Raw genomic sequence first — 230,686 nt, 5'->3', positions numbered from 1 at the left:
TCGATGGGCTCTTATCGCAACAATTCTATGCATCGCGTTCTTACTCGTTCTAACAATTCCCGAAGGTTCATTCTTCAGGGCTAATGACGGAAGCATCGTTCCTAAATCTCCATTACTTTCAAGCGTTGTCGCTATTTTGTTTTTCATCTTCTTCTTTGTCGGAATCGCCTATGGATACGGCTCTGGTACCATAAAAGAAGCTTCAGATGTGCCCAAACTCATGCAGAAAGGGCTTCAAGGCAGTTTAAGTTTTTTAGTAGTGGCACTACCTGCATCTCTTTTTATTATTCTTTTTAACACAAGTAATATGGCTACTATCTTATCTGTACGTGGAGCTGAATGGCTGCAATCAATGAACCTTGGAGGAATTCCTCTCATTCTTATGTTCATATTACTTTGTTCAATACTTAACCTTTTCATCATGAGCGGATCTGCAAAATGGTTAATTCTGGCTCCTATTTTTGTCCCCATGTTCTCAATCATTGGTTTTTCACCAGCACTCACACAGATTGCTTATCGAATCGGAGACTCGTCATCGAATATTATCTCACCTCTCTCATACTACATTCCTGTAATCATTGGTTTGCTAGAACAATACAAACCTGAAGGAAACAAACAATCTGTAGGAATAGGAACTGTCATCTCTCTGGAGATGCCTTACACTATCGCGTACCTTATCTGCTTCTCGATCCAGCTCATTATTTGGTATTTGCTCAAACTGCCACTGGGTCCAGGTGCAGGATTATTCATGTAAGAAAAAATGTCAGAGGCTGCCATTTAAAATGGCAGCCTCTCTTTTAAAAAGGACAATAAAGGTCATCTCTTTAGCCCTCTTTTAATTGCAATCTTCATGTTAGATGAGTAATAGTAATCCATAAATTTTCAAACGACATAAGCACGCCAAGATATTTTTGACCTGACATAGGCTTTTCTATAAAACGAACCATATAATCAGCAGTTTCGAAGGGAGCAGATTTATTGACAGATGTAATGAAAAGAATTGGGGTAGTATAGAGAGCAGGATCATTACGTATTTCAGACAAAAGCATTTCACAACAATGGTCTGGAAGATCACAATCGGCCATAACAATATCTGGTTTGGAACGATCCCAATATTTGCCTACTTGTCGAAGATAATCTAAAGCTTCATAACGATTGTTAACAACGTGAACTGTATTGAAAATTTTCCAATCATTTAGGCTTTGAATGATCTTTAAAGCTTCTTTCTCATCTTTTTCTACAAGTAGAATTTCTACCGGTTTCATACACTTTTCTACCATCATAAAACATTCCCCCTTCTTCGTGCATGTTATATGGGGGTGGCGATAAATGGCAGCGAATATGCGCGTTACATATACTAGCATTACTTTGCGAATTTTGCGAAAAGTTTTTCGAAAAAAATAAAGGGACTTTTTTAAAGAAAAGTCCCTTTATAAAACAAAAGATTATAAGAGGCTAGAATCAGGAGTAACAAGAACTTTTACTTGTTTTTTCTTTTCAGGACCAGTAAGAGTTCCAAAACCTTCTTCTACGATATTTTCGAGAGCTACTTTTTTCGTTATCCAGCCATCCCCCTTGATACGACCATCAGCCAACATAGTTATAGCCGCAGGGAAAAGATGGCGATATGCAATAGTTCCCACGACTTTCTTTTCTTGGAAAACAACAGCATTGGGATTAAAAGAAATAGCTCCTTCCCAAATGCTTGTAATAACAGCTGTTCCACCTGGTTTAACGCTTTCGATAGCTTTATCAAAACCACTCTGAGAACCTGTCGTTTCAAAGCTTACATCAACACCATACCCATCCGTCAATTTTTTCACTTCTGAAGGGACATCAACTTCGTTGGGATCAAGAACAACATCTGCCCCAGATCGCAATGCATATTCCTGACGGATAGACTTTCTCTGCATAACGATAACTAAACGAGCACCTGCCGCTTTTAAAGACTCAATAGTAGCAAGTCCGATCGGGCCAGCTCCAAGAACTAAAGCAGTTTGTCCAATTGAGAAATCTCCCTGCTTAAGAGACTGCAAAGCAACAGCAAGAGGTTCTACAAGAGCAGCTTTATCAAATGGGAGTGTATCAGGAATTTTATGAACGAACTCTTCATAAAATGTCGTATATTCCGCAAATCCGCCGCCACCACCGCAAAGTCCATGAAACCCCAATCGAGTGCAGAGATTATATTTCCCTTCTCTGCAGGCAGGACACATATCAGGATCGTCAGGACGACAAACTCGCATAGGTTCAACGACAACTCTGTCACCTGCTTTTAGAGAGGTAACGTCCTCACCTACTTCCACAACTTCACCAGAAAACTCGTGGCCTAAGACAACAGGAGCTTTTTCTCCACTCAAAGGATGAGGTTTATCGACAGGAATAAAGATAGGGCCACCAAGAAATTCATGAAGGTCAGAGCCACAAATTCCACACCATTTTACACGCACCTTAACCATTCCTCGTGCAGGAACTGGTTCAGGAATATCTTCAACACGAACATCATGTCGCGCATACCAAAGAGCTGCCTTCATCTGTATCCCCTCACTTGTATAAAGTATACATATAAATTGAAGCTAAAGTGAATAATATCACTTTTTATCTTTTTATGCAAATGTCATCTCTTTGTTACGTTAAAGAAAGGAGTAAAATACCAATGAAAGCTCAAAAAAGGCTAGCTTTAGTCGCTCATGATGGCATGTAATAAAGCCTCTGCAGATATGCAAAAGAGCCGTTGTGATGACGGCTCTTTTGCATATCTAATCTTTAAACAAACGTTTGGTTTTTTAATTATAAGCCAAACGTATTTTTTCATCGCCAATAACGTCAGAGATCAGCTCTTGCCACATTGGGGAATTCCATGTACCAAGAGCGGAATGAACAGTATAGTACTTTTCAGGAATGGGGTGGGTTCCTACTACAACCTCAAGACCGAAAGCCTCTTTTATATACCTTCTAAAATAATCAATTCGAGGACATGGAGGGTAACCTACGATCATCCCAGTCGCCAGATGTATAACTTCGGCACCATTTTTTTTCATTTCGGCAGGGGCATATTCGACATTTCCACCAGGACAACCATTACACGTCGTATACCCTACAAGTTCCACCTCTTTGTCTTTGTAACGAGCAAAACCACCTTCTCTGTTACGGAGTGCTTTCAAACATTTTCCTCCTGCACAGGTTCCGTATCTGTTACAAATAATAATACCGACACGTACAACATCTTTCATAACCAATTCCCCCTCCGTTTTTATATGTCATCGTCTTTTACATGTCATCATCGTGACGAAAACATCCCTTTCGACGACCGCAATGTCCTCTTCTCCATCCTTTCCCCAAAACAGTACATGGAAGGTCTTTCGTTTTTTTATGTTCTTTGACTTTCGTTGCACAATCACTGCATATGCCAGCCATTTCAAGACTTTGTGGAATTGGTTCGAAACCAGCTTCTTCTAGCCATTCCCTAATAATTTTCTCTTTTTCCTCTTCCTCTTTCAGATGCAAAACTTTACCGCAACAACGACAATATAAGTGAAAATGAATTGATGATGAGGGTAACTCGAAACGCTCAAACCCTTCGTCGAGGGAAAAACGGTAAAGAAGCCCCATATCAGAAAGAAGACCTACAGTTCTATACACTGTAGCAATACCTATAGACGGATCTTTTTCATGTGCTTTTTCCCAAATAAGCTGTATATTGCCATGTTCTGCTTCTCCTTCAATAAGCACATCTATAATTGTCTGTCTCTGATTTGTTAATCGAAATCCAGCCTTTTTAAGAATTTCAAAAAACTCTTCTCGTCTCATATCATCATTTTGTTTCATAAGGTGAGAACTCCTTTTTATATATGCCTTGACAATTATCTTAGCAGAGAATAGTATATATATGCAAATGATAATCATTATCAATAAGGAGGAAAATAACATGCCTGGTTATGATAGGACAGGACCGCGCGGAATGGGGCCAATGACAGGTGGCGGAAGAGGTTTATGTCGCTTAGGATATGCGCGTAGAAGATTCCCACGATGGGGTCGTTGCTTCTTCGGTTTCGGCCGTGGCATGGGAAGAGGTTGGGGCGTCTATGAGGCTCCGGAAGAATGGTATTCTGCACCTTCAACTGATGAAGAACGAAGTATGCTCAAAGAAGAGTTATCTATGCTTGAAAATGAAATGGAACATATTCGTAAACGCATAGCAGAACTTGAAGAAAATAAATAAAAAGGAGCTTTCCCATGAAAATCGCAATCGCTAAAAATGGAGACGTTGTATCAGAACATTTTGGACACGTAAAAGAGTTTCTCGTTGTTAACGTAGAAAATCAAAAGGAAATATCACGGGAAATTGCTATACCTCCAGAAGGAGAACATATACCTGGAGCCATGCCTCGTTGGATTGCATCTTTAGGTGCCAACCTTCTCATCACCGGTGGTATTGGACAAAGGGCATCTCAAATGTTGAGAGATGGAGGAGTAGATGTAGCTTGCGTTCAACCCCTCTCTGTAGAAAAGATACTCGGCGAATTTCTTGATAATTCCCTTGAGATTGTTGGCGACCAATGTAGTCACGATCATTCTTCTCATTAGGAGGAAAATATGTTTCGATTAACTGTAGTTAGCGGCAAGGGAGGAACAGGCAAAACATGTGTTGCCTCCTCTCTTGCTTCTGCTCTTCAAGAAGGAACAATTATTGATCTCGACGTCGATGAACCAGATCTTGGCTTGGTTTTAAACATTCAAAATCCAGAAAAAGAATCTATTTATAAGGTTATTCCTAAGATAGATATTCAACGATGTATCGGATGCGGCATATGTGCTGATAATTGTGCTTTTGGAGCTCTTAATCAATTTGGTATGAATCCTCCTCTGGTTAATGAAAAACTGTGTCATGGATGTGGCGTATGTGAATATGTATGCCCTCAAAAAGCTATTAAAGAAAGCCAAATAAAAATAGGGGATTTAAATATTAAACATACAAAAAATTGGTGGTTTATCGAAGGAAGATTAACTATAGGAGAACCTAATCCAGTTCCCGTTATCCATGCTGCTCTTGAAAAGGCAAATTCTTTACCCTTTCCGCAAATTGTAGACGGACCTCCGGGAACAGCATGCCCAATGGTTGCAGCTGTCGAACAATCACATTTCGTTGTTTTAGTTACAGAACCGACGCCTTTCGGCCTTTCTGACCTTGCTTTAGCGGCAGAAACGGTTCAAGAGCTTCGGATTCCTGCAGCTGTTGTTATTAACCGATCTGATCTCGGTAATAAAGAAGAGACAGAAGCATTTTGCAAGAAGATAAATATACCGATACTTGCTTGTTTGCCATTTTCAAAAAAAGTTGCACATGCTTATGCCGAGGGAATAGCTCCCTTTTGTGTAGATCAAAGATGGCAAGAAGCAACATATACTATTCTCGGCCATGTTAAAGAGGTGCTCTCATGATTCCCAAAGAAATCGTTGTTGTCAGTGGCAAAGGAGGCACAGGTAAAACATCAGTTGTGTCAGCATTATGTGCTCTCTTCAGCAAGAAAGCCCTCTTTTGTGATGTAGATGTAGATGCACCTAACCTCCAGCTTTTACTTCATCCTAACGATGGACAATCCTTTTCATTTAGCGGCAGAAAAGTACCTGAAATAGATTCTAACCTTTGCAATTTGTGCGGAGCATGTGTCAATTTCTGTCGTTTTGATGCTATCAAGAAAGAAATCAATGGCATCACTTCATTGTTATGGAAATGTGAGGGATGTGGTGGTTGCGCTCTTGTATGCCCTAAAAATGCTATTACTATGAATTCATATGAACAGGGCCAATATTGGCGGGGAGAAACATCTTTGGGGCCCCTCTGGCATGCTCGTCTTCATGCTGGAGAAGAAAATTCTGGAATGCTTGTTGCCAAGCTTCGCCGAGAAGTTCGTCAGGAAGCAATCAAAAATAATTACCCTCTTATTATTGTTGACGGACCTCCTGGAATATCTTGCCCGGCAATTTCGGCGCTAACAGGGGCAACATTGGCTGTAGCTGTTACAGAGCCTTCTCTATCAGGTCTTCATGATCTTCTTCGTCTTGGTGATTTGTGTTCCTCTTTGGAAGTTCCCTTAGCTGTTATTCTCAATAAAGCAGATCTTTCAGAAATAAGAAATGCAGAAATACAAGACCAGATCAAAAACAAAAATTGGCAATTTCTGGGTTCTATTCCTTTCAGGCCTAGTGTTGTAGAAGCGATATCGAGTGAAGAAATTCCTTTAGACTCTTTGCATCCGGAAATAGAAACTATTTATACAAACTTGCTTCAAATAATCAATAACATAAAAATGTGAGGTGTACACATATGCGTATTGCTGCAGCTGTTAATGAACCAAATATAAAAAGCCTTATAGCTGAACGTTTTGCCCGGGCTCCTTATTTTGTAATTCTTAATGATAATGGACAAATTATCGAAACTATTGAAAACTCTCTATCGGAACAAGGGCATGGAGCTGGGGGAGCCGCTGTTCGTCTGCTTTCAAAATATAATATTGATGCCGTTATTGTTCCTCGTTTAGGACCAAATGCTGAAGATGCTTTAGCACAAGCTGGCATTAAATATTTCAAAGCAGAGGGACTTACACTCGAAGAAGCTCTTAACAACATTAAAAAAACTCTATAGTTGTGAAGGAGAAAAAAATGGCAAAACCTGCTACAGAATTTGTGTCCAAAAATGTTAAACATGTTATTGCTGTAGGGAGTGGGAAAGGGGGGGTTGGTAAAAGTTCCGTCTCGTGCCTTCTTGCCATAGCTCTTGCCAAAAAAGGTTATTCTGTAGGTATTTTAGACGCAGATATTACAGGCCCTTCAATACCTAAACTTATGGGAGTTCATGACGCTCCTTATGGAACTCCAGAAGGGCTTATTCCGCCAGCTTCTCCTATTTTTAACATTAAGGTTATTTCTATTAACCTGCTTCTTGACGAGCCGACAAAACCTGTTGTTTGGCGAGGACCGATAATAAGTAACGTAATAAAACAGTTTTGGAAAGATGTTGCTTGGGAAAATACTGATTTTGTTATCGTCGACCTACCTCCAGGAACAGCTGACGCTCCTCTTACTGTAATGCAAACAATCCATCTTGATGGATTCGTCGTTGTAACTTCACCTCAAGATCTTGCTGTTATGGTTGTTGAAAAAGCCCTTAATATGACTCAAATGATGGATGTTCCGCTCTTAGGCGCTATTGAAAATATGTGCTCTTTTACATGCCCTTATTGTGGCAAGGTTATGGAAATTTTTGGACCTAGCCATATTGATGAAATCAAAGAAAAATTTGCTATCCCTGTATTAATGCGCCTCCCAATTGATCCTAAATTAGGTCAACTTGCAGATAAAAGCGAGATTGAAAGTTACAAAAATGATGAGATGTTTAAAAAACTTGCAGAAAGCCTACTCGAACAATTAAATATTACAAAAAGATAAATCAAGAGCCGCAAAAGCGGCTCTTGATTTATTAAAAGGTAAGACGTCTTATAATTTCGTCGATCTCTTCATGTGTAATATTTAAAGCTGGCAAAAGACGAACGCTGCCTCCTGCTACATTGAGCAAGACTTTACGCTCATAGGCTTTTTGGCGAATTTCCTGAGCATCTCCTTCAGTGGAGACACCAATCATCAAGCCAAGCTGACGAATATCCATAGCCCATGAGAGACGTTGTAATTGCTCTTTAAAATAGGCACCCTTTTCCCTCACTTCAGCTAAAAAGGATTCTGTCAGAGCGTTCAATATAACTTTTCCAGCTGCTAAAGAAACAGGATTGGGAGCAAATGTAGATCCGTGATCACCCTCAGCAAAAGGGGACCAGTCACAAAAGATGGCAGCACCCAGTGGTAAACCACCGCCAATACCTTTCCCACATGTAATAATATCAGGTTCTATGTCCCAATTCTGAAATGAAAAGAATTGTCCGGTTCGTCCCAATCCAGCCTGTATTTCATCGGCTACAATAAGATAATCTTTGCTATCTCGCAAATCTGAAACAGCCTCAATAAGAGCATCGGGAAGAGGCAATACACCGGAATTTCCTTGAACGCATTCAAGAAAGACACCGGCTATATCATGAGAAGCTGCGTATTCTCTAAAAGCGTTGGCATCTTTAGGAAGAAAAGCAACGTTAGGCAATAATGGCTCAAAGGGTTCACGAATGACAGGATTCCATGTAACCGAAAGAGAACCACAAGTACGTCCATGGAAATTTCCCATAAAAGAAACTAAAGATCCCTTCCTGTTCTTAATAATCGCTTTAATTGCCGCTTCAGATGCTTCAGCTCCTGAATTTGAAAAATAGACATGCCCGTCTTCTGTTTCCGCCATTTTGCAAAGGAGCTCTGCAACTTTCACCGCATCAGGATCAAGAAAATAATTTGACAGATGAGAAAAACGTTTTACTTTCTCCGTTATTGCGTGAACAACGTCTGGATGACTATGCCCCAGAGGTAACACGCCTATTCCGGCAAAGGTATCGAGGAAAACCCCTTCATTTGTACTAATTTCAATGCCTAGGGCAGATTGAACCGTAAGATTATAGGGATGATAGACAGGACAAAGCATTATAAGCTCTCCGTTAAGCCAAATTCATGTACCAATGCCTGAACAGCCCGATCCGCTTCCGTCCGTGCTACAAGAGTCGATATTTTTATCTCTGAGGTACTCGTTCCATACATACGAATTTTTTCTCTGCAAAGAGCTGAAAAGAATCTAGCTGCAACACCAGGTGACGATTCCATACCAACACCAACAGTAGATATTTTCGCAACGTCATCCTCTTCTGAGAGACGCCAGTTTTCATATGGAGAAAGTACCTTCTCAACTGTACGTTGTACAACGGCACTCTTTCCTTCAACAACAGTAAAAGTCAGATAAGAATGGCCACTATCGTTTACTGTGGATATCATATCCACATTTACACCTTCGTCAGCAAGAGCTGTGAACAGTGCGCTCATCGCTTCAATGCCTCCGGGCATAGGACTAATTGTCACTTTTCTCTGGTTTTTATCAGAAGTAACACCTGTAACGACAGGCTGTTCCAGCCATTCAGGTAATGTACTCACCACAAGAGTCCCCCTTTCATCTGAAAATGTAGAGGCACAATAAAGTTCAACGTTATATTTCTTCGCTATTTCCACAGCCCTTGAATGAAGAACTTTAGCTCCCATTGATGATAGTTCTAACACTTCATCATATGTAACATACTGAAGTTTCTTAGCGTTAGGACATACCTTGGGATCACATGTATAAATTCCAGCAACATCACTGTATATCTCACATCGGGCACTGGCTTTTGCCGCAATGGCAACTGCTGATGTATCTGACCCGCCACGGCCTAAAGTCGTGATTTCTCCCTCTGGAGTAATTCCTTGAAATCCTGTAACAACGATAACATGACGCCGCTGAAATTCTCGCTCCAATTTCTTCATGTCTATATCTACAATACGGGCGTTGCAGAATGCTCCCGTGGTGATCATACCGAGCTGGAAGGCATTATACGATACAGCTGGAACACCAAGGTCATTAAGCGACATGGAAAGAAGAGCCGCAGACGTCTGTTCACCAGTAGCCAATAACATATCAAGCTCACGCGGCAAAGGATCTGATGAAACCTGGCTTGCAAGTTCAATAAGATTATTCGTTGTCTTTCCCATAGCTGAAACAACAACAACGAGTTTTTCGCCTTCCTCTACGCGTTTCTTTATTTTTTCTGCTATAGCTCGAATCTTCTCTGGTGTTGCAACTGACGACCCACCATATTTCTGTACGATCACTTTGTAAAGCCTCCTAAATCAGAGGTTCCTCAGGTCTTGAACGATCTGAGTTTTATCTGCTGTTTGGGCATCAACCATTTTTATAATACGGGCAGGAGAACCAGCAACAACAGCTCCCTCGGGAACATCTTTAGTTACAATGGCACCAGCAGCAACAACCGCTCCTTTACCGACATGAACCCCTTCAAGGATAACGGCATTTGCTCCCACTAAAACATTATCTTCAATAATTACCGGCGTTGCACTTGGTGGCTCAATAACTCCAGCTACAACTGCGCCTGCACCAATATGACAGTGAGAGCCAATCATTGCCCTTCCACCAATAACTACATTCATATCGATCATTGTTCCTGAACCAATAACGGCACCAATATTAATAACAGCCCCCATCATGACAACGGCCCCTTTGCCAATTTCCACCATTTCACGAATGATGGATCCTGGCTCTATACGAGCCTCATATTTTGTCAGATCGGCAAGAGGAAGGGCGGAGTTCCGCGCTTGAACCTCTATATGAACTGCATGAATACGAGCTGCATTGGCGGAAAGTGCAGATTCTATATCTTTATGGTCACCAACGAGCATACCGAAATGATCGCTGCCTATAAAAGTGAGCCCTCCCCAAGCGCATCCTTCGAAATTTCCAGAAATATAGGCCTTGGCAGGGGTTCGTTTTTTTGACTCTTTTATCAGTTTTATGATCTCTTCGGTGCGCATGTTACGACCTCCTCAAAAGAATAGAATCCCGGCTCTGCGCTGAGAACAAACTCCGCAGCCCGTAACGCTCCCAAAGCAAAAACAGAGCGCGAGAGGGCACGATGTGTAAATTCGAGAATTTCACCTTCATTAGCAAAAAAAACGCTATGATCGCCAGGTACGCCTCCCATTCGAAGAGAATGAGTTTCGCAGTTTCGACCTGTCGCCTCCTTTAACAAAAGAGCGGTACCCGAAGGTGCATCCTTCTTTTTGTTATGGTGAGTCTCTGAAATTTCAATATCCCAATCAGCAAGATAAAGAGCAAATTGGCGCAATATAACCTTGAGCATATTAATGCCTACGGAAAAATTAAAGCTTTGTACAACAGGTACCTCTTCTCCCAACTCTTGAAGAAGAGTAATGTCGTCAGCTGTAATAGCGGTAGTGCCAATGACTAATCCCGCGCTATGCTGATGGCATAATTCAATCGTACGAGGTAAAGCAAGACGACTTGAAAAATCGACAATAACCTGAGGTTTATCCGTATATTTTTCACCGTTTATATCAACTGTAAGGGAGAGCATGTGGCCAGCAAAGGCTTTCTGTATTTCCTGTCCCATACGACCAGAGGCTCCTACGAGTCCATAACGCATTAGTGAATTCCACTCTCTTTCATGGCCTCATCAACAACAGTCATTGCTTTTTGTGATGCAGGAACCAGAGGAAGACGAAGTTCATTTTCGCAATATTCCAAGCTGCTCACAGCATACTTTACGGGAATAGGATTAGTCTCACAGAAAAGTCCCTTCATGAGCGGGAATAATCGCAAATGAAGCTCTCTAGCCTTTTCAATATTCCCATCAAGAGCAAAACGAATCATTGTTGACATTTCACGAGGTGCCACATTGGAAAGTACAGAGATTACGCCATCTCCACCTGCATTGACAAGGTGAAAAGCCTGATCATCATTGCCGGAAAGGATTAAAAAGTCAGGGCGCTTTTTTTGCATTTTCCGAATAAGATAATCCACTTGGGCTTCGTCACCAGAGGCTTCTTTTATACCAACTATATTTTTAATTTCGGCTAAACGAAGCACTGTATCTGGCAAAATATTGATACCCGTACGTCCGGGAACGTTGTAAATTATCAATCGTCCACCGTTAATACGGGAAGCTATTGTACTGAAATGCTGATACAAACCTTCTTGAGGAGGTTTATTATAATATGGAGTGACGACGAGAACTCCATCCGCTCCCAGAGAAAGGGCCTGGTTGGAAAGCTCAATAGCCACTTCTGTAGAATTCGAACCCGTTCCTATGACAACTGGAACGCGACCTTGAGCGGTTTTAACTGCAAAACGTATAATTTCTTCCCTCTCAGTCATGGATACAGCCGGAGCTTCTCCAGTTGTTCCGAGAACAACAAGAAAGTCTACGCCACCGTTAATCTGAAAATCCAAAAACTTTCCGAAACTCTCATAATCAACTTTCCCGTTTTTGAAGGGGGTAACCACTGCTGTTCCTGTTCCACTAAACATGGGTCATACACCTCCTGTTAAATGTTGCGGGCATTGAGTGCCCGATGTTTTTTTAATATCCGAACGGCATTCGTAGCCGCTCCAACACGAATGTTATCCGCGACATTCCACATTAAGAAACGTCTATCGTCAAAGGCGCGAAGACGAGAAACGTACACAAAATCGGTTCCTGCACCCTCAAGGGGGGAAATTACGCTATCTGTTAAAACCACATCTTCACTTGATTCAATAGCTCCACGCAAATCCTCAAGGGAAGCTGCATCACGAATTTCTATCCATATAGCCTCTGAATGACCATATAAGACAGGGACACGAACAGTAGTAGGCCATACACTAATAGAGTCATCCCGTAATATCTTATGGGTTTCATGAACCATTTTCATTTCTTCATCAGAAAAACCGTTGTCTAAAATAGTTCCAATGTGGGGAATAACGTTAAGATGAATTTGACGAACGAATTTTTGGGGATGTATATGTCCTTCGATCTGACTCTGAAGTTCGTTCATTCCCTTTTTCCCAGCTCCAGAAACAGATTGATACGTACTCACTACTATAGATTTTATTCCAAAACGGCGATGAATTTCATAGAGCCCAAGAACCATTTGAATAGTTGAACAGTTAGGATTGGCAACAATCCCTCTGTATCCTTCAAGAATATCTCCGTTGATCTCGGGAACGATAAGAGGAATCGTAGCGTCTCTTCTGAAAGCAGAGGAATTATCAATGACAACAGATCCCGCTTCTGCCGCAGTGGGAGCATACTCTTTAGCAACATCGGAACCAGCGGAAAAAAGAACGTAATCAAAACCTTCTCGAAGAACGTCATGAGTAAGTTCTTCAACAGTATAGGACTTTCCGCCAAAAAGAAGCGACATCCCTGCTGTTCGCGCAGAAGCAAAAAGGCGAAGTTCATCTGGCTGAACTTTGTGTTCTTCAAGCACCTTTATCATCATACGTCCCACTTCTCCTGTAGCTCCTACCACTGCAATTCTCATTATAATTCCTCCTTTACCTCTTCATACATAAAAAAAGAGACCCGTCCCCGAAGGGACGAGCCTCTTGAAATTCAAATGCCCGCGGTACCACCCTGCTTGAACACATCTATATTGTGTTCCGCCTCGATCTTCGTAACGTGAAGATAAGTCCGTGAGTGTACTTCAGCTCTATGCCTTTCCACCCCAGCTCAACAGGTTTTAAGATTTTCCCGCCTCCTTAAGGATGTCTCTCAGCCGGTGAACATCCATCTCTGGTAAGGAATAATAGATCAGAAAAAACGCCCTGTTTCATTGCCTTTAGCGTAGTAATATTATAAAGTTCCAGTTTCCATAGATTGGGACGGATTATACGAAACAAATAGAAAACTGTCAAGGGATATAAACACTATCTGTTACATTATATGCAATATAATGCCTTTTCTATACGGTAATGATTACATTATCAATAAGACGTGTTGCACCAAATTTAACGGCCAAAGCAATGAGTATGTCTCCAGAAAGCACTGTAAGAGGCTGTAAGTTATGCAAGCTTACAAGAGCTACATAATCTATGTAAGCTTTTTCCATAGTGCAAATCTGTTTTTCTATCGCTTTTGTTATCGTTTTAGCGTCACGCTCCCCTTCATCGATCATTTTTTGGGCCATTTCGAGAGATTTATGAAGAACAGCCGCCTGCATCCGTTCCTCATTTGTAAGATAGGTATTACGAGAACTCATCGCGATGCCATCTTTTTCCCTGACAATAGGACATACGCAAATTTTTACGTTTTGGTTGAGATCTCTTACCATTTTTTGAATCACAATAGCCTGTTGAGCATCTTTTTGACCAAAGTACGCCCGATCCGGCTGAATAATATTAAAAAGTTTTGTTACGACTGTTGTAACCCCACGAAAATGCCCTGGCCGAGAACGACCACATAAAACCTTGGTCAAATCTGTAACTTCAACATATGTCTCATAATTCTCCGGATACATTTCTTCAACTGATGGATGGAAAATAAAAGTAGCACCTGCCTCTTCAGCTAAAAGAGCGTCCCTTTCAACATTCCGTGGGTATTCTTCATAATCCTCTTGAGGGCCAAATTGCGTAGGATTGACAAAGACACTAACAACAACAATGTCATTTTCTTGAGCTGCCTTACGAATAAGAGAAAGATGTCCATCATGTAAGAAACCCATTGTGGGTACCAGTCCTATTTTCTGACCAACCTGTCTGCTGCTAATTAACTTTTCACGCATTGTGTCTATTCTGGTAATTACTTCCATTTGGAGAATCTCAACCTCCTTATGACAAGCCTTTTTAAAGAAAAACTAAATATTCTTCCAGTGTTTAAAACCACAGCCGACAACTTCCGAAACATCGGAAAGAATGATAAAAGCCGTTGGATCAATAGAAACAGTATAGCGTTTAAGCTCCATAGCCTGTCTTCTTGTTAAAACCACCATCAGCATATTTTTATATTCTCCTGAATAGGCGCCTTTTGCATCAATTATTGTGGCACTACGATCAAGATCATCAATAATGAATTGTTTAACATCGTCAGTGTGATTCGTAATAATCATCAATTGCTTTCTACGATCAAATGATTTTAAAACATTATCAATAGTGAGGCTCTCAATATAGAGAAGAACTCCTCCCATAAGAAGCTGTTCTAAATCAACAACAAACCACGATGTAAGAAGAATAGCTATATTGATGTAAAAAGAGTACATTCCTACATCTATACCATATTTTTTTCTCGCCGCCATAACAATGACATCCGTTCCTCCAGTGGATCCTCCTCCTCTGAAAACAAGTCCCATTCCCAAGCCTCCTAGCACTCCTCCTAGAATTGCCGCTAAAAAAATATTATGGAGTACCGGATATGTAAAAAGCTCAAAAAACATGATTGAAATTGTCATCAGAGAAGAAACGTAGAGTGTAAAAAACACAAAACGTGGCGATAATACTCTCCATCCCCAAAGAAGCAAAATAATATTACCAAAGGCAAGAATCCAAGCTGGAGAAATTCCCCAGGCGTAGTGACTTATAAGCGCTATTCCTGTGAGGCCAGTACTAGCAAATTTATAAGGCACAGTAAGAGCAATGATAGCAAAACTCATGATAATTGTGCCTATAGTCATATAGAGCAACGTTCCCCATTCACGGCGAATCCATTGTTTTGTTTCAGAAAGCAAAAGAGTGAACATAGTTAATATATTGGCCTCCGTACGAAATATAAAATAATTAATTCCAAGGAATAAAAATACGTCTTCGCTCCCTTGTAGCTATTTCATAAATAAACCCTGTGTCTCGATCCCACGCATAATATCCGTTTGATGCAGGCCGACCAACGCTGTCAAGAAAAACCATATTTTTAAAAAGGACATTATTATAACTGATCCACCCTCGAAAGGAACGAACAAGAGGCAATCTTCCCCTCTTTATAAATTCAAACCAATGGGGAGGAACAGGAACACCACGTTTCTCCAAACGTTTAAGTATAAGCTCGTATTCCGCAGGAGCTGTTTCTAAAAAATAGAATTTACCTCTCGATGAAGAACGCAAATCATGAATGAGGTTGTAAGCAAGCCACGGAGCAGGTTCATCAGAAAGTTCAGTAAGAGATAAAACAAGAATATAAAAACCATCTATCACTGCCAATGATTGAGGTATAAGCGTCGGATACCAGAATCCTTTAACATTTTCCCATTTCCCTATATTTCCTGAACATAGTTTTTCTAAAAGAGAAAGACCATTAGCTGCCTTTTGTCGTGGAGTCAAATCTTGGTATAACGATCTCCACAAATCCTCTGCAGAAAGATTATAAGCTTCCTGAAGTAATTTCTCACTGTATTCATTAACCTCTTTTGTCATATCTGACTTTAAATTGTAAAAACGAACGAGATCGTCCCATTCACTTGCACACAAGCGACAACTCATAATTCCTATTAAGATTAAACTTATACAAATTTTTTTAATAAATTTACTCTTTTGCATACAATATCCACTCCTTTCTTTTGGCCTTTTTGCTCTTTATCGAAGTAAAATCCTTGATTTATATGATGAAATTAGATAATCTTCTATCAAGGTTTATTTTTTTAAATTATCAATATAATTTTCACTATCAAAATATGTCTTTTTGTAAAAAAGGAGGAACAATTATGTACAATACCATTTCTCAACTCGCTGAAAAATATGAAGACGAAATTATTAAACTCCGCCGACATTTTCATGCTCATCCGGAATTATCCTGGAAAGAGGTAGAAACCACACAAAAAATTATCGAAATATTAAAAGAATTAGGGTATTCTATTATCCAAGTCGGCTTTGGCGACACAGAGTCTGGCGTTGTAGCTGAAATAGGCGGCGCAGAAAATTCAACGTGTATCGCTTTGAGAGCTGATATTGATTGCCTTCCCCTGAAAGAAGAAACAGGTCTTCCTTTTGCTTCGATAAATGATTACATGCATGCTTGTGGCCACGATGCTCACACAGCAATGCTCCTTGGTGCTGCATATATTTTAGCTGATATGAAGAATGAGCTCAAAGGACGCGTTCGACTTATATTCCAGCCTGCGGAAGAACATGGCATAAAGTCTGGAGCTTTGGCAATGATCAAAGAAGGAGCTTTAGAGAATGTAAATGCTGCCGTTGGTCTCCATATATGGGCCCCCATTCCAGCAGGAAAAGTTGCTTATCGAAAAGGAGCTATTATGGCTTCCGCTGACGGATGGTATCTCACGATTAAAGGAAAGGGCGGACATGGTTCAGCACCTGAACTTTCAGTCGATCCGATTATAGCCGCTTCAAAAATTGTCACTGCCCTTCACACTATCGTCAGTCGAGAAATAGATCCTCAGGAAACAGCAGTCGTAAGTCTCGGCGGACTCCAAACAAATTCAAACAGTTTCAATATCATTCCAGACTCAGTCACCATGAATGGAACAGTCAGAACATTTAATCCAGACGTTCAGGATCATATTGAAGAAGCCCTTCATCGAATTGTTGAAGGAGAGTGTCTCTCTTCCCGATGTGAAGGCAAACTCGATTATAAACGATTTTTACCCGCAACAATAAACGACCCCGATATGATTTCCATGGCAATGGATGTAGCAGCAGAATTAATAGGTAAGGAAAATGTAGAAGAGTGCCGCCTTGTTATGGGATCGGAAGATTTTAGCTATTTTGGTCAACATGTTCCATCGGCATTTTTCTTCCTCGGAGCCGGTAACCCTGAAAAAGGAATAAATTTTCCACATCATCACCCCAAGTTCCAAATAGATGAAGATGTTCTCAAGACAGGCTCTGCTCTTTTAGCTGGTATTGCTTGTCATTATTTGTCGCACCAGTCGAACCATACGAAGTAAAAAATTCAGGGAGGTGTCTGCGTATGCAACAAATGAGCGTCATAATGTCTTTTTGTGTTATTACTGTTTTTATGGCCATTGGGGATGTTGTTTCAAATAAGACGAAAGCTTTTGTACCCTCTGTTTTTGTCGCCGCTACGCTTTTTCTTTTTGGTTTCTGGACTTTTGTTCCAAGCAATGTTGATATCATCGCTGGTCTTGGTATGCCTGTTGCTCTCATGGCAATGTACTTGCTATTGGTTCATATGGGAACTTTAATGAGTCTCAAAGAATTGGTATCTGAATGGAAAACTATTACCATTGCGTTATGCGGAATTGGAGGTATGGTTGGCGTATTATTAACTTTAGGTCGTCTTTTTGTAGCGAAGGAGGCCATTATTGTTGGAACACCTCCTCTCACAGGAGGAATCGTAGCTGCTATCATGATGAATCAAGCAGCTACAGAAAAAGGGTTAACAACTCTTGCTATTCTTGCCATCGTTATGTACGTTATGCAAGGATTCGTTGGATATCCATTAACAGCCTTAGCTCTGAAAAAAGAAGGAAAACGTCTGCTCAGTATTTATCATAATGGAGGAGAAGAACTCGAAAAACTTCAAGTAAATTCGAAATCAAATAAACAAACAGCTGAAACTCGAGGCCGTTTTCAATTTATTCCCCCTCTTCCTGATTCATATCAAACTACTTTCATGCTTTTGGCAAAAACAGGCCTTGTAGCATGGGCTGCTGTAGGAGCCTCCGCATTGATGAATGATTTTATTTCCAAATTCGTTCTCTGCCTTATTTTTGGTGTCATTGCTGCAGAAATAGGTTTCCTCGAAAGAAAGCCTTTAAATAAATCTGGATCGTTTGGATATTTAATGCTTTCATTAATGGCTTATGTTTTTGTAGCGTTAGCAAAAGCAACACCGGCTATGTTGACACAAATGGCAGGAGATCTTGTCATTATTATTATCATTGGCGTTATAGGTATGGGAATTGCTTCAATGATCGTCGGCAAACTACTTGGATATTCAAAAGCTATGGCGTTTGCCCTTACTCTTACTGCACTCTATGGTTTCCCTCCCAATTACATTCTTACCGAAGAAGCTGCCAGAGCTCTAGCAGATAACCCAGAAGAATTTAATTTTCTTATGGACCATATGTTACCTAAAATGCTTGTCGGTGGATTTACGACTGTTACCGTCGCATCAGTTATTATTGCCGGCATTTTTGTAAAAATGCTCTAATCTATAAAAAATAGATGCACAAGAAAGCCCTGGAAGTTATTCTCCAGGGCTTTTTATTATGAACTAAAAAATCATCTTTTGTTCTTTTGTCCAAAACGACGACTCCATGTAGCCATTAAAGACGCTAAAGACAATGCAATATCCGGATCATCAATCCTATCTTTCACTCGCTCTAAATTTTTTGAAATATCTTCAGTTCTCGGAGATATATATTCTCTTTTTCGTTGCGCCGTTTTTATTGTCTTTTGACGAACATTGCCAACAATAACTTTAACCTCACATACAGGGAGATCCCATCCATCTCTCACTTTTTTAGCTACTATGGCTCCCATCATGGAAAGACGCTGTGCAGCTATGGGACTTTCTGCACGTATGCAGAGCTGCGTACCTTCTAAAGCAAAAGGTTGGCTTTTCTTTGCCAGTGTTTTACCAACAACTTCTTCCCAGCGTTGAGCGACATGAGAGAGAAGAATATTTTTTTTTGCTGCAGGCGAAAAAGACCTACCAAGCAAAGCTGCAATAGAACTCGCTTCGTTACGACGCCGTAACCTCACTTTTTTTCCGCCTCCTTCTTGTCTCAAGATAGACAGACAGAAGTTGAATATCTGCCGGAGTAACACCAGAAATACGACTGGCTTGAGCAAGATTTTGGGGCTTTATCTTTTCTAGTTTTTGACGGCTTTCAGCAAGGAGCCCAGGAACTTCATCGTAAGAGAAATCATCAGGAATATAGATTTTTTCCCCTTTATGAAGCCGAAGAACCTGTCTCTTCTGGCGTTCAATATACCCTGCATATTTAATCTCAATAGTAAGACTTTGAGCCTCTTCATCAGTTAATGTATAGTCAAGAGCAGGCAAAAATGGTTGCAGACCTCCATATGTTACTTCAGGCCTGCACAAAAGATCTTTTGCACGTACCCCCTCTTCAAGAGGAGAAGAACCTATGCTATTTAACCAACCATTAACTTCACTTGACGGAGTAATTCTAATCTGTGAAAGCCTTTCTATTTCTTGATCGACAACGTTCCATTTTTTCTGTATTTGATTCCATCGATCATCATCAATAAGCCCTAATTTTCTTCCTATAGGTGCAAGCCGACGGTCAGCATTGTCAAAACGAAGAAGAAGACGATATTCGCAACGACTCGTCAACATACGATAGGGTTCATTTGTACCTTTAGTAACCAAATCATCGATAAGCACCCCAATATATGCATCAGATCTTCTAAGAATAAGAGGTTCCTCATTACGAACAGACAACGTGGCATTAATACCCGCCATAAGCCCCTGAGCAGCAGCCTCTTCATAACCTGACGTTCCATTAATCTGTCCGGCACAAAATAGCCCTTTAACTTTTTTGGTTTCAAGAGATGAATAAAGTTGTGTGGGAATAACATAATCATACTCAATAGCATAGCCAGCTCTCGTAATTTGGGCCCTCTCGCATCCTGGCAGAGCATGAACAATGGCTACCTGGACATCATAAGGTAAGCTAGTGGAAAAATTCTGAACGTATACTTCTTTATTTTTCCATGAAACAGGTTCCAAAAAAACAGGATGACTATCCTTATCTGGAAATTTAATGACTTTATCTTCTATAGAAGGGCAATATCTTGGTCCAAAACCATGCATCCGCCCTGTCCAAAGAGGAGAACGCTCAAGATTTTCTCTGATAATGTCATGAAGATGCCTATTAGTTCGCGTTAAATAACATGAATATCCCTTATATGTTTTCTTTTCGCCCCAAATATCAAAACATAGGGGATCTTCGGCACTTTTTTGTTCGACAAGAGAAGGTGTATCTATAGTATCAAGGTGAAGACGCGGCGTTGTGTCTGTTCTCATTCGGCTTAATTCTATTCCATTTTCAATAAGTGAACGACTTAACTCTGTAGCAGGCATCTGCCCCATAGGGCCCGAATCATAACTTAAAAGGCCAATGTGTACTTGTCCCTTTAAGTATGTTCCTGTTGTCAGAACCACAGCTTTTGCTTCATATGTAAAACCATATTTCGTTTTAACCCCACGTACGCGGCCATTTTCAACCCACAAATCGGTAACGATATCCTGATGTACTTCAAGATTAGGTGTCGTTTGTATAGCCCATATAAAATGATCTCTATAATCATGAAGGTCACATTGAGCCCGTAAAGCCTGTACAGCTGGACCTTTTGACGTATTAAGCCAACGAACAAGCATAGTTGAACGATCCGCCGCTCTTGCCTGTTCGCCTCCCAGAGCATTTCCTTCTCGAACGAGATGACCTTTTGCAGGACCACCAATGGAAGGATTACAAGGCATGAGAGCTGTGTTATCAAGATATAGATTTAACATGAGGGTTTTTGATCCCATGCGAGCTGCCGCTAAAGAAGCCTCACACCCGGCATGACCACCACCTACAACTATAACATCGTACTTATTTTGCACCATTTCTCCAATCTCACCTTTTCTTTTCTCTTAAATCTCTATGAATTTTTTCTCTCAATATCTCCTTGGTGAACGTTCCAAATAGCTCCCGGCCAATGTCCCATAGAACTCTCAGCAGTCGCAGCAAAAACCTGCCATGACGATTGAACAAGGGTTTCAATAAGAAGCTGTCTTCCATAATCATCAAGTTCAGCTGCAATTTCATCAAGAATCAAAATAGGTTTTCGACGCATCTTTCTCTCTACAGCCCATCCTGCAGCAAGCATTAATGAAGCTGCTGTTCTCCGTCTCTGTCCACGACTCATCGTCATCGTCACAGGTTGTCCCTTCGACGTAATAATCATATCATCCCGTTGTGGCCCCACTTGGGGAACTGTTGTGATACGCTCTTTATCTCTCCATTTTTTAACAGATCGCCAATAATCTTCGAGTGGATCTTGTAAATCAAAAGCTCCTCCCCTCTGAAAAGTAAGTTCTATTTCTGCAGGAAGAAGTGCATAAAATTCTTTTATTCCTATATTTAAAAGATCAACAGCAGCGGCTCGAGTCGACCATATCCACGAAACAAGAGGAGCAAGAACTTTTGAAGTTAGAGAAGGATCTTTTCTTTCTTTTAGCAAGATAGCACGATGGCGTAATGTCTTACGACAATCACTCATCTTCCGAACATACAAAGGAAAAAGTAAAGCACATAGACGATCAAGAAACTGACGTCGAACTGACGGAGCTCCATCTACTATAGCCAAATCCCCAGGAAGAAAAGCCAACGTTGGAATGTTAGAACGTATTGTTCCATACGTCGTTCGTTTTCCATCACACTGGATAACATTTTTCTCTCCTACAGTTGCCACAATATCTATATCGCCTTCTCCAGAAAAAAAACCTCTTAAAAAAGCCTGTTTTTCTTCTATATTCCAGTTCACAAGAACGCTTTTCCTTTGAGAACGAAAAGGGCCCCACCCAGAAAGAAAATGAAGAGCCTCCAGTGCATTTGTCTTTCCAGAGCCGTTATTTCCAATAAGCAAATTAAGCCCCGCAGCCCATTCAAGACGGCGAGGCGTTAAATTTCTAAAATTATGCCACGAAGTCAGTCTGCAATAGACTATTCTTCTTCGTTCCTTTCATATGCAAGTTCAGATTCGTTGAGCTTAATAGGCATAAGCATATAAAGGAAATCATTTCCGCCTGGTCGAAGCATGCTCATTTGCCCTTCTGGTCCGTTGAATGTAACGTATACATTTTCACTATGTAAAGCTTTTAATCCATCTAGAAGGTAAGAAACATTAAAAGCAATCAATAAAGGTTCGCCATCAATTTGTGCATCTAATATTTCTTCAGCCTCGCCTATTTCAGGGGCTCGTCCAATCATACGAAGATCTCCATTAGGAGAAAGTTTTAAAATAACCATACGACTATGGTCTTTAACAACAACATCAACTCTTTCAAGAGCTTCTGTTAATGCGTTTCTTGAGACTGTTAATGTTGTTGTACTTTGAGGATTTAAAATTTTCTCGTAATTAGGAAAAGAAGATTCTATTTTCCGAATTGAAAATTCTACATCACCCATCTGAAAATACGCAAGTGTATTATCGTGAAGAATTCGAACTGGCTTATCGGCTTCTAAAGATGAAAGTTGACGCAGAAGCTCTTTTAGTCCTGCTAAAGGAAGAAGCATTTTTTCTGTTTCACCATAATCATCAAGTAATGCTTTTGATAAAGAAAGTCGTCGTCCATCAGTGGAAACTACTCGAAGTTCACTCTCTTTAAGTTCAAGAAGGGCTGCACCTAAGTACTTGGGAAACTCTTCTCCAAGGGTACTGGCAACTGTTCCTTCACTTAAAATTTGAGAGAGTTTTTCTGCTTTAGCAGTGCAGAAAAATTGCGCATTATCTGCTGAGGGGAGATGTGGAAATTCTTCAACAGGGTATGTAGAAAAACGATATGTATTTCTTCCTGCAAAAATAATTCCTTTTCCTTCTTTCACCGAGACAGTAAATGTTTCAGTAGGAGCTTTTTTAAAAAGTTCTCCGACAATTTTAACAGGAAGAATAGCTTCTCCGCTTTCTTCGATATTTACCCCAGTGGCAATACACTTAATAGATGTTTTGAGATCTGTAGCTTCAAGTATTACAGAAGTGTCATCAACACGACATAAAATTCCAGAAAGAGAGCTTATAGTACTTTTTGTGCTTGTTACTCTTTCTGCTGTTTGCCAACTTTTCATGAAATCGGGTTTGCTCACCTGGAGTCTCATAACATATTCCCTCCCGTTGTTATTATCTTTATTATTTATGTATATAGGTAATAATGATAGTAATAGGTACTGTGGATAGTGTGGAAATCGTCGTCAGCCATTCTAAAATGTAACTTTCTTTGGTGGATAAATACTCACAACTTCTCCCCGAGTTATACACATTGTCCACAGTAGAATTGTGAAAAACTTGAATAATTTACTTATTCACATCCTATTCAGAGCTATTTTCACAGCTTATTCTCTATGTTATCCACAATTTCTTTCATTCGTGGCTGCTCTTCTATGAGTTTGGATATTTTTCTTTGGGCGTGGAGAACTGTAGTGTGATCCTTTTTATTAAAGGAAAGTCCCACCTGTTGTAGACTTGCGTCAGTAAGTTTTCGACAAAGATACATTGCGACTTGTCGAGCTAAGGCAATATCCGAAGTACGTCGATTTCCTACAAGATCTTCAACTCTCAGACTGAAATTCTCGGCAACTATCTGTTGAATAGTATCAACACTAATGGGCCCCTTGGAGTTGTGGCGAATAATATCTTTTAGCCATTGGGCAGCATTTTCCTCAGTAATAGGCTCACTATTGAGTTCTGCACAAGCGACAACTCTATTAAGAGCTCCTTCCAACTCTCTGATATTACTTGGAACGTTTTGCGCAAGAAAAGAAATAACGTTTTCTGGAACCTCGTAGTTACGAATTTGTGCCTTTTTTTCGAGAATGGCAATACGTGTTTCAAGGTCAGGCATTTGAATGTCGGTAACTAAGCCCCATTCAAAGCGGCTCACAAGACGATCTTCTATATTTTGTATCTCTTTAGGAGGACGGTCGGAACAGATAACAATCTGTTTTTTGCTTACATGAAGCTGATTGAATGTGTGGAAAAATTCTTCCTGGCTGCTTCCCTTGTTTCCTAAAAATTGAATATCATCAATGAGAAGAATATCCACATTTCTATATTTAGATTTAAACTCTTGAGTTCTGTTATTTTTTATAGATTGTATAAATTCGTTAATGAACTTTTCGGAACTTACATATGTTACTTTAAGTGAATTGTTTTTATTAAGAACATAATGCCCAATAGCATGCATGAGGTGGGTCTTTCCTAAACCGACACCTCCCCATATAAATAAAGGGTTATACGCTTCTCCTGGAGTTTCTGCTACAGCAAGACTCGCGGCATGAGCGAGTCGATTAGATTTACCAACGACAAAACTATTAAAAATATAATTTGGGTTTAAGCCGCTTCTAGAGAGAGTACCTGTTTGTTGAACAGCCCTCTCTGCTCGTTGTTGTTCATCTTTTCGTGTTTCTGAAGCTAATTTTAATTCAATAGATTGCGCATATCCCTTATCGTCAAGAATATCTTCGATAAGATTTTGAAACCTTTTAGAAATTTGTTCTTTAACAAAAACATTTGGAACATCAATAATAAAGACACCGTCCACAATTGAGAGAGGAACGCAGGTTTTCAACCATAAATCTGCAGTCCCTTCAGGCATTGCTTTTTCAATGCTGTTGAGAACATCATCCCAGATGTCACTAATTTTTTTATCCACCAATTTATTCACCTCGACCGATGGATTCACCTCATCTTACCACAGCGTATCCACAAAAGTTATCCACATATCCACACTATATCCACGATTTATTCAAAGGAGAACAAGCCCCATGTTACCTAAAGTACTCGAATTTCAAAAATAAACTGTCAAAATGACTAATCTTTACCAAAGGGTCGTACAGGAGTTTTGCCAACTATCCACATACTATTCACAACTTGTGGATAGTTGGGGAAAATTTATGGTTTTTACCCACAAGGGATGACCTAAACTCTTGCAGAGGGAATCATATCATATTTTTATCCATCGTTTGTGGATAATTTCTACACATCTTTAGAAAACTCCGGTTAAAATAAGAAATACACACGTATCATGATTTTTATCTTTAGGGGGAATGTTTATGGCATATATGTGTCATATTATCAGCCATACAGATTTAGACGGCATTACTGCTGCTGCCGTGGCATGGCATCATTTTCGTAATGAGTTTCCTATGAAAGTTTCTCTTGTTGGGTATGGTAGTGTGGATAGTCTTATTCTCGAAAATTTAAAGGCACAAATCCCTACAATAGTTCTCGACCTTTTTTGTCAAAAAGAAAAAACTATAGAAGAGATTGATCATTCTTACGATATAAACACCCTTCCTTTCAATTGTCCCTTTGTTTTTGATCATCATGAGACAACGGCTCAACGTTATGCCAATCGTCCATGGCTAGTTGTCGACACATCAAAATGTGCAGCAAAAGTCTACTTTGAATGGCTACTTGAACACTCTCCTCGTACGGCATCCCAATGTTTGTCTGACATGGTGGATATTGCCAACGATAGAGATTTATGGTTGAACCAGCGGGAAGAAAGCAGATTATGGCAGGCTATGATTACATTATGTGGTCCTGAAAGTGTTTTAACACGTTTGGCAGCTTCTCCTTCATCGCATTTGAAGCCTTTTGAAGAAGAGGCTGCTCGTGATTTTATTAAAAGGCAAGAGATCCGGTTTGAAAAAGCTCTTGCAACTATAAATCGGTTCAAGGATATTGCATTTGTTGAAGATGGAATTCTCGAATTTGGAGATGTTTCAGATTTCGGTGGCCTCATTCTTGATCGACGTGATAATCCCCCGTTAATCGTTGCTGTTGCTGCTCGTCGTGCTCTTGGAGATTGGGTTTTGTCTCTACGTAGTCGAAATGCTATTGCAGGTAGTGTAGTTGGTATTCTTCGAGATGGTAAAAAAGTGCGAGGTGGCGGCCATGATGATTCTGCTGCTCTTTATTTTCCCCCATATTATACGCAAGAACAGATTAGAAGTTCTCTTGAAGCTGCAGTTCGTACAATTCAAGAGCGGAATGAATCTGCCAGTCTCAATCTTGGGAATTTATTAAAAGATGCAATGAAGTTGGAAGAAGAATCTTAGAACAGAATAGAGGTAAAATTAAATAAAATGTTTAAAGTTACATATTTAAAGAAAAGGTTTTTAAACTTTTTAGCTTTGGAACGAAGTATGATCGGGCTTCTTTCCATGGTTATATTAGTCGGTCTTGGAGAAAGATTAGCAGAACGCTTTCTACCTATATACCTGATTGCTCTTGGAGGAGGTCCTCTGTCTATTGGCCTTCTTAATGGGCTTGATAATTTACTTTCTGCCTTATACTCATATCCGGGAGGCTATCTTGCCGACCGTTTAGGAACAAAAACGTCCCTCTTTCTCTTCAATATCTTGGCAATGATCGGTTTTCTTATCGTTATTTTGTTTCCTTTTTGGTGGGCTGTTATAGGGGCTTCCTTTTTGTTTTTGTCATGGTCTGCTATTTCTTTACCAGCGACAATGAAGCTTATAGCTCAGGTTTTACCTTCTAACAGGCGAACTATGGGTGTTTCTATGCATTCCTTTATTAGACGCATTCCTATGGCTCTAGGACCTATTATAGGGGGAATAATGATAGGCTTTTGGGGAGAAAGAACAGGGGTCAGACTTGCATTTGTTATTGCGTTCATACTGGCTGGATTTGCCCTTTTTTTACAACAAATTCTTATTACCCCTGATCGGGAAATCATAGAACGCCCTGAAAAAAATCCTTTTATTGTTTTTCAGCTTATGCCTACAGACCTTAAAAATTTACTGATTTCAGATATATTGATTCGTTTTTGTGAACAAATTCCTTATGCATTTGTTGTCGTTTGGGCGATGAAGACTATTGCTAATCCTGTTTCAGCCTTTCAATTTGGGATTCTTACAACTATAGAGATGGTTGTTGCCATGTTTATTTATATTCCAGTGGCGTGGCTAGCTGATAGGGGAAATAAAAAAATTTTCGTTGCAATAACTTTCTGCTTTTTTACTATTTTTCCTATCGCACTTTATCATTCTCATTCTTTTTGGCCGCTGGCAGGAGCATTTGTTATTCGCGGATTTAAAGAGTTTGGTGAACCAACGAGGAAATCGCTTATTCTCGATTTAGCTCCGGCAGACCGTCGTGCAGCCATGTTTGGCTTATACTACATGATACGCGATATCATTGTTTCAGTAGCGGCTTTTAGCGGAGCATTGTTATGGATGGTGAGTCCTGCTGCTAATTTCTACACGGCATTTTTTTGTGGAATAGTGGGAACAGGATGGTTTATAGTAAAAGGGAAAAGTAGCAAACAACTCTTGTCGCAAAACAGATAAACTGGTAGAAAAGATACATATAAAACCATGACGATAGGTGTGATCATCAATGGGAGTTATAAAAGTTGTCGAGTATAACGGACCCGATCCTCACGACGTTTTTGCCTGGAAATTTGTAGATGGGACTGGTCGTTCCGATGAATTGTCTACATGGACACAACTTGTAGTTCGAGAGTCACAGGAGGCTATTTTATTTAAAAATGGACAGGCCTTTGATCTTTTCCCAGCTGGACGTCATACATTAAGCACAAATAACATTCCTCTTATTTCGACTTTTATGAACCTTCCTTATGGGGGAAAATCACCTTTTAAGGCAGAAGTATGGTATGTCAATAAGCTCTATTCCCTTGATATTAAATGGGGAACGCCAACTCCTATTCAGATTCAAGATCCTCGATATGGAGTGTGGCTGCCTGTTCGTTCCTATGGACAATTTGGAATACGAATCGCTGATTCTCGCAAATTTCTACTTAAACTTGTAGGTAATGTTGCTCTCTTTACCAAAGAGAATCTGACCCGTTTTTTCAGGGGTCTTCTTACTACGCGTATTAAAGATCTAATTTCGAGTTACATTGTTATTGAGAAAAAGACTATTCTTGAGCTAAATGCATATCTCAATGAAATATCAGCTCATATGGAAGAGGAAATTCGTCCCATCTTGGGAGATTATGGCATTGAACTCGTTAATTTTTTTGCTAATTCAGTGAACGTACCAGACGATGACCCAGTGGTCATTCAACTTAAAAATGCCCTTGTTAAAAAGGCCGAAATGGATATTTTAGGGTATTCCTATCAGCAGGAACGAAGTTTTGACACTCTCGAAAAGGCTGCGGAAAATGAAGGCAATGGCGCTGGCCTTATGCAGGCTGGAATAGGCTTGGGAATGGGTGTTGGCGTTGGAGGTGCTTTTGGACAGACGGCAGCTCGTATGACGGAGGAGTTGCGTACCGATGGTTCGAAAGAACAAGCAAAGACGAGTGGCATTACCTGTTCTAATTGTGGAGCTTTTCTTCCTAACGATGCTCAATTTTGCTCTCAGTGTGGACGTAAAATACGGTTATGCCAATCATGTGGCAATGATATTCCCGATGAAGCCATGAGATGTCCAGTATGTGGGGCATCTGTTCCCGTTCAGTGTTCTCAGTGTGGCAATATGGTAGGAGCTGATATGCGTTTTTGTCCTTTCTGTGGCCGGGAAATGAAACGTATCTGTCCTTCATGTGGAAAAAACGTAGATCTAAATGCTCGTTTTTGTCCTTCCTGCGGGCAGAAACTAGATGAAAATCCTATCCAGTAAGGGAAGGAGTTTCTAATGAAAATGAAAAATAAATTGAGTCTCGCTCTCCTTTTTGTTATGGCGGTAGTTCTTAGTGCTGTTATTGCTGTTTCCTTCATGACGACAGAGCCCGATGCACGAAGTGCTTATTTTTGGATAACGTTTTTCTTCCTCCTAGTTGGTATCGTTATCTCTTTCTTGTTTGGTTTATTACAGATTCGTATAGATCTTGATAAGGGGCTTCCTACGCCAGCTTTTTTTGGTCTTGGAACACTTATAATTCTTTACGACCTTTTTTTGATTGTTAATCCTCTCCTTTTCTGGAAGGGGTTTGAATTCTCAGTTACAGGATATGCTGTAACGCACATTATTGGATTAGCTGCTTTTTTGTCATTAAGCGGAACGACGCTTATGTCGGCTGTTTCTATTACGGCAAGGGAAAAAGAAGAGAAGGAAGATATCTATACTATTCGTCTTTGGACAGATCGTTTGAACCGAGTCCTTACCCAAGCTCGAGATAACGAATTGAGCGATGATGTTTTGCTAGAGATCCAAAAGCTTGTAGGAAAAATCAGATACACTGATCCTGTAAGTTGTCAGGATGCCCTTCCCATTGAAAAGAAAATAAGCGAAATGATCGAGAAAATTTCAGACGGAATTGATCTTTTTACCGTAGAAGAACAAGGTTCTTCTGAGGAGGAGAAGATTTTAGAAAATCTTAAACAACTTATGGAATATGTAACAGACAGAGAAGAGCTTATCGCTCGTATGAAATAGTTTATATTTGAGGAGGAAATGGAATGGCAGCAGACAATGTTGAAAGGGAACTGACATGTGCGTCATGTGGTGCTAACAATGAGCCAGGTTCCACATATTGTGCATATTGTGGAACGCTTCTGCCGGAAAAGAAAATAGAAAAAGAATCAGTCTCTTCAACAGTTTTTACACCAGTATCGATTTCGGGTGAAAAAATTGCTTTTAAGAGGGTTAGTGTTGGTATAGCAGTTCTTTTTACCATCCTTACTTTCGGTATATATCCAGTAGTATGGGTTTTGTTGAGAAAAAAGGCTTTTAATGAATTAAAAGGAACAGAAAAAATTGCCGGATGGTTGGCATCTTTACCTCTTATTCTGTGGGGGCTTTCCATTGCAATTCAAGATCCGGAAATACAAGGCATTATGAGGATAGCATCATGGATTACATGGATTATTCTTGCTTTTAAGATGAGAAAAATGCTTCGTGAATATATTGCGAGTTTTGGAGATGAAGATGTTCTTCCTAACATTGCTCCATCAAAGATAATGACGTTCTTTTTTACTTTTTTCTATATTCAGTATCATATAAATCGCCTTATCGATATCGGGGTTTTCAAGCGAGCAAATTAAAGTTATAAATTTGAGGTTGCTTCTTAAGAAGCAACCTTTTTTCTTGCGTCAAAAAGATTTAGTGATAATATATTTTTATAATAAATATAACGGAAGGTGAAGTCATATGCCCATATATTTGAATAATGCGGCGACAACATGGCCGAAACCTCAGGTTGTTCCAGAGGCAATGTATGATTTTTTGGTCAATTCAGGGGCAAATTTGGCCCGGGGGGCAACAGCAAAACGTGATCTCGGGACGATGGACCTTGTCTTAAATTGTCGAGAATTGTTGGCTGAATTTTTTCATGGATATGAAGATGCGGATCCTAGATATGTAACCTTCACATCTAATATAACCGAATCGCTAAACGTTGTTCTTAAAGGTTTTCTCAAACCTGGAATGAGAGTGTTAACGAGTAGCATGGAACATAATGCTTCCATGCGGCCTCTTCGACGCCTTGAACAGCAGCGCGGAGTGGAAATTAGAGTTCTCCAATGCGACAGTGAAGGTGTTCTTCCTCTTGATGTTTTGGGTGAGGCTTTAACTGAAAAGAAATACGATCTTATGGTTATGACCCATGCAAGTAACGTGTGTGGAACGATTCAAGATATAGAAGGAATAGCTCGTCTTTGTCGTTCCGCTGGCGTTCCCCTTGTTATCGATTCTGCCCAGACAGCAGGAGTATTGCCCATTCATGTGACAGATTTAGGCTTGGCAGCTCTCTGTTTTACGGGGCATAAAGGACTTATGGGACCTCAAGGAACAGGTGGCATTGTCTGGAATCCTGATTTTGCCGAGAAAGTTGATTGGTTTATTGAAGGGGGAACGGGGAGTTTTTCTCACCTTGAATATCAACCTGATTGTATGCCTGATAAATTTGAAGCTGGAACGCCTAATCTTCCAGGCATAGCTGGCTTGAGAGCTGCATTACAATGGCTCATTAAAGAGGGTCCGGCGAAGATACATGCGCGCGAGATAGAGTTGGGAGCTCGTTTTCTTGAGGGAATAAATAAAAATCCTTCCATTCTTCTTGCGGGCAAAAAAACTATGGAAGGACGGCTGCCTGTTTTCCCTCTTAACTTTGAAGGACACGATCACGCTATTATTGCTGCGGAACTCGTGGATAGAGCAGGTATAGAGACTCGGCCAGGGCTCCATTGCGCTCCGATTGCACATAAAACACTTGGTACTGAAGCAATGGGAGGAGCATTACGTGTCTCTGTTGGATATTTCAACACAGAGGAAGAAATTGATTCTTGCCTTACGGCTCTTAATAGTATTCTTTCACACCCAGTGAAGGCGAAAGCTTAAAAACGAATAACGCTGTTCCCTGCTTCCTGTCCATGTATCCCCTCTTGCGGGCAGGAAGCTTTCTTTATCCCTTCATTAAAAAAGACAGCAGTATTTCCTCCTAGACGTTTCGCTTCGTACAATGCCACATCGCAATCTCTAAAGAGGTCTGTAATAGAATTGTAGCACTCTGCTTTGGTGATAATCCCCATGCTGAAAGAGAGAGTTATTGAAACATTTTTTATTTTCAGGGGGTCCTTCATTACCTCTTTGACTTTCTCTGCAAAAGCCATACCATCTTCCTTATCTTTATGCAGCAAAAGTAGAACGAATTCATCTCCTCCCAGACGAGCAAAAACATCATTTTCGGAGAGCAGAAAATGAAGGCGTTTTCCTACTTCCCGTAAAACACGATCTCCATAAAGATGGCCACATGTATCATTAATATTTTTAAAGTGATCTACATCCATCATAATAAAAAGGAAGGGGATACTTTTTCCTCGCTTATTTGCTCCGAGAATACGGTGAAGGCGCTCCATAAAACTTGCCCTGTTTGGAAGGCCTGTTAGAGAATCTCTGTAGGCCATATGATAAAGGCGATTTTCAAGATCTTTACGATGAGAAATATCTCTTGCTATTGAAAGAATAAGTTTTCTGTTACCGAGAGAGAGTTTCTGAGCTTGAAATTCAACGGGAATTCTATCTCCGTTTTTTCTCACAAGAGCTGTCTCTTTTTGTGCAAAAACAGGCAACGGATTTCGACCGATAAAGGCGTTGAGCGGATGACCAACGAGATCTTCTTTTTCATAATCAAGAAGTTGACAAGCTCGTGTATTAGACAAAATAATATTTCCGTTTATATCGCATATAAAAAACATGTCTGGAGCCGCATCTAGTATTTTTTGAATGTTGTCGATCATGTTGTTTATAGTATGAGATAAAAAAGTAATTTCATCTTTTCCCTCATCGGATACTCTGAGGTCTAAATTAGTGGTATGTGATATTTCTTTAACTTTATTAGCCATACGATGAAGGCGAAAAAGTATCGTTTTATTTAAGAAAAGGAGAATAAAAGTTGCCAAAACTCCCTGTGCTCCGAGGAAAAGAAAAAGAACAATAATAACAGTGTGATGTCCATAATGAAAAAGGGTACGTTCTTTTGCTGTTGCAAGAAGAAAGATGGGATTTCCTGCTATATCAGGTATGAGTGTTTGGGCCTCTAAAAACGAAGAAGAGAGCGAATTATATTTTGTATGCCAAGGCTTGAGTTCTTTCAATTCACTGTTAAATTCTTCATTATCGATTTCTGTTGGTAAAATCTTCAAAGAAATGTCAAGATATGTTGAAACCTGTTTCAGCGCACTATCATCAAAATAACGTCCAACGACAAGAAATCCTTTGGAAGGCCCTGAGAAATCACTTTTTAATATAGGGTGAAGCGCAATAATCATAGGTTTGTCCATATAGATAAGCCCCGAAAAGGAACCGTCTTTTTCCCCATTTTGAATACTTTCCTTTATGGTATCTGCATACTCTTGAATCAATGGTTTTTTTTGAAAAGTTGATGTGTCGAAAAGAGTGCTATATAGAATTTTTCCGTCATTGTTAAGGAGAAGAAAAAGATTAAGGTTGAGATTTGTAAAGGTTTCATCCATGAGGTTGTCTGTAATATATTTTTCATTATACTGTGAAGCAAAGGTATAAGTGTCGTTCCATGGTGCCCAATCACTTGCGATTGATTCAAGATTTTCTCTGAAATAATTTACCGTTTCAAGAACTCTTTGATTATCTTTTTCGAAAGTCTGCTCTTCAAAATCAATAAATCTTTTTAAAATGAAGCGATCAGCAATACAGAACGCCGCAAAGGCATTAACAATAAAGGCAATGATTATAATAAGCAGCGTTTTTGTGCGTATCGACACGAGCTTCACCTGTCCTTTATACGTATCTACTATACGTAAAATATTACTTATCACCAACTTATTATCGTAAGTTTAATCGTCAATATAAAGGCTGTCAAAAAATGCCTTGACAAATAAAGGAATTCAGGTACTATAATTCCTGATTTTAAAAATTGGAGGCACATAATGCATTCGATAGTTTCTATTTCTGAAGCGGCATCCCTTGCTTTTCATGGGATGGGACTTTTAGCTGTTACTGGTAAACGAATGAGCATAAAAGAAATGGCGGAAATTATTAATGTTTCAGAGGCTCATTTAGCGAAAGTTTTTCAACGTTTGGTCAAAGCAGGTTTTGTCGAGTCTTCACGGGGGCCTGGCGGTGGTTTTGAATTGGCTCGGTCAGCTGAAAGTATATCATTACTTGAGATATACGAAGAGATAGAGGGTAAAACTGAGGAAAATTATTGTTTGCTCCATTGCGAAGAGTGCCCCTTTCATATCTGTATTTTCGGAAGTCTGTTGCAGAAAATGACGCAAGAATTTTTAGGGTATTTGCGGGATAAGTTGTTATCAGATCTGGTAAGAGGTGAAGTGTATGAGTCATATGGTGAAAAGGAAGATTATTAAGATTGATGAAGAAAAGTGCAATGGTTGTGGTTTATGTGCCCAAGCATGTCATGAAGGTGCGATCCAGATTATTGACGGAAAGGCAAAGCTTGTCAGCGAATCTTATTGTGATGGTTTAGGTGATTGTATTGGAAAATGTCCTCAGGAAGCAATATTTTTTGAAGAAAGAGAGGCTGCTCCTTACGATGAAGACGCTGTAAAACGCCATATGGCGAGGTGTCCTGGCTCTATGGCAACAGATTTGAGAAAGACAAGTACATCAAGTAGAATTGAAAAAGCATCTGAAAAGAAACTGAAAACAGATCTTCAAAAATCACAATTGGGGAATTGGCCAGTTCAGATTCGTTTAGTGCCAATAAATGCTCCATACCTTCATCATGCCAACCTTATTATTGCTGCTGATTGTACTGCTTACGCCTTTGCTGATTTTCACAGACAATTTCTTCTGGAAGAAAATTCTGTTTGTTTAATAGGATGTCCTAAACTTGATGATGCTCAAGCCTATATAGATAAAATATCCCAACTTATTGTTGCCAATGAACCCAAGTCTATCTCTGCCATATATATGGAAGTTCCATGTTGTGGTGGTCTAGTTCGTCTTATCTCCCATGCCATAGAACATGCTAAGGTCAATATAACGCTCAAGCTTATAAAAATAAGCATAGGTGGAAAAATTATAGATAAAGAAACGACAAAATATGTGTTCTCAAAGTAGCGTTATAAAGAAGAGGAGGGATTGATAGTATGTATTGCTACCAGTGTGAACAGACTGCGAAAGGGACGGGTTGCACGGCTTTTGGTGTTTGTGGCAAATCTCCAGAGGTTTCCGATCTTCAAGATCTTCTCATCCATATAACAAAAGGTATTTCCATGTACGCCAGTAAGGCGCGAGAAATGGGAACTATTGATCGCAATATAGATGTGTTTGTTATAAAGGCTCTTTTTACAACGATTACGAATGTCAACTTTGATGAAGAACGTATGGAAAAAATGCTTAAAGAAGCAGCTTCCGTAAAAGAAAAAGCGAGAGATTTATATGAGCAGGCTTGTGTGAAATCAGGGAAAAAACCTGAGGAACTTAAAGGGCCAGCCTCTTATATGCTTCCCGATAGTCGAGATGAAATGATTCGTGATGGTGAAAAAGTGACACCTGAAGCTTGGGCTGCAAAATATGGTGAGGTTATGCAGGGTCTTCGGGATCTTATACTTTTCGGGCTAAAGGGAAGTGCTGCCTATACAGATCATGCTCATGTTTTAGGATACGATGATGACGATATTTACGGATTTTTTCACGACTTTCTGACATACCTGAGCGACGAAACTTTTACAGTAGATGATTTGGTTGCGAGAGCTCTTGATGCAGGAAGATGGAATATTTCGGTTATGGAGCTTCTCGATAGAGCCAATACATCTCGTTATGGACATCCCGAACCAACAAAAGTACGTGTCACTCCTCTTAAGGGAAAAGCTATTGTGGTTTCTGGGCACGATCTTCGTGACCTTGAGCTTTTGCTGAAGCAGACAGAAGGAAAGGGTATCAATATCTATACTCATGGCGAAATGCTGCCCTGTCTTGCCTATCCAGAATTGAAAAAATATAAGCATCTTGTTGGGAATTATGGAGGTGCGTGGCAAGATCAGCGAGAAGAGTTTGACCGGTTTCCCGGAGCTATTTTAATGACGACAAACTGCATTCAAAAACCTAAGGATTCCTATAAAGATCGTATTTTTACAACAGGTCTTGTTGCCTGGCCAGGGATAACCCATATTGAAGAGGAGAAAGATTTTACCCCTATTATTGAAGCAGCTCTTAATGCGCCAGGTTTTACTGAAGATGCTCCTGATCATACAATTACTATTGGTTTTGCCAGAAATACTGTTTTATCTGTAGCAGGAAAAGTTGTAGATCTTGTAAAAGCTGGTAAGATTCGTCATTTCTTCCTTATTGGTGGGTGTGACGGAGCCAAACCAGGCCGAAGTTATTATACAGATCTGGCAACGATGACACCTAAAGATACCATTATCCTTACTCTGGCATGTGGAAAGTATAGGTTTAACAAACTTGAGTTTGGAGAGATTGAAGGAATTCCGCGCTTGTTGGATGTGGGACAATGTAACGATGCCTATTCAGCTGTTCGTATTGCCATGGCATTGGCGGAGGCTTTTAATACTGATGTAAATAGCTTGCCACTTTCTCTCGTTTTGTCATGGTATGAACAGAAAGCAGTCTGCATTCTTCTCTCTTTGCTCTATCTTGGTATAAGAGATATGCGTATTGGTCCCAGTTTGCCTGCTTTCGTGAAACAACCTGTTTTTGAGGTGTTGCATGAAAAACTGAATCTCATGCCAGTGACGACACCAGAAGAAGATTTAAAGGCAATTCTTGGATAAAGGATTGTAACTGCAAATGTAAAGGGCACGCCAGGGGGATCGTTCCTCCTGGCGTTTTCGATGTATGATACATTTGGTGAGGAAAAATAATATTGTCAAAGAGCACTTTTGGGTATACACTAAATTGAAGTTTTCAGATAACTCCCAGGAGGTGCATATATATGGAGCACGGCGAAGTTGTTGTTCTTGATGGGCAATCTCTTACAATCGAAGATGTAGTAAAAGTTGCGCGAAATAATGCCAAAGTAGAGCTTGATCCTCATGCGCTTGAAGCTGTTGATAAAGCAGCATCCCTTGTCAATGAATGGGCGTCAGGCAATGAAGTTATTTATGGTATTAATACAGGATTTGGAGATTTGGCCACTGTTCCTATCTCACGAAAAGATCGCCGTCAGCTTCAAGAAAACCTTCTTAAAAGCCATGCCTGTGGCGTTGGAGCTCCCTTTGACGAAGAGACAGTGCGAGCTATTATGTTACTCCGCATTAATACACTTATAAGAGGCTATTCTGGAATTCGAGTATCCACTTTACAGCGTTTAACCGAATATCTGAATTTAGGTATCCATCCTATGATTCCTTCTCAGGGTTCCGTGGGATCAAGTGGAGATTTATGCCCACTTTCTCACCTTGCTGTTACACTTCTTGGTCTTGGCGAAGTTTTTTATAAAGGTCGTCGCCAATCTACTGCTCGTCTCCTTCGTAAGTTTGGCATGGAACCCCTTCATCTTGAGGCTAAGGAAGGATTGGCCCTCAATAATGGAACAACTGTTATGACGGCTATTGCAGCTCTTGCTCTCTACGATAGTGTCAATACTCTGAAATTAGCAGATATAGCAGCGTCACTCTCTCTTGAAGCGTTACATGGTGTACCTTACGCTTTTGATGAGCGAACACATGCTCTCCGTCCATATCACGGGCAGATGACAGTTGCATCAAATATTCGCAAACTAATTTCTGGTAGTCAGATTATTGAAAAATTTAAGGGAGAACGCGTTCAGGATGCCTATTCCCTTCGTTGTGTTCCTCAGGTACATGGTGCGAGTCGAGATGCCATTGGATATATTTGGGATAAAGTTTCTATAGAAATTAATGCAGTAACTGATAACCCTCTTATTTTTGTTGATGATCGCATGGCTATAAGTGGCGGAAACTTTCATGGGCAGCCTATGGCTTTAGCTATGGATTTTTTTGGTATTGCCATGGCAGAAATTGCGAATATATCAGAACGAAGAGTTGCACGTCTTGTCGATAGCTCTCTTTCTGGACTTCCCCCTTTTCTTATTAATGAAAGTGGTTTAAATAGCGGTTTCATGATTCCTCAATATGCAGCAGCATCTATAGTTTCTGAAAACAAAGTTCTAGCTCACCCCTCTTCTGTTGATTCTATTCCTACATCAGCTAATCAGGAGGATCACGTTTCTATGGGAACTTATGGTGCACGTAAGGGGCGTAATATTCTTGACAACACAAGAAGAGTTCTTTCTATCGAGTTCTTTTCAGCTGCTCAGGCCTTAGATTTCAGTATTTTACTTAAGCCAGGTCTTGGAACGGCAGCTGCCCATCGTATGATTAGAAGTGCTGTCCCCTTCTTGAAACATGATGACTATCTTTACCCCCTTATTCGAAGAGTTCAAGAGCTTATGGATCGAAGTGAAATCCTTAGTGCTGTAGAGGAGGTTGTAGGACCTCTCGACTAACGGAAAGGAGATATAAGATATGCCTAGACTTTCTCGTATGACGGTGAACGATTTTGTAGAGCAGCTTTCTGCTGGAACCCCCTCCCCTGGTGGCGGAAGTGCTGCTGCTTTATGTGGAGCAATGGCAGCTGCTCTTGGCGGTCTTGTCTCACGGTTGACTCTCTCGAAAGAAGCGTATGAACAGTCTTGGGAAGTGATGGAACGTGTTCGAGATGAAACTGCATCGTTATCAGATCGACTTGTTTACCTTATGGAAGAGGATACGAATGCATATCTTTCGTTCATTGAAGCAGGAGGACTTCCTTCAGAGACTCCTGAGGAGGAAGAAATCAAAGAACAAATGAGAGAGCAAATGATGAAAAAAGCAGTAGTTGTTCCCCTCGAAGTTTTGCGTTGTTGCCAGGAAATCCTTCCCCTGCTTCGTGATGTTGCTGCTTTGGGAGCCAGAGTGGCTGTGAATGACGGAATGACGGGACTTTGTTTGTTAAGAGCAACTGCCGTGGCGTCATGCTTAACGATATTAACAAATCTACCTCGCCTTTATGATGAAAATTTTTGTTCTTCTGTACAGGACGAGGCCCTATCTCTCATGTACGATATTACATCGGAGATAGACAGAGCAAATGAGCATTATGTAAAGGCTCTTTTAAAGCTTCGGGAATAAGTCAGATAACAAACTACTATTTAGAATCGTATTGCTAAAATTGCATTCTGTGAAAAAAAGCGCATAATAAAATCAGATAGTAGCGGAGGTTTATTGAGATGGTTAATTATGCGCGTATGCTTAGTACTTTTCTTGATCTCGTAAAAATAAAGGCAGAGTCTGGAGCCGAACAGCCTGTTGTTCAGTATATATTGCCTCGTCTCCGTCGTTTAGGGCTTGTTATAAGACAAGGAAGTGAGGAAAGGGCAGAAAATATAGTGGCTGTTCTTCCTCCTACTCATGATAGAAACCGGTGTATCGCTCTTTCTGCTCATATGGATACGGTTTTCCTCTCGAAACCCGTTGTTCCTCGTATACGTGAAGGTGTCATTACTTCTTCTGGAGATACAATTCTAGGAGCTGATGACAGGGCGGGGATAGCCGCTATTTTAGAAGGATTGGAAACTCTTACAGAAAAGAGGATTCCTCACCATTGTATAGAAATAATATTTACTGTTAAGGAAGAAACAGGGCTGGAGGGCGCAAAAAAGCTTGATCTAAACCAACTTCAGGCTTCAATGGCCTTTATTATAGATAATGGAGCTGATCCTGGACATATCGTGGTACAAGCTCCTTCCCATGTTAAGATTAAATGGGAGATATCTGGAAGAGCAGCACATGCAGGCGCGTCTCCTGAAAATGGAGTTAATGCCATACTTGCTGCTGCTGAGGGGTTACGGCAGATAAAAAGTGGTCGTATCGATCATGAGACAACGGCAAACATTGGCATGATTCATGGAGGAGGGGCTACAAATATTGTCTGCGATTCAGTCATAGTGGAGGGGGAAGCTCGTTCTAATTGCGAGAAAAAACTTGAAGATACTGTGAGTGCAATGGTTGAAGCGATGGAAAAAGGCTCGGAATCGTTAGGGGCAAAAGTCAAGACGAGAGTTCAAAAATCATATAGGAGTTTTACATTAACCGAGATGGCTCCATCAGTTCAGTGGGCTTCGTCTGCAGTGCGCCGTTGTGGGTTAATTCCAGTTCTTATCTCTACAGGTGGTGGAAGTGACGCAAACATATTGAACGAGAAAGGAATAGAAGCTGTTACATTAGGTACTGGTGCAAAAAATGCTCACACTTCAGAAGAGTATATTCTTGAACGCGACTTATATACGTTAGGTGACATTGTTTATGCCATTATGAATGGTGCTTAGATAAACAAAAAACGGCTCTTATTTTTTCTTAGTGAAATAACCTCCCCAGACATTTCGAATGTCAGCCATAAAAACAAAGCCTCCAGCTTTTTTCCCTTCCTCTGCAACAAGAATCCTATCTTTTCGTTCGCAGATAACCTTAAGAATAAGACGAGGACCATCTCGCCCTTCTCCTTCAAGAACAGTAGTTCCGAAACCTTTAGATCTCAAAACATCAGCCAACATTCTTCCTGCTTCTGTATCTTCAATAATAATTTCTACAATGAGGTGTCCTTTCAGAAGTTTTTCTTCGAGAAAAGAACCAATATAATTTCCTGTGGAGAAACCAAGAGCGTAGGCAATAAAACTTAAGGGGCTGTTGAGACCTGCGTCGAGAACATATTTTAAACTCAAAAGGTAGAGGGAGATTTCTACAAATCCAATACATGCTGCCTTAAACCGTTGCCCTTTCACCAAGAGCAGCATTCGCATTGTTGCCATAGACACATCAGTACAACGAGCACAAAAAATAAGGACTACAGCGAGATTAAATTCTAAGGTCATTTCAATCCCCCCTTATCATATTTATCATACGCGACATAAGAGGATAAAATCAAGAATATTCATTTGGGTTTTGAAGAGAAAAAACCGTATAAAAAAGTAAAAGGAACCATTACTTGGTTCCTTTTACTTAATAATGGAATAAGATAAATTCGTTTAAATTTCTCCGATAAGCTTGAGAACACCCTGAGCAATTATAGCTGAGCCAATATACGTGCCAACAAAAACAACACATGAGACAACGATAATTCTCCACCCGGTTCTTTTAAGCATATCCAAATCTTTTCCCAGTGATATTCCTGCATATGCCAATATTGGAGTTGTCAAAGCTAAAAAACTGACTTTTTGTGCCCACGCTGTCAGTATTTCCGCTCCTGGAAAACCTGGGTAGGTTACGATGCAGCCTATTGTTACGATATAGGCTACCGATGGAATACGCACTGGTATAACTTTTGAACAAATTACGCCCAGAAGACATAACACGATAAGAAAGGCCATTCCCGGGATAGCATCACTTATGGGCGTATGAAAGCCAACCAGATTTCCTACAAGAGTAATAACACCAATAATAATTAAAACAAAAAAGACTTCAACGGTTTTCATAAGGATTACACCTCCTTATAAATTGGCTTTTCAGGAACAACTCCATATTTAGCCTTGTACATCTTTTTGTAGAGCCACTCTGAGAGAGGAAGTGCCAGCCATAGTGACATATAAATTCCATCAAGTCCTGAAAGCATATTGCTTGCGGCACCTAGGGCCTGGATTTTGTCGGCAATTTCTGGGAACATGGCGCTTAATGACCCTACAGACGCTGTCATCATGCTTGCGCTTCCAACACCGGAGGCCATGGCTAATGCTAAAGGATGAAGAATGCCAAAGGCAGCTGCGAATGTGGCCATGAGCCCGTAAAAAATAGTTCCAAAAACGGTTCCGCATATATAAACGCCCATAACGCCTTGCCCTTCAGGCGTATCGAGGCCATAAACATCGCCTATAAGAGCAACGTTTGGTTCTCGTGCTACAGAGTGAGCGGCTCCGATCGATTCTCGTTTTAGTCCAAGAAATACAGCGATGGGAATTCCTATGAGTACTGTCCCCAAATTCCCTAATTCCTGAAGAATAAGTGCGGGACTTGTCTTCAAAATCATAGGAAGGTTAGGACCTACGAGGGTGCCATATCGTGCTATAAGAAGCATGAGGGTGACTCCTACGAGACTTCCTGCATCAACCATGTCTTTATGACTTGCCAATTTGATAAATTTCGGGCCTAAAAAAGCTCCCATGAGCAGCGCATAAAGCATTGGAAGAAGCACTATTTTCCCCGGGCCAAGATTGAAGGCGTGGATTCCGATCAATTCTGCGATGATAACAAGGCCGAGGACTAAAAGGTGAATTTTCCAGTTGCGAATTGCATTTTTCATTTACATCTCCCCTTTCATATTGTCGTGTATTGTTCCATACCACGCTGAAAGAGCTAAAAGAGCGGCTCCAATAGAAAGGGCACGTTCGTCGGCCTTAAAGCGTGGGCTGTGCCAAGGGTGAACTGCATCGATTTCAGGATTACCGACTCCAAGCCAGAAAAAACATCCTGGTACTTTTTCTTGGAAAATAGCAAAATCCTCGCCTCCCATAGAAGGAACAGGAGAGACAATTTTTTCCTTGTCTATAAGATCTTCGAGGGCCTTCATTCCTATAGCCGTAATTTCAGAATGATTAAAAACGGCAGGAAGATCTCGGCGATAGAAGAAATCGGCAGAACATCCGAGACTTGCTGCTGCATTTTCAATAACTCTTTGCATCCATAACTCCATAGATTCACGAACATGAGGATCAAAGGTTCGAACAGTTCCCGTGAGCTCTACTTCATCTGGAATAACATTATTGGCAGTTCCTCCATGTATGGTTCCGAAACTTATTACTGCTGATTGTTGGGGATCGACGTTTCTGCTGACAATAGTTTGAAGATTCATTATGATCGATGCTGTAGCGACGATAGGATCGATATCACGATGTGGAAAAGCTCCATGTCCGCCTTCCCCTATTACTTTAAGAAAAGTTGTGTCTACAGAGGCCATAAGGGGACCTTCTTTAAGGGCAACTTTTCCTACAGGAATTTCAGGGTGGTTGTGAAGGCCAAAAATCATGGAAACATCAGGATTAAGGAGAACGCCTTCTTCCACCATGGCCTTGGCTCCTGCATTTATTTCTTCTGCTGGCTGGAAAATAAACTTGACTGTCCCTTGAAGTTTGCTTTGTAGAGACGCAATAATTTTTGCAGCTCCAAGAGCACACGTCGTATGAATATCATGGCCGCAGGCATGCATTAGCCCTTTTGATGTTGAAGTATATGAGAGTTTGCTCTTTTCTTCAATAGGCAATGCGTCTATATCTGCACGGATTGCAACAGTAGGTCCATCCTTTGCCCCCTTTAAAAGAGCAACGACACCTGTCTTTGCAACATTTCTTTGTACTGAGCAACCAAGTTGTTCCATATAGGTTGCAATTTTTTCAGAAGTTTCATGTTCTTGAAAACTTAACTCTGGATGCTTATGAAAATCTCTGTATAGCACTTGAAGTTCTTCGAAAATATCTTGACTTTGCTTTTTAATGGCATGACTGAGCGTCATAGTTTATCCCTCCTGAGAAGGTGCCGGTTAATCTTTTTCCCCTGTATCTCTTTTCTGTATAGGATATTCTTTAATTGTCTTTACTACAAGACCAATAAGCTACCGCTGAGGGGGTAAGGTGATGTAATAAAAAGCCCTCAAAAAGCAGAACCTGCTTTTTGAGGGCTTTTTATTAGTTGCTTGCTCTGTAACGTAGAGCAAGTTCTGTTTTTGACATATAAACGGGATGCTCGATACAAATCTCTCTTACCTCTTTTTTTAATATTGGTATAAGAGACTCATCTCTATTTTCGAGAACCTGAACAACGAGTTTAGCTACTTTTTCAGTATCTTGTTCATTGAAACCTCGGCTTGTAACACCGGCAAGACCGATACGAATTCCACTTGTAACAGTTGCTTTTTGAGGATCAAAGGGAATGAGGTTCATATTAACGGTAATTCCAACTTCTTCCAGTTTCTTTTCGGCGTCGCGACCTGTCATATTCTTACGTCTGAGGTCTACAAGCATAAGATGATTATCTGTGCCGTTGGAAACAATATCGTATCCATTTCTCTGAAGAGTGCGAGCCATAACTTTCGCATTTTTTATAATATGTGAGGCATATGTTTTAAATTCTTCGGTCATGGCTAATTTGAATGTGAGAGCTTTTGCTGCCATAATCTGAGGAATGGGCCCACCTTGAATTCCAGGGAAAATAGCTTTGTCAATCTTCTGTGCATATTGGGATCGACATAAGATATTGCCACCTCTCGCACCTCTTAAGGTTTTTGTTGTTGTAAATGTTACAAAATCAGCATATGGAACAGGGCTTGGGTGGACATTTGCTGCTACGAGCCCAGCAATGTGTGCCATATCAACCATAAAATAGGCGCCTACTTCGTGGGCTATTTGGGCAAATCTTTCGAAGTCAATAAATCGAGAATAGGCGCTGCCTCCAGCAATGATCAGTTTGGGATGAACTTCTTTAGCTAACTTTTCAACCTGATCGTAATCTATTTCGCCAGTTGTTTTGTCTATACCATATCGATATGCATTGAAGAATTTTCCCGAAATATTTACCGGAGTGCCATGAGAAAGATGGCCGCCATGTTTAAGATCCATGCCGAGAATTGTATCCCCAGGTTCCAGCATAGCCATAAAGACGGCGAGGTTTGCATTTACGCCCGAATGAGGTTGAACATTTGCATGATCTGCTCCAAATAATTCTTTGGCACGTTCTATAGCGAGACTTTCAACGATGTCAATAAATTGACATCCACCATGGTAACGTTTTCCCGGGTATCCTTCCGCATATTTGTTTGTAAGAAGTGAGCCTTGTGCTTCAAGAATGACTTCTGGAACGAAGTTTTCTGAAGCGATTAGCTCAATTGTCATGTTTTGTCGTTCTTTTTCTCCCTCAATGGCTGCGCCCAACTCTGGGTCGATAAAATGAATGAGATTCACTAACCATTCCTCCTCTGGGCGGATTATAGTGGAACGAAAGCTGACAAAAGCCAACTCTCAATTAAATCATAAACGTTTAACATTTAAAGACAATAAGGAAAATAGGGTGCAAAATTACCAAAAGCCTGACATTTTTGTCAGGCTTTTGGTAATTTTTACGATCTATAAGTCTTTGTAACCATAGTCTTTTAGTCTTGGTTGTTTGGAGGGGCAACAGATAACAGACCTTCTCGTTCTGCAAAACGTGCTAACTCTGCTACAGAGTAAAGGCCAAGCTTTTCCATAATTCGTGCTTTATGTGTTTCGACGGTTTTTCGACTTATTGCAAGCTGAGATGCTATCTCTTTAGTGGCAAAGCCTCGGGCCAGGAGTATCAAAATTTCTTTTTCCCTCGATGTAAGAGTGTTGAGTATGGTGAAGGAGGCGTGAGTTCCAGATGATTGGATAACATAATCTTCGATAACCATAGAAGTAAGGGCGGTGCAAAGGTACATATCTCCATCACATACAACATTAATGGCTTTGATTACTTCATCAATATCACAATTTTTCAGAAGGTATCCTGTTGCTCCGGCGGCAAACATTTCTCGAACATAATGTTTATTCGAATGAATTGAAAGAGCGATTATTTTTATTTGTTTATTTTTCTCATGGATGGAACGAGTGGCCTCAAGACCGTTCATGTTTGGCATGGAAATATCCATAATTATGACATCAGGTTTATGTAGAAGTGCCGCCTTGACTGTAGATAATCCATCTCCTGTTTCTGCAACGATTTGAAAGTTGTCAATATTTTCAAGCACACTGCTGAGTCCTTTTCGTGTTACCGGATGATCGTCAGCAACAATAATTCGAACAGTCACAGAGACCCCCTCCTTCTTCAGAGTTGTTTTTTAGAGGAAGTTTAATGATAACGCTAGTTCCTTGTCCTTTAGAAGAATTGATATTCATTTGTCCTTCCCAATGGCGTAAACGCTCTCGTATGCTGAAAAGGCCGAAACTTCGCTTTCGAATGGCGATTGCTTGGGAGGGATTAAAACCTATTCCATCGTCGTGTACTGCAACACAAATGTAACTGTCTTCATTAGTGATAAGACATTGAACAGCTGTGGCTCGGGCATGTTTTAATACGTTGATAAAAATTTCTTTTATCATGTGGTAGAGCATAATGCTTACTTCTTGTTCAAGAAAACGGCAGTTTGTAGGAGAGTTGAATATGAAATCAATATGTTGTGGAGAAAACATTTCATCTCCAAGAGATTCTAACGCTGCGGCCAGTCCCAAATCGTACAAGAGAGGCGGGCTTAGGCGCGCGGTAAGATTTCGCGTTTGCTCTATAACATCATCGAGATGAGCAATACTTGTTGATAAGAGGTGGTTTTTTATATGCTCATCATTAGTTTTGAGAGCTTGTCGTAGATTCCGCTGCATTGTTACAAGAGCGTGCCCTACTTGATCGTGAAGATTAGCTGCGATTTTACGACGGGTTCTCTCTTCTGCTAATGTTAGTTCAGATGCAAGAGATCGTAGATTTTCCTGAGATTCTTCCAGTTTTTTCTCAGCATTGCGAACCTGTTCTATTTCTCGGGCTAAAATAAGATTTACGAAGCCCTTTGATGAAAGCTGTTGAGCCATAAGCCAAAGTAATTTGAGCGTATTCTCAAAATGCTCAAGCGATCCTTCATGCATTTTTCTAAGGGCCTGGCATAATTGAAGGGGGTCAGCGCCTATTTCAATAGCATAATTTTTTATGCGTTCTCCCCCCACTCCGAGAGCATTTTGAGATATTTGCCAGTTTGCAATATGATGCCCGTCAACAATAATAGGAGCACTTGCATCGACAAAACCACAACTTAAGCATCTTTGATATGTAGGTTGAAGCAAACGAGCTGCTTTCATTCCAAGAACGCGATCCGAGTAGATGCAGCGGCGAGCGCCCTCGGGTGTTTTACGGACTAATTGGCAAACTTCACTAAAATTGCTTGGTTCTGTAATGGAATTTCCATTAACATCTGTAATAACAGAAGCGACATCATGTACTTCTGCAAAGGCATCTTGTATTTTTTGTAGTTCTTCTCGTTCAATAAGATCAAGAAGAGATATTTGAGGAGAGGGCATGGATATCACTCCTTTGCAAGCTCTCCTCTTTATTTTACACGTTTTCTGATTTTTCTATACCGCTTTAGCGAGCTCTTCGTCAAGCATTCCTAAAATGGTAGTTGTTAATTCTCCATATAACGGGTTAGATCGTTTTCTCGGTCGAGGCATATCAACCGATATAATTTGTTTGATTTGTCCTGGTCGAGCCGACATGACGATGATTTTATCGGCAAGATAAACAGCTTCGTCTACACTGTGTGTAACGAAGAGAATTGTTTTTTGGTGATTCTGCCAGATACGAAGCAACTCTTTCTGCAGAATTATACGTGTATGAGCATCAAGAGCTCCAAAAGGTTCATCCATAAGCAGCACTTCAGGGTTATTGGCCAAGGCTCTGGCAATAGCTACTCGTTGTTGCATTCCACCTGAGAGCTCGTAGGGATAAGCTTCTTTGAAACTCTCAAGTCCTACCAATCGTAAGTACTCTAACGCTGTTTTTTGACGTTTTTTTAAGGGTACACCAGCAAATTCAAGACCGAGACCTACATTTTCAATAACAGAACGCCAAGGCAGAAGTGAGTATTCTTGAAAGACCATTCCACGCTCTTTTCCTGGCGATGTTATAGGTTTTCCGTGGTAGAGAACTTCTCCTCCCGAAGCCTCTTCAAGACCTGCAATAATTCGTAACATCGTTGATTTTCCACATCCTGAAGGGCCTACAATACAGATGAAATCATTGATGTTTACAGACAAATCTACTGCATCAAGGGCTTTGACCTGCCCTCCCTTTTCTGTAAAGAATATTTTCTCTAATTTTTTAACATTTATTAAGGGCTCCACGATTTTCCCTCCTTATCGTGTTAAGCGCTGCCAACGAAAGCAACGTTTTTCTATAATGCGAAAAACAAAATCCATTATCATTCCAACGATACCAATACTTGCCATTCCGGCTATAACAATATCTGTTCGAGCGACAGTATAAGAATGAGTGATGAGATAGCCTATGCCAGAAATGCTTCCTGGGAGCATTTCTGCAGAAACAAGGCACATCCAGGCGACTCCTAGGCCGACTCGTAAGCCATTGACTATAGATGGAGCCGATGCTGGAAGGAGTATTTTTTTGAAAATATCGTTTTCATGTGCTCCCAGAACGCGAGCAGAGTCGATTAGAGTCTTTCTTACATTTGATACTCCGTAAATAGAGTTTGTAAGAATAGGATAGAAAGCGCCAATGAAAATGATGAAGATCATTGAAAACTTTAAGTTATTGAAATAGACATACCAAGAACCTTCCTCAATTCCTAAAAGGGTGGCCAGGCTGGCAACTCCGAACCAGGCTAAGACAAGAGGAACCCAGGCAAGAGGGGGAATGGGTCTAAAAATACTCAAAAAAGAGTGGAAAAGCTTGAATACCGATCCATAATATCCCATTACGATTCCAATAGGAATAGCAAGAACAATAGCTAAGAAATACCCAGCAAGCACGCGTACTAAGCTTACAATAACGTTATCGAAAAGAGATCCCATACTAATTAAATTTTCTGTGGGATGAGTCAAAAGATCTGCTACATTCCTAACAGTGGGCAAGACAATATCATTACCTATGCGCTGGGCCATGTATCCCCAAAAAACAAGAAAAAGAGACGGCACAATGACCGGGAGAAAAAGAGAAGAGATTTTCTTCATGAGAGTAATGACCTCCCTTTTACAGAATAAACGGGAAAGAGCTTGCAGACTCTTCCCCGCATGTACCCTTCATTATCTTAGACAAGGGAAATGAAGAGTTACTTGACATATGAAAAATCAAAGATAAGCGATTGGACGTCATCCATAGCTTTTCCTTTAAGTTGGCCTTTAAATTTATTCATACCGTTTAATACCGATAGATATGTTTGAGCACCTCGCATCCACCCTTCTGAAGGATCCGTTGTGTATACAATCGTGGATTTTGCCGCGGCCTCTTCTGGAATACCAATCCAGTTAGCGGCGATTTTTCCTGCTTCATTTTTATGGTCATTGCACCATTTTGCACTTTGCGTAAGAAGGGTTGTAAAGGCTTTGACCTCCTCAGGGTGTGCTGCAAGAATCTCATCTCGCGCAGCGGCGACACAACAAGGGAAGTGTGACCATTTCCCTGTTGGGGGTAAATTACGAAGATCAATAATAGTCTTCCCTACATCTTGTACTTCTGCTACTTCAGGGAATGGCGCAGGTCCCACCCAGGCGTCAACTTGCTGGCTCATCAATGCAGGGATGAGGTTTGATGTTGACTTGAGGTCGACGAGCAATATGTCTGCATCCATATTATTTGCGTCTTGTGTCAGTGTAAGGCCAGCATCATTCAGGGCTCCTTCCACAACAATACGGGGTGCACTTGTAGGTGAATGATATCCCAGTTTTACAGGTTTCTCATTTTTTGCTACGTAAGCGAGAAAATCTTCCCATGTGTTAATAGGACTTTTTTTACTTACAACAACACCCATTCCATCTGTGTGGATGGGGCATAAGACTTTTATGGGCGTGTTGTTGTCCACTGCCGACATCATGGCAGGAAGAGAGCCCATGCCAATATCGAGGTGTTTCTGGGCAAAGAGAACAGCCGTCTCTGATCCGCTTTTTGCGACAATAATATTAAGCCGGGCTACAGCTTTCCCATCAACCATAAGATCATACTTTTCTTTTGAAACGACAGGTTTCAGCCATGTTCCGAGTTCTTTAAAGTTTTCTTCTTTTGACATGGCGACCATAAATGGTTCTAAGTGGGTTGTAAAAATATAACTGACATTGAGACGAGGTATGTCTCCGGCAATGCCGGGAAGAATTAAAACCATTGACAAGATAACAGCGAGACAAGAGACACATAATGTTTTTTTCAATCCTGAAATGTGCAAAAAAGAAACCTCCCTTATGCTATAAATAATATTTAATTATAAGTTTTATAACAGATCTGAAATATTATAGAAGAGAAAATGATATCGATCAACTATTGAAAATATAAGTTTGTCTGGAAAAACTTTACAAATGGGGGGTATATGGACTATAAAGAGAAGGTACGTAGCACTACAAAATGAGAATACAACGGAGAGTAGAAGGAGGGAATATAATGGGAAATTTAAAATTTCATGTGCCAGACATGTCATGTGCTCATTGTGTTAAACGTATAACTACCGCATTGGAGGAAGCTGGGTATAGTGGTTTTAATGTTGATCTCGAGACTAAAACCGTACATATTGAGACGGAAGATCCTCAAAAAATTATGGATATTCTGGATGAAGCTGGGTATTCCGCTAACATTGAAAAATAACGTTGCTATCTTTTAGGAGGTTACATCAGGCATGCATAGTCGTTCTTTTTTTTATAGCGTTGCTGCTTTTGTTTTTGCATTAGGGCCTGTTTTATATCATTGGTATAACGGACCGGCACGAGGAGCTATTCTCCTTTCATGGTCAATTTTACTAGCATGTGTTTGCTTATTGAAGGATCATTATGTTTTTGGAGTTCCTGCTTCAAAAATATTATCGTGGCTGCGAAGGGTGCGGTCCGACAAAGGAGTAGATTTAAGAATTCCTGCTCCCAAAATGGATGTCAGTTCCGTAATGGGAACCTTGGAAGAGATGCTTACTCGCCTTATAGGAACATTTCGTCATATTTCCTTGAGGATTATACGTGGGCTTCACTCTTTTGTGTTTTCTTTTTTTCGTTTGGAACGTGAGCTTTCAGTTTTTTCTGATGCCTTTAATGAAATGACTCAGGAAGTTGAGGAAGGTGTCGATGCTGGTAGCCGTGTTACGGAGGCTATACAAACTCAATATGCAAGTTCAGAAGAAATATCCTCTACAGCCCAATCACTTGCGCAACTTGCTGAAAAGCTTAATCAAACTGTAACTCAAGTTTCTGAAAAAGCAAATGAGGGACAGTTGAAGTTAAGTGGGGCGGAACATTCAATACAAGACTTGGGAGAAGATGTTATGGGAGTTGCTCGCAGAGCGGCTCTTCTTTCTGAAAAAGTTGCATTGATTCAATCTGTTGTTCAGGTTCTTACTGGTATTTCTGATCAGACGAATCTTTTGGCCTTGAATGCTTCGATTGAGGCAGCCCGTGCTGGTGAAGCAGGGCGGGGTTTTGCCGTTGTGGCCGAAGAGGTTAGAAAACTGGCGGAAGAAAGCCGTAAAGCAGCCCTTGATATAGGAACAAACCTGGAGGAACTGGTGGCGGAGGTCCAGGGTGCCTCCGAAGATGCATCGACTATAGTTGGAAGGGTTGAGCAGACTGTTGTGCATGTTTCAGATGCCCTTCAGGGCGTTGGGCAGATTTTGAGTAACGTAACTCATATCAGTGAGTCTACCCATCAGGTTGCTGCTAGTGCTCAAGAACTTTCAGCATCATCAGAAGAATTAGCAGCTTCTGCCGAGACAGTAAATCATCTTACCGAGCGCATGCAGCAACAATTTAAACTGCTGGGTGAAAATGTAACGACTCTTAACTGTTCTGTGGATAATATGCTCATTTCAAACAAGGAAGGAGGAGAACAGGCACGTTCTCTTCTGCAAGAAATGGCGCAAATACAGGTTGTTGAGCAATGTGACTTTGCTGATATTGCCGATGGAGCTATTAAAGCACACAAGGGATGGATCAAGCGGCTGAAAGAATATCTTGATGGAGGTTCGTGGGATGTGGAAACTGACCCTACTCGTTGTCAATTCGGCATCTTCCTTTCTTTTGTTGAACGTCCAGATGTAATTGATCGTAAGAATTGGAATGAACTTCTTCGCCATCACGATGAACTCCATCACTTGGGACATAAAGTTTTTGAAGCGGCGAAGGAAGGGAATCCTCAGGAAGCACAATATCTCTATGAGAAAGCGTTAGGGATAAGCCAGATTTTAGTAAGAACTTTAGGAGACATGAGTAGTCAGTGCAGGCGGGGAAAAGAATGTCACAAAAATAGCACAGGGTTAATTCCTGTGAGCAGTGCAGAAAATAAATAGCATGGTACAATAATAATTGTTAAATTAAAGCATATAATGAAGCGACGGGAAGGGCCGCTATTTCTTTTTATGAGAAATGCGGCCCTTTTTATATACATGCGTAGGGTATTATGGGATAATAAGTGTTATATCCTATCAATTAACTAGGAATATGAAAGGGAGTTGATTTTTAGCGATGGTCAACAGCGAAAACTCAAAAAAAATATCTTTTTCCGTCACTGGTATGACGTGTGCTACTTGTGCGCGGATTGTTGAAAGATCTCTCAAGAAGGTAGATGGTGTCGTTTTCGCAGGGGTTAATTTAGCAACAGAGACTGCCTTTGTGGTTCTCGAAAAGGAAGTTCCCATGGAAAAACTTGAAGAGGCAGTAAAAAAAGCAGGGTATGAAGTTTCGTATGAACCACCAGAGGATCTTGATCGACGCCGGTATGAAGAGGCGAAAAGAAACCTTGTTATAAGTTGGGGTATAACTCTTCCTCTCATGGTTTTAATGTTTATGCATATGACAGGTTTTCATATGCCGTGGTTTCCTTTGATGGAATTTATTGGTGGGGCTGTCGTTCTTTTCGGTGCTGGACGCGCCTCCATGAAAGGGGCCTGGATAGCTCTCTCACATTTACATGCCAATATGGATGTTCTTGTCTCTCTTGGAGCTCTTGCTGCGTGGCTTACTTCATTACTTGTTCTTGCAGGAGTAAAAGTTGCATCATTCGGTGCTATCGGCGCCATGATTATTGCCCTTCACGTAACAGGACGTTTTATAGAATCTCATTTACGAGATAGAGCTTCAAAAGAAATAAAATCTCTTTTGGAAATTCAGGCACGGGAAGCTCGTATTTTAGATGAGTCGGGAAAAGAAATATCAGTTCCCATCGAAGCTGTTAAAGAAGATTTTACCCTCATAATTCGTCCAGGAGAAAGAATTCCAGCGGATGGAATGATTATTGAAGGGGCAACTTCAGTGGATGAATCTATGATTACAGGGGAATCAATACCTGTTCACAAAGAAGTAGAAGGAGAAGTAACAGGAGGTTCCTTAAATCTCACCGGTTCAATAAAAGTTAAGGCGACAAAAGTTGGAGAAGATAGCTTTTTATCTCAAATGATTGCCTTGATTCAGGAAGCACAAGGGGCCAAAATCCCTATTCAAGCTTTTGCTGACAGGGTGACAAATTACTTTGTTCCAGCTGTTGCGACTTTTGCTCTTATAAGCGGTTTTTTCTGGTATTTTGGCATTGATCGTTTTTCTTTTATTCTTGACGCGGCTTCGCATTATCTACCGTGGGTCACCTCTGTTCGTGAGCCGCTATCAATTGCTATTTTTGGTTTCATATCGACACTGGTTATTGCTTGTCCCTGCGCTTTGGGGTTGGCTACCCCGATGGCTCTCATTACAGGGACTGGCGCAGCTTCCAAAAAAGGACTTGTCATTAGAAATGCAGAGGCAATACAGACAGCTAAAGAAGTGGGCGTTGTTTTGATGGATAAAACGGGCACAATTACTCAAGGGAGTCCAAGTGTTGTCGAAACGAATCTTTCCAATGGCGATCTTGAAGCAGTAGCTGCCCTTGAAAAACATTCTATACATCCTTTAGCGAAAGCGGTAGCGGCTGTAACTGAAACAACACTTGAACCCCGCTCTATGGAAGAGATTACAGGAGAGGGTGTTAAAGGAGTTATTCGCGAAGATTCATATTTTATAGGGAAACCCCAAGATTCATCAAAATATAAAGAACAGCTTTCTTTAGGGCGAACGGTAGTTGAAGTTCGCAAGAATAATGTTGTTGTCGGGTTTATAGCTATTGAGGACCCACTAAGAAATGATGCTATAAGAGCTGTGGAAAGACTTAAAGAGCTTGGAATTATTCCAGTTATGGTGACAGGAGATAATGAACGAACAGCTCGAGCTGTGGCGAAACGAGTGGGAATTGAAAGTGTTTACGCTGGAGTTCGCCCAGATGAAAAGCTGAGTATCCTTAGAGATTTTCAGACAAGCGGAAAAAAGGTACTTATGGTAGGAGACGGGATGAATGATGCGGCTGCATTGAAAGGTGCAGACATCGGTGTAGCCATTGGCTCTGGAACAGATCTTGCTATCGATAGTGCAGATATTGTTGTTGTGCGTGGCGGGATTTCTTCTATTGCGGATGCAGTGGATATTTCTAGGCAGACCTTTACCGTCATTCGTCAGAATCTATTTTGGGCTTTTGCTTATAACGTTATTGCTATTCCTCTTGCTATGGGGGCGTTACTTCACCCGGCCATTGCAGAAACGGCGATGGCTTTCAGCTCTATTTCAGTTATATTAAACTCTATGAGGATACGAGTGTCTAAATAACAACTCTTTTACGATAAAATAGTTATACAAGAGATTCTGATCTTGTCTTTTCGGCATAAAAAAAGCTGCTCCCTTTTGGGGTGCAGCTTTTTTATTGTTTTCTTAGCAATGTCCGTGGCAGCCGGCACAACCGCCACCGCAACCTCCACATCCGCCACCGCGGAGGGCTTCAATTGCTGGGACAAAAACATCCAGAATATCGCCAAGATCGCTAACACCTTCGTCGTTATCGGTCAGGCCAAAACTCTCTTTTATTGCAGGCACAGTATCTGCTCCATCAACAATGGCTTGTACGATATCTCGAAGGGTGATGTTCTTCGATTTAATAACAACGGTTTCTCCAGGAACTATTCCCCAGTCCATAACTTCTACCTCCTTCAATAGGGCATGGTGGTATTGTAAAGGAAATGGCTGTAAAAATAAACAGAATTATTACCGAGTTATAAATTAATTTTTTAAGGGCTTTTTTCATAAAGTTTTTATCTATTTTATCTCTAATATAAAAAATATTAGTCGTGTGTTTTTTGAAAAAATAAGAAAATGACAAAATGATAATTTGCTATTGACGTAAAAGAAGCGAAAGGCTATTGTATGTTTACAATATGACTTCATCAGGTGAACGGGAAGTTTGGTGAAAAGCCGACGCGGACCCGCCACTGTGAGCTTGACGATGAAACATGAGACCACTGGGTAGGAATTAATGTGCCCGGGAAGGTGTTTCGGAGGAAGAAAGCGAGCCAGGAGACCGGCCTGTTGAAGAGAGGCAAATCCCTGCGAGGATTCAGGACTATTTGTGGAAAAACTTTTCTTTCAAGAGAGGTTTTTTTCCTGTGAGCTTTATGGCTGTCCTCGTTGGGACAGCCATTTTTTGTTAAGGAGGATGGTACATATGAAATGGGCTCACGGGAGACTGACCCAATATGTTAATGAGTTTTCTCGACTTGATTTTGTTGAGAAGACCATTGAAGCTCTCGAGAATAGAAGTGAAATCCTTCCAGAAGTCACAAATATTTCAAAATCGAACGACGAGGTTCAAGCTCTTATAGCAGAATACATCGCTCATATTAATGCATCTCTCAATGTAGAAGGAGATGTTCTAGTCTGTGCAGATTTTCTTGAAAAGACACGTTTATTTGTAGAACGTTTAAAGAAAGGACTCTCACAATCCTCGTTATATGGGGAGAAAAGACTAAGACTTCTTTGGGTAGAGGGATTAACCAATCTTATTTATGCTACACAAGATTGGTTAAAAACAGTGGTGCTTTGTTCGAAAGATGAGACGAAAGAAATATACCTCTCGTATTGCAAGGCTTGTCAGAGATCTATAGTGCGTTTTGAGAAAACAAGGCAAGCTATAACGAAGGAGGCCATAGCATGACTTTGCGTGATCATCCACTCTACCCTCTTTTTTCTCCTCGAAGTGTAACGATTGTGGGAGCTTCAGCAGACCTTGATAGTTTAACTGGCCGGACTCTGAAAGCCATGCAACGCTTTGGGTATAACGGTACAGTTTACCCAGTCAACCCTAAATACGATCGTGTAGGGGGACTGCCTTGCTATCATGATCTCTCTGAAATTTCAGAGGCAACTGATGTTGCTCTTATTAGTATAAAGGCTCAGTTTGTTCCGGCTGCTCTTGAGACGTGCGCAGAAAAAGGGATACATAACGTTATTATTTATTCTTCAGGTTTCGCGGAAACGGGCGATACGTCTTTACAGCAAAGAATGATGGACATCGCTCGGGAAGGCCATATTAGGATCCTTGGCCCCAACTGTCAGGGTCTCCTCAACCTGGCAGCAGGAATCCCCCTCACCTTCTCGGGCGCCCTCTATAACGTTGATCCTCCAACAACGGGTCACGTTGCTTTTATTTCTCAAAGCGGAGCCTTTGGTTTTTCGTCTTTTGGAGTAGGTCTCAACCACGGGGTACGATATCGTTATGTGGTTACTACTGGTAATCAGGCTGATATTGATGCTGTCGAGTGTGCCGGGTATGTTATTCGAGATCCGGAAGTAAGACTTCTCATGATGTATCTCGAAGGAATTGATGACGGGGAGCGTTTTTTACAGGTGGTAAGAGAGGCTCGAGAAAGAGACATTGCTGTTGCTGTTTTAAAAGCGGGACGCTCTCCCTCCGCCCAAAAAGCAGCTCAAAGTCATACAGCAGCTTTGACTGGAGACGAAGCTGTCTGGAAGGCCATATTTAAACAATACGGTGTTATTCCACTGGAAGATATGGACGATATTATCGGTATAGGCCAGCTGTTTGGAGCCTCTCCTCGTACTGACGGCAATCGGGCGGCTATTCTTACTACGTCGGGAGGCGCAGGCATAGTAATGGCCGATAGTCTCAATGATTTGAAAATGAGCGTTCCTGAATTTTCAACAGTAAGTAAAAAGAGTATAGAAGAAGTTATCCCAACTTTTGGGGCGTCGCGTAATCCGGTAGATATGACTGTGCAGATTTCTGAAAAACCGGAGAATTTCCGTCAAGTTCTTAATACGGCTCTCGGTGATCCTGATATTAGCATGGTTGTTACAGCTCTCTCAATGATTGTGGGAGAAGCCGGGAGTGTGATGGCGGAAGAGTTGATCCGAAGTTACGAGAAAACCCCGAAACCTCAAGCCGTAGTATGGATGATTGACGATGAACATGGCGAGACGTTTATTGAACGACTTAAAAATGCTGGGATTCCTGTTTTTCAAAGCTTTAGACAGTGTGCTCGTGCTTTAAAGGCTCTCGTAAATTGGGGACAAAGGCGGAAGTTGCCTTCCCATACGATTGAAATGACGTCTTCTTTGCTTGGATCTTTCCCATTAAAACTGACAGAATATGATGCGAAGCGATTATTAGCACGGTATAACGTTCCTGTAACGCGAGAACATCTTTGTCGGGATATGGAAGAAGCTTTTGATGCCGCTGAAGAGTTAGGTTTTCCCGTTGCTCTTAAAGGAATGGCCGGAGAAATTTTGCATAAGACCGAAGCTGATGTTGTAGCTCTCGATATTCGCTCTTTCGATGAGTTACGTCACGCTCTGAAGAAGACGAGAAAAAATCTTAAAGAACATGTTTCGGGAGAAAAAATCCAGGGCTACCTTGTGCAGGAGATGGTTAAAGGTGGTATGGAATGTATCGTCGGAATGAAGCGAGATCCCGTTTTTGGACCTATTGTTGCGGTAGGCCTTGGAGGCATATACGTCGAAGTTTTAAGTGATGTTTCTCTTCGCCATGCTCCTGTGGATGAGGAAGAAGCACTGAGAATGATTCAAGAATTAAAGGGTTTTGGCTTCCTTTCCGGTGCCAGAGGACAACGTCACAGAGATATTCATGCTTTGTCCAAAATTGTCAGTCAGGTTTCTCGTCTTGCTTGTGTTGAAGAAGACCTTCTTGAACTTGATATCAACCCAGTCTTTGTTATGCCTGAAGGAGAAGGTGCCATTGCTGCTGATGCTCTCGTTATCAGAAATGGAGAAAAGTAGCCGATATAAAGAAAAGTTGTGATGTATAGGAAAATAAAGTATGTTAGACAAGACATTCAGAAGAGGTGAGAGATATTTTTACATATTATTAAGGAGGGACTTCTTACATGAGCGGCATGACACCTTATCTTCAGACGAATCAGCAACGCATTGAACGAGACATTGAACACATAGCTTCCTTAGGTGCTACTGGAACATCTGCAGATGGGCGTACAAGCTTTACGTACAGCCTTCAAGATCTGAAAGTACGAAAATATCTTCTTGATATTTTTGAGGAACTTGGTCTTTCCGTTTTTATTGATGGTGTTGGCAATATCCGAGCTAGATACGCTGGAAGCAATCCAGATGCTTCTGTTGTGATGAGCGGTTCACATGTGGATTCGGTTCGGCGTGGCGGAAAATATGATGGCGTGGTAGGTGTTATCGGTGCTCTTGAAGCGATTCGAGTGATGAAAGAAAACAATATCACTCCAAGTCATCCCATTGAAGTGGTCATTTTTTCAGAAGAAGAAGGCTCTAATTTTGGTTCGTGTTGTGCCGGGAGTAAGGCTATGGTTGGCCGATATACTTTTGATGATTTGAATACTCTTAAAAATCTATCAGGTCAATCTATGTATAATTTAGCTAAAAATGCGGGATATGATCCTGATAATATGTCACGATATGTTCTTAACAAGGGTGAAGTAAAGGCCATGATTGAACTCCATATAGAACAAAGTCCCATGCTTCATTCTGTTTCCATGCCCATCGGTGTTGTAGAAGCTATTGCAGGTCTGAGACAAATCAGAGTTGAAGTTGACGGCGTTCCAAATCATGCAGGTGCTACGCCCATGAATTTCCGTCAAGATGCTCTTCTCGGTGCGGCGCATATGATTAGTGCTGTAGAAGAAGCTGTTCAGACAAAAGGAACCGAATCTACTGTGGGAACTGTAGGATATATCAAGAGTGAACCAAACGTTTCAAATATTATTCCAGGTAAAGTTGTATTTTCAATAGATATTCGTGATGTCTATCAACAGCCAATGAACGATGTCGTGGAAGAAGTACGTAAAAGATTTGATGAAATTGCTCAGAGATATAACCTTACATTTTCTATGACGTTGCTGGGAGAGCAGGAAGCAGTACAGCTTTCTCAGGAAGTAATCAGCTCTATAGAAAAAAGTGCCCAAGCCCGAGGCATTCCGTATAAGAAAATGAATAGTGGTGCAGTTCACGATGCTGTTCTTCTCTGTTCCGTTGCTGAAGTAGGGCTTATTTTTGTCCCGAGCGTAGATGGCCGAAGCCATTGCCCCGAAGAATATACACCCTACGAAGATATTAAGCGGGGAGCAGATCTGTTATTGGCAACATTGCTTGATTTAGCGAAATAAGGTTGAAAGATTCGTATTAAGCCAGCTGTTTTTCATGATGTTGTTTTTTCTCAAAGTCTTCCTGGGCAGACATGATTAAAAGTTGAAGCCGATTGTCATTATTGGTCTTGCTTGTTCCAGGGTCAAGGTCAAGACAAAGCATATCAAGTTTGGGGTAGAGGCGACGTAAAACGCCCTCTACTCCTTTTCCTGTAATATGATTTGCCAGACAGCCAAAGGGTTGAAGGCAAAGAATGTGATTAACTCCTTTTTCAGTCATGTCTATAATTTCTGCAGGCAAAAGCCAGCCTTCACCAGCCTGATTGGCGAGACTTGTCACTCGAGTTACCTTATGAGCAAGGGTTGCAAGGGTTTGTCTCGGTGACGCAAAACGGAAGTCTTTAAAGACATTCTCCACCTTATTTTGGTAGTAGCCAGTAAGATGTTCAATAAAAAGTTCCTTTACTGTACTAAGAAGCCCCGGCTGAATAAGGTACGTTTGCCTATTGAATGCATTATTTTGAAATTTCATAAAGAAAAAAGAAGCTAACGGAGGAAGCACCGGTTCTATTCTTCTTTCGATAAGTTTATGCACAATATAGTTTTGGGCGTATTCGTTGTAATTTACGAATATTTCTCCTACGATACCAATCGTAGGAACACTCTCTGTCAGTACGGGAAGAGAGTTAAAATGATTTACGGCGTCTCTCAACAGAGTGATTAGGTCATCGAAAGAGCCTTTCTCCCTGAGAATGTTTCCGAGACGATATAAAAATCGAGAATGGAGAGCTTGAGAGCTTCCCTTAACTTCTTCGCGTGGAGCCATAGTCAAGTAGAGCGATGTGAGCATATCTCCCCCTAAAAGGCCGATTAGGAGTCCCTTTGCAGCGTCTTTCTTATTGACCTTAAATCCTGCTGTTTCAAAATCTTCAACGCCAAAAGTCGGTACATTAACATCAGGAAAACCGGCAGCTGACAAGGCCTTTTGCGCTAAGGGAACATAATTGGTCGCGCGGCATTGTCCTCCCGTTTGTGTCATTAGAATAGCTGTTGTTTCAGGGTCGTATTTCTTCTCTATAAACGCTTTTACGACATCGCCAATGAGAATAATAGCTGGATAACACATGTCGTTATGTACAAACTCTAAGCCTATATCAGTTGATTTCTGGTCTTGCGGTGGAAGCACCGAGGCATTTAATCCCAGACTTTCAAAAAGAGGCGGTAGTAACGGAGAATAAAATTCCGAGAACCATGGCACAAGAATTCTTTTATTTTGTAAAGAGTGTGTATCATTATGTGATTCTCCCGCTAACTCGTGTATTTCTTGCGTCATTTCTTTTTTCCCAAAATCAAGAATAGATCGAATGCGAATGCGAGCTGCGCCTAAATTAGTGATCTCGTCAATTTTAATAAGGGAATAGTTATATCCTCCAGTTCGCATAATATGTTCCAGTTCATCGGATGTAACGGCATCGACGCCGCAACCAAAGGAAGAAAGATGAAGAAGATCAAGTTTGTTTCTGACTGCTGCTTTTGCTCCGGCGTAAAGCCTATTTGTATAAGCCCATTGCGTAACAACTTGACAATCATCTAAATTCTGGGTGTCCTCTTCCGTGGCAAGAAGATCTGCAGGAATGGCGACAGCTCCAAGATCTGCAATGAGTTGAGGAATACCGTGATTCACAAGAGGGTCAAGATGATATGGACGACATGCTATTGCAAGAATTGGAAGAGACGCAGACCGTGCTTCTTCAAGCGTTTTTTGGGCATTTTCTCGCATTTGTCGCTCATATTCCTGCTGAGCTTTCCGTGCGTTAAGGAAGGCTTTCTCAATACAAGATCTGTTAAGACCAAGCTGCTGTCCATAATTTAAAAGCTGTTTATGAAAAAGAGCAGGATTACGTAAAGAAAAAACAGGTGTGTCGAAAAGGATACCGTATCGTTTTGTCGGATCAAGAGCACTTTTGATCACGTCGCTATAACTACATACAATGGGACAGTTATAGCTATTATTTGCTGTTCGTATCTCTTTTCTTTCGTGGACAATTAGAGGCATAAAAATACGATCAACATTACTCTGAGCCAAAGTAATAATATGACCGTACGTTAGCTTTGCCGGAAAACAAATATTATCAGACATTACAGACGATGCGCCTAGTTCGTTGATTTTTTCATGTGACTCGGGGGAAAGTACAACCTCAAAGCCACATTCTCTAAAGAAAGTGCACCAGAAAGGATAGAGTTCATAGGTATTAAGCGTTCGTGGAATGCCGACTGTTCCCCGCCTTTTCCCTAAAGGTTTTGTAGGGCGATGGAAGAGCGTTTTAAAGCGGAGTTCGAATAAGTTACCTCCTTGCTTTTTCTTTTCTTCGTTGCTGAAATGTCTCTGACAACGATTGCCTGTATAAAATTTTTGACCCGTCGAAAAGGTTAAGCATGTTACTGCACAAGCGTTTCCACATCCATGGCAGTGAGTTGTTCGACTAGAAGGAGCTTCCCATGCTTCAAGAATATCTAGAATGTTACGCTCTGATGGAAGATTCTTTTTCTGCTGCCATTGCTCCATGGCATAAATAGCTGCTCCCCAGGCACCCATAAGACCGGCTTCGACGGGGCGAATAACCTGCCTGTCAGTTATCTTTTCGAGAGCTCGAAGCACTGCCGGATTCTGGAAGGTGCCACCCTGAACTACTATAAGAGGGCCAAGGTCGTTATAATCTCTCATTTTGAGAACTTTATGGAGCGAATTTCGAATAACAGAGTAGGCCAGTCCCGCCGCAATATCGGCCACGCTTCGACCTTCGTTAAGAGCTTGTTTTACGCTGGAATTCATAAAAACAGTGCAACGTGTTCCTAAGTCGCAAGGATGAGTCGCTTCACAGGCGATTTTTGCAAAACGTTCCGTGGTAAGGCCTAATGATTCAGCGAAAGTTTGTATAAAGCTGCCACATCCTGATGAGCAGGCTTCGTTTATTTTTATCGTGTCGAGGCGATTATCTTTGATGCCCATGGCTTTCATATCCTGTCCACCAATGTCCAGAATGAAAGAGGCTTGTGGGCAGAGAGTTCGAGCTGCTTTAAAATGAGCCATCGTTTCCACAAGACCATACCCAAGGTCAAGAGCCTTATGTATAAGATCTTCTCCGTAACCTGTGCTGGCTCCTTCTACTATTTTTAAATCGTGTCGTTTTGCCGCTGTAAATTCTCTTTTAAAATGTTGAAGAGCGTCAAGTGTAAGATGGAGAGCGTCTCCTCGGTTAGGTTTATAGTACGAAGCAACAACCTTTTTGTTGCGATCAATGCAGACCAGTTTTGTCGTTGTAGATCCTGAATCAACACCAAGGAAAAGAGGCCCTTCAACTTTCTTTATAGAGATGGAAGGTAAAGCCCATTGATTATGACGGTGAGTCCATTCCAGATATTCGTCATTGCTCGAAAAAAGAGGGGGCAAATCTGCTTTATTGGAAGAAATAAGACTTCTTCCTTCTTGAATATGAGAAATAAGTGAATCTATAGATACAATGCATTCCTTATCGTGAAAAAGCGCGGCGCCAAGTGCCGGTAAAAGTCGAGGATATTTAAGAAATGCTACGTCTTTATTCTCATCTAAGTTAAGCTGTTCTATAAAAGCACGACGTAAAGCAGGAAAAAAGAAAAGGGGGCCTCCTGCGAAAAGTACCTCTCTTTTGACTTCTCTCCCTTTAGAAAGAGATGTGAGAACATGAAGCGCAATGGATTTAAAAACGGAAGCGGCAATATCTTCCGGTTTTGCCCGTTGTGCAAGAAGAGATTGAATATCTGTTTTGGCAAAGACACCACAACGTGACGCGATGGTATAAATAGCTTTTCCTTTGCAAGCCAATGTATTTAAAACATCAAGATTGACTCCAAGAAGAGAAGCTATTTGATCTATAAAAGCTCCTGTCCCTCCAGCACAAGCTCCGTTCATATTCATGTCGGGATTAAGGTTATTGTCAAAAAATATTATTTTCGAATCTTCCCCGCCGAGTTCAATCATAGTTCGGACATGGGGTGTTCGTTTCCTGATATAGCGAGCGGATGCTACTACTTCCTGAACGAAGGGCAAGGCATAACGAGCTGCCAGATTCATTCCAGCGGAACCTGTAATGGCAACGTTGTGTATGCTGTTTTTAAACTTTTGAGTGCACTCGCTCAATATAGATAGAAGAGTGCCAGAAGGATCGGCGTTATGTCGTTCGTATGCAGAAAAAAGCAGCTGCCCTGTAGGACTACAAACAACAACCTTCACAGTAGTAGAGCCGAGATCAATACCAGTAGGAAAAGCACCTTTCACATATATCACCTGCTCGGAACAGCCGCGAATAAATAGTTATAATGCGGTTTCTATTATTTTATTGTACCTTTAGCAAGGATATTTGCATGATTGTTTACCGATTATGGCGAGGGAATAAAGATAAAAAACATTAAAAGAGTGGCATTATGCTCTCTTTATTGAATGTAACCTTTACCTTTCGACCTTCTTCCCAATTTTGATCTATTCGGCTGAGTATATCTGCTTCAATTACTTGTTTTTCTACTGCGATGAAATACGTTGTCATGGCTCCTTTAAATTGGTGCCCAACTATAATTCCTTCATATTGGCCATGTTCCTCGGAGAGAGAAATATCCTCTGGGTGGACAGCTATTTTTTTGTTACCTTTTAGAGTGAAGATATTACTTCGCCCTATGAAGTCTGCAACAAAACTATTTTGAGCAGAGGTGTATATTTTTCGAGGGGTATCCACTTGTGTAATAGAACCCTTTTCCATAACAACTACCCGATCTGAAAGGGCTAGAGCTTCTTCTTGATCATGAGTAACGTAGAGAGCTGTAATGCCAAAGTCTTTTTGTATTTGACGTATTTCTCTTCTCATGCGTATTCGAAGTTTTGCGTCGAGGTTGCTTAAGGGTTCATCAAGAAGCAGCACTTTAGGCTGAGTAATGAGAGATCTGGCGAGCGCTACGCGTTGTTGCTCTCCCCCGCTTAATTGGTCGATTGTTTTCGCCGCAGCATTGGGAAGGCCAACTTTTTCTAACATTTCGAGCCCCATTTGAAGAGTTTTTTTACGGGCTATTTTTTTAAATTTCAGGCCGTATGTAACATTTTCGAGAACATCCATATGGGGAAAAAGCGCATAGCTTTGAAACACTGTAGCTGTTGGTCGCTTTTCTGGAGGAAGGGAGGTAATATTCTCTCCTTCCAATATAATTTCACCCCTATTTGGCTGAAGGAAGCCTCCTACCATTCGCAATGTGGTTGTTTTTCCACACCCACTTGGACCAAGAAGGGATACAAGCTCTCCTTCTTGTACGTTGAGTGAAAAGTCAATAACGGCACGGACATTGCCAAACTTTTTATTGAGCTGCTTTAATTGAAGGTACATAGCTTTCCTCCGTTTTGTGTACAGATATAGATTTTTTTCTTAAGAAAAACCATGAAAAGGAGACATTGACAATCATAACAACAAGAATAATAACTGAGGCCATTACAGAACTAACACCTATATCACCTTGTTGAATAGCATCAAACATTTCTGCTGTTGCTACCTTTGTATAGGGTGTAATGAGAAAAATAATGCCTCCAATAGTGGTCATAGTGAATGTAAATGTATTAACAAAGCTAACAAGAAATGCCGGCTTGAGTAACGGTATAATGACATCTTTAAAAACGTGAAGGCCTTTGCCTCCCTGGTCTCTGACAGCGTCTTCCAATTCAGGATTGATTTGAGCAAGTACAGAAATGCCACTTTTTACACCTAACGTAAGTTGGCGGTATACGCAATTTGTAACGATAAGAAACCCCGTGCCAAGTACGGCTTCTGGCATCCAGTTAAAGGCGAGAAGATAGGCGATGCCAAAAAAAGGTCCAGGAAGTATAAAGGGCAAATCTGCAATGAAATCAATAGCATGTGTAAAAGGCCCTTTTTTACGCCCTAAAAACCACGCTAGAGCAATTCCCATTATTCCTGCAGCGAGTGCTGAAACGGTAGCATATTTAATACTTCGAAGTAGACTGCCCAATTTTGCCAGTTTAAGCGTTTGTATATGATGTAATGTAAAGGAAAAATTGACTCCCCATGTTTTTACAAGGGCTCCGCTGAATATGGTTGTATATTTTAATAGTTCAAAAAGAATAAAACTCCATGTGACGATCCAAATGGTGGTGCTTACCCAAGAAGGGAGAGAGCATTCCTCATGGGTAGTTGCCGTTGTTTTTTTGGAGAAGAGAGGTGTTCCAGCCATTATTTTTCTGTAAATAAGAAAAACTATAAAAGCGGGAATAACGAGCAATGTGGATATGGCAGAAGCTTTGGGAAGGTTATATGTTCCAATAGCTGTCATATAGGCCTGAGTAGCGAGCACATTGTAATTTCCTCCAATGAACATAGGCGTTCCAAAATCGGAAAGAGATCGAATAAAGACGATAAGAGCGGCAGTAACGATTCCAGGTCGTGCTAAGGGAAGAGTAATATGCCATAGTGTGCTCCATTTACTTGCACCCAAGTCAAGAGAAGCTTGCTCAAGGCTGCGATCTATTCCTTTAAGTACTGCAATAATTAAAAAAGCGGCAATAGTTGCCAAACCGATTGATTCCATCATTATGATGCCGTGTGCTCCATAAGGATTCCAATGGAGTTTTAAAATTTTCCATGTAATCAGTCCTCTTCGCCCAAAAAGCATGATATAGGCTAGTGATGAAACGAAAGGCGGGGAGATGAGAGTGAGAAGCAACACCATAAGCACAAGCTTTTTCCCTTTGAAAGATGTATGTGTAACGTAAAGAGCACAACATAGGCCTATGAATAAAGCTATAATAGTTGTCCAAAAGCCCACAAAAAGACTGTTTTTCAACAAGCTTCGGTTGGTGGTAAAAAGATTTCGATAATGCTCGAAACTGAAGCTCCCATTGAAAAAAATACTTTCTTTTAATATTGCTAATGTTGGCCAGAGAATAAAAATTAAAACACCTGCGCTCAACAAGAGGTAAAGATAAAAAGGGGCATCTTTTGATGCCCCGATGATGCTATTTTTACTGTTCTGCTTTATTGCCAAATTCCTTTTGCCACCTCTCAATAATGCTTTTTCTCATTTCTCCGGATTTTACAGGATCAACGACGATGATTTTAGCTTCTCCAAGTCCGCGAAGGTATTCAGGAACATCGGCATCAGGACGAGTTGCTACTTTAGCAGTATGAGCCATCTGTACTTCTTGTCCACGTTTAGAAAGGCACCAGTCCACAAAAGCTTTTGCCACTTCCATATTTTTCGTTCCTTTAAGTATGGCGATAGGAGAGATAAAACCAGGAGTTCCCTCTTTAGGGAAAACGGAAGCGACAGGATATCCCTGTTCAATAATTTTTACACCGCAATCGTAAGGGTCGATTCCAATGGCGACTTCTCCAAGAGCTGCTTTGTTAGGAGGCGCGGCTCCTCGTTTGGTGTAAAAGGGGATATTGGCGTTAATTTTTTCTATGAGATCCCAGCCCTTTTCTTCTCCGAAGAGTTGAATGAGGTGGAAAAGAACGGAATAGTTTGTTCCGGAGATAGCAGGATTGCTCATTATGATTTCACCCTTGTATTCCGGTTTTCCGAGATCAACCCAGCTTGTGGGCATAGGCAGATTTTTCTCTTTTACGACGTCTTTGTTAATAATAAAGTCTACAGCACAAACGGAAAGGCCGGTCCAGTATCCATTGGGATCTTTATATTGTGCTGGTATTTTTTCTGACTCTGGAGAAATATAGGGCTCAAGAAAGCCTTCTTGGCCAGCTTTTACGTAGCTGTCGACTCCACCACTGAACCAAGCGTCTGCTAAAGCTTTTCCATTGGCTGCGCGAAGTCGTGTTAGAACCTCTCCAGAAGACATTTCAAGGTAGTTTACCTTTATTCCGGTATCTTTCGTGAATTCTGCCATGATTTCGTCAATGCCAGTTGCTGCAATAAAAATACTGATCGTCTTTCCTGCCAGAGGTTTGTCGGCGCTGGCAAAAGCCATTGAACCAGCACTTACAACGAGGCAAGCAAGAAGAAGAGCTGCGAAAACTTTTTTCACGTGTAATCCTCCTTTAAACAGCTTATGTAATAGAATTTATTCCAAAGGGCAATAATACTTGAAAGAAAATGTATAGTCAATGAAAAAACCTTCTTTATCTGACTTGGCATTAAAAAAGGGACTCTTTATAAAAGAGTCCCTTTTCTGTGAGTAATGGTATTAGGAGATGTTAAGAATTAGGTCGCTTATTTAAGCTCCTCACTTGCTATAGCTTTGAATTCATTGTCTGTAAGAAGTCGTTTATGTTGAATTCCAAAATTTTTAACTTTGGCAAGTATGTTTCGCATCTGTTCATCTGTTGCAGATAAGCCAAGTCTACTGAGATTTACTTCAACCGATTTTACTCCACTTTTCTTTCCCAAAACGATTTGGGGGGCATTTCCTACAAATTCGGGATTTAGAGAGAACATGGCTAAAGGACGTTCTTTTAACATTTCAATTCCAATACCTGACTCTCTGGTGAAGATTCTGTCTCCGATGATCGGTTCATTTCCGGCAAGGGGAACGTGGCACATTTCAGAAATATCCTGTGCAATTTCTTTGAAAGATGTAAAGTCTGTTCCATAGTCAATGTTGAACATGACTTTCAGTGCCATAAGTACTTGATAAAGAGAGGTGTTACCTGTACGTTCACCGAGGCTGTTAAGGCATGTGTGAATAACGTCTGCTCCACCCTCTACTGCCGCAAGACTGTTTGCAAGGGCCATTCCAAAGTCGTTATGGGTATGAACCTCTACAGAGAGACCTGTGAGATTTTTAACTCGCCGTACAAGCTGGAACATGGCGCCAGGAAGAATGCAGCCAGTAGTATCGACAACTCCAACACTGTCAGGTGCACAATAATCGCAGACAGAGTCCAGTAAGTTTTCAAGATCATTCCAATCAGCTCGTGTTGTATCATATGGGAAAAGAACGGTATACAGTCCTGCCTCTTTTGACGCTTTGACGGCTTCTTTTGTCTTTTTCGCTACATCTTCCCATGTCCATCCGAACTGGTAAAGAAGCTTAGGTTTTCCAATTGGAACTTCAATAACCACACCGTGTGCTCCACATTCCGTAGCCATTTCAATATCTTTAACCATGGCGCGGGCAAATGTAAAAATTTTAGAAGGAAGGTTATCTTTAACGATAGCCTTTATTGCTCTTTTATCGTCTTCGGAGACAGCAGGCATGCCTGCTTCAATACGCTCGACTCCCATTTTAGAGAGAATACGGGCAATTTTGAGTTTGTCTTCAGGAGTAAAAACGACACCAGGTGTTTGCTCTCCGTCTCTCAGTGTCGCGTCGTGAATCTGAACATGCTGAGGGAGAGACAGTGTCTGACGATATTCTTCATTAAAAGGACTTGTCCACCAATTCTCCGTCTGGTAGTTTTTTTTCATTGTTATTTGGCCTCCTTTAGAACGTCTGGATTGACGATGTAATCCGGTTTTTCTCCGTTCAATACTCGTACAACGGCTTCTGCAGCACCAGTAGCCATTCTGTAAATAGCTTCATGCGTTAATGCGGCGCTGTGGGGTGTCATGAGAACATTGGGCACTTGAAGCAGGGCAGAATCAAGGCGAGGCGGCTCTTCGGGAAATACGTCTAAAGCTGCTCCTCCAATATGACCTTCTCTGAGAGATTGGGCTACATCATCCACATTGATGATGGGGCCACGGGCAGCATTGATGAGGATAGCGCCCTTTTTCATTAAAGCGAGTTCTTTTTTCCCGATCATTTGTCGGGTTTCCTCTGTCAGAGGAGTGTGAAGCGTAATAAAATCAGATTTTTTTAAAAGCTCTTCAAGGGTTTCTACTTGTTTGACACCTTCTGATGTGCTTACATAAGGATCGTAAACAAGAATATTCATGGCAAAACCATCATGCGCGATACGGCAAACAGCCTTGCCAACTTTGCCGAAACCTACAATTCCGAGTGTTTTCCCATTTAATTCAGAAAGACCTAGATGGTCTCTTTCGTTAAATTTCCCTTCTCTTATGCAGGAATCACTTAGGGTATATTTCTTGATAAAATAAAGCATCATGCCTATTACATGTTCTGCAACAGAGACAGCGTTGGCATAAGGAGTATTTCCTACAATAATTCCCGCTTCAGTTGCATATTCGAGGTCTATATTGTCTACGCCAACACCATGGCGTCCAATAACCTTAAGATGGGGCAATTGACGAAGAAAATCTCTTTTCAAGGGGGAAGTCCGAATGACAAGCCCCTCAATGGAAGCTTTGTTATTTTCGTTTAACTCCTCTCTTGTAATGAGAGTGTGGCCAGCTTTTTTAAGAATATTGAGTCCGTCTTCAGATATAGGGTCATATATTAATACAGTACTCATCAAGCTCTTCCTTTCCGTTGAAAAATTAGTCGATTGTTCGTCCGCCGTCGATTAATAAAAGCTGACCTGTAATGTAGTCAGAGTAGGGAGAGGCCAGAAAAAGAACGGGACCGACAATATCATCAGTTTTGCCAAGACGTCGCATTGGTATCTTTGAAATCATATTTTCTTTAACGCCGGGGCCGCTAATAAGTTTTGAGGTAAGGGGTGTTTCAACAAAGCCGGGTCCAATGGCGTTAACGTTGACGTTATGTTCTCCCCACTCATGAGCGAGGACCTTTGTCATCTGATATACTCCACCCTTTGCGCTGGCGTAGGGGGCTCGTTTTAAATGTCCACGAACAGCGGAAACAGAGGCGGTGTTTATTATTTTCCCCCCACCTTGTTTCACCATAAAACGTCCCACAGCCTGGGCACAATAGAACATACCTGAGAGATTGACATTAATAACTCTCTGCCACTCTTCAGCGGAAATATCGAGTGCAAACTTCCGAACATTAATTCCAGCATTGTTACAGAGAACGTCAATTCTTCCATGTTTTTTTACTACTGATTCAATAGCAGAATTTACCTGCTCGGAATTACTCACATCAAGATAAAGGAATTCCGCTTTTTTCCCTTCTTTGTTGAGTTCTGAGGCAAATTGTACGCCGTCGGTTTCATTTACATCGGCAATGATCACGGTGGCTTCTTCTTGTGCAAAAGCTTCTGCCATGGCTTTACCGAGACCGCTGGCTCCTCCCGTAACAATAACGACTTTTGATTTGAGGTTTAAATCCATCGTATACACTCCTTTGTTTCTATCTCTTTATGCTGCGCTGCATGCTTTCTTGCGCTGCATGTGATTTCTCATAATAGGTAAAGCGATTAAAATAAGACTGAACACCAGTAAAAGAAGAGTTACAGGACGAGTTACAAAAACACTCAAGTCTCCGCGGTACATAAAGAAAGCTCGTCTGAAATGAGTTTCAGCCATTCCACCAAGGATGAATCCCAAAACGATAGGTGCAACTCCGTAATTCAGCTTGTTGAAGAAGTATCCAATGACACCAAAGAGCATCATTATGAATACGTCGAAAAGACTGCCTCCCACACCGTAAGCACCGACGGTGCACATTACGAGAATGAAAGGTGTCAATATATAGCGAGGAATTTTCAGGATCTTGACAAACAATCTGATGCCGAAAGATTGGAAAATAAACATAAACACATTGGCCAAAAGAAGCATGGCAAAGATGCCATAGATGATTTCCGGCGTATCTTTAAAAAGCAAGGGGCCAGGACGAAGTCCATGAATCAACAATCCTCCGAGCATAACAGCTGTAGTTGAATCTCCTGGAATTCCAAGAGTGAGCATGGGAACGAGAGCGCCTCCTGTAACGGCATTATTGCTTGTTTCCGAAGCAATTACTCCGTCAATGCAGCCCTTACCAAACTCTTCTGGAGTTTCAGAGAGACGTTTTGCTTGGTCATACGATACGAAAGAAGCGATGCTACAGCCTGCTCCTGGAAGAATTCCTACGATAGTCCCTATAATTGCGGAAGAGAGGATAATCCATTTTCTTTTGATAAGTGTTCCTAAAGAAGGGAATTGTCCTTTTAGGCCCTTATTACTTGTTAATTCTACAGATGTCCCTATGGTTTCTGCATCTTCCAACGCTTTTGATACAGCAAAGAGCCCAATGAGAACAGGCAGAAGATTAAGTCCACTCAAGAGGTTGGGAATTCCAAAACTGTATCGCACCATACCTGTAACAGGGTCTGTCCCGATAAAGGATATAAAAACACCGATAAGGCCAGCGATAATTCCCTTTATAAGTGACTTTGATGAGACGCTGGCAATAACAGTCAATCCGAGAACTGCAAGAGAAAAATATTCTGTTGGTCCGAAACCCAAAGCGAAACGGGCTAGTTTGGGAGCAACGAACATTAATACTCCTACACTGAAAAGACCACCAATAAAAGAGACGAGAAGAGATGTACCAAGAGCCAATCCCGCTTGTCCCTTTTGGGCCATTGGGTAGGCATCAAAGGTAGTACATATTGATGCAGGAGTTCCTGGAATACGAAGAAGTGTAGATGAGATAGAACCACCTGCTGTTCCTCCGCAGAAAGCTCCTACAAGCATACCCATTCCCGCCACGGGAGTAAGTCCGAAGGTGACTGGAATAAGCAAGGCAACTGCCATGGTAGAGGTTAGTCCAGGAAGTGCTCCGAATATAATTCCTAAAACAGTTCCAATGGCAGTAAAAATAACTGCTTCTGGTTGTAAGGCACCGATAAGACCTTGAATAAGCGCCGTCATAATGAATACCCCCCTGTTTTCCTATGGAAGTAGTGTGTGAAAAAAACGTGTAAAAAGAGAGAAAAGGGCCCACGAGGAAACACAAGAGAAAATAACGATCCTTACCGCTTTTTTATCAAATTTTCCATAAAAGAAGAGCCCCAATACGCTCATAAAAAGAATAGAAGCAAAGACAAAGCCGATTTTTTCCAAGAGCAACACATATATGAATGAGATAAAAAGAGTAACGATAACCTTCACTTTCCCACTGATATTAAGCTCCATCTCTTCTGAAGAATCATCATTTTTTGTCTGCTTACAGGCAAAGAATAAGACTGCAAGAGAAAGTACAATAATCGTTAAGAGAACGATATAGGGGAAAAATCTAGGGCCAAGTATTGCTCCTGAAGCGCTCTTGATTTGTGCAGTTTGAAGCAAAAAAAAGCCAGAAATTATAATTATGGCAAGGGACGTTACCATATCTGCCTTGCGCATTGTGACATTCCTCCTTGGTTCAAAGTGGGGGACGATTTTTTATCGTCCCCCTTCTTTTCTAATTCTATTTCTGTTTCAGGCCGAGTTCGTCAATAAGGGGATAAATCCAGTCAGCTTCTTTTTTAAGCCAGCTTTCAAAGGCATCTCCACCTGAGAAACTTGTTCCTGCACAGAGAATACTCGTAACGTCTTTTCTGAATGCTTCTGATTTCTGAACTTGATCCAAAGCATCTATCCATGCTGCTCTAACATCTTCAGGCATGTTTTTAGGGCCGGAAATTCCTCTCCACTGAAAGAGCTTTACGTTAAGTCCCTGCTCTTCACAGGTCATAACTTCTGGGAAAAGGGGATGGCGTACCTCACCCATGGTTCCAAGAATCTTAATTTCGCCGCCCTCCCAATGGGAATAGATTTCTGCGGGTTGCTGAACGATAACGTCTACAAAGCCGCCGAGTAATCCTGCCACAGCTTCAGCTCCGCTGGAGTAGCCAATGCCATCTATTTCTATTCCAGCAGACTTAATGAACTGATTAGCTGCAAGGTATGTAAAGCCACCGATTCCAGCGAAACCAATGCGCAGTTTGCCAGGATTTTCTTTTGCGTAGGTTATAAGTTCTGCAATACTATTCCAGGCTGCGTCTTTACCGACACAAATTGTTTCGTCTTCAACGATAACTCGGCCAAGGTTTGTAAAATCACTGTATTGAAAATCAACGTTGCCGATTCCGCCTAAGGTAAGAAGAGATCCATTTGATACGACAACCGTATAACCGTCGGGCTTGCTTGTCATGGTTTTGACGTAGCCTACAGCTCCACCGCCACCAGGTACGTTTTGTACAACGACAGGCTGCCCTAAAACGGGTTCAAGATGCTTGGCAAGAAGCCGAGCGAAGGTATCTGTTGACCCACCGGGGTTATATCCTACGACGATATTAACGGTGTTGTTAGGCCACTCTGCTTTAGCAGAAGCTTGTGTTGGACCTAAGAAGAAGAGTGCTGCAGCTAAAAAACAACATACAAAGAGAGCTGAGGTAAAACGCTTTTTCATATCTAAATCCCCCTTATTAATAAAATATTTCTATAAATTTATATATAAAGCTATGCTTCGTCGCGAAGAATAGCGCCTTTCCAAACGCTTTCAACATCTTTGCTGTATCGGCGAAGGTACTTGCTGTTGACTTTGCAGGGAATAGGAACCCAGCTTTTTTTACGTTCAGCCAGCTCTTCTTCTGATACGCGTAATTCTATTGAGCGGTTGGGAATATCTATAGTGATGAGATCACCATCTTTTACAAGGGCAATAGCTCCTCCCTTTGCCGCTTCTGGAGCAACATGTCCAACACAGGGACCGTGAGTACAACCAGAAAAACGTCCATCGGTAACGAGCGCGGTAGTTTCTCCTAATCCAGCCCCCATTAAAATGGCTGTTGCCGCGAGCATTTCACGCATTCCAGGGCCGCCTTTGGGGCCTTCATAACGGATAACAACTACGTCTCCCTCTTTGATTTCACCATTAAGCATGGCAGCAATGGAGTCTTCTTGAGAGTTATACACTTTGGCTGGTCCTGTATGTTTTTGCATCTTTTCAGAGACGGCAGTCTGTTTTATAACAGAGCCTTCTGGAGCGAGGTTTCCTTTTAATATGGCAAGACTTCCTTCTTTATGAAGAGGGTCATTAATAGGGTGAATAACATCTGTATCTGTGATTTTCGCGTCCTTGCAAAGTGTTCCCCATGTTTCCCCCATTATTGTCTGGACGCCCATATGGAAGTGGTCCTCTCCAAGTTCTTTAATAACTGCGGGAATGCCTCCGGCCAAGTCGAAATCTTCAAGGGAATATTTCCCAGAGGGTTTCACGTTGACAAGGTGTGGAGTTCTTTTACAAAGGCGCTCAAAATCATCTGAGTCAAGATGAAGTCCAAATTCTTGTGCAATAGCGGGAAGGTGTAAAACTGAATTTGTTGATCCACCAATAGCCATATCTACAACAACAGTATTTTCGAGAACTTCCTGAGTGACGATATCTCTGGGGCGGATATTATTTTTGACGAGATCAACAATGATTTCTCCGCTTTGTTTGGCCTGGCGATATTTTTTAGAATATACAGCGGGAGTTGTTGTTGAACCTGGAATTGAAAGGCCAAGAACCTCTGTGAGACATGACATGGTATTTGCGGTTCCCATCATTGAGCATGATCCTGAGGTAGGACAGACATTATTCTCAAATTCTTTGAATTCAAGTTCTGAAAGGAGCCCCTGCTTTACCTTAGCCCCTGCCTCACGTATTTCATAAATAGCAACGTCTTTCCCCTGAAATTTTCCTGCCAGCATGGGCCCTCCCGTAACGATGACTGTAGGAAGGTTCAAGCGCCCAGCAGCCATCATCATTGCGGGAACAATTTTATCGCAGGAGGCGATTAATACGAGGCCATCAAGTCTTTGTGCTTCTGCAATGACTTCGACGGAATCAGCTATAATCTCGCGGCTTGGGAGAACAAAGCACATTCCAAAGTTACTCTGAGTGATTCCATCGCAGATAGATATGGTATTAACTTCAAAGGGTATACCGCCAGCGGTATAGACGCCTCTTTTAACCGCCTCCGAAACTTCCCGAAGATGCTTATGTCCGGGATGCATCTCATTGAATGTATTTATAACGCCTATGAAAGGTTTGTGCAGATCTTCTTCGAGCAGACCGATACATTTTAAATGACTCCGATTTCCAGCGTGGTCGAGACCATCAACAACGTCTTTATTACTTCGTAGATTATCCAACGTAACCCCTCCATTAGAAAAAATCATATCGAATACTTTTAAGTATCCATTTTTTAATTTTATAAATAAAGTTTCCGAACATCTGTGTCGGAAAAATTACAGCTTAAAAAAATGTGCGACGTCAATGAACCTTTCTTTATAACTTTTTCGTATATGAGTGATCATCTCTTGGCGTGCTCGCTCCGGATCTCCTGATGCTATGGCATCTATGATGCGCGCATGTTCGAGATAGCTCAGGGGTTTTTGCGAGGAGAGAGGGAAAATATCAACGGAACTCGAATAGAAGCTGGAAAGATAAAAAGTATAAAGTTGCGATTTCCAGAAAATTTGTCGAAAAAAACGTTTCAAATAGAGATTTTGGCTCATATCTACAATTTTGCAGTGAATTTCTTTATTGATAGCTGTGTATGCTTTGCGATCGCTATTTTTAAAGGATTGTTCCTCTTTAAAGTTTAATTCTCTAAGATATGTTATATCTTTTCGGGAAATGGATTGGGCGGCTTCAAAAGCGGCTTCACTCTCAAGAAGTTCTCTCATCGTATATATGTGTTTCATATCTAAGGGTGTAAGAATGGGAACAATATACCCTTTTTCCCGTTGAGGATCTTCTAATATGCCTTCAGAAACAAGTCGACTTATAGCATGGCGTACTGGAGTTCGGCTAACTCCGAGTTGTTCGGCTAACTGGGTTTCATAAATACGGTCTCCTGGCTTAATGTTATGAGACATAATTTCATCGACAATATATTGTTCTACGATCTCTTCAGCTTTCTTTTTTGTCCCATCCTTTTGTCCAAGAGACATAATATGCTCCCCTCACTTAATTAAAAAGTAGCCACTCACGTATCCATTTGTATAATAATCAAAAGGACGCTTTATGTCAAATAAAAGAGGAATTTTTAAACACCCATTGCGACAGAACCGCTAATAATAAGAGCCATACCTGCCCAATGAGAGGCGAGAGGATGTTCTCGCATGAATATAAGCGCTCCAATAGCTGTTAAGAAGGGGCTGGATGCTGTTATTGGAGTGGCGACAGAAACGGGAGCAAAATTCATCGCTAATGCAAAGACATACCCTCCCACAGCCAAGCCAATACTGCCTGCCATGAGAACACTGAGCTGATCCCCACGTGAGGAGCGACGAAGAAAGTGCCATCGTTCTGGATTTTTACGCGATGTAAAACGCCATAAAATCCATGCTGAAGGCATAAGGAAGGCTGCTCTCCAAAATGTTAGAGAGATAGGGTCTATTCCATGTATAGAAATGGCCCATTTTGTTATGGGGATGGAAATTCCCCAGCAAAGGGCAGCTACAAGAGCTGAGATATAGCCACGTTTGGCGTGGGGTGTAGCGGTACTTCCATTAGTTGTACCTCTCATGCATATAAGTCCTAATACAATGAGAACGGTTCCTATTAGAACATGAAAAGTGATATGCTCATTTAGCCAAAAATAAGAAACAGCTGTTACGACAAGTGGATACGAGCTGCTGATAGCAACGGAACGACTTATGCCGAGATCTTGAATAGAACGAAAATAAAGGGTGTCCCCTACAATATTTCCAATGAATATATTAATAAAAATGGCAAAAAGAGCAAGATTGTCTGAGTGCCAGATAAGAGTTGCTGGTGCACTTACAAGAGCAATTAAAAAAGATGCGCTCAAAAAGCCGATAGAACGAATAGCACTAATTTCGAAAAAATTGAGATCTCTCATGCCTCTTTTTAAAAACAGAGGGGAAGTTGCCCAACACATTGCAGCAAGAACGCTAAAGACAAGCCCCAGCATCATCGTCATAAATCCTCGCAGTCGAAAATAATAGAATACAAAATCGCTCAAGCAATTATAGAAAGCTATCGAATTATGTCGATGGCAATAAAACGGAATAGCTAGAAAGCTATTCCGTTTTTAGGTTTATTACTCATCTTTTTAAGCATAATCGCATGTTTTGATGAATTTTAAGGAGCAATAAGGGAGGCTCCACATACCCCTCGGAGCCTCCCTTATATTGAGAGCGACGAAATCTATTTCTCTAAGACTGCAGGATCGTCTACTATATCAAGATAGTGGAAGCCCCAATCCTTAACAATCTGAACAACCATTGGCTTTATAACTTCTCCCTGCTCCGTAAACTTACTGACACCTGTAAGACCTTCGATCTCAGAGGAAGCTATAGCATCACGTATTTTTTGTGTATTGAGATCTCCTGCTGTTTTGATACTTTCGACGATAACCATGAAAGCGTCATAGGCAGAAGCTCCAACCATACATGTTTCTACGCCAAAACGTTCTTTATACTGGCGAAGATAGTCTTGAACAAAGGGACGTTTGTCGTCTCTGTCCAAGTTGGTGACGAGAACGAAATCTTCAGCAGCTTCTCCGGCTATTTTAATCATTTCGGGAGAGTCTGCGCCCTCTTCTCCAATGAAGGGAGCTGTTATGCCCATTTCACGAGCTTGTTTCAGCATAGGACCAACTTGAAAGAAATAACCACTTGATATAACGACGTCAGGATTGGCTTCCTTGATTTTAGAAAGATAGGCTTTGTAATCTTTCTCTGCAAAAGGATAAGCCTGCTCAATGAGAATTTTCGTATCTGGGGCATGTTTCTCAAGATATTCTCTGGTTCCTGTTGAGAGGGTTCGTCCAAAGTCATTATCCGCATGTATGAGTGCTACAGATTTTGCTTTAAAATTACGAACAGCTACATAGGCGCATGCTCGGCCTTCCACTTCACCCAACATTCCTACGCGGAAACAGAAATCACCAGCAGATGTTACTTCGGGGTGAAGGGCATAGGCAGCTACAAAGGGAATTTTTTCTTCCTGGAAAATAGGAGCAACCGCTCGACTTGGGAAGCTGTAAGATCCTCCTACAACTCCAATAACGCCATCTCTTTCGATGAGTTTGTGGGCAAGAGCCACTGCCTCTTTGGGGTCAGCTCTGTCATCGTAGGCCACAAGTTCAATCTTTTTCCCTAAAACTCCACCTTCGGCATTCACTTTTTCTACAGCCATAACGACAGAATTCTTTACATTAATACCATCATCGGCTGCTGGTCCTGTAAGGGGGGCAAGAAGACCAATTTTAATCGTATCTTCAGCCCAGGCAAGACTGCAACTCAACACAAGAATAAAGCAGAAGGCAATAGTTATAACTTTGGTCCACCGACTTTTAACCATTACTACAACACCTCCTAAATATAGTTTAAAACTAGATCCCCAGATATGCTTCGCGTATTCCAGGATCATTCATAAGCTCTTGTGATGTTCCCTCCATAACTAAATTACCAGCTTCGAGAACATAGCCTCTGTGTGATATTTTTAAGGATGCGAGGGCGTTCTGTTCGACGATAAGAATGGTGATTCCAAACTCTTTATTGATATTCTGAAGAACTTCAAAAACTGTATCTACGAGTTTAGGCATGAGCCCCATCGAAACTTCGTCTACCAAAAGTATGTTGGGATTTGAGATGAGGGCTCTGGCTATAGAAAGCTGCTGCTGCTCTCCTCCCGAGAGCGTATTTGCCGCTTGATTCTTTCGAGATTGAAGAATAGGGAAAAAGGAGTAAATCCATTCAAGGTTTTTTGTCAGATCGACCTCCTTTCTCATTTTATATATTCCAATGAGAAGATTTTCATACACTGTCAGATTGGGGAAAACACGTGCACGTTCAGGAACGAGACGTATCCCTTTTCTGGCACGTAAATGGGCGGGAAGTGCGGTAATATTTTCATCGTTGAGAAAAATATCTCCTGAATGTGCTGGAATTATTCCCATAAGAGCGTTCATAATTGATGTTTTACCTGCCCCATTTGCTCCTATTATTGAGACGAGCTCCCCTTTTTCCACATGGAAAGAGACACCATGAACGGCTTCAACTTGTCCGTAGCTGATATGAAGGTTATTGATGTTGAGCAGCATCCTTTTGTCCCCCTTTGCCCAGGTATGCTTCTATAACATCCGGATTTGATGTGATTTCTTCAGGTGATCCTTCTGCAAGCCATGCTCCTTGATTAAGAACGACAATGCGATTACAGAGTTTCATAGCGACTTTCATATTGTGTTCTATGAGGAGAATTGAAACGCCCTGTTCTGTAAGAGAAAAAACGAGGTCCTCCATTTTCGTGATCTGTTCTTGCCGCAGCCCAGAAAATGATTCGTCAAGAAGCAGTAATTTCGGTTGAAGAGCTAAGGCTCTTCCTATTTCAAGACGCCTGAGATCCCCGAGAGGCAGTGTTTCTGAAAGTCGATGAGCATAGTGTTCTAGCCCGACTTTTCTGAGAATGTTCATAGCTTGATCTTGTATATCAGACGTTTGCCAACGATGGGTAATTGCTTTGGAGGACGGGTAGTACTTAACCCCCAAGGCAACCATAATGTTTTCAATAACCGATAGGTGGGAAAAGGGTTTTACTATTTGAAAAGTGCGCCCTATTCCCATGTGGGCAATTTCATGGGGAGAACATCCATCGATTCGGTTTCCGTTAAAATGAATACTTCCCTGAGATGGTTTATATATGCCGGAAATCATATTGAAACAGGTCGTTTTTCCCGCACCATTTGGACCAAGCAGCCCAAAGATGTCTCCCGTTTTCAAATTGAACGAAACATTATTGACTGCTTGAAGACCTCCGAAGTTTTTCGATAGGTTTTTAACAGAAAGAAGAATACTCATTATCCATTCCCCCTCTCTTTACGAGAAAAAATAGAAAGGAGAAAACTGTTTTTGCCAAGAAGTCCCTGAGGTTGAAAGCGAATCATAAGTAAGAGCAGTGCACTATAGAGCAGCATACGGTAGTTTGCCAGAGGACGAGCCAACTCAGGTAAAGAGCCTAGGATAAGAGCGCCAAGAAGAGGGCCCCATAATGTTCCCATACCACCAAGAACGACAAAAGAAAGCAACATGACTGAGACTGTAAATCCGAAGTCGGAAGGAGCAATAAAGTGCATCTGGTGAGCATAAAGGGCTCCTCCAACACCAGCTATGGCAGTTCCCATAACGAAAGCTATAAGCTTAAACCGCATAGGAGATATTCCCATACTTGAAGCAGCTGTTTCATCTTCGCGAAGGGCTATACAGGCCAACCCCATCCATCGTTTGGCAAACCATCTGTTTATCAAGACGACGAGTAAAAGTACGCAGAGACAGAGAGCCAAATAATTTCCCCCTTTAAGTTTGGTACCCCAGAAGACGACACGAGGAATACCTCCAAGACCGAGAGCTCCACCAAAGAAGGGAATATAGAGGAAAATGGCTTCTACTATGAAGTTGATGCCGATAGTCGTAATGGCTAAAAAATCATTCTTAACCCGAAGGCTGGGAAGGCCGCAAAGAATACCTATAATGGCGCTGATAAGAATAACAATAGGGAGGGCCCCCCAAAAAGTAAGTCCGGCTTTTGTTGTAAGAAGAGCCGCGGAATAGGCTCCGATTCCGAAGAAAGCGGCATGGCCGAGAGATATTTGTCCAGCATATCCTACAATAATATTTAGACCATATGCGACAATAGCGTAAATGGAAATGAAGATAGCAACAGTGATAACGTAACTCATAGTTGACCCCCCTTACCCTTTCCTTCCAAAAAGGCCTTGTGGTTTCCACATGAGGACAACGATCATAGCGATAAAGGCCAGAGCATCTCGAGGAAGGGGAACGTGAGCAAAACCGATAAGAACCGTTTCAGCGATTCCTAAAGCAAGAGAAGCAATAACTGCTCCGGGAACAGAACCTAACCCTCCTACAACGATAAGAGCCAGTGCCTTATAAGCGGGTACAGCCCCCATTCCCGGGGAGACAGTATTGTAGTAAATTCCCACTAAAACTCCGGCGAGGGCAGCAATTGCAGAACTGATAAAAAAACTGAGGTCTATAATACGTTGGCTGTTAATCCCAAGAGAACTGGCAACAGCCATATCTTGAGAGGTGGCTCGCATAGCAAGCCCTGTTTCTGTCTGTGTCGAAAAATACCAAAGCAGGAAAAAGACGAGCGCGGTAATGATGTAGATTCCCATAAGATTTGATGAAATAACCATTCCCTTGATTTTTAGAGTAGGGAAAGGAAGCGTCAAAGAGTAGGTTTGTACAGTTGGTCCGGCAATGAGACGAATAAGCTCTTCCATGCCGGTGAAAATAGCAATACTACTTATTAGAGGAACGTAAGGAGGAAATTTCAATAAGGGGAAATATATGTAGCGCTCTATTGCAACCCCTAGAAAACCGCAGAAAACCATACTCGCAATCATGGCAAGAAAAATATTTCCAGTTAATGAGTATATACCAATGCCTATATAGGCTCCAACCATATATACCCCAGCATGAGCAACATGAAGTATACCAAGAATGCCATAAACGAGAGCGAGCCCAAGAGCAATCAGAGCATATGTTGAACCTGTGGCAAGACCGTTTAAGATTTGTTCAATAAGCAAATACATTCCCAAAATCACCCCAATGCTATGCAAAAAATATTATTCAAAAAATTTGCCGCAAGAGAGAAGGAAGAGCGACAAGCTCTTCCTTCTCTTTATCTTTTTATAGGGTTATTTCTGCTTCCAGGCTTTATTTACAGTATTTTTAACAAGGGTATCGTTAGGAATGAATGGAAGGGTGAAATGATAATCTTCAGTGTATTTTTTGTTGATGTTTACGGCGACTTCTATAGCGTGATCGCAGCGGCTCCAAGCCCTTCGGGCGACACCGCTTAAAACGTCCCACATCATAGCTGATTTGATAATTGCATCTGCCTCTTCTGATCCGTCAAGAAGCAGACCAAAGCCACTGTTTATAACCTTACCTATGCCAACTCCTCCTCCATTATGGAGAGCAACGAGAGACATGCCTCGTGCAGCATTTCCTGCAAAGCATTGAGAAGCCATATCGGCGCATATGTTGCTGCCATCCTTAATGTTTGAAGTTTCTCTGTAAGGAGAGTCTGTTCCTGAAACGTCGTGATGATCTCGTCCAATCATAACGGGGCCTATTTCTTCATCTCGCACCATTTTATTGAAGGCGAGAGCTATATTCCTTCGGCCTTCTGCGTCTTGATAAAGTATTCTGGCTTGAGTGCCTACAACAAGCTTATTCTTTTCTGCATCTCGAATCCATATATAGTTATCGCGATCTTGAGGACGACGATGAGGATCAATACAGTTCATAGCTGCGTGGTCGGTTTTTGAGAGATCTTCTGGTTTGCCACTTAAACATACCCAGCGGAAGGGGCCGTATCCGTAATCGAAAAGTAAGGGGCCCATTATATCTTCAACATAAGAGGGGAAGATGAATCCTTCTCTTGTGTCTTCTCCGTTTTTGCAGATCTCTTTGACGCCAGCATCAAATATGGCTCGCATGAAAGAGTTTCCATAATCGAAGAAAAAAGTGCCTTTATCGACAAGTGCCTTAATACATTCAAAATGTTTCCTAAGAGTGGCGTCAACAAGGATTTTGAATTGTGCAGGATCTGAGTGAAGCATTTCAGTTCGCTGTTCAAAGGTTAATCCTTGGGGGCAATATCCGCCATCGTATACGGCGTGGCATGATGTTTGGTCTGAGAGTAATTCTATATGAACACTTTCTTTAACAGCATATTCAAGCAAATCGACAATGTTCCCATGATAGGCGATGGAAATCGTCTCTTTTTTGTCCATATATTCTTGGGCCAGGGTGAAAGCTTCTTTGGCATTGTCTACAACTCGAGAAACCCACCCCTGATCGTATCGAGTCTGAATACGGGAAGCATCTACTTCAGCAATAATGCCGACGCCTCTAGCAATTTCTACAGCTTTTGGCTGGGCTCCACTCATGCCGCCCAGGCCTGAAGAGACGAAAAGATGTCCCGCTAAATCTTCATCATTTTTGAGGCCGAGATGAAGACGTCCCGCATTGATAATGGTGTTGAATGTGCCGTGAACAATACCTTGAGGGCCAATATACATCCATCCACCTGCAGTCATTTGTCCGTAATTTGTAACACCTAACTGCATAAGGCGATGCCATTCTTCCTGATTATCAAAGAGTCCGATAAGAAGACCGTTTGTTATGATTACACGAGGAGCATCTGGCTTTGATTTGAAAAGTCCTACTGGATGTCCTGAAGAGACGACAAGTGTCTGGTTGTCAGTGAGTTCTTCCAGATATTTTTTAATGAGACAGTACTGCATCCAGTTCTGGCAGACCTGGCCTGTTTCGCCATAGGTAACGAGCTCGTATGGGTAGAGTGCCACATCGAAATCAAGGTTATTATCAATCATTACCTGAAAGGCTTTTCCTGCAAGACACTTTCCCTTGTATTCATCTATAGGTTTACCATAGATACGTTTCTTGGGTCTAAAGCGATAGCCATAGATACGTCCTCGCGTTTTGAGCTCGTCCATAAATTCAGGGGCGATCTTTTCGTGAAGTTCTTCGGGTATATAGCGGAGAGCATTTTTCAGCGCAAGTTCGGTCTCTTTTTGATTTAGAGTCCATCCTCTGTCTGGAGCTCTTCGAATGTTTTTCTCAAACTCCGGATATTCAGGAAGCTCGGCATCTAATTTAATGGTCATTGCCTCAGAAACTAAATGATTTGTACTTTCCATGAAACACACCTCCTCTGAGTCAGAAAAATTTTCTATGCAACTAAAATTCCCTTTTTATATACGGAAATTACTGGTGATACGCCGGCATGATAGGCGAGAATTGCGGGAGATTCACCATCGAGAAGTAAAAAGTCGGCTTGCTTCCCTACTGTGAGACTGCCTATACGATCTTCCATGCCGAGAGACCATGCCGCGTTAATTGTTGATGCCACAAGAGCTTCTTCCACGGTCATATTCATATTCATTACTGCGAGACCGAAAACAAAGGGCATGGATTCGGTAAAACACGATCCAGGATTGCAATCAGTAGCAAGAGCAACGGGAACATCAAGTTCAATCATGCGTCGTGCGGGAGCGTATGGCTTTCGAAGGCTATATGCTGTTGCAGGAAGAAGGTTGGCAATAACCTTCCCTTGAGCCATGGCTTTTAAATTTTCTTCTGAAGCGGCAAGAAGATGTTCTGCTGATACTGTTTGAAGTTCTGCTGCAAGGCCTGCGCCTCCTGTATCATGAACCTCATCAGCGTGGATTCGTGATTTGAGCCCATATTTTTGCGCTGCCTGAAGAATTTTTCGACTTTGCTCAATGGTGAAAACACCTTCCTCGCAAAATACATCGCAAAATTCAGCTATTCCCTGCTCGGCAACGGCAGGGATCATCTCGTTGGTAAGAATGTTGACAAAGGTGTCTGGGGCTTCTTTATATTCTTCTGGAATAGCATGGGCTCCCATGAAGGTGATGGCGACGTCAAGGGGTGTTTCTTGTTGAATTCGACGGATGACTCGCAGCATCTTCAGTTCAGTCTCAGTTTCAAGGCCATATCCGCTTTTTATCTCAATTGTCGTTGTGCCAAAGGAGAGAGCGGAAAGCACATTTTCAAGAGTTGTCTGAAAGAGTTCCTCTTCGCTTGCTTCTTTTACGGCTTGCACAGACGAAAGAATGCCTCCGCCTGCCTTTAAAATGTCGAGATAGGGGGTTCCGGCAAGTCGCAAAGCAAATTCCTTTTCTCGTCTCGCCGCGAAGCAAATATGAGTATGGGGATCGACAAATCCAGGGATAAGGCAGCAGCCTTGGCAGTCGATTTCCATATCAACATCATGGAAAGAAAGACCTTCTAAAACATAACCTTCCTCTCCTATCTTTTCGATGAGGCCATTACGGCAATAGATTGCGCCATGAGAAATGGTGTTAACTTTTCCCTGATCTTTTCCCGAGAGTGGGCTGTCTTTAGATTCTGGGGTAACAATAGTTGCGTTTCGGAAGAGTGATGTAATCATGCTTGTTCCTCTCCCATCAATTCAAGCAACTTGATTTCTAAAACCTGATTTCGCTTAAAATCGTCTATTTGCATATAGTAAGCAGAGCTTTCAAGAATAGCTGCGGCGGGGATCATGCCGTATACTTCTGTCCCGTTGATCGTTACGCCCCAACGGGCTGCCTCTGCTTTGATCAGCTCAAGCACTCTGTACATGGCAGTTTGTTCATAATCAACGAGATTCATGCTAACCTGCACTAGTCCTTTTTCTTTCAAGGCAAGGCCTATAGCCTTAACGCTGGTAAAGCCTCCTGTAGAAGCACGGAGATGACGGGCAATGCTTTTGGCAATATCAACATCTGTTGTGTTGAGATTGACATTAAAAGCGACAAGAAATTTTCGAGCTCCAATAACTGTTGCACCTGCCGTGGGATGGAGGCAAGGTTCTCCTATATCGGGGCGGCGCTTTTCTTCCCTTACTTCGGTTTTGAGAGCTTCATACTGTCCTTTTCGAATAACCTCAAGGCGTTTCCTTTCAGGGTTGAGAGCTGCTTCTTCATAGAAATAGACTGGAATTTCAAGCTCATCAAAAAATCGTTTTCCAAAGGTATGGGCGAGTTCGACACATTCTTCCATTGTGATTCCTGAAATAGGAGTAAATGGAATAACGTCAATAGCTCCAATACGTGGATGAGCTCCCTGGTGAGAGTTGAGATCTATGGCATCTCGAGCTACTTTAGATGCTTCTATAAGAGCGTTGCAGATAGCTTCAGGTTTACCTGCCAGACTCACAACCATCCTATTGTGATCAACGTCAGCTCTCGAGTCTAGAACGTAACATCCCTGGTGGCGCCTAAAGGGGGCAAGAATGGCATCCATAACATCTTGCCGTCTTCCCTCACTGAAATTCGGAACACACTCTATGAGTTTCGGCATGGGTAAAATCCCTCCATTTTTATAATTGTGATGATATTTGTCTTCCTGCTTCCTTAAGAAGGTTCAGAAGTATTTCAACCTGGCCGTCAAAACTTGAAGAAAGGCCCGCAAGGCCAAGCTGGCAGATAAATTGATTGCTATGGTCGAAAACCGGAATACTTAAGTCTCCGGCATTTATCATCCATTCTTCTTGACTGAAAGAGTATTTTTCCGTCTGAATTTTTTTAATTTGCTCTTTGAGTTGATCTGGATTGGTAATAGTTTTTGAAGAAAAACGTTCAAGTTCTTGCGAGAGAACGATTTCCTGAATTTCAGGTTTTGCGAAGGCAAGAAGTATTTTCCCCGTTGCTCCTGCATGTAGAGGAATAGCCATTCCCTTATGGGCGACAAATTTCAATGCCGTTTCCGGTTCCACAGAATGAATACACTTTCCTCCAGTTCCATTAAGAACAGAAAGAAGAACGGTTTTTCCTGTTTTAGAAAGAAGATCTTTCATATGCGGATCGCAAAGTTGAATCAGTTCATGGTAGAAAGCTCGTCGATTGAAAAGGAGATAAAAACGTATGCCAGTCCTAAATTTTTCTGTAATTGGATCTTGATAGACCCACTCATCTTTTTGCAGGGAATGAAGAAAGCGATGGACAGTTGTTCGTGGAATGCCTGTTTGTTCTTCTATTTCTCGAATACTCAGAAGGTTGTCTGCTTTACTCAAAGTTTCCATGATAGTAATGATGCGATGGATAGTATCATGACGGGAAGAAGAAGGTATCATCTATACACTCCTTTCAGAATGGGACATATTGTCCCAAATCAGTAATCACGTTACTCCAATGTATATAAAAAGTCAACTATAGAGGGTTTTGCCATCATTTTGCTATACTGTAAATTAAGAGCGAAAGGGGGAGAAACTATGAATTACAGAACAATGCCGGGGATGGATGAAGAACTCTCTATTCTTGGTTTTGGATGCATGCGTTTGCCATTAACTTCTGAAGGAATAATTGATGAGGGCGAAGCTACAAAAATATTGCGTTATGCTATTGATCATGGCGTAAATTATGTAGATACGGCTTGGCCCTATCACAACGAGATGAGCGAACCCTTTGTTGGGAGAGCCTTACTCGATGGCTACCGTGATAAAGTCTATCTCGCAACGAAACTCCCATCATGGCTTGTAGAAAAGCATGAAGATATGGACTCCTTTCTTAATGAACAATTGCGACGTTTACAGACAAAAACAATAGATTTTTATTTGGTTCACTCATTAAATAGAGAACGTTGGAATAATATGGTGAAGAACGATGTCTTTTCTTTTCTTGAAAAGGCTATAGCTGATGGCCGTATTCGCCATGCAGGGTTCTCTTTTCACGGAGAGTATGAGCTTTTTGAAGAAATTTTAGATGCATGGCATTGGGAATTTTGTCAGATTCAATACAACTACCTTGATGAAAATTATCAGGCTGGAACTAAGGGATTGAGAGAAGCTGCTTCTCGTGGCCTTGGCGTTATTATTATGGAACCTCTCCGAGGCGGCAAGTTGGCAACGAATGTTCCAGAGCCCATTCAGAATCTATGGCAAGAAGCGGAAGAAAAAATGAGCCCTGCTGCTTGGGGTTTAAGGTGGGTGTGGAATCACTCCGAAGTATCTGTTGTTCTAAGCGGAATGAATTCCCTTAACCAAGTGAGAGAGAACATCATTGTGTCTGAAAAGGGAGAACCTGGCACTCTTTCCCATCATGATCTGGATATTGTGGAAAAGGTAAAAAATGAATATAAGAAACGGATGAAAGTGGATTGCACAAATTGCCGCTATTGCATGCCTTGCCCGCAGGGTGTCAATATTCCTGAATGCTTTAATCGCTATAATATGGCTTTCATGTTTGATGATGAAAAGATGGCAAAAGATACATATTTTGTATTCGTAAAAGATTACGAGAGGGCAAGTTTATGTGTCGAATGTGGAGCGTGCGAGGAAGTTTGCCCTCAGAACCTTCCTATTCGACAGTATTTGAAAGATGTTGTTGATCTTTTTGAGGCAGACAAGGAAAAAGAGTAGGATTTGGCGATCTTTGTTGAAAAAGGCAAGCCGAAGATAAAACTATTGAGTCTTTTCTTCGACTTGCCTGATATTAGGTTTTGCAGAGTTAGAACATTTCTATAAAAGCGCTAATACGTGTCGATAGTTGTCCTGTATCGCTTCTTGAGTAATCGGTTTCCAAAGAAAGATAAGGTATATTTTTTTGTTCCCGAGCAAATTCTCGAATAGTATAGGTTTCTATATTGTAGGTATGGCATGCTTGTAAAACGACTTCCACAATACCGTCAACATGATATTCGTCAATAATATCGGAGAGTAGGTCAAGGCGCCCCCTATTAGGAGTCAGACATGAACAGCTGATCTGTAGATAACGCTCTGTCAATGCGTCCATAGGATGTTTGTTCTCATCCACAAAGCGAGATACTGATTTGAGGCCGCCACATGTTTCAAATCCTACGACAGCCCCTCCATTGTCCTCTATAATTTCGACAACTTTTTCAACATTCCCACCAATAGGACATCCAGTAATGAGTATGCGCGGCTTTGATGGTGAAATTCGCCGTTCCCCTTTATCCCAAGCTTCTTTAACAAGATGAGTAATCTTTTCGATTTTTTTAATTAGTTGTTCTTTGTCAAAGGTCTTGTCTGCGTATTCTGTCATAACGCGAATCTCTCGTCCCGTAATAGCTGGAGGTGTAAGGGCTGCGAGTCGGTAAAATTCGATGAGAGCTTTTCGCTCCCTGTTTAGAAGATAAATTTCCCTCTCAAGGTCATCGTCAGTGATAGCAACGTGAAAAGTCTCTTCGATTTTTCTCTTAAGAAGATACATTTCCTTTCGCCAATACTCGAAATCTTCTGGGCGACTATTGGTTTGTGGTAATTGCATAACGTGCGTAGGTTTTATTTTATTTAATAATTCGTACATCTTCTTTTTGCCGTCACACGTTGTTTCTCCTACTACAAAATCACAGAAGTGAAGGTATGGACACGTATCCGTTAATGCGTATCCGTAACTAGATTTAACAAGAGGACACAGATTGCGGGGAAGATGTTGTTCTGCAGGAGCAATACTTTTTTCTCCAGTACCACAAAGTCCGACAGGTATAGCTTTTCCTGCATAAATAAGCTCTTTAGGGGAAAAGGCGCAATAGTAACCGACAACCTTTCTTCCCGCTTCACTTGCTTCTTTTATATATACAGTACCATCACGCAAATGTTCTCGAAGTTCGTCAAAAATCTGATCAGTTGATTGGGTCATCAGTATTCCTCCTTATCTGCCACGTTAAGAGCTTTGACTGCTGCACCTATCGCTCCTATAAGTTGTGGAAAGGGCAATGTCACGAGAGAGCATGGAAGAGATTCAGAAAGAAGAGATGCGGTTCCTTCAAGAGAGGCAATTCCGCCACTGAAAGCGATCTTTTCTGTTGATGGAAGAGCACCTAAAAGAGGAGCGATCTTGGCTGTCATAGAGTTGAAAACTCCCCGAGCGATTTTGCCCTCATTGATGCCGTCATTAAGAAGAGAGATCACTTCGCTCTCAGCAAAAACGGCACATACTGAGCTAATGGGAACACCTTTTTCCTCATTTTGGGCCAGAGTAATGAGTTCATTAATATTTCGTCCGAGAATATGGGCCATGTTTTCCAAAAAGCGTCCTGTTCCGGCAGCGCATCTATCATTTAAGCGAAAATCAAGAACATGTCCTTTCCCATTCATACATATGGCTTTGCTGTCCTGTCCGCCAATATCGAGTAAACATCGAGTTTCTGGTGCCATCATGATAGCTCCGGTGGCATGAGCTGTAATTTCTGTTATTACATTCCCCCGAGGAATAAAATCTTTGAGGCGATGCCGTCCATATCCTGTTAAACCAACTATAGAAGCATCAGGAAGACTTTTTATAAAATCTTGGATTTTACCTGGAACTGCTGCTTGAACAGAATAGTCGACAATCTCTTTATCATTCATCAAAACCCATTTAGATGTGCGACTACCCCAATCTATGCCAATTACCTGAGTGTTTTTAGAAGAGCGTCTATGCGTGTTCTTAATTGGCCTTCATCTCCCAACGTTATATCCTTCTTTGGTTAATTCTTCATACGAATAAAAATTATAACCAAAGAGAAGAGAAATAACAATAGAAGCCAAGGAAGGGGTTCCCTTGGCTTCTATAAAAACGTGCTTGATAATAATTAACGATTATTGAACTTAAAGAACCGCTTTAACCATTCCTCCATCAGCGATGATTGTCTGTCCTGTAATATAGCTATTTGCTTCAGAAGAGAGAAAAACAGCAAGACGGGCATATTCATCAGGCATGCCATATCGTCCTAAAGGTATCTGATCTATTGCTTGGCGACTTACTTCTTCAACCGAGACTCCTTTTTTTGCAGCTAAAGCCTGGTCGAGCTGACGTATTCTCTGTGTGTCAAAACGTCCTGGTCCTATGGCATTAATAAGAATGTTGTAAGGAGCGAGTTCTTGTGAGAGAGTTTTTGTCAATCCAATAACGCCCAGTCTGAATGTATTCGAAAGTATAAGATTTTCTATAACCTGTTTCACGGAAGATGATGTGGAGTTGATGATCCGTCCCCATTTTTGAACCTTCATGAAAGGAAGAACTTCTCGAATTGTACGGACGTAGCTGAGAAGATTAAGCTCAAAAGCATTTTGCCATGCTTCATCATTGAAAGTTTCAAAGGTTCCTGCAGGTGGCCCTCCTGCATTATTAACAAGAATCGATATAGGTCCAAGTTTTTCAGTAGTAACGCGCACCAGATTTTTTATCTGCTCTACTTGTGTAATATCGCAAGCCGTATAATAAGCTGTAACACCAGTATCGTCCGTGAGTTCTTCAACTGCACGACGTAATTTTTCTTCGTTGCGGCTGGCCATCATTGTAACAACACCCTCCATTAAAAAACGTCGGGCCATTGCCTTACCCAGTCCACTACTTGATGCCATGATGAGGGCGACCTTTCCTTTTATACCAAGATCCATTTCTTTTCCCCTCCCTTTCAAAAAACTTTATAATAGTATTCTGTAAATTCTGTTTTTATTCAAGAGGCAAGATTACTTTTTCGGCATTTTATCGGATAAAGGAAGATATTCTTCATGATAAAATTAACTGGATTTATAAATAAAGAATACATTTCTCAAAGGAGAGATTTCTATGTCTAAACATTTATTTTTTCCCGTTCTTGTCGCAAGTTTGGCCGTTGTGATTTTGTTATGGAATGCAGGAAGTGCTTCCGCAGCTTTGCCTCCCCTTGTTTCTCTTGAAGATTTTTTCAAAAATCCTGAAAAAATATCTTTTTCTCTTTCTCCAAATGGAGAATATTTAGCATATATGAAACCATGGCAACGAAGGATGAATGTATATGTTCAAAAAGTAGGTTCCAATGGTGAACCGAAGCGCCTTACAGAGGCTATATCTCGAGATATAGCCGGATATTTCTGGAAGGGAAACAATCAGATTATTTATGTTCAAGATTCAGGAGGAGATGAAAATTACCATCTCTTCTCTGTTGATATAACTGCTCAGACAAGAAAAGAGCTAACGCCTTTTTCTAATGTACGGGTTTCTGTTGTTGATGACTTGGAAGATGTGGAAAACGAGATGCTTATTGCTATGAACCGCCGCGATCCACGTCTTTACGATGTGTATAGAATTAATATTTTGACTGGAGAACTTACTCTTGTTGCTGAAAATCCTGGAGATATTGCAGGATGGCTCACAGATAATGACGGGAAATTAAGGGTTGCCGTTCGGAGCGATGGTGTACAAACGAGTCTTCTATATAGAAAAACCGAAACGGAGCCTTTTAGAACTGTTGTAACGACGAATTTCAAGGACTCTATAGATCCGCTATTTTTTACCTTTGACAATAACTATCTTTACGTGGCGTCGAATCTCCACCGCGATAAGAGCGCTATTTATCGTTATGACCCGGAGACTGGGGCTTTTCTTGATATGATATATGAACATCCTGATGTTGATGTTTACGGGCTTCTTCGCTCAAAAAAACGTAAAGTTATTACAGGTGTTCGATATATAACAGATAAGGGGCACTATCAGTTTTTTGATTCAGAAAGGGAAGAAATACAAAACACAATTGAAAAGAAGCTTCCAGGTTATGATGTTGTTGTGGCAAGTATGACCCGAGATGAAAATCGGATGCTTGTTTATGTAGGTAGTGACAGGACATTAGGAGCTTATTATTTCTACGATCGTAAGACGGGGGACTTTAAAAAACTTGCAGATTTAAGCCCGTGGCTTAAAGAAGAAGAGATGGCTTCCACAAGGCCTATTTCATATACCGCAAGGGATGGCCTTACTATTCATGGATACTTAACTCTTCCAGTGGGAGTTGAGCCTAAAAATCTTCCTGTAATAGTTCATCCTCATGGTGGGCCATGGGTTCGAGATACATGGGGATTTAGTCCCGAAGTACAATTTTTGGCCAATAGAGGATACGCTGTTTTGGAGATGAATTACAGAGGCTCAACTGGTTACGGTAAGAGTTTTTGGGTCGCTGGCTTCAAAGAATGGGGCCGCAAAATGCAAGATGACATTACCGATGGAGTGCAGTGGCTTATCGAAACGGGAGTAGCCGATTCGGAGAAAATAGGCATCTATGGTGCTTCTTATGGAGGATACGCGGTTTTGGCTGGATTGGCATTTACTCCCGATCTTTATGCATGTGGAGTTGATTATGTCGGACCGTCTAACATCTTTACTCTTTTAGAAACTCTCCCCCCCTATTGGGAATTAGGTCGTCAGATGATGTATGAGCAAATAGGTGATCCGGAGAAAGATAAGGAGTTGCTCCGAGCGGCATCCCCTGTTTTCCATGCGGATAAGATCCAATCCCCGCTTTTTGTTGCTCAAGGAGCTAACGATCCTCGTGTAAAAAAGGCCGAATCTGATCAGATAGTAGAAGCGCTACGTAGGCGAGGTGTCGATGTGGAATATATGGTAAAAGAAAATGAAGGACACGGCTTCAGAAATGAGGAAAATCGTTTTGATTTTTATCGGGCAATGGAAAAATTTTTAGCGCGTCATCTTCAGGGACGGGTTAAAGAATAAACGGGAGTAAGAGGAAGTGAACAAAAAGGGGTTTTCAGTTAAGAAAACCCCTTTTTGTATAAAAACAGCACATAGCTGCTGTTGTTGTTTCTGCTAGATTCTCCAAAAGATTGAAATCAACATTGCTTGTCGACCATAATGCAACAAAACCTCGGAATATGTTCCCTTCAGTTAGAGTGACAATAATGTCAGCTCCCTGAATCTCTTCAAAAGCCAGTAATTCGGGAGCGTTTAAAAAATCAAAAAAGGAAGAGGCCATCTCAAAAGAAGAAAAAATAGAAATATTGGGATCAGTGATAGAGAGAGGGCAACTATAAAGACATTTGCCTGAATGAATAACTTTCCCGTCTTGATAAGTTCCATGGAAAACGTAACTTTGTCTTTCAGAATCCCAAGCGACGATTAAACTTTTATGGCTTTGGGTTACTTCGCTGAACATATCAAGAATACTATCTAATAAACTGCGTCTCTCCGTTTGTCGCATGAGATGCAGTGTTGCATTGTGAAGAGCTTGAAGAGCAAATGTTTGACTTGTCAATTGTTTAACAGCACTATCCCTTTCTTCGTGAAGGCAGGAAATCGATAGCGCTTTGGAAGCAATGTTGCCAAGAAGTTCAAGAAAATTCAAATCCTCTTGTTCTAATGCTCTATTCCATTTTAAAAGACAATAAAGTCGCTGCTTTTTACTAAGAACAGGAAGAAAAACGGTCCATTTTTTTGAAAGCTGCGCGTAATGATTTTCTCCGAAGAAATTTTTGTGTTTTTCATCGATAGGAAGAGGCGCAGAAGTGAGAAACCTTTTAGTCAGAACAGCGTCGCGTTCTGGTATGGCATGAAGTTTCCCTTCGAGCAGATGAAGCATGTCTCCGTCATCGTGAAGGATCAACAAATCTTCTGGGAAGAGACTCTCTCGTATAACATCGCCTAAAAAAGCGGCGAAATATTCAAGCGGCATAGGCTCAAAGATAGAAGCAAGAGTACTTTTTGTTGCTAATATCATATAGTCAAGGCGAGAAAGACGATGCTCTATCTTTTCTTTTTCTTTGAAAGATTGCCAGATGTCGATGATTCCTTCAAAAGCGGGCAATGTTTCCAGGAATGAAGAAGATGGTTGTTGATCAAGAAGAAGATAAAATGACCATTTTTCGCCTTTTATGGAAAGCCCCCATTTCCATGTGCAAGAAAATAAATCTACGTTAATTGGGAAAGGGCTTAAAGACATCTGGTTTGAAAAAAGTGAAGCAATATGTTCGTTTTTATCAGAAAGAATAAGGCTGGAAGGAGTGATGCCAACAGCTTCAAGAAGAATAAGTTCATCCTTTCGAGATTCCAAAAGAAGGGCTCGATTTGTATAATTCGAAAGATAGTCGGCAAATCGGTCTAAAATGCCTCCATGGAGGATAAAAGACATCTTTTCGTAGAGGTCATGCACGATGATTTCACTTCCTTTCACCTTTTATTAAAGTTAATTTAAAAACCATAGTACAGGATGGACGTTTATTCGTCCACCGTAAAAATAGTTTGCCTGCTAGAATAATGTTTACATAGTTTAGTTTTTGAAAAGGAGGTTCTCTAAAGGAAAGAATATGGAAGAAAAGCTTTCTGTTTTACTTGTGGATCAAGATCTAATGACGGCTTCGGTTATGAAGCAGTTTATAGTTGCAGTTCCTGGTTTTTATGTAGCAGGTATTTCTACGTCTTTGCCTCATATTTGCGTTACTCTGCAAAAAAATCAGATCGACCTCGTTGTCTTTGAGCCTTTGGGGTTAGCGGAGAATATTGCTGAGGTTGTGGGGCGTATTCATCGTATATCCCCTATGACAGCTTTTATAGTGGTTTCATCAAAAGCAGATCAATTTTCAGTTCGACAGGCTTTAAGCTTGGGAGCTCTCGATTACGTATTAAAACCTTTTTCCTTCGAACGTTTTAGAAGGGCTCTCTATATATGTCAGGACAGGAAAAAACTTCTGAGTACCCTTCCTAAAATTTGTATGCAAAACACGATTGACGAAGTTATTGTAGCTCAGCGAGAGAGACTTTTTTTTAGCTACCTTCCCAATGGAATTCAAAAAGAAACTCTCGAACAAATGGCAGAAACTCTCTCTTCTTTGCAGGAAGCAGCTACTATTGATGAGATAGCTCAATTGACAGGCTTTTCGCGAACGACGACGTGGAGATACCTTCATTATTTGTTGAATATAGGAAGGATTGTTTCAACTCTTGAGTATCAAGTTGCGGGCAGACCGCTGAAGAAGTTTCTATATATTAAATAAAGCCCATTCTATCCCCTTCTTTTTAATTATTTTATATAGGAAAATAAGCTCTCTATCCATGAAATAAAAGGATAAAATATGAAATATTTGGTTTTTTTATTGTCACGTGGCTAAAACCAGATATGATTTTTAATCATATCTTATTGAATATTTTTCAAATTACACAAAGGGGGACATGCCAACGTGACGATTAAAGCCAGACTTTGGGGGATGCTAGCAGTTATTCTTATCGTGATTGCCGTAATGACGGGAATTACGTACTATCGAGGACAATCTATTCTTGTAGATACGATTAATAAGGCCGGTATTGAAACAACGCGAGAAGGGACAGCTCTTATTGATGGTTATTTTGAGCGTTTGACAGGTATTCTCAATACTTCAGCGGAATCTCTACGTCATAGTTGGGTCTACCTGAATCTAACTGATGAAGATAACATTGAAAATTTTGTTACCAATTTGACCAATCGGAACAAAAGAGAAGGAATTATGAACATCTATATGGGAATAGAGAAAAATGGTCGCCTCGCTGACGGAACAGGATGGAAAGAGCCGGAAGGGTACAATGTTCGTGAAAGACCTTGGTATAAACAGGCAGTCAATGCAGGCAAAGTTGTTCTTACCGATCCTTACATAGATATGGTGACCAATGAAGTCGTTTTATCTATTGCTATGCCTATTTATGATAATTCAGGAGCTCTTCTTGGTGTTGTTGCCGAAGATGTAAATTTGTCGAGCCTATCTGAGATCGTTGCGTCTCTAAAAATTTATGAGACGGGAGATTCAATGTTAATCACTCATGATGGACTTATCGTTTCTTCTCCTCATGCTGAAGATGTTATGAAGTCTAATTTATTGAAAGACAGCAAGTTCCCTGAAGCGTTAAGAAATGTAGCCCAAAAAATGCTTGATGGTGAAGAAGGATGGGCAACATATTCATATGGAGGAGTCGACAAAATCGTTTTTTATGCACCTACTAAACATGGGCTTCCTCTAGCAGTCTTTTTCCCTCTCGCTGTCATTACTAAGATTATCCGTTCTCTTACAGGGGTATTGCTTATCGTTTCGGTTATAGCCATTATCGTTATTGCTCTTATAGTCTTTACTATTGCGAGAGGCTTGGCTCGTTCTATTCGGCATATGGAAGAAGCGACAAACAAGATTGCAGATGGTGATCTCACAACAAAATTTGATACAAAGGGTAAAGATGAAATAGCCCGTATCTCAGAACACCTCAATGGTATGGTCGATCGCCTTCGTGATCTTGTCTCTTCTGTTAAGAACGAAGCTGTAGATACATCACAGCGAGCAGAGACTCTAGCCTCGTTATCAGAGGAGACTGTTGCTTCTATGGAAGAGGTTGCCGGTGCTATTAACCAAGTGTTGGAAATGTCTGAAAGCAGTTCCTCAGCTTTGGAAGAAACAAACGCTTCTATTCAGGAAGTGGCTGCTAGTGCTCAATCTGCGGCTAAATCTGCAACTGACGGTGCGGAAGGATCTTCAAAGGCAGTTGAGATCACGGAAACAGCCGTTGAGGATGTAGATTCAGTTATTAATAATATAGCGGAAGCTGTTCAGGGTTCGAAAAAAGGAGTTGAAACGATCCAATCTCTTGGACGTTCAGTTGCGGATATTTCTGGATTCGTTGCAACCATAACTTCTATTGCCGATCAGACTAATTTACTGGCTCTTAACGCTGCTATTGAAGCTGCTCGTGCTGGAGATGCCGGACGAGGTTTTGCCGTTGTTGCCGAAGAGGTAAGAAAGCTGGCAGAAGAGTCAGCCCAGGCAGCTCAAAAAGTAGAAGTCCTTATTGTGGAACTTCAAAAGAGTTCCGAAAGCTCTATTGGAGCCGCCAATGATACTGGTCGGATACTTGAGAAAACCATGAATCAGGCCTCCTCTGCGCAGGAAAAACTTCGCGAGGCTGTTGCTGCAGTTGTTAAAGTTTCTGAGGCTGTTCAGAGTATCGCTGCTGTCTCCGAGGAGCAGGCTGCATCTAGCGAAGAAATGACAAGCGCAGTGCAAACTGTTACAGAATCTACAACGGAAGTTGTTCAGTCAGTTAGTAACATCAAAAATGCTTCTGCCGAAACCACAAAAGCAGCAGAAACAATTGCTCAGGAAGCACAAAACATGTCTCAGGCTGCGGAAACACTTTTAAGTCTGGTCTCTCAGTTCAGAGTTGATTCAGGTCAAGAAAGAACAGGTCTAGTTCCTGTAAAATAAAAGGTTAATGTTATAATCAATAACCTAAAAGTTTAAAGAAGATATATTTCAAATATAAAAAATAAGAGTCCCCATGGGTGAATAGCCTGTGGGGACTCTTATTTTAAATAATAAAAATATTACAACAAGACTTGAGAAATGGGATAACTAGATTAAACTGTATGTACCATGAATTATATTGGCTATTTTTCTGCAAGGGGGATGTGGGATGTATGGGTTTTAACAAACTTGGGACGCGCATTACTGCTATCGTCGTTATTTTGATTCTTGCAGCAATTGGAGGAGTAGGTTTTTTTGCCCTTCAAAAGAGCTCTTCTGCTTTAAGTGAGGCTGCAGTGGCTTATGAAACCTCTGAAGCAGAACGTATTGCTAAAACACTCGATAATACTTTTGGTCGATTTAACGGTTTACTTCTTGCCTTGAACGCTACAGTAAAGACTCGCTTTAAACCTGTTATGGCACGAGCACTTGGAATGGATTCCTATGTTGCACAGTTTGCGGCTACGAACGTCCAATTCGTTTCAGAACTTGGTGCGCAGGTTGATGAAACCCGCGAAATTTTTGTTTGCTTCAACCCTGAGGAATTTGAAGGCGATAAAGTACATATGGTGAGTTTTTCGAGGGAGAACGAAAATTCCATTTTTAGATATTCTGAAAAAACTCCCTATGTAGTTGCAGATCTTTTAAATCGAGAAAAAGATGAGACCTCTTGGTTTTGGCGTCCTCTGGACACTAAAGAAGCAGTGTGGGGAGATATCGTCGTTCGAGAAGGTGGCGAAGAGATGATTCCCTACTCTATGCCTGTTGTGGTTGAGGGAAAGGTTATTGCCATCATAGGAATGCTTTTTGATTATTCTTTTGTACGGGATACTCTTCAAAATATTCATCTCTACGAAACAGGATACTCCTTTTTGCTCAATAGAGATCTTCAGTTTATGTATCATCCCGAGTTTTCTTTCGAAGGCCCCTCTTTTAAAGAGATAGAAGGCGGACATTTAGCTGAATTTACTAATCAGATGCTCAATGAAAAATCGGGCCTCTTTGTTCATGATATGAACGGTGAACCTGTAGCTGTTGCCTACCAGACTCTTGAAAATGGTTTCATTCTTGGTGCTGTAGCTCCTCAGAATGAGGCTTTGGCAGCTATATCTGCTCTTCGAAAAGCTATTCTTATTGGTGTATTAATTGCTATTGCTATTGCCGTACTCGTTATTTTTGCTTTCTCAAGAAGCTTGTCTGTTCCCCTGAATCACGTCGTTCAAGTGGCTAAAAAGATAAGTTCCACAGGAGATCTTTCTATACAGTTAGAAACATCTTCTTCAGTAACTGAAATTCGTGAGCTTGTAAGTGCTTTTAATACCTTGATTTTGGGGGTAGGCGAAGTTGTTGCGGCTATTCGTGAAAATGCGGAAAAAGTTCTTGAAAGAGCAGAAAATCTCAATACAGCAGCAGAACAAGGAACTGCTTCCGTTCAGCAAGTTGTCGCCTTGACAGAAAAAGTGAGTCAAAATACTCAAGACTCTGCGGCGGCCGTCGAACAAGCTAATGCGGGTGTTCAAGAAGTGGCTGCCAGTGCCCAGTCTGGAGCTAAGACTGCATCGGAGGCTGGGGAGAGCGCATCTCAGATTTCCGAAGCTGCAGAGCGAGGTGGAAAGGCTGTTGATGCTATTGCCAGCCTCGTTGAAGAGGTGGCGGGAGCCGGTAAAAAGGTGGGCTCTGCTATAGATGAACTTGCCGGTTCAGTCGATGGTATTACTGGTTTTGTCAATACAATTACCCAGATTGCAGATCAAACAAATTTGTTAGCTCTTAATGCAGCTATCGAAGCGGCACGAGCTGGAGACGCCGGTCGGGGTTTTGCTGTTGTAGCAGAAGAAGTTCGTAAACTTGCCGAAGAATCAAGCAGAGCTGCTTTGCAGGTAAGCGATGTAATTTCTGAAATTGCGAATCGAACAAAAACAGCGACAAATGACCAAAAGGGCTCAGAGGCAAAGGTTAATGTGCTTGTAGAAAAAGCAGCTGAGACTAAAACTGTTATTGATGATGTCGTCGATAAAATTGCCTTGGTGAACGAAAGTGTTCAGACCATTGCTGCAACAATGGAGGAGCAGTCTGCAAGTGCTCAGGAAATGACGGCAGGAATGGATAATGTTGCTAGAACAAGTCAGGAGATTGCAGATCAAGTGGCACAAATTACTCGCTCTATGGATGAGCAAGGAGAGGTGTCTCAATCTATTGCTGGCGCTGCTGGCGAGCTTGTTCGATTGAGTGAGGATATGCAACAGGCTGTTTCTAAATTTAAACTTAAACAAGAGCAAAAGAAACAAAGCACAGGACTTGTTCCAGCAGAAGCGTAGACTAGATAAGAAAGGGCCGCTCAGTAAAGCGGCCCTTTTTCGTAATAAAATTTACGACGTAAGGTCAAGGCGCTTCCGTGTCTCTTCCGTAGGTACTCCTTCTTCGTCCCAACCTCGTAATTTATAGTATTCGGGAAGCATTTCAGGAACTCGACTGAGCTTTCCCTTTCCAGGTCCTTCTGGTATCGGCTCTTTCAACAATCTAGGTGGAAGTGTATCTTCTTTTGACGGGATAAGTCCTTCCCGCAAGTTGAAAAGTCGCTCAAGATTCCAGATCCTTTCTCCGCACGTCATTATTTCATCTCCAGTATAGTCGAACCCTGTTGCTGCTTTTAAGAACGCTGCATAGTCAGAAGCATCAAGGGCAAAGGATGTGAAAAGACACATGCCTGAAGAATCAATAGTTGCGGTAAGGTCGTGGAATATTTTTGCCCACATTGGTTTTTGTGATATATCATCAGGGTCAAGCTTTTCAGGGGCTCCGAGTATCTCCGGAGAGATAAGATAACCTCTGACATGACATGCTCCTCGATTACTCACTGCATATGTCAAACCTATTCCCTGAATTCCTCTGGCATCGTACGCTGGCATCTCTTGCTTTTTTACGGTCATAGAGAGCTCTGGATGTCCATACATGTTACATAATTGCCAAGAACCTTGAGCTAATTTTTTGCCAAAGCCCTCCCCTTTTCCCATCTTCTCTGTCCAATATACGATAGCTTCCTCATTCCCAAAGGTTAGTTCAGGGCCACCTTCGAGTTCTTCTTTTGCAATGAGTTTTTTTTCATATAGCTCCATTGCTGCGGCAATGGTGACGCCGGCACTGATCGTATCGAGGCCGTACTCGTTACATAGATAATTGGCGCGAATAATAGGTTCAATGGATGCAATGCCACAACATGCGCCAAATGCGAAAATTGTTTCGTATTCAGGCCCTTCTCCTGCTTTGTCTTTTACTTTTGTTATTCGTCCACATCCTATGGGGCATCCAAAACAATGATAGTTATTTGTAAGATATTTTTCTGCTAATATCTCTCCAGATTGTTTGTCGGCGTCATCCATATATGCACCTTGCCAGTTCCTGTATGGATACGCTCCTGTTTGGTTAATAATATTGACTAAAATTGCTGTCCCGTATGTAGGAAGACCTTGGCTTGTGACAGGATGGGCTTTCAGTTTTGCCATTTTTTCTTTCAGCACTGAAGAAAGTTCTTTGGAATTTGATACATAAGGAGAATTTGTTCCTTTCACAACAATGGCTTTTAGATTTTTTGAACCCATTACGGCTCCGACGCCACTTCGTCCTGCCGCTCTGTTTTTGTCGTTCATAATAGAAGCTATACGGGAAAGTTTTTCTCCTCCTGGGCCAATACATAATACTTTTGCTTTCGCATCATTGATTTCTTCAAGGATTTTATCTGTTGTCGCATGCGTATTGAGCCCCCAAAGATGGCTTCCTTCTTTTATTTCCACATGATCATTTTCGATATACATATATACGGGATGATCCGATTTCCCTTCAATAATAAGCATGAACCAACCAGCTTTAGCTAGCTCAGCTCCCCAATATCCGCCGGAATTGCTTGATGCAATATATCCGGTTAAAGGGCTTTTGGTTATGACCATATAACGGCCGGCGGCAGGTGCACTACGGCCTGTTAAGGGACCTGTAGCGAAGATGAGACGATTCTCAGGACTAAAGGGGTCAACATTGACAGGGTTTTCGTCAAAAAGAATTTTAGAACCATATCCACGTCCACCAACATACTTGCGAAGAAGTGAATCATCCACTTCTTCTTTGCTGATTTTGCGAGAAGACAAATCTACCCGCAAAATGGTGCCTAAACGGCTTACCATGGGTGTCTCCTCCTTCTCTCCACTCTTTTATCATTCTATATGTTTCTTCTCTCAACTCTATTTCTCTATACACAAACAATCCTTAAAAGTGTTGGCTTTTTTCTCCGCATATCACCTCCTTAATCTAAAAATTAAAGGATTGAAGGTTCGTATAAGTGGTTAGCCTTCCAATAGCGCTCTAAAATCTCAAGACGAGATGAAACTTTATCGCCAAGCTCCTGGGCTATACTGAGAATAATGCAATTCAATGTACTTATTGGAGCGGCAAAAGAGTCGATGAATGAGATTGGTGTGTATGGTATTGCCACGACATGAAGGGCGTAGGTAGCTAAAGGACTTGTATATTCATCTGTTATAGCAACTGTTTGTAAGTCATTTTCTTTAGCATGACAAAGTACATTAACAGTCCATGTTGAGTATCGAGGAAAACTAATTCCTACAACGACACTTTGCTTTGGCGCATTGACAAGTAGCTCGTATGGAGTATCAAGGGGCATCAATTTTACATCTGGTAATAGCCATGACAGGTAGAATGAGAGATAGTAGGCTAGAGTGTATGAGCTTCTATAACCAGCGATATAGATGGCAGGAGCCTTAACGAAAAGAGAAGCAAGATCTTGAAGAATTTCTTCATCAAGACGAGACCTGGCCAATTGCATAGCGTTAAGATCTTTGCTCATTGCCGTGTCTAAAAGTCCTTTTTCACCTGAAGATCTATATTTTTCCAAGCGTTCGAGAGTCGATAGATGATCAATGAGCATATTCCGAATTGCCTGATGAAGTTCCAGATAGCCAGATAAACCCAATGTATAGGCGAATCGGATAACTGTCGCTTCGCTTACTCCAACATGTGAACCAAGTTGTGATGCTGTTAGAAAAGCGGCCTCTCGTGGTTTCTCTAAAATGAAGCGGGCAACTTTCTTTTGCCCCGGGGATAATTCATTCATTTTTGCTGTAATGAGTTCTTTTAACATAGCTAGTGTCTCCCCTTTTGAGTTTCTTTGTCAATTAAAAGGTCGATATTGCCCTCAAGTTGAAAAAAAATATCCTTTGAGATATCATGAGAATATTCTAACATATTTGCATATTTTAATTTTATTTTTCATGTTTTAACTCTTGTATCTTTAGCTTCACTCTTCACGCAATAGAACAGCGTTGTTGGTGAAAGAAAGGAAAGAATGAGAAGACTTTCTGTGGAGTGAGCAAAAGATGAGAAAAGGAGAATGGGGAGAGAATTTTAAAACCAACCCCCCTAGGCAAATTGCTCTTCCCCTTGAAAATGAATTAGAGTATCTGGAACAACAAGATGACAATATGTTCCAGAACCCTTCTCTTTGGTTTTCTGCCTCTCTCCATCACCCCGATCTTCTTGTATGTTTTATTGATGAAGACGGGCGTCTTCGTTTTTGGAATAAAACAGCGGAACGTGTTACAGGGTATAGTTTTGAATTCCTTTCAGGTTCAAGAAAGTGGCTTTCTTTACTCTATGCGAATGTCGAGAATTGGCAACGTATGCTTTCTTCCCTTCGGACCTTAGCTTTGATGCAGGGGGCTTCTGCAAGTATTGAGACAAAGATAAAAAGGAAAGATGGTAAATCGTGTACAATTCTATGGGCGTGCAATAATGTAATGCCCTCAGATGACTTCCCTTTTTCCGGTGTTGCTTGTTTGGGAATAGATATAACTGCTCGTGTCAATAGAGAAAAACGTTTAACGGAACGCATAACGACGTTATCTGCTCTTTTCGATAATATGGCTGATGCTGTTTTTCTTCACGAGATAGATGAAGATGGAGTGCCGGGAATATTTGTTGAAGTTAATGAGGGAGCCTGTCAAATGTTGGGATATTCCCGAAATGAATTGCTCGGTAGTTCTCCAAATTCAATCGATGTTTTTTTAAAGAAACAGGACATACTGATACTTGTGAGGCAACTTTTTCTGAATGGACATCTTACTTTCCAATCTTTTCTTAAGAAAAGAGATGGATCAGCTGTTCCCGTTGAAATTCACGCGCACCTTTTTTCATTTCAAGGAAAGCCTATGGTTCTTTCTATTGCTCGTGACGATTCAGAACGAAGAAAAAACGAAGCCTTGCTTATGGAGAATGATGAGTTTTCTTCATCAATCCTTGATCAAAGTCCTAACGCTATTTTTGTCGTTAGTCCTGATACGCGAATCCAGTATGCCAATAAATCTTTTGTGAAACAGTTTGGATATTCCTCAGAAGAAATTTTGAAACGTCCCGCTCCCTATCCATGGTGGAGAGAGGATTATTGGCTCAATATGGGAGAGCTGCGTATTGCTATGCATGAAGGTGTCATAGGTAAGGAAAAACGCTTTGTAAGAAAAGATGGCGAAGAAATATGGGGGGAAATAACAGCTGTTCCTATTCGGGATAGCAATGGGCGACTTCAGCATTGTGTTATAACGTGGAAAGATTTGACTTCATATAAGAAACTTGAAGAACAAATAAGTTTACATCAGCATCAATTGCAATATTTGTCTTCTGAATTATATGTAGCTGAAGAACGGGAGAGGCGGCGTATTTCCACAGATTTGCACGATAGCGTGGGACAAAATTTGGCCCTTTCCCATATTAAGCTTGAAATGCTTAAGAGTCAGATTAAAGAGAAGAGAGAAAAAGATGTTGTTCATGATATTCTCTCGCTTGTGGATCGTTCTATACAGGGAATGAGAACTCTTATTTTTGAGTTGAGTCCCCCAATGCTTTATGAATTGAGTTTCCATGCGGCTGTGGAGTGGCTTATAGATAAAATGGAAGACGAGCACGGTCTATGCATCGTTTTTAATGATTTTCTTGTGAGCGATGAAATTCCAATGGATATAAAAATTTTTCTTTTCAGAGCTTTACGAGAGCTTTTGATGAATATCGTAAAACATGCTAAAACGAGTGAGGCGATTATAACCATTTCTCGCTTCGATCCATGGACAGTAGCGCTAGAGGTTAAGGATGATGGCGTTGGATTCGACCTTTCTATGCTAAGAGAGTTGGGGCGGGATCCCAGTAATTTTGGTTTGTTGAGTATTCGAGAGAGGGTAAATTATCTTGGTGGCTTTATGCAGATACAAACTCTCCTTGGTGAAGGAACCAAAGTTACTCTTTTTGTCCCTGTAGAAAAGGAGGAAGAAAGGTTCGGTGACGTTCATGAAGAAAGTCAGGATTCTGCTGGCTGATGATCATCAAATTCTTAGGGATGGGTTACGAACTCTTTTAAACACTCAGGATGATATGGAGGTTGTAGCTGAGGCAGATACGGGACGAAAAGCTATTGAGATGTCCCTATCGAATCATCCGGATGTTCTTGTTATGGATGTCATTATGCCGGAACTCAATGGAATAGAAGCTACAAATCAGCTTAAAAAAGAGCTTCCGGGAATTAAAGTGCTCGCGTTATCAATGCATGCTGATCGTCATTTTGTTGCAGAGATGCTTAAAGCTGGCGCTTCCGGTTTTTTGTTGAAAGAGTGTGCTTTCCATGAATTAGCCCAGGCTATCCGATCGATTATCAGCGGAAAAATGTATCTGAGCCCGAGTATATCAAAATGTGTTATTGAGGAATATGTGGGGTATCTTTCAGGTGAAGGAAAAGAAGAGGCAGACTCTATCAGTGCGTTGAGTCACAGAGAAAAGGAAGTTTTACAGCTTATTGCAGAGGGAAAAGGAAACCGCGAAATTGCTCGTACCCTTCATATCAGCGTGAAAACTGTGGAGACGCATAAATATAATATTATGCGCAAAATAAATCTTCACTCTGTTGCAGAGCTTACGAAATATGCGATCAAGAGCGGATTGACTCCAATGGATTAAGTGATTTCCTGATGTCTTTTTAAGTGAATAGCGTGAAAGGGGCAGGGATATATCCCTGCCCCTTTCAGTTTTCTCCCGATACTCAATTTTAATCGATAGACGTACCCTTTATATCGAGCTTAGACGGCTCCAGCTCTTTCGCTGGAAAGGGGGTCGTAGAGATGCCCGCCACATGCGGGTACACCTGATAAGTTATTACTTTCTAGCGGCGTAAAGGGATCTATGGAGTATAGGGCTATCTGCAAAAAAGGGAGGAAAAAAAGATGAAAAAAGTATTTCTTCTGTTAGCAGTTGTAGCCATGGTGGCTTTTGCTGCAAGCGCAGTTTTTGCTGAAGAAGCCCCCATGACCATGGAAGAGGCGGGATTTGATACTTCGTGTCATCCATCAATTTGCACTCCGTATGACACGTTGAAGATCAATTGGAAGGTCATACCGATTAACTGCCTGATGATCAAACAGGAAGAGATCAATATGGCCACTTACATCGGGTGCTACATGCCTTGGTGCGATGAAGAGTGCATTTGGTATGCCATAGTCGCGACAGGCACCGATGAGAGAAAGATTGTCGGTAAGATCAATCTCGATATGCCCGATCACGTAACACTGTGGGCAAAACTTAAAGCTCCTTATGGAACAAGTGCTGTCGGAACACCAAACTGGACAGAACTTTCCACAGAGTACGTTGATCTCGTAACAGGTATATCCAAAGTTTGTGGAGCCTGGGGAAAAGGCGGTTTGAAACTTTGCGCTGGCCCAGATGCTCAGAAAGCTGCTGGAACCCGAATCCTTACCCTTCTCATTCAGGACGCATAAGGGGTAATAAAAAGGGCGGCACTCGGGGGGGTGCTGCCCTTTTTTGTCAGTCGGGAGGGAAATAAAAAATGAGTGGAACTACGGTAATATCACGAGTCGTTCTTCTTGTGTTTCTCGTTGTTTTTTCTCCCCTGAGCGGGCGTTCAGAGGCTATGGAACTTATTGCCTTGGGAAGTTGGTCATCTCTTGTTATTGGTGCTTCCGCTTCCAATGGCCGAGGTATACGAGAGAGTGATCCCTCCATTGTGAGCCTAGGCATTATCAATACGCGGGATCAATATGCCTTATGGAACCTGGAGGCAAAGATCGTTGAGGGAGCACAGATACCTGAGGGAATACAGATCTGGATTCGCCGCACAGGTAATGGTATGGGAACAGGTTGGGTTCGGGGAGGCACTTCGTATCAGCTTCTCGATCCATCAGGAGCCACCCTTTTTACGGGAGCAGGAGATAGAAGTCATATAACGCTTCAATTGAAAATAACAGGTATTACTCCAGAAACACCGAAAGGCGTATATGCTCCACATATTGCATTTACGGTGGTGGATTTATGATGAGAAGAAAACTATTTTTCATATGTTTCTGTGTAACGGCGATTCTTCTATTTGTAGTCCGTCCGGAGTTTGCTCTGGCAAGTAATGTGGATGTTGAGGGAGATTTAACATATCGTTTTACAGTAACGCCAGGACAAGAAATTCGTGGACAGATTGTAGTAAGAAATAACGATAAGGAACAACAGATTCAAGTGGCTATCAACCAATCTGACTATTTATGTTTTGCTGATGGAAGCAACGATTATGGTGAGCCTGGAAGTATTGCTCGTTCTAATGCATTGTGGATGACAATAACACCTCGTCATCTTGTTATTCCTGCGGCAGGAACGGCAAGCTTTAATTATGTGATTAATGTGCCGAAAGAGACGACTCTCTGCGGATCATACTGGAGCCTGATCATGGTTGAACCTATAGATCAAATACAGTTGCAACCTCCTATTGATGCAGATGGCAACATGGCTTTTGGAGTAATGACGGTCTTTAAATATGCCATCCAAATGATTACAGATATCGGAAATACGGGAGTTCGCGATATAGAGTTCGCTGATAAAAAGCTTATAAATGCCGGGGGCGTGTCTGTTTTAGCACTCGACATTGCAAATAAAGGAGAACGTGTCATTCGCCCTGTCGTCTGGGCTGAACTTTACGATGAGCAGGGTAACCATGCTGGCCGCTTTGAAGGGGGAAGGCGATGGATTTATCCAGGGAGCTCATGTCGTTTTGAGATTCCGTTTAAAGATGTTAAGGCGGGTCAATATAAGACCCTCATTATCGCTGATGGTGGAGAGGAAGAAGCTTTTGGCGCTCAGTATGCCCTGATACTAAAGTAAAGAGGGTGAACACTATGACAGGCGGAGGGCAGAAGCGAGTATTTAGAGTTCTACTTTTTCTCGTTTTTATATTGTGGCTGCTTCCTGGCCTGACATGGGCACAGACAAAGGGATACGGGGTTGAAGTTCGAGCTCGTTCCCCATTACAAATTAGTACAAAACCAGGACGCATTGTCAGTATTAGCGTTCTTGTGACAAGTTATCAACCCGCGCTTGAAACATTTATAGAGGAAATTGATTTGCCTCAGGGGTGGCAACCTCTTATGCCCCCTGGACGATTTTCAATTCCTTCGAGAGGAAGTGTGACACGTGTTCTTGCTTTTCAGATTCCTCCCTCAGCTCGAGTTGGAGATTATGAAGTAGTTTATTCTGTAAAAAACAGGCGGGATTACGGGGTATATGATGAAGAGATTTTCACAGTATCCATTCTTGCTGTTGAAGGCGTAGAGCTTATTTTAGTTAAAAAACCGGTAGCCATTATAGCGGGGCAGCACTATGAAGCTGATTTGCAGCTTATTAATAGGTCGAATACGACACGTACCTACTCTATAGACCTTCCTGATCGTGACGAAAGGTTTCCTGCTACCATCTCTCCAAATGAAGTAACATTGAATGCGGGTCAAAGCGCCGATTTGAAATTAAAGGGGAAAATTTTTCAAGGAAGCACTTCTCGATTCCATTTTGTTGAAGTTCGAGCCGTTGTAACTGGAGATGGGGGGCCAGATGCTACAACTCTTGTTGTCGATCTTGATGTTATTCCAAGAGGAGGAGGGGAACTTGATATATTCCACGTTCTTCCTACAGAGCTTTCAATTAGTGCCATGGGCAATACTGGAGGAGATGGGGCACATATTGAGTGGAGCGGTGAAGGTTATCTTGATGAGGAGCGCACCAAAAGAATTGATTTCCTCTTTAGAGGACCTGATACAGACGATTTCGGCATCTATGGAGATGTTGATGAATATTGGCTGAATTATTTTACTGAGACCTACTCTTTTTATCTTGGCGATCAAGGATACCCTCTCTCTCGATTAACGTCTTCTGGGGCTTACGGCCGAGGTATAGGTTTTGCTTATGAACCTATAGGAACAGGCTTTGGTGGAGGTTTACACTATGTAAAAAGCCGTTGGGGAACGCCGGAAAAAAAAGAATATGGTTTTTATGTTAGTCATAAAGTAGAAGATAACCTTGAAATAAGATTTAATGCCCTTCAAAAAGAAAGAAAGGCATATGGAAGCAAACCGGATATAGAAGACAAAATATGGAGTGTCAGTGCGGAATACAGACCGTGGGTTCATACATTACTTGAACTTGAATATGCTATTTGTGACACAGACAGAGTGGAAGCTCTTGACGACGACGCAGCTTATAGAGTCTATTTAAGAGGGAGAATGAATGGGAAGATCCCTTACTCTATTACAAAAGTAAGGGCTGGCACTGATTTCTGGGGATACTACCACGATTATGACTATATAAGTGCAAGCGTCGGCTACCCCTTTAGCGATCGTTTGCAGGGAAACATATCGTGGTATCAATATAAAGATAATCTCAACCTCAGGCAGGTTGAGGCAACATCCCAAACCTTTGAAGAACTTCTTCAGGTCTACTTTGATTATGAATTGAGCGATGGCTGGTATCTGGCTTTGGGGTACGATACTTTCACTATGGAAGATCGCTTGTTACCAGCTGAATATAATTATCATGAAAATTCGTGGTGGCTACGAGTAGGGCGGAGTATGGAGCGTTATAGTTATTCCTTTGAAGCGCGATATGCGGACCAGAGCAATCGAGTAAATGGCGAGAGTGCTACGGCATGGAATTATAACGTTTCTTTAAGTTACCAGCTTACTCCTGAACTTTATGTTTCTATTTATGGGGGCTTTGGAGATAACGATGCTCTTGCAGATAGTTACCTCATGAGATCTTCTAGTAACAGAGGTATCTCAATAATTTGGGATATTACTCCCACTCTTCAACTCTCCTGCTGGTACACAAGATACTCATATGAAGAAGATTTTGCAGATAATAGCGAACAATATGAGTTTATTGCAGAGCAAACTTTCGAAGACGAAAGCCGGCTTCGTTTTAGAATACAACGTAATGATAACAGTGGTGAAATGGAAACATCCTACTCTGTTACCTATGTAATCCCTATCGATATCAAGCTTGCCAAGAAGAAAAATGTTGGAGTCTTACAAGGTCTCGTATATGAAACTGTTGCTGAGGAAAAGCGAGGTATTCCTAATGTGGTTCTTGATATTGAGGGCCAATCTGCCGTTACTGATGAAAAGGGAATGTTTCTATTCCCCAGCCTTCTTCCTGGGGCCTATCTGTTGAAAGTTGACAGGGCTTCTCTCGGAAATCGTGTGCCTAATCGTAAAGTTCCTATTACTGTTGAGATTGCAGGTTATGGGGAGGTTACATCGATGGATATAGGAATTATCGATGGCGTTTCTTTAAATGGCACAGTCGTTCTTATAGATCCAGATGCAGGGAAAGATAAACCTGCCGACTTAGAAGGAAATAAAAGCTACCTTGTAGGAGATACATTGCAGGAAGATGGATTTCTTGAACCTGGTGGATTACAGAGTGTACTTGTGGAATTAAAAAATGAGGACGAGGTTCATCGTCGAATTACAGATAGTTGGGGACGTTTCCTCTTTGAGGGATTGCGGCCAGGGAAGTGGGTTTTGAAAGTGTACGACATTAATATCCCTTCATCATATCGTATTGAGTTCCCAGAGCAAAGCATTGATTTGGGGCCTGGGGATGCAAAAGTTGTTGAGGCTAAAGTCTTACCTCGAAAAAGAACGATAAAGTTCCTCGAAGAAGGAAGAGTCGTTATGAAACCTGGTGAGAAGTGAGGTGTGACAACATGGTGCGAAAATTATTTATTTTAGGATTTCTTATAGCCTTTCTTCTCTCCTGTGACTCGTCAGAAGGGGTCGATAGAACGGTTGCTTTCGTGAATATTTCTATTGAGGTTGTGGAGCAAAATGCTATTTCGGTTATTCAACAACCACTTTCTTTGCATAGCTACATTAATGATAGAGGAGATGCGGTTCCCTTATCGTATATAGTTACGGCTACCGGTCAGACGCCTCGTGTAGTTACAGGACGTTTAGAAGGGAATTTGCCGGAGGGTGTTCATCTTTTTGTACGGCTTGATGCCCCTATACGAGGCGAATCCACAGGCCTTCAAGAGCTAACTTCTCAAGAAGTTGAGTTATTGACGGATGTGTGGGGAATTTATAGTGTTCAGGGAAGTGGGGTGGTTCTTCTTAAGGCAGCGAATGATACCGCACGAAGTTTGGGACAAATTCAAATTCGTCTTGCGATACGAGAAACGTAAGGAGGCGTTAGAGACATGGGGGACCTTTATTCTCTTCGCAAAGAGCGAGACTATCTCTCTCGAGAATCGACTCGAAAGAGTATGGATCAACGAGAGTGGGAAATTCGTTACTTAAAAATCCTCGAGGATATCTATAGAGAAGAGCAGAAACTACGAGGACGCAGCTTGCCTAAAAGAAAAATCAACCGTGAAAATAGATCATATCCAGATTGAATAAAAGGCCTTCCTCAATAGGAGGAGAGGCCTTTTATTTTTTCTTCTGGTGTAAAATAAATAGTACTTAATAAATTTTACGTATCTGACGAGGTGGTACCTGTGCCTTTAAAAATTGGCATTGTATCTATAGTTGTTTGTTTCTTTTTTTCTTTGGTGGGAACACCTGTTTTGTATGGGATGGATAATATAAATGCTTTTGTCTCTATTCCTCCACAGGCTTATTTCATTAGGGAAATCGGTGGAGATCGTGTTAATGTGCACATTATGATTCATCCTGGAGATGACCCTCATACGTATGAGCCGAAGCCCGGACAAATGGCTTCTTTTGCCCAAAGCCATCTTTATTTTGCGATTGATCTTCCCTTTGAAAAGAGACTTTTGGCAAAAGCTCTTTCTTTAAATCCGTCTCTTCGTATTATTGATACTTATAAAGAGATAGATCAAATGCCAGGAGACCTTCATGACCCGCATATTTGGCTCGCCCCTTCCCTAGTAAAAATACAGGGACGTGCTATCCGTGATGCTTTCATTGAAGTTGATTCTCAACATGCAGATGAATATAAAAAAAATTACATCCAATTTTGTCGCAAAGTTGATGACGTGGATTCAACTATACGCAGCTTGTTGAGCCATACGATGAAAAGGGATTTTATTGTTGTTCACCCTTCATGGAGTTACTTCGCTCGCGAGTATGATTTGAATCAGTTGTCGATGGAAGTCGAAGGTAAGGAGCCTAAAGCTTCAGATTTAGTATCTCTTATTACCTTAATGAGAGAGAAACAAATTAATACTATTTTTGTCTCTCCGCAGTATTCCAAGAAGATGGCAGAAAATTTGGCTCGGGAGACAAAAGCAATTATTCGTGTTATTGACCCCCTCGCTGAGGATTGGGAGAAAAATATGCTTGAAACGGCTCAGGCCATAGGAGAAAGTCTGAAATGAGCGAGATCCAGTCAATATTGTTTGAAAATGTGTCATTTGCCTACGAAAATGGAACAAAAGTGCTCGATAGAGTTTGTTTCGAGGTCCCTAAAGGTGAATTCTTAGTCATGATAGGTCCTAATGGCGGAGGAAAAACGACATTATTAAAGCTTATTCTGGGACTCGAAAAGCCTCTTTCTGGAAAGATTGCTGTGTTGGGAAAAAGCCCTGATCAAGCTTCTGCATCAGTTGGCTATGTCCCTCAAGATGCAGGTCGCAATAGAGACTTCCCCGTGACTGTTTTTGATGTTGCTTTAATGGGACGCCTTGGGTGTGGAAAGAAGACTACATTTAGTGAGGAAGATAAGAAAATTACCATGGAGGCCCTTGAACGTATAGGTTTAGCTGAAAGGCGTGACGATCTTATGGGTGAACTCTCTCAAGGGCAACGCCAGAGGGTGTTGATTGCAAGGGCGCTGGCCTCTCGTCCAGAAATTCTTCTCATGGATGAACCTTTTGCCAGTATTGATCCTGAGACCAGAGGAGTTCTCTATGAAGAACTCGCTTCTCTTGCCGGGAGCATTACGATTTTGCTTGTAAGTCATGATTTATCCGTTATTGCAAATGGAGCTACCGCTGTCGCATGCGTATGTGGGGATGTCTACTATCATAATTCGGCAGAAATCACAGAAGAAATGTTACAGATGGAGTATGGAGGAACGTGTCCAGTTGAGCTTATTGCTCACGGTTTGCCTCATAGAGTTTTAGCCCGTCACGATCATTTAAAGAAGGAGTTACATTCCCATCATGATTAATCTTTTGCAGTATGAATTTATGCAAAACGCTTTTTTGGCTGCCTTTTTAGCCAGTATTCTATGCGGCATGATGGGGAGTCTCGTTGTAGTGAGAAAGCATGTTATTGTTGCCGGAGGAATAGCCCACGGAGCATATGGCGGTGTTGGCCTTGCTTTTTTCTTAGGGGTATCTCCTATTTTTGGTACGATGGTGTTTTCTCTTGTGCTGTCACTTCTTATTGCGTGGATAACATGGCAAAAACCAGAACGAGCCGACTCTATAATAGGAGTTCTTTGGGCTGTAGGAATGGCTATAGGTGTAATATGTATAGATTTAACACCTGGATACGGTGCAGATTTAATGAGTTATCTTTTTGGGAGTATCCTTACTGTCTCAAAAGGTGACCTCTTTGCCATGCTCGGAGTCATTCTTCTCTCATTCGCCTTGGGCTTTCTGTATCATAAAGAATTATTAGCTTTTGCATATGATCCTGATTTCGCAAAGACAAGAGGGGTTCCTGTCGCTTTTTTGCATTATGTTGTTATTATCTTAATCTCAATGACTGTCGTTCTTCTAATTCGAGTTGTTGGGCTTATTCTTGTCATTGCTCTTCTTACTATTCCCCCTTCTATAGCAGAACGTTGGAGTCATTCTCTCTATTCTATGATGGGCAGGGCTTTCCTTTTAAGTTTATTTTTTTCATTTGTTGGGTTGTGGCTTTCTGCTCTTTTAAATGTAACTGCGGGAGCTACAATTATTCTCGTTTCCGCTATAGGATATGCCCTTTCTCTTTTGTTAAAAAAATAGGATCAAGAGTCTCTTTTTATGGAGACTCTTGATCCTTATTATGGCGAAATCTTTATGCTATTTTTATTGGTTCTTATTTCTGCCAGTTCAAAGCGAAATGTGCAAAAAGAGCTGACCCTATCCACAACGTATCTTCATCGATATCAAACTTCGAATTGTGGTGAGGATAGGTCTGTCCCTTTTCAGGATTGCTTCCGGCATGGAAGAAGAAGGTTCCAGGAACACGTTCGAGGAAATAAGCAACATCCTCGGCTCCCATTGATGGTTCGGGAATCTCCTTGGCTTTTTCCTCGCCGAGCACTTCTGCCACTGTGGCAAGAAGTTTATCGGTCATGGCACTGTCGTTAATGACAGGTGGCGGTCCAGGAATATATTCCACTACAGCTTCGCCCCGCATGCTGGCGGCCGTAGATTCTGCCAGCTCACGGATACGTTCCTCCATCATCTTCCGCGTCTCCACGTCAAGAACTCGAACTGTTCCCTCAAGAACGCATTCGCCAGGAATAATGTTATAGGCGGATCCGCCAGTTACACGCCCTATGGTAAGAACACCTGGGTCTACAGGGTTGACCTCGCGGCTCAGAATCGTCTGAAGACGGCAGATAAGATGCCCAGCCATAACGATGGGGTCTGCTGTAAGATGAGGTGTGGCACCGTGCCCACCCTTCCCTTTTAGGGTAATAAGGAAGCGGTCGGCAGAAGCCATCATGCCACCGTGTGAATACCCGATCTCCCCTGCCGCATATCCCTTCCAGAGGAGTCCCGAATGAAGACCGATCAGGGCATCCACTTTAGGATTCTCAAGCACGCCATCATCGATCATGGCCTTCGCTCCCACAACATTTTCCTCCGCCGGCTGGAAGATGAACTTCACGCTTCCCTTCAGTTCGTGACGGTGTTTCATAAGCAGCTGTGCCGCCCCCAATGCCATGGCCGTATGGACATCGTGAGCACAGGCGTGCATGCAACCGTTGGTGGCTGCAAAGGGAAGTCCCGTCTCTTCCTTGATGGGCAGAGCGTCACAATCGGCTCGAATAGCCAGAACAGGACCAGGCTCGTCTCCCTCGAGAAGGGCGGCTACTCCATGCCCTCCGATTCCCTTCCGAATAGACGTGGAAGGAAATCCCATCCCCTCAAGAGCCTGTACAATGTAGGCCTCCGTCTCGGGGGTCTCGAGACCAAGTTCCGGATTGGCATGAATATGGCGCCTCCACTCTATGATCTCAGACAAAATTGCTTTCGCTTCGTCTTGGATGTTTGTCATGATACAGTATTCTCCTTTCCCAAAGTTTTCAATGTAGAATACAGTATAGTTCGGATAAAAAAGAGGCAGGCTGTGTAAAGCCTGCCTGTAATCACTTTTTATTTATGGTTCTTCAGCCACTCCATAGCCATGGTGGACATTACAGCCGAACCAATCCACAATACGTCTTCGTCAACGGCGAAACGAGAGTTGTGGTGAGGATAGGTCTGTCCCTTCTCCTCGTTGCAGCTGGGGTGGAAGAAGAAGGTTCCGGGAACCTCTTCAAGGAAGAAGGCGATATCTTCTCCGCCCATGGAGGGATTCTTGATTTCCTTCACATGCTCTTCGCCAAGAATGGCTACGGCCACCTTGCGAAGCTCCTCTGTGACCTCGGCATTGTTGACGACTGGAGCTGGTCCTTCCCAGCCGTAGTGGAACTCGATGTCTCCACGCATGCCCTGAGCGACTGTACGGGCGATCTCTTCGATACGTGTTGCCAGGAATTTACGGGTATCGTTGGTGAGAGCGCGAACCGTTCCGCTGATACGGCACTCGCCGGGGATAACGTTGAAGGCTGTTCCTGCATGAATCTCACCGATGGAGATAACTGCGGGCTCTACAGGATTCATCTCACGGCTGACAATGGTCTGAAGTTCGCTGATAATCTGGCAGGCAATGCTGACAGGATCTATGGATCCGTGAGGATAGGCGCCGTGGCTGCCCTTCCCCTTCACGAGGAGCTCAAAGCGATCCATGCAGGCCATGATGCCGCTGTAATGATAGCCGATATCTCCAGGTTTGAAGTCTTCTTTCCAGATGGCTCCAGTGTGAAGGCCGACGATAACGTCGGGACGTGGATTGTCGAGAGCGCCGTCGTCGAGCATACGTTTGGCTCCGCCGTATCCTTCCTTGCATCCCTCTTCGCCAGGCTGGAAGATGAACTTGACTGTTCCTTCAAGCTTGTCTTTATTGTCAGCCAGGATCTTGGCTGTGCCAAGGGCCATGGCTGTGTGGACATCATGTCCACAGGCGTGCATGCAACCATTCTTGGAGGCAAAGGGAAGATCTGTCTCTTCTTTAATGGGGAGACCGTCGCAATCGGCTCTGACGGCAAAAACCTTGCCAGGTTTTGCTCCTTCAAGTACGGCGACAACGCCGTGACCGGCTACACCCTTGCGATAGGGAATACCCATTTCGTCAAGACGGGCACAAATATAGGCCTCGGTCTGCACTGTATCCATCTGTGTCTCTGGCATCTGGTGCAGATCCCGTCTCCAGGCTACGATCTGTTCCTGCAACGCGAGTGCTTGTTCTTTCATGGTTTCCATAAGGGAAAACCCCCTTTATACGTTGGTAAATTGTGACGCATCACACACTCATGATACGTACCGTAACAAACAAAAGGCAACGAAAGAATCGCAGCGCTGCATCCTTCAAGGATGCGGCGCTGCGGTTGATGTTTAATTCCTAAAGCAGGCCCTTCTTGTAGAGAAGACGGCCTACTGCTATCGTTCCAAAAACGGAAGCAACGATAACAACCCAGGTCTTTGTGAGGTATGTTAAACCTACGGCAGGGGCTACAGTGTAAAGAAGCAGAGGAATAGCAAAACCAGCGACTGCCAATTTGGGATATTTCAGGGTGAACTGTCCAAAAACAGCACCGAAGATAGCGGCTACAGTGTACTGTTTAAAGGCGATAGCGATAGGTTCGGGGAAAATAGCCAAAAGAGCTGCTCCAGCGACAGCTGCCAATGTTGTGAAGAAAAGGTTGGTAACAACAGAACCTGATACACCGAGAGTAGAAATAATTTCAGCTTCAGGAGTTCCGGCTTCTACTCCAACAACTTCCTGAGCTACTGCGGAACAAGGCAAACGAAGGTTGCCGATATTTCCGCTCAAGAAGGAAATATATGTTCCTGTCAGACCGAGAACAGGATAGTATGAAACAGGTTCAACAACATAAAAAGCGCCGAAGATAGCTGCAATCATGCCCCATGACTTCAATGCTACAGAGATAGGAGGAAAAACGCCAAACTTCATATAGAGGTACAGGTTGGGTAAGAAGCACATAAGCATAGGAATCAATACAGTGACAACGCCTATTTTTATAACTGGTTTTTTCCATATATTTTCAAATTCGTCGTGAGATACCATAATGAGATCCCTCCTTCAACTAAACAAGAATGACGGCTACGGCCATTCCGATAAGCATGGCTATTCCGAGGGTATATTCTCTAAGCCAGGTCAGTTTCTTGGCAAGGGTCAACATCAAGACCATACCGAGAAGACCGCCGATGGCTGCATAAAGAGGGCCGCCGCCGCCAGCAGTACCAGCCTGAAGGCCCTTGAATCCAGCCATGATATTTCTGGAATTGAGGAATCCGAAGCAACCGAGCATGGCTCCACCAGAAACGATGGCAAGCCATTTGGCATCTCCACCGCCGATTTTTTCTCGAAGATCTTCGAGCTTGTGTGTAAACAGGGCTGTAACAAGAAGCCAGCCTGTTCCATTAATGGTCATGGTCCACCAAGAGGTAGCCAATGCCATCATATCGTAATCTGCAGAACCGAATTTGACACCGAGAGCCTCAGCTCCAACTGTTGCAGCGGTGAGCTCTGTGGGAGCAGCACCGATAATGGAAAGGCGGAGCCATGTGATAGGTCCACCGACAACGGACATCATACCAACCATAACGATAAAAACGGCAATAGAAGGACCAATAGCTGAAATGGCACCAGCACGAAGACCCTGAACACATTTTTCTCTTGGGAAACCGATCTGGTCTGCAGTTTTAAAAGAAAGGCGGATATACAGAAGAGACTGAATAAGAACTATAACTACGATTGCGATGGCAATAGCCCACACACCCCAGCCATTCGCTGCTTGAAGTACTGCTTCCGGCATAATAACACCTCCATTGAAGTATGAACAGTTTCATAGCGATTAAAACACTATTACACGCTCAATAGTTGTGAGTCTGAGTTGTCACCTCCTTAGTGTGCCTTCGATTAGATTATGATTAAATAAATTCGTTACATAAAGCCTAATGATGAAAAATTAATTTAGTTTTGATTTTCACGAAGTGATTCTATCTTGTAAAAGAGGGGGATTCATCGTTTCTGGCGTACAATAAAAATGATAATAATATGTCTTATAGATACAATAAAAAGAGTATTTTAGAACAGGAGAAACTAAAATACTATTATTTGTCAAGATATTTGTCCATGAGGTACAATTTTAATGAGAGCGCAACATTTAATCGTTGTTCACTGTCATAGACATCAAATTCCATAAGCTCGCAAATTTTTCTGAATCTATATTTTAAAGTGTTGTAATGTATAGACAGTTCTTCGGCGGCAGCTTTTAATTGCCAATTGCAACGAACTATGCTTTCTAAGGTTCCGACAAGTTGCGTTTTTTTATTTTTATCGTGCTCAATAAGTTTCCCAATATAGTCATAATAAAAATTTACAGCATCTTTTGTGTTGTAAAGATTGCCAAGAAGCTTGTAGACGCCTAAATCCTTCCAAAAGATTACATGTCCGGTTCCACACGTTTTGCGTATCATTTCGAGAGCTTTTCGAGCTTCATCGTAGCTTTGATAACAACTGAAGATGCTGTCTTTTATGCTGCCAACACCCACTGTAACAGAGAATTTTGTTTTTTTAGCAACTTCTTGTTGCATTAAAGAAATGGTAGAGTATAGCTTTTTTTTGAAAGATTCATACTCTGTAAACGGCGATGGTAGTATGAAGGCAATGGAGTCGCTCATCTCTGCATACGGGATATTAGAAAATTTCATTTTTATCATTGATGTAGCAATGTAGTAAATTCGTTTTTTTATTTCTTCGAGATTTGCTACAGCTTCATCGATTTGTTTTGCCATTTCAAACTGATGTTTATAGTTATCTATATCAACAACTACGACAGTTTGAGGGCCGCGTAAATCCCAATTGAAGAGTTGGGCTCGGTTCCAGACTTCTTTTTCAAAGCGAACATTTTTTAACAAAATATCTTGAACAAACTCATCTCTATAGCGTTTCTCTGCTTCGCTTTTTGCTAGTTTTTTTTGTGTAGATATGAGAAGGGCTGATATGGCATGAGAAAGAGAGATCCCCCAGCTTTTTTGGATATCTTGGGCATCAACATCAAAAAAAAGGTAGCCGTAAATTTTATCCCCGATAGCTACAGGACGGTTGGGAATTTCTCTAATAAGTTGAGGGAGATTGGTCTCTTTGATAATTTCTACAAAAGCATCAGATTGAGCACAAAAATAGCTTTGCCCAAAAAATGTATCAATAAAGGCAATGTCTACGTGAATAAAATTGCGTAAGTTATTGAGGATAGGCTCGACTTCTTCTCCGTTCATAATAAGTTCAAAAAAAGATTGACTTACTTTTTCCGAAAAGCGGAGTTCTTGTGCTTGCGCATTGACTACTCGCGAAAGAACAGGATTGATAATATCGCTAAAAGCATAATCAATAGGAATATCAACAACTGGGAAGTGAAGACGATCGGCCGCTTCTTTAACGTTGGGAGGGAGTGTTTTTAAAAACCGCTCTAATTTAATGCCAATAGCTGCCATTCCACCCTGACTGAGGTATTCTATAATTCGCACCAAAGAATCAGGATCATCTTTTAAGATATATCCAGATGTAATAACAAATTCTCCACCATGTACCCATCGTTGTATGTCTGGAGCGTCAAGTACAGTTACTGTTGTGACATAGTTTGTATCTAATCCACTTTCTCCGGCGACGACTTTCATTCTATTCAATTCTGGAATGCGAAGCATTTGGCGGACTGTAATTCCCATAACAATTGTTGCCCCCTCTGAATTATTGTTGCGTGTCAGTAGTGCTATCTTGCGAATCTCCTTCAGAGGGAGTTGTGGAATCGTCTCCGCTCTCTCCGGGTTTTATGATTTGCTTAAGCAGGTTTTCCATAAGTTGTTTTTTCACCTGTTCTCCAGGGCTTAAAGAGTTATCTTTTCCCTCTCCCGTAGGGAAGGATAACTTTATTTTTATGTCATCAACTTTTTCCTTTTCTTTCTCATCAGAAAAAGTACTGTCAAAAGGAATAGGAGTTGATTGTATTGGTTGTGAAACTTTCAAATCGTACATTTTCATATCGTTCCATGTGCCTGCAAGTGTAAAGCTTGTCTCTCGAAAATCGCGTACTGAATATCCCCCAACCAGTCCGGAAAGAAATTTTTGGAGTAAGAGCGGATCTGTAATATTATCTCCGACGCTGATGAGTCCGCGGATTGCTCCTAAAAATGTATTTAATGCTTTTAAATTTATATCTCCCAAACATTTTAGAGAGATACTTTTATCTCCTATTCCTACAGTACCACTGGCTGTAAAATATCTGTATATGGTGTCGTCTGGATAGGCAGCGGCACGGCTTCCCGGAAGAAGATAAAAACTTTTTCCATCTACGTTAAAATTGGCGAGAATAGATCGATAACGAATTTCATCGGATGTGCTGATCTTCTTCACCAGGGGGAACCCGGAAAGAGCTCCCTCTGTAGCATAGAGAGAACCATTGCCGAATACTAATTTTAACTGACCGAGAGTCCCAGACACTTTAAGATTCAATGTTCCTATTCCTGAAACTTTTCCTGGAGCTGTTAACCAATCAGCCGAGGCCTTCTCAAGATTCATCCCTTCAAAGTTCATAGTGCTTTCCCAGCGAAATTTATGAGGATCAAAGGAACCCGAGATCTCTCCTTCGCTGTCATATGCATTCGCGCTTCCTTTCGCAATGGCAATCAACCCTTGCTGTGTTATTTCAAAAGGCAAGCTAAGCTGAGAGAGAGAGAACCCATATAATTTTACCTCAGGTGATGTAATGATACCTTCTCCGGTCATTCCTTCCTTGGTTATCATGCTGTCTAGAGACACGTGTAACGCTCCTGAAAAGTATGTTTCATTGTTGCCGTTTGCTGTTAATTTTTCTAGGGGTAAACCATCATCTGTTGTAGATAGTAAAATGTGCCATCCACTGGGATCAGGAGTAATTGTTCCATTAAGAGAAACCGGACATTTCTTATGAATCCCGGCAAGAGAAAAGGTAAGAAGGCCTTTTTCTTCTGGAAGGATAGAGAAAACGACATCGTTGAAGGAAAAATCCCCAACATGGACAACCGGCATAGAGGCTTTAGCATTAATTGAAGGTTTAGTAAAAGGCCCTGAAATTGAAATTTCTCCAGCTATCGTGCCGCCCACCGCTGTTTCTGGATACCAAGGTGCTATAAGCGTTTGTATATTAGTTGGAGGAACGTTGATATTAAGCATGATTCCATTTTCATAAGAAATATTTCCAGCAGCTGTTAAAATTGAATCATCAAGAGCTGCCTCTGCTTTTTTAATCAATATCCCTTCCGTTGTGCTCTCTGTTTCCATGCTGAAGTGTTTAAACATAACGCCCATAACTGAAATATCTTCTCCCTCAAGAGATGCTGCTAACAAAGGAGTAGCGAGATTTCCTGATATTTTGAATGTACTAGAGATATTGCCTTCAAAAGAAGGCCAATGAGAAAGTTCTCTCGATACATTTGCAAGGTTGATTTTACGAAGCTCTCCGACCATTTGCATAGTAGGAACACTCTTTTCGAGAGAGATATCTCCAGCTAACGAGACGAGGCCGCCGAGTGCTCCTCCTTCCATTTTTTCTATCTTCAAATTCCCTTTTTCATACTGACCTGATAAAAAGATATTTTCAAGAGAAATATTTTCAAAAAGAGTCGCTTTTGTTGTTTCAGCACTGAAGGTAAGCTGCGGCTTTGAAAGTGGGCCGAAATATGCCCACGTAAGTGACAAAGGACCTTGCGCCTTTAATGTTTTTATAGAGGGCATGCTCTCTTCCAGAGAAGAAATTTCAAGACCCTTCCCTTCCCCCTTGAGGTCAATGAGAATCTCTTCTTCCGTGAAAAGATTAGAAAGAGTTCCCTGTCCAGATATGGAAGATTTCCCTAAAAGGGCATTGAAAGATGAAATTTTTGTCAGATTCCCTTGTTGTTCGAAGTCTAAAGAAATATTGTTAAGCAATGATCCATTAAAACGAATACGGTCAGAACGAAATTGTCCAGCGATGGAAAGAGAAGACGCAGGGCCTTTTATGGATATCATTCCCGAAGCGTCTCCCTCTAAACGTAGAGAATCAGATGTTTTAGAAATTTCACTAATACGTTTTAAATTTAGCCGATTAGTAGAAAAGGAAAGATCTAATAGTGTTTCTTCTTGAAGGGAGATTGTTCCTTGCCCATCAACAGGGGTTTTGTGCCATTCTCCTTGAGTTTGCAAAGATAGAGTGTTGTCGGGGTGAATTACAACTTCTCCATGAATGTTTTCAAGGGGAAAGCTTGAGACAATGGCGGATGGAGAAGAGAAACTGACGGATCCTTTCTCTGTTTGGCCTGTTATTACCAGATTTACATGCATTTTTTCAACATTTCCCTGAACGAAATCTAACCATGGAAAAACTTCGTACCACTTTGAAGTATGAAGATTTTCACCCAAAAGATCAAAGTGCACGCCTTGGTTTCGTGTCATACTAATAGAGCCGCTAACTGGAGATTCGAATATGTGTCCCTTTATATCAGTAAAACTGAGAGTTGTTCCATTCCAAGTCCAGAGACTTTTTGTTTTAGAAAGGAGAAAACCATCAAGATTAGCATTATCAATTGAAAGATTTCCCTCTACTACAAGATCAGGCCATTGTCCATGAATCATTAAGCTGGATGAGGCTTGTCCTGTAGCTATTACGTTTTCTTCTTTTGACAGGGCAGCAGATGCTTTTTGAAGGTCCGCCATATATAAAGATTCAATATTGCCGCTAAGAATAATTTCAGGAATTATACGCCCAGAAAGAACGATGCGGCTTTTCTGGCTTTTTGCAGTAAGATTCTGAATGAGAACGCTACTCTCCTCTGCTTTCCCAGATGCTTCTACTTGTACTGAAAGCGCATTAATATTGCCACGAGCTTTAACGTCAAAATCTCCATCTTTCAGAAGAAAGCGTCCTTTTTCTATGGCAATATTACCTAAATCGGATTTTTCTATAACTCCATCTTCCATACTTATATGAAGAGTACTAGGAAGAGAAAAATTCTTTTCCTCCTTTGAAGCAACGCTCAATGGGATAATATTATCTGCTGAAAAGAAAAACGATTCAAAGTGAAGAGAGCGTATCGTAGGATTTTTCGTCAAAAGAGAAAAAAGAGACGGTCTAACAAAAATAAGCGTAACCTTTCCAACAGGATTTTCTCGCGTGGAGAGTTCAGCATCATGTATAGTGAATCCAGAAAGGGGATTCCCTTCAATTGCTCCTATTGATAAAGAGTAAAGAGATTGAGATTCAGAAAACTCCTTTATAGCAGAACGAAAAGTTTTTGTGCCAAAATTAATCTGGCTGAACACATATATAAAGACAACACCTACGGTGAATATTGTCATTAAGGCAAGTAAAAGCCTATATTGTTTCTTCATAAATACACCTCAAATTTTTATCAAGCTGAAGTCAATGTTTACAATACCCTTTTATACAGAATTTGTCATCGGCCAGAGTACGTATGCAATACGATACTGATAATTCTAATTTTTCAGTTAAGAATTACCCACATATAGGGTGTAAAGTGTTCTTATATTGGTGTGGATAAGTGGATAAGTTAGTGGAAAAGTAGTGGATTTGTCAAGGGTTTTGTTGGATTTTATGGGGAATGTGGACAACTTATTCTCTTGTGGAGAGTTTTTTTCATGCCACTAGGAAGTTTTTAAGGTTTAATTAAAATTATCTGAGAAGGATCACTTAAAATGATTTCACTTCCTTTATAGCTACTGTATATTTTCCCCATAATAAGAATCTGATTTCCTTCGCGTAAAGAAAAATGGCGAAACCTATCCATATTGTTTCTATAGATAATAAGGGAAAAAGTTCCATCCTTAAAGAGCGTTCTGGATTGTGTTGTTGAAATATCTTTAATAGTAGCGGCAACAAGAATAAAATGTCCTCTTATGAAGGGCAAAAAGGTCCAGATCTCTTCTGGTGTGAATAATCGTCGTGAAGCTTTTTTCCACAATCCTACCTGTGTTTTCTTTGCTTCTGAACAAGCTTTCTGAATGGTATGAATATATTTTTCATTAGGAGCTATAACAAGTGGAAGTGCCAGTCCATTGCGTATAAGCTCCGCATTAATAAGTAAAAATCCTTGTTTATTTTTGCTCCAGATGTAGGCAAGGAGGCGGTTGTAACGATCTCTTTTTTCAATATCGAATTCAAGATATGCCTCTCCTGAAACTAGAAGTTCTCTGTTTCGTCGAAATGCTAATTCTCCAAGTTCTTCTTTTTTTCGCCGAGGGTGATGTATTTCAGGCGTATCAATAAGAAGATAACGTACTCGTTCAGACTTTCCGTCAGGCATTTGAACGACAATAGTATCTCCATCAATAACTTGCGTCACTACGACAGGAATCAAAGAGGAGCATGTTTGTGCACATAAATCGGAAGAGAAAAAAATAAGAAAAGCAATGCATAACGTAGTAATTTTTTTAAGGTTCATAGGAAATATACATTCCATGAAATGTCTCGACAAAGCATCGGGTGCCCGCCTGCAGATATATACTGTGTCACGTTCATTTCTTCAGTTGGGGATATTGTAGGTAGAATAAGATGTGTAATGCCTGCTTCTCGAAATAAGGATGGTAAACAGGGAAGGCCAGGCCCTTGTAAAAATATGCCTTTCATGTGACTGATATACGGTTGAATAAATGTAAACCACCTATTTCTGAAGGCTTCGGCCGTTAACCAACACCATTGACATGAAGGTAATTTTTCAGAAGCGGCATGTTCGGGAAAAATATCGGGAGCCTCACGTTGATTATCAAGAATAGACATATTCCATCCCCAATCTCTGAGATGAGGAATAAGGATTTTATCGTAACCAATGACGGCGACAGAGTCATTTTCTGGAATTCCTGCAATTGAATCAAGGGGAAGAGAGCATTTAGAAGCTGGTACAAGAGCAGAAACAATTGCAGAAGCAACTGCAAATTCTTGTGGATAAGGTGAGGCAAATAGAGAAACAAGACCGTGGGCAGATGAAGAAAGTAAATGACGCGTATGCTCTTCTCTAGTGTCGAGAGGAATCTTATCTCCAGGAGGAACCGTTCCTATTCCCACTCGCCCATCTCTAAGTCGAACAACGCTTGCATGCCAACCAAGCACAATACCTTCTATTGAAGAATCTTTTTCTTTTAATGCTTGAGCTATGAGTTTTTCAAAAAAGCGCACTCTCTTGCCTCCATTTCTAAATCAGTCTGCAGTATATATGCTATTCTATAATAATTATACTGTGTGTTCAGATAATGAGGAGGAAGGTTTTGTGGACTTGTATTGTAATGAAAATCTAGTTGCTGAAATAGCAGAAAGAAATCGCCCAATGCTTTTAAAATATATTGAGGGACTTGTCTCTTTTTCTGGACGGGTCCGTTTAACTGGTCCGCAAGATCCCGAGACCCTTTGGTCGGAACATATCGTAGATTGTCTTTATTCTGTTCCACTACTTCCTCCTGAAGGAAATATTATAGATGTTGGTACTGGAGGCGGACTTCCCGGTGTTGTCTGGGCAATTTGCAGACCCGACTTGACTATAACTCTTCTGGATAGCGTGCGAAAAAAGTGCAAAGCTTTGGAGGAGTTAACCGCTCTTTTAAAGCTGGAAAATGTTCGTATTGTATGCAGTAGAGCTGAAGAATATGCTCTAGAACGGAGAGAGCATTTTTCTCTAGCAGGTGCGAGAGCGGTTACAGGAACAGGTGTATTATTAGAATACCTCTCTCCTTTTGTCTCCTTGGGAGGAAAGGTTCTTGCGTTTAAGGGACCGTTGTATAAAGAAGAAATAGAACCTCTTAACGGAAAGGAAAAACGTTTAGGTCTTTCTGCCCCCTCTGTCTTCCCTTATTCTCTTAATGGAAAAGAACATTTCCTTTTAATATGGCAAAAGAAACAGCCATGTTCAAAGGAATTCCCAAGAAAAACTGGAATGGCAGAAAGGAAATTTTGGTGGAGGTGACATTGTGCTTTCTATAGCTGTAACGAACCAAAAAGGTGGCGTTGGCAAGACAACTACATGCATAAATCTTGCTGCAGAATTAGGACGATTGGGATATTCTGTTTTGGCTGTTGATATGGATCCTCAAGGTAATTGTAGCAGTGGTTTGGGCATTGAAGCTGACGCTGTCAATGTAAGCTTATACGATGTCCTTCTTGGCGGAGCATCTATCCAAGAGGCCCTTGTTGCTACTCCGTGGGAGGGCGTTTCGCTTCTTCCAGCTACAATTGACCTGGCAGGAGCAGAAGTGGAACTTGCATCTATTATTAGCCGTGAAACGTGTTTACGAAGACATATGGCTAAGCTTGATCACTATGATGTAGCTATTATCGATTGCCCCCCTTCTTTAGGTTTGTTGACAATTAATGCTCTTGTTGCTGCGCAAAAGTTGATAGTGCCTATTCAGTGTGAATATTATGCTTTAGAAGGCGTTGGTCAGCTTGCTAGAACAATAGGACTTGTTCGTGACTGCCTCAACCCTGACTTATCTATTGATGGGGTTCTTCTTACAATGTTTGATTCTCGAACACGTCTTGCCCACGATGTGGTAGAAGAGGTACGAAGGCAATTTGGGGAGATTGTTTTTTCTACTGTTATCCCTCGTAACGTAAAGCTATCAGAGGCACCAAGTTACGCCAAACCAATAACATACTACGAACCAGCCAGTACGGGGGCTCAGTCTTATACATTATTTTCCAGGGAGGTTGCGACACGATGGCTGCATCTAAAAACAAAGCGTTAGGACGAGGGCTTGGAGCTTTAATTCCAGGGGCTAGAGATAATGTAGAAAAAGGTACACATGATATAACAACACTTCCTCTATCTCTTCTTGAACCTAACGAAAATCAACCGCGAAAATCTTGGGATAAAGAAAAACTAGAGGCACTCGCTGATTCAATTCGTATGCATGGCATCATACAACCTCTTGTTGTACGTAAGCTTGAAAATAGTTATCAAATTGTTGCAGGAGAGCGTCGTTGGAGAGCTGCTCAAATAGCTGGACTACAGGAAGTTCCAGTCTTTTTCTTTGAGGGCACAGAGAAGGATGTTCAAGAAATTTCTCTCATAGAAAATATACAAAGGGAAGATCTTTCGCCAGTTGAAGTTGCTCGGGCTATTAAAGAGCTTTTAGATTCTTTTTCTTTAACCCAAGAAGATTTAGCACAGCGAATTGGTTGGAGTCGTACACTTCTTACGAATAAGTTGAGGTTATTGCAGCTTCCTGAAGAACTCCGAAATATGATAGATAGAGGAGAAATATCAGAAGGTCACGGTCGTACTCTTTTAGGGTTAGAGACTGAAAACCAGATGTTGGCATTAGCTCAAAGAGTTGTTCGAGACGGGATATCAGTTCGCAAATTAGAAGAAATGGTGAAGAAATTAAAAACGGATAGCCAAGAAAAAATTACTCCAGTAAAGCATCGTCCTCAAGAAGATTATCCTCAGTCGGTGCAATTAGTAACCCAAAAGCATGGTGTTAATATGAAAATTTCAGGTGCAGGTATAAAGAAAAGGTTATCTATAGAGGGTTTAACAATTTCACAAATAGAGATGTTAGCAAAACTTATAGAAGAATCAGCAGATATTTTATTTCCCGGGAAATAAATAGGAGGGGATTAAAATTCGTAAGGGGCAATCGGATCTTATTCTCTTTGGCAAGGTTATAGCTACAGCTTTGCTCATATCAGGTTATATTGTATTAGGGTATCTGATAGGCAAAAAGCTTGCCTCTATGGGATATCCGGATGCAACAATAATGTTGTGTGCAACATTAGGTGCTGCAATAGGGCTGTGGCAAGGTTGGTTGAACTTGCGGCAAATTTGGCAAAAAACGAAAAATGATAAACGCAACAAAAAGTAGACCACTTCACATATACCTCCCTACGGCATGCATGACATAACTATAAAAATTCATTATAAATTAATGACGATGCGGAAGATATGTTCTTTTAGCCTTTCAATAAAGACTAAAATTATATTATGATGTTTCACGTGAAACATCATAAGTATCAATTTTGGAGGTGTATTCGTTTTGGAAAGTATATTTGCACCCTGGAGAATGGCATATATAGCAAATTCGAGCAAACAGGAATCATGCATCTTTTGTGACTTCCCTAAAATGAATGAAGATGAAAAGAATCTGATTATTTATAGGGGAAAATGTTGTTTTGTTATTTGCAACGCTTTCCCTTACAACCCAGGTCACCTTATGGTTGCTCCCTATCGTCATACTGCTCTGTATGAAAGCTTATCAGACGAAGAGCTTTTAGAAATGCATCATTTGGCGGGGCATTGTTTAAAAGTTCTAAAGAAAGTTATGAATCCCCAAGGGTTTAATCTAGGTGTTAATCTTGGTAAAGTTGGCGGAGCTGGATTCGATGGACATCTTCATTTGCATATTGTTCCTCGATGGAATGGAGATACAAATTTTATGCCAGTTTTAGGTGATACAAGGGTTATAGCAGAGAGTCTTGAAGAGACATATAAGAAAATCAAAAAGGCATGGCCTTTGAGCGATGAGAGATGAGTTTTGGGAGCCTGCAAAAAAGGCAGTATATGAAATAAAGATAAAGCGTTCTCTTTTTATTTCTCATGCTGCCCTTACGAAAAACGAAGAAGAAGCCAAAGAATATATTTTAAAAACTTCACAGGAACATAAACAAGCGACTCATAATTGTTGGGCATATAGATTAGGTGTCGAGCCAGTGCTTGAATATTATTCCGATGATGGCGAACCTTCGGGAACAGCCGGTAAACCAATATTGGGTGCCATACTCCATTCTGGGCTAACAAATGTAACTCTTGTGGTGACAAGGTATTTCGGTGGGATAAAACTTGGAGTAAGAGGACTTATAGAAGCATATGGAGAAGCAGCGTCTTTATGCCTAGAAGGGGCCGGACGTAAAAAGGCATATCTTGAGAAGAATTGTATTATTGTAGTTCCCTATTCTTTTTATAGTTCATTACTCTATCAACTTAAAAATATGGGGTTGAGAGAAGAAACATTCATCCCTTCTTTTAAGGAAGTTGTAACTTTTAACTGTTGTGTTCCCTTATCTATGGAAAAGGCCTTAGAATCGTATCTATGTGATCTTCAAGGACAATCTCTTATTGAAGAATGGAAGTGGGAAGATAATTAAGGTCAAGTTAGGTCAACTTCTTCGTTCTCTTTTTATATTTAAAAAGTAGCTCTTTACACCTCCTATTGTCAACCTATATAATATTGGAGTTGACAATAGGAGGTGCTGTTTGTGAGATTTTCGATACGATCAATGGCTTTAACGTCTCTCTTTGCAGTTTTAACGGCAGTAGGAGCTCAAATACGTATTCCTTTCCCCTTTGTTCCCATGACATTACATGTTTTCTTCGTCTTCCTTTCTGGATTTGTTTTGGGCCCCAAATATGGATTTTTATCACAATTTCTTTATGTGATGCTTGGACTTATAGGTTTGCCCGTTTTCACATCGGGAGGAGGAATACAAGTATTTATCTCTCCAACTTTTGGCTATTTAATTGGTTTTATTTTCGCGGCCTATTGTATTGGATCTATTTCGCATAACGAGAGAATGCCTTTTTTTGTGAGATATGGAGTTGCGCCCTTAATAGGCCTTATTCTCATTTATACAGTGGGGACATTGGGTCTTTATTTGAATTTGAATTTTATAGCAGGTAAAAATGTAGGTTGGTTAAAGGTTTTGCAAATAGGAGTGTTCCCTTTCATTATTTCAGATGTAATAAAAGGAATAGGAGCATCAGCTCTTGCGTGGAAAATTTTGCCTCTCCTTAAGAAATCAAACATGGTTCCTAGAAATATTTCGTAAATATAGTTTTTATAAATAAAAGGGGCACCTAAAAAGAGAACGAAGACATTGACTAATGTTGATCATTTATTGCTGTTGCAATGATTTCATCGATGTATTGTTTCACGTGAAACTTTCTCTCTGCCCCTTTATAGTTCATATAACGCACTTTTCCAAAAACCTTTCGCTCAGGCCAAGGACGATCGTGAAGACCTCCTATACTCCATGCAATTCCAGTATATCCATTGGGGTCTCGTCCATCGATTTCATAGGCGTCATTGAGGTATATAGCATTTTTAAGTGCTTCTTCTGGTGACCTAGACCACTCTAATATTTTTTTTGCCCAGTACATGCGCAACCAACCGTGTAATTTCCCATAAAAAATCATATCTTTTTGACATGCGTTCCATAGCGGATCATGGGTGTTGCTTTTTTCAAGGTTTTCTAAGGAGTAAAGAAACTCTCTTTTATCTTCTCTGTGTTCGTTAAGTGTTTTTTGTCCCCAATCAGGGAGCCCGTTAAGGGAATCATAATCAGGGGTATAAAAACAAAAATTATCAGCGAGCTCCTTCCTGATAATGAGTTCTTCTAAGAAAATATCAGATTGAGCTTTCACTTTGTTATTGTTTTTAGCATATTCATTTATAGTAAGAGCAACACGTTGCGATGAAATTTGTCCAAAATGTAAAAAGGGGGAAAGACCTGAAAGACAATCTTTTGTTGGATCATTTCGATACTCATTGTAGAGATGTAATTTAGTGTGAATAAATCTTTGGAGTTGTTCCATTCCAGATACATATCCTGGTTTTTGCAAAAACTTTGGAATTTCTTGTTTTAAGTATTTATATTTTCTAAGTAGAGCCTCTGGACTAATCTTACTGGAAATACTGTCTTCGTTGAAGGGATGAAATTTTAAAGGAGGGAAGGAAATTAAAAAATCTGCGATTTTTTTTAAAATTTTAGGGCGAAAAGTGTGTGCTGAATATTCTTTTTTTGGCGATGCTTCCCAACATGGAACGATATTATGGGCATCGACTTCATATATTGGAATATTTATGTTTCTTTTTAATTGATCAAGCCATTCTTTTTTAATACGGAGGGGATTAAAATCAGTAAAAAGTGTAGATGCCTTACTTTTATGAATAAATTGGGGTAGAGCACTAGAAGCTTCTCCTTCTAATAATATAAAGGGGATATTCAAAAGTGAAAGTTTACTCTCTACTTCTTTAAAATTACTGAGCATAAAATGATATGCCCGATAAGAAGCTTGTAAGTAAATAGGTGTAAAGCAAAAGACAACAAAAAACTTTCTTTTGTGGCGAATCGCAAAATCCTGACTTAATAAGAGTGCCCAATTGTCATCTGCTCGTTGATCTCTGTTCATCCAATAAATAACTGGCCCTTCTCCGTCCACTCCTTCTTGAATCAAACGAATTCTTTTATTTCTCATTGTTTTACCCCTTTGTCTTAAAGTTTAAAAAATGTTTATTTTTTATTAAATACGACAAAATGAGTAGCACTAATTCGTATTGATGATAAGATTATATTAACTACTTTTATAAACATTTATATACATACGTTATTTCCCGGGAAATAACTGTTGCATTAATTATGACATGAAGGGTGGCGTATTGTTCGATGATCCTGGCTTATATAGCACTCATTGGTCGAATTATTATGTTGGGTTTTGAAAGAATTGTTGTTAAAAAATTAGGTACTGGAGCAAATCCTAGCGCTGCCTTGATGTTGTTTGTTGGTTTAGCGGCATTATTTCTCTTTCCCTTCGCCATAGCAATCATTCTAAAAGGAAATATTGATTGGCTCTTTTTAAAATATGTAGCGACAAGCAGTCTAATTTATGCTTTTGCATTCCTTCTATATATCAAATCTTTGGCAGAAGGTGAAGCATCCCTTGTAGCACCTCTTTCTAACTTTAATATCCTCTTCTTGCTTTTTCTTTCCATAATTTTTCTTTCAGAAACGTTGTCTGTTTCTAAGGTGGTTGGGTTTCTTGTTCTGCTTTACGGCGCGACCTTTCTCAATAAACAGAAGAATATCTATTCTTCTGTAAAGGCGTTGCTAATTGATCGACCGTGTCAAATGATGATGATCTCTTCTCTTCTTGTTGCTGTGGGACGAGTTATAGATAAGGGAAATTCGACTTCTGCTTCGCCAGTTCTTTATTCATTTTTCCTCTATTTATTTATAGCGATCTATTTGGGGTTTTTTATGTTTTTGAAAGGAACAGCGAAAGAAGTATTTATTCTTTTTAAAGATCGTCCTTGGGTATCTCTGATAAGCGGGTTTATTAATGCGTATGCTTATTTATGCCTTCTTGTTTCGTTTAAATCTATAGAGGTAAGTATAGCGGAACCTCTTTCTATGTTAAGCATGGTTGTTACAGTTATTTTATCTTCGATTCTTTTGGGAGAAGACATCCGTTATCGTATAAAAGGGGTTATTTTTATGTTTGTAGGTGCCTGGTTTTTGTGCATAGCATAAAAAATTGTATTTTTAAAAATTTAACAAGAGATGAAGTGTTGAAATCTTTAACACTTCATCTCTTTAGAAACTTTTTATTCGAGCCATTCATCAATATTTAAAAGATAAATATGGTGTAGATGCTGGGTTAATTTTCCTGGTGTTCCATTACCCACTATTTGATCGCCTATTTTAACAACGGGTACAACTTCTTTTACTGTTCCCGTGATAAAGGCTTCTTCTGCATCTTTTAATTCTGATAAGAGAGGGCATCGTTCTTCAACTGGAATACTCTCTCTCTTGGCAAGTTCAAGTATAATTTGCCGTGTTGTACCAGAGAGAGCCCGACTTGTTGGCGCCGTAATAAGATGCCCATTTTTTACGAGAAAGAAGGTGCTGTGGGCTCCTTCTACGATTTCTCCTTCTGGACAATACAAAATTTCATAAGCTCCTTTGACATTCTTTTGCCCAGTGAAAGAAAGCATATAATTTATGCTCTTTGTGCTTGGAAGGTACCGCTCTGCATTTATGGGGTGGAGCATGACTCCTTTTTTATAGATATCTGGATTAGGCTTTTGTACAGCTTCAAAAACTACAAAAAATCTTGGTTCATTGAAAAGATGGTTTTCACCGAAGGAGTCTCCACCAGTAATATAGGGACGAATCATTGTTTCGCATCCCATTTTTTGAATTCCTTCACGAATAATGCGAGCAATGTTCTCTAGGGTAAGGGGCATGACTATAGACGAAGAAACAGCCGATCCTTCAAGACGTTTAAGATGAGGAGTCAACATGAGTGGCTTTCTTGAGTGAGTGCATATTGTCTCGAATACTCCAACGCCTCGCTGGATAATTAAATCAGTTACAGGAAGTTGAGCTTCATTGAGGGGTAAAAATTTCCCGTCGATATAACAAAGATTCATACAATTGTCACCTCTTTCGATCTCTGACGCCGTTTGCCATTATAACGTGGAAGATTGTATGTTGCATCTCTTTTTTGAAAGCCATGAGAAATGGTATTATTAATATATATGTGCAAGCAAAAGGGGGAAGGGGCCCTGCTTTTTTTCTTCGAAGGCGGCAAAAAAACAAGCAATAGAGCTGCATATTTTAGGATAAAGATAGGCAGAGTCCTTTTTATTTCGCTTATCTTAGGGGTATTATTTTACCTTCCTACAGGAGCCTATGCTCAAGAACGCTTAGTTCTTCTTCTTCATTCTTATCATAAAGGTTTCCCGTGGAGCGATGGAATAAGCAGAGGAGTATTAAATACTTTTCTTCAAAGTGACATAAACACTAGAGTTTTCATTGAGTATCTTGATGCCAAAAGATCTAGTCCTAAGCGGTATACATTCTTTCTGGAAAACACTCTTCGTTTAAAGTACCAAAAGAGAACTCCAGATGTTGTGATTTGTAGCGATGATGATGCCTACACTTTTATGCGTCATGCTGGGCGGCGAATTTTCCCTCATGTCCCTGTTGTATTTTGCGGGGTGAACAGCAGAGATTCTCTGCCAGTGGAAATAGATAGTCTTACAACTGGAGTTATAGAAAAATTGGATATCAAGGGGACGATGAATCTTGCCTTAAAAATGTTCCCCTCTACAGAAAATGTTGCTGTTATTTGCGATTTATCATCAACAGGAATGTGGGTTATAAATCAGCTACGAGAAGAAATGAGATTTTTTAAAGATAAAATTAATGAAATTGATTTAATTGGATTGCCTCACGAAAGTTTAGCCACGGAGCTTCAAAAACTTCCGCCTCAAACAATTATTTTCCTATTAATATACTTTCAAGATGGTGAAGGACATTTTTTCCCCACCGATGAAACGATTGCTTTTATACAAAAAGAGACTTCTTTCCCGATCTTTTCCGTGTGGGAAATGATGGTTGGAAATGGAGCCATTGGTGGGAGTGTCTTGCGAGCAGAACATCACGGGAAGCAAGCAGCGGAGCTTGCCATAGAAATACTTAAAGGTAAGGCACCGGCATCTATTCCAATAGGGGAGGATATCCCTGTCTTTATGGCTAATTATTCGGAACTTCGGCAACAAAATATTTCTATTCGTAGTTTGCCAAGAAAGACAATTCTGCTTGGTGAACCAGAAACTTTTTTTTATCGGTATAGGCGAATCATAGGTATAAATATTGCCATAATAATTATTCTTGCAATGCTGGTTCCAGCTCTTTATTTTAATGATAAGTTGCTTAAAAAAGAAATATCAGAATTACGAAAAGAGACAGAGCATTTAGAAAAACTTTTTGAAAACTCACCTCACGGAACAATCCTTACAAATGCTAAAGGTGAGATTCTGCGGGCTAATCGTGCCTTCCTTCGAATGTTTGGCTATGGTCGAGATGAAGTTAAAGGTAAAGAAATTGACTTCCTTTTGACAAAAGGAGGGACATTACAACAACACGCCCAAAATCTTACACGCATAACGACATTGGGGGGCGTTATATCGGAAAATGAAACATCAAGAGTATGTAAAGATGGAAATGTTATCCCAGTATCAATTTCAGGTTTTCCCTTAATGATAAACGGGGTATATCGTGGTAGTTACGGTATCTACACTGATATTTCCTCTCGTAAAGAAAATGAAAATATTATCCGTAAGCACTTAAAGTCCGAAGAAATCATTTCCTCCTTTTCAGCTCAACTTGTTAAAGGACAAGAGGTCGAAAATGTTATTTATACATCTCTTCATGAATTGAGACTTTTTTTAAATGCCCGATATATGGCTATATTTCTCTTTAGCGGAAGCGAATATGAAGACGGAAGAGCATATGTCAGGCACGAGAGAGAGAAAGAAAAAGATAGCTTTTTTACACTCTCTTTTGATGAGACGGAACCTTTGCGGCGAACATTGAAGTCTCAGCCTTTCTTTTCTTTGGATGATAGTCCCTTTACTTGGAACACCTCAGAGAAGAATGCAATTCTATTGCCTCGTAAGAATGAAACGATGGTTCTTTTTCCTCTTTTAAAAGAAGGGATCACTGCTGGTTGTATCTGTAGCGTTTTTGTGCGGAATAATGAAAATGAACATATTATTGAGGGGCTTTTAGGAATTTATTCTCATTTGTTGAGTTCTGCTTTTTTACGCAATGAAACAGAAAAGGTGCTTAAAAAAAATATACAGCTACTATCGAAAACATTTGAAGAGACATTCCACTTAATGAGCCGATTACTTGAAATAAAGGATCCCTACACAGCAGATCATCAGCAAAAAGTTGCCTTGCTTGCAAGAAGGATTGCCGAAAAAATGAATCTTACAGAAGAGCAAATAACAGCTGTTTATTACGCAGCCCTTGTTCATGATATAGGTAAAATCCCTATCCCCTCCTCAATTTTGAGCAAACCTGGACGTCTTAACGAGGCAGAATTTACCATTATTCAAAATCACGTAAATTTGGGGACAAATATCCTTTCTGCTATTGATTTTCCATGGCCCATTGCTGATATAGTGAGGCAACATCATGAACATATAGATGGAACTGGGTATCCCCGTAGGTTGAAAGGCGATGAGATTTCTATTGAAGCCAGAATAATCTGTGTAGCAGATGTTGTAGAAGCCATGTCTTCTTTTCGTCCCTATCGACCGGCACTGGGCATTGAGGAAGCTTTGGAAGAAATACAGAAAAAACGGAATATATGGTTTGATAGTAGAGTTGTAGATGCATGTCTTTCAATTTTTGAAGAAACAAATGGAGTTTTTTGGGATAAAATATAAAAAGATATTCAATAATATATAAAGTAGAGCAATAGTGAGAGTAGGCAAAATTATAATCAAGGGAGGTCGTTTTATGGTATTCCAAGTGTTAGCCATCAATCCTGGATCCACAAGCACGAAGGTTGCCTGGTTTCATGATGATGAGGAACAGTGGAGAGAAACGGTTCGGCATGATCCTGACGAGTTGGCACACTTTGAAGCCATAGCGGATCAATTTGAATTTCGCCTTGCCACAATTGAAAGAGCGGCTTTTTCTCATGGTTCTTCTTTTGATAAACTTAGTGCAGTTGTTGGGCGAGGAGGTCTTGTTGATCCTATTCCTGGTGGGACTTTTGCCGTTGATGATACATTATTGAAACGTCTAAGAGTAGGTAAACCTTGGGAACACGCATCGAATCTTGGCGGCATCATCGCTGATGCCATTGCCCGACCTCGTCATATTCCTGCCTTTATTGTCGACCCTGTCGCTGTTGACGAAATGAACGATATCGCTCGTATCACGGGTTTCCCTGAGCTTCCTAAAGTTTCGCTAGCCCATGCCCTTAATATCAAGGCGACAGTTCGTCGTGCTGCTAAAGATCTTGGGCGAGAATGGAATAAGTTAAATGTTGTAGTTGCGCATATAGGAGGTGGGTCAACTGTTTGTGCTCATTGTCAGGGGCGAATGGTCGATCTTAACAGCGGAAATGATTTCGGTCCCTTTTCACCAGAAAGGGCTGGAGGCTTGCCTGCCGGAGATTTAGCCAGGCTTTGTTTTAGTGGTAAATACAGCGAAAAAGACTTACTTCGAAGGTTAGTTGGTAATGGGGGAATGAAGGCATATCTTGGAACCAGCGATGTTCGAGAGGTAAAAAAGCGAATTGAATCTGGAGATGAAGAAGCCAAGCTTGTTTACGAAGCAATGGCATATCATTTCTCTAAAGAAATTGCGGCTCAGGCAATTGCTATGTCTGGAGACGTAGACGCTATTCTTATTACTGGTGGAGTCGCTTATGATAGTGATTTTGTCGCGTTGTTACAGACGAGAATACAATGGATTGCGCCAGTACTTGTTTACCCAGGGGAAGACGAAATGAAGGCGCTGGCTGAGGGGGCTCTTCGTGTGTTAAGAGGCGAGGAGCAAGCTCAAAATTATGAACAAAGGGTTGCAGGAGGCGGTGGTAGACATGATGCATAATCTCGACTTTCTGCTTGAATTATGCCAAACAGGAAGACGCATGAATCTAGCTGTAGCTTGCCCTTATGGGGACGATGTTCTTGGAGCAGTTTGCGAAGCCCATAAGAGAGGATTAATTAATGGGATTCTTGTTGGAGATTCTGAACAAATTAAGAAAAAAGCGGAAGCGCATGGTTTTGACCTTAAGGGACTTTCTTTTGTAGATGAAAAGAATGACTACGCAGCTACAGAAAAAGCGGTGCAAATGGTTTCATCGAAAGATGCTGATTTGTTAATGAAGGGTTTTGTAAAGACAGCTGTTTTGCTTCATGCCGTTTTGAACAAAGAGTGGGGGCTACGTGCAGGCTCTTTACTTTCTCATCTTTTCCTCTTCGAAATACCACTTCTCGATCGCAGAATTTTAGGAATATCTGATGGTGGAATGAATATGTATCCTGACCTAAATGCTAAGGTTGGTATTATTGAAAATGCTGTAAAATGTTACCATAAGATTGGTGTGAGCAATCCTCTCATTGCTGCGTTGGGAGCCGTTGAGGTTGTAAACCCCGATATGCCCGCCACCCTAGATGCTGCGGCTTTGACACAAATGAACCGACGTGGACAAATCAAAGGTTGTACTGTTGATGGCCCCTTTGCTCTTGATAACGCAGTAAGCGATGAGGCCGCTCGAATAAAGAATATAGATTCTCCTGTTGCAGGAAAAGCTGATATGTTGCTTGTTCCCTCAATTGAAGCAGGAAATATGATCGGAAAAGTATTGCTCTATATGACAGGTGGACGCGGGGCAGGTGTTATCCTTGGAGCGAAAAAACCCATAGTTTTGACGAGTCGTTTTGATTCAATGGAAACAAAACTGCTCTCCATAGCTTTGGGTGCTGTCGTTGCAAGTAAGGAATAAATATATTTTTAATCTATATAAGGAGGTTCTTTATACTCATGGAACAAATTCGTTCTTTGTCTCAGTTACTTGAATATGCGAAAAAGATAGGTGCAGAAAAAGGGCCGAAAAAACTTTCTGTTGCAATGGCAGAAGATGCGGGTCTGCTTTCTGCTATTGAAGAGGCTCGTGTTGCTGGCATTGCTGAAGCAATTCTCGTTGGACGCAAAGAGAAGATTGAAGTAGCAGCTAAAGAAGCAGGTGTTGATCTTGCTAACTATGAGGTTGTGGATGAGCCCAGAGGAGAATCTGCAATGGCTATGACGGCTGTTGAAAAAGTATCTTCTGGTCAGGCACACATCTATATGAAAGGACAGCTTCATACCAATCATTTTCTTCGGGGAATGCTTAATAAGGAAGTTGGTCTTAGAAAAGGCAAAAACACGATTTCACACTGCTATTTCCATTCAGTAGAAGGATATGACAGAGTTTTCTTTGTAGCAGATGCGGCCTTTAATATGTATCCCGACCTTCCCGCTAAAGCAAATATACTTCAGAACACTGTCAATTTTGCAAGGGCTTTTGGCGTTGAGGAACCTAAAGTTGCTGTTTTAGCAGCTGTCGAAGTAGTTAATCCCGATATGCCTTGCACTATAGATGCATCTGCTTTAACTCAGATGAATCGCAGAGGTCAGATAAAGAATTGTGTTGTTGATGGTCCCTTTGCCCTTGATAATGCTGTAAGTGAAGAGTCTGCTAAAACAAAGGGTCTCGTTTCTCCTGTGGCTGGTAAGGCTGATGTATTGCTTGTGCCAGATATTGAGGCTGGCAATATGATGGTCAAGGCTCTTGTTTACTTCTCAAAGAATGAGACAGCAGGACTTATTCTTGGAGCAGCCGCTCCAGTTATTCTTACAAGCAGAGCAGATTCACCCAGAGCTAAACTCCTTTCCATTGCAGCAGCAGTTCTCCTTTCATCCTTTGAAGAAAAATAATAATTTTAATATATGGAAGGGCTACATAATGTAGCCCTTCTTAAAAACTGAGGGGGAAAAAAATGAGAGTGCTAGCAATTAACCCTGGTTCCACGAGCACAAAAGTAGCTCTTTATGAAGACGGAACAGAGCTTTGGAGCGACACTCAACGATATAGCGTAGATGACATTAAGCGATTTCCCTCAATTTCAGATCAAGAAGAATTCCGTCGCAATGAAATAAGAAAGGCACTAAATTCTCACAATACGGATTTATCCTCTCTTGACGCTGCAGTAGGACGTGGCGGCTTGCTAAAACCTATTCCAGGCGGAACGTATGTTGTAAACGAGCCTATGTTAGATGATTTACGTTCGTGCCGATATGGTTCTCATGCGTGTAATTTAGGTGCTCCTCTAGCGATTCACTTAGCGCAGGAAGGCGGATGCAACAAAGCATTTATCGTCGATCCTGTGGTTGTTGATGAAATGATTCCCGAAGCTCGTCTTTCCGGTTTGCCCGAGATTGAACGGCGGTCTTTATTTCATGCTCTTAATCAGAAAGCTGTTGCGCGACGTGCTGCAGCAGAGATTGGTAAAAAAGTTGATGACTGTAATTTTATCGTTGCCCACATGGGAGGAGGCGTATCGGTCGGTGCCCATGATCACGGCCGAGTCGTTGATGTAAATAATGCCCTTGATGGCGAAGGTCCATTTTCACCTGAAAGATCAGGTTCCCTTCCCGCAGGTGGATTAGTCCATTTAGCCTTTAGTGGAGAGTATGATCTTAACAGCCTTTTGAAGCGTATGGTTGGTGGAGGAGGTCTTGTTGCCCATCTTGGAACAAACGATTTACGGGAAGTTCAACGTAGAATCGTTGAAGATCATGACGAGAAGGCATCCCTTATTTTTGAAGCCCAGACATACCAGATTTCTAAAGAAATAGGTGCCTGTTCAGCTGTTCTAAAGGGATGTGTAGACGCTATAGTCCTAACAGGAGGTTTGGCCTATAGTGAAATGTTCGTTGAGAAAATCCGTCAACGAGTATCATTTATTGCTCCAGTAATAGTCTATCCTGGCGAGGACGAAATGAAGGCTCTTGCGGAAGGGGCCCTTCGTGTTCTTCAAGGAGTTGAAAAAGCGAAAGAGTACCGCTAAAAACAGATAAAGAATCAGGTTTTAACATGATTTTGAGGGACTGTCGTAGCCGGCTGTCCCTTTTTTTATGTTTACAGAAAATTCGTATAATGTTACCATAGAAATAATTTCATATAATAGATTTTAAATTCATGGAGTGAAACGAATGGTCGAAAATAAGGAGAACCCAAACAAAAGTCAGATACGCGTTATAGATCGTGTTTTTTCTATTCTTTTCTTTATGGGACACGCCAAGGAACCGCTTGGAGTAACAGAGATCGCTAAGAGCGTGGATTTGCCGAAGGCAACAGTATATCGCATTCTCGACAGTCTCATAACACATAGAGTCGTAACAGAGCGTGAAGGGCGATATGAGATAGGGCCCGCTACTCTTTTTTTAGCTGATGCATATCGCTCTCAAGTTGTATTTTCTGAGATAGCACGTCCCTTTCTTGAAAATCTGAATCATGAAACCAAAGAGACTATTCATCTCTTTATATTTGACCGCGAAGAACTTTTTTATATCGATAAGCTTGAAAGTCCTTATCAGGTAAGAATGCATTCTCGTGTAGGAGTAAAAGGTTCTCTTATTAACCTTTCTGCAGGTAAGGCTATTCTGTCCTCTCTTCAGTGGGAGGATGTTTGTCGTATTTTAGGTGTGGATGCAACACAGGAACTTCATGAAGAGTTAGAAGAAATTCGACTAAGAGGATATGCAGTGGATAACGAACGAAATGAGAAAGGCCTTCGATGTGTTGGATCTGTTATTGTAAATGGTAGCTTAAAACCATTGGGAGGGTTAAGTATCTCTGCGCCCGTATATCGTTTTGATTCTGCAATGATAACTGACTATGGTGATAAGGTTCATAAAACAGCGCAAGCCATAAGTAGCGCATTGCTTCAATATGAGCAAAAAAGATTTAAAAAATAAATAAGCTTCAAGGCGAAGGAGGAACATGAAATGCTTAAAACCCCTAAGTTAGTAATGATTCCAGGTCCCACTCCCGTAACCCGTTCCATCCAAGATCAAATGGGCAGAGAGACAGTAGCTTTTGGTGACTCATCCTTTGTTCAGGATTACAAAGAAGTTTTGGCTGATTTGAAAGAACTCTGGAAGTGTAGTGGCGAAGTTTTCGTTATTGCAGGTTCAGGAACATTAGCTATGGAGATGGCCATAGCTAATATTACCAAACGAGGCGATAGTGTTCTCATTTGTTCCAATGGTTTTTTCGGAGATCGTTTTATTGATATGTGCCAGAGAAAGGGGCTTGATGTCGAACTTCTTTCTGCCCCATGGGGTACATCTGTTACAGCTGAAGATGTGGAAAAAAAGCTTGCCGAAAAAAAATACGATGTGGTTACAGTGACTCACGTGGAAACGTCTACTGGCGTTATGGCTCCCATCGAAGCTATTGGAAAAGTTGTTAAAGCCCACGGAGCTCTTTATGTTGTCGATGGTGTTGCTGCATCTGCAGGGGCAGAAGAATATGTTGATCCAATGGGAATTGACGTTCTTCTTACATGTTCACAAAAAGCTTTTGGAGTTGCCCCTGGCCTTGCAATCCTTTGGGCAAGTACCAAAGCAGTGGAAAAAAGACGTTCTCTTGAGACAATCCCCGAGTCATACGCAGACTTTGAAAAATGGCTTCCGGTAATGCATGATCCCTCTAAATATTGGGGAACTCCCGCTGTTAATCTCGTATGGGCACTTAAAGAATCTGTACGAATCATAAAGGAAGAAGGAATTGCTGAACGCTATGCACGCCATCTTCGCCAGGCCGATCTCTTTGATGGAGCTCTTGAGACGTTAGGTTTTAACGTAGCCGCAGAGAAAGCATTCCGTGCGCCGACCCTTTCAGTTTACCTTTACCCAGAAGGAAGCGCTGTTGATGACGCCACATTTAGAAAAATATTGGCTGAAGAAGGAGCGCAGACAGCTGGTTGTCTTGGAGATTTTGCAGGAAAGGGTTTTAGAATGGGGCATATGGGCAATGTTGATAAACATATTCTAGTTTCTGCTATTGCCGCAGTAGAGCGAACGGCTATGCGTTGCGGAATGGATATTGAACCAGGGAAAGGATTGGCTGTCTTGCAAAAAGGATTGGTGGAAGAACATTAATTTTTAGAGTGGGGGTATCTCTTATGTTTGAACCACGAGGTATTTTTGCTCCAGTAGCGACGACTTTTAACGACTTAGGTAACATTGATCTTCAGAAATATAAAGAGAATACTGTGAAATTTAGTAAAACAGGTCTGGCCGGTCTGGTTATTCTCGGAAGTAATGGCGAATTTGTTATGCTTGATATGGGAGAGAAAGTCTCCTTGGTTGAAACGGCGAGAAAAGCCCTTCCTTCCTCAATGAGAGTTATTGCGGGAACAGGATGTGAGTCTGTTCGAGATACTATAGAACTTACCAGGCGATGTGCAGATGTAGGGGCAAATGCTGCCCTTGTAATAACGCCTCACTTTTTTAAAAAAGATATGAATTCTCAGACACTTGAAAATTTCTTTATTGCTATAGCTGATGCCTCTCCTATCCCGATTATGCTTTATAACATGCCTGGAAATGCCGGAGTCAATATCCCCCCATCTCTAGCAGTAGCTCTTTCTAAGCATCCCAATATAGTGGGAATTAAAGATAGCTCTGGAAATATTGTTCAAATAGCTGAAGTTATTGCTGGGACAAAAGAAAATAAATTTTCGGTTTTTGCAGGATCAGGAAGTTTTCTCCTTCCTACCCTTCTACTTGGTGGAGTTGGTGGAACTCTCGCAGTTGCTAATGTGGTTCCTGAATATTGTGTATCCCTTTATAACGCCTGGAACAATAAGGAACTCGATAAAGCCAGGGAACTTCAATTGGGATTGCTTGAGCTTAATGCTGCTGTTACGGGACGTTTTGGTATTGGAGGCATGAAAGCCGCTATGGAAATGGCAGGATATTGGGGCGGAAAACCAAGATTGCCGATTCTCCCAGCCACTGAGACAATGAGAGAAGAGATTCAAAGAATCTATGACAGGACGATTTCCCATTTCTCTCGAATTGAAGGAAAAGAATATTGAAAATAAGAGGCCAGGGATTATCTTTTCCTGGCCTCTTCGATTATACTTATGCCCGAGCTTGAACCGAAAATGGTTGCTCCTACGTCAATGAAAGCCTGAATTTGAGCTAGATTTCTAACACCGCCAGATACTTTTATTCCTTTTTCTCCATTGATTGTTTTTGCGATAACTTCCACCTCTTGTAAAGTAGTATCCTTTCCACAAAAACCTGTGCTTGTTTTTATGAAATGGATTCCTTTGTGATTCAGAGCGATACGGCACACTTGTTCTATTTCTTCATAGGAGAGAAGAGGTGTTTCTATAATCAGTTTAAGAATCTTTCCTTTGGCAGATTTGCAAAGTTCACTCATCTCTTGATCTACTTCGTTCCAGTTTCCCGACTTCACATTATTAATATTAATAACAACATCAAGGTCCGAAAGAGCGTTATCCAGATTTTTGTACATGTCAATTTCATAACATTTTATGGCAATCGAAGTATATCCAAGAGGGAACCCAACAACGGCGGAGAAAAAACAGGGGATATTTTTAGAAAGAGAAGAGTGAATAACTTTTTCAATAGCAAAAGGAGGAATAACGAGAGATCTGAAATGATAAGGTAAGCTTTTTAAAACAAAATTTTTAATATCGGCCCACGTTGCCGTTTGTTTAAGCAGAGTATTGTCTACTATTTTTTCTACATTTTTGAAATCCATGCGAACCCCTCCGATCTTTTTATAACTATACCATTCTTGATAAAAATGCCTTTTTGACGGACGCTACGTCACCATGTAGAATAAGACAACACTCCTTATAAAAGGAGATGAGAGGAGGCCCTCATGGTTCAGATAAAAGAAGGTAACACGGTATCAGTGCATTACAAGGGCACTTTAGATGATGGTACAGTATTCGACACTTCAGAAGGCCGTGATCCGTTAAAATTTACAGTAGGCGCAGGCCAGGTTATTGAAGGGTTTGATAAAGCGGTTTTAGATATGTCTATCGGAGATTCTAAGACAGTTACAATCCCTGCAGCAGAAGCATATGGGGAATATGAGCCTAATTTGATGGCCGAGGTCCCTGCAGAGCATATTCCAGGTGATCTTGAACCCAAGACTGGAGAAGTGTTACAAGTCCAAACACCAGATGGGCATGTTTTCAATGCTTTAGTTGTGGATGTGAGTGAGAAAGGCATGATGCTTGATGCCAATCATCCCCTGGCAGGAAAAGCGCTTACGTTCGAAATAACAATTGTGGAAATCGAAGAATAAAAAGGGAACCTCCGAAGGAATGCTTAGCCTCTCGGGGGTTTTCGCTTATAAAAGGGTGCTATCATACAGAATCATTTCTTTTGTAGGCTTGAGACAAAACTTTTTCCAGTGTAAAGTAAGGGTAGAATAATAAATAATATGAAAAAGAAAAAATAAAAAAGAGGAATATATATTCCTCAAAATCCAGCCGCAAGGAGTGATGTGCATATGCTGACGGAGAACATCGTTACGGTGGCCGGGACTCTGCATCACGTCCAGGGTAAAAAGATTCTTCAAAATAGGTTGGGTGAGTATGTGACCTTTGCACTAAAGCAAGAAACCCCTTGGGACGATGGGAGTACCCGGCGCGATTTTCTACTTATGCGGGCGTATCAACCGGAACTGAGAAAATGGGTTCTGAGCCGTAAGGAGGGCACGACTGTACGAGTAGAAGGAGATGTTCGTTCGTCACTTGGCAGCGGAGAGATGTATGTTCTTGTTCGGGCGATAGAAGAAATTTAAGGGAGGTTTTGTGCCTCCCTTTTTTCGTGGCCTTGTTGCACTTGGCGAAAATGTCCTGTTCGTGGTATATATGTTCTCCATACGAAGCAAGGTAAAGGAGTTGGAAGAGGCAAAATGATGGAAAATAACGTAAAAATAACTGGAGTATTACATTTTATTGAAGGCGAAAAAGAGCAAGTCAGCCGTATGGGAAAGTATGTTGCTTTTGCGGTAAAACAGGATACGCCATGGGAAGATGGCAACGTTCGCCACGATTTTCTTCTGATGCGGGCGTTTGGTTCCACTGAGCAGGCTTGGGTATTGGCTCATGAGGAAGGGACGCCTGTTCGCGTCGAAGGGAAACTTCGCTCTTCTGCTGGAAGTGGCGAGATGTATATTCAGGTAGATACAATCGAAGAAGTAAAAGACTAATAAGTTATTAAAGAAAAAAGGCAGAAAACGGGGTATTTATAAATCCCGGTTTCCTGCCTTTTTGCGTAGCATCAGCGAACTATTGTTTCGAGAGCTTGAAGAGCTTTTTCATAATCTGGTTCGTTAGTAGCTTCTGGAACGATTTCTATATACCTAATAATATCGTCTTTATCTGCAATAAAGACGGCACGAGTAAGTAAACGAAGTTCTTTAATCAAAACACCCCAATTTGTGCCGAAAGAGGCATCTCTATGGTCAGAAAGAGCAATAGCGCTTTCAATGCCTTTGGTAGCGCAAAAACGTTTTAAGGCAAAAGGAAGATCCATTGAAATATTTAAGATGGCCACGTCATCAGGTTGATTGGCAGCATCTTCGTTGAACCAATGGATTTGCAAGTCGCAGACGGGAGTATCAAGTGACGGGGTTACAGAAATAACTTTAATGCATCCTGAAAAATCGCGTAGAGTTTTCGAAGTTAGATTCTGGTCAAGAACGTTGAATTCAGGAGCTTTGTCACCTATCGAAAGAGCAGGGCCAATAAGGGTTAACGGATTTCCCTTCATAGTTACGATTCCTGTTTTTTCCATAAAAAGTCACCTCCATATACTTCATACCAGTATTTAATTTTATCATAAAAAATATTTGAATACTGCACCCTGATAAAATAGTGGCGTAAATATGAAAAATGTGTAAAATAAAATAGGTATATGAAAAAATAACCAAAATGTAATCTAAGGTATTTTTAGAAAACGGGGGCGTAGCGCACACTGTAAAGTGGAGGGCGTTCAATGAACTTGGCACGGCGGATTCCAGTATGGGATATCCCTTGTTGTTCTGGCGTGATTATAGAAGACGTATTGTCTCCAGGAGGAGCCTTATTAGTTCCTAAAGGGATGAATCTCTCTAAACTGGGGGATTCACGCTTGTCTTTTGCCAATACACTTCAGGAGCGCGGAATTTGTTACGTAACTGTTAAAGAGGATGTTGATTTTGTCCTTGGAGAAGTTTTTGATGTTCTGGAAGCCTTGGATCTTCCTTCAAATCCTGTCGATTCGCGAATTGCCCTTCAAACTATTCATGAAGTTCGTCGTATTTTCAGTGCCATCGCATCAGGAGAGGTCTCTCAAGTTTGCCTTGTTCCTCTTTTACGAGTTGGAAGGTTGCTTGCGCAATGCATTACAAAGAACCCTCGAATCTTACTTTCATTGGGTAGTGTAAGAGAGCAGGATCAATATACGTTTGTTCATTCCTTTAATGTAGCGTTATTAAGTGGTTTTCTCGCATATCGTCTTTTTCCAGAAAATCTTGGTCTTGTAGAAGCTGTAACAACAGGAGGGCTACTTCACGATTTGGGGAAAGCCCGACTTCCTCTTTCCATTTTGAACAAACCATCTCGTTTATCTGAAAATGAATTCGAAGAAGTAAAAAAACACCCTGTATATGGTGCGAGTATTGCAAAACAATTAGGTATTGATGATGAACGAATTCTTACAGTGATAGAGTTTCATCACGAGAGAATTGATGGAACAGGCTACCCCTATGGTCTGAAATTAGGAGAGATACCGATTGAAGCTCGAATTGCTTCTGTAGCTGATGTTTATGATGCTCTTACTACAGTTCGTATTTATAAAGAATCCGTTCCTTTGCACCGAGCTATTTCTATCATTATAGAAAATACGGAGTATCAATTTGATAGAACAGTAGTTACCGCTTTTTTGAACGCTGTGGGGATGTACCCTCCGGGAACAATTGTTCAATTATCAGATAATCGTGTTGGTATTGTTATTGCAGCAGGTGAAAAAAGTATTCTTCGCCCGCGAGTCCTTTTGAAGACAGACGAATATGGAGATCGATATGATGATCATATGGTTTTAGATCTTGCCGATAATGCACACTTGTTTATCCGTTCCACAATAGATGATATTGGCAAACGTAAAGACTCCTTCACTCTTCGAGAGTTTCACTAATATCCATATTTATGTAAATAGTTTAATATAAGACGTCCAGAAATACTTGCTTGTGTCGGTATTGATGGCAGGTTTTCAGGAGTGTACCATTCAGCAGCTTCTATTTCTTTTTCGTCTATATGTATATTCCCTGATTTCCATTGAGCAGTGAAACCGACCATAAGAGAGTGGGGAAATGCCCATGGTTGACTTCCAAAATAATGAATGTTTTTAATCTCTATTCCTACCTCTTCCATTACTTCCCGAGCCACAGCCTCTTCCAGATTTTCGCCTGGTTCAACAAATCCAGCTAGAATACTGTATCTTTTGGGAGGGAAATGGGGGCTTCGAGCAAGCAAAAGCTGCCCATCTTTTTCTATGGCTACGGCAATAACCGGTGAAATTGTAGGGTAGATAACTAAATTACATGTGGAACACTCCATAGCTCTATCTACAGCGTGCTCTTGTAGAGGTTGCCCACAACTGCTACAGTAACGTGTCGTGCGACGCCAATACATTAATTGAAAAGCTTGTCCGGTAATGGAAAAAAGGGCATCTCCCAGAACTTCGTAAAGCCCACGCAAAGGAACAAATTCCATTCCCGAGGGAGCTTGCTCTTCTGCCGCTGCTTCTGCCCAGAAATGACCGTTCCCTTTAGGTGAGCCGACTTCTCCCTGGCGAATAAAAGAGATGGGGATACTATCCCTCTCTGAATATTTAGGTATCGTAACAGGGGAATTCTTTCTGACAAGAATGGTCTCCTTTTGAAAGATAAATAAGAGTGAACTCTTCTTTTCCATATAACACTCTCTCCTTATTCTATACCCCATTTGGCTGCTTTTTCCCAATTAGGAATCCGCCAAATTTTGCGGTGAAGTTCTCGTAATTGGTCTGGGTCTCGTAGTAATTCCATCTTTTCTTTGGCTGAAAGTCCCTCTGGTCCTTTCTCAAGGGCTTTTTTCTGAATGTCTTCCCGTCTCTGCCGTATAGATGGGGCGGCGACGCGATGTCTAAGAATGAGCGATGTGTGTAGAGCAAGAACTTTGGGATCAACGACAGCCCGAACAAAACCTTCATTTTGTGAAAGGGGCAAGGGAGAATAGGAAGCTGGTTTTGTCATATTTTCATCCACTGTTGCAAGTTCGCTAGGAGCTTCTGTTTCCTCTGGAGTTATGAGCAAAAAAAGTTTCTTTAACTTTTGTCCAAAAGAAACACGACTTGAAAAGGCTGAAATAGGTATAGATAGAGCCATGGGGCCTAAAATTGGTAGCATCCACCAGAAGAAAGACCTATTAAAGACGTAAAGGATGCTTCCCCAGAGCAAAGCAATGAGAGTCTGGCTGATATGGTACTGAAAAGCATCATTCCACGTGGTTCCTCTATCATCTCTGGTTTGTGTGCCCCAACCTGTCGCTTTTCCCAAAAGTGTCATCACGACAAAGTGGCTATGAAAAGCCATACGTATCGGTGCCAACAACGTCGATGTTAGTGTTTCAATGATCATGCTTAGCGTGAGACGAACACTTCCTCCGTAAAGATGTGCCTTTTTTGTATAGAAAATAATATACGCGATACTAAGTATTTTGGGAAGAAAGAGAACGATGGCCGTTGATCCTAGAAGAGTGATGGCCCACATTGGGTACCAAACAGGCCACTGCGGGAAGAGAGTCATCTCCGCAGAAGGGAAATACTGAGGCTCAATAAGAACCTCGGTAATGGCTTCAGCAGAACTTAGAATCAGAAAAACAAGCCAAAGCAAGGCTGAACCATACGACATTACACCATTCACGAAAAGAGCTCTATGAACAGGGAAAAATCCTCGTGTGAAAATAAGCCGTAAATGTTGCAGATTTCCTTGGCACCACCGTCTGTCTCGCTTCAGTTCATCAAGAAGAGTGGGTGGAGTTTCCTCATAACTGCCTTCCATATCGTAGGCAAGCCAAACTCCATAACCAGCCCTTCTCATGAGGGCAGCTTCTACGAAGTCATGGCTCAGAATATCTCCTCCCAATGGGCCCTTTCCTGGTAAACGAGGGAGTTGACAATGTTCCATAAAGGGAGCAACTCGTATGATGGCGTTGTGTCCCCAATATTGAGCATCGCCTAAAAGCCAAAAATGAAGGCCCGCTGCAAAAATAGGGCCGTATACTCTATTAGCGAATTGCTGTACTCGAGCAATAAGAGATTGCCGATTTACAGCGGCGGGAGGTGTTTGGAGAATCCCTATATCCGGACGAAGTTCCATAGCCTGAACCATTTGTACCAAAGTTTTTCCAGACATAACACTGTCAGCATCAAATACGATCATATATCGATAATCTTTACCCCATCGTCTGCAGAAATCGGCGACATTTCCACTCTTTCTCTTCACATTACTTTTACGATGACGATAAAATATCGTTCCAAAAGCATCTTCATCTTGGCAAAGCTTATACCATGCCATTTCTTCATGAACCCAAATGTCGGGGTTTGTCGTATCACTGAGAATAAAAATATGAAACATGTGGCTCAATCCGGTTTTGCGCAATGCCTGAAGTGTTGTCTGTACTCCGGCCATAACGCGAGGTACGTCTTCATTATAAATAGGTATGAGAATAGCCGTTTTTGCCTCAGTGTCTTCTATGGAAAGAGGCTGCTTCTTTAAAGCCTGAGAAAATGAAAATTGGTCTTTATGGCGAATCAAGACAAAAAGGCCCAGCATAGCTGTCCAGAAACCAATGGATATCCATGCGAAAAGAATTCCAAAAACGACAACAAGGGCTATTTCCAGAAGGGTTGCTCCTTTATAAGGAAGCACTCCGGCCATATAATGACTTGCCGTAAATGTAGGAAGAAGAATAAGAGCTAAAAGCAGAATTCTTCTCCAACTGGCGGCTCGAGTCCATTTAATTTCGAGAGTATCAGTGCTCATAATTAACAAGCCTCTCTTTATCGTGTTCGAGATGGACCGAAGAGATCTCGCATCCATCGTCGCATAAATTTCTTTGTTGCAGTAAGCCACGGAATGCGATCAAAATTTTTCGAGACCATTGTTCCTCTGTTCATTGGCGGAATCGAAGCAATGTGTTTTCCCTCTTCGTCAAGAATTTCTGCTTGCAATTCCTTGCTTAAAATACACCGTTCAAGGGCATTCATAGATTCATCAATACTTGAAGCATTTGATTCTTTTAATGCTTGCAGCGCAAGTTCCAGCCCTTGAAAAGGGGGAAGATCCATAGCTCGAACGTAAAGAAGCACTCTATCTCTAGCAATTTGCCAACCTTCTGATTTTTCTATCATTATGGTTCACCTCTAGGGGCGGAAGTCATAGGTCCATATTTCAGTTAAAGGGGTGGGAATGTTTTCCCCTTTTTTGAGAAAAGCAGAAAGTTTTACGACAGGTTTCCGGTCAGGAACGACACTTTTTATTTTTTCCACGGGAACCGATATCTTAAAACTTAACCGCCAACCGCCTGTTACTATATTTTTAAGCAATTGGCGCTCCACAAGAGTGGCGTCACCCTCAACGTTAAGGTCACTTGCCAGACCAGTATCTGCGGGTATTTCATTGAGCTCTTTCCCTTCAAAATCAATAATAAAACGATAGGCTCCCTCTTCTTTTTCCTTTACAAGCCGTGTATGGGAAGCTCTGGCTATTCTTTCTTTATCTACATCAGGAGTTAACCATTCCATGGTATATGTAAAGGTAAGAGGGTGAAGAGATGTCCCCTCTTCGATTTCGGGAACCCAGTAGGCAACAATATTATCGTTGATTTCACTGTCTGAAGGTATTTCTATCAATTCGACATGACCTTTGCCCCAATTGTTTTGCGGGGTAATCCAAAGACTTGGCCGTTTTTCATATCGTGCTTCCAGGTCGAGGTAATGATCAAAATTAAGATCTCTTTGCATTAATCCAAAACCTTTGATTGGTGTTTCAGTTTGTTTGGTTATCAAAAGACGAGCTGGATTGATAAGAGGACGCCATATTAACTGCTCGTCCTCTGTTTCTATCAAAAGTCCGTCTGAATCGTGTACTTCAGGTCTAAAATCACCGGGGCGGCCATTCTCTGTTTCCCCATACAAGAACATGCTGGTAAAAGGAGCAATACCAATTTTTTGAATTTCTTTGCGTCTATAAATATTACAGATGACATCTATCTGAGTTTCTTTCCCAGGAATAATTGTAAATTTATAAGCACCAGTACAACTGGGGCTATCAAGGAGGGCATACATGACCATTGAAGAAGATTGTTTTAATGGTTTTACAAGCCAGAATTCTTTAAACCAAGGGAATTCTTCCCCTGTTGAGGATCCTGTGTCTAGAGCAAGCCCCCTGGCCGAGAGTCCATACTGCTGATTTTGAGCTACGGCCCTGAAGTAGCTGGCGCCAAGAAATACGGCGACTTCGTCAGCATATTTTTTCGTGTTAATAGGAAAATGAATACGAAATCCGGCAAACCCCAGATCTGGTGGAAGTTTTTTTAAATCAAGCTGATTCTTGCCATAATCGAACATTTCAGGGGAGAAGGAAAGAGGGGTAACCTTTTTCCCATCAACAATATGTATCTGAACAGCTCTGTTATAGAACATGCCAAGATGAAAAAATTGTACAGAGAAAGGGAGGTTATCTTCTTGCCAAAGCGCTTTTTCAGAACGAAATCTAATATCTCTCCATTGATCGTAGCTTAACTTCATGAGTTCTTCTGGCACGGAGTCTTTAGGCTCTTCAAAAGGTTTTGAGGCTAAATCCTGAGCTTTATGGCTTACGAAAGCAAAGCCGAAACCTTCCTGAGATGAGGCAAAAATTGGTGTAGATATAAAAGAGAGAGTAAGAATAACTAAACATAGAACTGTATAGGTTTTCATTTTCATTAAACACATATATCCATCACTCCTTATTAAACAAACATGACGTCTTGCCTCCTTCTGAATGCTTGAGTGAAAGGGCATTTGACGCCATTCTATAGATTAATGAGCAAGCAATTTGTCTTTCTTTCGCAGTCATATCTCCTAAAATTTCTGTCATGAGATCTGCTAGAATTTGCTCAACGAATGGTAGCACATTTTGCCCTTTATGAGTAAGAAAAACTTGATTTGCTCTTCCATCTATTTTACTTCGTTTTCGTTGAATATAACCAAGCTGTTCTAACTTTTTAAGAGACCTCGCTGTTGTCCCCTTGTCAAAGCCAAGTTCACTACTTAAATCTTCTTGTGTCTGACCATCTTGACGCCGAAGAACCAATAAAAAAGCATAATTGCCATATCCAAGCCCAAAAGGCTCAAAAGCTCGGTCAAGTAAGCATTGCATTTGCCTGTATAGACATGATATCCATCGCCCAATATGAGGCTGTTTGGAATCCATTATTTAGAAATACCCCTTTCTACTTTGAGCACTTTTAGCTGTTTAGAAACCAGGAAAAATGTTACAAGAAAAGCCAAAGTGTCAGCTATGGGAAAAGAATACCAAATCCCTTGAAGATTGAAAAAACGCGGAAGAACGACGAGAAAGGGGATAAGGAAAATAACTTGTCGGCTCAAAGATAAAATGAGAGATGCCCGAGCTTTTCCCAAAGCTTGAAACATTGAAGAGCCTGTAATCTGAAAACCAGCTAAAAAATAGGTCATGGTAACAATTCTAAGAGCCCAACTCGCCTCTTCTAAAAGAAGAGAATCTGTTGTAAAAAGTCCCACGACCTTTTCAGGCATAAACCAGCAAATGACAGAAGCAATAAAAGCTATGATAGAAGCAGCACCTATGGCAAGGTGGGTAACATCTCGTGCTCTTTTATAGTCTCCTGCACCGTAGTTAAAGCCGAGAATAGGTTGCAGGCCTTGTGCTACACCAATAATAGGCATAAAGAAAAAGGAGAGTGCTCTATGCAAAATACCATACACAGCAACAGAGATGTCACTTCCATAATAAATGAGACTATTGTTGAGAAAAACAATAATAATGCTTCCAGAAGCCATTCGTACAAATTCAGATACTCCTACAGAAAGAATTTCTTTTATAGTCTCCCATTGTGGAGTAATTGATGATAAAGAAAGGGAAAGCAGGCTCTTTTTCGAAAAGAAGAAGTAATGGACCATCCATATTGCCATTGCTATTTGAGAAAGCACTGTAGCAATAGCGGCTCCCCGAATTCCTAATTTCAATTTGAAGATAAAAATAGGATCAAGAATAATATTAAGAATAGCCGATATAAGCATGCTTATCATGGCTACTCGGGCATTTCCTTCCGATCGCGCCGCGTGATTGGCTGCCATTCCAAATCCAACAAAGGGTAATCCGAACAGTATGACTTCAAGGTATTCTTCCGCGTAAGGAAAAATTGCTGGCGTTGCGCCGAAAAGGCGAAGAATATATTGACGCGTAAAAAAGCCTATGGAAAAAAGAGAAAAACTAAAAATGAAGGAAAGAAATACCATATTACCAAGGGCCTTGTTTGCATAAGAATGTTTTCCGGCCCCTAGACTTCTTGAAATAAGAGAGGAGCCGCCTACTCCTATTGTGATAGCCAAAGATGTGGATAGAAGCTGAAGAGGAAAAACAATAGCTGTTCCAGCAAGACCGAGTGGGCCGACGCCCCGACCGATAAAAATAGCATCTACAATATTATATGATGCTTGTACGAGCATTCCGATAATGGCAGGCAGAGAAAGTCTCCACAATAATCGTCCTATTTGTTCGTTTGCAAGTAAATCCCGCCGATCCATACACATTCCCCCCATGTTAATTGAGAGAAATAGTATAGATTATATTCGTTGCATGCGCAACTATCTTTCTGTGTCGGCCATGCTCTTCTTACGATGAGCCTTAAATTCATACATTCTTTTGTCTGCAACTTTAACTGTTTCTGTGAGAGTCGGTGCATTAGACGGACAATGAGCAACTCCATAATCGGGGTAAATAGCGAAATCGGCCCCCGCAATATGTCGTTGCGTAATTCTTTTATAGACTCGCTCCATTATTTTTTCAGCTTTTTTAAGAGGAAGGTCAGCAAAATAAATTAAAAATTCATCTCCTCCCGAACGAGCAACATAATCTGTTTGCCGCAACCCTTTTCTTAGAATAGATGCTATTTCTACAAGCGCTTTGTCACCACGTGCGTGACCATACGTATCATTAATTTTTTTAAAATTTCCCAAGTCTATAATGGCGATACATGCACTTCCTTGGGTATGTTCTATGCGTGTATCTTCTTCATCAAGACGCTTAATCATATACCGCCGATTCCATAACTCAGTAAGGGGGTCTATCATGGCATCATATTCGGTCTTTTTAACCATTGCATTGAGTGTGAGATTGACCTTCTCTAATTCACGGGTTTTATCTTTTAAGTCAGCAAGAATTTTTTTGCGACGTTCATATTCCATAATAAAAAGAGTTGCGCCGAGAGAGAAGAGAACTACAATTATCCCGGCCATAATCTTGAAACGATTTCGAATAGAGGCCCTTCGCCCTTCAAGAATAAGAGAAGGAATCATCGAAACCAGTTTCCATCTATAAAAAGTTGATCCTTGCGCTGACAATTTAGTCTGAAGAGGGTCTATCGTTACAAATGTAAAAAGACCCCGTGGCGACTCAATTTGACCTTGTTCCTGGGCGTAGATAATCGCTGCTTCTTCAGGGTATATTTTAAAAAAGTTATTTTCTTTTCTTTCTGGAATTTGGAACCCCCATTCAAGGTTATGGTTTGTGTTTTTTAACCAATAACCATCACTATTAAGGAGCATTACATCCGCCACAGTAGATGAAGATTCGAGAAGGGAAAATAAATCGTTAGCAAGATAGTTTAAAACAAAAATTCCTGCCTTTTGATGATCTTGAGTAAAGATGGGGGTAGCAATTCTAAGCATAGGTTTATAAGGCATTTCTAATACCCCTTTTTCTATATTTAAATCTAGGGGAGACATATAAACTTCATTGCTTTCGAGTTTTATCGTATCTTTGAAGTAGTACCTATTGGCCTTATTCTGAAGTTCCGACTGAGGAACGACTATCGGATTCTCAGGGCCTGCGTTGAGACGAACAAGTTCCTGTCCAGACGCATTTAGTACGCGAATTTGATCGTAGAGGGGATTATTTTTCATAAAAGAAAAGAAAATTTTTTTTAGTTCTTCCTGCTCGGCAGATGTCATAACACCATCATTGTATTGATGATTGCATATCCGTCCTAAAAAGAGAAGATCTCTATAGACGGTATTCATCCGTTGACGAACAACTTCAAGCCTTGAAAGACTAAATTGCTGTTCAAGGCTCTCTAAAAGACCTTGTTGTTGGGAGATCTCTAAAGAATAGAGATGGCCTATTAGCCATAGTATGACTAATAAAAGGGGAATAACCCAAACAAAACGGCGCAAAAATTTTTTGCCTACTTCCCAACGCATACTGTTATTGCTCGTGTTAGGCAAAAGATCACACTCCTGGTAGGGAAAAGTCAAAATATCTTTAAAAGACACAATAATTCTTAAAATTTTACTGAAAATGGGAGGATGTGAAAAGAGGCTGGAGACTTGTTTTATTCGTTTTTAATTTTTAAGGATAGAAATCATTATATATTCAATGTTATTTTAATGTTACATGCTTTTCAGGGCGGAAAATAAAAGAATATGTATTTATTAAAAGCTGTTGTTTCTTAGAAGAAACAACAGCTTTTATCTTTTGGCAAGTTTTTATAACAACTTCATATCTCCAGGTTTAATTTTGTTGCTTTTTTCGAGCGCATAGCAGAAAAAGAGACTTATACATGCTGGGAGTAAAAAATGGAGAAAGATTATTCCTGTCCAGCCGGCTTTCCCCATAACAGCTAATGTGCCGAATTGTCCCACCAATCCGCTTGTTCCCATTCCTGCGCCGATTTTATTATTCTCCATAGAGAAAAGAGTAGTGGAAAGAGGGCCCAAGATTGCAGAAGATAGAATTGGAGGAACCCAAATCCAGGGGTTACGAATAATGTTGGGTATTTGTAACATAGAGGTTCCTATACCTTGAGAAATAAGTCCTCCGACTCCATTATCTTTATAGCTTTGAACGGCAAAACCTATCATTTGGCAACAACATCCCACTGTTGCAGCTCCAGCAGCAAGTCCGTTAAGCCCAAGAGCAATGGCCAGGGCGGCGCTGCTTATGGGAAGCGTAAGGATAATGCCCATAAAAACAGAGACTAAAATTCCCATTGGAAAAGGATGAAGCTGAGTTGCTGTATTGATTAGTGCTCCAAGAAAGTTCATTCCCTGCGCGATCCAGGGGCCGGCAATATGACCAACAAAACCTCCTGCAAGAATTGTTACTGCTGGAATGGCAACAATATCCACCTTAGTTTTGCCGGAGAAAAACTTAGCTGTTTCAGCTCCGACTAAACTTCCTACAAGAGCTCCCATAGGTTCTCCAATAGAAAGGAGTGCTCCTTGAGCAGATAGATGTATGCTCCCTGCCCCGATTGTTGCCGCAATAGTTGATGCGAAAATACCCAAAGATGGAGCTTTTACGCTTATGGCAACTCCTGCTCCTATGGCAGGGGCCATCAATAATTGGGCAATCTGTCCAAAATTTTGTAAGAGTTGAATGGAAAAAATAACTCCCAGTTGTTTAAGAATAAGTCCAATAATGAGAGAAGCGAATAATCCTAAAGCCATGCCGTTCAAAACTGAACTAGCGTAGGTGCGAATATTTTTATGGATCGACATTTCAACAGCTCCTTTACAGGTGTCTTGACACATGTAAAGGAGTATAAGCTGTTTATTCTAATCCATCAAGTACCCTTTTCCTTTTAAACTGGCAATAATACGTTGGAAAGAGTCTTCATCAGAAACTTCCAGTGTGTGGAAGTGGACTCCTCCAGTGAGGATAGAGAGGGGTTCTGCCTTCGTATGGATAACTTTAGAAATAAAATTTTGAACATCAATGCGATTTTTAAGCATGAGGTTTCCTGCAATTTCTCCATATACAGGATGTTCAACTGTAACATCAACAACTGTAGCTCCATTATCGACCATAATATATAATTCGTCTCTCATCTCTTCGATTCCCGTATGGGCACACATCACAGATTTCATAAAAGATGGACGTTTCAGAGTCATAATCATATATCCTTGAGGCGTTGCTACTATAGAGTGTCCTTCGGCTCGCAAGAGGGCTATATCCTGAACGATGACTTGTCGGCTTACTCCTAAAATTTCAGCAAGCTCACTTCCTTTTATGGCATCATTTCGTTCTTTTAAGAGTTCGAAAATTTGTTCTCTCCGTTTGGTCCCATTCACGTCTTATACCTCCTTACGTATCTTTTTAATTATAGCCCATAAACATATTTCTTCACAAAAAAGACTTTACAAAGACAGAGGCGGGTCGTATGGTGTCTAAAAAGGAGGTGAAAGGCGATGACAACAGGAGAACCAGCACTTTCCACATGGCGAGGCAGAATAATTCTTATTCTTCTTACTTATTTCTCTGTTTTTTCTTATTCTCATATCTTTTTTATGCTGCCGCCTTTTTTGCGTAATATAGGTTTTCAGCCTCAGTGTGTTGGTTGGATTATCAGTGCCTTTTATCTTGCTGCTACTGTAACGCGTCCTTCTGCGGGATGGTTCATAGAACGTATTGGCATTCGAAAAACAATGGTTACTGCTGGAAGTATTTGTTTCTTTTCCTCCCTTTCTCTTGCTTTAACGAGGCATACTCCTGCAGTCCTTTATTTTATTCGGCTTTTTATGGGGGCAGGGTTCAGTGTATTTGTTGTAGCGACGACAACATATCAATCTCTTGTTATCCCAGAGCAAATTCGAGGAACAGCTTTTTCTATTACAAGTATAGGTGGAGTTTTAACTTCTTTTACAGTTATACCCCTTTCTGAATTTTTCATTTGTAGGGGGTGGAATTTGCCCTATTTGCTTATGGCTCCCGTAGCAGCTCTTGCTGCTATATGCATGGCCTTTTTTTTACCACCGGTGCAAGATGAACTTTCTTTCAGCCAACAGAATAAAACATCGTATCTTATGCTTTTTAAAGAGACACCTGTAAAATTCCTTTTAATTTCATGCCTTTTTTTAGGGTTAACAGATGCATCTATTGCCTATGTTTCGAGTCTTGCCTTAGGCAGAGGGCTTAATCCTTCTATTTTTATGATGGCTATATCTGTAGGAGCTATTATCGTTCGCCTTTTCTGTACGGGAGTCTATCGCCATTTTTCACGTATGATGATTGCGGCACCTTCCTTCGGAGGAATGGGACTTGCCCTTTTCGGGGCATCTTTTGCAAATAGTAATATTGTAATTGCTCTATTTGGTCTTTTGTATGGGGCGGCAGTAGGGTATGGATACCCTACTCATCTGGCTCTAATTGGAGATATGATCCCAGAACGATTTAGGGGGCGAGCTTCTTCGATGGTTTATTTCTCGATGGATATTAGTTGGACGCTTTTACCCATATATATTGGATATGCGTCAGCATTAGTTGGCATTTCATGGGCCTTCAGAGGATTTTCTCTTTTTGCGTGTGGGGCTTCATTCTTCGTTTATTTTTTGGTCTGGAAAAGAATCAGCGAGAAGAAGGGCGTACATTTCTAGAGTAGAACGGTCTCCTGCAATTGTACGAGCTGTTTCCATCATATCAATATTGTATTCTTCATGCATGGGAAATTGATAGTCTGGTTGGCGACACTCTTTTTCTGGGATAAGGCAGTCTTGAGGTTCGCAAAGTGGACATTGTATAGGGAGCTTAAAGAGGAGGATATCAGAATAACGTTTGGAGAATAGCAGCTCAAAATTTTTCATACCAAGCCATATTTCTTTTCGCCTTTCTCGTTGTATTTCTCGTTCTTCTTTTGAGAGGACAGGCAGACAAATAAGAAAGACTTTTCGAAAGTGTCGGATGAAAGTTTTACTTTCCTCAAGTGACTTTTGAATGGTATATCCACTGCTTAAGGGACACGTATGATTAAGGTTGCCCGGACAATTTCCACACCATTGGCGGGTTCCTTCTCGAATAACGATATCTTCTATATTTCCTTCCAAAATTGAAAATCCCAAAGCGTCAGATATATTTTTTTCTTTGCCAGAAAGCTCAAAAACTCTTCCCGTACCGGATTTGGGCGAATCGGGTTTCTCATGTTTTAATGCTTTTTCAATCACTGAAAGAACATCGCTAGCATTGCGGCTATAATAGACAAACGGAGTATGTAAAGCCGTGCGTAAAAGTGCGATATGGTGAAGAGAAGCGGCGGCTCCTCCGATGAGAACAGGGATGTTATTTTTATCTGCTATGACAATAATCTTTTCCATGTTTTCGAAACAGCTTGTATCAGAACACGATAACGCTATAAGATCTGGATTAGTTTTAGAGATAACTTTGTCAATTTTTTGAGCAGTAACATTTTCTCCAAGATCTATAACTGTATACCCTTTTTTTCGGAGGCATCTTGTAATTATTTCCCCTCCGACATTTTCTAAAGAGGGTGCAACTGTTCCGAAACAAATTGTTACCATACTTTTCCTCCTACAAGAATCCATCCCCAGGCGATAAAAAGAGTTGCCAGTGTAACGGGAATGCCGAGTCGTGCGTGGTCTTTCCATGATATGGAAAGTCCCATCTCTCTGGCTCCATTTATAACAATAATATTAGCAATACTTCCAACGACGAGTAGATTTCCTGCAAATGTACTGCTGAGGGCTAAGATTGGTCCAGCCATATGAGTCTTTGCGAGGGGAAGAAGGAGCATTGTTGCAGGAACATTTGAAACCATATTCGAGAGAGTAGCTGTACACCAGAATAGCCAGCTCGGATGGTGTAAAGAAATTCCAACATAGTGGAGACCTCTTTCTATAGCGTCAAGTCCTCCGACTTTGGCGAAGGCTCCATTGATAATGAACAGTCCAATGAAAAGAATGATTAGCTGCCAATCAACTAGATTAAGCGCTTTGTGAGAAGCCATTGTTCTGCTTGTAAGAAGAATGGCGGCAGCTCCTAAAGCAATGTAGTCTCGGGGGAGAGGGGAAAAGAGGAACAGGAGCATAACCCCGCTAAGTATCGTAATTCCTTTTACAGTTTGCCAAGCATGAAAAGGAAGTTCAACATTTTGAGGCAAAGAAAGGTGTTTATCCCACTTTTTTCTATATAGTAGGCATACAAGCCCCCAAAGAGTAAGAAGAGAAAGTCCCACAGGTAGAAGGACAAAAAACATATAATGAGCAAAAGGAAGATTAAGTCCTTGTCCTATAAGCATATTTTGAGGATTGCCGATAAGAGTTAAAGCAGATCCTATATTTGCAGAGCAGGCTAGCGCAAGAAAAAATGGAAGAGGGTTCAATTCTTTCCTTATACAAATTTCTCCTAAAACAGGCGTAATTGCAAGGCATACAATATCGTTTGACAGAAGAGCAGAAAGCGACCCTGATACAATAATGAGAATAGCCAGAAATTTTTGAGGAGAGCCATTGAAAGCGGCTATTTTCCGGGTTATAAGAGTGTAAAAACCTCCGAGACGAAGTTGAGCAGAGATAATCATAAATCCGAATAAAAGCATAATAGTAGAGATATCTATATTACATAAAAGTGATTCTTTGGAAAAAGGACCAGCAATAAGCAGAAAAATAGTTCCGAGTAAAACTATACCTGCTCGGTCGAGAGCTAACTTGGGAAAGCGACCGATGATCATGCCAAGATATACGAGAATGAAAATAACATATACAAGTCCATTTTCAACCATTAGAGTTGTCATGTAGAAGAGTCTAGCAGAAGATAGGAGGCAATAAAATGGGACTCCAACAAGATTTTACTTTTCTTCATTGTGCTGATTTACATCTAGATAGTCCTTTTCGAGGAATTCGCTCATATTCGCCAGTTATTGCTCAAAAATTGAGTAAAGCTGTATTTCGTTCTTTTGAAAGGATTATAGATTTAGCACTTCAGGAAAAAGTAGATTTTGTACTTCTTGCAGGGGACCTTTATGATAGCGCAGATCGAAGTCTTAGTGCTCAGATTGCTCTCAGAGAGCAACTTGTTCGCTTAAGTTATGCCGGAATTTCTGCCTATATAGTTCATGGAAACCATGATCCTCTCAATGGAGACCAGGCAAAACTAGCCCTTCCTGATAAGGTCTTTCGTTTTAAGAATGAGGTAGAAGTTTTTCCATTGCAGACAAAAGATGGTTTGAACATTGGCAATATTATTGGATATAGCTATCCAGAGAGTGAAGAGAATAAGAATATTGCTCGTAAAATGGCGGAATCTATTCAGGGTGCAGAAGGTTTTAATATAGCTCTTCTTCACTGCAATGCAGGCGGAATACAAGATTACGCGAATTATGCTCCTTGTGTTCTCGATGACCTCCGACAATCTTCAATAGATTATTGGGCTTTAGGGCATATCCATAGACCTCTTGTAATATCTCGGCAAGATCCTGTTGTTGTTTATCCAGGAACGATTCAGGGAAGAAGTATTCGTGAGACAGGGGCTCATGGATGCTATCTTGTAAAAGTCAGTGCAGGAAGGGCAATTCAATCTATTTTTTGTCCCACGGATCAGATTCGTTGGGAAGAAGAAGAAATAGATACCTCTCATTTAGAATCAGATCAAGATATTTTTGAAGCCCTCCATGCACTTCGAGAAAAACATCGGACAATAGCTGAGAAAAGAGGCATTATGCTTCGAGTTACTCTTACAGGGAATACATCTCTTTCCCGCCGTTTATCACGCGAAGGGTATTTGGAAGAAATGGCTGAAGAACTTAATAAAACAGAAGAAACGCTTTCTGATTTTGTTTGGTTTGAACGCATTCAGAATAGAGTGCATCCACTCTATCCAATAGAAAATATGCGGAAGACAGAATCATTTATTGGTGATTTTATTCGTGAAATGGATACTTTCAAGTCAGAATGTTGCGGCAGAGAAAACTTTTTCTCCGTTATAGATGAAGCACTTGGAACCACACGGTGGAGAGGCAGAGAACTTGATTCTTTTTTAGAAGAACTTAGCGCAGAAGAAATAAGAGAAATTGTTGAAAAAGCAATGGTACAAGGATTAGATGGGTTGCTTCAAGGGGAGGATAACCTCTTATGCGATTTGTAGAATTCAATATTGAAGGTTTTGGTCAGTTAAAAAATGTAACGGGTCGTTTCCCTCCAGGGTTATCCCTCATTCTTGGAGAGAATGAAAGTGGCAAAACAACCCTTATGAATTTCTTTCGCTATTGTCTTTTCGGGTGTCCTGACGGGCGTTCAAATCGTAATTTATATCTTCCTCTAGATGGAGGAAATCAACGAGGGCAGTTAACTATAGAAGCTTTCAATGGAGAGTCTTTGTGTTTGAGCATGAACGGGAAAAAAATTAGTTTTTCAGAAAAAAACAGAAAAAGGACAATTGAAGACATTTTAGGATATATAGATCAAGAAGCGTATGAGCGTATTTTTGCTATTGGGCTTGAAGATATGCAAAAAATCAAGCCACTTAACGAACAAGCAATACAGAGTCGTTTCTTTTCTGCCGGAGCTGGTTTGGGAACGGCCTCTCTCCCCGCATTCATTTCTTCACTTTTAGAAAGAGAGAAAAAACTTTATAAAGAGCAAGGTCGTGGGCGGTCTTCGACGGAAGTAAATATTCTTTTAGAGAAAATAAGGGGAGCGAATAAGCGTATAGAAAGTCTTCAACAGTATAAAGATGAGTATCTTCAAAAAAAGAAAGAGATAGAAGCAAATAGTCTTGGCATAGAAAAAATACGCAAAGAACTCTCATCTATTTATCATGATGTATCTCTTGTTGAATGGGCAGAGAAAGCACGCACCCCGTGGGTAGAGATGCTTGAAGCCCAAAAAAAATTGAAGAAGATACAGTTTGCTATTTCTTTTCCTGATGATGGTTGCCAACGTTTTCTTGAGATGCAGAATGAAGAAATAAAAAGAAAAGAAGAATTGGAAGAACTTGAGACGAAAACATGCAAACTTGAAGAGAGATTGAAAGAGTTTGACCTCCCTTCCATTGAAAAAGTTCTTCAGTGCAAAGAGAGTATTCGTTCTATTTCACAAGACAGAAACAGAATAGTTCGAGAAGAGGAGTGTATTAAAAGAAAAGGGGATGAAATTGAAGATGATGAGCTACATCTTGTAAAAAAAATAAAAGAACTGTGTAAAGATTGGACAGTAAACGATCTGGAGTCTTTAGATGTTTCCTTTAGTATATCGAAAAAAGGAAGCGACATAAAAGAAAAAAACGACAAACTTGAGCTTCAATACTTAACGAGAAAAGAGGCACTAGAACAGGCACAAAAAGAATTAGAGGGGAAAAAGAGTCTTTATTTATCGCATGAAAACCAGGTAGAAAAAAGGAAGGAACAATTGCCCCCCATGTCTGTTGAAGAAATAAAAAAGAGCAGGTCAATTTTGCGACAAATTGTAAAAGAGCGAGATCAACTTCAAGCTCAAATGGAAGCAGAAGCAAAGAATATAGATATTTTATTGTCAAAAATGAAATATAAAAATTTGAGTTTTTTGATGATTCTTTTGGGATTTGTAATGTTAGTCTTAGGCTTTTTTGGTACGTGGTCCCCATCTTTTATAGTTGGGAGTACGCTTTTTGTTGCAGCTTTTACTCTTTTGATACCGTACATTCGCGCAAAACGGGAAATCATAATTAAAGAAGATTTTTCTTCTTCTTTACAAAAAAGAGATAAGGAGCAAGAAAAGGAGTTTCTTAGAAGGCTGCAAGAGATGAACTTCCTTTCTTCTCCACAAGAATCTGTATGCTTTGAAGAAGTAGAAGAATATATCGATAGTTGTTTTGAGAATGTACAAGCATATTTGCAATCCCTACAGCTGCGAGATGCTTTTGCAGAGGAGGTAGCATCTTGCGAAAAGAAAATGAATCATTGTCAGAGAGAACTTGATGAAACAGCAGACCTTTTACACAATCTCAGACAAGAATGGACTTCTTTTCTTGAAGAAACAGGTTCTCCTAAACAGTTGAAAATTGAGCATTGGAGTGAATTTGAAAGTCATATAAAACAGCTTCGCCAGAATCTTGAAAAAATTAAGGAGATGAAAAAAGATTACTCTTCCTCACAGGAATATATTGAGAAAAAAAGAAGACAACTTCAAACTATATTAGAAGTTTTGCCGTTGTCTTCCGTTTTTGAAAATAGCTCTCTTGTCTCTTGTATCGACACTCTTACTTCTTTGCTTGATGAGACTGAGCTACAAAAAGAGAAACTAACGGCTATAAAAATAGAAAAAGAGCAGTTAATAGAGTCTCACAAGAGAAACGTTCTTTTTTTGAGTCAAATTCAAGAAAGTAAGTTAAAGCTTTTCGAAGAAACAGGTGTCAGAAATGAGAATGAATTTACAAATATGGCTGAAAAATGGCAAGAAGCCAAGAAATTAAAAGAGGCAATTGAAAATAATAAAATGTCTCTTCTTGCTATATCTGGTGGAAAAGAACATCTAGAGCAGGTTTTAAGTCAACTTGAAAAAAGATCTCCGGCAGAAGCTCATCTCTATAAACAGGAGAAAGAGGAGAAAAAAGGATTCCTTGCAGATAAATTAGAAGAACTAAACCAAAAACAAGGTCATTTGAAAAATAGGCTCGAAGAACTCGAAAAAAATAAAGAACTTGGTGGGCTATTCTTAGAAAGAGAAGCGTTAACAGAAGAACTTCGACGTACTTTGAAAGAATGGCTATCCGTTGTTATATGTCGCTATGTTCTGGAACAAACCCGGCAAAAACATGAAAAAGAAAGACAACCGGAAGTTTTTAAAAAGGCAGGAAAATACTTGCAACTTATGACGGATGATAGATATACGCTTCTTTCTACAGCTTCGGAGCAGGGGGGCTTTTCAGTGGAACTAGAAGAAAAAAACGGATTGCTTCGCAAAAAAGAAGATATTTGGAGCAGTGGTCTTGCCGATCAAGTCTATCTCTCTATTCGGCTTGCTTTGGCGACTCTTTATGGGAAAAGGATGGAACCTCTTCCTCTTGTTCTTGATGACGTTCTTGTTCGTTTTGATGAGAAAAGACAGATAGGTGCTCTAAAAGCACTTATGGAAATTGCATTACACCAACAAGTGCTCCTTTTCTCATGTCGAAGAGATTTAGTAAACATTTTTTATCAAGCTAAGGAAAATTTAGAAAATAATGTCAGTGTTTTTACAATGAATAACGGTAGTTTTTCTCATTTAGAGGATGTAGTATGATGTAAAAATGACTCCAGTATGGATTGCTCTTTATGATCCAGATCCGAAGGCTCTTTCTATAACATACAACGTTGTGGGTTCTGTCGAAGGAATTGAAATAGTTGGTCATGGGGATACGATCTCTCGTTTTGAGCAGATATTAAACCGATATTCTGTGAACCTCGCTATTATAGATCCTTTTAGTTCTGAAGAGAGCTTTGAGCAGTTAGCTGTTCTTTTTCAGGATCTCAGGCCTAAGGTTGATGTTATAGTTGTTTCCCATGAACTTGGGGGAGACTCCATTGTTAGTGCATTTCGTATGGGAGCTTTCGATTATATTGCCAAACCTTTTACATATGAACGGTACCGAGAAAGTTTATACAGATATCGTTGTTACCATTCTTTTCTTGTCAATACTTCCCCAAAATGGAATCAAAAAAATATTGATCTTTTAAAACGAATTCGAATGTCATCTCACTTTACATCTCAAGGTCTACCCAAAGGACTTCATAATGAGACTCTTTCTCGTATACGAGACGTTTTACGGCAAACCAACGTTCCCTTATCTGCGTCAGATATCGCTAAAAAAACGAAATTAGCCCGGTCAACTGTTTGGAAATATTTATCGTATTTATGCCAAATTGGTGAAGTAATGAGTTTCAATCAATACACGCCGAAAGGGCGCCCCCTCCGTTTATATTCTTTACTGCATTGATGACAAAAAGAACTAAAATAAAACAAAAAGAACTAAAATTGTTTTCCCACACTTTCTTTGATTAAATATGCCTTTAAGTTCGTCTTTATGGTGGACAATGTATATTGTATTTTTGGAGGGGAAAGAAGTGGGATTCAACAGGTTGGGAACACGCATCGTTGCTCTTGTCGTAGGCTTTTTAATAATAAGTGTGGGGATAATCGCAGTTGGTTCTGTAAGAATCAGTAGTCGCGGTTTAACGAACATGTCGATTTATTACGAATCAGCAGTAGCAAAGGAAAATGCAGAAAATCTCAATGGTGTTTTTATGGAATTTACACAAGCTGTTCGAGATATCCAGAATAATGTTGCTGCGTACTTCGATAAAAGCGATATGGCTTCAATTCCATCGCAATGGTCTGCATTTACATCGGATATTTCTTTAATTCTTCAACTTTTAGCAGAGGATTTTCCTCATGTGAGACAAGTCTTTATTACCTTAAACCCCGAAGTTTTAAAGACGCAAATGATATGTGATTTAACACTATCTCGTAAAGATGCAAAATCTTCTTTTAAATCTATTGAGGATAGTGAAAGTATTACAAATTTGCTTAATCGCAATAACCCTGAGACAGAGTGGTTTTGGGGAGCTTTGGATAGTAAAAAACCAGTATGGGGAGACCCACAAGAGGCAAATGGCATGTATGTTATGACTCTTTCTATGCCAGTATTGAAAGATGGCAAAGTCTTTGCCGTAGTGGGGATGGATTTTGACGCGCAATTTATTCCTGACAAGCTACGGGAAGAAAAAATTTATGATACGGGATATGTGTGGCTTTTGAATGAAGAAGGAAATTTCCTTTACCATCCTGTCGAGGCCTTTATGGGCAAAGGGCTGGATGAGATAGAGAATGGTTACTACGCCCAATATTGGGATCAAATAAAACGAGAGCCCCAGGGGCGTTTCAAATCAAAGTTGCGTGGAGATATTATTGCTGTTTCTTACGCAACCCTTCCCAATGGAATGGTTTTAGGTACTCAGGCTTCGGCATCAGAAGCCCTTGCTCCAGTAGCTGCTTTAAAGAAGGCTACCCTTCTTATTGCGGTTGTTGTTTTATTCGTGGCGATTATCATAACGTCATGGGTTATCAGAAAAATGACAAAGCCTCTGCAGGATGTGGCCAAAAAGGCTCTATATATTACAGAGAATAGCGATCTTTCTGTTCGACTAGAGACAGACTCGAAAATAGTAGAAATAAGGGCAATAGTAGACGCGCTCAACGCTATGGTCGTAGGCATATCTGGCATAGTTTCTGCAATTGTGAGAAGCTCGAAAACAGTTTTGAACAAGGCTGAAGATATGAGCGCTGCCTCAGAGGAGTCTGCTGCGGCTGTAGAGCAGGTTTCTGAGTTGGTTAAACAGTCAGAAATGAAAACACAAGATTCTGCTGCTGCCACACAGCAGGCTAATGCAGGCATTCAAGAAGTTGCTGCCGCTGCCCAGACAGGAGCAAAAGCTGCATCTGAAGCTGGAGAAAGCGCAGTAAATATTGCTAATGCAGCTGAACGAGGCGGAGATGCGGTACGAAAAATGAGCACTCTGATCGACGAAACATCGACTGCTGGGGGTAATGTCGGTCAGGCTATTCGTCTTCTTGCCGATACTGTCGAGAAAATATCAAGTTTTGTCAGTACTATTACCGCTATTGCAGATCAGACGAATTTACTCGCATTAAATGCTGCCATTGAGGCTGCAAGAGCTGGCGATGCGGGCAGAGGTTTTGCTGTTGTAGCAGAGGAAGTTCGTAAACTTGCCGAGGAATCGGCGAAATCTGCGGAAGAAGTAAATCACGTTATTATTGAAATTAGCGAAAGAAGTCGAAAAGCGCTGACTGACCAGGAAGGTGCAGAAAAATACATGGTTCAATTGGTGCAAGAGGCAAAAGAGACTAAAGATATTATTGATCATGTTGTTGTTCAGGTTGCCCAGGTTTCGGATCATGTCCAGAGCATTGCAGCTACGATGGAAGAACAATCCGCAAGTGCAGAGGAGATGACAGCTGGAATGGATAGCGTTGCACGTACGGGACAGGAAATATCTGATCAAATGAAGCAGATTACTCAGGCAACTGAGGATCAGGCCAAAGTAACAGAGTCTATTGCTCAGTCGGCAGAAGAGATGGTTACTCTCAGCCGTGCAATGGAAGATGCCGTTGCTCGTTTTAAATTAGAAGAGGAAGAAAAGTCTTTAGCTACCTTATAGACAGTCTTGACTGAAACTTTTTCTCTGAAGCTACGATGGGACATGTTTATGATAAATCCCATCGTAGCTTTTTTAAACTGAAATATCATTTTTTAACAAGAGCTCACCGAGCTCTTCAAGTTTGGGCCTTGCGTCTTCGGCTTTAACACGTCCAAGTTGAAAAACTAGGGCATCAATAATTGTTAAAAGTGTTACTGTTGAATAATGGTTCGTATTTTGTGGAGCAAGAAGCACCACTGAAGCAAGAGGAGCCGCAACATTTGAAAGGTTGTTAGTAATGAGTACAACAGGAATTGAATGCTCATGAGCATACTTCACAGCATTAATAGTCCTCTTCGTATAGTGCGGACTTCCCGCCATCAGAGCGATAAGCACATCGTTTTCATCCATATCATAAAGTTCATCAAAGAGATTATCCGATCCTGATGCATCCCCAAGATAGATATTTTTAAAGAGTTGGTGTAGCAGTGCATGAAGATAAACAGCTAATCCTCGAGTTGAACGGAGTCCGAGAATATAGATTCTCGAAGCTTTTTTTATCGTACGAATCGCTTGAGGAAAGCTTTCTGCTAAATGTTGGCTATAAAGAGATTGCAAGCTTTGTATATTATCTTTTATTACTTGTTCCAGAACGTTCAAACTTGAATCTCCTGTAATATTCTCTCTCAAACGATCAAGAGGAGGGGGTGTTGTAGATGAAACAAGCACGTGCTGCAGTTCTTCTTTGAGTGCTGTGTAACTTTTGAATCCAAGGCTTCCTGCTGTTCGAATAACAGTAGCTGTACTCGTTTGTGTAGCTGCTGCTACTTCCTCAGCTTTCATGAATGCTGTTTGTTGATAGTGGGCAAGAATATAATCGCAGACATTTTTCTGCTGAGAGGGCAAGTTTTGACGAATGGCCCGTATATGCTCAAAAATATCTTTCCCATTCTCATTTCTATCGATTAAATTTTTGTTTTTCCGATTATGCATAATATGCCTCCCTTCATTGATGGATAATGTATACTTGAACAAATAACCTGCCGATTATGTTGACTTTCGGTGCCAATAAAATTATAGTGTCCGTAATATGAATCTAGAAATATCATTTTATATCATGTTGATACTTTTATATATCAAAAGATTGATAAATCTGTTTGTTATTTATATCTCAAATCCCTTTTGTGGCAAAGATCAACTTTGTATTTAATAAATATATCATTATTTTAAGGGGGAAAAAGGATGCGTAAGTACGGAAAAGGTTTTGTTGTTTTTCTCACGATGGTTTTGGTTTTGGGAATGTCATTTTCAGCCATGGCCGTAGAGCGTTATTCGCTTGCTACCGGGGGAACGGCCGGAACGTATTACCCTATAGGTTCAGCTATTGCTTCTATCATAACCAAATATGTACCGAATATTGAAGTTACGGCAGAATCAACGGGCGCTTCTGTTGCGAATCTGAAAATGATTCGTGAGGGCAACGTCGAAATGATGATGGGTGCTTCTAACACGAGTTACGGTGCCTTTAGCGGACAGCCTCCCTTTGAAAAAGAACCTGTGGAAAATATTCGTGGCATTACATGTCTCTATCCTGAAATTTTCCAATTTGTCGTTTTAAAAGATTCCAATTTAAAGAGCATTAAGGATTTGGCTGGTAAAAAGGTGGCCGTAGGTGCTCCTGGAAGCGGAACCGAAAGAACTGCCAAGATGGTTCTTGAAGCTCACGGCCTAGGCTATGATAAAATTTCCCCTCAATTCCTGAATTTTGGTGAAGCTGTTACAGCTTTGAAAGATCGTCTTATTGACTGTGCCATTATAGGGTCGGGTATTCCTACATCTGCAGTTGTCGATGCTTCTACTACCCTTGACGTTAACCTTCTTTCTCTAGATTCCAATATCATGAAAGATTTTTTGAAAGATCGCTCTTATTTGACAATGGTTACCATTCCTGGTGGAACCTATCGTGGTGTTAACGAAGATGTTTCTGCGGTAGCAAGCCCGGCTTTGCTTATTGCTCGTAAAGATTTGAGCGAAGAATCCGTCTATCAAATAACAAAGGCTCTTTTCGAACATCTTGACGTTCTTGCCGATTCTCATGCTCAGGGAAAAATGATCAGATTTGAGACGGCTCTGAGCGCTATGTCTATTCCTCTTCATGCAGGTGCCGCAAGATACTACAAAGAAAAAGGTGTAGATGTAAGCGGTTGGGTTATCGAATAAGGTTTCGATAACGACTTCTGAAGAGGGGTATGCCCTTGTGCCCCTCTTCATCATTGGGGATGAAAAAAATGAGAAAAAGACTTTGGGGAAGTCTCATTTTTTCGAGTGTAATTTTAATTTGTTATTTTCTTTTCTTTTATCCCGTTCTTGTTCTCAATATAAAAAATTACAAGACAGGTCGCGTGTTGTATCGGCAAAAAGTATCTGTGGGGTACTCCTTCGCTACGTATATCAGGCACTCTGTTCACCTGACGCCTGTATATGAATATTACAAAGTTAACGATGATGGCATGCTTCATGTAGTTGAAACACGATTGCAGGATTTAGGGTGGGGTGTTCCTTCTACATGTAAGCAGGAAGTACGCTTTGAAAATGGATTTATGGTTATCCGTGGCCTTAATATCCCGTTGAGCCTGCTTCCTTTCAGAGTTAGTTACGTAGCAGCCCCACGCCTGCTCTTGGATGGAGGGCACAGAGATATCAATTTAAAAAATTACTTTAATGATATGGAACGCATGGATATATCAGCCGAGAAAATGTCGTATTTCGAGTACTTGACGCGAGGTGAGTCCGATGTTTTTCAAGAAAAAAGAACAGGAGAATCTTACTCCTGAGGAAAAACTTAAAGAACTCAATGAAAAGTTTGAAAAAAAGAGGAATTTGACGGGGATAGCCGCAAAAATATGTTCTATCTTGGCAATATGTATGTCGTTATATCACATGTACTCGTCAGGGATACATATGCTTCCTCAATTTCAACACCGGGCTATACACTTAGCATTTGCCTTGGCATTGACGTTTTTCATTTTTCCTGCAACAAGTAAACAAAAAAACAGACTCCCTATCTGGGATATAGTTGCAATAGTTTTTAGTTTGGCTGTGGGGGCTTACCTCACATTGGACTATATGAATATTGTTTTCCGAATGGGAGATCCTATCGCAAGAGATATTGTAATAGGGGCAGTTATGATTTTTCTTGTATTGGAGGCAACTCGTCGAACTATGGGATGGCCCCTTGTTATTGTCGCGATATGTTTTCTTCTCTACGCTTTTTTCGGTCACTTGATACCTGGAACCCTTGGGCACAGACAGTACGGAGTCGAACGTATTGTTGAACATATGTTCCTGACAAGTGAAGGTATATACGGCGTAGCTATTTATGTAACTGCGACTTTTGTGTTTCTATTTATTCTTCTCGGGGCATTCCTCACAGAAACTGGTGGTGCACAGGCCTTTATCGACTTGGCTTTTTCTCTGACAGGGCGTTTCAGAGGAGGTCCTGCAAAAGCTGCGGTTCTTGCAAGTGGGTTAATGGGAACGATTTCGGGCAGTTCTTTTGCAAATGTAGCAGGCACCGGAACATTTACCATTCCATTGATGAAAAGCGTAGGGTATAAACCGGAATTTGCTGGTGGTGTAGAGGCTTCTGCTTCCACTGGAGGACAAATTATGCCTCCTATAATGGGAGCCGCTGCTTTTATCATGGCAGAAATGACAGGTGTCCCTTATGGGAAACTCATTGTTCATGCTGCAATACCGGCTATTTTGTATTACGTTGCCGTTTTTATCATGGTCGATATGGAGGCTGCGAAGCTCGGTCTCTTTGGAATGAAAAAGAGTGAACTGCCGGTCTTTTCAAAGGTGTTTAAAGATGGAGCATTCTTGCTTTTAGCTCCCTTCAGCATAGTGTATATGTTGCTTGCGGGATATTCTCCGATTAAGGCTTCTGTTACAGCGGTGCTCATTGTAATCATTACAAGCTCTTTCAGAAAGGCAACACGAATGTCTCTTAAATCTTTTTTAAGGGCTTTGGACTTAGGGGCACGAGGTGCTTTAAGTGTTATTGCAGCATGCGCAGTTGCAGGTCTTATTGTCGGAACCGTTACATTGACAGGTTTGGGCCTTAAATTTGCTGATTTTATTATCGCTCTATCAGGAGGTCAGCTTCACTTGGCCTTGTTACTTACCATGATTGCTTCCATTATCATGGGAATGGGCATGCCTACCACAGCTCTTTACATTATTTTAGGCTCTATGGTTGCTCCGGCCCTTGTAAAACTCAGCGTTCCAGTTGTAGCCGCCCACCTTTTCATTTTCTATTTCGGATGTATGGCGTCAGTAACGCCTCCTGTTGCTCTAAGCTCATATCTTGCCGCAGCTATAGCCAAGGCCGATTCTGTAAAGACAGCACTTCAAGGGCTTAAGCTTTCTTCCTCCGCTTTTATTTTGCCCTTTGTTTTTGCACTTTCTCCTCGAATTTTATTGCTGAACACCTCTCTTGGTTCGGCCACAACAGCTATTATTACCGCCACTTTAGGGGTCGTAGCCCTTTCCGCTTCATTGGAGGGGTATTTAATGGGACGACTTCCCCTCTTGTTAAGAGCTGTTGCTGGAGTAGCGGCAATATGTCTTATTGATCCAGGTTGGCTTGGCGACGTCATTGGTCTGGTGATTCTTTCTGTAATTCTTTTATCTCAACTTATTGCTAGAAAAAAGCGATATGAAGCTAGGGACGAGGTGAATTCTCTTGAATAAAGTCGCAGTACTTGGAGCTGGCAATGGTGGTTTAAGTATGGGGGCATATTTGTCCCTGCGTGGATGTAGCGTACATGTTTTTGATAAATTTCCAGCAGCTATTGAAGATATACAGGCTGCAGGTGGGGTGACTTTGAAAGGCGTTTCTCTCACGGGTTTTGCAAAGTTTGATGTAATCACAACAAGTATTCCGGAAGTTATGGATGGATGCGATGTCATTTTGGTTGTGACTCCCGCTTTTGCACATAGAGAACTTGCTACGAAGATGGCACCATATTTGACAAAGGGTCAAAAAGTTATTCTGAACCCTGGACGAACAGCTGGTGCTCTAGAGTTTTATTTGACTGCAAAAGATGTAAATCCCGAGGCTGACTTTATTGTTGCCGAGACTCAATCTCTAATTTACGCGTGTCGAAAGACAGGAGCGGCAGAAGTTACTATCTATAAAGTGAAAAAAGAAATGGAACTTGCTGCTTTACCTGCGTATAAAACAAAAGAAATTTTGGCGGAAATGCTGCCATATTATCCGCAATTTATTGCCGCTGAAAATGTGCTGGAGACAAGCTTCTTAAATATTGGAGCAATTTTCCACCCTACACCGGCATTGCTCAATATTGCAAGAATAGAGGGAAAAGATCTCTTTGAGTATTACATGGATGGAATTACTCCTTGTGTCAGCAATGTTTTAGAACGGATAGATGCAGAACGTGTTGCTGTTGCTTCGGCACTCGGTATTGAGACAATGACATGTATTGAATGGCTTGAAGATGTCTATGAAATTCCTCATATGGATGGAACGTCGATATATGAAGCAGTTCAGAAACAGGAAGGATATCGTGGCATAGAAGCGCCAAAAAATCCTTTCGCACGATATATTTCAGAAGATGTTCCAATGAGCCTTGTTCCATTAGCAGAGTTTGGACGTATTGTTGGAGTTCCCACTCCCACAATGAATCTTATGATTGATCTTGCAAATTTAGTTCATAAAACGGATTACCGAGAGAGAGGCAGAACTCTTGCACGTCTTAAACTTGAAGGCGTATCTGTTGAAGACTTAAAAAAATTTGTTACTGACGGTACTCCATTTCCTAAAGATGTGGAGAAAGGGAGGGAAATAGCATGACTCAACGACGCGTAGAATTTTTATATTTGACGCAACAGGATGTAATAGATTGTGGAGTAACTAACATGGCAATGGTGATGAATAAGATAGAAAAACTTTTTTCCCTCCGTGATAAGGGAGAGACGATTTTGCCAGATAAAGTTGCCCTGCGTTGGGGAGATGCCGATTCCGAAGCACAGACGGGGCGTATTAATGCCATGCCGGGCTATGTTGGAGGAGATGTAGATGTCGCAGGCATAAAATGGATAGCCAGTAAGCCTATGAATCCGCGTCACTATAATATGCCAAGAGCCTCAGCCCTTACCATTCTCAATAATGCTGAAACAGGTTTCCCTCTTGCTGTAATGGACGGTACAGTGATTAGTGCCATGCGTACAGGGGCTGCTACTGGTGTTGCTGCAAAATATCTTGCCAGAAAAGATTCAAAAGTCCTCTGTCTGATCGGTGCAGGAACGCAGAATCATACCCAAATGATGGCTGTTAAGACAGCTCTTCCCGGAATTAATGAAATTCATGTCTATGATATATCGATGGACCGTGTAAAAGCTTTTATCGAGAAAGCGAGAGAAGAAGTTCCAGATGCTCACATAGAAGCCTGCGTATCTGCTCCTGAAGCTTTAAAGGGAGCAGATGTTATTGTTAGTGCCACAACGGCAGTTTCTCCTATTGTCAAAGCTGAGTGGGTAGAAGATGGGGTTTTTATTTCAAATGTAGGTAACTATGAATACGAATTTGATGTGGTGAGAAAGGCCCAAAAGATTGTTACTGATGATTGGGATGGAGTTATTCATAGGGGAATACAGACTATTGCCAAAATGGTTTTGGCCGGGGAACTTTCTAAAGAGCGATTCCATGGGAATATAGGGGAAATAATCAATGGTAAAAAAGCGGCCAGGGAAAATGATAACGAGATTATTTTCTATAACGCAATAGGAATGGGCATAGAAGATATTATTGTTGCAAAAGAGATTTATGATCGTGCATTAACGCTCAGGAAAGGTCAAAAACTTACATTGTGGGAAGAACCCTATTGGGTTTGATGGCTTATTCTGATCTGTATTTATATGCAATTTGGGGGAAAGGGTTTACGCTCTTTCCCCTGTCTGGCGAATGGCTACTTTTGTTCCGTAGACAATTGAAAACCCGGTATACCCTCCCTTAATAGCATACCCATAATATCCCATGGAAAGCAGTGCGAGGTGGCTATCGTAATCTTCGAGAGGAACTTCAATATGCTCGTGAGTGTATATATGAGGTAATGTCCGAATGTCCTTATGCAGAATAAAACGAAGATAGCCTCCGTATTTTTCTTTTAAATCAACAATCAAAAACCCGGAACGGAGTACATTCCTGAGGCTGAAAATATTCAAAGGAGATATAGTACTATGAAGGTGATATCGTTCAGGGTAGAGGATTTCTTCGGCTTTCAGGAATGTAAAATGTTGAATGTAATTCCCGCGAAAAGCTTTTTCCGTTATACAAAAATCCATTACGGCAATATGATCTCGTTCAGAGGGATGAAGTTGTAAATCTTTTTGAGCTTCCTCCATATATTTTCCCCCGTAAGAGATGGCTCGTATCGCAACAAGATAATCACTATCGAAAATACCAATAACAAAACCTTTGCCAAGAATACTTTCTTCAATAGTATGCTCTGCACAAAAAATATTTTCGTCGCCAATTTCCAGAGTAATTTTTCTATGGAGGTCAAGGGCCGAAGGTGTGTCTTTTTCTGCAAGCAATCGCATAGTACATAATACATTCTTGCGAATTCCCTTTTCTTTTTTCACTAGAAAGAATCTCTCGTTAAGCGCATGCTCCATACGTTCACCTCTTTTCTCAGAATCATGAGATAATTATACATGAAAGAATTAAGCACAAAAATATTTTGTTTATGTTTTATTTTTAAAATTTGCTTTGACCAATATTGACAATAAAGGGGGAAGAAGTGTAATATTTATTGGTCAACAAAGGTCAGTAATACCGGGAGGGATGATTAGATGAAGAAAGCAGTCGGTATTGATCTTGGAACGACCAATTCTGTCATTTCTGTAGTAGAGGGAGGATCTCCTATTGTCATTGCAAATGCTGAGGGAAGTCGAACAACGCCATCGGTGGTTGCTTATACGAGAGACGATGAGCGATTAGTAGGAGCAATGGCCAAGAGGCAGGCAACCTTAAATCCTGATGGCACTCTTTTTTCTGTAAAACGTTTTATTGGACGAACTTTTGATGAAGTTACTTCAGAGATGAAAATCGTTCCATATAAAGTTAAGGAAGGTCCGAATAGGGCCGTACGTTTTGAAGTGTTTGGTAAGGAATATGCTCCTGAAGAGATAAGTGCACAGATTCTTAAAAAGTTGGTTAATGACGCAAGTAGCTATCTGGGAGAAAATATCACAGATGTTGTTATTACTATTCCTGCATATTTTAACGATGCCCAGCGCCAGGCAACGAAGGATGCCGCAACAATAGCCGGGTTAAACGTACTTCGTATCATTAACGAACCTACGGCGGCTGCCCTAGCCTACGGACTGGATAAGCAAAAAGAGCAAAAGATTCTAGTTTTTGACCTTGGCGGAGGAACTTTCGATGTCTCTATTCTTGATATAGGGGAAGGGGTTGTTGAAGTCCTCTCTACCTCTGGAGATACCCATCTTGGCGGTGATGATTTCGATAAGGTGGTAGTTGATTACATCGCTGACGAATTTAAGAAAGAAAATGGCATAGATTTAAGAAACGACAGGCAGGCTTTGCAACGGCTTTATGAAGCGGCTGAAAAAGCGAAGTGCGAACTCTCGGGTAGAACATCTACGGAAATCAGCTTACCCTTTATAACAGCTGACGCCACGGGCCCTAAACATCTCAGTATGAACTTTACACGGGCCAAATTCGATCAGCTTACAGAGCCTCTTGTAAAACGTTGTATTAAGCCGATGCAAGATGCATTAGCAGCGGCAAAACTTTCTCCTTCAGATATAGACGAAGTTGTTCTTGTCGGTGGTTCTACGCGAATACCGGCGGTACAGGCTCTTGTAAGGAAGTTTACGGGTGGGAAAAATCCGAATATGTCAGTTAATCCCGATGAAGTGGTAGCTGTAGGTGCTGCTATACAGGGTGGTATTTTAAAGGGCGAAATGAAGGATGTCCTTTTGCTCGATGTTATTCCTCTTTCTCTTGGCGTTGAAACCATGGGCGGAGTAATGACAAAACTTATAGATAAAAATACGACGATTCCCTATAGAAAAACAGAGACATTTACGACGGCGGAAGATAGCCAGCCCGCAGTAGATATTGTCGTTCTTCAGGGAGAGCGAGAAATGGCGGCAGATAATAGAATCCTTGGCAACTTTAAACTTGAAGGGATCAGAAAAGCTCCTCGGGGCATTCCTCAGATAGAAGTTACCTTTGATGTTGATGCCAACGGAATTCTCAAGGTGTCTGCCAAAGATAAAGATACAGGTAAGGTTCAACAGATCACCATTGCAGGGTCTACCAATCTCGATAAAAGTGAAGTTGAGCGAATGATACATGAGGCACAGGAACACTCTGTCGAAGACAGGAAAAAACGAGAAAAAGCTGACGCAAGAAACGAACTTGAAACTCTCGCTTACAGGTTGGAAAAAGAGTTGGCGGACAAAGAGAGTGTTTTAGAAGAAACGCAGAAAGCAAGAGCACGTAACGTGCTGGAAGAATCAAAGGAACTGCTTAAAAATTCTGAAGCAAATGCAGAAAGTATGAGAGTTAATATTTCAGAATTACAGCAGGTTTTACAGGTTGTATCTTCAGTAAGTGGAAAGCAAGAATCTCAGGATCAGAACAAACAAACGGAAGATGTTGTCGATGCAGAATTTACTGATCCCGATCAAGATTGTAACAGTTGAGGAATATAGTTGAGGTTTGGTAAGCCTCAGAAGGGCCGGTGAAAGAGCACCGGCCTTTTTTTGTACATCTTAAAGGTATAATACCTATATATGAAGGGGGGAGACGAGTGACCATTGCTTTTGAACCTATAACTTTAGAGAGACGAGATGATTATCTCCATTTATACAATCTCACTCCTCAGAAGGCCTCTGATTATAGCTTTATTAATCTTTGGGCCTGGCATAATGACAGAAAGTATGAATGGGCTTTTGAAGCTGATCTTTGCTGGCTTCGAACTACTTCTTCAGAATCTATTCAGTGGGCTCCTGTAGGATCATGGCATAGTATAGACTGGCGAAATGTTCTTTCAAAACTCTTTCCCAACGGTGTTGTATTTGATAGAGTTCCTGAAAATTTGGCAAATATTTTACAGCAAAGTCTGGGTGACGATATACAATTAGAAGAAGAACGAGAAGAGTGGGAGTATATTTATCGAGTATCTGATCTTATTGAACTTTCAGGTAATCGTTTCCATAAGAAAAAAAATCTTTTGCAACAATTTATTCGTAGCTATGACTATTCTTATTCCCCAATAACCCTAGCAAACATAGGGCATATCATAGAATTACAAAAAGAATGGTGTGAGTGGCGTAATTGTGATGATTCTCCAGGGTTAAAAGCAGAAAGTTGCGCTATTCGCCGTGTACTAGAGCATTGGGGAGAAATGCCGTCTATTTCAGGTGGTGTTCTCTCTGTGAAGGATCAAATGGTTGCCTATACAGTGGCCGAGAGTATTGATAACGAAACAATTGTTATTCATTTCGAAAAGGGAATGACTGATTATAAAGGCGTCTATCAGGCGATTAACCAGATTTTTCTTGATCAGAGCGCCCATTCTTTTGAGTGGGTCAACCGTGAGCAGGATATGGGAAGCGAAGGCATCAGAAAGGCTAAAATGTCGTATAACCCTGCTACTTTTCTTAAGAAATATCGAGTAACGTGGGGTGCATAATATATATATATAAACGATCTAGGAGGGACATACATGCTCAACCAAGCCATCGACGGGCTGAAAGACGATCTTATTTCAGCTATACAAGAATCTGTTCGCATTCCAAGTGTTGCAGGAACACCAGAGAAAGATGCTCCTTTTGGACAGGAAGTGAAACGTGCTCTCGACCATGCGTTAAATTTAGCGGGAAGTATGGGTTTCCGAACGAAGAACGTAGATAATATGGCAGGGTACGCTGAGTGGGGTGACGGCGAGGAGATAGTTGCTGTTTTAGGACACCTTGATGTTGTTCCAGAAGGAAGTGGATGGACCTACGCTCCATATGGCGGCGATATTCATGATGAAAAAATATGGGGACGTGGCGTTCTCGATGATAAGGGGCCGACTATTGGAGCTCTTTTCGCACTTAAAGCTATTAAAGAGCTTGGTATTCCTTTAAAACGACGTATTCGAGTTATTTTCGGAACGAATGAAGAGTCGGGAAGTCAGTGTATGGAGCGATATGTTCAGACAGAGGAACTTCCGGCTGCAGGTTTTACTCCAGATGCTGAATATCCGATTATCTATGCCGAGAAGGGTGTTTTGACAATAACATGCAAGGCTCCTTTTAAAGGGGAAGGGGCTGTCAGCGTAGTATCTATAGAGGGAGGAGTGGCTCCTAACGTAGTGGCTGCTACTGCTCGTGTTCTTCTTAAGGCGTCGGCTGAGGATAGAAAACGTCTTGCCTCTATTGTTGATTCATGGAATGGACCCGAAAAGAGCGGATTTAAAATTGTAGAGGATAGCTCTAGCGGAACCCTTGATATTGCAATTCAAGGACTTCCAGCTCATGGGAGCACTCCTGAACTTGGTGTAAACGCTTTACTTTGTCTTATCGATATTTTGTCAAAAGTAAACTTAGGTGGAGAACAAGCATCTTTTGTGAAGGCTCTTCAAAAGGTTGTTGGTTTTGAAACTGATGGGACTTCGCTGGGAGTTGCTATGGAAGACAGCATTTCTGGGCCATTGACTGTCTGTCTTGGAACCATGCATGGCGACGATTCAGGCATTTCATTTACTTTGAACCTACGCTATCCCGTAACGAAAAAGCGGGAAGAAGTGTTGCCCTTTCTTACGGAAACACTGGAAAATGCAGGTATAGAGGTTGCAGATGTTCGACATGCAGCACCCCTTTATGTTGATCCGGAATCGGAATTGATTCAGACTCTCAAAAAGGTCTATGAGGATCAGACAGGGTTGAAAGCAGAATTATTGGCTATTGGCGGTGGAACGTATGCCAAAGCTATGCCAAACGTAGTTGCATTTGGGCCAATTTTCCCCGGGCAAACATATACGATTCATGAAGAAAACGAATGTTGGTCTATTGAAGATTTGGTGAAAAACGTAAAAATAATGGCTCACGCCATGGTGGAATTAGCTCGTTAACGTAAGGAGTAGACGTTATGAACGAAAAAAGGTCTTGTTGGAAAGGGTTTGATCTGTATTGTGAGAGGTTACAACAATTAAGCAGGGCTCTTCGCCACAGGAATTACAGGCTTTTTTTCGGAGGAGAGGTCGTATCTTTATCTGGCCTCTGGATGCAGAGAGTAGCTATGAGCTGGTTAGTCTATCGATTGACCAGCTCTGTTTTTCTTCTTGGTGCCGTTGATTTTGTTGGGCAGCTTCCTGTTTTTTTTCTGGCTTCCTTTGCAGGCGTATATCTTGAAGGCTGGGATTTACGCCGAGTCATTATCATTTGTCAGATTTTAAGCATGGTACACGCCTTTCTTCTCGCAATTCTTACTCTTTCCGGAGTAGTTACCTATTGGCATATTATTGTTCTCAGTGTGTTGTTGGGAGTGGTAAATGCCTTTGAAATTCCCGCGCGACAGGCTTTTATTATTCATATGGTGGAAGACAGGCAAGATTTAGGAAATGCCATTGCATTAAATTCGTCTTTATTCAATGTGGCCCGTCTGCTTGGACCTTCTCTGGCTGGTGTTGTTATAGCGTTAGTAGGGGAAGGAATTTGTTTCTTGCTGAATGGTTTCAGTTACGGTGCGACACTTTGGGCTCTTTTTGCGATGAAATTGAAACGTGGAGGTCGTACCTTTACGGAGAAAAGGCCTTTCCTTGAAAATTTTTTCGAAGGGATTGCCTATGTTCGGGGTTTTTTCCCTATTCGTGCTGCGCTGATGGCCCTTGTTGTCGTAAGCTTTTTTGGACTTCCCTACCTTGTTTTGCTTCCGGTTTTTGCTAAGGATATTTTGTCAGGTGGTCCTCAGACACTGGGATTTCTTACAGCTGCAAGTGGAATGGGAGCATTGGGTGGTTCCTTTATGCTTGCTCTTCGTAAAACCCCTGTAGGTTTAGGAAAAATAATGGCTCTCGCCATGTCTGGATTCGGCATATGCGTTGCTTTTTTTGCCTTCTCGCGGTGGTTCCCTTTTTCTTTGCTTCTTATGGCAGGCATAGGGTTTACCATGATCTCTTCTATGGTTGCCGGAAACACGCTGATTCAAACACTTGTAGACGATGATAAGAGGGGGCGCGTTATGAGTCTCTTCATCGTAGCATTAACGGGAATCGCTCCTTTCGGAAGTCTTTTCGCCGGTTGGTTGGCCTCAAAAATAGATGCTCCTCTTACTTTGGCATGTGGCGGCTTTATATGTGTTGGTATGGGAGGATGGTTATGGAAAAAATATCCCGTTCTTTGGGAATATGCCGAACCCGTCTACAAAAAGCTTCATCTTATTGATTAAAAGGAGGTGCCCTGGTGAAACGGGAGAAGTACGTTATTATCGGTGGCGATGCGGCGGGAATGACAGCAGCAGGACAAATACGAAAGTTACAGCCTAAATCTCAAATTGTTGTATACGAACGCTCCCCTCACACATCCTATTCAGCATGCGGTATGCCATATCTTATAGGCGGGCTTGTTGAAAATGACACAAAACTCATTGTTCGTACGCCAGAAGAATTCATGGCGAAAAAAAATATTGAAGCCTTTGTTTTCCATGAAGTTCTTAGTGTCGATATTAAAGCCCGGACACTGGAAGTCTTAAATATACAGACAGGTAAACTTTTTACAGAGTCTTTTGATTCTCTGCTTTTTGCTACTGGGGCTGAGCCAATTCGTCCCCCCATAGAAGGAATTGACGGAGAGGGCGTTTTTTCGTTAAGTGTCTTGCAGGATGGTCTCAGACTTCAGCGTTTTATTGAAGAAAACAATCCTCAAAAAGCTGTAATTGTAGGAGGCGGCTACATTGGTCTTGAAATGGCGGAGGCTTTCTGCCGACGAGGTATGAATGTTAGTCTCGTAGACCGTTCTTTTCAGGTTATGAATACTTTCGATATAGATATGGCAGACCATATTGCCGATGCTATTCAGCACGTAGGAACATCTCTCTACCTTGGAGAAACCCTTAAGGCTATTGAATATAATAATAATCGTATTAAGGCTGCTATAACTGACCAGCGAAATATTCCTGCTGATATTGTTATTCTTGGACTCGGCGTTCGTCCGCACTCTAAATTGGCTAAAGAGGCCGGATTACCCCTAGGCGTGAAGGATTCTATTTTGGTAAACCAAATGATGGAAACGGAGATCGAGGATATCTGGGCTGCTGGCGATTGTGCGCAGACGTGGCATCTCGTTACAAATAAGCCTTTTTGGGTGGCCCTAGGATCTGTTGCCAATAAGACGGGCAGAATTGCCGGTATAAATATGGCTGGCGGAAAAGAGCATTTCCCAGGAGTTGTAGGAACTGCGGTAAGTAAGCACTGTGATCTCGAAGTGGCCAGAACGGGTTTATCTGAAAAGGAACTTGAAGATCTCGATTTCCATTACGAAACGGTGACAATAAAGAGCAAAGTTCAAGCAGGATATTATCCCGGTGCGGGAGATATTCATGTGAAAATGATTGCAGAAGTTCCTGGTGGGCGTGTTCTCGGAGCTCAGATTGTTGGCGCTCATGGAGCAGCTAAAAGAATAGACGTTGTGGCTACGGCTATTAGTGCTCAAATGACTGTTCGTCAGCTAATTGATCTGGACTTAGGCTATGCGCCGCCTTTTTCTCTACCGTGGGATCCTATTCAAATTGCGGCACGTCAGCTATTGTAAAATACACTGTAATCAGGCAAGAAAAGAGGGCCCTTAAAGGCCCTCTTTCAAATTTAATTCGATTGTGGAGTTGTAGCATCAAGTCTCTGGTTGAACATCCAGCGAGAAACTTCCTGTCGAAGGCCTAGAATTTTCTCATGAAGAGATCTGGCTTTTTCTCTATTGATCTGAGGCTGTGAAAGTTCCAGCTGCATTTCCAATCTAGCTCTTCTCATTTCATTCCACTTATTCTGTATCTCTTGTGGAACATTTACGTTTCTATTATAGCGATATCCGTCGGAGTTCCTGAAATGTGCTCTAGGACCGTACCCAGGGCCGTATCCTGGTCCCTCCGAATTGTAATATCCCATATTGCAACCAGCGCTGGGACCAAATCCAAAACTTCTGTTGCTCCAGTTCCCTCCATGAGCCCAAGCTGCTCCAGCTAACGCTACGAGAGCCACAATTGTAATAAGAAAAATAGTCTTCTTCATAGTTAAAAACTCCTCCTTTTCAGTTGGTAATCATATTTTAAAACCCTGGGGGAGTTTAGGTATCGTGAGAATATGCAATGATGATTAAGCATTTCTACCGACTTCTAGTTTAAGGAATAGGGCCAGCCCATAATGCCACCTTCCAGAATCGCAATGTTTTTAAATCCAAGGCGTTTGAGAATGGAGTAGGCATCCCATCCGCGTACGGAAATTTTACAGAAAGCAATAATTTCACGATCTTTTGGCAACTCTGGAGCTTTATCCCACAAAGCCCCCAACGGAATATGAACGAATTCATAAGGGATGCGTCCCTGACTTTCTAATTCAGGTGCTGTTCGTACGTCGAGAAGAAGTGGCGTCGAAGATCCTTTCATTCGTTCTTGCAACTGAGAGGGGCTATAACTTTTGAGAAGTCCGTCAAGTTTGTTGCGAAGTACATTTGCGCCATGGGTAAGAGGATCGAGAGCCGTGGAATAGGGCGGCGCGTAAGCAAGATCTGTATCTGCTAATTGGTCTACCGTAAGTTCTCCAGTTACGGCAGCTGCCAAAACGTCAAGACGTTTATCAATTTTTCCCGGACCGAAAAATTGGCCTCCGATTACTTTTCGTGTTTTTCGATCTGCTACAAGTCTGAAAGTAAGCATGCTCGCACCTGGCATGAAGTGGGGTATATCAGCATCAACTACCGTAACTGCTACTGGATCATATCCGGATTTTCGGGCTTGAGCTTCATTTAAACCGGTTTTTCCTGCTGTATATTCAAAGAGTTTCATAACGGCTGTACCGATAACGCCATTAAAAGTTGAATTCATGCCAGCTATATTGTCTGCGATTACCCGACCATGACGATTGGCAGCAGACCCCATAGGTTGCCATGTTGTTGCTCCTGTTAATGTATTTCGTACCTCAACGCAATCCCCTCCAGCATAAATATAGGGATCGCTTGTTCTCATATGTTCATCAACAAGAATACCTCCGCGGTCTCCTATATCAAGGCCTGCTTCTTTAGCCATAAGAGTGTTAGGACGAACGCCAATGGCCATTAAAACCATATCTGCATCAATGATGCGCTGATCGGTTTTAACTCCCGTAACAACGCCACCTTCCCCCATAATTTCAGTTACTCGTTCTCCACCATAAAAATCAATGTTCTTTTGTGCGAGAACTTTCATCATAAGGTGACCGAAATCTTCATTCAGCATCGCTGGTAGGGGGGTTTTCAGAACGTCGATAACAGATACGTGAATTCCTCTGTTATGAAGTGCTTCTACAACTTCCATCCCAATAAGCCCACCACCGATGACGACAGCACTTTTAATAGATCCGCTGTCAATTGCTGCTTTCATGGCCAGGGCGTCTGGCATGTTCCAAAGGGTAAAAACTTGTTCCAGATCAGCACCTTGAATGGGGGGTCTTATGGGGCTTGCTCCTGTGGCCAGCACTAGAGTGTCATAAGAGAGCTTTTTTTCTTCCCCGGAATTCAGGTCAGTAACAGCTACTTTTTTATTTTCGCGATCAATGCGTGTAGCCATATGGCGAACGAGAACATCAACGTGCTTAACCTTTCGGAAAAATCCTGCGTCGCGTACAACGCCGATAGGCGTAGACGTTAATTCCTTATAGTCTTTTACGACGTCTCCAACGTAATACGGTAATCCACATCCTGCATAACTTAGAAAATCACCTTTTTCGATCATTGTAACGTCTGCATCAGGATCGATTCTCATAAGACGAGCGGCTGTCTTTGCACCGCACGCGACGCCACCTACGATAACTATTTTTTTAGACACGCGATTCCCTCCCTTTTATACCCCACCGTGTATTATCTCCTCATTGTTATACAGGATGGAGGTTTTGTCTAGGGGGTTATTCTTCTTCCATAGTATGAAAACCGGCAACTTCGATTTTTTTCTTATCACAAAGGGCACGTACAGTTTCCTCTTTATCGCAAGGATAGCTGCATGCCAGGCCGCAACTTGCTGAAATTTTACGAGGAACGGGAACGATTTTTACGTCCATTCCTTCCTTTCGGCATAGTTTTTCAAACATAAGAGCCATACTTGTTACGTAGAATGTTGCAAGACATTTCATAAGAATAAATCCTCCTCAATTCGGTATAAAAACTATGTTATAGAGAATATCATGAAAAGGAATTCTTGACGGCATGAAAGAATCGTGGTAAGAAAAGAGAAACTTTTCAAAAGAGGTTCGATATTTTGATGATACATTTTGATTTTATAAATAGGAAGGCAATTTCTTTCTTTTTTGGATTTTGGTACCGAAGCGAGGGGGCTTTCTAGCCACTGGCGCAGGTACTGTTTGCGCTTCTAGGCCAGGACCCCCAAAGGCGGGGGCCCTGGCTTTTTTTTTTCTTTAATAACTTATACTTTTAAGGAGGAGTCTCTATGAATTCAGTAACAGCACTTCTGGTCATAGCGTTGGTCTACGCTATAGGCGATTTTGTCGCTCAAAAAACAAAGGCCATATGTTCAATGCTTTTTGTGTCAGGCATTATTTTTATGGTGGGATTTTGGTTTGGCATTCCTAAAACTCTCTTTGAAGATGCCGTTATTGTTAAGTTTGCCTTGGCCCTTATTCCTACGTTGATGATCCATATGGGAACATTAATGAAACTTCGTGATCTTAAGGATGAATGGAAAACTGTTATCATTGCTCTTGCTGCTATTGTAGCTGCAGCTATTGCTCTTTTTGTCATTGGATCGCCTATAATAGGAAAACAATTTGCAGTAACTGCAGCAGGACCAATTTCTGGAGGTGTTGTCGCTACCCTTATTATGAGCGAAGCTGCTAAAGCGAAAGGTCTTGAAACCGTTCTCGTTTTTATAACGTTGCTTCTTGTCCTTCAGAATTTTGTAGGACTTCCCATCGCTTCTGTCTGTCTTTCCAGAGAAGGTCGACGTTTACGCCAGCGTTTCATAAATGGAGAAGCCTTTGCTGGTGATAAGGAAGGCAAGGCAAAAAGTAACCCCGAAGAGCCGACATGGAGGTTATTCCCTGCTACTCCGAAAAACTTACAGACACCTTTTATTCTCATCATGAAAGCAATGCTTGTAGGCTGGCTTGCTGTCATATGTGCCAAGGCTCTCGGCGGTGTGATCAATCAATTTGTTATGGCTCTTATTTTCGGCATTATTTTTTACGAAATCGGTTTTCTTGAGCATAAGATTCTCGATAAGGCGAATGCTACCGGACTCGCTCTTTTTGCCCTTTTAGTTCCCATTTTTATGAGCCTAAGCAAAGCAACTCCTCAAATGGTTGCTTCATTAATTACGCCTATAGCCATTGCCTTTGTTATTGCCCTTGTCGGAATTATTATTGTTTCGTTTGCAGCATCCAAACTTTTGGGGTATACATGGGAAATGTGTCTTGCCGTTGGTGTTTGCTGCCTTTTTGGCTTCCCCGGAACTTTTATTGTTTCACAGGAAGTAGCTAACGCCGTAGGAGAAACACCAGAGGAGAGAGAATATATTTTGACAGGTATTCTTCCTAAAATGCTTGTCTCTGGTTTTACGACAGTGACCATCGCTTCAGTATTCCTTGCGGGATTCTTGGTGAAACTTCTTTAATTTGAAAGGAGCTATAACGGTGAATAAAGAAAAAGTATGTGCTTTAGCCTCTGAGATAGAGCAGAAAGTTATAGAGTTTCGTCATGATTTTCATGCTCACCCAGAGCTGTCATGGAAAGAAGAAGAGACTTCAAAAAAGATTGAATCTGTTTTGCGTGAATTGGGCTATGAGAATATCCGCCGTGGTTTTGGTGGTACAGGGTCAGGTGTAACCGCAGATCTTACAGGAAAAGAAGATGGCCCCATGATTGCTCTTCGAGCAGATATAGACGCATTGCCTCTTAAGGAAGCTGTTGACGATCCATGGAAATCTACGTGTGATGGAGTTATGCATGCATGCGGACACGATGCTCATGCCGCTATCCTTTTAGGGGTTGCCAATGTACTTGCCTCTTTAAAGAACGAGTTGCCAGGTCGAGTTCGACTTATTTTCCAGCCAGCAGAAGAATCTGGAGTGCGCTCTGGAGCAAAGCAGCTTCGAGAGGAAGGGGTTCTTGACGGTGTCGATGGTATTTGCGGTCTTCACGTTTGGAGCACTCTTGAAGCGGGAAAGGTTGGTTTTCGTAGTGGAGCAATGATGGCCTCTGCCGATATTTGGGAAATAGAAGTTAAAGGACGGGGAGGACACGGCTCACGGCCTCATGAAGCTATTGATCCGACTATCGCTGCTGCTACCATTATTACAACAGCTCAGACAGTGGTGAGTCGAGAAATAGATCCTCTGGAAACTGTAGTGTTAAGCGTAGGAAAAGTCGAATCGGGAAGTGCTCCCAACATTATTCCTGAAACAGCTTATATTCAGGGGAACGTTCGTACAACAAATCCTGAGATCAGAGCAAGTATGGGCGACCGGATACGCCGAATTGCAGAAGGAATTGCTTCTGCTCTTCGTTGCGAGGTTAAAGTAGATTTTATCCCTGTCTACCCTGTAACTGTGAATGATGAAGCAATGGTAAACATCCTTAAAGGTGTCACAGGAAAAATAATGGGGGAAGAGGCTCTTGAAGAACTTCCCATAGTTATGGGATCAGAAGATTTCAGTTTCTACCAGGAAGAGGTTCCCGGAGTCATGTTCTTCCTTGGAATGGGGGACTCGGAAAAAGGGACAGATGCGCAGCATCATAATCCGAAGTTCCGAACGAATGACGAAGTTTTAGTTAATGGAGTTGCGTTATTATCGTCTTTTGCCTGTCATTTTCTTGAGACCTTCAAAAAGTAGAGGGGATTAGAGAAACGCTTTTTGAAGAAAGATGAGGTGGAAAATATGATGAGGTGTCTTCATGAACCGTTCAGAGGTTGTCAGGTTATGGATATTGATACGCCATCGCTTCTTGTAGATCTTGATGTTATGGAGAGAAACCTTCACTGGATGCAACAAAAAGCGCAAAATGCCGGTGTCTCTCTCCGTCCTCATATAAAGACACACAGAACGCCAGATATTGCCAAAAAGCAACTGATTGCTGGAGCGAAGGGAATTACAGTGGCCAAACTTGGAGAGGCTGAAGTTATGGCTGCTGCGGGGATAACTGATATTTTTATTGCTAACGAAATTGTTGGAGATATAAAGATGGATCGTCTTCTCGCTTTGGCTCGTAAAACAAATCTTGCTGTTGGTGTCGATAGCGCTGAACATATTAAGATGCTTGCAGAAACCTTTGACGGGGAACCTCATCCCCTCAATGTCATGATAGACATAGATACTGGATATCATCGTACCGGTGTTTTTTCAAAAGAGACAGCCCTTGAATTGGCAAAGCTTATTCGTTATAGGGATTCCGTTACATTGATGGGAATTTTTACCCATGACGGTCAAAGTTATAATGCCGAGTCATTATCTGCGATCAGGGCAATTTCTCAACAAAGTCAAAGTCAAATGCTTGAAACGGCAGAGTACATTAGGAGTGTGGGTATTCCCGTAGAAGTTGTCAGTATAGGATCTACGCCCTCTCTTCTCGTTTCAGAGATTTTGGCGGGAGTTACCGAAATCAGGCCGGGTACGTATATATTCTTAGACGCTGATCAGGCAGGAATTCTTGGAACCTATGACCATTGCGCGCTCTCTGTTCTTGCTACGGTAATAAGTCGTCCTGCTCCTGATAGAGTTGTACTCGATGCTGGAACAAAAGCTCTTACATACTACACTCATCATGGAGGAATGACATCAAGCCACGGGTTTGGCGTGTTGAAGAATCGTCCATCTGTTACATTGCAGAGTTTGTCAGACGAACACGCTCTCTTTACGCCCCCTCACGATATGTCTTTTGAAATCGGGGATAAAGTGGAAATAATACCTAACCATGCCTGCCCTACATGTAATCTATATTCGGTTATTTATGGGGTGAGGAATGGCGAAGTAGCAGAAGAGTACGAAATTTTGGCCAGAGGAATGTCTCGATAAAAAAAGAAGTGTAATAATGACAGAACAAAGAAAAGTGAAAGCCCTTCTCCATGCTGATTTTCTCTAGGGAAGGGCTTTTCTTTTTAACGCGTCTCTTTTAGTGTATTTCTCCAATTTGCTTTAGTATCTCTTCTCGCAAACTGTGTAGAGGGATACCCGTTTCTTTTGAAATTCGTTTAAGGTCATCGTATTCTGGATTCAGGCGAAGTCTTTCGTCTCCCCACCAAGCTTCTTTTATGCGGACAAGACCAAAGGCTGTCTCTATAGGAGTAATGTGGTGGTGAAGCTTTATCCGATCTACGGTGTAACGACGAAGGCCTAACGTTGTCGTTCCCTTCAAGATGATTTCCGCAGCTTTTTCTTCAAGAGAAGAAGGAATAAGACAGCAAAGCCTAATGGCCGGACGTCCTTTTTTCATAATAATGGGATCAAGCCAGACATCCATAGCCCCTGCAGCAAAGAGACGTTCCATTACAGGTTCGTAGTATTGAGGATTCATATCATCAATATTTGTTTCCAGAACAATGCCTGTGTCTCGAAGAAAGGGCTCTTTCCCCCCTTTTGAAGCACAGTCTTTTCCCTCCATTCCCTTTAGAAGGGATACTCGTAAAAAGTTTGGAATATCGCTGTCTCTATCACCCAGTCCACGTCCATTTTTGAGCATCGTTCCTTCGGGTAACGTCCCAAAACGACTAACAAATGTTTTTACCAGAAGTGCGCCAGTGGGAGTAACTCGTTCCATGGGGGTTCCTGCGGAATAAATAGGTATTCCACAGAGTAGGTTTTCAGTGGCAGGCGCTGGTACGGGAAGAATGCCGTGAGCACACTGCACTGTTCCGCTCCCAACGTTAAGGGGAGACGAGATAACAATATCTGGTGAAAGCATTTCCATAAGAACAAAAGCTCCGACAATATCAATGATAGAGTCAACAGCTCCTACTTCGTGAAAATGTATTTCTTCAGGAGGAAGCCCATGAACTTTCCCTTCTGCTTCAGCAAGTACTTTGAAGGCGAGCTTGCTCTTCTCTTTTACATCGTCAGAAAGTCCACTATTATCTATAATGGCGCAGACATCAGATAAACCTCTGTGTGGATGCTCTTCTGCTGTGGTAACAGTAACATTAACACCTGAAAATCCTTTTTTCACAGCGTCTTCTATATGAATTTCGTAGCCGACAACATCGTGATGATGATGGTGGTCATGATCATGGTGATGGTGATGCCCCGGAAACATTTGAATTGTCTCCATTTTTCTGAGAAACTCGTTTCTGTCGAGTCCTAAATCAAGAAGAGCCCCAAGAAACATATCTCCGGAGATACCGGAAAAGCAATCCAGATAAAGAATTTTCATTCAGAGTCCGTCCTTCCTGCGATTTCTTTTTCTTTGATCCACTTTCTGCCCCATTCATACCCCTGAAGATCGAGCATAACGTGGTTGTATCCTTCTTGAGTTATTATCCCCAGAATCTCTTCTCTTTTGGCAAGAGCTTCTTTCAAGAGAGGAACGGGTACTTGTACACACGCCATTTCTCCGAACACCCGAACACGAACTTGGGGTAAGCCTGCCTGACGTAGGGCCCATTCAGATCTTGCGACCTTCGAACATTCCACAGCGGAAAGACGGTGCCCCTCAGGAAATCGAGTGGCAAGACACGCTGTAGCTGCTTCGTTCCACCATGTTATTCCCAATTCTTTCGCGAGCATCCGAACTTCATTTTTAGAAAGGTCAGCCTTTGCAAGAGGTGAGTAAATTTCAGGCATTTTTTGAAGCACTTTTGTTCCCAGACGAGTAGAATCCTTAAGATCGTCAGCGTTTGAGCCCTCTAAAACAAGGTCAGCATCAAGCTTTTTGGCGAAATCAAGAAGTTCTCTTGCACGGGCTTCTTTGCAAAAGCCACAACGAGCTCTGCTATTATTCATAACCTCAAGTACATCAATTTCAGGACCAGGAATTTGATGAAGGGTTGTGCCAAGACCCAAACAGTATAATCGTCCTCGTTCCATTTCTTCGGGAAAATGTAAAAAGGATCGGAACATGACGGCATGAACTTCTTTAGGAGAAAGAATAGAGGCCATTGCAGCTACAATTACAGTGCTGTCAACTCCGCCAGAAAAGGAAACAACGCATCGTTGAGACTGTTTCAGCTTTTTTAGCACACTCTCGGGAAAATATCTTTTTAAGATGGTATAACTCAACTCTCTCACCTGCTCTCTTTCAAACATCCATGATTGTATCATTTTATATTGCTCTGGTTCACCACATTTTCCATCCGTGGTATTCTATTACCATTTGATAGGGAAAGAAGGGGCTCGTATGACAAAACGCTTAGAAGAAATTGCTTTAGCCCATTTAGAAAAGGATAGAGAAAGTGGAATTCTTTGGTGGAATGGCTCCTGGATAACAGGAGATGCTATTTTGAATGCAGTACAGTTATGCAAAAAAAACCTGGAAGAAAAAGGATTTACAGCAGGAGATCGCCTTGTTGTTTTTCTTCCCAACTCACCCCTCGTCCTTTATCTTTCTCTAGCCGTATGGGTGCTTGGCGGAACGATCGTTCCATTAAACAGTCGCACGGGAAAAGATTCAGTTCTCGCTATGCTTGATCATATACGACCCTGGGGGGCTGTAACAGCAAGTGATACAGGTGTGATTGCCGAGGCCCTTGCCCTCTCTTCGTACCCTTGGACAGTTGCTTCCCTTGATGGGGTGATTCCTTCTCTTGAAGGCAAACATATTGAAAAGGGTGACTCTGACATTGCCGTAATTTTTGCCACATCAGGTACGACTGGCGATCCGAAAGCTGTTCCTCTTACCCATGCTAATCTTTATGACAATACATCGAAAGTCCAGACAACAATAGAAGGTTTTGAGCAGGGAAAGGTTTTATTAAACGTATTACCTAATTTCCACTCATTGGGATATACCATTTGTGGTTTGCTCCCTATATTATGGGGACTTAAAGAAGTTATTGTCTCTTCATTTATGCCTGTGCGTAACTTTTTCAATGCTCTTCGTGAATCTGAAACAAACGTTCTTATTGCAGTTCCATCCATGTTGCCTTTTCTTTTGGGGGCAGTCAGCAGAGGAGAAATTTTACCATCATCTCTCCAATATATACTGACAGGCGGTGGAGCTCTGGAACCAGAATTGGAACAACGTGTTCGCGATACCTTTGGCGTTATTATTTATCAAGGTTACGGGCTCACCGAGTGTTCTCCAGTGGTTTCGTGTAACCCTAACGACTCTATGAGAAAAGAAGGAACGGTAGGGCCGGCTCTGCCTGGTTACTCTCTCGATGTACGAGATGAAGAAGGGCATTCTCTTCCCAAAGGTTCGGAAGGTGTTCTTTGGGTTAAAGGACCATCAGTAACTTCGGGATACTTAAAAGCCCCAACTCTGACTGAACAACGTTTTTCCGATGGCTGGTTTAACACAGGAGACATGGTTAACCTTGATGAAGATGGTTTCATTACTATTCTCGACAGGGTGAGCGATATGCTTATCGTTAGTGGTTTCAATGTCTTTCCTCAGGAAATTGAGCGTGTTATCAAGCGTCATCCTGATGTGAAAGAAGCCGCTGTTATTGGAGAAAGGCACTCTGTAAGTGGTGAAATCCCGGTTGCTTTTGTTATTAGAGAGGAAAATAGCGGTCTTTCTTCTGCAGAACTTACTTCATTTTGTAAGGAACAATTGGCCTATTATAAAATTCCTCGAAAGATACGTTTTGTTCGAGAACTTCCACTTTCAAGTGTAGGTAAAGTCTTAAAGCGAAAATTGAGAGAACAACAAGAAGAATAATATAAAGAGGGAAAAGCAAAATGCCTTTCCCTCTTTATATGTCTCTTTATGAGTATTAAATACGAGCTACACCTGTTTTTCTGGCTGCCTCTGCGACAGCTTTGGCAACAGCCGGAGCAACACGAGGATCGAGAGCTTCGGGAATAATTCTTTCAGCTGTGAGTTCATCATCAGAAATGAGCTCAGCGATAGCCTTACTGGCAGCAAGTTTCATCTCTTCGTTGATTGTGCTTGCGCGAACATCAAGAGCGCCTCTGAAAATGCCAGGGAAACCAAGACAGTTGTTGATCTGGTTCGGGAAATCGCTTCTCCCTGTAGCAATAACAGCAGCACCGCCAGCCTGAGCTTCATCAGGATAAATTTCAGGCGTAGGATTGGCCATAGCAAAGATAATGGCATCTTTGCCCATTGTCTTTACCATGTCAGTGGTGAGAACTCCAGGCGCGGATATGCCGAGAAATACGTCGGCTCCTTTCAGAACATCTGCAAGAGAACCTTTCTCTTTGTTGGGGTTGGTCTCTTTGGCGATCTCTTCCTTGGCCCAGTTCATATGCTCCGGACGGCCATCATAAATGGCGCCGCTTCGGTCACACAAAATAACATTCACAGCCCCGGCAGAAAGAAGGAAACGACAAATAGCCATTCCCGCAGCTCCGGCACCACTCATAACAATTTTCACATCTTCTATCTTTTTCTTCACCAATCTGAAGGCATTGAGGAGACCGGCGAGAACGATAACGGCTGTTCCATGCTGATCATCGTGAAAAACAGGGATATCGCAGATCTCTTTTAAGCGTCGCTCAATCTCGAAACACCGAGGAGCAGAGATATCTTCAAGGTTGATGCCACCGAATGCTGGTGTAATGAGGGCTGTGGTCCGAACAATTTCGTCAGGGTCCTGTGATTTGATGCAGATAGGAAAGGCATCGACTCCGGCAAAACGTTTGAAAAGAACAGCTTTTCCCTCCATAACGGGCAATGCTGCTTCAGGTCCGATATCGCCGAGTCCGAGAACGGCAGAACCATCGGTAACGACGGCAACCATATTCCCTTTTGACGTAACGTCATAGACGGCTTCAGGATTCCTTTCTATTTCACGGCAAGGTTCGGCAACTCCTGGAGTATAGGCAATAGCCAGATCGGCCATGCTCTCTACGGGAAGCTTGCTCGTAATGGCAACTTTCCCTTTGGATTCCTGATGGGCAGATAGTGCTTTAGCGTAAATTTCCTCTTTGCGCATAAAAATCCTCCTCATTTATAATACATAATAGTTCTTGTTAAATTTGCAATAATGAATGTCTAAATTATCATACGGCGTGAAAAATTTCTTTATCCTGATATTCTACACGTCTTACCGTTTTTTCGTCAGAAAATATTTATAAAGAGGTGATATTGATGGTAAAAAGGCTCCTTCATCTGTTGTCTGTTTGTTGTGTTTGCTGTGTATTCTTTTTCTTGCCATTTGCTTCTTGGGCACAATCGTCAGAACAAACAGAAAAAATAGAGATTCCTGAATCGCTTCAAACTCCTAATACTCCATTGACATTTTTTATTGAGGAAGATGAGAGTTCTTTCCCTCAAGGTCTTCGTCAGAAGTTGACCTATTCGGCTAAGGGAACTCGCTCAGAAGCCAGACATAGTTTCCTCTACATAGAAGATAATCTTGTTCCTGATACTTTTACCTACGTGGAATATAAAAAATCGGCATGGTCTTTTGAAAACCGGAATTATATGTGGGGAGATGACGGCTATTGGCCCACAGAAGCGCATAATGTGATTGAAAGTTCTCAAAAGTTTACAGAGGAGATGGAAAAGCAAGGTTGGTATAAAGGGAATCAGATTTTACGGGGAACTCCTGATCATTGGGTATATGTTGAATGGAGAGGCGGCAGTGCGTTTATAGCTCCTGATAAAATTGAGTCCTTTTTAGAAAATTATAGTCTGCCCATTCTCCCCAGAGAAGGACAAGTAGAGATACGACGTTCTTGATAAAGAAAAGAAGACTCCGGTTCGGAGTCTGTTAAAGATAATAGCTATAAGTGATCATGATAGAATAGGCAATATCCATTCTACCTTTATTCAAGGGGGCACATATGTGACGTGGCTCAAGATAAGAAATAAGGTTTTTCTCATAAGCCTTTTCTTTCTGTTGCTTTTTTTGCCTTCCTCTGCTCAAGGACGGGATGAGATTATTTTCGAACATCTCTCCCTTGAGGAGGGACTCTCGCAAACGACAGTAAATACTATTCTAAAAGACCATAAAGGGTATCTCTGGTTTGGAACAAATGGTGGCTTAAATCGCTATGACGGGTATAGTTTCAGGGTTTACCGTCATGAACCTTTTTCTTCAAATAGTCTCTCGAACAATATGGTCACGTCTCTTTATGAAGATAAAAATGGTATTTTCTGGATAGGAACATTTGGAGGGGGTCTTAATAGATTTGATCCCTCTCGAGAAATTTTTCAATCATATAGATACTCGAAAGATGCTTCTTCTCCACCTGACGATCTCATTTCTCATGTAATAGGAGATAAAAAGGGGTATATCTGGGTTGGTACGTTTCAGAATGGTCTGGGGTGTTTTGACCCTGAAAGAGAGACGTGGAATATATACCTTGATGATGATTCTTCAGGATTTAGCGGAGAGGGAGTGTTAAACCTCTATGTTGATTCAAAGCATCAATTGTGGGTTGGTACCAATAAGGCACTGAACTTCCACACGAAACGAGATACGTTTATCCCATATTATGCTCATTCAAAAGAAGCCCTACCTGTTACTGCCATAACTGAGGGTAGAAAAGGCTTCTTATGGATTGGTACCGCTTCTGGAAAACTCTATCGATTCTACCCCCAAGAGGAAAAATTTGAAGAAGTTCCCCTAAAAGAGAAGGGAGAAGATGTTTCTATTCATGCCATTTCAGGCCTTTACGAAGATATCTTTGAAGATGTGTGGATAGCTACTGATGGCGGAGGTTTACTGCGTTTTGACCGTGCAACGGAAGAGGCCCTTGTCTATCGTCATGAGCAAAATAATCCCAGGGCTTTGCGGGACAATAAAATACTCTCTATACACGGAGACAGAAAAGATACAATCTTTCTGGGAGACCTCACTGGCATCGTCTGGTTGGGAACCCACTCCAAAGGCATTGAAAAATTTCATTTGAAACGTCCCTTTCAGAGATATAACGGTAAATCTTTTCTTCTTCGTGAAGTTGCAGGAGATAATGTCTATGCCATCTATAAAGAAGGGTACGATAATCTCTGGATAGGAACATTTGGAAATGGAGTGAAGCTTATTTCCAAGGAAGGTGAAACACAACATTTTCTATCAGATATAGATGATGAGCATAGTCTTGCGAGCAATAGGGTCTTTTCTATTTTTCAAGACAAAGCAGGCGACATATGGATAGGAACTGACAGAGGACTCTGTCGTTATAACAAGATAGATAGCAATTTTACGACTTATGAAAATACTCTTTTCCCGTCTTCATTTGGGGGATCGAATAAGATCACGACACTTTTAGAAGATTTTAAAGGTACCTTTTGGGTAGGAACATCAGAAGGTCTCTATCGTTTCGTTAGAAAAGCAGGCCTTTTTGAAGCCATTCCCTGGTCAGCAGACGAAGCTTCGTATTTAAGAGAGGATATCATATCGTGTCTTTTTGAAGACAGCCGCCATAATTTATGGATAGGAACATCAAATAACGGCTTCTTTAGAATTAACCCCGTTGAAGGCAGAGTAGAACACTATGTAAATGATCCTCTTAATTCCAAGAGTCTTCCTGCCAATCGGATCTTCTCTATTTATGAAGATAGAGAGGGCGTTTTTTGGCTGGGCACAGATGTGGGGTTATGCCAATTCGACGAAACCAGCAAAAAATTTCTGCTCTTAACAAAAGAAGATGGATTTAGGGGAGATTCGATTCGAGGCATTTTGGAAGATAACTACCGCAACTTATGGATAAGTACGAACAATGGACTTTCTTGTTATGACATCAGAATGAATACGGTAAGAAACTACAATCTTGGGGATGGCCTTCAAGCAAAAGAGTTTAATGCCTCAGCGACCTTTAAGGATTCTTTTGGCCGAATGTATTTTGGTGGTATCAACGGATGTAACAGCTTTTTTTCAACAGATGTCTGGGAAAATTCTCATGTGCCGCCTATTGTTATTAATGAGGTTCTTGTAATGAACAAGCCAGTTCAGCCTTTTTGGGCTGCGGGAGGAAGACGACGGGTTATATTAAATTATAGCGATAAATTTCTTTCAATAGACTTTTCGGCTCTTGACTATACACACCCTGAGTCAAACCAATATCGCTACAAACTTGAAGGGCTAGATAGAGATTGGGTCAATGCTGGAAACAGGCACTTTGCTTATTATACTAACCTCCCTCCGGGGGAATATACTTTTCGAGTTGTAGGTTCAAATAATAATGGAGTGTGGAATCAGGATGGAACGGAACTCGACATTGAGGTAATCCCTCCTCTTTGGAAGACGCCTCTCGCTTATACTGGATATGGCTTTCTCCTTCTCGCTTTACTCTGGTTTATTCGAAAATATCTTATGAACAGGCAGGAAAAAGAGACGGAGCAGCGGCTACGTATTGTAACGGAACGAACAAATGAACAATTACGTTTTATAAATAAAAAACTTGAGGAAGCTCGAAATCATGAAGAAACATATCGAAATCAATTGCGAAGCCTCGCCTCTGCTCTTTCTATGGCCGAAGAAAAAGAGAGACGTAGAATAGCGGAAGTAGTTCACGATTCCATAGGTCAGAATTTAGCCTTAACAAAGATTCGACTGGCATTGCTTCAAGAGGGAATAAACGATGATTCTCAAAAAGACGAAGTGACGGCAATACTGTCTTCTCTTGAGGAATCTATCAAGAGCACTCGAACACTCACTTTCGAGTTAGGCTCCCCTATCTTATATCGTTTGGGATTTGCTGCATCAGTAGAGTGGCTTGCCGAAAAGATGCAGGAAAACTACAGTCTAAGTATCTTATATGAAAACCAGGGGTTACCAGAAGAAATGAGCGATGATTTAAAGGCATTTTTATTCAGGGCCCTTCATGAATTGTTGCTTAATGTTGCTAAACACTCTGGTGCTGATAAGGCGTATGTTAAAACGTCGTATTCTGGAAAGATGATTCGGATGACAGTCTGTGACGAAGGAAGAGGTTTTGATACGCATAATATAGATGAAGGAATAACCAATAAGCAGTCATTTGGGCTTTTTAGCTTGAGAGAACGACTCTGTTCTCTGGGAGGCTATATGATTATTAAGTCAAAGGAAAACAAAGGGGTACGAATCACCCTTTTTGTGCCGGCTGATTCCTTTAATGTATAGGGAGGTATCTTGCCATGGCAATACGGGTTTTACTTGCAGATGATCATCAGATTGTACGTGAAGGCTTGCGGCTTCTCTTAAGCAGACATCCTGAAATAGAAGTTATAGCTGAAGCCAAGGATGGTGCAGAGACAGTTGCTCTTGCGGAATCTTTACGCCCCGACATTGTTGTTATGGATATTAAAATGCCTGTAATGGACGGTATTGAGGCAACCGAAGAAATTCAAAAAAGGGCTTCAGGAACAAAGGTTGTTGCTTTGTCTATGTATGCTGATAGAAACTTTATTTCTGAGATGTTTAAAGCTGGCGCAAAAGGATTTTTATTGAAGGATTGTGCTTCCTCCGAGTTGGTTGAAGCTGTTAAAACAGTTTATAATGACCGGGTGTATCTTGGCCCGAGTGTATCAGACATCGTTGCAAAAATGTACATTCATTTTGTTCAGCAAGGTTCCTCTCCAAATGAAGAAAAATTGACAACGAGAGAGCGGGAAGTGTTGATGTATCTTGCAGAAGGCAAAACGAACAGAGAAATAGCCGATTTGCTTCATGTAAGCATTAAAACGGTAGGAACCCACAGACAGAACCTTATGCGAAAATTAGGGCTTGAAACTATAGCTGATCTGGTAAAATATGCTATTCGAAAGGGGCTCGTTTCTCCGAGTCAGCACTAATTGTAGTTCTTAGGTACTATTGTCTGTTTCCTGTTTTGCTGAGAAAAATCAGCTTTTGTGAAAACGAAGCTTGTTTTTTTCAGTTCTTTTCCGATGGTTAGAGGGTAAGACTGTACCTATTATTGGTAAATGCAGTACAATACAAAGGAGGGTGCAGTCGCATGCAGGAAAAGAAAAAAAAGCTAGGTCTTCTTCCACGTCTTATCATCGCTATTATTTTAGGTATTATAATCGGTTCTTTTATGCCTGAAGTGGTGATAAGGGTTTTAGCTACGTTTAATGGGATTTTTGGTAACTTTTTGGGCTTTGTTATTCCTCTTATCATTGTTGGATTTGTGGCTCCTGGTATTGGCGACTTGGGGAAGAGTGCCGGTAAAATTTTGTTAGTTACCGTGGTGCTTGCCTATGTTTCAACTCTTATAGCAGGTTCTTTAGCTTATGGAGTTGATTCAATCATTTTCCCCAATATCATAAAGGAGGGCAGTATGCTGGCATCGGCATCAAACCCTGGAGAAGCGCTTCTTGCTCCCTATTTCAAAGTTGAAATGCCGCCACTCATGGGGGTTATGAGTGCCTTGCTCATTGCCTTCACGTTGGGTATTGGTATGGCCGTTATTGATGGGAAACGTCTTAATGAAGTAATGCACGAGTTCCAGAATATTATAGAGAAGCTTATCAGTGCCATTATTATTCCTCTTCTTCCTGTACATATTTGCGGTATCTTTGCCAATATGACCCAGGCTGGTGAAGTTCAGATGTTAATGGCAGTTTTCCTCAAAGTGTATGTGGTTATTATCGCTCTTCACGTTGCTATTATTCTTTTACAGTATTTTGTGGCTGGTACAGTAGCAAAGACCAACCCGTTCAAAGCTATTAAAAACATGATTCCTGCCTATTTGACAGCTATCGGAACACAATCTTCCGCAGCTACAATTCCCGTGACGTTAAGACAGACGTTACAGAATAATGTGTCTCCACGTGTTGCGCAGTTTGTTATTCCTTTGTGTGCTACAATTCACCTTTCAGGAAGTACAATAACGTTAACGAGTTGCGCATTGGCCGTCATGATGCTTCATGGAATGCCCTTTTCCTTTGCGACAATGTTCCCCTTTATCATCATGCTTGGCGTAACAATGGTTGCCGCTCCTGGAGTACCGGGCGGTGCTGTTATGGCAGCTCTGGGGGTGCTTGAATCAATGCTTCACTTCAATCCCACTATGCTTTCGCTTATGATCGCACTCTATCTGGCACAGGATAGTTTTGGCACGGCATGTAATATCACAGGTGATGGAGCCATCGCTTTGATTGTAAATAAGATTGCAGGTAAAGAATCAACATCAACGTCGTCATCGTCATCAACTATGACGACGTCAACGTCGACGTCAACGTCAGGAGCATATACAGAATAAGGTATATTCAGGGACCTCTTCGGAGGTCCCTTCTTTTTGTTTTAGCAATTCATCATAATGAATTGTGAAGGAGGAATGAGTAGTGAAAAACATTTTAGTTACAGGGTGTTTGGGACAAATTGGAACAGAGTTAGTTAAAAAGTTACGTTCACAGTATGGAGCTGCTCATGTTGTAGGTTCAGACATTAAGACAGCAGGTGTGGAAAAACTCGGCGATGGCCCCTTCGAAATTCTTGATGTTCGAGAGAGCGATGCTCTTGCCAATCTTGTGGAAAAATATAATATAGATACCGTTATGCACTTGGCAGGTCTTCTTTCGGCTGTTGGAGAAATGAAACCTCAGCTTGCCTGGCAAATAAATGCAGGTGGACTTTTTAATACTTTGGAAATTGCAAGAGAAAAAGGGTGTTCTGTATTTTTCCCAAGTTCCATTGCGGCCTTTGGGCCTAATACCCCTCTTGATCACACGCCACAAGATACAATCCAGCGGCCAACAACTATGTATGGCATTACAAAAGTGGCGGGAGAACTTCTTTGTGATTACTATCATAAAAAATATAATCTCGATACACGAGGAGTGCGTTTCCCCGGCCTTATTTCTTATGAAACGGAACCAGGTGGAGGAACAACGGATTATGCGGTAGAAATTTACTATAAAGCTGTAACAGATAAACATTATGATTCTTTTATTGCGGCAGGCACCTATATGGACATGATGTATATGCCAGATGCCATTGATGCAGTAATACAGCTTATGGAAGCGGATTCATCACGACTGAAGCACCGTAATGCTTTTAATATTTCGGCTATGAGTTTTGACCCTGAAGAAATAGCTGCCTCTATCAGAAAGTTTATGCCCAATTTTACGTTTGGATATAATGTGGACCCTGTTCGTCAATCTATAGCCGAATCGTGGCCTAACTCTCTTGATGTGAGTGCGGCCCATGAAGAGTGGGGATTTAACCCTCTATATGATCTTGATAAGATGACGAAAGATATGTTGGTTCACTTAGAGGAGAAACTTCTTAAAAAAGCAAAATAAGAAAGAAGAGTAAAGACCGAGTTACATGTGACTCGTAAGAAGGGGGAAGGATGTATGACGGTACAAAAAGCTTTTATTACGGAAGAACTCGAAAGATTGAAGCGGGAAGGTTTATATACGAATATTCCTGTAATTTCCAGTCCCCAAGGAGCCTGGGTCGAAATGAACGGGAAGAAATATCTTTCTTGCTGCTCTAATAACTATTTGGGCTTTTGTAACGATTCGGCTCTTAAAGAAGCTGTAAAGAAATATGTTGATACATGGGGAGTTGGTCCGGGAGCAGTTCGGACAATAGCCGGAACATTAGCTCTTCATCTTGAACTTGAAAAGAAGTTGGCGGAATTTAAAGGAACCGAAGCGACAATGTTGCTTCAATCTGGCTTTTGCGCCAATCTCGCAGCTATTCCAACACTTGTTAATAAAAACGACCTTATTTTTAGCGACGAGTTGAATCACGCGTCTATTATTGATGGATGCCGTTTAAGCAGGGCAGAAATTGTACGCTTTAAACATGCGGATCCCAAAGACCTTGATGTTCAGCTGACGAAATATGATAAACATGATTGCCATAAGCTTGTTATTACAGATGGTGTCTTCTCTATGGACGGAGACATTGCTCCTCTGCCAGAACTTGTTGAAGTAGCAGAAAAACATGGTGCCATGATTATGGTTGATGATGCCCATGGAGAAGGAGTTCTTGGTCGAGGCGGACGAGGGATAGTTGATCATTTTAATCTTCACGGTCGAGTAGATGTAGAAGTCGGAACGCTCTCAAAGGCTTTTGGTGTTGTTGGAGGATTTGTAGCGGGTAATGCGGATGTTATTGACTATATGCGTCAAAAAGCTCGCCCCAATCTTTTCAGCAGCGCTATGACAGTTCCCGATCTTGCAGCAAATATGGCAGCTCTTGAAGAGCTCTCAAAGAGCGAAGATCGAGTGAAACGTCTGTGGGAGAATGGTCGCTATCTTAAAGAGGGCTTGAAGAATATGGGATTCGATATCGGACATAGCGAAACTCCGATTACCCCGGTTATTATTGGAGAAGCTCTTGATGCAAAGAAGTTTAGTGCCCGACTTTTTGAAGAGGGAATATTTGCCAGTGCCATTACGTTCCCCACGGTACCTATGGGAACAGCTCGTATTCGAGTGATGGTCTCGGCTGCACATACACGAGAAGATCTTGATTTTGCCCTTGAGAAATTTCAGCTTGTTGGGGAGGAAATGAAGATCATTTCATCATCAAGATAGGCGTAGAGTGAAAGGAGAGGTTTTGTATGTTTGAAAAAGCATGGGAAGAACTTACAAAGACAGATCAAGCGATAGCCGATGTTATAACTAGGGAAAGAGAACGTCAGGAGCATGGTATAGAGTTAATAGCTTCGGAAAATTTTGTGTCCCCTGCAGTTATGTGCGCAATGGGATCTGTGTTGACAAACAAGTACGCGGAAGGATACCCTGCACATCGCTATTATGGCGGATGCCACATTGTCGATGAAGCAGAAAATCTTGCTCGGGATCGTGCCAAAAAACTTTTTGGCTGCGACCATGTTAACGTTCAGCCTCACTCTGGTTCCCAGGCAAATATGGCAGTTTACTTCACATGTTTGCAGCCTGGAGATACCATATTGGCCATGAATTTGGCTCATGGTGGGCACTTGACCCACGGTTCACCTGTTAATTTCTCTGGAAAGCTTTATAACATCATTCCCTATGGAGTAAATAAAGAGACAGAAACAATAGATTTTGCAGAGGTAGAACGCCTTGCCCTTGAACATCATCCGAAGCTTATCGTTTGTGGCGCTAGTGCTTATCCTCGCGAAATAGATGCGGAAAAGTTTCGAGAGATAGCCGACAAAGTTGGCGCTCTTCTCATGTTTGATATTGCTCATATAGCAGGCCTGGTCGCTGCTGGCCTTCATAAAGACCCAGTTCCTTTCTGTGATTTTGTAACGACTACAACGCACAAAACTCTGCGTGGTCCCCGCGGTGGAATGATCATGTGCAGAGAGCAATACGCCAAGGATCTTGATAAGAGTATCTTCCCCGGAATGCAGGGTGGTCCTCTTATGCATATCATTGCGGCGAAGGCAGTGGCTTTTGAAGAAGCTCTTCGTCCTTCATTTAAAGAGTATCAGAAGAAAGTTATAGAGAATGCCGCAGTTTTAGCAGAAGAATTGAAACAGCATAATTTCCATCTTGTTTCAGGAGGAACAGATAACCATCTGATCCTCATCAATCTTACAAGTCGTGGAGTAACAGGTAAGGCGGTAGAGGCTGCTCTTGATAAGGCGGGTATCACTGCCAATAAGAATACTGTTCCCTTCGATACTCAAAGCCCCTTCATTACAAGTGGCGTCAGAATTGGAACGCCAGCTGTTACAACGCGAGGATTCGGTGTAGCAGAAATGAAACAGATTGCAAAATGGATAGATGATGTTGTAACAAACGTAGAAAACGAAAAGGTGTTGGAAAGAATTCGCTCAGAAGTCCTTGAGCTCTGTGGAAAATATCCCCTCTACGCAGGGCTATAAAAACGACACTCTTTTCTTTTTAAGGTCGGGATTTATTCCCGACCTTATTTTTTTACAGACCTGTAACTTGAAGATTTTGACCTTACAGTGTATTCTTTGGTCCGGATTCCGCTAGAAACTTTGTAGAGATACAGAAATAAAATGTTGTAAGAAAATGGAGGAAACACTTTGCATTCGTTTGTTCGTCGTTCGTTGTCTTTTTCATTAGGTGTTGTTTATTTTACATATGTTCTGGCTCCCATTTTTCTCATACTCGTTGGTTCTTTTGGAGCCAAATGGTTTGGAACGCTGCTTCCCGAAGGTTTTACGTGGTCATGGTATAAAGAACTTTTCTCTCAACCAATGTATATTGATGCCTTGAAGAGAAGCCTTGTTGTTGCCTTTTTAACAGTGATTGGAAATGCCTTTGTTTGCCTTCCCGCTGTTTATGCAGTGCACATTATAGATAAGCGATGGTTACGTTCTCTTTTCAACTTTACAATTCTTCTGCCCATTGCCATTCCTCCTGTAGTCATGGGATTGGGTATGATTCAGGCTTTCAACTGGCCAGGGTTTTCCCTTATCGGAACGTGGCAAATCTTGGTAGTAGCTCATATGGTCTATACCCTTCCCTTTATGCTTCGTCCGCTCATGGCAAATATGGATCTTATCAATTGGAAAACCTTAGAAGAAGCAGGGGCATCTCTTGGTGCCGATACCATGATAATGATGCGAAGGGTTTTGGTTCCTAATTTATTACCGGGCCTTGTTTCCGGAGCTCTTATGACTTTTGCTATGTCCCTTGGAGAATTTCAGCTTTCAGTAATGCTTACAGGATCTCAAAGTCAAACATACCCCGTAGTTTTATATCAGGCATTTTATGTAAGTACTGGTTTTGCTTGTGCAGCAACGACAGTTTTAGCCGGACTTTCACTCTTCTCCCTCTTCGGAGTTATGGGATTGGGAGCACTCTTTGGTAAATCAGGACACAAACAGACCCTTCTTGGGAGTTGAAAATATGAGAATAGTTAGTGTAATCGGTACATCTACCGCAGATCAGGCTATTTGGAACAATGCGTATCAAGTAGGCCGGCTTCTTGCGGAGCATAACTGTGTAGTGGTTTGTGGAGGACGCGGTGGAGTTATGGAGGCCGTGTGTAAAGGAGTGGCCGAAAAAGGCGGACTTTCCATCGGGATTTTGCCGGGAGACCGTTCTGAAGCCAATAAATGGGTAACATTTCCTCTGTCTACATGTCTTGGTGAAGCTCGCAACACTGTTGTGGTTTCCTCTGGAGAAGTGGTTATCTCTATTGGAGGGGCCTATGGAACTCTGTCAGAGATAGGTTTTGCCCTCAAAATGGGGCGCACTGTAATTGCTCTCGGAACATGGCAGATTTGTGACGAAAATGGGCAGCCTGCACCATTACTTCATGCTCAAACGCCTGAAGAAGCCGTAGCTATGGCTTTAGAAAAACTTAAAGAAGAAAGGAACGAAAACGAGTGAGTAATGTAGACCTTCAACACGTCGTAAAACGATTCGGTCGGTTTACGGCTGTAAACGATATATCATTGAGTGTTGAAAAAGCAGAATTTCTTTCTCTTCTCGGCCCTTCAGGCTGTGGAAAAACAACAACACTTAGACTTATTGCCGGTTTTCTTGCCCCTGAAGAAGGGCACATCTTTATCGGCGGAGAAGATAAGACGAATACAGGGCCCCGAAATCGTCAGGTTGGCCTCGTATTTCAGAATTATGCCCTTTTCCCCAACCTGGATGTTTTTGAGAATGTTGCCTTTGGACTTCGAGTTCGTAAAGTAGCTGCATCTGAAATAGAAAAAAGAGTATTGGAGCTCTTAGAGATGGTGGGGTTGGCTGACAAGCAGAGGTCTTTTCCTCGCCAACTTTCGGGCGGTCAACAACAGCGTGTAGCTTTGGCAAGAGCTTTGGCCATACGTCCAGATGTTCTCCTTTTAGACGAGCCTCTTTCCGCACTTGATGCAAAGGTAAGAAATGCCCTTCGTTTTGAGATTAAAAAAATACAGAGAGAGAGCGCAATCACGACAATTTACGTAACGCACGATCAGGAGGAAGCCCTTTCTATTTCAGACAGAGTCGCCGTTATGAACAAAGGGAAAATTGAGCAGGTAGGTACGGCTTGGGATATCTATGCGGCTCCTCAATCTCTCTTTGTGGCTGATTTTGTTGGGGTAAATAATATCTTAAGCATAACAAGCGATGGAAGTGGATGTGGACGCTGGAGAGACACGGAAGTGCGTTTGGCCTGTCTGAACAACCGTCCTTCAGGAGAGTATAAAATTATGATTCGTCCAGAGCGGTTGAAGATTGCAGAAACTATAGAAAATAATAACGTGCTTACTGGAGTTGTTGAAGGAAGAGTCTTTCTTGGCCCTCTTTCTCGTATTGCCGTGGCAATAGGCGAAGAACGCCTATTGGTTGATGCTCTTAACATGCAAACGACTTCTGTTGAAATGGGCTCAACCATTCATTTGACTTTTACTCCGGAAGATGGGCACGTTCTAGAATAAAAATAAAAAATATCAAGGGAGGTAGAAACAATGAAAAAAATAGCTATTCTAGCTCTTTTAGTAATGGCTTTAGCTACATTTGTTGGTGGGGCAGCATTTGCTTTTGACCAGGAAATGTATGCTGGAGAAAAGGAACTTTGGGAAATGGCAAAACAGGAAAAAGGTTTGAGCAGTTACGATACAGGGCCTACATGGGCTAACTGGAAGGGCCTTTTCGATGGTTTTGCAGCCCGTTATGGTATCAAACTTGTTTATAACGACCTGGGCAGTGGAGCTACTGTTGTTCGCCTTGAGAAAGAGCTTAATAACCCTCAGGCTGACACAGCGTATTACTTTATGCCTTTCGGTGCCCTTGCAAAGGAACGAGGCGTAACTCAGGCTTACAAACCAGTGAACTTCGATAAAATTCCTGAAATCCTTAGAGATCCCGAAGGAAACTGGTTCTCTATTCACAAAGGGACTGTAGTTTTCGTAGTCAACAAGAGATTGGTAAAAGAGGCCCCTACTTCATGGAAGGCTCTTCTTGATCCCAAATTTAAAAAATCCATCGTATATCTTGATCCTCGAACAGCTGGAATCGGATATGCAATCGTAATTGCTACAGCCTATTCTCATGGTGGATCTATAGAGAATCTTGACCCTGGTATCGACTATCTTGCCGAACTTCAAAAGAGCAATAATGTACGTATGATCGAGAAGACTACGCCCTTTGATAAGTTCATTAAGGGAGAAATTCCAGTATGGATTACCTACGACTGGAACGGATATCGTGCAAAATATATTGCCGGTCTTGGTGATGACGTAGAAATAGTGATTCCAGAAGAAGGAACAATTACATCTCCTTATGCCATAAGCATGGCCAAAGGTGCTCCCAATCCAAACAGTGCTAAATTGTGGCTGAACTACATTCTTTCTGACGAAGGCCAGCAGACCTTTGCCAAAGGATATGTACGTCCTATTCGTGACGACGTAGAGCTTCCTGCAGAAGTTGTAGATAAGTTCCTTCCTGCTTCTGAGTACGAGAAGGCGAAGAATGTAGACTGGGTTGCCGCTCAGAAAGTTCAGAAAGAAGCTGCCCAGAAATGGGGAAGCAAGGTTTTAGGCGAAAACTAGAAATAGCAATAAATAAGGGAGGCGGCTCTCTTTTTTGCCGCTTCCCTCTTTTTGAAGGAGTTGAACGTAGGTGGAACGACGAAGCACAGCTTTTTTATTTCTGATGCCCCTTATTCTTTTGTTGGGGGTGTTTCTTATATATCCGCTTGTCTTGGTTTTTGGAGAAAGTGTGACTGTGGATGGAGGTTTCTCTCTTGCCAATTATCTTTTGATTTTTACGAAAAAACTTTATAGAGAATCTCTGGGAACAAGCCTTATGCTTTCTCTTTCTACTGCTGTGTTAGGTACTGTTATCGGACTACCTCTTTCATACGTTGTTTATAAGAGCAAAGGGAGACTTCATCGTTTTCTTATGGCTCTTACAGCTGTTCCTCTTACCTTCAGTGGCCTCGTTATTGGTTTCATGTTTATTATCCTTTTAGGAACGAGCGGCTTCATTACCATGATATTCAGTCGTCTTTTTGGAATTAATGCTTTAGAATTTTCAGCCTTTCTCTTCACATGGCGAGGTCTTGTTGTTGCGTATCTCTACTTTTTGATCCCTCGAATGATTCTTACCATGACAGCTGCATGGAGTAACGCAAACTGGAGCCTTATTGAAGCTGCGGTGAATTTAGGTGCTTCACGTGCCACTATCCTGTTTAAAGTTCTTCTGCCCATGTTGGGGCCAGCAATATTTGCAGGTTCGTCTCTTCTTTTCGCGGTAAGTATGGGAGCTTTTGGTACAGCTTTTGCTCTTACGGGAACAGGAGTTAAAATACTTCCTCTTGTTATTTATACTCACGTTTCAGAAGTTTCTGTAGATATTGGGCGGGCTGACGCCATAGCCGTTGTTCTTGCCGTGGTAACCACTCTGGTTATCATGCTTTACGAGCGCTTTTTTGCTGCCAAGGAAAGATAGCTCTTCTAAAATCCCCTTCTCATTGTGATAGAATGTTTTGAATACTACCACTAGGGAGGGGAGAGGCATGAAGTTTTTTATAACGGGAGGTGGCGGCCAGTTAGCTTTTGCCTTTCAGCGTCTTTTTAAGGAAGAAGACCTGCCTTTCACCATCTATTCCCGTCAGGAACTAGATATAACGGATATTTCCAGAGTTCGGCGACGAATACATGAAGATCAGCCCAATGTAATCATAAATTGCGCAGCCTGGAACGATATAGATGGGGCAGAACAGAACTGGCGAGATGCGTATCTTGTTAATGCTATTGGCCCTAAAAATTTAGCTATAGCAGCAGAAGAACAGAACATTCCCCTTGTGACATTCAGTTCAGATTATGTTTTTAATGGAAAAAGCGTACGTTCATGGACCATTGCTGACACTCCCGATCCAATTAACGTCTATGGCCGAACAAAGCTTCTGGGTGAAGATTTTGTTAAAAATCACATCCATCGATTTCTTATTGTACGAATAAGCTGGCTTTTTGGTCCTGAGGGAAAAGAAGAGTCGAACTTTTTGAAACAGGTTTTGCGATTGAGTCGGGAACAAAACGAATTGAAAGTTGTATCAGATCAGATATCAAGCCCGACATATGCTCCAGACCTTGCTGAAAGAGTGATGGATCTCTTATCTCTTCGTGCATGGGGAGTCTACCATCTTTCGTGTAGTGGGCGATGCAGCAAATATGATTGGGCTTCTTTTGCGCTGAAAGAGCTTGGTGTGACAAAGAATATATATCAGGTCCAGAGCGATGAGTTCAGACCCATTGCGCAAAGGCCCTCTATGAGCGCTCTTGATCCTTTCCCTCTCGATACATTAGGTATATACATGCCTCGCTGGGAAGATGCAACATTGCGTTTTCTCAAGTCTATTGGACAGAAAAATGGTGATATTGACGATGCTTAAAGGTCATTTTGATGGTGCATCACGGGGCAATCCTGGCGATGCAGGGGCAGGGGCCCTTTTATACGACGAAAATAATCATATTATCTGGCAACAAAAGCTCTATCTTGGCTCCAAAACCAACAATGAAGCCGAATATGAAGCTCTTCTTATGTTGCTTCGGGAAATTGATAATAGGGGATTTCAGCGTGTTACTATCCGAGGGGATAGTCGTCTTGTTGTTTGCCAAATGAATAAGGAATGGAAGATTAATAGCCTTCATCTTAAAGAACTCTGGCAGAGGGCCCAAGAGTTGTCGCGTGGAAAAAATCTTTCTTATGAATGGGTTCCGAGAAATGAAAATAGTGACGCTGACAGACTCTCAAACGAGGCGATAGACGACCACTACGGTGCGAAGAAGATGGAAACAATAGAATTTGTAGAAGTGGTTGATAAGGTAGAAACAGGGCGAAATCGAAGTGTTGAATTTGACCTTTCCCTCCTTGAGCAGATTACTGACACTCTTTTCATCGCTCATGGTACAGAAGATTACGCCGTAGATATTCTTCATAGGGCGTGTACGTGTCCTGCTTTTGTGCATCGCAGACGATGTAAGCATTTGGATGCAGCATTGAAAAAGAAGTCGCAGGAGATGAACATGAAGTGACAACAACCCTTGATCGTAGAACGTTTTGGCTCTGCTGGCTCGTAACCTATCTTGGGCAGGCCTATGTTTCTATGTTTTTTATGTACCCCGTGGCCTTGCAGCAACAAGGTATTTCTCTCGCTTTGACAGGATGGCTTATGAGTATCTTCAGCGTGGCTTCAACTCTGATCCGTCCTGTTGGAAGCCTGATGAGCGAGAGGATTGGTGTTCGCAAAAGCCTTCTTTTTGCCTCTCTATTGCTTTTTGTTTGTTCTCTCCCCTTTCTTTTCTTTAACTCTTTTAGCTCTCTTATGGTTATTCGGGGGAGTGTGGGGCTTTTTTATGGAATAGTTATGGTCGCCGTAACCACGTATCAGGCTTTGAGTATTCCTTCGGAACGCCGAGGGAGTCTCTATGCGTGGATAGCCATTGCCTATGTTTTGCCGCAACTCTCAGTGCTTCCTTTGAGTGAGTTTTTCCTTTCTAAAGTAGGAACCTTTGCCTTCCTGACTCTTGCTCCAATTATTGCTATAGCAACATTTGCAGTGTCAAAACAGCTTCCGAGATTGAAAGATCTCAAAAAAGAAAGTAAAGAGACAGAGGATACATACTTGACACAAAGTAGCTCTGAACAAGAAGAAAATTGGGGAAGCTGGAAGGAAATGTTTTATGTTCCGGGTTTCTGGCCTCTTGTGCTCACCCTTTTATCGTGGTCTTTCCTCAATTCTTCCACGTTACAGTATATGCCAGCTTTTATCCGTTCTCGCGGCTTGATCGCTTCTTCCTTTATGGCTGCCAATGCCGGAGTTGCCCTTCTTTTACGTCTTTTCGCCATTCGCCTTATGGATAAGCTTGATAGAAAAATTGGCAGCGGTTTTACCATAGCCTTAATGGGGGCTATTGTTATCGTGACACGTTTTGCCTCCTCTAACCACTCTTTCTTCCTATTGGGAGCAATATATGGTTTAGGAATGGGAATTGGGTTTCCAATGATATTGGCTCTTATGCCCGATATTTTTCCTGAGAGGCTTAGGCCTAAAGGAGTTGCTGCAGGAACACTGCTTATCGAGTTCGGTTTTATCTTTACCCCCTTTCTTATGAGCTACGGCGGATCGATCTTCGGATTGGGCAATATGTTGGCTTTTATGGGGTGTATAGGTTGTGCAGGAGGTTTGTTCTTGAGTCTCTTTGTATGGCGGAAGAAAGCGTAGGAAGAGCAGCTACGAGGGCCTTCGTGTAGTTGTGTTGGGGGGCGGTAAGAAGAGTTTTTGTGCTGTTTTCTTCACAACACTCTCCTTTGAGCAAGACCATGCCGTGGCTGGCTGCCGCTCTGGCCAGATAGAGGTCATGGGTAACAAATATCATCGACATTCCCTCTTTTACCCTCTTGTTAAGCACTTCGATAATTTCACTTCGTGTTGAAGCGTCCTGCATGCTTGTTGGCTCATCACAGAGCAAAAGTCGAGGTTCAAGAATCAAGGCTCTGGCTATTGCCACTCGTTGCCGTTGACCTCCAGATAAGCCGAAGCGCACTTGAGAAAAGAGCAGCCTCTCTTCAGTTATACCTAACGTATGTAAAAGGTGACGTGCTTTACTATACGCATCCAAGCGACTCTTTCGTCCATAAACTATAAGCCAGGGTTCAGCAACGGCATCTATAACAGAAAGAGTTGGAGGAAGGCTCCCATAAGGATCTTGAGGAACATACCCACATTTCCTACGTAGCTCTATTAAAGAGTGGTGTGTGCATGTATTGATATTTTCGCCAAAAAGCTCTACATACCCTGACGTCGATTGAATGAGTCCAAGAATAACCCTAAGCAAAGATGTCTTCCCGCTCCCAGATTCTCCTATTAAAGCGAGGCTTTCACCTTGCTTCAAAATAAGAGAAATATCTTTGAGGGCCCAAATGCCCTCCATTTTAGGGTCTCTTGAGGGGTAGAAGAGGCTGACCTTATTTGCCGTTAAAATTGTGTTTGTCATATCTCTTCACCTTCCAAATGAAGTAATGCTTTTACAAGTTGTTTGGTGTGCTCATGGTGCGGATTTTTCACAATTTCTTCAGGAGAACCCTTTTCCACTATTTCTCCCTCATGCATAACGGCGATTTTATCGCAGATTTGGGCAGCAAGAGGAAGGTCGTGGGTGACGAAAAGAAGCCCCATATCCTTCTCTTTTGTTAATGTAGCTAGTGTTTCTACTATCTCTCTTTGGGTAATGACATCTAAAGCGGTAGTTGGTTCGTCGGCAAGAAGAAACGTTGGATTACATGCTAAGGCTGTGGCTATAGCTGCCCGTTGTTTCTGTCCCCCCGAAAGCTCATGGGGATAACGATTAAGATATGATGCATCAAGCCCAGCTTCTTTCATAACCCTTTCACATCGTTGCTTTATTGCATGGGGTGGAAGTTCCATGTGAAACGTCAAAACCTCTTCAATATGTTTCCCGATAGTTAATACTGGCGTAAAAGAGTTCATGGCTCCCTGAGGAATAAGAGCAATCTCTTTCCAACGTATGGTATTGAGAGTGTCTTTTTTAAGAGAGAGAATGTCGAGATCGTCAAGAAGAACAGCTCCAGAGACTTCAGTATTAGAAGGAAGAAGCCTTGGAATAGCCATAAGTAAAGAACTTTTCCCACTGCCGGATTCTCCGACAAGACCGATGATTTCCCCCTTGGGAATAGAAAGTGAGGCGTTGTTTACGGCAAATACGCTTTTTGATGGCGTTATATATGTAATGGAAAGATCGATGATTTGTATCATTGTTTAAGTGCTCCCTTCAATTGGGGGTCAATCTGCTCTTCAAGAAATTTCCCGAGATCAAGAAAAATCAGACAGAGTAGGGTTATGCCAAGACCAGGGGGCAGAAGCATCCACCATGCTCCACGGGTAAAAGCTCCGAAAGAATGGGCTTCGTGAAGCATCCTTCCCCACGAAATGATTCTGGGGTCTGAAAGGCCGAGGAAAGATATTCCCGCCTCGGCTAAAATAGCACCTGGAACACCGAGTGCTATGTTGGCCAGAAGTAGTGGAAGAGTCTCTGGAAGCAGGTGTCGCCAGAGAATGTAAAAGGTCGGCGCGCCGAGACCACGAAGACCTTCTATATAACTACTGTCGCGGAGAGATAAAGTCATGGCTCTGACAGTGCGTGCTGTTCCCATCCACGAGAAGAGCGATAAGATAAGAACGAGTTGCCATAATCCCTTTCCCCAATAGGCGGCAAGTACCATAAGAATGGGAAGAATGGGTATAGAAAGAAGAATATCGACACCCCTCATAATGATGGTATCTGTCCAGCCGCCGGCATAGCCACTGATCAAACCGAAGAAAAGGCCGAGCAGGGAGGCCAAAAGTGTTGCTGATATTCCCACAATGAGAGAAACACGGATTCCGGCAATGAAGAGCGAAAAAATATCTCTTCCCCGTTGATCGGTTCCTAAAAGGCCCCACCGTCCTCCCTTAATATCAAATGTTATCGTTCCTCTCATTTCCGGTGGAGCTGAAAAATCAGGTTCGACGCGAAAGATATATTCACCTTTTTCTGAAAAAAGTTCGCTTGGAATCTGGGCGAAAGGAGAAAAATTCAGCCTTTGTTTAAAGGAAAGGTCTCGTCCGTCTATGTCAAAAGCATTTTTCCCGACAGTTAAGTGGTGCAAAACAAATTTTTGTGTCGGAGTTTCGAGAACAAGGGCAGATGGAACAGAGAGCGTTATCTCACCTGAAAGATGAATTTGTGTCGGAGGATTGTAGGGCCAGGCAATATTTTTTTTCAGGATATTTTCTGAAAGAGTTATTTTCATTGTGGGAGGAAGATTCCTCTTGAGCCATAATGGTGTTGAAAAAGGTGGTGCAACCTCTTGGTTGGGAGAAACCGACAATGAAAAAGGGGCCAAAATGCTCAAAACTGCTATAAAGAGAAGAAGTAAAAAACTCCATCGTCGAAAGAGGCTCATCATTAGCGCCCTCTCCTTTCGAAACGAACACGGGGATCGACTATACCGTAGAGAAGGTCAGCGGCAAGGTTGCAAAAGATAGTGAGAAGGGCCAGAAGATAAAAGGAAGCACCTGCCGATGGGTAGTCTTGCCCTGTAATGGCTTCCAGCAGAAAACGGCCTACCCCATGGAGGGAAAAGACTGTTTCTGTAATGACGGCTCCAGAGATAATGCCAGGTAACGAAAGAAGAAAAATCGTTAGAAGAGGAGGAAGCAGTGTACGAAAAGCGTGATTCCAGACAATATGTTTTTCAGGAAGTCCCCGAGCTTCTCCCATAAGAATGAAGTCTTCGCTTAGCACTTTAACCATAAGATTGCGAACATAGAGAGCCCATCCCCCGAATCCCAGAAGAACAAGCGATCCCACAGGCAAGATTAAGTGCCATATATAATCTGTTAACTGAGCCCAGAATCCAATGGGAGGAGGAACAGAAACACTTCCCCGCAAAGGGAAAAGGGGAATGGCATACGCAAAAATGAGAAGAAGCAGCAACTGAACAAAAAACGAAGGGAAAGAAAAAGAGACAGCTCCACTCCAAAGAACGATCTTTTCGATCCATTTACCACGTTTTAAAGCCGCCTGTATGCCGAGCCAAGTTCCCAGAAAGGCTGAAAGTAAGAGGGCATTCCCCAATAGAGTAATCGTGTTGGGAAGACGGGTTGCCAATTCTTCCCATACGGTACGTCCCGTTAAAAAGGAGTAGCCGAAATTAAAAGTTATCATTTGCTTAAGGTAAAGTAAAAACTGAAAACTCAAGGGCTTATCAAGGCCGTAAAGTTTCGATAGTTCTGCCTTCGCCTCAGGAGAGAATCGAGGGTCGAGCATGGTTGCTACAGGATCTCCTGGCATAAGTCGAAAGAGAAAAAAATTTAAAATGAGAACCACAAACAAGACGAGCAGAGAACCTGCGATACGTCGCCACCAGTAGCTTTTCATTTCTGTCACCGGTTATTTAAGAGCCAGAAAAGAGGATTCTTCGTGAGGTGTACATACTCCCCAGGCCTGTATTCTCTAAAGATAAACGGACCTGACCCCATAAGCTGAGTTAGTTTTTTCTCTTTATCAAGCCATGTTTGAGATGGTTTCCAGCTCCGCCAATCTTTCACCTGCTCTAAAACGTGCCGGGGAAAGAGCGGAAGGCTTCCTATGTTATGAAGATGCCAGTAGCTTGTAGAGTTCATTGTAACAATAAGAGTTTGAGCATCGGGAGTTTCAATGTTTTCTACATCTCGTACCGAATCGTAATAGCGGGGTAATTGATGGTTTTTCAGATATTCAATAGTGTAGGCTGCGTCTGATGAGGTTAATGGGCGTCCATCCTGCCAAAGCATCCCCTTCTTCATATGAAATGTAAGTTGGGTAACATTATGTTTATCTTTTTTCACGGTATCGACAGACCATGATTCTGCTACCCAAGGAAGATCTGTTAACGTCTCTGGATCAATAGCGAGAAGAGAATCATAGATAAAGGCCAATACATTCCAGTCGTAGGCAGAACTCGTATCAAGGGGGTTGAGAGAGCGTGGCTCGTCAAGTAAAACCCATCGGAGAGGTTTCATGGAGCCCTGCGCAGGTTCCAACTGGAAAAGACTCCAAATATTATCAGCTGTCGTATAAGACGTTGTAACATATCCCTTCCACGATGATGTGGCCGCCGTAATAAAATATCTACTATAAATTGGAATAACAGGAACAAGTTCTGAAAGGAGCTTTTGGCTTTCGGAAGCTGCTTCTCGAGCTGCTTCTTCGTCAGGGGCCCATCGAAGTCGAGATACAACATCATCAAGTTGAGGATGGGATATTCCAGAAATGTTATAGCCGCCTTGTACATCCATGGAAGAATGATAAAAAGCGAAAAGAGAATCGGGATCGCGAGTCATTTGCCATGCTAAAACATACGTATCGAACTTCCGTTCGTCAAGACGGGCAATCATGGCTGAAAAGTCCATAGGCTCTACCTCTAGGGGAATTCCAATTGCACGTAGAGACGTTGCTATCCGTTCAGCTATTTCAGCCGTTGTCGGTGAAACTTGAGCTGTGGGAGAGAGCATCTTCATTGGAGGTAGCTCTCGGTGTTCTTCTGGATCTGTAAGAATTCCTTTGTTATTCCACGTCCAACCGGCATCTTTCAACCTTTTTTTAGCCTTCTCCGGATCAGAAAAATAATGAATAACATCTTTTTCATAGTAGGGAGAAGCAGGTGGTAAAAATGTGGAAAGGGGCTCTGCGTAACCTGAGAAGAGATCACGAACTATCTTTTCGCGGGGAATAGCTTCCCATGCAGCTTGTCTGAGTTCTTGCCGATTCCACGGAAACATTCGAAGATTCATTCCGAAGAAAAAACCATGAAAGCCTTTTGCCAATGACATCTGAATTGATGCATTTTGTGATAATCGCTCTATATCAGCGGGACGGGCAATATCTGTAAGCATCTGTATTTCATCTTTTTCGAGGGCCAAAAGCTGAGCGTCAGGATCACGAATAATGACAAGGTACAGATCCTTGATTTTAGGGCCTCTAAACAGAGACATATCAAAACTGTACCCCTCTTGGGGAAAAGACAAACTGAGCAGAAAAGCAACGCTGAATAATATAAAGAAACGCTTCATATTTTCACCCCCGGAGAATGCATATAACATTGTTCATTTATTCTAACAAAAAATGGGAAGATTCTTATGAAGTTTTCAAAAAAGTTTACGTTATGCTTCCTTACTCACGTTCTATATTTTAGTTTTATAATAGGCATACTATTTGTAATGCTTCTTTAGTGAAGGAGGGATGAGATGGCTATTTTAAAGGAGTTTAAAGAATTTGCAGTTAAGGGAAATGCAATGGATATGGCTGTAGGTATCATTATAGGAGGTGCTTTCGGAGGTGTCGTATCGTCTTTAGTGAAGGATGTTATTATGCCTCCTATTGGCATGGCGCTTGGTAATGTGGATTTTAAAGATATCTTTATGGTACTCAGAGAGGGAGCAACTCCAGGCCCATATCTTTCTTTGGCTCAAGCGCAAGAGGCTGGGGCGATTACTATGAATATCGGCGTTTTTGTAAACTCTGTAATCAGCTTTCTCATTGTGGCTTTTGCTGTTTTTATTTTGGTTAAAAATTTAAATCGTCTACGAAGACCGCCAGCACCAGCTCCTAAGCCACCTGTTAAAATATGTCCCTATTGTTTTACTGAAATTCCAGAAAAGGCATTACGGTGTCCTGCTTGTACTTCAACTTTGGAAAAATAATATTTTATGATCTGAACAGGTGAATAGTCTAATGAAGAAACTTTCAAATTTTGCAGTGGTTTTCGTCTCTGCAATTGCTCTTACATTTGCATTTATTGCAACTCCATCTTTGGCGATGACGGCCCTTTCATCTCAGGGTATGGTTGTCGCTATGAATTTTGATGCGGCCAAAGTTGGTGCGGAAATTTTGGAAAAGGGTGGCAATGCCTTCGATGCTGCTATAGCTGTCAGCCTGGCTTTAGGTGTAGTGGAACCCTACGGTTCAGGTTTGGGGGGAGAAGGATATATTGTTGCCCGAACAGCTGATGGCAATCGCTTCGCTTTGGATTTTAGAAGCGTGGCGCCGCGAATGGCAACATATGGAAGCATAGAAAAATCTGGTCTTTCTTTTGCAGAGGCAATGCAGACGTTAAAAGGTGTTGGAGTTTTTAGCTTACCGGCAGCCTTAGAGTACATTCACCAAAAGGCAGCAACTATGCCTATGGAAGCACTTGCTGAACCGGCGATTCATTTGGCGCAAGATGGATTTGCAGTGAATAAACAGTTTGCTCAGGCTGTAACTCTTGAGTATGAAAAGCTTCTTCGTTCAGCTCAGGGCTTTTTGAAAGAGAGCATTTTACCTTGGGAGGAAGGAGATTGGTATTCAAATCCCTCTTTAGCAGAGACACTTCGTATCTTTGGCAGAGAAGGAGCAAAAGCTTTCTATAATGGCTCTATTGCTGATTCCATTGAAATTTTTATGAAAAAAAACGGAGGTTGGCTCAGAAAAGAAGATTTTCAAAACTATCGTGTAATTGAAAAAGTACCTCTTCATGGAACATATCGTGGATATGATATTTATGTTTCAGATATGCCAGCAGGCGGTCCGCGTCTTATCGAAACCTTGAATATTTTGGAAAAATTCAACATGTCAGCCTTTGACTGGGATGATCCCCTCAGAATCCATATCATGCAGGAAGTTTTTATTTTGACAGCTCTGGATCAGGAAAAATACGTTGGTGATCGAGACTTCAGTTCTTTACCTAAGCAAGCTTTGACAGATAAAAAATATGCAGAGCGTCGATTTATGGAAATTAACTTATCGAAAGCTTCTTTACCGCAAAGTTGGAAAAAACGATACGGAAATCCTTTGCCTTTTGAAGAGAACCAAGGATTTACGGATGTACTTCTACAAGAAATAGATACAACATCTACACGTGCGAAATCTATTGAAAAGGAAGAAGCTTTTTCTGTTGAATCACCAACAACAACTCACTTTGCTGTTATGGATAAAGATGGGAACGTTGTTTCATGTACTCAGACCATATCTGATTTTTTCGGAACAGGATATTGGATTAACGGTTTCTTCCTTAATAATGAGTTAAATAATTTTAGTGGAGATGCTACATATGGTGCTCCTCTTTATCTGGAAGGTGGCAAACGTCCACGAACAACAATCGCGCCGTTAATTATTGAAAAAGACGGAAAGGTTGCTTGGGTTCTCGGAACTCCTGGCGGAGGTCGCATCGTTTCTACCCTCGTTCAGATTATTGTCGATCTTATTGATTTTGATATGTCTTTAGAAGATGCTGTAAAGTCTCCAAAGTTTGTAGGCTATGTTCTATATCCAGAATTGCGAATGGAGAAGGGCTTTTCAACGAAGACAGTTGATTGCCTTCAGAACTTTTTTGGACACGTTGTCAAAGTCTATGAGTATCCGGATATGTTTTTCGGGGGATTAAATATGATTGAAGTTCAAGAAAACGGTAGTATAAAAGGAGTGGGGTCATTTCGGCGCAGCGGTTCAGCAGTTGCTCCTGAAAATTAGACAAAATAGTAAAACATTACATAATGTGTAAAAGGACTTTTCTCTAAAAGGAGGTTTCCTTCCTAAATAATCGTCTCTTTTCAATAAAGAAAGATAAGAGAGTTGGAAAATCGATTTTAATTGACCGGTGTTATGGAGCGTGATAGACTAATTTTCAAATGGTCGACCGGTCGACCATTTGACTAAAAAGCATACAGAAGTTTTTTTGAGCGCGCTTTTCTATATATAAATCATGCTTCTAGTGAGAGGTGGTTATTTGTGCTTAGGTATGTCTTTCGAAGAATCTTGCTACTCATACCCGTTGTTCTAAGTGTCATGGTTATCATCTTCACGATTTTGTACTTTACTCCTGGAGATCCTGCGCAAATTGCTCTTGGTCAAGAGGCGACCGTCGAGACTGTCGCAGCATTCCGTGCTGAACGAGGTTTGGATGACCCATTCTTTGTTCAGTTGGGGCGCTATCTTTATCGGGCAGTTTTCCATGGAGATCTTGGGTACTCGTACGCGATGAAGAGCCCTGTTTCTATGGAGTTGGCTTCACGCATTCCGGTAACTATGAAACTAGCCTTTTGGGCTGTTGCTTTTAGTACTTTGGTGGGAATCCCATTGGGGGTTATTTGCGCAATACGTCAATATTCTATTTTGGATAGTATTACGACCCTTATAACCCTTCTCGGTGTTTCTATGCCTACTTTCTGGAGTGGCCTTCTATTTATTCTTGCTTTTTCAGTGTATCTCGGATGGTTGCCATCCATGGGATTCGATACGGTGAGCCAGATGGTTATGCCCATTATTACGTTGTCCGGATCTGCCGTAGCCCTCATAGCCAGAATAACAAGGTCGAGTATGCTAGAGGTTATTCACTCAGACTATATTCGTACCGCTCGTGCCAAGGGTCAAAAAGAGAGTATCGTCATTATGCGCCACGCTTTGCCAAATGCCATGATTCCCATTCTTACCATCATTAGTATGCAATTTGGAATGCTTCTTGGCGGTTCTATTGTTACAGAAGCTATATTCTCCATCTCTGGCGTGGGCCGTCTCATGTTAGAGGCTATTAATATGCGCGACTATCCCATCATTCAAGGTGGCGTTCTCTTTATTTCTATCGCGTTCTGCCTTGTCAACTTAACGGCAGATATCCTCTACGCGTTTGTTGACCCTCGTATTCATGTGAAATAGAGGTGGGAAGCTCAATGTTTAAAAATAATTCTATGATGAAATATACCCTTATACGGTTGAGAAGAAACTATCTTGCAGTGCTTGGTATTGTTATTCTTCTCATATTGATAGGTATGGCCATATTTGCAGATCAAGTTGCTCCTTATGGTTATGCTGACCAAGACTACATGATGATCCGTAAACCGCCTTCCACGACCCATCTTTTGGGAACCGACGAATTTGGGCGAGATGTTCTCAGCCGAATTATTTTCGGTTCAAGGGTTTCTTTGCAAGTCGGTCTGATCGCTGTTTCAATTTCTCTTATTGCAGGTGGTGCTATCGGAGCTATTGCCGGATATTTTGGTGGCAAAATTGATAACTTCCTGATGCGTATCATGGATATCCAACTTGCTATCCCAACCATACTTTTGGCAATCGTTATATCTGCCGCCCTTGGGCCTGGTCTGTTCAACCTGATGGTAGCTGTTGGTATAACATCAATTCCTCGTTTTGCCCGTCTGATGAGAGCTTCCGTTCTCTCGATAAAGGGAATGGAGTTTATTGAAGCGGCGCGGGCTATGGGCGCGAGTCATACGCGCATCATTTTGTTATATATATTGCCAAACTGTGCGGCACCCCTGATTGTTCAGTCTACCCTCAGTGTCGCAAACGCAATACTTTTTGCAGCTACATTAAGTTTCCTTGGCTTGGGTATTCAGCCTCCCTATCCGGAATGGGGTGGAATGCTTTCTGCTGCGAGACCGTATCTCAGAAACAGTGCGTACTTAAGTATTGCTCCCGGATTGGCAATTATGATCACCATTATGGCTTTGAACTGCGTTGGCGATGGACTTCGGGATGCTCTTGATCCGAAGCAGAAACGGTAGGTGTACTAAAATGACGAACATGGTAGATGATAACTCTCCCCTTCTTGATATTCGCAATCTTTCCGTGCGTTTTAATACAGATTCGGGTGTTGTCGAAGCTGTAAATAACCTGAATCTTTTTCTGCGCAAGGGAAAAGCTCTTGGTCTCGTTGGTGAGACTGGAGCGGGTAAGACTACCACAGCTCTTGCCGTCCTTCGCCTTATTCAATCTCCTCCTGGAGAAGTAACAAACGGAGAAATCATTTTCGAAGGTCAGGATATTATGAAAATGACCGAAGCCGAAATGCGGCATATTCGTGGAGACAGGATCGCTATGATTTTCCAGGATCCCATGTCCTCTCTTAACCCCATTATGACTGTTGAAGAACAAATAATGGAAATGATTTCACTCCATTCTGACTTAAATAAAGAGCAAGCTCACGAACGTGCTCTTGAAATGTTGAAGCTTGTCGGAATACGCACAGAACGAGCAAAGGATTTCCCTCACCAGTTTTCCGGCGGAATGCGCCAAAGGGTAGGTATTGCCATTGCTCTTGCATGTAAGCCAAGTCTTTTGATTGCAGACGAAGCAACTACGGCTCTCGATGTAACAATACAGGCACAGGTTTTGGAGCTTATTAAAGAACTTCAGTCTGTTGTTAACACGTCATTGATTTTAATTACCCACGATTTGGGAATTGTTTCTGAGATCTGCGATGACGTAGCGATTATGTACGCTGGCCGTTTGGTCGAGTATTCAGATATTCGGAGTTTGTACAGTAAACCCATGCATCCTTACACACAGGGCCTTTTTAATGCTGTCCCTAGCCTTGATAGTGATATTAGCCAAAAATTACATGTTATTCCTGGGTTGCCGCCCGATCCTACCGATTTGCCGAAGGGGTGCTGTTTCTCCCCCCGTTGTCCCTATGCTCGGGATATTTGCCACGAAAAAGCTTGTGGCATGAAAGAGTATGAGCCCAATCACTTTGTCGATTGTTATTTCCCATTGGGTGTTGAAGGGAGGCGGCCGTAGTGTGTGCACAGGTCGAAAAAACAGAAACTTTCATAGAGATTAAGCATCTTAAGAAATATTTCAACGTCCATAAGGGCCTTTTACATGCCGTAGATGATGTCAACCTCTCGATCCCAAGGGGGAAAACTCTGGGATTAGTCGGAGAATCCGGTTGTGGAAAGTCAACACTGGGAAGAGTTGTCATTGGTCTTATTGAAGCAACGGGCGGAGAAGTTCTTTTTGATGGAGAAGATACTCTTAAATATAACAAAGAAGAAAGAAACGAATTCAGAAAAAGAGCTCAGATCGTATTTCAGGATCCCTTCTCTTCATTGAATCCGAGAATGTCTGTCTCTCAGCTTATTGCCGAACCATTGTTGATTAACAAGACATGCTCAGGCAAAAAAGAGATAGATGCCAAAATTAAAAAATTAATGGATACGGTAGGACTTGCCGAGAGGCTTGCTACTTCTTTTCCTCATGAGCTTGACGGTGGTCGTCGTCAGCGCATTGGAGTAGCCAGGGCCCTTGCTCTTGATCCTGATTTTATAGTGCTTGACGAACCCGTTTCGGCGCTTGATGTCTGCATTCAGGCTCAGATTCTCAATTTGCTTGGCGATTTGCAAAAAGAACGTGAGTACACCTATCTGTTTATATCTCACGATTTGAGTGTTGTTCGTTACGTTTCTGATGAAGTGGCTGTTATGTACTTGGGGCAGGTTGTTGAAAAGGCTGAAAATATAGCACTTTTTAAAGAACCGCTTCATCCCTACACGCAGGCTTTACTTTCAGCTGTTCCCGTTGTGGATTTAGACAACAAAAAGAAAAGAATATTGCTTGAAGGTGATGTCCCCAGTCCAATTGATCCTCCAGCTGGATGTCGCTTTGCAGGACGTTGTGCCTATCGTCAGGATATATGCACGAAGGAAACGCCGCTTCTTAATGAGATAGAACCAGGGCACTTCGTTTCGTGTCACTTTACTAAACATCTAGAACGTCATAAATAACGGAGAAAAATTATGCGCTCAAATGCCGAACAGACATCAGAACACATGCGATGGTTTACAGGTGTACCCATAGGAACAAATCCTCTCATACTTTTAGATATGGGAATTTCTTCCGTGATTTTGTGGAGCCTTGCTGTTGTTCTTGTCGTTTTGCTTCAGGCATTTTTCGGCAAGTCGATGAGTGGGGCATATATTCGTTCTGCTGTTCTTTTTGCCAATTATCTTGTTGCTTTCGTAGTTGGAGCTTTTTTGATTGTTGCTTTTTTGCTTTTCCCAAATCATTACGTGGTTCTCTATCGATTCGACCCTGAGTATGCATATAGCGAAAGCATGAAAGGGAAGAGGTTTTCTTTGAGAGAGAGTATGCACTGGCGTCCCTTTCAAGTAAACGCTATAGAGAAGTTTAAACGTAACGTTACCAAAAAAGTTCAATGGAGTGACGTGCGTTGCTTCCAGACAATGGATACAATGCACGTTATCTTCCTGAAAGGAACAAAAGGCACTCTTATGCGAATTTATTGCCCCGATGAGCATGTCTATAGGCAAGCAGTGGCCTATATTCAGCAAAGAGAAATAAAGGAGATCAAAAAATGAACTCTATCCTTGCTCAGAAGGTTCAGGAATTTGCACAAGATGTCATTGAGTGGAGACATCAGATTCATCAGAACCCTGAATTAGGTTTTTGTGAATTTGAGACATCCAATTTGATAGAAGAGAAACTTCGTTCTTTTAATGTCGATAAAATTCAAAGAATCGGAAGAAGCAAAACGGGTATCTGTGCTGAACTTTATGGAACGGGAAACGGGCCAAAGCGCTGTATTGGTCTTCGTGCAGATATTGACGCATTGCCGATTCAAGAACAATCCGGAGTCTCATATGCTTCTAAAAAAGATGGAGTTTTTCATGGTTGTGGCCATGATTCTCATGCTGCTATTTTGCTTGGTACAGCCTGGCTCCTCAGTGAATTGCGGGATCAGTTTTCAGGGTGTGTGAAATTCTTTTTTCAACATGCCGAAGAGCTTTCAGGCGGTGGTAAAGAGTTTATAGAAGCAGGAGTAATGGAAAATCCCCACGTTGATGGAGTGTTGGCCCTCCATGCCCTTCCAGATATATACCTGGGAGAAATAGGCGTTCGAGATGACTTCATGACTGCTGGTATTGACCGAATAAAGATTACTGTAGAGGGTAAACAGGCTCATGGTGGATATCCTCACTATGGAGTCGATACAATTCTGGCAGCTTCAACCATAGTGACCACACTTCAGAGTCTAGGCTCACGAGAGCTGGCTCCTACCGATTGTGCTTTTGTAACTTTTGGTCGCATCGAAGGTGGAATATCAAATGCCTATATAGGAGGTCCCGTCGTTATTGAGGGTTCCATTCGTTATCTCCGCAAAACGACGCAGGAACGTTTCCATCGGCGAGTCAGAGAAATTGCGACGAATGTTGGGCAAGCGTTACGAGCAAAAGTCACAGTGGAAATAACGCCCAATATAATCCCGACATGCGTTGACAAGGAATGGGTAAATCGCGTTCGAAGAGTTTGTCGTGATATTGAATCAGTTGAGAGAGTTGTAGATTTGCCTTCACCCGCTATGGGAGGGGAGGATTACGCATATTTCTTGGAAAAGGCTCCTGGAACTTTTTTCAGATTAGGAGTCAGAACTCCTGGTGGGCCCCATTGCCCAACACATTCAATAGATTTTTATATAGATGATCGAGCTATTCCTATTGGCATGGAGGTGATGGCAGCCGCGACACTTGATGCTTTGCGGTAAAATTTGATTTTACTCACTTTTGTTTGGCATTACTTACTACTTTTTAAGGAGTGAAGGGATATGAAGGGAAAGAAATTTTTACACTTGTTCTTTGCTGCAGCTATGTTACTCGTAGTCGCAACCGCTGGTTTCGCTGCTACGATGGATACTTTCACTCTCGGTCTTCCGGGAGACGCGAAAAGCCTCGATCCTCAGAAGGCTATGGACACCATGTCATTTGCTGTTACTAAACATATTAATGAGCCTCTTGTAACAGTAGATGGTAAAACCAAAAAATTGGTTCCGGTGTTGGCTGAGCGTTGGGAAATTCTTGACGATCACACGTACAAGTTTTATCTCAAAAAAGGTGTAAAGTTCCATAACGGAGATGAACTTACAGCAGAAGATGTAGTGTATTCTCTGAAGCGTGTAACGACATCTGAATCTGTTTTCGCCAAGTCAAAGGGCAAATTCATAGATCCTGAGGGATTTGAGATTATCGACAAATATACGGTGATTGTAAGAACCCGCGGTCCTGTTGGTGGCTGGCTTGACTCTATGAAGCACCCCTACGCCAGTATCTTTTGTAAAAGAGCCGTTGAAGAAGGTGGCAAAGAGTATTTCCGTAACCCAGTAGGAACAGGCCCCTTCAAATTTAAGAGCTGGATAAAAGGTGAGCGAATTGAACTCACAGCCTTTGAAGACTATCACGGCAAAAAACCGAACTTCAAGAACTTCAATATTCTCGTTCTTCCTGACGATAGCAGCAGAGTTATTGCTCTTGAGACAGGCACAGTAGATATGATCTACTCTGTACCACCCAATGACTGCCAGAGATTGAAAGAGTCTGAAAAGGTTAAAGTTGTAGAAGCTCCGGGACTTGTTTTGACTTTCCTTGATATGAATACACAGAAGAAACCTCTTAACGATCCTAAGGTTCGCCTTGCTCTTGAGTATGCTGTTAATAAAGAGGCTTATAACGCTGTTGTCTACCAGGGAACCTCTTCTATTCCCAACGGGCCACTGCTTTCTGCCTGTACCTTTAGCCCGGAGAATGTGAAGACATATCCCTACAACCTTGAGAAGGCGAAAGAACTTCTTAAAGAAGCAGGTTATCCGGATGGCATGACATTAGAGCTCTGGGTCAGCAATTTCCAAGATCAGGTAAATGGAGCTACAGTCATTCAGTCTATGCTTGCTCAGATAGGTATTAAAGTTAATATCCAGGTTTTCGAATCAGCTGTATTTGACGATCACGTGAAGAAACATACACACGATCTTCTTATCAGCAGATGGGGAATGCAGACAAACCGCGACGCTGGACAGTATTGGCTTCCTCTTTTCCATTCTTCAAACGTCAACTCTTCAAACTGGACATTATTGAGCGATAAAGAACTTGATACATATATCGATACAGCGAATATAACAATAGATACTGAAAAGAGAACAGAGCTCTTCCAGAAAGCATGGGATAGACTTGATGTTCTTCACCCTGTTGTTGTTCTTGCAGTGCCTCACGAATTGTATGGCGCCAGAAAAGATTTGGTAGGCGTAGAAGACCTTTATGACGGTCGTTTGAATTACTTGGGGAACCTTTCTTTAGCAGATTAATTTTTCTTTCTCCGAGCAATTGATCTTATGAATCCTGCTTCGCCTTGTATTCAAGGCGAAGCAGGTTTTTCGGCTTTATTGGCAACCTCATGATCAGAGGAATAGCAGGAGGAAAAAATGATAGATCATAATCGTTTCCAAACACTAGTGGAACTTCTAAACCAAAAAGAGCTGGACGCTGTTTTTCTTGCCCCCTCTTCTGATTTGAAATATATGACCGGATTAAACTTTCATCCAGATTCACGGCTGAAAGGTGCTCTTGTTACCAGAGAAGGAAAGAGTTTTTTCTTATGCCCCTCTCTTCACAGAACAGATATGAAAAGTATCGAAGACGATATTCCTATTTTGGAATGGAATGACACTGACTGGTTCCAAGGCGCATTTAAAAAGGGACTTCAGCTTGTAGGTCTCTCTTCTTCTTGCCGAATTGCCTTTTCTCGAGGAATAGAGGCCGGCGACATGATTGATGCAGTAAAGGGATTAAATGTGGAGTGTGTTAACGGTTTCTTCCTTCTGGCACCTATGCGTTCCATTAAGAATAAAAAAGAATTAGAACTTATGAGAAAAGCATCTTCCATGAACGATAAAATGATGGAAGCTCTCACTACATATATTAGGCCTGGTATATACGAGAGAGACATCATTAAATTTATTATGAATTTTCATGAATCTCATGGCGGTTCTCCTCGCGTACCTTGCGTTGCTTCGGGTATTAACAGCGGCAGAGCCCATTATGGAAGAGATAACAATCGCCTTATAGAAAAACAAGACATAGTGATGGTAGATTCTGGCGGATGGTACGATGGATATAGCCATGATATGACCAGAACATTCTTTGTTGGGGCTCCTACAGATACACAAAGGAAAGTCTATGAAATTGTCTTGGAAGCTCAACTTGCCGCAGAAGAAAAAGTTCAGATAGGGGCTATCCCCAAGGATATTGATAGCACAGCTCGGGATATTATTACTGAACATGGATACGGAGAAGCTTTTACCCATCGTTTAGGACATGGTATTGGTATGGATGGTCAGGAGAGTCCCTATATTTCTCAGGCAAATGAAACTCCTCTTGTTGAGGGCAACTGTTTCAGCATAGAACCGGGAATTTATCTCGAAGGAAAATTTGGAGTTCGTATAGAGGATTTGGTGATGTTAACAGAATCGGGACGAGAGGTTATCAATCTCTTTCCGAAGGAACTCACTATTCTGTAAGGATGTATGAAATAACGAAAGGACGGCGATTGTGATGGCTTCTGAAATTCTTCAGAAAGCTCTTGATATAAAAGAGTATATAGTTGAGGCAAAACGTAAAATTCACAGAGAACCAGAACTGAGCATGAAAGAGTTTGCAACAACAGCCTTTGTTCAGTCCGAACTGAAAAAAATGGGAGTAGAAATGATTCCCCTTGGTTCTAATGTTGGCGTTTTGGGAATTATAAAAGGTGAGAAAAAAGGGGAAGGAAAAGTTATTGCTCTTCGTGCCGATATGGATGCTCTTCCCATTCAGGAGACAACCGATATTCCCGATAAGTCGATTGTTTCAGGTGTAATGCATGCTTGTGGACATGACTGCCATACAGCGATGTTGCTCGGGGCAGCCAAACTGCTCATGTCAATGAAGGATCGTTTCTCTGGAACAGTCAAACTTCTCTTCCAGCCAGCAGAAGAAAATCTTGACGGTTCGAAATATATGATAGATCAGGGTGTTCTTGATAATCCGAAAGTGGATTACATTTTGGGTCTCCATGGACATTCTTCTTACAATGTAGGAGAAATAGCTCTTAGAGAAGGACCTTATATGGCTTCATCAGACTTCTTTACCGCAAAAATTACGGGGAAGAGTGGTCATGGAGCATATCCTCATCGTATAGGCTGCGACCCGATTCTGGCAGCTTCAAATTGTGTTATGGCTATTCAGAGTATTATTACTCGTCAAATCGATGCTCTTGATAACCTTGTTATTTCTATTTGTGAGATACATGGTGGTACTGCCAAAAACATTATTCCCGAGACTGTTGAATTTTCGGGATCTATCAGATGCCAGAATATGGAAGTAAGAAATTCCATAGAACAGCGTATTCGCGACGTTATTGAGGGTGTAGCGTCTAGCTATAAATGTAAGGCGGAGCTTGACTATCATTATGGAGTTCCTCCGCTGAGCAATTCTCCAGAAGTTGTTGAGATTGTTCGCACAAGCGCCAAAAAGGTCATTGGATCAGAGAACGTTAAATATATAGATATCCCTGCGATGGGGTCCGAAGACTTTTCCAGATATCTTGAGGTTGTTCCACAAGGCGTTTTTGCCAGAATGGGAATTTGCGTTCCTGGGAAAAACGTTCCTGTTTTTCATAATGGGAATTTTATCTTCCCTGAAGAAGCTCTTCCTTACGGAACAGCTCTCTTTGTGCAGTTTGTAATTGATGCTAATTAACAGATTTTTAGGTTGACCACTGTATTCATAGATGATATTTTAATCTTGGTCGACCGATTAATCGACCAAGACGGGGGAAATATTAATGGCAGATAATCAAAGGCGCCAATCCCATTCTCAGGGGAAATTGAAAGATCTCGTTACTCGCTATATACGAGAACAGGTTTTTGAAAAAAAGACTTTACGGTGTGGAGATCAAATCAATGAAAGAGAACTTTCTCGTATTTTGGGTATAAGTCGCTCCCCAGTTCGAGAAGCATTAAATGAACTTGAAGAGCAAGGTTTAATTTCTTCCATAAGATATAAGGGCTGGTTTGTCTCGACTTTCCGCGAGGAAGATTTTACAGAAATAACTAAGCTTCGTGTTCTTTTGGAACATACCATTTTGGAAGCTGTTATTGTAGAGGGCGGACCAAGTGACGAGGAAATAGAGCATCTTGAAGAACTGAATGAAGAGTTATATGCGATTATAAATAGCGACGTTTTAGGAGAGAAGAAAGCATTCGAATTTGCTGAGAAAGAGATGACTTTCCACGTCTATCTTTGCTCTCTTGCAAAGGATAATTGCATATGGACTCAGAAAATGCTTAGAAATCTTTTTTATCAAATTCGTTGTTCGTTTGATAGATGGCTTTATCGGGATTGGCAGATGAAAGCCAGTGTTGAAGTTCACGATATGATCATTGAATGTTTGCGTAAGAAAGAAGTGATCAAATTACGTGAATTGCTCTTCCGAAGACTTGGAAGAGGAGCTGTTATTTCACCACAAGAGGAAGACGACCGTTAAAAAGACTGAAAAGGAAAAAGGGGGCGGATTTCAAAAATCCGCTCCCTTTTTAATATCTATTTCTTGTACTGTATGATATCACTCAATTTAGCAGGCAGTACGAGAAGCCATAATATCGAGAATGATTCTATCTACGTCTCTCATCCCTTTGGCATTGACGGCAACAACGTTGGCGACAGTATCTTCAATCTTTTCGTTGATAACACCCTGGCTCATTTCGATATGATGACCATTCATAACGAGCTCAGCTGCTTGAACTGCTTCGAAAGCGCCTGTTCCAACTTTTAATGCACATGTTTCTTTAGCTCCGTCGCAGAGCATTCCGACGAGGTTTCCAAGAACAAGTTCCATGGCTTTGGCTGCTTGAACCTCAGAGCCACCCATAAGATGCACGAGACCTCCAGCTGCACCGGCACCGGCTGCAACGGCACAACCGCAAACAGGACTCAAACGGCCCATTCTGCTCTTTACAAAGCTGGTGCAAAGATGGCTGTAAATGATTCCTTCAGCAATCTCTCTATCACTTTTTCCTAACTCACGTCCCAAAATATAG

Annotated in this window: 204 protein-coding genes, 1 pseudogene and 1 riboswitch (2 of these 206 running past the window's edge); of the genes and pseudogenes, 110 read left to right on the top strand and 95 right to left on the bottom strand. The window is 41.5% G+C overall.

The features are described from left to right. Nucleotides 1-754: the 3' end of an AbgT family transporter gene (locus ACZ5GY_RS10675; protein WP_464111858.1), read on the top strand. The gene continues 830 nt to the left of window position 1, outside the view; 754 of the gene's 1,584 nt are visible here — the last part of the coding sequence; its start codon lies beyond the left edge, outside the window; it ends in the stop codon at nt 752-754. Between the two features lie 94 nt (nt 755-848). Here ACZ5GY_RS10675 and ACZ5GY_RS10670 read toward each other — a convergent pair whose 3' ends face one another. The 4 genes from ACZ5GY_RS10670 to ACZ5GY_RS10655 all read right to left on the bottom strand — a co-directional run bounded on the left by ACZ5GY_RS10670 (nt 849) and on the right by ACZ5GY_RS10655 (nt 3,828). Further along, nucleotides 849-1,283, bottom strand: coding sequence for a response regulator (locus tag ACZ5GY_RS10670; protein ID WP_213691089.1), 435 nt, complete (start codon nt 1,281-1,283; stop codon nt 849-851). Nucleotides 1,284-1,445: 162 nt separating this feature from the next. Next, nucleotides 1,446-2,534 (bottom strand): 2,3-butanediol dehydrogenase, encoded by a 1,089-nt coding sequence (locus tag ACZ5GY_RS10665; RefSeq protein ID WP_213695356.1) that lies wholly within the window; start codon nt 2,532-2,534, stop codon nt 1,446-1,448. Nucleotides 2,535-2,786: 252 nt separating this feature from the next. Continuing rightward, nucleotides 2,787-3,233 carry a CGGC domain-containing protein gene (locus ACZ5GY_RS10660; RefSeq protein ID WP_213690100.1) on the bottom strand — a complete coding sequence of 149 codons (447 nt, stop codon included), beginning with the start codon at nt 3,231-3,233 and terminating at the stop codon, nt 2,787-2,789. Nucleotides 3,234-3,270: 37 nt separating this feature from the next. Continuing rightward, the gene (locus ACZ5GY_RS10655; protein ID WP_213690099.1) at nt 3,271-3,828 is read right to left on the bottom strand and encodes a Fur family transcriptional regulator; all 558 of its coding nucleotides are present in this window, start codon (nt 3,826-3,828) and stop codon (nt 3,271-3,273) included. Between the two features lie 100 nt (nt 3,829-3,928). Between ACZ5GY_RS10655 and ACZ5GY_RS10650 the strand changes: the two genes are divergently transcribed. From ACZ5GY_RS10650 to ACZ5GY_RS10625, 6 genes are read left to right on the top strand one after another with little or no spacing between them, the layout of a single operon-like run. Further along, on the top strand, nt 3,929-4,222 hold the full coding sequence (locus ACZ5GY_RS10650) for a DUF5320 domain-containing protein (RefSeq protein WP_464111857.1): 294 nt from the start codon (nt 3,929-3,931) through the stop codon (nt 4,220-4,222). Between the two features lie 14 nt (nt 4,223-4,236). Beyond that, nucleotides 4,237-4,587, top strand: coding sequence for a NifB/NifX family molybdenum-iron cluster-binding protein (locus ACZ5GY_RS10645; RefSeq protein WP_464111856.1), 351 nt, complete (start codon nt 4,237-4,239; stop codon nt 4,585-4,587). A 9-nt stretch (nt 4,588-4,596) separates the two neighbouring features. After that, nucleotides 4,597-5,442, top strand: coding sequence for an ATP-binding protein (locus tag ACZ5GY_RS10640; RefSeq protein WP_213699211.1), 846 nt, complete (start codon nt 4,597-4,599; stop codon nt 5,440-5,442). Further along, a complete protein-coding gene (locus tag ACZ5GY_RS10635; RefSeq protein ID WP_213690095.1) occupies nt 5,439-6,317 on the top strand; it encodes an ATP-binding protein in 879 nt (292 codons plus the stop codon). Before ACZ5GY_RS10640 ends, ACZ5GY_RS10635 begins: the two co-directional genes overlap by 4 nt. A gap of 11 nt (nt 6,318-6,328) precedes the next feature. Next, the gene (locus ACZ5GY_RS10630) at nt 6,329-6,646 is read left to right on the top strand and encodes a NifB/NifX family molybdenum-iron cluster-binding protein (protein WP_213690094.1); all 318 of its coding nucleotides are present in this window, start codon (nt 6,329-6,331) and stop codon (nt 6,644-6,646) included. A 17-nt stretch (nt 6,647-6,663) separates the two neighbouring features. Next, on the top strand, nt 6,664-7,449 hold the full coding sequence (locus ACZ5GY_RS10625; RefSeq protein ID WP_464111855.1) for an Mrp/NBP35 family ATP-binding protein: 786 nt from the start codon (nt 6,664-6,666) through the stop codon (nt 7,447-7,449). Nucleotides 7,450-7,480: 31 nt separating this feature from the next. Here ACZ5GY_RS10625 and ACZ5GY_RS10620 read toward each other — a convergent pair whose 3' ends face one another. The 9 genes from ACZ5GY_RS10620 to ACZ5GY_RS10580 all read right to left on the bottom strand — a co-directional run bounded on the left by ACZ5GY_RS10620 (nt 7,481) and on the right by ACZ5GY_RS10580 (nt 15,997). Further along, complete coding sequence (locus ACZ5GY_RS10620; protein WP_213701452.1) at nt 7,481-8,578, bottom strand: aspartate aminotransferase family protein; 1,098 nt, start codon at nt 8,576-8,578, stop codon at nt 7,481-7,483. Continuing rightward, nucleotides 8,578-9,789 (bottom strand): aspartate kinase, encoded by a 1,212-nt coding sequence (locus ACZ5GY_RS10615; protein WP_464111854.1) that lies wholly within the window; start codon nt 9,787-9,789, stop codon nt 8,578-8,580. Before ACZ5GY_RS10615 ends, ACZ5GY_RS10620 begins: the two co-directional genes overlap by 1 nt. An 18-nt stretch (nt 9,790-9,807) precedes the next feature. After that, entirely contained in the window at nt 9,808-10,506 is a 699-nt protein-coding gene (gene dapD, locus ACZ5GY_RS10610; RefSeq protein WP_213699213.1) for a 2,3,4,5-tetrahydropyridine-2,6-dicarboxylate N-acetyltransferase, read from the bottom strand. Further along, the gene (locus tag ACZ5GY_RS10605; RefSeq protein WP_464111853.1) at nt 10,485-11,138 is read right to left on the bottom strand and encodes a 4-hydroxy-tetrahydrodipicolinate reductase; all 654 of its coding nucleotides are present in this window, start codon (nt 11,136-11,138) and stop codon (nt 10,485-10,487) included. Before ACZ5GY_RS10605 ends, dapD begins: the two co-directional genes overlap by 22 nt. Continuing rightward, nucleotides 11,138-12,022, bottom strand: coding sequence for a 4-hydroxy-tetrahydrodipicolinate synthase (gene dapA, locus ACZ5GY_RS10600; protein ID WP_464111852.1), 885 nt, complete (start codon nt 12,020-12,022; stop codon nt 11,138-11,140). Before dapA ends, ACZ5GY_RS10605 begins: the two co-directional genes overlap by 1 nt. A 17-nt stretch (nt 12,023-12,039) precedes the next feature. After that, complete coding sequence (locus ACZ5GY_RS10595) at nt 12,040-13,017, bottom strand: aspartate-semialdehyde dehydrogenase (RefSeq protein ID WP_323401778.1); 978 nt, start codon at nt 13,015-13,017, stop codon at nt 12,040-12,042. A 420-nt stretch (nt 13,018-13,437) separates the two neighbouring features. Then, entirely contained in the window at nt 13,438-14,283 is an 846-nt protein-coding gene (gene panC, locus ACZ5GY_RS10590) for a pantoate--beta-alanine ligase (RefSeq protein WP_213690086.1), read from the bottom strand. Nucleotides 14,284-14,328: 45 nt separating this feature from the next. After that, nucleotides 14,329-15,207 carry a YitT family protein gene (locus ACZ5GY_RS10585; RefSeq protein WP_213699215.1) on the bottom strand — a complete coding sequence of 293 codons (879 nt, stop codon included), beginning with the start codon at nt 15,205-15,207 and terminating at the stop codon, nt 14,329-14,331. Nucleotides 15,208-15,244: 37 nt separating this feature from the next. Continuing rightward, the gene (locus tag ACZ5GY_RS10580; RefSeq protein ID WP_213690084.1) at nt 15,245-15,997 is read right to left on the bottom strand and encodes a hypothetical protein; all 753 of its coding nucleotides are present in this window, start codon (nt 15,995-15,997) and stop codon (nt 15,245-15,247) included. A 164-nt stretch (nt 15,998-16,161) separates the two neighbouring features. Between ACZ5GY_RS10580 and ACZ5GY_RS10575 the strand changes: the two genes are divergently transcribed. Together ACZ5GY_RS10575 and ACZ5GY_RS10570 are read left to right on the top strand one after the other, a co-directional pair. Beyond that, the gene (locus ACZ5GY_RS10575) at nt 16,162-17,367 is read left to right on the top strand and encodes a M20 metallopeptidase family protein (RefSeq protein ID WP_464111851.1); all 1,206 of its coding nucleotides are present in this window, start codon (nt 16,162-16,164) and stop codon (nt 17,365-17,367) included. 23 nt (nt 17,368-17,390) lie between these two features. Beyond that, complete coding sequence (locus ACZ5GY_RS10570; protein ID WP_307879646.1) at nt 17,391-18,596, top strand: hypothetical protein; 1,206 nt, start codon at nt 17,391-17,393, stop codon at nt 18,594-18,596. Between the two features lie 71 nt (nt 18,597-18,667). Here ACZ5GY_RS10570 and ACZ5GY_RS10565 read toward each other — a convergent pair whose 3' ends face one another. From ACZ5GY_RS10565 to dnaA, 5 genes are all read right to left on the bottom strand, one after another. Further along, nucleotides 18,668-19,150, bottom strand: a complete 483-nt coding sequence (locus ACZ5GY_RS10565; protein WP_213690082.1) for a DciA family protein — start codon at nt 19,148-19,150, stop codon at nt 18,668-18,670. Beyond that, entirely contained in the window at nt 19,131-21,026 is a 1,896-nt protein-coding gene (gene mnmG / locus ACZ5GY_RS10560) for a tRNA uridine-5-carboxymethylaminomethyl(34) synthesis enzyme MnmG (RefSeq protein WP_213699217.1), read from the bottom strand. Before mnmG ends, ACZ5GY_RS10565 begins: the two co-directional genes overlap by 20 nt. Nucleotides 21,027-21,061: 35 nt before the next feature. After that, a complete protein-coding gene (gene recF, locus ACZ5GY_RS10555) occupies nt 21,062-22,114 on the bottom strand; it encodes a DNA replication/repair protein RecF (RefSeq protein WP_213690105.1) in 1,053 nt (350 codons plus the stop codon). Nucleotides 22,115-22,125: 11 nt separating this feature from the next. Continuing rightward, nucleotides 22,126-23,277 carry a DNA polymerase III subunit beta gene (gene dnaN / locus ACZ5GY_RS10550; RefSeq protein WP_213690080.1) on the bottom strand — a complete coding sequence of 384 codons (1,152 nt, stop codon included), beginning with the start codon at nt 23,275-23,277 and terminating at the stop codon, nt 22,126-22,128. Nucleotides 23,278-23,504: 227 nt separating this feature from the next. Next, nucleotides 23,505-24,833, bottom strand: coding sequence for a chromosomal replication initiator protein DnaA (gene dnaA / locus ACZ5GY_RS10545; RefSeq protein WP_213690079.1), 1,329 nt, complete (start codon nt 24,831-24,833; stop codon nt 23,505-23,507). Between the two features lie 397 nt (nt 24,834-25,230). Between dnaA and ACZ5GY_RS10540 the strand changes: the two genes are divergently transcribed. The 6 genes from ACZ5GY_RS10540 (at nt 25,231) to ACZ5GY_RS10515 (ending at nt 31,450) form a co-directional block, all read left to right on the top strand. Next, nucleotides 25,231-26,241, top strand: a complete 1,011-nt coding sequence (locus ACZ5GY_RS10540) for a DHH family phosphoesterase (protein ID WP_464111850.1) — start codon at nt 25,231-25,233, stop codon at nt 26,239-26,241. A gap of 87 nt (nt 26,242-26,328) precedes the next feature. Next, nucleotides 26,329-27,495: an MFS transporter gene (locus ACZ5GY_RS10535; RefSeq protein ID WP_464111849.1), complete on the top strand. Its 1,167-nt coding sequence runs from the start codon at nt 26,329-26,331 to the stop codon at nt 27,493-27,495. A 49-nt stretch (nt 27,496-27,544) separates the two neighbouring features. After that, the gene (locus ACZ5GY_RS10530) at nt 27,545-28,792 is read left to right on the top strand and encodes an SPFH domain-containing protein (protein WP_213690076.1); all 1,248 of its coding nucleotides are present in this window, start codon (nt 27,545-27,547) and stop codon (nt 28,790-28,792) included. A 21-nt stretch (nt 28,793-28,813) separates the two neighbouring features. Further along, nucleotides 28,814-29,548, top strand: a complete 735-nt coding sequence (locus tag ACZ5GY_RS10525; protein ID WP_213695529.1) for a hypothetical protein — start codon at nt 28,814-28,816, stop codon at nt 29,546-29,548. A 23-nt stretch (nt 29,549-29,571) separates the two neighbouring features. Next, on the top strand, nt 29,572-30,156 hold the full coding sequence (locus ACZ5GY_RS10520; protein WP_213690104.1) for a DUF4234 domain-containing protein: 585 nt from the start codon (nt 29,572-29,574) through the stop codon (nt 30,154-30,156). 106 nt (nt 30,157-30,262) lie between these two features. Then, nucleotides 30,263-31,450 carry an aminotransferase class V-fold PLP-dependent enzyme gene (locus ACZ5GY_RS10515; RefSeq protein ID WP_464111848.1) on the top strand — a complete coding sequence of 396 codons (1,188 nt, stop codon included), beginning with the start codon at nt 30,263-30,265 and terminating at the stop codon, nt 31,448-31,450. Here ACZ5GY_RS10515 and ACZ5GY_RS10510 read toward each other — a convergent pair. Continuing rightward, complete coding sequence (locus ACZ5GY_RS10510; protein ID WP_213690073.1) at nt 31,447-33,351, bottom strand: sensor domain-containing diguanylate cyclase; 1,905 nt, start codon at nt 33,349-33,351, stop codon at nt 31,447-31,449. The two genes, ACZ5GY_RS10515 and ACZ5GY_RS10510, sit on opposite strands and share 4 nt — an antisense overlap. 165 nt (nt 33,352-33,516) lie before the next feature. Here ACZ5GY_RS10510 and ACZ5GY_RS10505 point away from each other — a divergent pair, with 165 nt between their 5' ends. From ACZ5GY_RS10505 to ACZ5GY_RS10480, 6 genes are all read left to right on the top strand, one after another. Continuing rightward, nucleotides 33,517-33,957: an RrF2 family transcriptional regulator gene (locus tag ACZ5GY_RS10505; RefSeq protein ID WP_213690072.1), complete on the top strand. Its 441-nt coding sequence runs from the start codon at nt 33,517-33,519 to the stop codon at nt 33,955-33,957. Continuing rightward, on the top strand, nt 33,926-34,672 hold the full coding sequence (locus ACZ5GY_RS10500; protein WP_213690071.1) for an ATP-binding protein: 747 nt from the start codon (nt 33,926-33,928) through the stop codon (nt 34,670-34,672). The genes ACZ5GY_RS10505 and ACZ5GY_RS10500 overlap by 32 nt, the downstream gene beginning before the upstream one ends. Nucleotides 34,673-34,701: 29 nt before the next feature. Further along, nucleotides 34,702-36,348 (top strand): hydroxylamine reductase, encoded by a 1,647-nt coding sequence (hcp, locus tag ACZ5GY_RS10495; RefSeq protein WP_464111847.1) that lies wholly within the window; start codon nt 34,702-34,704, stop codon nt 36,346-36,348. A 161-nt stretch (nt 36,349-36,509) separates the two neighbouring features. Next, nucleotides 36,510-38,045, top strand: a complete 1,536-nt coding sequence (gene hutH, locus ACZ5GY_RS10490; protein ID WP_323401771.1) for a histidine ammonia-lyase — start codon at nt 36,510-36,512, stop codon at nt 38,043-38,045. A gap of 19 nt (nt 38,046-38,064) precedes the next feature. Then, on the top strand, nt 38,065-38,709 hold the full coding sequence (locus ACZ5GY_RS10485; protein WP_213690068.1) for a cyclodeaminase/cyclohydrolase family protein: 645 nt from the start codon (nt 38,065-38,067) through the stop codon (nt 38,707-38,709). A gap of 98 nt (nt 38,710-38,807) precedes the next feature. Then, the gene (locus ACZ5GY_RS10480; protein WP_213690067.1) at nt 38,808-39,905 is read left to right on the top strand and encodes a M20/M25/M40 family metallo-hydrolase; all 1,098 of its coding nucleotides are present in this window, start codon (nt 38,808-38,810) and stop codon (nt 39,903-39,905) included. Between the two features lie 18 nt (nt 39,906-39,923). On the opposite strand, the gene ACZ5GY_RS10475 is transcribed toward ACZ5GY_RS10480, so the two are convergent. The 10 genes from ACZ5GY_RS10475 to ACZ5GY_RS10430 all read right to left on the bottom strand — a co-directional run bounded on the left by ACZ5GY_RS10475 (nt 39,924) and on the right by ACZ5GY_RS10430 (nt 49,510). Next, nucleotides 39,924-40,448 (bottom strand): DUF2179 domain-containing protein, encoded by a 525-nt coding sequence (locus tag ACZ5GY_RS10475; protein ID WP_213690066.1) that lies wholly within the window; start codon nt 40,446-40,448, stop codon nt 39,924-39,926. A gap of 153 nt (nt 40,449-40,601) precedes the next feature. Further along, on the bottom strand, nt 40,602-41,048 hold the full coding sequence (locus ACZ5GY_RS10470) for a hypothetical protein (protein ID WP_213690065.1): 447 nt from the start codon (nt 41,046-41,048) through the stop codon (nt 40,602-40,604). 5 nt (nt 41,049-41,053) lie between these two features. Further along, nucleotides 41,054-41,869: a DUF3100 domain-containing protein gene (locus ACZ5GY_RS10465; RefSeq protein WP_213690064.1), complete on the bottom strand. Its 816-nt coding sequence runs from the start codon at nt 41,867-41,869 to the stop codon at nt 41,054-41,056. Then, nucleotides 41,870-43,075 (bottom strand): M20 metallopeptidase family protein, encoded by a 1,206-nt coding sequence (locus tag ACZ5GY_RS10460; RefSeq protein WP_213690063.1) that lies wholly within the window; start codon nt 43,073-43,075, stop codon nt 41,870-41,872. Between the two features lie 172 nt (nt 43,076-43,247). Continuing rightward, nucleotides 43,248-44,519 (bottom strand): serine hydroxymethyltransferase, encoded by a 1,272-nt coding sequence (locus ACZ5GY_RS10455; RefSeq protein ID WP_213690062.1) that lies wholly within the window; start codon nt 44,517-44,519, stop codon nt 43,248-43,250. 188 nt (nt 44,520-44,707) lie between these two features. Beyond that, nucleotides 44,708-45,382 carry a response regulator gene (locus ACZ5GY_RS10450; RefSeq protein WP_213690061.1) on the bottom strand — a complete coding sequence of 225 codons (675 nt, stop codon included), beginning with the start codon at nt 45,380-45,382 and terminating at the stop codon, nt 44,708-44,710. Beyond that, the gene (locus tag ACZ5GY_RS10445; RefSeq protein WP_213701446.1) at nt 45,357-46,637 is read right to left on the bottom strand and encodes a PocR ligand-binding domain-containing protein; all 1,281 of its coding nucleotides are present in this window, start codon (nt 46,635-46,637) and stop codon (nt 45,357-45,359) included. The genes ACZ5GY_RS10450 and ACZ5GY_RS10445 overlap by 26 nt, the downstream gene beginning before the upstream one ends. Before the next feature lie 54 nt (nt 46,638-46,691). After that, nucleotides 46,692-47,459: an ABC transporter ATP-binding protein gene (locus ACZ5GY_RS10440; protein ID WP_213690059.1), complete on the bottom strand. Its 768-nt coding sequence runs from the start codon at nt 47,457-47,459 to the stop codon at nt 46,692-46,694. Between the two features lie 12 nt (nt 47,460-47,471). Beyond that, nucleotides 47,472-48,305, bottom strand: coding sequence for an ABC transporter permease (locus tag ACZ5GY_RS10435; RefSeq protein ID WP_213699678.1), 834 nt, complete (start codon nt 48,303-48,305; stop codon nt 47,472-47,474). 98 nt (nt 48,306-48,403) lie between these two features. Further along, complete coding sequence (locus tag ACZ5GY_RS10430; RefSeq protein WP_213699679.1) at nt 48,404-49,510, bottom strand: ABC transporter substrate-binding protein; 1,107 nt, start codon at nt 49,508-49,510, stop codon at nt 48,404-48,406. A gap of 212 nt (nt 49,511-49,722) precedes the next feature. Between ACZ5GY_RS10430 and ACZ5GY_RS10425 the strand changes: the two genes are divergently transcribed. The 4 genes and pseudogenes from ACZ5GY_RS10425 (at nt 49,723) to ACZ5GY_RS10410 (ending at nt 53,945) form a co-directional block, all read left to right on the top strand. After that, complete coding sequence (locus tag ACZ5GY_RS10425) at nt 49,723-49,923, top strand: heavy-metal-associated domain-containing protein (RefSeq protein WP_213690056.1); 201 nt, start codon at nt 49,723-49,725, stop codon at nt 49,921-49,923. Nucleotides 49,924-49,954: 31 nt separating this feature from the next. Further along, nucleotides 49,955-50,986 (top strand): annotated as a pseudogene (locus ACZ5GY_RS10420) (methyl-accepting chemotaxis protein); the annotation flags it as partial. 69 nt (nt 50,987-51,055) lie between these two features. After that, nucleotides 51,056-51,607, top strand: coding sequence for a CZB domain-containing protein (locus tag ACZ5GY_RS10415; RefSeq protein ID WP_416242158.1), 552 nt, complete (start codon nt 51,056-51,058; stop codon nt 51,605-51,607). Nucleotides 51,608-51,782: 175 nt separating this feature from the next. Continuing rightward, on the top strand, nt 51,783-53,945 hold the full coding sequence (locus tag ACZ5GY_RS10410) for a heavy metal translocating P-type ATPase (protein ID WP_464111846.1): 2,163 nt from the start codon (nt 51,783-51,785) through the stop codon (nt 53,943-53,945). 102 nt (nt 53,946-54,047) lie between these two features. Here the strand turns inward: ACZ5GY_RS10410 and ACZ5GY_RS10405 are convergent, their stop codons facing one another. Next, on the bottom strand, nt 54,048-54,308 hold the full coding sequence (locus tag ACZ5GY_RS10405) for a hypothetical protein (protein WP_213690054.1): 261 nt from the start codon (nt 54,306-54,308) through the stop codon (nt 54,048-54,050). Nucleotides 54,309-54,541: 233 nt separating this feature from the next. Continuing rightward, nucleotides 54,542-54,713, top strand: a riboswitch (cobalamin riboswitch). A gap of 121 nt (nt 54,714-54,834) precedes the next feature. Between ACZ5GY_RS10405 and ACZ5GY_RS10400 the strand changes: the two genes are divergently transcribed. From ACZ5GY_RS10400 to ACZ5GY_RS10390, 3 genes are all read left to right on the top strand, one after another. Next, nucleotides 54,835-55,323: a hypothetical protein gene (locus tag ACZ5GY_RS10400; RefSeq protein WP_213690053.1), complete on the top strand. Its 489-nt coding sequence runs from the start codon at nt 54,835-54,837 to the stop codon at nt 55,321-55,323. Continuing rightward, a complete protein-coding gene (locus tag ACZ5GY_RS10395) occupies nt 55,320-57,425 on the top strand; it encodes an acetate--CoA ligase family protein (RefSeq protein WP_213690052.1) in 2,106 nt (701 codons plus the stop codon). The genes ACZ5GY_RS10400 and ACZ5GY_RS10395 overlap by 4 nt, the downstream gene beginning before the upstream one ends. 107 nt (nt 57,426-57,532) lie before the next feature. Beyond that, nucleotides 57,533-58,795, top strand: coding sequence for a M20 family metallo-hydrolase (locus ACZ5GY_RS10390; RefSeq protein WP_464111845.1), 1,263 nt, complete (start codon nt 57,533-57,535; stop codon nt 58,793-58,795). Nucleotides 58,796-58,811: 16 nt separating this feature from the next. Here the strand turns inward: ACZ5GY_RS10390 and ACZ5GY_RS10385 are convergent, their stop codons facing one another. The 22 genes from ACZ5GY_RS10385 to ACZ5GY_RS10280 form a co-directional block, all read right to left on the bottom strand. After that, the gene (locus tag ACZ5GY_RS10385) at nt 58,812-63,089 is read right to left on the bottom strand and encodes an acyl-CoA dehydratase activase-related protein (protein WP_464111844.1); all 4,278 of its coding nucleotides are present in this window, start codon (nt 63,087-63,089) and stop codon (nt 58,812-58,814) included. 130 nt (nt 63,090-63,219) lie between these two features. Continuing rightward, nucleotides 63,220-64,179 (bottom strand): ABC transporter ATP-binding protein, encoded by a 960-nt coding sequence (locus tag ACZ5GY_RS10380; RefSeq protein ID WP_213690050.1) that lies wholly within the window; start codon nt 64,177-64,179, stop codon nt 63,220-63,222. Beyond that, nucleotides 64,151-65,848, bottom strand: coding sequence for an ABC transporter permease subunit (locus ACZ5GY_RS10375; protein WP_213699680.1), 1,698 nt, complete (start codon nt 65,846-65,848; stop codon nt 64,151-64,153). Before ACZ5GY_RS10375 ends, ACZ5GY_RS10380 begins: the two co-directional genes overlap by 29 nt. After that, entirely contained in the window at nt 65,826-66,848 is a 1,023-nt protein-coding gene (locus tag ACZ5GY_RS10370) for an ABC transporter substrate-binding protein (RefSeq protein ID WP_213695538.1), read from the bottom strand. Before ACZ5GY_RS10370 ends, ACZ5GY_RS10375 begins: the two co-directional genes overlap by 23 nt. 185 nt (nt 66,849-67,033) lie before the next feature. Continuing rightward, nucleotides 67,034-68,230: a homocitrate synthase/isopropylmalate synthase family protein gene (locus tag ACZ5GY_RS10365; protein WP_213690047.1), complete on the bottom strand. Its 1,197-nt coding sequence runs from the start codon at nt 68,228-68,230 to the stop codon at nt 67,034-67,036. 2 nt (nt 68,231-68,232) lie between these two features. Next, complete coding sequence (locus tag ACZ5GY_RS10360; RefSeq protein WP_213690046.1) at nt 68,233-69,180, bottom strand: hydroxyacid dehydrogenase; 948 nt, start codon at nt 69,178-69,180, stop codon at nt 68,233-68,235. A gap of 25 nt (nt 69,181-69,205) precedes the next feature. Continuing rightward, nucleotides 69,206-69,961: an SDR family NAD(P)-dependent oxidoreductase gene (locus tag ACZ5GY_RS10355; RefSeq protein ID WP_213690045.1), complete on the bottom strand. Its 756-nt coding sequence runs from the start codon at nt 69,959-69,961 to the stop codon at nt 69,206-69,208. Nucleotides 69,962-69,988: 27 nt separating this feature from the next. Beyond that, complete coding sequence (locus ACZ5GY_RS10350) at nt 69,989-71,485, bottom strand: tripartite tricarboxylate transporter permease (RefSeq protein ID WP_213690044.1); 1,497 nt, start codon at nt 71,483-71,485, stop codon at nt 69,989-69,991. Between the two features lie 21 nt (nt 71,486-71,506). Continuing rightward, complete coding sequence (locus ACZ5GY_RS10345; protein WP_213690043.1) at nt 71,507-71,959, bottom strand: tripartite tricarboxylate transporter TctB family protein; 453 nt, start codon at nt 71,957-71,959, stop codon at nt 71,507-71,509. Nucleotides 71,960-72,023: 64 nt separating this feature from the next. Continuing rightward, a complete protein-coding gene (locus ACZ5GY_RS10340) occupies nt 72,024-73,007 on the bottom strand; it encodes a Bug family tripartite tricarboxylate transporter substrate binding protein (RefSeq protein WP_213690042.1) in 984 nt (327 codons plus the stop codon). A 50-nt stretch (nt 73,008-73,057) separates the two neighbouring features. Beyond that, on the bottom strand, nt 73,058-74,734 hold the full coding sequence (gene ilvD, locus ACZ5GY_RS10335) for a dihydroxy-acid dehydratase (RefSeq protein WP_464111843.1): 1,677 nt from the start codon (nt 74,732-74,734) through the stop codon (nt 73,058-73,060). 96 nt (nt 74,735-74,830) lie between these two features. Continuing rightward, entirely contained in the window at nt 74,831-75,538 is a 708-nt protein-coding gene (locus ACZ5GY_RS10330; protein ID WP_213690040.1) for a GntR family transcriptional regulator, read from the bottom strand. Nucleotides 75,539-75,633: 95 nt separating this feature from the next. Next, complete coding sequence (locus ACZ5GY_RS10325; protein WP_213690039.1) at nt 75,634-76,527, bottom strand: DMT family transporter; 894 nt, start codon at nt 76,525-76,527, stop codon at nt 75,634-75,636. Nucleotides 76,528-76,760: 233 nt separating this feature from the next. Further along, a complete protein-coding gene (locus tag ACZ5GY_RS10320; RefSeq protein WP_213690038.1) occupies nt 76,761-77,918 on the bottom strand; it encodes an ABC transporter substrate-binding protein in 1,158 nt (385 codons plus the stop codon). Nucleotides 77,919-77,949: 31 nt separating this feature from the next. Continuing rightward, the gene (locus tag ACZ5GY_RS10315) at nt 77,950-78,660 is read right to left on the bottom strand and encodes an ABC transporter ATP-binding protein (protein ID WP_213690037.1); all 711 of its coding nucleotides are present in this window, start codon (nt 78,658-78,660) and stop codon (nt 77,950-77,952) included. Continuing rightward, nucleotides 78,641-79,414: an ABC transporter ATP-binding protein gene (locus ACZ5GY_RS10310; RefSeq protein ID WP_213690036.1), complete on the bottom strand. Its 774-nt coding sequence runs from the start codon at nt 79,412-79,414 to the stop codon at nt 78,641-78,643. Before ACZ5GY_RS10310 ends, ACZ5GY_RS10315 begins: the two co-directional genes overlap by 20 nt. Next, nucleotides 79,414-80,292 carry a branched-chain amino acid ABC transporter permease gene (locus ACZ5GY_RS10305; RefSeq protein WP_213690035.1) on the bottom strand — a complete coding sequence of 293 codons (879 nt, stop codon included), beginning with the start codon at nt 80,290-80,292 and terminating at the stop codon, nt 79,414-79,416. The genes ACZ5GY_RS10310 and ACZ5GY_RS10305 overlap by 1 nt, the downstream gene beginning before the upstream one ends. A gap of 12 nt (nt 80,293-80,304) precedes the next feature. Continuing rightward, nucleotides 80,305-81,171 (bottom strand): branched-chain amino acid ABC transporter permease, encoded by an 867-nt coding sequence (locus ACZ5GY_RS10300; protein WP_213690034.1) that lies wholly within the window; start codon nt 81,169-81,171, stop codon nt 80,305-80,307. 105 nt (nt 81,172-81,276) lie between these two features. Beyond that, nucleotides 81,277-83,310: a urocanate hydratase gene (locus ACZ5GY_RS10295; RefSeq protein WP_213699685.1), complete on the bottom strand. Its 2,034-nt coding sequence runs from the start codon at nt 83,308-83,310 to the stop codon at nt 81,277-81,279. A gap of 32 nt (nt 83,311-83,342) precedes the next feature. Then, nucleotides 83,343-84,587, bottom strand: a complete 1,245-nt coding sequence (hutI, locus tag ACZ5GY_RS10290) for an imidazolonepropionase (RefSeq protein WP_213690032.1) — start codon at nt 84,585-84,587, stop codon at nt 83,343-83,345. After that, nucleotides 84,584-85,501 (bottom strand): glutamate formimidoyltransferase, encoded by a 918-nt coding sequence (ftcD, locus tag ACZ5GY_RS10285; protein ID WP_213690031.1) that lies wholly within the window; start codon nt 85,499-85,501, stop codon nt 84,584-84,586. The genes hutI and ftcD overlap by 4 nt, the downstream gene beginning before the upstream one ends. Before the next feature lie 19 nt (nt 85,502-85,520). After that, nucleotides 85,521-86,273: an IclR family transcriptional regulator gene (locus ACZ5GY_RS10280; protein WP_213690030.1), complete on the bottom strand. Its 753-nt coding sequence runs from the start codon at nt 86,271-86,273 to the stop codon at nt 85,521-85,523. Nucleotides 86,274-86,411: 138 nt separating this feature from the next. Here ACZ5GY_RS10280 and ACZ5GY_RS10275 point away from each other — a divergent pair, with 138 nt between their 5' ends. Beyond that, nucleotides 86,412-87,557 (top strand): aldo/keto reductase, encoded by a 1,146-nt coding sequence (locus ACZ5GY_RS10275; protein WP_213690029.1) that lies wholly within the window; start codon nt 86,412-86,414, stop codon nt 87,555-87,557. Nucleotides 87,558-87,645: 88 nt separating this feature from the next. Here ACZ5GY_RS10275 and ACZ5GY_RS10270 read toward each other — a convergent pair whose 3' ends face one another. From ACZ5GY_RS10270 to ACZ5GY_RS10260, 3 genes are all read right to left on the bottom strand, one after another. Further along, the gene (locus ACZ5GY_RS10270; RefSeq protein ID WP_213690028.1) at nt 87,646-88,797 is read right to left on the bottom strand and encodes a double-cubane-cluster-containing anaerobic reductase; all 1,152 of its coding nucleotides are present in this window, start codon (nt 88,795-88,797) and stop codon (nt 87,646-87,648) included. Continuing rightward, entirely contained in the window at nt 88,797-89,543 is a 747-nt protein-coding gene (locus ACZ5GY_RS10265; protein ID WP_323401783.1) for an acyl-CoA dehydratase activase, read from the bottom strand. Before ACZ5GY_RS10265 ends, ACZ5GY_RS10270 begins: the two co-directional genes overlap by 1 nt. Nucleotides 89,544-89,747: 204 nt before the next feature. Next, nucleotides 89,748-90,539, bottom strand: coding sequence for an SDR family oxidoreductase (locus ACZ5GY_RS10260; protein WP_213690027.1), 792 nt, complete (start codon nt 90,537-90,539; stop codon nt 89,748-89,750). Between the two features lie 172 nt (nt 90,540-90,711). Between ACZ5GY_RS10260 and ACZ5GY_RS10255 the strand changes: the two genes are divergently transcribed. Beyond that, a complete protein-coding gene (locus ACZ5GY_RS10255; protein ID WP_213690026.1) occupies nt 90,712-92,628 on the top strand; it encodes a S9 family peptidase in 1,917 nt (638 codons plus the stop codon). A gap of 34 nt (nt 92,629-92,662) precedes the next feature. On the opposite strand, the gene ACZ5GY_RS10250 is transcribed toward ACZ5GY_RS10255, so the two are convergent. Beyond that, nucleotides 92,663-94,039, bottom strand: a complete 1,377-nt coding sequence (locus tag ACZ5GY_RS10250; RefSeq protein ID WP_464111842.1) for a hypothetical protein — start codon at nt 94,037-94,039, stop codon at nt 92,663-92,665. 175 nt (nt 94,040-94,214) lie between these two features. Between ACZ5GY_RS10250 and ACZ5GY_RS10245 the strand changes: the two genes are divergently transcribed. From ACZ5GY_RS10245 to ACZ5GY_RS10235, 3 genes are all read left to right on the top strand, one after another. Further along, nucleotides 94,215-94,901: a response regulator gene (locus ACZ5GY_RS10245; RefSeq protein WP_213690024.1), complete on the top strand. Its 687-nt coding sequence runs from the start codon at nt 94,215-94,217 to the stop codon at nt 94,899-94,901. Between the two features lie 183 nt (nt 94,902-95,084). Further along, nucleotides 95,085-97,127 carry a methyl-accepting chemotaxis protein gene (locus tag ACZ5GY_RS10240; protein ID WP_464111841.1) on the top strand — a complete coding sequence of 681 codons (2,043 nt, stop codon included), beginning with the start codon at nt 95,085-95,087 and terminating at the stop codon, nt 97,125-97,127. Between the two features lie 212 nt (nt 97,128-97,339). Beyond that, a complete protein-coding gene (locus tag ACZ5GY_RS10235) occupies nt 97,340-99,484 on the top strand; it encodes a methyl-accepting chemotaxis protein (protein ID WP_213690022.1) in 2,145 nt (714 codons plus the stop codon). A 51-nt stretch (nt 99,485-99,535) separates the two neighbouring features. On the opposite strand, the gene ACZ5GY_RS10230 is transcribed toward ACZ5GY_RS10235, so the two are convergent. Beyond that, complete coding sequence (locus ACZ5GY_RS10230) at nt 99,536-101,341, bottom strand: aldehyde ferredoxin oxidoreductase family protein (protein WP_213695546.1); 1,806 nt, start codon at nt 101,339-101,341, stop codon at nt 99,536-99,538. A 131-nt stretch (nt 101,342-101,472) separates the two neighbouring features. Further along, the gene (locus ACZ5GY_RS10225; protein ID WP_213690020.1) at nt 101,473-102,315 is read right to left on the bottom strand and encodes a MurR/RpiR family transcriptional regulator; all 843 of its coding nucleotides are present in this window, start codon (nt 102,313-102,315) and stop codon (nt 101,473-101,475) included. A gap of 235 nt (nt 102,316-102,550) precedes the next feature. On the opposite strand from ACZ5GY_RS10225, the gene ACZ5GY_RS10220 reads away from it, so the two are divergent. The 11 genes from ACZ5GY_RS10220 to ACZ5GY_RS10170 all read left to right on the top strand — a co-directional run bounded on the left by ACZ5GY_RS10220 (nt 102,551) and on the right by ACZ5GY_RS10170 (nt 113,460). Continuing rightward, nucleotides 102,551-104,536: a PAS domain-containing sensor histidine kinase gene (locus tag ACZ5GY_RS10220; protein WP_464111840.1), complete on the top strand. Its 1,986-nt coding sequence runs from the start codon at nt 102,551-102,553 to the stop codon at nt 104,534-104,536. Beyond that, nucleotides 104,508-105,170, top strand: a complete 663-nt coding sequence (locus tag ACZ5GY_RS10215) for a response regulator (protein WP_464111839.1) — start codon at nt 104,508-104,510, stop codon at nt 105,168-105,170. Before ACZ5GY_RS10220 ends, ACZ5GY_RS10215 begins: the two co-directional genes overlap by 29 nt. 263 nt (nt 105,171-105,433) lie before the next feature. Then, entirely contained in the window at nt 105,434-105,985 is a 552-nt protein-coding gene (locus ACZ5GY_RS10210; protein ID WP_213690017.1) for a hypothetical protein, read from the top strand. A 68-nt stretch (nt 105,986-106,053) separates the two neighbouring features. After that, entirely contained in the window at nt 106,054-106,539 is a 486-nt protein-coding gene (locus ACZ5GY_RS10205) for a hypothetical protein (protein WP_213690016.1), read from the top strand. Continuing rightward, entirely contained in the window at nt 106,536-107,369 is an 834-nt protein-coding gene (locus tag ACZ5GY_RS10200) for a hypothetical protein (protein WP_213695144.1), read from the top strand. Before ACZ5GY_RS10205 ends, ACZ5GY_RS10200 begins: the two co-directional genes overlap by 4 nt. A gap of 14 nt (nt 107,370-107,383) precedes the next feature. Further along, complete coding sequence (locus ACZ5GY_RS10195) at nt 107,384-110,233, top strand: hypothetical protein (protein ID WP_213690014.1); 2,850 nt, start codon at nt 107,384-107,386, stop codon at nt 110,231-110,233. A gap of 11 nt (nt 110,234-110,244) precedes the next feature. Continuing rightward, entirely contained in the window at nt 110,245-110,721 is a 477-nt protein-coding gene (locus ACZ5GY_RS10190; protein ID WP_213690013.1) for a hypothetical protein, read from the top strand. Between the two features lie 15 nt (nt 110,722-110,736). Beyond that, the gene (locus ACZ5GY_RS10185; protein WP_213690012.1) at nt 110,737-110,934 is read left to right on the top strand and encodes a hypothetical protein; all 198 of its coding nucleotides are present in this window, start codon (nt 110,737-110,739) and stop codon (nt 110,932-110,934) included. 102 nt (nt 110,935-111,036) lie between these two features. Beyond that, nucleotides 111,037-111,879 (top strand): metal ABC transporter solute-binding protein, Zn/Mn family, encoded by an 843-nt coding sequence (locus ACZ5GY_RS10180; RefSeq protein ID WP_213695140.1) that lies wholly within the window; start codon nt 111,037-111,039, stop codon nt 111,877-111,879. Then, nucleotides 111,876-112,673, top strand: coding sequence for a metal ABC transporter ATP-binding protein (locus ACZ5GY_RS10175; RefSeq protein ID WP_213690010.1), 798 nt, complete (start codon nt 111,876-111,878; stop codon nt 112,671-112,673). The genes ACZ5GY_RS10180 and ACZ5GY_RS10175 overlap by 4 nt, the downstream gene beginning before the upstream one ends. Next, nucleotides 112,666-113,460, top strand: coding sequence for a metal ABC transporter permease (locus tag ACZ5GY_RS10170; RefSeq protein ID WP_213690009.1), 795 nt, complete (start codon nt 112,666-112,668; stop codon nt 113,458-113,460). The genes ACZ5GY_RS10175 and ACZ5GY_RS10170 overlap by 8 nt, the downstream gene beginning before the upstream one ends. 73 nt (nt 113,461-113,533) lie before the next feature. Here ACZ5GY_RS10170 and ACZ5GY_RS10165 read toward each other — a convergent pair whose 3' ends face one another. From ACZ5GY_RS10165 to ACZ5GY_RS10130, 8 genes are all read right to left on the bottom strand, one after another. Next, nucleotides 113,534-114,724, bottom strand: a complete 1,191-nt coding sequence (locus ACZ5GY_RS10165) for a M20 metallopeptidase family protein (RefSeq protein WP_213695791.1) — start codon at nt 114,722-114,724, stop codon at nt 113,534-113,536. A gap of 98 nt (nt 114,725-114,822) precedes the next feature. Continuing rightward, complete coding sequence (locus ACZ5GY_RS10160) at nt 114,823-116,031, bottom strand: M20 metallopeptidase family protein (protein WP_321719724.1); 1,209 nt, start codon at nt 116,029-116,031, stop codon at nt 114,823-114,825. A gap of 139 nt (nt 116,032-116,170) precedes the next feature. Then, entirely contained in the window at nt 116,171-116,857 is a 687-nt protein-coding gene (locus tag ACZ5GY_RS10155) for a hypothetical protein (protein ID WP_213692049.1), read from the bottom strand. 19 nt (nt 116,858-116,876) lie between these two features. Continuing rightward, entirely contained in the window at nt 116,877-117,608 is a 732-nt protein-coding gene (locus tag ACZ5GY_RS10150; RefSeq protein ID WP_213690356.1) for a DUF5058 family protein, read from the bottom strand. 298 nt (nt 117,609-117,906) lie between these two features. Next, the gene (locus tag ACZ5GY_RS10145) at nt 117,907-119,520 is read right to left on the bottom strand and encodes a PucR family transcriptional regulator (protein WP_213690357.1); all 1,614 of its coding nucleotides are present in this window, start codon (nt 119,518-119,520) and stop codon (nt 117,907-117,909) included. Nucleotides 119,521-119,542: 22 nt separating this feature from the next. Then, a complete protein-coding gene (locus tag ACZ5GY_RS10140) occupies nt 119,543-123,196 on the bottom strand; it encodes a hypothetical protein (protein WP_213690358.1) in 3,654 nt (1,217 codons plus the stop codon). 284 nt (nt 123,197-123,480) lie between these two features. Further along, on the bottom strand, nt 123,481-124,284 hold the full coding sequence (locus tag ACZ5GY_RS10135) for a thermonuclease family protein (protein WP_464111838.1): 804 nt from the start codon (nt 124,282-124,284) through the stop codon (nt 123,481-123,483). Beyond that, entirely contained in the window at nt 124,263-124,997 is a 735-nt protein-coding gene (locus ACZ5GY_RS10130) for a Rossmann-like domain-containing protein (protein WP_213691854.1), read from the bottom strand. The genes ACZ5GY_RS10135 and ACZ5GY_RS10130 overlap by 22 nt, the downstream gene beginning before the upstream one ends. A 91-nt stretch (nt 124,998-125,088) precedes the next feature. On the opposite strand from ACZ5GY_RS10130, the gene rsmG reads away from it, so the two are divergent. The 7 genes from rsmG (at nt 125,089) to ACZ5GY_RS10095 (ending at nt 129,638) form a co-directional block, all read left to right on the top strand. Next, nucleotides 125,089-125,778 carry a 16S rRNA (guanine(527)-N(7))-methyltransferase RsmG gene (gene rsmG / locus ACZ5GY_RS10125; protein ID WP_213696142.1) on the top strand — a complete coding sequence of 230 codons (690 nt, stop codon included), beginning with the start codon at nt 125,089-125,091 and terminating at the stop codon, nt 125,776-125,778. A gap of 4 nt (nt 125,779-125,782) precedes the next feature. Beyond that, the gene (locus tag ACZ5GY_RS10120; RefSeq protein ID WP_307879670.1) at nt 125,783-126,559 is read left to right on the top strand and encodes a ParA family protein; all 777 of its coding nucleotides are present in this window, start codon (nt 125,783-125,785) and stop codon (nt 126,557-126,559) included. Continuing rightward, nucleotides 126,532-127,422 (top strand): ParB/RepB/Spo0J family partition protein, encoded by an 891-nt coding sequence (locus ACZ5GY_RS10115; RefSeq protein ID WP_213696078.1) that lies wholly within the window; start codon nt 126,532-126,534, stop codon nt 127,420-127,422. The genes ACZ5GY_RS10120 and ACZ5GY_RS10115 overlap by 28 nt, the downstream gene beginning before the upstream one ends. Nucleotides 127,423-127,492: 70 nt before the next feature. Next, nucleotides 127,493-127,678, top strand: coding sequence for a hypothetical protein (locus tag ACZ5GY_RS10110; RefSeq protein WP_464111837.1), 186 nt, complete (start codon nt 127,493-127,495; stop codon nt 127,676-127,678). A 171-nt stretch (nt 127,679-127,849) separates the two neighbouring features. Continuing rightward, complete coding sequence (locus ACZ5GY_RS10105; protein ID WP_213691851.1) at nt 127,850-128,344, top strand: HIT family protein; 495 nt, start codon at nt 127,850-127,852, stop codon at nt 128,342-128,344. Continuing rightward, a complete protein-coding gene (locus ACZ5GY_RS10100; protein ID WP_213699758.1) occupies nt 128,334-128,957 on the top strand; it encodes an IMPACT family protein in 624 nt (207 codons plus the stop codon). The genes ACZ5GY_RS10105 and ACZ5GY_RS10100 overlap by 11 nt, the downstream gene beginning before the upstream one ends. 111 nt (nt 128,958-129,068) lie before the next feature. Continuing rightward, nucleotides 129,069-129,638, top strand: coding sequence for a biotin transporter BioY (locus ACZ5GY_RS10095; protein WP_213696080.1), 570 nt, complete (start codon nt 129,069-129,071; stop codon nt 129,636-129,638). Between the two features lie 52 nt (nt 129,639-129,690). On the opposite strand, the gene ACZ5GY_RS10090 is transcribed toward ACZ5GY_RS10095, so the two are convergent. Next, nucleotides 129,691-131,067 carry a deoxyribodipyrimidine photo-lyase gene (locus ACZ5GY_RS10090; RefSeq protein ID WP_213699757.1) on the bottom strand — a complete coding sequence of 459 codons (1,377 nt, stop codon included), beginning with the start codon at nt 131,065-131,067 and terminating at the stop codon, nt 129,691-129,693. Nucleotides 131,068-131,255: 188 nt separating this feature from the next. Between ACZ5GY_RS10090 and ACZ5GY_RS10085 the strand changes: the two genes are divergently transcribed. Beyond that, on the top strand, nt 131,256-132,119 hold the full coding sequence (locus ACZ5GY_RS10085; protein ID WP_213695946.1) for an EamA family transporter: 864 nt from the start codon (nt 131,256-131,258) through the stop codon (nt 132,117-132,119). A 74-nt stretch (nt 132,120-132,193) separates the two neighbouring features. Here the strand turns inward: ACZ5GY_RS10085 and ACZ5GY_RS10080 are convergent, their stop codons facing one another. Then, complete coding sequence (locus ACZ5GY_RS10080; protein WP_213692063.1) at nt 132,194-133,021, bottom strand: aminotransferase class IV; 828 nt, start codon at nt 133,019-133,021, stop codon at nt 132,194-132,196. 108 nt (nt 133,022-133,129) lie between these two features. Here ACZ5GY_RS10080 and ACZ5GY_RS10075 point away from each other — a divergent pair, with 108 nt between their 5' ends. From ACZ5GY_RS10075 to ACZ5GY_RS10040, 8 genes are all read left to right on the top strand, one after another. Beyond that, nucleotides 133,130-135,832: an ABC transporter substrate binding protein gene (locus ACZ5GY_RS10075; protein WP_464111836.1), complete on the top strand. Its 2,703-nt coding sequence runs from the start codon at nt 133,130-133,132 to the stop codon at nt 135,830-135,832. Between the two features lie 73 nt (nt 135,833-135,905). Continuing rightward, entirely contained in the window at nt 135,906-137,009 is a 1,104-nt protein-coding gene (buk, locus tag ACZ5GY_RS10070) for a butyrate kinase (protein ID WP_213692065.1), read from the top strand. Then, nucleotides 136,999-137,907 carry a bifunctional enoyl-CoA hydratase/phosphate acetyltransferase gene (locus ACZ5GY_RS10065; RefSeq protein WP_323402025.1) on the top strand — a complete coding sequence of 303 codons (909 nt, stop codon included), beginning with the start codon at nt 136,999-137,001 and terminating at the stop codon, nt 137,905-137,907. The genes buk (ACZ5GY_RS10070) and ACZ5GY_RS10065 overlap by 11 nt, the downstream gene beginning before the upstream one ends. Nucleotides 137,908-137,945: 38 nt before the next feature. Continuing rightward, nucleotides 137,946-138,881, top strand: coding sequence for a bifunctional enoyl-CoA hydratase/phosphate acetyltransferase (locus tag ACZ5GY_RS10060; RefSeq protein WP_213692067.1), 936 nt, complete (start codon nt 137,946-137,948; stop codon nt 138,879-138,881). 62 nt (nt 138,882-138,943) lie between these two features. Further along, nucleotides 138,944-140,014, top strand: a complete 1,071-nt coding sequence (buk, locus tag ACZ5GY_RS10055) for a butyrate kinase (protein ID WP_213692068.1) — start codon at nt 138,944-138,946, stop codon at nt 140,012-140,014. A 145-nt stretch (nt 140,015-140,159) separates the two neighbouring features. Beyond that, nucleotides 140,160-140,924 carry an IclR family transcriptional regulator gene (locus tag ACZ5GY_RS10050; protein WP_213695280.1) on the top strand — a complete coding sequence of 255 codons (765 nt, stop codon included), beginning with the start codon at nt 140,160-140,162 and terminating at the stop codon, nt 140,922-140,924. 30 nt (nt 140,925-140,954) lie between these two features. After that, nucleotides 140,955-142,112 carry a pyridoxal-phosphate-dependent aminotransferase family protein gene (locus ACZ5GY_RS10045; RefSeq protein WP_213692070.1) on the top strand — a complete coding sequence of 386 codons (1,158 nt, stop codon included), beginning with the start codon at nt 140,955-140,957 and terminating at the stop codon, nt 142,110-142,112. A 23-nt stretch (nt 142,113-142,135) separates the two neighbouring features. Beyond that, nucleotides 142,136-143,053 (top strand): dihydrodipicolinate synthase family protein, encoded by a 918-nt coding sequence (locus ACZ5GY_RS10040; protein WP_307879716.1) that lies wholly within the window; start codon nt 142,136-142,138, stop codon nt 143,051-143,053. A 17-nt stretch (nt 143,054-143,070) separates the two neighbouring features. Here ACZ5GY_RS10040 and deoC read toward each other — a convergent pair whose 3' ends face one another. After that, on the bottom strand, nt 143,071-143,748 hold the full coding sequence (gene deoC / locus ACZ5GY_RS10035; RefSeq protein ID WP_213701574.1) for a deoxyribose-phosphate aldolase: 678 nt from the start codon (nt 143,746-143,748) through the stop codon (nt 143,071-143,073). 123 nt (nt 143,749-143,871) lie between these two features. On the opposite strand from deoC, the gene ACZ5GY_RS10030 reads away from it, so the two are divergent. From ACZ5GY_RS10030 to ACZ5GY_RS10020, 3 genes are all read left to right on the top strand, one after another. Then, on the top strand, nt 143,872-144,303 hold the full coding sequence (locus ACZ5GY_RS10030; RefSeq protein WP_213692073.1) for an FKBP-type peptidyl-prolyl cis-trans isomerase: 432 nt from the start codon (nt 143,872-143,874) through the stop codon (nt 144,301-144,303). Between the two features lie 207 nt (nt 144,304-144,510). Next, nucleotides 144,511-144,804 carry a DNA-binding protein gene (locus ACZ5GY_RS10025; RefSeq protein WP_213692074.1) on the top strand — a complete coding sequence of 98 codons (294 nt, stop codon included), beginning with the start codon at nt 144,511-144,513 and terminating at the stop codon, nt 144,802-144,804. Nucleotides 144,805-144,921: 117 nt separating this feature from the next. Then, complete coding sequence (locus ACZ5GY_RS10020; protein WP_307879681.1) at nt 144,922-145,215, top strand: DNA-binding protein; 294 nt, start codon at nt 144,922-144,924, stop codon at nt 145,213-145,215. A 71-nt stretch (nt 145,216-145,286) separates the two neighbouring features. Here the strand turns inward: ACZ5GY_RS10020 and tpx are convergent, their stop codons facing one another. Continuing rightward, complete coding sequence (gene tpx / locus ACZ5GY_RS10015) at nt 145,287-145,802, bottom strand: thiol peroxidase (protein WP_213692076.1); 516 nt, start codon at nt 145,800-145,802, stop codon at nt 145,287-145,289. A 201-nt stretch (nt 145,803-146,003) separates the two neighbouring features. Between tpx and ACZ5GY_RS10010 the strand changes: the two genes are divergently transcribed. Further along, complete coding sequence (locus ACZ5GY_RS10010; protein WP_464111835.1) at nt 146,004-147,182, top strand: HD-GYP domain-containing protein; 1,179 nt, start codon at nt 146,004-146,006, stop codon at nt 147,180-147,182. Here ACZ5GY_RS10010 and nudC read toward each other — a convergent pair. From nudC to ACZ5GY_RS09965, 9 genes are all read right to left on the bottom strand, one after another. Next, entirely contained in the window at nt 147,179-147,961 is a 783-nt protein-coding gene (gene nudC / locus ACZ5GY_RS10005; protein ID WP_464111834.1) for an NAD(+) diphosphatase, read from the bottom strand. The two genes, ACZ5GY_RS10010 and nudC, sit on opposite strands and share 4 nt — an antisense overlap. 14 nt (nt 147,962-147,975) lie before the next feature. Continuing rightward, the gene (gene mdoH / locus ACZ5GY_RS10000) at nt 147,976-150,072 is read right to left on the bottom strand and encodes a glucans biosynthesis glucosyltransferase MdoH (protein ID WP_213695277.1); all 2,097 of its coding nucleotides are present in this window, start codon (nt 150,070-150,072) and stop codon (nt 147,976-147,978) included. A gap of 17 nt (nt 150,073-150,089) precedes the next feature. Then, nucleotides 150,090-150,440, bottom strand: coding sequence for a hypothetical protein (locus tag ACZ5GY_RS09995; RefSeq protein ID WP_213692080.1), 351 nt, complete (start codon nt 150,438-150,440; stop codon nt 150,090-150,092). A 12-nt stretch (nt 150,441-150,452) separates the two neighbouring features. Continuing rightward, a complete protein-coding gene (locus tag ACZ5GY_RS09990) occupies nt 150,453-152,024 on the bottom strand; it encodes a glucan biosynthesis protein G (RefSeq protein ID WP_464111833.1) in 1,572 nt (523 codons plus the stop codon). Between the two features lie 7 nt (nt 152,025-152,031). Beyond that, nucleotides 152,032-152,505, bottom strand: coding sequence for a MarR family winged helix-turn-helix transcriptional regulator (locus tag ACZ5GY_RS09985; protein WP_213692081.1), 474 nt, complete (start codon nt 152,503-152,505; stop codon nt 152,032-152,034). Continuing rightward, the gene (locus ACZ5GY_RS09980; protein ID WP_213692082.1) at nt 152,505-153,860 is read right to left on the bottom strand and encodes an MATE family efflux transporter; all 1,356 of its coding nucleotides are present in this window, start codon (nt 153,858-153,860) and stop codon (nt 152,505-152,507) included. Before ACZ5GY_RS09980 ends, ACZ5GY_RS09985 begins: the two co-directional genes overlap by 1 nt. Before the next feature lie 60 nt (nt 153,861-153,920). Further along, nucleotides 153,921-155,558, bottom strand: a complete 1,638-nt coding sequence (locus ACZ5GY_RS09975) for a sensor domain-containing diguanylate cyclase (RefSeq protein ID WP_307879723.1) — start codon at nt 155,556-155,558, stop codon at nt 153,921-153,923. A gap of 261 nt (nt 155,559-155,819) precedes the next feature. Further along, the gene (locus ACZ5GY_RS09970; RefSeq protein WP_213695169.1) at nt 155,820-156,833 is read right to left on the bottom strand and encodes a PTS sugar transporter subunit IIC; all 1,014 of its coding nucleotides are present in this window, start codon (nt 156,831-156,833) and stop codon (nt 155,820-155,822) included. A gap of 57 nt (nt 156,834-156,890) precedes the next feature. Next, nucleotides 156,891-157,406, bottom strand: a complete 516-nt coding sequence (locus ACZ5GY_RS09965) for a transcription repressor NadR (protein WP_213691417.1) — start codon at nt 157,404-157,406, stop codon at nt 156,891-156,893. A 117-nt stretch (nt 157,407-157,523) separates the two neighbouring features. Between ACZ5GY_RS09965 and ACZ5GY_RS09960 the strand changes: the two genes are divergently transcribed. Continuing rightward, nucleotides 157,524-158,708: an MFS transporter gene (locus ACZ5GY_RS09960; protein WP_213691416.1), complete on the top strand. Its 1,185-nt coding sequence runs from the start codon at nt 157,524-157,526 to the stop codon at nt 158,706-158,708. Here the strand turns inward: ACZ5GY_RS09960 and ACZ5GY_RS09955 are convergent. Together ACZ5GY_RS09955 and ACZ5GY_RS09950 are read right to left on the bottom strand one after the other, a co-directional pair. Beyond that, entirely contained in the window at nt 158,646-159,626 is a 981-nt protein-coding gene (locus ACZ5GY_RS09955) for a cobalamin-dependent protein (RefSeq protein WP_213691415.1), read from the bottom strand. The two genes, ACZ5GY_RS09960 and ACZ5GY_RS09955, sit on opposite strands and share 63 nt — an antisense overlap. After that, a complete protein-coding gene (locus ACZ5GY_RS09950; RefSeq protein WP_464111832.1) occupies nt 159,620-160,846 on the bottom strand; it encodes an SLC13 family permease in 1,227 nt (408 codons plus the stop codon). Before ACZ5GY_RS09950 ends, ACZ5GY_RS09955 begins: the two co-directional genes overlap by 7 nt. A gap of 47 nt (nt 160,847-160,893) precedes the next feature. Between ACZ5GY_RS09950 and ACZ5GY_RS09945 the strand changes: the two genes are divergently transcribed. The 4 genes from ACZ5GY_RS09945 to ACZ5GY_RS09930 all read left to right on the top strand — a co-directional run bounded on the left by ACZ5GY_RS09945 (nt 160,894) and on the right by ACZ5GY_RS09930 (nt 168,256). After that, nucleotides 160,894-162,207 (top strand): metallophosphoesterase family protein, encoded by a 1,314-nt coding sequence (locus ACZ5GY_RS09945; protein ID WP_213691413.1) that lies wholly within the window; start codon nt 160,894-160,896, stop codon nt 162,205-162,207. Beyond that, nucleotides 162,195-165,320: an ATP-binding protein gene (locus ACZ5GY_RS09940; protein WP_464111831.1), complete on the top strand. Its 3,126-nt coding sequence runs from the start codon at nt 162,195-162,197 to the stop codon at nt 165,318-165,320. The genes ACZ5GY_RS09945 and ACZ5GY_RS09940 overlap by 13 nt, the downstream gene beginning before the upstream one ends. Nucleotides 165,321-165,327: 7 nt before the next feature. Beyond that, nucleotides 165,328-166,014 carry an HTH domain-containing protein gene (locus ACZ5GY_RS09935; RefSeq protein ID WP_213691411.1) on the top strand — a complete coding sequence of 229 codons (687 nt, stop codon included), beginning with the start codon at nt 165,328-165,330 and terminating at the stop codon, nt 166,012-166,014. A 127-nt stretch (nt 166,015-166,141) separates the two neighbouring features. Beyond that, a complete protein-coding gene (locus ACZ5GY_RS09930) occupies nt 166,142-168,256 on the top strand; it encodes a methyl-accepting chemotaxis protein (RefSeq protein WP_213691410.1) in 2,115 nt (704 codons plus the stop codon). Between the two features lie 72 nt (nt 168,257-168,328). On the opposite strand, the gene ACZ5GY_RS09925 is transcribed toward ACZ5GY_RS09930, so the two are convergent. After that, the gene (locus ACZ5GY_RS09925) at nt 168,329-169,228 is read right to left on the bottom strand and encodes a MurR/RpiR family transcriptional regulator (protein ID WP_213691409.1); all 900 of its coding nucleotides are present in this window, start codon (nt 169,226-169,228) and stop codon (nt 168,329-168,331) included. Nucleotides 169,229-169,477: 249 nt separating this feature from the next. Between ACZ5GY_RS09925 and ACZ5GY_RS09920 the strand changes: the two genes are divergently transcribed. The 5 genes from ACZ5GY_RS09920 to ACZ5GY_RS09900 all read left to right on the top strand — a co-directional run bounded on the left by ACZ5GY_RS09920 (nt 169,478) and on the right by ACZ5GY_RS09900 (nt 175,153). Further along, nucleotides 169,478-170,455, top strand: coding sequence for a TAXI family TRAP transporter solute-binding subunit (locus ACZ5GY_RS09920; protein WP_213695165.1), 978 nt, complete (start codon nt 169,478-169,480; stop codon nt 170,453-170,455). Nucleotides 170,456-170,523: 68 nt separating this feature from the next. After that, nucleotides 170,524-171,069, top strand: coding sequence for a DUF1850 domain-containing protein (locus ACZ5GY_RS09915; protein WP_213691407.1), 546 nt, complete (start codon nt 170,524-170,526; stop codon nt 171,067-171,069). Beyond that, complete coding sequence (locus tag ACZ5GY_RS09910) at nt 171,029-172,990, top strand: TRAP transporter permease (protein ID WP_464111830.1); 1,962 nt, start codon at nt 171,029-171,031, stop codon at nt 172,988-172,990. Before ACZ5GY_RS09915 ends, ACZ5GY_RS09910 begins: the two co-directional genes overlap by 41 nt. Then, nucleotides 172,983-174,113: an NAD/NADP-dependent octopine/nopaline dehydrogenase family protein gene (locus ACZ5GY_RS09905; protein ID WP_213691406.1), complete on the top strand. Its 1,131-nt coding sequence runs from the start codon at nt 172,983-172,985 to the stop codon at nt 174,111-174,113. Before ACZ5GY_RS09910 ends, ACZ5GY_RS09905 begins: the two co-directional genes overlap by 8 nt. Continuing rightward, nucleotides 174,110-175,153, top strand: coding sequence for an ornithine cyclodeaminase (locus ACZ5GY_RS09900; RefSeq protein WP_213699797.1), 1,044 nt, complete (start codon nt 174,110-174,112; stop codon nt 175,151-175,153). Before ACZ5GY_RS09905 ends, ACZ5GY_RS09900 begins: the two co-directional genes overlap by 4 nt. A 45-nt stretch (nt 175,154-175,198) precedes the next feature. Here ACZ5GY_RS09900 and ACZ5GY_RS09895 read toward each other — a convergent pair whose 3' ends face one another. Further along, nucleotides 175,199-175,903 carry a hypothetical protein gene (locus ACZ5GY_RS09895; RefSeq protein ID WP_464111829.1) on the bottom strand — a complete coding sequence of 235 codons (705 nt, stop codon included), beginning with the start codon at nt 175,901-175,903 and terminating at the stop codon, nt 175,199-175,201. Between the two features lie 210 nt (nt 175,904-176,113). On the opposite strand from ACZ5GY_RS09895, the gene dnaK reads away from it, so the two are divergent. The 5 genes from dnaK (at nt 176,114) to ACZ5GY_RS09870 (ending at nt 183,091) form a co-directional block, all read left to right on the top strand. Further along, the gene (gene dnaK, locus ACZ5GY_RS09890; protein ID WP_464111828.1) at nt 176,114-177,997 is read left to right on the top strand and encodes a molecular chaperone DnaK; all 1,884 of its coding nucleotides are present in this window, start codon (nt 176,114-176,116) and stop codon (nt 177,995-177,997) included. Between the two features lie 107 nt (nt 177,998-178,104). Further along, on the top strand, nt 178,105-178,989 hold the full coding sequence (locus ACZ5GY_RS09885; protein WP_213691402.1) for a DUF2156 domain-containing protein: 885 nt from the start codon (nt 178,105-178,107) through the stop codon (nt 178,987-178,989). Between the two features lie 33 nt (nt 178,990-179,022). Next, a complete protein-coding gene (gene pepV, locus ACZ5GY_RS09880) occupies nt 179,023-180,414 on the top strand; it encodes a dipeptidase PepV (RefSeq protein ID WP_213701565.1) in 1,392 nt (463 codons plus the stop codon). 17 nt (nt 180,415-180,431) lie between these two features. After that, nucleotides 180,432-181,730: an MFS transporter gene (locus ACZ5GY_RS09875; protein WP_323402008.1), complete on the top strand. Its 1,299-nt coding sequence runs from the start codon at nt 180,432-180,434 to the stop codon at nt 181,728-181,730. Between the two features lie 14 nt (nt 181,731-181,744). Next, on the top strand, nt 181,745-183,091 hold the full coding sequence (locus ACZ5GY_RS09870) for an FAD-dependent oxidoreductase (protein ID WP_213701564.1): 1,347 nt from the start codon (nt 181,745-181,747) through the stop codon (nt 183,089-183,091). A gap of 53 nt (nt 183,092-183,144) precedes the next feature. Here the strand turns inward: ACZ5GY_RS09870 and ACZ5GY_RS09865 are convergent, their stop codons facing one another. From ACZ5GY_RS09865 to ACZ5GY_RS09855, 3 genes are all read right to left on the bottom strand, one after another. Then, the gene (locus ACZ5GY_RS09865) at nt 183,145-183,564 is read right to left on the bottom strand and encodes a hypothetical protein (RefSeq protein ID WP_213691399.1); all 420 of its coding nucleotides are present in this window, start codon (nt 183,562-183,564) and stop codon (nt 183,145-183,147) included. A gap of 104 nt (nt 183,565-183,668) precedes the next feature. Continuing rightward, nucleotides 183,669-185,354, bottom strand: coding sequence for an FAD-dependent oxidoreductase (locus tag ACZ5GY_RS09860; protein WP_213695609.1), 1,686 nt, complete (start codon nt 185,352-185,354; stop codon nt 183,669-183,671). Between the two features lie 76 nt (nt 185,355-185,430). Then, nucleotides 185,431-185,655 (bottom strand): putative Se/S carrier protein, encoded by a 225-nt coding sequence (locus tag ACZ5GY_RS09855; protein WP_213691397.1) that lies wholly within the window; start codon nt 185,653-185,655, stop codon nt 185,431-185,433. 314 nt (nt 185,656-185,969) lie between these two features. Between ACZ5GY_RS09855 and ACZ5GY_RS09850 the strand changes: the two genes are divergently transcribed. The 3 genes from ACZ5GY_RS09850 to ACZ5GY_RS09840 are packed head-to-tail and all read left to right on the top strand — an operon-like array spanning nt 185,970 to nt 189,549. Further along, on the top strand, nt 185,970-187,151 hold the full coding sequence (locus tag ACZ5GY_RS09850) for a hypothetical protein (protein ID WP_464111827.1): 1,182 nt from the start codon (nt 185,970-185,972) through the stop codon (nt 187,149-187,151). 19 nt (nt 187,152-187,170) lie between these two features. Further along, nucleotides 187,171-188,370 (top strand): M20 metallopeptidase family protein, encoded by a 1,200-nt coding sequence (locus ACZ5GY_RS09845; protein WP_213691395.1) that lies wholly within the window; start codon nt 187,171-187,173, stop codon nt 188,368-188,370. A gap of 45 nt (nt 188,371-188,415) precedes the next feature. Beyond that, complete coding sequence (locus ACZ5GY_RS09840; protein WP_213691394.1) at nt 188,416-189,549, top strand: alanine racemase; 1,134 nt, start codon at nt 188,416-188,418, stop codon at nt 189,547-189,549. Nucleotides 189,550-189,646: 97 nt separating this feature from the next. On the opposite strand, the gene larC is transcribed toward ACZ5GY_RS09840, so the two are convergent. Both larC and larE read right to left on the bottom strand, forming a co-directional pair. Next, a complete protein-coding gene (larC, locus tag ACZ5GY_RS09835; RefSeq protein WP_213691393.1) occupies nt 189,647-190,900 on the bottom strand; it encodes a nickel pincer cofactor biosynthesis protein LarC in 1,254 nt (417 codons plus the stop codon). After that, nucleotides 190,897-191,787 (bottom strand): ATP-dependent sacrificial sulfur transferase LarE, encoded by an 891-nt coding sequence (gene larE / locus ACZ5GY_RS09830; RefSeq protein WP_464111826.1) that lies wholly within the window; start codon nt 191,785-191,787, stop codon nt 190,897-190,899. The genes larC and larE overlap by 4 nt, the downstream gene beginning before the upstream one ends. 76 nt (nt 191,788-191,863) lie before the next feature. On the opposite strand from larE, the gene ACZ5GY_RS09825 reads away from it, so the two are divergent. Further along, nucleotides 191,864-193,348 carry an AMP-binding protein gene (locus tag ACZ5GY_RS09825; RefSeq protein WP_213691391.1) on the top strand — a complete coding sequence of 495 codons (1,485 nt, stop codon included), beginning with the start codon at nt 191,864-191,866 and terminating at the stop codon, nt 193,346-193,348. Between the two features lie 55 nt (nt 193,349-193,403). Here ACZ5GY_RS09825 and ACZ5GY_RS09820 read toward each other — a convergent pair whose 3' ends face one another. Further along, nucleotides 193,404-194,588 carry an NAD(P)-dependent malic enzyme gene (locus ACZ5GY_RS09820; protein ID WP_464111825.1) on the bottom strand — a complete coding sequence of 395 codons (1,185 nt, stop codon included), beginning with the start codon at nt 194,586-194,588 and terminating at the stop codon, nt 193,404-193,406. Nucleotides 194,589-194,743: 155 nt separating this feature from the next. Here ACZ5GY_RS09820 and ACZ5GY_RS09815 point away from each other — a divergent pair, with 155 nt between their 5' ends. The 15 genes from ACZ5GY_RS09815 (at nt 194,744) to ACZ5GY_RS09745 (ending at nt 211,670) form a co-directional block, all read left to right on the top strand. After that, a complete protein-coding gene (locus tag ACZ5GY_RS09815; RefSeq protein WP_213691688.1) occupies nt 194,744-195,337 on the top strand; it encodes a hypothetical protein in 594 nt (197 codons plus the stop codon). Between the two features lie 106 nt (nt 195,338-195,443). Beyond that, nucleotides 195,444-198,704 carry a sensor histidine kinase gene (locus ACZ5GY_RS09810; RefSeq protein WP_464111824.1) on the top strand — a complete coding sequence of 1,087 codons (3,261 nt, stop codon included), beginning with the start codon at nt 195,444-195,446 and terminating at the stop codon, nt 198,702-198,704. Between the two features lie 14 nt (nt 198,705-198,718). Continuing rightward, nucleotides 198,719-199,375, top strand: coding sequence for a response regulator (locus tag ACZ5GY_RS09805; protein ID WP_213691690.1), 657 nt, complete (start codon nt 198,719-198,721; stop codon nt 199,373-199,375). Nucleotides 199,376-199,536: 161 nt separating this feature from the next. Further along, the gene (locus ACZ5GY_RS09800) at nt 199,537-200,784 is read left to right on the top strand and encodes a dicarboxylate/amino acid:cation symporter (RefSeq protein ID WP_213691691.1); all 1,248 of its coding nucleotides are present in this window, start codon (nt 199,537-199,539) and stop codon (nt 200,782-200,784) included. 82 nt (nt 200,785-200,866) lie between these two features. Beyond that, a complete protein-coding gene (locus ACZ5GY_RS09795; protein ID WP_213695196.1) occupies nt 200,867-201,826 on the top strand; it encodes an L-threonine 3-dehydrogenase in 960 nt (319 codons plus the stop codon). A 54-nt stretch (nt 201,827-201,880) separates the two neighbouring features. Beyond that, complete coding sequence (locus tag ACZ5GY_RS09790; RefSeq protein WP_213691693.1) at nt 201,881-203,074, top strand: glycine C-acetyltransferase; 1,194 nt, start codon at nt 201,881-201,883, stop codon at nt 203,072-203,074. Between the two features lie 26 nt (nt 203,075-203,100). Beyond that, on the top strand, nt 203,101-204,357 hold the full coding sequence (locus ACZ5GY_RS09785; RefSeq protein WP_213691694.1) for a serine hydroxymethyltransferase: 1,257 nt from the start codon (nt 203,101-203,103) through the stop codon (nt 204,355-204,357). A gap of 168 nt (nt 204,358-204,525) precedes the next feature. Next, the gene (locus tag ACZ5GY_RS09780) at nt 204,526-205,350 is read left to right on the top strand and encodes an ABC transporter permease (RefSeq protein ID WP_213691695.1); all 825 of its coding nucleotides are present in this window, start codon (nt 204,526-204,528) and stop codon (nt 205,348-205,350) included. Between the two features lie 4 nt (nt 205,351-205,354). Beyond that, entirely contained in the window at nt 205,355-205,840 is a 486-nt protein-coding gene (locus tag ACZ5GY_RS09775) for a TIGR00725 family protein (RefSeq protein WP_213691696.1), read from the top strand. Beyond that, entirely contained in the window at nt 205,837-206,880 is a 1,044-nt protein-coding gene (locus ACZ5GY_RS09770) for an ABC transporter ATP-binding protein (RefSeq protein WP_213691697.1), read from the top strand. Before ACZ5GY_RS09775 ends, ACZ5GY_RS09770 begins: the two co-directional genes overlap by 4 nt. 30 nt (nt 206,881-206,910) lie before the next feature. Then, the gene (locus ACZ5GY_RS09765) at nt 206,911-207,993 is read left to right on the top strand and encodes an extracellular solute-binding protein (RefSeq protein WP_213691698.1); all 1,083 of its coding nucleotides are present in this window, start codon (nt 206,911-206,913) and stop codon (nt 207,991-207,993) included. A gap of 70 nt (nt 207,994-208,063) precedes the next feature. Then, nucleotides 208,064-208,894 carry an ABC transporter permease subunit gene (locus ACZ5GY_RS09760; protein WP_213691699.1) on the top strand — a complete coding sequence of 277 codons (831 nt, stop codon included), beginning with the start codon at nt 208,064-208,066 and terminating at the stop codon, nt 208,892-208,894. Between the two features lie 67 nt (nt 208,895-208,961). Then, the gene (rfbD, locus tag ACZ5GY_RS09755) at nt 208,962-209,837 is read left to right on the top strand and encodes a dTDP-4-dehydrorhamnose reductase (RefSeq protein ID WP_213691700.1); all 876 of its coding nucleotides are present in this window, start codon (nt 208,962-208,964) and stop codon (nt 209,835-209,837) included. Continuing rightward, nucleotides 209,830-210,480, top strand: a complete 651-nt coding sequence (locus tag ACZ5GY_RS09750) for a ribonuclease HI family protein (protein WP_213691701.1) — start codon at nt 209,830-209,832, stop codon at nt 210,478-210,480. The genes rfbD and ACZ5GY_RS09750 overlap by 8 nt, the downstream gene beginning before the upstream one ends. Continuing rightward, the gene (locus tag ACZ5GY_RS09745) at nt 210,477-211,670 is read left to right on the top strand and encodes an MFS transporter (RefSeq protein WP_213691702.1); all 1,194 of its coding nucleotides are present in this window, start codon (nt 210,477-210,479) and stop codon (nt 211,668-211,670) included. The genes ACZ5GY_RS09750 and ACZ5GY_RS09745 overlap by 4 nt, the downstream gene beginning before the upstream one ends. Here the strand turns inward: ACZ5GY_RS09745 and ACZ5GY_RS09740 are convergent. The 5 genes from ACZ5GY_RS09740 to ACZ5GY_RS09720 are packed head-to-tail and all read right to left on the bottom strand — an operon-like array spanning nt 211,603 to nt 217,061. Then, nucleotides 211,603-212,442, bottom strand: coding sequence for an ABC transporter ATP-binding protein (locus tag ACZ5GY_RS09740; RefSeq protein WP_213691703.1), 840 nt, complete (start codon nt 212,440-212,442; stop codon nt 211,603-211,605). The two genes, ACZ5GY_RS09745 and ACZ5GY_RS09740, sit on opposite strands and share 68 nt — an antisense overlap. After that, a complete protein-coding gene (locus tag ACZ5GY_RS09735; RefSeq protein WP_464111823.1) occupies nt 212,439-213,221 on the bottom strand; it encodes an ABC transporter ATP-binding protein in 783 nt (260 codons plus the stop codon). Before ACZ5GY_RS09735 ends, ACZ5GY_RS09740 begins: the two co-directional genes overlap by 4 nt. Continuing rightward, nucleotides 213,218-214,414 carry an ABC transporter permease gene (locus tag ACZ5GY_RS09730; RefSeq protein ID WP_464111822.1) on the bottom strand — a complete coding sequence of 399 codons (1,197 nt, stop codon included), beginning with the start codon at nt 214,412-214,414 and terminating at the stop codon, nt 213,218-213,220. The genes ACZ5GY_RS09735 and ACZ5GY_RS09730 overlap by 4 nt, the downstream gene beginning before the upstream one ends. Next, a complete protein-coding gene (locus ACZ5GY_RS09725; protein WP_464112117.1) occupies nt 214,414-215,388 on the bottom strand; it encodes an ABC transporter permease in 975 nt (324 codons plus the stop codon). The genes ACZ5GY_RS09730 and ACZ5GY_RS09725 overlap by 1 nt, the downstream gene beginning before the upstream one ends. 5 nt (nt 215,389-215,393) lie before the next feature. After that, the gene (locus ACZ5GY_RS09720) at nt 215,394-217,061 is read right to left on the bottom strand and encodes an ABC transporter substrate-binding protein (RefSeq protein WP_464111821.1); all 1,668 of its coding nucleotides are present in this window, start codon (nt 217,059-217,061) and stop codon (nt 215,394-215,396) included. A 174-nt stretch (nt 217,062-217,235) separates the two neighbouring features. On the opposite strand from ACZ5GY_RS09720, the gene mscL reads away from it, so the two are divergent. The 12 genes from mscL to ACZ5GY_RS09660 all read left to right on the top strand — a co-directional run bounded on the left by mscL (nt 217,236) and on the right by ACZ5GY_RS09660 (nt 230,133). Beyond that, nucleotides 217,236-217,691, top strand: coding sequence for a large-conductance mechanosensitive channel protein MscL (gene mscL, locus ACZ5GY_RS09715; RefSeq protein WP_213691708.1), 456 nt, complete (start codon nt 217,236-217,238; stop codon nt 217,689-217,691). Between the two features lie 31 nt (nt 217,692-217,722). After that, nucleotides 217,723-219,498, top strand: coding sequence for a gamma-glutamyltransferase (gene ggt, locus ACZ5GY_RS09710; RefSeq protein WP_213699697.1), 1,776 nt, complete (start codon nt 217,723-217,725; stop codon nt 219,496-219,498). A 258-nt stretch (nt 219,499-219,756) separates the two neighbouring features. Continuing rightward, on the top strand, nt 219,757-220,680 hold the full coding sequence (locus tag ACZ5GY_RS09705) for an ABC transporter permease (RefSeq protein WP_213691710.1): 924 nt from the start codon (nt 219,757-219,759) through the stop codon (nt 220,678-220,680). 14 nt (nt 220,681-220,694) lie between these two features. Then, nucleotides 220,695-221,546 (top strand): ABC transporter permease, encoded by an 852-nt coding sequence (locus tag ACZ5GY_RS09700; protein WP_213701607.1) that lies wholly within the window; start codon nt 220,695-220,697, stop codon nt 221,544-221,546. A gap of 19 nt (nt 221,547-221,565) precedes the next feature. After that, entirely contained in the window at nt 221,566-222,561 is a 996-nt protein-coding gene (locus ACZ5GY_RS09695) for an ABC transporter ATP-binding protein (protein WP_374047612.1), read from the top strand. Next, on the top strand, nt 222,561-223,547 hold the full coding sequence (locus tag ACZ5GY_RS09690; RefSeq protein ID WP_213691712.1) for an ABC transporter ATP-binding protein: 987 nt from the start codon (nt 222,561-222,563) through the stop codon (nt 223,545-223,547). The genes ACZ5GY_RS09695 and ACZ5GY_RS09690 overlap by 1 nt, the downstream gene beginning before the upstream one ends. Before the next feature lie 12 nt (nt 223,548-223,559). Next, nucleotides 223,560-224,141 (top strand): hypothetical protein, encoded by a 582-nt coding sequence (locus ACZ5GY_RS09685; protein WP_213691713.1) that lies wholly within the window; start codon nt 223,560-223,562, stop codon nt 224,139-224,141. Then, on the top strand, nt 224,138-225,325 hold the full coding sequence (locus ACZ5GY_RS09680) for a M20 metallopeptidase family protein (RefSeq protein ID WP_213691714.1): 1,188 nt from the start codon (nt 224,138-224,140) through the stop codon (nt 225,323-225,325). The genes ACZ5GY_RS09685 and ACZ5GY_RS09680 overlap by 4 nt, the downstream gene beginning before the upstream one ends. Nucleotides 225,326-225,385: 60 nt before the next feature. Continuing rightward, entirely contained in the window at nt 225,386-226,915 is a 1,530-nt protein-coding gene (locus ACZ5GY_RS09675) for an ABC transporter substrate-binding protein (protein WP_213699698.1), read from the top strand. Between the two features lie 117 nt (nt 226,916-227,032). Beyond that, the gene (locus ACZ5GY_RS09670) at nt 227,033-228,127 is read left to right on the top strand and encodes a M24 family metallopeptidase (protein ID WP_213691716.1); all 1,095 of its coding nucleotides are present in this window, start codon (nt 227,033-227,035) and stop codon (nt 228,125-228,127) included. A 34-nt stretch (nt 228,128-228,161) separates the two neighbouring features. Continuing rightward, nucleotides 228,162-229,346 carry a M20 metallopeptidase family protein gene (locus tag ACZ5GY_RS09665; RefSeq protein WP_464111820.1) on the top strand — a complete coding sequence of 395 codons (1,185 nt, stop codon included), beginning with the start codon at nt 228,162-228,164 and terminating at the stop codon, nt 229,344-229,346. A gap of 85 nt (nt 229,347-229,431) precedes the next feature. Continuing rightward, nucleotides 229,432-230,133: a GntR family transcriptional regulator gene (locus ACZ5GY_RS09660; RefSeq protein ID WP_213691718.1), complete on the top strand. Its 702-nt coding sequence runs from the start codon at nt 229,432-229,434 to the stop codon at nt 230,131-230,133. Between the two features lie 87 nt (nt 230,134-230,220). Here ACZ5GY_RS09660 and ACZ5GY_RS09655 read toward each other — a convergent pair whose 3' ends face one another. Continuing rightward, nucleotides 230,221-230,686: the final stretch of an L-cysteine desulfidase family protein gene (locus ACZ5GY_RS09655; RefSeq protein ID WP_213691719.1), read on the bottom strand. Its footprint extends 845 nt past the window's final position; only the last 466 of its 1,311 coding nucleotides appear in the window; the start codon falls outside the window, past its right edge; it ends in the stop codon at nt 230,221-230,223.

The organism is Aminobacterium thunnarium, from assembly GCF_055390565.1.
The sequence above is the reverse complement of the archived record's forward strand: the minus strand, read 5'-3'. Positions and strand labels throughout refer to the sequence as shown.

Coding starts and splice junctions, on each gene's coding strand:
- ACZ5GY_RS10625 (WP_464111855.1), top strand. CDS start 6,664: ATGGCAAAACCTGCTACAGAATTTGTGTCCAAAAATGTTAAACATGTT.
- ACZ5GY_RS10010 (WP_464111835.1), top strand. CDS start 146,004: ATGAACTTGGCACGGCGGATTCCAGTATGGGATATCCCTTGTTGTTCT.
- ACZ5GY_RS10275 (WP_213690029.1), top strand. CDS start 86,412: ATGAATTACAGAACAATGCCGGGGATGGATGAAGAACTCTCTATTCTT.
- mscL (WP_213691708.1), top strand. CDS start 217,236: ATGGCTATTTTAAAGGAGTTTAAAGAATTTGCAGTTAAGGGAAATGCA.
- ACZ5GY_RS09925 (WP_213691409.1), bottom strand. CDS start 169,228: ATGCATAATCGGAAAAACAAAAATTTAATCGATAGAAATGAGAATGGG.
- ACZ5GY_RS09960 (WP_213691416.1), top strand. CDS start 157,524: ATGACAACAGGAGAACCAGCACTTTCCACATGGCGAGGCAGAATAATT.
- ACZ5GY_RS10390 (WP_464111845.1), top strand. CDS start 57,533: ATGAGCGGCATGACACCTTATCTTCAGACGAATCAGCAACGCATTGAA.
- ACZ5GY_RS10645 (WP_464111856.1), top strand. CDS start 4,237: ATGAAAATCGCAATCGCTAAAAATGGAGACGTTGTATCAGAACATTTT.
- ACZ5GY_RS10620 (WP_213701452.1), bottom strand. CDS start 8,578: ATGCTTTGTCCTGTCTATCATCCCTATAATCTTACGGTTCAATCTGCC.
- hutI (WP_213690032.1), bottom strand. CDS start 84,587: ATGATTACATCACTCTTCCGAAACGCAACTATTGTTACCCCAGAATCT.
- ACZ5GY_RS10480 (WP_213690067.1), top strand. CDS start 38,808: ATGGTTAATTATGCGCGTATGCTTAGTACTTTTCTTGATCTCGTAAAA.
- ACZ5GY_RS09665 (WP_464111820.1), top strand. CDS start 228,162: ATGGCTTCTGAAATTCTTCAGAAAGCTCTTGATATAAAAGAGTATATA.
- ACZ5GY_RS09875 (WP_323402008.1), top strand. CDS start 180,432: ATGAACGAAAAAAGGTCTTGTTGGAAAGGGTTTGATCTGTATTGTGAG.
- ACZ5GY_RS10630 (WP_213690094.1), top strand. CDS start 6,329: ATGCGTATTGCTGCAGCTGTTAATGAACCAAATATAAAAAGCCTTATA.
- dapA (WP_464111852.1), bottom strand. CDS start 12,022: ATGTTTAGTGGAACAGGAACAGCAGTGGTTACCCCCTTCAAAAACGGG.
- hcp (WP_464111847.1), top strand. CDS start 34,702: ATGTATTGCTACCAGTGTGAACAGACTGCGAAAGGGACGGGTTGCACG.
- ACZ5GY_RS10435 (WP_213699678.1), bottom strand. CDS start 48,305: ATGAAGAAAATCTCTTCTCTTTTTCTCCCGGTCATTGTGCCGTCTCTT.
- ACZ5GY_RS10280 (WP_213690030.1), bottom strand. CDS start 86,273: ATGATACCTTCTTCTTCCCGTCATGATACTATCCATCGCATCATTACT.
- ACZ5GY_RS10255 (WP_213690026.1), top strand. CDS start 90,712: ATGTCTAAACATTTATTTTTTCCCGTTCTTGTCGCAAGTTTGGCCGTT.
- ACZ5GY_RS10365 (WP_213690047.1), bottom strand. CDS start 68,230: ATGAAAAAAAACTACCAGACGGAGAATTGGTGGACAAGTCCTTTTAAT.
- ACZ5GY_RS10415 (WP_416242158.1), top strand. CDS start 51,056: ATGCAGCAACAATTTAAACTGCTGGGTGAAAATGTAACGACTCTTAAC.
- ACZ5GY_RS10145 (WP_213690357.1), bottom strand. CDS start 119,520: ATGGGAATTACAGTCCGCCAAATGCTTCGCATTCCAGAATTGAATAGA.
- ACZ5GY_RS09840 (WP_213691394.1), top strand. CDS start 188,416: ATGATGAGGTGTCTTCATGAACCGTTCAGAGGTTGTCAGGTTATGGAT.
- ACZ5GY_RS09915 (WP_213691407.1), top strand. CDS start 170,524: ATGAGAAAAAGACTTTGGGGAAGTCTCATTTTTTCGAGTGTAATTTTA.
- ACZ5GY_RS10405 (WP_213690054.1), bottom strand. CDS start 54,308: ATGGACTGGGGAATAGTTCCTGGAGAAACCGTTGTTATTAAATCGAAG.
- tpx (WP_213692076.1), bottom strand. CDS start 145,802: ATGGAAAAAACAGGAATCGTAACTATGAAGGGAAATCCGTTAACCCTT.
- ACZ5GY_RS10535 (WP_464111849.1), top strand. CDS start 26,329: ATGATCGGGCTTCTTTCCATGGTTATATTAGTCGGTCTTGGAGAAAGA.
- ACZ5GY_RS10115 (WP_213696078.1), top strand. CDS start 126,532: ATGGCTGCATCTAAAAACAAAGCGTTAGGACGAGGGCTTGGAGCTTTA.
- ACZ5GY_RS10270 (WP_213690028.1), bottom strand. CDS start 88,797: ATGACCCAATCAACTGATCAGATTTTTGACGAACTTCGAGAACATTTG.
- ACZ5GY_RS10235 (WP_213690022.1), top strand. CDS start 97,340: ATGGGTTTTAACAAACTTGGGACGCGCATTACTGCTATCGTCGTTATT.
- ggt (WP_213699697.1), top strand. CDS start 217,723: ATGAAGAAACTTTCAAATTTTGCAGTGGTTTTCGTCTCTGCAATTGCT.
- larE (WP_464111826.1), bottom strand. CDS start 191,787: ATGATACAATCATGGATGTTTGAAAGAGAGCAGGTGAGAGAGTTGAGT.
- ACZ5GY_RS10655 (WP_213690099.1), bottom strand. CDS start 3,828: ATGAAACAAAATGATGATATGAGACGAGAAGAGTTTTTTGAAATTCTT.
- panC (WP_213690086.1), bottom strand. CDS start 14,283: ATGGAAGTAATTACCAGAATAGACACAATGCGTGAAAAGTTAATTAGC.
- ACZ5GY_RS10050 (WP_213695280.1), top strand. CDS start 140,160: ATGGTCGAAAATAAGGAGAACCCAAACAAAAGTCAGATACGCGTTATA.
- ftcD (WP_213690031.1), bottom strand. CDS start 85,501: ATGCCGAAACTCATAGAGTGTGTTCCGAATTTCAGTGAGGGAAGACGG.
- ACZ5GY_RS10325 (WP_213690039.1), bottom strand. CDS start 76,527: ATGATGCTGGGGCTTGTCTTTAGCGTTCTTGCTGCAATGTGTTGGGCA.
- ACZ5GY_RS09980 (WP_213692082.1), bottom strand. CDS start 153,860: ATGGATCGGCGGGATTTACTTGCAAACGAACAAATAGGACGATTATTG.
- ACZ5GY_RS10075 (WP_464111836.1), top strand. CDS start 133,130: ATGTGCAAGCAAAAGGGGGAAGGGGCCCTGCTTTTTTTCTTCGAAGGC.
- buk (WP_213692065.1), top strand. CDS start 135,906: ATGGTATTCCAAGTGTTAGCCATCAATCCTGGATCCACAAGCACGAAG.
- ACZ5GY_RS10380 (WP_213690050.1), bottom strand. CDS start 64,179: ATGTACCTTCAATTAAAGCAGCTCAATAAAAAGTTTGGCAATGTCCGT.
- mdoH (WP_213695277.1), bottom strand. CDS start 150,072: ATGAGCACTGATACTCTCGAAATTAAATGGACTCGAGCCGCCAGTTGG.
- ACZ5GY_RS09990 (WP_464111833.1), bottom strand. CDS start 152,024: ATGTGTTTAATGAAAATGAAAACCTATACAGTTCTATGTTTAGTTATT.
- deoC (WP_213701574.1), bottom strand. CDS start 143,748: ATGGATTTCAAAAATGTAGAAAAAATAGTAGACAATACTCTGCTTAAA.
- ACZ5GY_RS09985 (WP_213692081.1), bottom strand. CDS start 152,505: ATGGATTCCAAACAGCCTCATATTGGGCGATGGATATCATGTCTATAC.
- ACZ5GY_RS09800 (WP_213691691.1), top strand. CDS start 199,537: ATGCAGGAAAAGAAAAAAAAGCTAGGTCTTCTTCCACGTCTTATCATC.
- ACZ5GY_RS10200 (WP_213695144.1), top strand. CDS start 106,536: ATGATGAGAAGAAAACTATTTTTCATATGTTTCTGTGTAACGGCGATT.
- ACZ5GY_RS09820 (WP_464111825.1), bottom strand. CDS start 194,588: ATGCGCAAAGAGGAAATTTACGCTAAAGCACTATCTGCCCATCAGGAA.
- ACZ5GY_RS10470 (WP_213690065.1), bottom strand. CDS start 41,048: ATGAAAACCGTTGAAGTCTTTTTTGTTTTAATTATTATTGGTGTTATT.
- ACZ5GY_RS10195 (WP_213690014.1), top strand. CDS start 107,384: ATGACAGGCGGAGGGCAGAAGCGAGTATTTAGAGTTCTACTTTTTCTC.
- ACZ5GY_RS10635 (WP_213690095.1), top strand. CDS start 5,439: ATGATTCCCAAAGAAATCGTTGTTGTCAGTGGCAAAGGAGGCACAGGT.
- ACZ5GY_RS10100 (WP_213699758.1), top strand. CDS start 128,334: ATGAGAGATGAGTTTTGGGAGCCTGCAAAAAAGGCAGTATATGAAATA.
- ACZ5GY_RS10150 (WP_213690356.1), bottom strand. CDS start 117,608: ATGCCGGAAGCAGTACTTCAAGCAGCGAATGGCTGGGGTGTGTGGGCT.
- ACZ5GY_RS10185 (WP_213690012.1), top strand. CDS start 110,737: ATGGGGGACCTTTATTCTCTTCGCAAAGAGCGAGACTATCTCTCTCGA.
- ACZ5GY_RS10310 (WP_213690036.1), bottom strand. CDS start 79,414: ATGAGTATTCTTCTTTCTGTTAAAAACCTATCGAAAAACTTCGGAGGT.
- ACZ5GY_RS10425 (WP_213690056.1), top strand. CDS start 49,723: ATGGGAAATTTAAAATTTCATGTGCCAGACATGTCATGTGCTCATTGT.
- ACZ5GY_RS09660 (WP_213691718.1), top strand. CDS start 229,432: ATGGCAGATAATCAAAGGCGCCAATCCCATTCTCAGGGGAAATTGAAA.
- ACZ5GY_RS10475 (WP_213690066.1), bottom strand. CDS start 40,448: ATGACCTTAGAATTTAATCTCGCTGTAGTCCTTATTTTTTGTGCTCGT.
- ACZ5GY_RS09790 (WP_213691693.1), top strand. CDS start 201,881: ATGACGGTACAAAAAGCTTTTATTACGGAAGAACTCGAAAGATTGAAG.
- ACZ5GY_RS10320 (WP_213690038.1), bottom strand. CDS start 77,918: ATGGTTAAAAGTCGGTGGACCAAAGTTATAACTATTGCCTTCTGCTTT.
- ACZ5GY_RS09775 (WP_213691696.1), top strand. CDS start 205,355: ATGAGAATAGTTAGTGTAATCGGTACATCTACCGCAGATCAGGCTATT.
- ACZ5GY_RS10330 (WP_213690040.1), bottom strand. CDS start 75,538: ATGTCTCTTGGACAAAAGGATGGGACAAAAAAGAAAGCTGAAGAGATC.
- ACZ5GY_RS10445 (WP_213701446.1), bottom strand. CDS start 46,637: ATGCCCTCTCCTCAAATATCTCTTCTTGATCTTATTGAACGAGAAGAA.
- ACZ5GY_RS10230 (WP_213695546.1), bottom strand. CDS start 101,341: ATGGTAAGCCGTTTAGGCACCATTTTGCGGGTAGATTTGTCTTCTCGC.
- ACZ5GY_RS09920 (WP_213695165.1), top strand. CDS start 169,478: ATGCGTAAGTACGGAAAAGGTTTTGTTGTTTTTCTCACGATGGTTTTG.
- ACZ5GY_RS10025 (WP_213692074.1), top strand. CDS start 144,511: ATGCTGACGGAGAACATCGTTACGGTGGCCGGGACTCTGCATCACGTC.
- ACZ5GY_RS09815 (WP_213691688.1), top strand. CDS start 194,744: ATGGTAAAAAGGCTCCTTCATCTGTTGTCTGTTTGTTGTGTTTGCTGT.
- ACZ5GY_RS10360 (WP_213690046.1), bottom strand. CDS start 69,180: ATGAGTACTGTATTAATATATGACCCTATATCTGAAGACGGACTCAAT.
- ACZ5GY_RS10165 (WP_213695791.1), bottom strand. CDS start 114,724: ATGACAAACATCCAAGACGAAGCGAAAGCAATTTTGTCTGAGATCATA.
- ACZ5GY_RS10215 (WP_464111839.1), top strand. CDS start 104,508: ATGAAGAAAGTCAGGATTCTGCTGGCTGATGATCATCAAATTCTTAGG.
- ACZ5GY_RS10465 (WP_213690064.1), bottom strand. CDS start 41,869: ATGAAAAATGCAATTCGCAACTGGAAAATTCACCTTTTAGTCCTCGGC.
- hutH (WP_323401771.1), top strand. CDS start 36,510: ATGGAGCACGGCGAAGTTGTTGTTCTTGATGGGCAATCTCTTACAATC.
- ACZ5GY_RS10030 (WP_213692073.1), top strand. CDS start 143,872: ATGGTTCAGATAAAAGAAGGTAACACGGTATCAGTGCATTACAAGGGC.
- ACZ5GY_RS10670 (WP_213691089.1), bottom strand. CDS start 1,283: ATGATGGTAGAAAAGTGTATGAAACCGGTAGAAATTCTACTTGTAGAA.
- ACZ5GY_RS10665 (WP_213695356.1), bottom strand. CDS start 2,534: ATGAAGGCAGCTCTTTGGTATGCGCGACATGATGTTCGTGTTGAAGAT.
- ACZ5GY_RS09785 (WP_213691694.1), top strand. CDS start 203,101: ATGTTTGAAAAAGCATGGGAAGAACTTACAAAGACAGATCAAGCGATA.
- ACZ5GY_RS10040 (WP_307879716.1), top strand. CDS start 142,136: ATGTTTGAACCACGAGGTATTTTTGCTCCAGTAGCGACGACTTTTAAC.
- rfbD (WP_213691700.1), top strand. CDS start 208,962: ATGAAGTTTTTTATAACGGGAGGTGGCGGCCAGTTAGCTTTTGCCTTT.
- ACZ5GY_RS10520 (WP_213690104.1), top strand. CDS start 29,572: ATGGCAGCAGACAATGTTGAAAGGGAACTGACATGTGCGTCATGTGGT.
- ACZ5GY_RS10505 (WP_213690072.1), top strand. CDS start 33,517: ATGCATTCGATAGTTTCTATTTCTGAAGCGGCATCCCTTGCTTTTCAT.
- ACZ5GY_RS10460 (WP_213690063.1), bottom strand. CDS start 43,075: ATGACGCTCAGTCATGCCATTAAAAAGCAAAGTCAAGATATTTTCGAA.
- ACZ5GY_RS10220 (WP_464111840.1), top strand. CDS start 102,551: ATGAGAAAAGGAGAATGGGGAGAGAATTTTAAAACCAACCCCCCTAGG.
- ACZ5GY_RS09675 (WP_213699698.1), top strand. CDS start 225,386: ATGAAGGGAAAGAAATTTTTACACTTGTTCTTTGCTGCAGCTATGTTA.
- ACZ5GY_RS09685 (WP_213691713.1), top strand. CDS start 223,560: ATGCGCTCAAATGCCGAACAGACATCAGAACACATGCGATGGTTTACA.
- ACZ5GY_RS10225 (WP_213690020.1), bottom strand. CDS start 102,315: ATGTTAAAAGAACTCATTACAGCAAAAATGAATGAATTATCCCCGGGG.
- ACZ5GY_RS10065 (WP_323402025.1), top strand. CDS start 136,999: ATGATGCATAATCTCGACTTTCTGCTTGAATTATGCCAAACAGGAAGA.
- ACZ5GY_RS10395 (WP_213690052.1), top strand. CDS start 55,320: ATGACTTTGCGTGATCATCCACTCTACCCTCTTTTTTCTCCTCGAAGT.
- nudC (WP_464111834.1), bottom strand. CDS start 147,961: ATGGAAAAGAAGAGTTCACTCTTATTTATCTTTCAAAAGGAGACCATT.
- ACZ5GY_RS09940 (WP_464111831.1), top strand. CDS start 162,195: ATGCGATTTGTAGAATTCAATATTGAAGGTTTTGGTCAGTTAAAAAAT.
- ACZ5GY_RS09900 (WP_213699797.1), top strand. CDS start 174,110: ATGACTCAACGACGCGTAGAATTTTTATATTTGACGCAACAGGATGTA.
- ACZ5GY_RS10140 (WP_213690358.1), bottom strand. CDS start 123,196: ATGAAGAAACAATATAGGCTTTTACTTGCCTTAATGACAATATTCACC.
- ACZ5GY_RS10245 (WP_213690024.1), top strand. CDS start 94,215: ATGGAAGAAAAGCTTTCTGTTTTACTTGTGGATCAAGATCTAATGACG.
- ACZ5GY_RS09750 (WP_213691701.1), top strand. CDS start 209,830: ATGCTTAAAGGTCATTTTGATGGTGCATCACGGGGCAATCCTGGCGAT.
- ACZ5GY_RS09995 (WP_213692080.1), bottom strand. CDS start 150,440: ATGATAGAAAAATCAGAAGGTTGGCAAATTGCTAGAGATAGAGTGCTT.
- ACZ5GY_RS10300 (WP_213690034.1), bottom strand. CDS start 81,171: ATGTATTTGCTTATTGAACAAATCTTAAACGGTCTTGCCACAGGTTCA.
- pepV (WP_213701565.1), top strand. CDS start 179,023: ATGCTCAACCAAGCCATCGACGGGCTGAAAGACGATCTTATTTCAGCT.
- ACZ5GY_RS10260 (WP_213690027.1), bottom strand. CDS start 90,539: ATGGATCTTGGTATAAAAGGAAAGGTCGCCCTCATCATGGCATCAAGT.
- ACZ5GY_RS09970 (WP_213695169.1), bottom strand. CDS start 156,833: ATGTCGATCCATAAAAATATTCGCACCTACGCTAGTTCAGTTTTGAAC.
- ACZ5GY_RS09955 (WP_213691415.1), bottom strand. CDS start 159,626: ATGGTAACAATTTGTTTCGGAACAGTTGCACCCTCTTTAGAAAATGTC.
- ACZ5GY_RS10315 (WP_213690037.1), bottom strand. CDS start 78,660: ATGCTGCTCAACATCAATAACCTTCATATCAGCTACGGACAAGTTGAA.
- ACZ5GY_RS10295 (WP_213699685.1), bottom strand. CDS start 83,310: ATGGAAAGTACAAATCATTTAGTTTCTGAGGCAATGACCATTAAATTA.
- ACZ5GY_RS09735 (WP_464111823.1), bottom strand. CDS start 213,221: ATGATACAAATCATCGATCTTTCCATTACATATATAACGCCATCAAAA.
- ACZ5GY_RS10090 (WP_213699757.1), bottom strand. CDS start 131,067: ATGAGAAATAAAAGAATTCGTTTGATTCAAGAAGGAGTGGACGGAGAA.
- ACZ5GY_RS10355 (WP_213690045.1), bottom strand. CDS start 69,961: ATGGATTTAAACCTCAAATCAAAAGTCGTTATTGTTACGGGAGGAGCC.
- ACZ5GY_RS09680 (WP_213691714.1), top strand. CDS start 224,138: ATGAACTCTATCCTTGCTCAGAAGGTTCAGGAATTTGCACAAGATGTC.
- ACZ5GY_RS10170 (WP_213690009.1), top strand. CDS start 112,666: ATGATTAATCTTTTGCAGTATGAATTTATGCAAAACGCTTTTTTGGCT.
- ACZ5GY_RS10570 (WP_307879646.1), top strand. CDS start 17,391: ATGCAACAAATGAGCGTCATAATGTCTTTTTGTGTTATTACTGTTTTT.
- ACZ5GY_RS10530 (WP_213690076.1), top strand. CDS start 27,545: ATGGGAGTTATAAAAGTTGTCGAGTATAACGGACCCGATCCTCACGAC.
- ACZ5GY_RS10250 (WP_464111842.1), bottom strand. CDS start 94,039: ATGTCTTTTATCCTCCATGGAGGCATTTTAGACCGATTTGCCGACTAT.
- ACZ5GY_RS10605 (WP_464111853.1), bottom strand. CDS start 11,138: ATGCGTTATGGACTCGTAGGAGCCTCTGGTCGTATGGGACAGGAAATA.
- ACZ5GY_RS09805 (WP_213691690.1), top strand. CDS start 198,719: ATGGCAATACGGGTTTTACTTGCAGATGATCATCAGATTGTACGTGAA.
- ACZ5GY_RS10595 (WP_323401778.1), bottom strand. CDS start 13,017: ATGAGAATTGCAGTGGTAGGAGCTACAGGAGAAGTGGGACGTATGATG.
- ACZ5GY_RS10210 (WP_213690017.1), top strand. CDS start 105,434: ATGAAAAAAGTATTTCTTCTGTTAGCAGTTGTAGCCATGGTGGCTTTT.
- dapD (WP_213699213.1), bottom strand. CDS start 10,506: ATGCGCACCGAAGAGATCATAAAACTGATAAAAGAGTCAAAAAAACGA.
- ACZ5GY_RS10155 (WP_213692049.1), bottom strand. CDS start 116,857: ATGGTATCTCACGACGAATTTGAAAATATATGGAAAAAACCAGTTATA.
- ACZ5GY_RS10175 (WP_213690010.1), top strand. CDS start 111,876: ATGAGCGAGATCCAGTCAATATTGTTTGAAAATGTGTCATTTGCCTAC.
- ACZ5GY_RS10045 (WP_213692070.1), top strand. CDS start 140,955: ATGCTTAAAACCCCTAAGTTAGTAATGATTCCAGGTCCCACTCCCGTA.
- buk (WP_213692068.1), top strand. CDS start 138,944: ATGAGAGTGCTAGCAATTAACCCTGGTTCCACGAGCACAAAAGTAGCT.
- ACZ5GY_RS09730 (WP_464111822.1), bottom strand. CDS start 214,414: ATGATGAGCCTCTTTCGACGATGGAGTTTTTTACTTCTTCTCTTTATA.
- ACZ5GY_RS10575 (WP_464111851.1), top strand. CDS start 16,162: ATGTACAATACCATTTCTCAACTCGCTGAAAAATATGAAGACGAAATT.
- ACZ5GY_RS09850 (WP_464111827.1), top strand. CDS start 185,970: ATGAATTCAGTAACAGCACTTCTGGTCATAGCGTTGGTCTACGCTATA.
- ACZ5GY_RS09670 (WP_213691716.1), top strand. CDS start 227,033: ATGATAGATCATAATCGTTTCCAAACACTAGTGGAACTTCTAAACCAA.
- ACZ5GY_RS10640 (WP_213699211.1), top strand. CDS start 4,597: ATGTTTCGATTAACTGTAGTTAGCGGCAAGGGAGGAACAGGCAAAACA.
- ACZ5GY_RS10525 (WP_213695529.1), top strand. CDS start 28,814: ATGAAAAATAAATTGAGTCTCGCTCTCCTTTTTGTTATGGCGGTAGTT.
- ACZ5GY_RS10410 (WP_464111846.1), top strand. CDS start 51,783: ATGGTCAACAGCGAAAACTCAAAAAAAATATCTTTTTCCGTCACTGGT.
- ACZ5GY_RS10345 (WP_213690043.1), bottom strand. CDS start 71,959: ATGCGCAAGGCAGATATGGTAACGTCCCTTGCCATAATTATAATTTCT.
- ACZ5GY_RS10340 (WP_213690042.1), bottom strand. CDS start 73,007: ATGAAAAAGCGTTTTACCTCAGCTCTCTTTGTATGTTGTTTTTTAGCT.
- ACZ5GY_RS09945 (WP_213691413.1), top strand. CDS start 160,894: ATGGGACTCCAACAAGATTTTACTTTTCTTCATTGTGCTGATTTACAT.
- ACZ5GY_RS09950 (WP_464111832.1), bottom strand. CDS start 160,846: ATGGTTGAAAATGGACTTGTATATGTTATTTTCATTCTCGTATATCTT.
- ACZ5GY_RS10305 (WP_213690035.1), bottom strand. CDS start 80,292: ATGAGTTACGTTATCACTGTTGCTATCTTCATTTCCATTTACGCTATT.
- dnaN (WP_213690080.1), bottom strand. CDS start 23,277: ATGAGACTCCAGGTGAGCAAACCCGATTTCATGAAAAGTTGGCAAACA.
- ACZ5GY_RS09865 (WP_213691399.1), bottom strand. CDS start 183,564: ATGAAGAAGACTATTTTTCTTATTACAATTGTGGCTCTCGTAGCGTTA.
- larC (WP_213691393.1), bottom strand. CDS start 190,900: ATGAAAATTCTTTATCTGGATTGCTTTTCCGGTATCTCCGGAGATATG.
- ACZ5GY_RS10085 (WP_213695946.1), top strand. CDS start 131,256: ATGATCCTGGCTTATATAGCACTCATTGGTCGAATTATTATGTTGGGT.
- ACZ5GY_RS10400 (WP_213690053.1), top strand. CDS start 54,835: ATGAAATGGGCTCACGGGAGACTGACCCAATATGTTAATGAGTTTTCT.
- ACZ5GY_RS09725 (WP_464112117.1), bottom strand. CDS start 215,388: ATGAAAAGCTACTGGTGGCGACGTATCGCAGGTTCTCTGCTCGTCTTG.
- ACZ5GY_RS10650 (WP_464111857.1), top strand. CDS start 3,929: ATGCCTGGTTATGATAGGACAGGACCGCGCGGAATGGGGCCAATGACA.
- dnaK (WP_464111828.1), top strand. CDS start 176,114: ATGAAGAAAGCAGTCGGTATTGATCTTGGAACGACCAATTCTGTCATT.
- ACZ5GY_RS09935 (WP_213691411.1), top strand. CDS start 165,328: ATGACTCCAGTATGGATTGCTCTTTATGATCCAGATCCGAAGGCTCTT.
- ACZ5GY_RS10205 (WP_213690016.1), top strand. CDS start 106,054: ATGAGTGGAACTACGGTAATATCACGAGTCGTTCTTCTTGTGTTTCTC.
- ACZ5GY_RS10060 (WP_213692067.1), top strand. CDS start 137,946: ATGGAACAAATTCGTTCTTTGTCTCAGTTACTTGAATATGCGAAAAAG.
- ACZ5GY_RS10350 (WP_213690044.1), bottom strand. CDS start 71,485: ATGACGGCGCTTATTCAAGGTCTTATCGGTGCCTTACAACCAGAAGCA.
- ACZ5GY_RS10485 (WP_213690068.1), top strand. CDS start 38,065: ATGCCTAGACTTTCTCGTATGACGGTGAACGATTTTGTAGAGCAGCTT.
- ACZ5GY_RS10020 (WP_307879681.1), top strand. CDS start 144,922: ATGGAAAATAACGTAAAAATAACTGGAGTATTACATTTTATTGAAGGC.
- mnmG (WP_213699217.1), bottom strand. CDS start 21,026: ATGGTGCAAAATAAGTACGATGTTATAGTTGTAGGTGGTGGTCATGCC.
- ACZ5GY_RS10500 (WP_213690071.1), top strand. CDS start 33,926: ATGAGTCATATGGTGAAAAGGAAGATTATTAAGATTGATGAAGAAAAG.
- ACZ5GY_RS10660 (WP_213690100.1), bottom strand. CDS start 3,233: ATGAAAGATGTTGTACGTGTCGGTATTATTATTTGTAACAGATACGGA.
- ACZ5GY_RS10080 (WP_213692063.1), bottom strand. CDS start 133,021: ATGAATCTTTGTTATATCGACGGGAAATTTTTACCCCTCAATGAAGCT.
- ACZ5GY_RS10135 (WP_464111838.1), bottom strand. CDS start 124,284: ATGGAATGTATATTTCCTATGAACCTTAAAAAAATTACTACGTTATGC.
- ACZ5GY_RS10580 (WP_213690084.1), bottom strand. CDS start 15,997: ATGCAAAAGAGTAAATTTATTAAAAAAATTTGTATAAGTTTAATCTTA.
- ACZ5GY_RS10540 (WP_464111850.1), top strand. CDS start 25,231: ATGGCATATATGTGTCATATTATCAGCCATACAGATTTAGACGGCATT.
- ACZ5GY_RS10585 (WP_213699215.1), bottom strand. CDS start 15,207: ATGTTCACTCTTTTGCTTTCTGAAACAAAACAATGGATTCGCCGTGAA.
- ACZ5GY_RS09720 (WP_464111821.1), bottom strand. CDS start 217,061: ATGAAGCGTTTCTTTATATTATTCAGCGTTGCTTTTCTGCTCAGTTTG.
- ACZ5GY_RS09765 (WP_213691698.1), top strand. CDS start 206,911: ATGAAAAAAATAGCTATTCTAGCTCTTTTAGTAATGGCTTTAGCTACA.
- ACZ5GY_RS09695 (WP_374047612.1), top strand. CDS start 221,566: ATGGTAGATGATAACTCTCCCCTTCTTGATATTCGCAATCTTTCCGTG.
- ACZ5GY_RS09740 (WP_213691703.1), bottom strand. CDS start 212,442: ATGACAAACACAATTTTAACGGCAAATAAGGTCAGCCTCTTCTACCCC.
- ACZ5GY_RS09700 (WP_213701607.1), top strand. CDS start 220,695: ATGTTTAAAAATAATTCTATGATGAAATATACCCTTATACGGTTGAGA.
- ACZ5GY_RS10190 (WP_213690013.1), top strand. CDS start 110,245: ATGGTGCGAAAATTATTTATTTTAGGATTTCTTATAGCCTTTCTTCTC.
- ACZ5GY_RS09855 (WP_213691397.1), bottom strand. CDS start 185,655: ATGAAATGTCTTGCAACATTCTACGTAACAAGTATGGCTCTTATGTTT.
- ACZ5GY_RS10515 (WP_464111848.1), top strand. CDS start 30,263: ATGCCCATATATTTGAATAATGCGGCGACAACATGGCCGAAACCTCAG.
- ACZ5GY_RS09825 (WP_213691391.1), top strand. CDS start 191,864: ATGACAAAACGCTTAGAAGAAATTGCTTTAGCCCATTTAGAAAAGGAT.
- ACZ5GY_RS09910 (WP_464111830.1), top strand. CDS start 171,029: ATGTTTTTCAAGAAAAAAGAACAGGAGAATCTTACTCCTGAGGAAAAA.
- ACZ5GY_RS10160 (WP_321719724.1), bottom strand. CDS start 116,031: ATGGAAACCATGAAAGAACAAGCACTCGCGTTGCAGGAACAGATCGTA.